This is a genomic window from Hylemonella sp. P2_B10 (genome assembly GCF_056404875.1).
In genome coordinates, this window is record NZ_JBFUDE010000003.1 from 55,713 (window position 1) to 279,141 (window position 223,429).

Consider the following 223,429-nt stretch of genomic DNA (forward strand, 5'->3'; position numbering starts at 1 on the left):
GACGCGCTGGTGCAGGCCTCCGGCGCCGGCGGCGACCAGGACATCCTGGTGGCCCAGGGCGTGCTGATGCAGTTTGGCGGCCTGAAGGCCCTGAACGACGTCAACCTCACCATCAAGCGCGGCAGCATCCACGGCCTGATCGGCCCCAACGGCTCTGGCAAGAGCACGATGATGAACGTGCTCACCGGCATCTACGTGCCCACGGCCGGCAGCCTGGCGTTTGGCGGCCGCTCGCTGGTGGGGCGCACCTCCAGCGATATCGCGCTGTCCGGCATCGCCCGCACCTTCCAGAACGTGCAGCTGTTTGGCGAGATGACGGCGCTGCAGAACATCCAGGTCGGCCTGCACCACACCTTTGCCAGCAACATCGCCGACGTGGCGCTGCACACGCCGCGCTTCAAGCGCGAAGAGACGGCCGGTGCCGAGCGCGCCATGGGCCTGTTGCGTTTCGTCGGCCTGGACGACCTGGCCTTCGAGGAGGCGCGCAACCTGCCCTATGGCAAACAGCGCCTGCTGGAGATCGCCCGCGCGCTGGCGCTGGACCCGCAGCTGCTGCTGCTGGACGAGCCGGCGGCCGGCCTGACGGCGCCGGACATCAAGGAGCTGGTGTCCATCATCCGCAAGATCCGCGACCACGGCATCACCGTGATCCTGATCGAGCACCACATGGACGTGGTGATGAGCATTTGCGACACCGTCTCGGTGCTGGACTTTGGCCAGAAGATCGCTGAAGGCAAGCCAGCGCAGGTGCAGGCTGACGAGAAGGTCATCGAAGCCTATCTGGGCGGCACGGCGGCGTAAGGAATACACACGATGTTGAGCATCAAGAATCTGGTGGCGGGCTACGGCAAGGTGCAGGTGTTGCACGGCATCTCCATCGACGTGCCCAAGGGCAAGGTGGTGACGCTGATCGGCTCCAACGGCGCCGGCAAGACCACCACCATGCGCGCGGTGTCGGGCATGATCAAGCCGGTGTCGGGCGAAATCTCGCTGCACGGCAAGCGAGTGGACGGGCTGGAGTCGTACACCATCGCCAAGCTGGGGCTGGCGCATTCACCGGAAGGCCGGCGCGTGTTCGCCACCATGAGCGTCACCGACAACCTGCTGCTGGGCGCCTTTCCGCGCCTGACCGGCAGCCGCCCCAAGGGCGATGTACCGGGCGACCTGGAGCGCGCGATGGAGTTGTTCCCGCGCCTGAAGGAGCGGCGCAACCAGCTGGCCGGCACGCTGTCGGGCGGCGAACAACAGATGCTGGCGATGGCCCGTGCGGTGATGCTAAACCCCGAGATCGTGTTGCTGGACGAACCCTCCATGGGGCTGGCGCCCATCCTGGTGGAGGAGGTGTTTCGCATCATCACCAACCTGAAGGCCCAGGGCGTGACCATGTTGCTGGTGGAGCAGTTCGCCGCCGCGGCGCTGAACGTGGCCGACTATGGCTACGTGTTGGAGAACGGCAAGATTTCAGTGCACGGCGAGGCCACCAAGCTGCGCGACGACCCTGCGGTGAAGGCCGCCTATCTGGGCGGCGGACATTGATCGGGTGGTGCGGCTGGCGGGGATCGAACCCACGACCCTTGGCTTCGGAGGCCAATACTCTATCCACTGAGCTACAGCCGCATTGCTGGAGACAGCGATTTTCGCACAGGTTGGGGCAGGCCCTGTGCGGGGCGCTCATTCCAGCCGGGGGGCCTTGAATTTCTCTTGCAGGAACTGTGAATGGTTCAGGAACGCCTGCGCGTCCTGGGCCGCCAGGTCGTCGGTCAGCTCGGCGACTTTCTGGCTCAGGTCGTCCAGCGTGGCCTGGAAGGTGTCCTGTGCAGTTTGGCCGTTGGACAAGCGCTTGGTGGTGGCATATTGCTGCGGGATGGACAGGTAGGTCTTCAGCGCATCGGGCAGGTAGGACAGCGCGATGTGGCGTGCATGGAAGCTCTCCTCCAGCGACAAATTTCCCTTGCTGCGCTCCCATTGGTCCAACAGCTCGTGGAGCTGCTTGACGAGGTCCAGCACCTGGGTCTGCAGGCTGGCTGGCAGGCGCCGGCTGGGGTTGTAGTCCACCAGCTGGCGCACCGCGTTCAGGGCGTTGACCATGCTGGTGCGGGCATCGCCGTCGTCGGCAAACACCAGATCGTCCCACGGGTCGCCCGTCAGTTTCGGAAAGCCCAGCCACAGGCCGCCGATGCCGAAGCCTGCACCATAGCCCAGCACGGCCAGGGCCGGCCCGCCCCATTCGGTCAGGCCCAGGCCATTGGCCAGCAGGGCCACGGTGGCCAACCCCAGGCCGCACCAGTTGGCGGGCGATTGCAGGAAGCGCAGCAGTTTGTTCATGCGGCCGCTACTGGTATGCCCGGATGTCCTTGAACACGCTGTACAGGGAAGCGCGGCGCGCGTCGAACACCCGCCCGCCGGTGGTCTTCACCAGGTCCTTCAGCGCAGCCTCGTTGGCCTCGCCAAACAGCACCATGAACACCGGTATGGCACGCACATCCTCCGGCAGCGCCGCATAGTCGGCCTTGAATTCCTTCAGCGTGCGGCCCTTGTTGCTTTCGCCATCGGTGAAGGCCACCACCGAATACTGGTAGCCGGGGTTCTTCTGGCGCTCGGTGTTCATCATCACAACGGCCTTCAGCACCGCGTCATACAGTGCGGTGCCGCCATTCATCTGCAGGCCTTCGGCGTAGTCGCGCACGTTGTCCAGCGTCTTTTGCTTGGCGGCGGAGTCGCCCTGCTGCAAGCCCTTGCGCGGGTTCTGGGCGTTGGTGCCGCGCGCGGCGGGCACTTCGAAATACACCGGGTTGTTGACCTTCTCCGAGAAAGTCAGCATCCACACTTTCTCGCGGCTGGTCAGGCGCGCGATGCGCCCGGTCAGCGAACTGTCGTCACCGGCAATGTACTGCAGGGCCTGCACCAGTTGCTGGCGCCGCCCGCCGGAGTTCATGCTGCCGCTGACGTCCAGCACGAACGTGGAGGCGATGGGCGTGCGGAATTCGTTCAGGTAGGCGTCAATCAGCCCGTCGGCCAGCGCCCGGTCGGTGGAAAACGGCAGTTCCACCAGCAGGCTGCCTTGCGGGAACAGCCCGGCCTGTGCCTTGGCCACCTCGCTGTTGACCGGGCGGCGCAGCGTGGTCTTGGCCAGCCAGGTCTGTGCCGCTTCGCCCTTCAGGTAGGCCACCACCTTCAGATACTGCTCGCGCTTGGCGTCATTGAGCAGCATCAGCGGGTAGTCGGCCGTGGCCACACCCTCGTGCGGGTAGACCAGTGTCAGCTTTTCGCGCAGCTTGCCCGACTGGTTCAGCGACAGCAGCCAGCTTTCGTAGTTGATGAAGGCATTGATGCGGCTGCCTTGCTGCTCGATGAACTTCTCGCTCAGGTAGCTGCTGTTGTCGCCCACCAGCTTGTAGCCCTTGACGAAGCCGGCAATCGCCTCGCGGTTGACGTCGGCCGCCGTCAGCGCTTCGGACTTTTGCGCTGCCGAGGCCACCACGCCCATCAGCGCCATGAAGCCCTGGTTGGAGGTGGCCGGGTTGGACAGTGCATAGCGCAGCTTGCCGTCCTTGGCAGCCTGGGCAATGTCGCTCCAGGTCACCTTGCTGCCGGCGCCCTGCGGCTGGTCCCAGCCCAGCGTCTTGGCCTGGCTTTCGCTGACGCCCACCACGATGGGCGACAGCATGATCTTTTCCTGCAGCTTGACGCGCGCCTGGCCCTGCGGGTCGGACAGCAAATACTTGGCGTTGGCGAACCAGGCGGCGTCGGCATTGGCCTTGCCGGTTTGCACCGCCTCGGTGCTTTCCATGGTGCCGCCGTAGTTGAACTTGAGCTTGACGCCGGTGGCCTTTTCAACCATCTCTTCCAGCGGCTGGGCGTCTTTCAAATCGGTGGTGGCCAACACGGTGAAGATCTGCGCCGCCGGCTGCTGGGGCTGGGCCGGGCCCGCGGTGTCTGTGTCGGGCTTGCCCTTGCACTGGGCGAGGACGATGGCCGCCAGCAGCAAACCGCCCAAGATCATTGTTTTCCCATTGGCCACGTGGTGCTCCCTGTTGGTTGAAAACGATGGCAGCCTGTGCAGCTGGCCGCCTACTGCGCCATCTCGCGGCTGATGACGTCGATCATCTCGCCCATGATCTCGAAGCTGGGCGGGTCGATCACCTGGGTGATGCGTTCTTCCACCGCCAGGCCGGCCGCCTTGGCGCTCTTGACGAAATACCCGCTGTCGGCGATGCGAAAACCGTATTCCACCGCCAGGCGCTGCAGGTCCGCATCGGCGGCCAGCAACTCGCCCAGCTTCTTGGCGCGCTCGCTGCTGGCCACGAACACCACCTTGTTGAACAACGTGGGCTGCGGGTACAGCAGCACCATGCCCGGCGCCAGGCCTTTCTTGGCCATGGCGTAGTTGACCAGCTGGTTTTCGTAGATGAAGGCCATCGGCGTCTTGCCGATGCCGATGGACACGTAGTCGTCAAAATTGCCGTTGACGTAGTTTTCCTGGTAGCCCTGGCGCTTGAACAGGCCCACCACCGCGCGCGCCATCTTCTGTGCGTTTTCGCGGTCGGTCACCAGTTCACCGCCGTTGGCGGCATAGCTGGTCAGCGCCAGGTACATGGCGGCCGAATTGCTTTTGCGCACGTCGGTGGTGGAGACCAGCACGCTTTTTCCCACGTCATAGGCCTGGGCGCCTTTCAGGTCCTTCCAGCGCTTTTTGTCCAGCATGGTCTGCGTCAGCTTGGCCAGGTCGACATTCCACACCCCGGGGCTGGCCTCGCGCGCCATGTCGTTGGCCGCCAGGATCTGCGCAATGGGTGTCCAGGAGGCGATCACCATCGGCGTGTAGATGGGCGAGTACGGCGTGGCGGCGAGGTTGGCCTTCTTCGCCGCGTCGGCGATCTGGTTGGCGGCCACCACGCCGGACGGGTAGAAGAAATCGGGCATCTGGCCCGACACCACGCGCGCCGCCATGTCGCGTGAGCCCACGCGGCTGACTTTCAGCCGGTAGCCGTGGGCGGCCAGGGCACGCTGCACCCGCTCGTCCTGGAAGTAGGGTTCCACGTCGACCGCGATCAGGCCACTGAGCTCCTGCACCGGCACGGCACCGGTCAGCTTGCCGGCCACGCCGCTCAAGGCCCCGCTGCCCTGCGGCTGCTGCCCGGTCTTGTACACCGACAGGTAGGCCGCGCCGCCGAAGGCGGCCAGCAACACGGCGGTGATGACGACCTTGCTTGCTTTGTTCATGGCTCCGCAGTATCGCGGAAAAAACGCAGGGGCAAAAGGCCAGTAACATGCGCGCATTGAGCTTGTGACGCATCTGAACGCTTAAAAAGGAGCATGTGATGTCCGACAGCACGCAGCAGACCAACACTGCCACGCCCGCCAGCTTCCAGTTGACGCCGCCCGAGGTGCTGACGCCGTTGGCCGCACCCGCCGCCAAAACGGCGGTGCCGCTGGCGCCTGCCACCAAAACGGCGGTGGAGGAACAGGTCGACCGCTTCATGCAGGGCCTGTTGACCGAGGACGTCCAGAGCGACGCCTTCCGCGCCAAGCTCGACAGCGCCTTCGCGCTGGGCAAGGAGGAGATATCCATCGCCTCCAGCATGATGCAGGGCCGCTTCATGCAGCGCAACTTCGTTGGCATCGAAGACAGTTCCGCCTTCAAGGCCATCCAGGACATGCGCGGGCACCTGGACGAGCTCAACCCCGGCAAGGACGGCGACCTGTTGCAGCCCAACAAGCTGTTCGGCCTGATCCCCTATGGCAACAAGCTGCAGGCGTATTTCCGCAAGTTCGAGAGCGCGGGCACGCAACTGCAAAAGAGCATGCAGCAGATCTACAGCGCGCGCGACGACATGCAGCGCGACGTGGTGGAGGTCGAGGCCACGCGCACCCGGCTGTGGGACGGCATGCAGAAGCTGGCCGCCGCCATTCATTTTGCCGAGACGCTGGACGGCCAGCTGGCGGCCAAGGTGGACAGCCTGCAGGCGACCGACCCGCAACGGGCCACCGCGCTGCAGCAGGAGGTGCTGTTCTACGCCCGCCAGAACCTGACCGACATGCTGACCCAGCAGGCGGTGTGCACCAACGGCTACCTGGCGCTGGACGTGCTGAAGAAGACCGGTCGCGAGATGATCAATGGCTGTACGCGTGTGGCCACCACGGGCATGAGCGCGCTGGCAGTGGCGCAGACCGTGGCGCGGGCCACCGGCAACCAGATCAAGGTGATGGAGATGCTGCAGGGCGTGAACGCCAGCATCGAAAACCTGATCGCCGAGACCGGGCGCCAGCTCAACGCGCACGTGGACAAGACCGCCCAGTTCGCGGCCAACCCCATGATAGGCATCGACAAGATCAAGGAAATGTTCGACCAGACCTTCAAGGCCATGGACGCGATGGACAGCTTCCGCGCCAAGGCCATCGACGTCATGGGCCAGAACAACAAGATCATGGGCGAGCAGTTGAAGCTGGCCGACCAGTATGTGGACCGGGTGCGCCAGCAAAGGGCGCGCGAGGCCACGCAGAAGTCTGCCGGTGGGCCGGTGTCACTGTAGACACCGGGCTGGACGATGCCGACGGCGGCTCAGTTTTCGGTTTTTTTCAAGGCCAGCGCGGCGTCATACAAGGCATTGCGCGACTGACCGGTGATGTCCGCCGCCAGCTTCACGGCGGTTTTCAGCGGCAACTCGGGCAGCAGCAGCTTCAGCACCTTCAGGTCATGGCCGGCATCGGCAGCGACCGGGGCCGGGTGCAACACCAGCGCGAACTCACCTTTGGTGCGCTGCGGCTGCTGCGCCAGCCAGCCCGTCAACGCCTGGGCCGGCATGGTGGCAATTTCCTCGAACTGCTTGGTCAGCTCCCGCCCCACGGTGATGCGGCGCTCGCCCAGTGCCTTCAGGCTGTCGGCCAGCGCCTCGATGCGGTGGGGTGCCTCCAGCAGCACCACGGCGCGGTGCTCGGTGGCCAGTTGCTCAACCGCTTGCGTGCGCTCACCCGCCTTGGCGGGCAGGAAGCCCTGGAAAATGAAGCCGTGCTGGTGCTCGCTGTCGCTGCCCACACCGGCCACGCTGAGCAGCGCCGTCACGCTGCTGGCGCCGGGCAACGGCACCACGGGCAATTGCAGCGCGGCCACGGCCGCCACCAGGCGCGCGCCGGGGTCGCTGATGCCGGGCGTGCCGGCGTCGCTGACGTAGGCCACCCGCTGGCCTTGTTGCAGGCGGGCAATCACCGTGTGGGCGGCTTCGGCCTCGTTGTGCTGGTGCACCGCCAGCAGCGCGTGCGCGGCGCGGTCCAGGCCGTAGGCGCGCAGCAGCGTCTGGGTGTGGCGGGTGTCCTCGCAGGCGACGCAGTCGGCCAGCGCCAGCACATGCAGTGCGCGCAGGCTGATGTCGGCCAGGTTGCCTATGGGCGTGGCCACCACGTACAGCGCGCCCTGCGGATAATGCTGGTTGCCGGCGGCCTCGCGGGCCGCGGCCAGCGCGCTTGCATAACTGGAAGCCAAAAGACGTGTCCCTTTTTTCCAAAGACCAGAAAGCACAGCCCGGCGCGGCGGCCACCCCCACCACCAAGGCGGTGGGCGACGCCGCCGAAGACCAGGCGCTGCGGCATTTGCAACAGGCCGGTCTGCGCCTGCTGCAACGCAATTATCGGACGCCTGGGCGTGGCGGCGGCGAAATCGACCTGGTGATGCGCGACGCCGACGGCACGCTGGTGTTCGTCGAGGTGCGCCGCCGGGCCAGCGCCAGCCACGGCGGTGCGGCCGCCAGCGTGGGCGGCGTCAAGCAGCGGCGCATCGTGCTGGCCGCCCGGCACTACCTGATGCGCCTGCCTGCGCCGCCGCCATGCCGCTTTGATGTGGTGGCGGTGGAGCCCGCGGGCATGACCTGGCTCAAGGCGGCATTTGACGCCGGCTGAGCCGGAACTTGTCACCGAATGTCACCGCTGTGGCGATGCGGTGAAAAGCCATGCCTCGCGGTTATCATCCGGGCCATGCTAGAGCAACGGATAGAACAGCACTTCATCGACAGCGCCGACCTGAAATACCAGTCGGCCCAGGTTCTGAGCAAGCCCATCGCGGCGGCGGTGCAGGCCATGCTGGCCTGCGTGACCAGTGGCGGCAAGGTGCTGGCCTGCGGCAACGGCGGCTCGGCGGCTGACGCCCAGCACTTTTCGGCCGAGTTCGTCGGCCGTTTTGAGCGCGAGCGGCCCGAGCTGGGCGCCATCGCGCTGACCACCGACAGTTCGATCCTGACCGCGATCGCCAACGACTACGACTTCGCCAGCATCTTCTCGCGCCAGGTGCGTGCCCTGGGCTCGCCCGGCGACGTGCTGCTGGCCATCTCCACCAGCGGCAACTCGGCCAATGTGCTGGCCGCCATCGATGCCGCGCACGAGCGCGAGATGGTGGTGGTGGGCCTGTCGGGGCGTGGCGGCGGCAAGATGGCGCACGCGCTGCGCGACACCGACGTGCACATCTGCGTGCCGCATGACCGCACCGCCCGCATCCAGGAGGTGCATATTCTGGCGCTGCACTGCATCTGCGATGCGGTGGACGCCCAGCTTTTAGGTGAACAGGAAAACCCACCATGACCATGACGACGAATCGGGGAAGATATTGGGCCACGGCCAAGACGGCGGTGGCCGCGCTGGTGCTGGGTGGCAGCCTGAGCGGCTGTTTTCCAATCCTCGTTGGCGGCGCTGCCGTCGGCGTGATGACCGCCATTGACCGCCGCACCTCGGGCGCCCAGCTGGAGGACGAGGGCATCGAGTTCCGCGGCGCCAGCCGGATCCGCGAGGCCCTGGGCGACAAGGCCCACGTCAACGTCACCAGCTACAACCGCCAGGTGCTGCTGACCGGCGAGGTGGCCAGCGAGCAGGACCGCCAGACCGCCGAGCAAGTGGCCGGCAAGGTGGAAAACGTGCGCACCGTGGTCAACGACACGGCGGTGCTGGGCATCTCCACGCTGTCGCAGCGCTCCACCGATTCGCTGGTGACCACGCGCGTGAAGGCCGCGATGGTGGACGAGAAGAACCTCTACGCCAACGCCTTCAAGGTGGTGACCGAGCGCGGCACCGTCTACCTGATGGGCCGCGTGACCCAGCGCGAGGCCGACCTGGCGACCGAAGTCACGCGCACCACCACCGGTGTGCAGAAGGTGGTGCGGGTGCTCGAGATCATCAGCGAGGATGAGCTCAAACGCCTGGTGCCGCCGCCTGCCGGGCCAGCGCCTGTGTCCGACGCGACGCCTAGGAAGCCTTAGCCTCTGGCTATGGCCTGCTCAGGGCGCTATTTCAAGCGCTTGATCAGGCTGGACGTATCCCAGCGCTGGCCGCCCATCTGCTGCACGTCGGCGTAGAACTGGTCCACCAGCGCGGTCACCGGCAACCGCGCGCCGTTGCGCTTGGCCTCGTCCAGCACCAGCCCCAGGTCCTTGCGCATCCAGTCGACGGCGAAGCCAAAGTCAAACTTGTCGGCCACCATGGTCTTGCCGCGGTTGTCCATCTGCCAGCTTTGCGCGGCACCCTTGCCGATCACGTCCAGCACCTGCGCCATGTCCAGGCCGGCGCGCTGACCGAAGGCGATGGCCTCAGACAGGCCCTGCACCAGGCCGGCGATGCAGATCTGGTTGACCATCTTGGCCAGTTGGCCGGCGCCGCTGTCGCCCAGCAGGGTGACGGCGCGCGAAAAGGCCATGGCCACCGGTTGGGCGCTGGCGAAGGCGGTGGCGTCGCCGCCGCACATCACCGTCAGCAAACCGTTTTGGGCGCCGGCCTGGCCGCCGGACACCGGGGCGTCGATGAAGGTGATGCCTTTGTCCTTGGCGGCTGCGGCCAGCTCGCGCGCCACGGCGGCCGAGGCGGTGGTGTGGTCCACGAACACGCTGCCCGGCTGCATGCCGGCCAGTGCGCCGTCGGCGCCCAGCACCACGCTGCGCAGGTCGTCATCGTTGCCGACGCAGCAGAACACGAACTCGGCGCCTTGCGCGGCCTCGCGCGGTGTGGCGCCGGAGCGTGGTGCCGCGCTGTCGGCGAATTCGGCGCACCAGGCGGCGGCCTTGGCGGCGCTGCGGTTGTACACCGTCACGGCGTGGCCGGCGCGGGCCAGGTGGCCGGCCATGGGGTAGCCCATCACGCCCAGGCCCAGGAAGGCGGTTTTGCGCGAAGGAGTGGTTTCGTAAGTTTTCGGATTGATGTTGGGCATGGCAAAAAGATGCGCCGGCGAATGCCGGCGCTCGTGAAGGTTGACGAAAAGTGGCTTAAACGATGGCGAAATTCTCGGTGCCGGCGCTCAGGTCCTGGCTGCGGCCGCGCTGGCTGTTGAGCTTGATCTGCAGGCGCAGGTCGTTCAGTGAGTCGGCGTTGCGCAGCGCGTCCTCGTAGGTGATCATGTTGTTCTCGTAGGCATCGAACAGCGCCTGGTCGAAGGTCTGCATGCCCAGGTTGCGGCTCTTCTTCATGATTTCCTTGATCTCGGACACCTCGCCCTTGAAGATCAGGTCGGAGATCAGCGGGGTGTTCAGCAGGATTTCGATCGCCGCCGTGCGGCCCTTGCCGTCCTGCTTGGGGATCAGCCGCTGCGACACCAGCGACTTCAGGTTCAGCGACAAGTCCATCAGCAACTGCGGGCGCCGCTCTTCGGGGAAGAAGTTGATGATGCGGTCCAGCGCCTGGTTGGCGCTGTTGGCGTGCAGCGTGGCCAGGCACAAGTGGCCGGTCTCGGCAAAGGCCACCGCGTGCTCCATGGTTTCGCGGTCGCGGATTTCGCCCATCAGGATCACGTCGGGCGCCTGGCGCAGCGTGTTCTTCAGCGCCGCCTCCCAGCTGTCGGTGTCCAGGCCCACCTCGCGCTGCGTCACCACGCAGTTCTTGTGCGGATGCACGAATTCCACCGGGTCCTCGATGGTGATGATGTGGCCGTAGGTGGTTTCGTTGCGCCAGTCCACCATGGCGGCCAATGTGGTCGACTTGCCCGAGCCGGTGGCACCCACCAGGATGACCAGGCCGCGCTTGCTGGTGGCCACCTCTTTCAGCACCTGCGGCACGCCAAGGCTGTCGATGGTGGGCAGCACCATGGGGATCACCCGCAGCACCATGCCCACCTTGCCCTGCTGGATGAAGGCGTTGACGCGGAAGCGCCCCACGCCCGGCGGCGAGATGGCGAAGTTGCACTCCTTGGTGCGTTCGAACTCCGCCACCTGCTTGTCGTTCATGATGGAGCGCGCCAGCGCCAGCGTGTGCGCGCCGGTCAGCGGCTGCGGCGACACCTTGGTCACCTTGCCGTCCACCTTGACGGCGGGCGGGAAGTCGCCGGTGATGAACAAGTCGCTGCCATTGCGGCTGACCATCAGCTTGAGCAAGTCATTGATGAATTTTGTGGCCTGATCGCGTTCCATGGCGGGTGTTACTCCCTAGGGTTCATTTCTGTTCACTGAGACGCGCGCTCACCACGCGCAGGCGCAATGACAGCTTGCGGGCTAGAAGGGCGATCAGGTTGGCGGCCAACGGCGGGTCGGCCAGCATCATGTCGTCCATGGCATCGGCGCTGAGCACGCCGATTTCGCACTCACCCACGGTGGTGCATGCGGAAAATCGCATGCCGCTGTCCAGCAGCGACATTTCACCCAGTATTTCACCCGGGCGGGTTTCGGCCAGCCGCAGCCGCTCGCCCCAGGGCTGCATGCGGTCCACCGCGATGGTGCCCGACAGCAGCACCACCATGAAGTTGCCGTATTCGTCCTGGCGGATGATGTCGCAGTCCGGCTTCACCTTGCAGAAGTCGAAGAACGGTTGCATGCGGCCCACGGCCTGCGGGCCCAACCGGCTCATGAACTTGTCCTTCTCCCACAGCGCCTGCATCAGCTGCGCGCCGCGCTCGGGGGCCAGGGGCTTGGTACCCAGCTCTGTGCTGCGGGCGCTCCACGGCGTCATCAGCGTGGCATCCAGCCCCAGGTCGGCAAACGCGGTGGTGAACAGCAGGTTGGACGCTGGCGCGCGGCCGGCGGCCGCGCCTTGCGGCTCACGCACAGCGCCTGGCGAATCGGTGACCGGGTGTTCCATGGCGCTGGGGGCTCTGTCTTTAGCCGGGGAAGTTTTCCGGGATCTTGGCCTTGCCGCGCGCCTCGGCCGGGGAGATCACATTGCGCCGCACCAGGTCGGTTAGGTTCTGGTCCAGCGTCTGCATGCCCACATTGTTGCCGGTCTGGATGGAGGAGTACATCTGCGCCACCTTGGCCTCGCGGATCAGGTTGCGGATGGCGGGCGTGCCCAGCATGATCTCGTGCGCCGCCACGCGGCCCTGGCCGTCCTTGGTCTTGCACAGTGTCTGCGAGATCACCGCCTGCAGCGACTCGGAGAGCATCGCGCGCACCATTTCCTTTTCATCGGCGGGGAAGACGTCGATGATGCGGTCAATCGTCTTGGCCGCGCTGGAGGTGTGCAGCGTGCCAAACACCAGGTGGCCGGTTTCGGCTGCCGTCATGGCCAGGCGAATGGTTTCCAGGTCGCGCATTTCGCCCACCAGGATGGCGTCCGGGTCTTCGCGCAGTGCGGACTTCAAGGCGGCGGCGAAGCTCAGCGTGTGCGGGCCGACTTCGCGCTGGTTGATCAGGCACTTCTTGGATTCGTGCACGAACTCGATCGGGTCTTCCACCGTCAGGATGTGGCCGAACTCGGTTTCGTTCAGGTAGTTGACCATGGCCGCCAGCGTGGTGGACTTGCCCGAGCCGGTGGGGCCGGTCACCAGCACCATGCCGCGCGGTTTCAAGGCCAGTTCGCCGAAGATCTTGGGCGCGTTCAACTGCTCAAGCGACAGGATTTTGCTGGGAATGGTTCGGAACACCGCGCCGGCGCCGCGCTGGTGGTTGAAGGCGTTGACGCGGAAGCGCGCCAGGCCGTCGATCTCGAACGAGAAGTCGATTTCCAGGAATTCCTCGTACACCTTGCGCTGGGTGTCGTTCATGATGTCGTACACCATGGCGTGCACCGCCTTGTGGTCCAGCGGCTCCACATTGATGCGCCGCACGTCGCCGTGCACGCGGATCATGGGCGGCAGTCCGGCCGACAAGTGCAGGTCGGACGCCTTGTTCTTCACGCTGAAGGCCAGCAGTTGGGTAATGTCCACGAATCCCCCGGAAGTTTTTTTGATACGCTCGCCGTCAATTATGACCATGATTGCGCAGAACCTCCAGCACGTTCGCCAGCGTTTGGCCCAGGCGTGTGCGGCGGCCGGCCGGCCGGCTGACCAGGTGGCCCTGCTGGCGGTCTCCAAGACCTGCGGCCCCGAGGCGCTGGCCCAGGCCTTCGCCGCCGGCCAGCGCGCCTTTGGCGAGAACTACGTGCAGGAGGCGCTGGACAAGATGGCGGCGCTGACGCACCTGGCCATCGAGTGGCACTGCATAGGCCCGCTGCAAAGCAACAAGACCCGCCCGGTGGCCGAGCAATTCCACTGGGTGCATTCGGTGGACCGGCTGAAGATCGCCCAACGGCTGAGCGAGCAGCGGCCGGCCACCCTGCCGCCGCTGAACGTGTGCCTGCAGGTGAATGTGGACGGCGGTGCCAACAAGTCGGGTGTGGCCATGGGGGAGGCGCTGGCACTGGCGCGCGCCACCGCGGTATTGCCGCGGCTGCAATTGCGCGGCCTCATGAGCATTCCTGAGCCTGCCAACGAGGCGGAGGCGCTGGCGGTGCACCAGCGCACCCGCGCGCTGTTTGACGAGCTGGGCGCCGCGTTGGGCGATCAGGCGCCGCGCTGGGACACGCTGTCCATGGGCATGAGCGCCGACCTGGAGGCGGCGGTGCGCGCCGGGAGCACGATGGTGCGCGTGGGCACGGCTATTTTCGGCGCCCGAAGTTAGCTAGCCCCCACGTCCGGCACTTCGTGTCCGTCCTGCCCCCCGAGGGGGCCGCGTTTTGCCTTGGGGCGGCCCTGCGGCAAAACCAGAGCCGCTGCCTTCCTTACTGCTTGGGCAGCGTGATCGGTTTGACACTGCCGCAGTCGGCCGACAGCCAGCGCCCTGTGGCTTGCATGCTCATCTGGTGTTCGGCGCCGCCGCGTGTCGCGCGGGTGGTCATCTGCATGGTGTAAGACTCGGCACCGTTGAAGGTGAACGTGCCTTCACCGCTGGAGGGCGGCTGCGTGCAGGTGAAGCTCATCTTCATGGTGTTGCCCACGCGTGGCGACAGGGTGTTGGTGCAGCCATGCTGGGCCGCCTGGCCGGTGGACATCTGGCCGCGCTTGACCATCTCCTCCGTCACGCACACCTTCATCGTCATGCCGCCGCCGGGGCCACCCGCGCCCATCTGCACGCCGTTCTTGGCCATCGCGCCTTCCACCATCTTGCGTTGCTCGGGCGACATGGCCGCCATCTGCGCCTGCATCTGGGCTTGCGCCTTGGCTATTTTTTCGCTGTCAGCGCCGCCGCCAGCCATTTTGCTGGTGATTTCCCACAGGCCGGGCTTCTGCTGTGCGTGGGCGCCCAGGCTGGCCAGGGCCAGCAGGCCTGCCATGACAAGGTGCTGTTTCTTCACTCCGGTCCCCTTCAAAAAGTGATGGACCATTGTGGCCAAAGTCCGCCGGCTTGGGAACCGTGTGCAACCGGGATTTACATTTGCCCAGCTTCTCCGTGGCGCGTGGCGCTGCGGCTGCCATGGCCTGATGCCGTCAGACCAGCTTGAGCAGCGTGGAGTTTTTCACTTCCTCCATCACCGCATAGGTGCGCGTCTCGCGCACGCCCGGCAGTTGCCACAGCACGGTGCCGGCGAACGCACGGTAGGCCGTCATGTCGGCCATGCGGGTCTTCAGCAGGTAGTCGAAACCGCCGGCCACCATGTGGCATTCCAGGATTTCGGCGTGCACCTGCACGGCGGCCTTGAAGGCATCGAACACATTGGGCGTGGTGCGGTCCAGCAGCACTTCCACGAACACCGTCATGCCCGCGCCCAGCTTGGCCGGGTCCAGCCGGGCCTGGTAGCCCAGGATGTAGCCGTCCTTGGTCAGCCGTTGCACCCGCGCCAGCACGGCGGTGGGGGACAGTGCCACGGTTTCGGCCAGCTTCAGGTTGGAGACCCGGCCGTCTTGCTGCAGCGCGTCCAGAATCTTCAGGTCGATGCGGTCCAGATCCGCCAGCTTGCCGTCCATGTTTGGTTAATTATTCAGAAGTCAGGCAATTAATAGGTGAAATATTCACCGCATTTGCGGTAATCATCGCACGATTCACCAAATTTTCCGCAGTTTCCGCATGTCCAGCTCTTCCCGTTTGCCTTTTCCCTACCGACCTGAATCCGACGTGGTGTCGCAGCGCCTGGCTGCGCTGGCCCATGCACTGGACTGGGCCACAGCCGCCAAGGTGGCTGTGCCTTGGGTGCAGGCGGTGCGCGAGAACCCGCCGCCTTTCTGGGCCATGGAAAGCCTGCTGAAGGAGTACCCCATCTCCAGCGCCGAGGGCCTGGCGTTGATGCGCCTGGCCGAGGCCTTGCTGCGCGTGCCCGATGCCGAGACCGCGATCGCACTGACGGCCGACCAGTTGGGCCGGGCCGATTTTGATGGTGCTGGCGACAAGGTGCTGGCGCGGCTGTCGTCGGCCGCCATCAGCATGTCCAAGGTGTTCCTGCCCGAGCCGGGCGCTGCCGGTGGGCCGGGCCTGTTGTCGCGCCTGGGCGCACGCACCGTGGTGTCTGCCACGTTGCGCGCGGTGCAGTTGCTGGGTCGCCAGTTCGTGCTGGGTCAGACCATTGACGACGCCATGGGCGAGGCGCGCGATGCGCGCGCGCGCCAGAAGCAGTTGCGCTTCAGCTACGACATGCTGGGCGAGGGCGCCCGCACCGCCGAGGACGCCCGGCGCTACCTGCACAGCTACCGCAACGCCATCCAGGCCATTGCCGCCGCCAAGCCGCCCGGCAGCACGCTGGAGGAGGGCGATGGCATCTCCATCAAGCTCAGCGCCCTGCACCCGCGCTATGAGGATGCGCAGCACGCGCGCGTGATGGCCGAGCTGGTGCCGCTGGTGTGGCAGCTGTGCGAGATGGCGGCTGCCGCCAACATCAACCTGACCATAGACGCCGAAGAGGTGGACCGGCTGGAGCTGTCGCTGGACGTGTTCGAGGCGCTGGTGGCCAAGGTCGGCGCCGAATGCCCCAAGTGGCGCGGCCTGGGGCTGGCCATGCAGGCCTACCAGACGCGCGCGCTGGAGTTGATAGAGCATGTGGCCGGCCTGGCCCGCAAGCACGGCGTGCGCCTGATGTGCCGTTTGGTCAAGGGCGCCTATTGGGACGCCGAGGTCAAGCGGGCACAGGAATTGGGCTTGCCCTGTTACCCGGTGTTCACCCACAAACACCACACCGACATCTCTTACCTGGCCTGCGCCCGCGCGCTGCTGGAGGCGCCCGACGCCATCTACCCGCAGTTCGCCACCCACAACGCCGCCACCATTGCCGCCATCCTGCAGATGGGTGCGCGCACCGGCGCGGCGTTCGAGCTGCAGCGCTTGCATGGCATGGGCGAGGGCGTGTACCGCGAGGTGCTGAAGAACCCGCTGATCGCCTGTCGCGTCTACGCCCCGGTGGGCGCGCACCGCGACCTGCTGGCCTACCTGGTGCGCCGGCTGCTGGAAAACGGCGCCAACTCGTCCTTCGTGCACCAGCTGGCCGACGAGTCCGTGGGCATGGACGAACTGCTGATCTCGCCGCTGCGTCTGGAGGCGAACAGCTCGCTGCCGCTGCCGGTGAACCTGTTTGGCTACAGCGCGGACGGCAACCCCAGCGGCGCACGCAAGAACAGCAGCGGCCTGGACCTGACCGTGCCCGCCATGCGCGAGCCGCTGTTGGCGGCGCTTCAGTCCTCCAGCGTGCCCCAGGTGCCCGAATTCGACCCGTCGCAGGCCGGCCAGGCCTGGCAGCGCGCGGACCACAGCTTTGCGCCATGGAATGGCACGCCGGTGGCCGAGCGTGCCGCCGTGCTGCGCCGCGCCGCTGACGCGCTGGAGCAGCAACTGCCGGCTTTTTGCGCCGTGCTGGTGCGCGAGGCCTTCAAGACCTGGGGCGACGCCGTGTCCGAGGTGCGCGAGGCGGTGGACTTCCTGCGCTACTACGCCGACCAGGCCGAAGTGCTGATGCGCCCGCTGGCCCTGCCAGCGCTGCCTGCCGCCTGGGCCGGCGGGGCCCACGGTGTCAGGCCGGCGCTGTTTGGCGTCACTGGCGAGAGCAATGAGCTGCGGCTCAGCGGACGCGGCGTCTGGGTCTGCATCAGCCCGTGGAATTTCCCGTTGGCCATCTTCATGGGCCAGGTGGCCGCCGCGCTGGCCACCGGCAACACCGTGCTGGCCAAGCCGGCCGAGCAGACCCCTGCCGTGGCGCTGGCGGCGGTGCGGCTGCTGCATGCGGCCGGTGTGCCGGCTGATGCGGTGCAACTGCTGCACGGTCCAGGCGAGACAGTGGGTGCGGCGCTGGTGGCGCTGTCGGAGATTGCCGGCGTGGTTTTCACCGGCTCCACCCAGGTGGCCAAGATCATCCAGCGCGCGCTGGCGGCCAAGGACGGCCCCATCATCCCGCTGATCGCCGAGACCGGCGGCATCAATGCCATGCTGGTGGATTCCACCGCGCTGCCCGAGCAGGTGGCCGATGCGGTGGTGCAGTCCGCCTTCCGCAGTGCCGGCCAGCGCTGCTCGGCGCTGCGCCTGCTGTGTGTGCACGAGGCCGTGGCCGACGGCGTCATCGCCATGATCCAGGGCGCTGCACAGGAACTGGTGGTGGGCGACCCCGCGCAGCTGAGCACCGATGTGGGGCCGGTGATCGATGCCGAGGCCTTCGACGGCATACAGCAGCACCTGCGCCGCTTGCAGGCTCAGGCCAAGCCCTTGCACGTACCCACGGCCATGGCCCAAGTTGGTGCGTCAGCTGGTGCGCCAAGCCATTTGATAGGGCCTCACATGTTCGAGGTCGCCTCCATCGCCGACGTGCGGCACGAGATCTTCGGGCCGGTATTGCAGGTGGTGCGCTGGGGCGGTGACCCACTGGCGGTGGTGGCGCAGATCAACGCGCTGGGCTACGGCTTGACCTTGGGTCTTCAGACCCGCATTGATTCGCGGGCCCAAGCACTAGCCGCGCAGGCCAGAATCGGCAATGTGTACGTGAACCGGAACATGATCGGCGCCGTAGTTGGCGTACAACCGTTCGGTGGCGAGGCCTTGAGCGGCACCGGCCCCAAGGCCGGTGGCCCTTACTACCTGCACCGCTTCTGCGCCGAGCAAACGGTCACCGTGAACACCACCGCCGCTGGTGGCAATGCGGCTTTGCTGAGTGGTGCCTGAAAATGGTGCATGGGGAAAACCCGCATACGCGATGCCGTAAGATAGTCGGCTTGGCGGCAATTCGCGTTGCGGGCCGTGTGCCCTTGGCACAAGGCTTGCAACGAGTAAAACTACATTTGCTGGAGAGCCGCCATGTAAAGAGTTGGAGAAGTAGCCCGTCAGCTTGGGGTCAGTTGAACTGGCACCGTGTTAGAATGGGCCCCCTTTTCGGCCGGGGTGCGGGCGCGTGCATGCGTGCTGGCGGGCTGACAAAACCTGGTGACGTAGAAAGCCTGTCCGGCTTGGCCCGGCTTTTGCGTTGTGTTCAATCACAAGTGCAAATCTTGTACGTAAAAGTGTGTGCGGTTGGGTAGAGAGTTCCTTTAGAGTTCACTACAATACCAGTTCAATACCGCTGCCTCTCAATCTCAAAAGGAAACCGTTGTGTCAATCAACACGAAATCTTTCATTCGCGCTTTGACCGGCGCAGCAGTTTTGGCTGCCTTCGCCTTCCTGGGCACGGCCGCACAAGCGCAAGCCCCCGCTGCACCCGCTGCTGCTGACGCAGCCTCGGCCACCGTGGCCCCGCCCGCTGCTGCTGCTGCCCCCGCGCCCGCCGCCGCAGGCGCCCCCGCTGCCGGTGCCCATGGCGAAAACCCCTATGGCCTGGAAGCGCTGTGGAAAGGTTCCGACTACATCACCAAGACCGTGCTGATCCTGTTGATCATCATGTCTGTGGGTTCCTGGTACATCATGTTCGTCAAGCTGCTGGAGCAGTCCAAGATTGGCCGCCAGTCCAAGGCCGCCGCTGCGGACTTCTGGACCGCCGGCACCGTGCAGCAAGGCGCTGCCGCTCTGGAAATGAGCAGCCCCTACCGCTTCATCGCCGAAGCCGGCCTGGAAGCCACCAAGAAGCACGAAGGCCTGATGGGTCACATCCCGCTGAGCGACTGGGTCACCATGGGCATCCAGCGCGCCATCGAGCGCGTCCAGCGCAGCACCCAGTCCGGCCTGTCCTTCCTGGCCACTGTGGGTTCCGTCTCCCCCTTCGTCGGCCTGTTCGGCACGGTGTGGGGCATCTTGAACGCCCTGACCAGCATCGGCGCCTCCGGCCAAGCCTCCATCGACAAGGTGGCCGGCCCCGTGGGTGAAGCCCTGATCATGACCGCCATCGGCCTGGCAGTTGCCGTGCCGGCCGTGCTGGCCTACAACTTCCTGGTCGGCCGCAACAAGGTCGTGATGGATGACGTGCGCGCCTTCGGTGGCGACCTGCACTCCGTGATTCTGGGTTCGTCCAAGAAGGTCTGACTGCCAACCGCTCGTTGAGCGAACATTAGGAATTCCCTATGTCAATGAACGTTGGCTCACCGGATGGCGACGATGACGCCGTCATGTCCGACATCAACACCACGCCGCTGGTGGACGTGATGCTGGTGCTGTTGATCATCTTTTTGATCACCATCCCTGTCGTCACCACCGCCATCAAGCTCGAGCTCCCCAAGGAGCGCGTGGAGTTGCGCGAAACCAAGCCGGAAAACATCGTCATCTCAGTTGATCCGCAAAGCAACATCTACTGGTTTGACGCCCGCATCAAGAGCGTCAACGACCTGGTGGACAAGCTGAAGACGGTGTCGCAGAAGAAGCCCCAGCCCGAAGTGCAGATCCGCGGCGACATGACCGCGAACTACGAAGGCGTGGGCAAGGTGTTGTATGCCTGCCAGCGTGCCGGTATCACCAAGGTGGCCTTCATCACCGAACCGCCCCCTCTGGGCGGTTGACGGGCTCGGACTCACTTTAAGGATTCTTCCCATGGGAATGAACGTAGGAAAGGGTGGCTCTGAAGAGCCCCAAGTGATGATGGACATCAACACCACGCCGTTGATCGACGTGATGCTGGTGTTGCTGGTGATGCTGATCATCACCATCCCCATCCAGTTGCATGCCGTCAACCTGGAGATGCCGGTGGGAGCGCCGCCCAGCAACAACAAGCCTGAGGTGGTGAAGATCGACATTGACGACCGCAGCACCGTCTACTGGCAAGGCGTGCCGGTGGCCAGCGGCGCCGAGCTGGAAAGCAAGATGTCGGCAGCCGCCGCGCAGGCGGTGCAGCCCGAGGTGCATCTGCGCCCCAACAAGGCCGCCAAGTACCAGGTGGTCGCCAATGTCTTGTCCACCACCAAGCGCTTGGGTCTGACCAAGCTGGCGGTGATCGGCAGCGAACAATTTGTCCAGTGACACGGCCATGATGATCAGCAGCAGCTATGAATACAGGCCGGTAGACCCAACCCGGCGCTACAAGGGCATTGCGATCGTTGTCGTTTTGCACATCGGCATCGTCTGGCTGTTCGCCAGCGGACTGGCCCGCAAGACGCTGGACATCGTCAAGAAGCCGCTGGAAGCAGCGGTGATTCAAGAGGTGATCATCCCGCCGCCGCCGCCGCCGCCGCCCAAAGAAATCAAGCCGCCCGAGCCGCAGGCACCCAAGGTGGAATCGCCGCCGCCGCCGTTCGTGCCGCCGCCGGACGTGCCGGTGCAGTCCACGGCGCCGGCCATCACCGCTGTGGCGGCGCCGCCGCCCACCCCGGCCGTGATTGCCCCGCCGCCGCCGCCGGCGCCGCCCGCACCGGTGCGCAACCGCTCCGACATCGGCGTGGCCTGCCCCACGCAGGTGAAGCCCGAAATGCCGCGCAAGGCGCAGCAAGAAGGCATCTCTGGCGTGGTGAAGGCCGAGGCCGTGATCTCCAACGGCGTGGTGAAGGAAGTGAACATCCTCTCCGGCCCGCGCATTTACCACCAGGCTGTTCGCTCGGCCATGATGGCCTACAAGTGCACGTCCGACGGTGAAGTTCGTGCCACGCAGGAGTTCAACTTCAAGCTCGACGACTAGTTCGCGGCTTCTCTGCGGCAGGCGGCGCAAGCTGCCTGTGCGGGGCTACACACAACAGGCTGTGGGGTTTACCCTACAGCCTGTTTCTTTTTCTGTTCGAAAAGCCCTAACAGTCGCCCTTGTCACGATTTTTTGCGGCGCAGCATTTGATAATTCTTGGTGGTTTCACCCCTCCTTCACAAATCTATAAAGAGAGAGAAATAAGCACCATGTCGACTCGCCCCCATCCCCAACCCCAAAAATCCTTCCGTCCCCTGCCCGTGATGCTGGGCATCGCCATGGCCTGGCCCATGGCACAAGCCGTGGCCCAGACCACTGCCACTGGCCAACTGCAGGCCGTGACCGTGACGGCCGAGCGCCGCGTTGAAAACATCAAGGACGTGCCCAATTCGGTGTTCACCCTGTCCGGCGAAAAGCTGGACGTGATCAACTCCAGCGGCGAAGACATCCGCATGCTGTCGGGCCGCGTGCCCAGCCTGAACATCGAATCGTCCTATGGCCGTTCCTTCCCGCGCTTCTACATCCGCGGCTACGGCAACACCGATTTCCGCTCCAACGCCTCGCAGCCCGTGTCGCTGATCTATGACGACATCGTGGCCGAGAACCCGGTGCTCAAGGGCTTCCCGCTGTTTGACGTCGGTCGTGTTGAAGTGCTGAACGGCCCGCAAGGCAGCTTGTTCGGTCGCAACACGCCGGCCGGCGTGGTCAAGATAGACTCGGTGCGCCCGTCCAACAAGGCGCTGGATGGCTATTTCAGCGCCTCCTACGGCACCTATGGCACCGCCAACCTGGAAACCGCCTTCAACCTGCCGCTGACTGGCGCCTGGAGCGCGCGCGTGTCGGCACAGGTGCAGCGCCGCGACGACTGGGTCACCAACGACAAGGGCCCGACCAAGAACCTGGAAGGCTATGACGACAAGGCCCTGCGCGTGCAGGTCGGCTACAACGACGGCGGCAGCTTCAGCGCCCTGCTGGGTGTGCATGGCCGCAACCTGGACGGCAGCGCCCGCCTGTTCCGCGCCAACATCATCAAGCTGGGCACCAACGACCTGGTGGACGGATTCGACCCGGCCAAGATCTTCACCGACGGCATCAACAGCCAGCACCTGCAGACTGGCGGCGCCAACCTGCACCTGAACTGGTCGCTGGCCGATGTCAACATCTACTCGATCACGGGCTACGAGACCGTTTCCGCCTACAGCCGCGGTGACATCGACGGCGGCTACGGCGCCGCCTTCCTGCCCACCGGCGGTGGCCCGGGCACCATCCCCTTCCCGTCGGAAACCGCCGGCTCCATCCGCGACCACAAGCAGGTCACGCAGGAGTTCCGTGTCGAATCCAAGGGCAATGCGCCGCTGTCGTGGCAGGCCGGGCTGTACTTCTTCAACGAGTCGTACGGCTTTGACAGCTACACCTACAACACGCTGGGCGGCAACGTGCAATCCGGCCAGCCGCTGCGCACCGACCAGACCAATGACGCCTGGGCCGTGTTCGGCTCTGTCAACTACGCCTTCAGCCCGCAGTTCAGCATGCGCGCCGGCCTGCGCTACACGCAGGACAAGAAGACGCTGCTGACCCAGCCGCTGCCCGCCGGCGACCCGAACCCCCCGGTCACCAGCAACGGCCTGGGCTCCAAGTCGGACGACTCCAAGGTCAGCGGCGACCTGAGCGCCACCTACAAGCTGGACAAGGACACCAACATCTACGCCCGCGTGGCCACGGGCTTCCGCGGCTCCTCCATCCAGCCGGCAGGCCCCTTCGGCCCGCTGAACCAGGCTGGCCCGGAAACCACCACGTCGTACGAAGCCGGTATCAAGAGCGACCTGTGGGACAAGCGTGGCCGCGCGGCGTTCACCGCGTACCACTACGAAGTGAAGGACCAGCAGCTGACGGCGGTGGGTGGCGGCAGCAATGCCGTGCGCCTGCTGAATGCGGCCAAGAGCGTGGGCCAGGGTATTGAAGCCAGCCTGGACGCCTACATCACGCCGAACTTCCTGGTCACCGGCAACGTCAGCTACAACCACACCGAAATCCAGGACCCGACGCTGGCCGTGGGTGTGTGCGCCAGCTGTACCGTGCTGAACCCGAAGAACGCTGCTGGCCAGGCCTTGATCAACGGCAACCCGTTGCCCAACGCGCCGGAGTGGATCTACAACGTCACCGCCCGCTATGGCATCCCCATGGCCAACGGCGGTGAGTTCTACATCTACACCGACTGGAGCTACCGCAGCGAAGTGAACTTCTTCCTGTACAAGTCCACCGAGTTCACCGGCCAGTCGCTGCTGATCGGCGGCCTGCGCGCCGGCTACACCTGGGACAACGGCAAGTACGAAGTGGCCGTGTTCGGCCGCAACATCACCAACCAGGTGAAGGTCACTGGCGCGATTGACTTCAACAACCGCACCGGCTTCATCAACGATCCGCGCACCTATGGTGTGCAGTTCAAGGCGCAGTTCTGAGCGGGTTGCGCATCGCCCTGTGATCGTTCGCTCAGGCAAGCGTCACTCTGAAGGCAGCGATCGCAAGGTCGCTGCCTTTTTGTTTGTTCGCTACCTCATGAAGGAAGCGCTGCGTGATGGGTACGCTGCCGACGCCGCTGGTGCGCGTGGCTACGCGGATGTCCCCCGGGCCTGCGGCCCTCCTCCTTGATTCCGCTTCGCCACGCGCCCCAGCGACATCGGGTTAATTGGCGCTCCCAGCGGAGACAGATCAAGAAAATTGTCGAGTTTGTGAGCGCCTTCGTTTCCAAACAGAAATCTGACTAATGAGCGATTGGGTAGGCAGTCATGAAGCTGCACGTTGGCTCTGGGCGCTTCTGGCAGATATGGTGCCCAACAATTGCCTCAATGTATGGGTGATGTGGTTGTTTTGATCGATGGAGACCCAGGTCTCAAGAGTGCCGTACTTTGGTCGACCAGCGGCGGCAGACATGATGTATTCACCACCCCAGGAGTCGGAGCCGCGGAAATCCTGTTGCCGAACCAGTGCTTTCGATAGTTCGTGGTGCTGAGCTGTGTCGTCTCGCCAAGATGCTCCTTTGACAATGATCCACTCCGTGTCGGTGGTGTATCGAATTTTTGCAGCTGGCTTGATTAACTTCGGATCAAAGTCGAAGTAGTCTGGATGAACTACGCCGTAGTCAGCGTAAGCTACGTCTTGATGGCGTTCCGAAAGCTGTTGCCATGTAAGGAAATCCGTCCGGCTTACGCGGTTGAGAGAGTTTCGTTTAAAGCTAGCCATGTCCGGAACAATGGCGGAACTCGCAAAAACAATTCGTGCGGGGGCAAGCCTGCGTATTTCAGATAGAGCTCTAATGAACTGAAGCTGAACAGCATCTGACGAGATGCCATGAATGGATCGAAAGTCCATAAATATGTGAAGCGGCAAACCACCGGCACCTATTTCGGAGACGAGGCTGCTTATCCGATTGACAAGCATGCTCGGTAGCTGAATGTCTTCAGCCTCAAGTCGAAAGGCGATAGCGTCGATACCGGTAATTACCACTTCGCGTATGGCAAGCTTATAGGCAATGTCACGCTCTAGCCCCACAACTGGAATTGCACGCACATACTCAGATGCGATCTTGTTGTGAAGGACGGTCGCCGGATGAACCCCATTTAAGCACCGGGCAGACGGAGTTACATCAAATAAATCTACATAGCAGAGTCCTCGGCTCTTCCAGCAGGAGGCGATATTGAGTGCCTGCTTGGTAATGTGTTCTTGCACATCGCTGCCATTCAATGCACCTTCACCTAACGCCAATACATCAAAAAACGGCTGAATACACTCTTTAGTGTGAGTGTTTAGATTGACCAATGCCTTAGCTTCGCCGCGTTTGGTCTTGAGTATTGGCGTGTAGACGTAACTTGTCATTCGTGGTCACCCGGTCCAACAACATGAAAAATAGCTTTTATGTCTTGAAGAGTAGCAAACTCTTTAAGAATGTGATATCTACCTGATTCCCTTTGAATCCGCCCAGCAACAATTGCAGGATGAATCATCAAAGCGTCGGCAAGCCTTACGACCGCCTCACTTCGCTTTGTCCGGTAAGCTTCGCTGCTCTTCCAAACTTGCCGTGGAATGAAAGCCTCAGCTGCAAGAATGTTCGCCTCTGCCTCTTGTTCATTTTCGTGACTCTGGTCATCCTCGTCTACAAACGCCGAATTAGTCCTTCCGAGATGGCGCTGAACATGAACAAGTTCGTGCATTAGCGTAAACCAAAAGTAGTCGATCCGGTTGTACCGCAGAGTTAAGCCAATGACCGGAGTGCCATCTTCGTCCAATATAGCTGCGCCATCCAGCTTGGTCTTTGGCAAATGAGGCTCAAGGACTAACACTATTCCCTTCATTGCCAGAAACTCTCTGGCCAATAGCGGTCCTTGGTCTGACCTACTGAGTTTTGCGAGTTGCCTCAAGAACTCATCAGTAATAGATCCATGTACATAGCGTGTGCCAGGTTTTTTTAGTTCGCGCGACCGAACCAAGACTCGCGCTATCCAAGCATAAATGGCATACAAGTTTTCTTCCTTTGTTATGCCACTTAGTGTTTTGCGCAGAAAGACAGGTGAACGATGAATTGATGTTCGAGCAAAGAACGAGCGAATAAGTGACTCGCCTGTTTTCCCTTCTCCCAACTCTTTGTCAAACCAACCGCGCTTCTGCATCTCTCTGACAGGAAATTTCTGCCAATCAAAGTCAATTGCATCTGGCTGCACTGGTCTAAGAGAGCCAATCAATATTCCAGCGGGAATATTCAGCCTCTCATGAATCGTTCGAATCATTTCGACTGTTAGGTCCCGCTTTCGATTCAGGACTTCAGATGCTCGGCTCTTGCTTCCGAGGATGTCCGCAAGGTCTTTTTGCTTCAGGCCTAGTTCGGCCAGCCGCACTACTATCGCCTCAACGGGATCGGGGAGGTCGAACTTAAATCGTTCTTCCTCGTACTTTTCAAGCAAGACCGCAATAACCGCCAGCTTCTCGCCCTCTTTGCTGCCCAGGGCAGGGTCAGACAGAGCCAGTTCTCTGGCCTGTTCAAGGAGCGCGGCGTATTGAAGATCGTCACGAATTACGCGCAGTTCCATATTCAAGAACCTTGAGTTTGTGAGGATTCAACTTCTGTTACGGCAAGCACAATTAGAGTTCCAGTGTTAAAGGCAATCTGCGCGGATACAACGCAACCTGCCGTCATTGAATAAAAATAAGCGATGTTCGGCGTCAAGAATTTGGTCGCCGGAAAGCTTGTCAGAACGTCATCCTGATTGCGCCAAGAGGCCTCCCGAGCTATCCCGAGCCACAAAACCAGCGTTGCCCCAGCCGCAGGGGACCGCTGGATATACAGGTCAATGTGCTTGCGCCCCATCAAAATCATGGCCGCAGTCTAACACGATGTTCCCAAAAATGGAACATATACAAAAGGTGGGAACTTGTGCTAATATTGCTTGGCACTCGCCCAATGGGAGTGCCAAGAAAAAAGCCACCCAAGGAGTTCCAGTCCAGCGGGTGGCTTGGCTGAGCTACCTTATCCGGTGAAGCCTAGCCGCCTACGACGAGCGTAGAGCGCAGAGTTTAACCTGTCTCTTCGGAAGAGGTTTTTAATGATCCGGGAAAAAGCTGCCCTTTTCAAGGAGGTTGAAATGGCAGGAACCAAAAAGCCCGGGCAAAGCACGGGCAACCAAGGCGGGATCTACCAAGAGGTAGGTCCTCGCGGCGGCAAACAGCCGAACTACTCGACTGTTCCGGACAATCGTCCGTTGCCGCCTACCACCCAGCCTGGTCATGGCTGGGTGCCGGTGAAAACCACGCCGAACAGCAAGCGCTGAACGGTGCTGGCATCGAAAGAGGCGGCTTCGGCCGCCTCTTTTTCATTTCGCTGTTCGTGTCGTACTGGACAGTTATCTCCCCGCCGCCTTGCGCATCAACGTGCTCTTGCCGAACAGCGACTCGATCAGGTCAACGGCCACCTCGGCGGTCCGGTTGCGCACGTCCAGCGCCGGGTTCAGCTCCATCACGTCCAGCGAGCCCAGGCGGCCGGTGTCGGCGATCATTTCCATGCACAGTTGGGCTTCGCGGTAGGTGGGGCCGCCGCGCACGGTGGTGCCCACGCCGGGGGCGACGTCGGGGTCGAGGAAGTCGACGTCGAAGCTGACGTGCAGGTGGGTGTTGGCATCCACCAAGGCCAGGGCCAACTCCATCGCATGGCGCATGCCCATCTCGTCGATGTAGCGCATGTCGAACACGTCCAACCCGGTCTCGTGCACCAGGCGCTTTTCGCCCTCGTCCACGCTGCGTATGCCGATCTGGCGCACCCACTTGGGGTTGATGGCCGGCACCTGGCCGCCGATCTCGGTCAATTCTTTGGGGCCGTTGCCGCACAGGCAGGCCACAGGCATGCCGTGGATGTTGCCGCTGGGGGTCAGCGTGTGGGTGTTGAAGTCGGCATGGGCGTCCAGCCACAGCACGCGCAGTTTCTTGCCGGCTTCGCGGCAGTGCCGCGCCACTGCGCTGATGGAGCCTATGCCCAGGCTGTGGTCGCCGCCCAGCAGGATGGGCAGGCGCCCGGCGGCCAGCTCGGCGTGCACTGCCTCGTGCACGGCGCGGTTCCATTGCACCACCTCGTCCAGGTGGCGGTAGCCATCCACCGGTGGCAGCCAGGGGTTGGTGGGGCCACTCAGGTTGCCGCGGTCGGCAACGTCCAGGCCGCGCGCCTGCAAGGCGGGCACCAGTTGCGCCACGCGCAGGGCTTCCGGCCCCATGCTGGCGCCACGGCTGCCGGCGCCCACGTCGGTGGGCGCCCCAATGATGCTGATGCTGCTTTGCTTCATGCGCGGATTGTCTCCGTTTTCGGCCCGCGCCGGCTGCCCGTCGGCCTACTGAAAGTCAGACATCTCGTAGAGCGGCCGGATTTCGATCTCGCTGGGGCCGGGCATGGGGTTGGGACAGCGCTTGACCCAGGCGACGGCCTCGTCAATGTCCTTGACTTCCCACTGCCAGAAACCCGCGACCAGTTCGCGGGTGGCGGCGAACGGTCCGTCGATCACCGAGCGCTTGTCGCCGTCGAAAGCGATGCGCTTGCCTTGCGATGACGGCTTCAGGCCGTCGCCGGCCTTCAGGATGCCGGCCTTGACCAGCTCGTCGTTGTACCTGCCCATGGCCTCCAGCAATTCCTGGGGGGGGAGGATGCCCTTTTCGCTCTCCTCGGTCGCTTTCACAAACACCATCACACGCATGGTCTTCTCCTGGTGATGTGGCCGGCCCCACTGGCCTGCCGCACGCGTGCATTGTGACTGCCTGGCCGCCTTTCTGTGCGCTCAGGTACGGTCGATCTTCCAGGCCAGCGCCACCGAGGTGGTGGTCTTGACCACCCCGTCCAGCTCACCCATCTCGTCCAGCAGCGCGTTCATGCGCACGGCGGATTCGGCGTGCAGCAGCGCCACGTAGTCGAACTCGCCGCTGACGGCGCACAGCTGCCGCACCTCGGGCATGCGGCTCAGCTGGCGCACCACGTCTCGCCCGGCCTTGGGCTGCACCGTCAGGCCGACGAAGGCCTGCAGGCCCTGGTTGACGATGTCCTGGCCCAGCTTCACCGTGTAGCCGGCGATCACGCCTTCGCGTTCCAGCCGGTTGATGCGCGCCAGCACGGTGGTGCGCGCCGTGCCCAGCTTGCGCGCCAGGTTGGCGGTGGATTCGCGCGCATTGGCTTGCAGCAGCGCGATCAGTTGGCGGTCCAGCGCGTCGCGGCGGCGCTCGCCGGCCTCGGCGGCGGGCGCTGTGTCGATGCCCGTGTTGCGGCGGCGGCTGGCGCCGCGTTTGGCGGGGGTGGAGGTGGCCATACGGCCATTATGGCAAATTTGAATGTCATATCGACCAAATATGCATCTGAATCGTCAAACTCACTATGGATTCTGACCAAACTCCGCCCTAGACTTTGCGCATCCGCTGTCACATCTCTTTTTGTTCTTTTTGTCTGGAGCTTTCACCATGATGCGCGTCGTTCTCCTGGGTGCCGGTCACATCGGCCATACCATCGCCAGCCTCTTGTCCAACACGGGCGACTACCAGGTCAAGGTGGTGGACCGCAGCGCTGAGGCGCTGAGCACGCTGAAGAGCCTGAAGGTGGAGACCTCGGTGGTCGACACCGCCGACGGCGCCGCGCTGCTGGCCGCGCTGAAGGGCTATGACGCCGTCATCAACGCGCTGCCCTACCACTTGGCCACCATGGCCGCCACGCAGGCGCTGGCCGCCGGCTGCCATTACTTCGACCTGACGGAAGACGTGGCTGCCACCCGCGCCATCATGGACCTGGCCAAGGGCGCCAAGACCGCCTTCATGCCCCAGTGCGGCCTGGCGCCGGGCTTCATCGGCATCGTCGCGCACCACCTGACGAAGAAGTTCGACAAGCTCAACGAGGTGAAGATGCGCGTGGGCGCGCTGCCGGCTTTCCCCACCAACACGCTGAAGTACAACCTGACCTGGAGCGTGGACGGCCTGATCAACGAATACTGCCACCCCTGCGAAGCCATCCACGACGGCGAGAAGATCGAACTGTTGCCGCTGGAAGGCCTGGAGCACTTTTCGCTGGACGGCACCGAGTACGAAGCCTTCAACACCTCGGGCGGCCTGGGCACGCTGTGCGAGACGCTGGCCGGCAAGGTGGATGTGCTGGACTACAAGACGGTGCGCTACCCCGGCCACTGCGCCATCATGAAGATGCTGCTGCAAGAGTTGCAGTTGAAGCACGACCAGGAGACGCTGAAAGACATCCTGCGCCGCTCCATCCCCATGACCATGCAGGACGTGGTGCTGGTGTTCGTCACCGTCAGCGGCGAGCGCGATGGCAAGCTGATGCAGGAGGTGTTCGCCCGCAAGATCTTCGCCGACCGCAGCGAGACCAATCCCATGAGCGCGATCCAGATCACCACCGCCGCGGGCATCTGCGCCGCGGTGGACCTGTTCCGCGAAGGCAAGCTGCCGCAAAGCGGCTTCATTGCGCAGGAGCAGGTGGAGCTGCCGGCTTTCCTGGCCAACCGCTTCGGCTCGGCCTACCAGCAGTCGCGCCAGGTGGAGTCCATTGGCTGATCAGTGCTTCTTCAAGCGCCGATAATCCCGCATCGTTTTTGGAACCGTGAGAGAAACCACCATGCAAGTTGAAGCCCTGCTGCAATCCCTGGGCGTGCCGGCCAGCGCCACCCAAGGCGGCGCCATCGCCACCCGTTCACCGGTGGACGGCGCCGTCATCGGCCAGGTGCACGCCACGCCAGTGGCCGATGTGGCCGCCACCGTGGCCCGGGCGCACACCGCCTATCTGGGTTGGCGCGCGGTGCCGGCACCGCAGCGCGGTGAACTGGTGCGCCTGCTGGGCGAGGAACTGCGCTCCAACAAGCAGGCGCTGGGCCAGCTGGTGTCGCTGGAAGTGGGCAAGGTCACCTCCGAGGGGCTGGGCGAGGTGCAGGAGATGATTGACATTTGCGACTTTGCCGTCGGCGTGTCGCGCCAGCTGTATGGTCTGACCATCGCCTCCGAGCGTCCTGGTCACCGCATGATGGAAACCTGGCACCCGCTGGGTGTGGTGGGTGTCATCACCGCCTTCAACTTCCCGGTCGCCGTGTGGGCCTGGAACGCTGCGCTGGCCTTGGTATGCGGCGACGCCGTGATCTGGAAGCCGTCTGAAAAGGCACCGCTGTGCGCGCTGGCCGTGCAGGCGCTGTTTGAGCGTGCTTGCGCGCGCTTTGGCAAACCGGAGCAGACCCAGGATCTGTCGCAGCTGGTGCTGGGCCTGGCCGACGTGGGCGAGGCGCTGGTGGACCACCCGCAGGTGGCGCTGGTGTCGGCCACCGGCAGCACCCGCATGGGCAAGGCCGTGGGCGCCCGCGTGGCGGCACGTTTTGGCCGCTCGCTGCTGGAGCTGGGCGGCAACAACGCCATCATCGTCGCGCCGTCGGCCAACCTGGACATGGCGGTGCGTGCTGTCGCCTTTGCCGCCGCCGGCACCGCCGGCCAGCGTTGCACCACCGCGCGTCGGCTGATCGTGCACGAGGCGGTGTATGACGACCTGGTGGGCCGCCTGAAGCGTGCCTATGCCAGCTTCAAGATCGGCCGCCCGCAAGATGAGGGCACGCTGCTGGGCCCGCTGATCGACAAGCAGGCATTTGACGGCATGCAAGCCGCGCTGGGCCAGGCCCGTGAACAGGGCGGCCAGGTGGTGGGCGGTGAGCGCGTGCTGGCCGAGCAATACCCCGACGCCTACTACGTCAAGGCCGCGCTGGTGGAAATGCCGGCGCAAAGCGCCGTGGTCTGCCACGAGACGTTTGCGCCCATCCTGTACGTGCTGAAGTACAGCCAGCTGGAAGAGGCCATCGCGCTGAACAACGCAGTGCCGCAGGGCCTGTCGTCCGCCGTCTTCACCAACGACATCCGCGAAGCCGAGCAGTTCGTGTCGGCCAATGGGTCAGACTGCGGCATTGCCAACGTCAACATCGGCACCTCCGGCGCCGAGATCGGTGGCGCCTTTGGTGGTGAGAAAGAAACCGGCGGCGGGCGTGAGTCGGGCTCGGACGCCTGGCGCAACTACATGCGCCGGGCGACCAATACCGTCAACTACTCGTCGGCGCTGCCGCTGGCGCAGGGTGTGAAGTTCGACATCTGATGCGCTCTGGCTGAGCCCGATCCCGTTCGGGCTGAGCTTGTCGAAGCCCTGATGAAAAAAGGCCCCTGACGGGGCCTTTTTTCATGGTGAGGGATGGTGTTTACTGCACCACCGAGATATTGCGCCCCGCCACATCCCGCTGCGCCGGGTTGCCGGCCACGGTGATGCTGCCGGCGCCGCTGGTGCGTGCCACCACCGACTGTGTGACATAGGCGTCGATGTCGGACGAGCCGGAGGTGCTCAGGCGCGCGGTCTGGCTCTTCAGCCCCTTCAGGTTGGCGCTGGCCGAACCGGTCAGGCTGACCTTCAACTGGCGCACCTCGCCACCGGCTTGCACAATGCCGGAACCGGAAATGTCCACGTTCAGCTCTTCACCGCGCAGGCGGCCCAACGTCACGCGGCTGGAGCCGCTGGCGTCCAGCTTGACGCTGTCGGTGTCCAGTGCCTGGGCGTTGATGCGGCTGGAGCCGCTCAGCAGCAGGTCCAGGCGGGCGACTGAGCCGGCCAGTTGCATGTTGCGCGAGCCGCTGCTGCGCAGGGTGAAATCACCGCCCTTCAGGCCGCTCACCACCACCTGGCCGGAGCCGGAGGCGTGAATGCTGCGCAGCGACGGCACCGTCAGCTTGGCGCGGATGTCGTGCTCGGTGCGGAAAGAGCCATTGACCCACAGCTTCAGCGTGCCGCCGTTCACTTCGGAGCGCAGCAGCGGCAGCAGGTTGCCGTCGGCCTGCACCTCCAGCGAGGCAACCGGGCCCACCTGCACGTCCAGCGCGATGGGGCCGCTGACCGCCAGTTCGGTGAAGGTGCCGTCCAGCGTGCGCCGCTCGGTGGTCAGCTGGCCATTGCCCACCACGCGATCGCCAGAAAACTGCCATTCGGAACGGCCGTCCTGCGGCGCGGCGACGACGATGGTGCAACCCGCCAGGATGGACAGGCCGCAGATGAGCAGGAAGGAACGCATGATTTTTCTCGCTTGGACAGTGGAGTGGTGTGTGGACAGCTTTGTTTCAGGACGCCACTGTAGGGGTGCCGCCTACCGCTTGCGAGTGGATTGCGATGAAATGGCGAAATCGGCGACGGTTTGCAAGCAGGCGGGATGAATTGCCAACTGTTACAGCCAAGCGCGGACCGCTGGGCTACAGTCGTGCGATGCAATGGCGTCCCTCCAGTTGGCGTACACGGTTGGCCATCGTGCTGGTGATGCTGGGCGCGGGCCTGGCGCATGCGCAACCTGGCTGCGATCGCAGCCCTGTAACCTGGGCCTGCTTCGGCGTCTTTGAGCTGCGCTTTACAACGCCCCAGGGCGGCAGCCTGGTGCGCTTGACCCATTTCTCCAATGGCGAAACCTTGGCTGAGATGGCCTCACCCGGCGGCAGCTCCAAACGCCTGCTGACGGTGCCGCCTGGCAACCTGTCGCTGGCGTTCGGACTGGCGCCTGACGAGTCTTTGCAAGCGGGCGCGCGCAACCCGTTCATGTTTATGGACATGGCGTTTGCCTACCCCGCCATGGCCTTGCAGGTGGCTTACCCAGCCGGTCCGGCGGCGGTGCCTGCCGCCGGGATGGATGTGCCGGTGACGATAGACGGAAAAACCCCGGTGGTGGTGCGCGTCGCGCGTCGCGCCGACGGGCAGGTGGCGTTCCATCTGAAGCTGGCCCACCAGGGCTCTACGCAGGAGATGGATGGGGTGTGGGTGGCGCGACTGGCCGAGCCGTGGCCGGATGACTTTCCCGTGGGGGATTGGCGATTCGGCGACGATGCAAGATTCAGTACCCTGGGCCAGGCGCGTGGGGTCGCACGGGCACGCCGCGTGCCGTGATGTCGCCCTGGAATCGGTGCCGAGCCGGCTTAGTGGGGTTGGCGTAGGCGCCAGGTCTGCCACACCAGACCGTAGGCCAGCAAGGCCAGCGTAAATGCGGGCAGAGTGGCAAACACCATGGCACTGGCCTTTGCAGCCCAACGGGGCTCGCTGACCATCGTCAAGCTGTTGGGCGTCAGATGAAGGCCAGTCCAGATGCCAATCAGCAAGGGAATGAGCAGCAATGCCGCAACCACGGCAAGTTTGGCCGGCGGGCTCAGTGTCACCGGCAAGCGGGCCAGTTGAACCGGTGCCTTGCGGTACCAGCGCAGGCTCCATGTCCCCAGCAGTGCCAGCCCCAGCACGGTGCTGCCATGCTGCGCCAGCGAGTACCCGTAGGTGGTCATGCCATGTACCGTGAACAAGGGCTGTTGCAGCACGGGAATCAGGCCGGTGCCCCAGCTTTTTTTGTGGGTGAATGCGTCCCAGATGTCATGGGTGATCGTGCCGCACAGCAGGGACACCAGCACGGCACCCCAGTGCACGGCGGGCAACGAGGTACACGTGGCCGCTTGTGTGGCCAGGCGGTTCAGCACGCTGTCGGGCAACAGGGCCAACAAGGGGCCTTTCAGCAGCTTGTGGAACAGCAGGTAGGCCGACAAACCGACGGGCAGGCAAAACCACAGCATGCCAGGCAGGCTATGGCTGTCCGTACGCGCGACCGGCAGCGCCAGGAAGTAGGGCATGTCGGGGGCACAACTGCCAAACACCAGCGCTGACAGCACACCCCAGCGACCCAGAGGCCGCAACAGGGGGATGGCCGCCGCGGCGTGCGCCAAGGTGAAGGGCATGCCGAACTGACAGGTGCGGTTTGCGGTGCCTGTTCAGGCGGCCGGCGCCAGCTTGAACACCGGCGCGCGCCGCCCCACCGGGTTGCCGCGCAGGTTCAACAGCGGCTCGGCGCGCCATTTGGCCAGTTGCTGGCGCTGGGTGTCATCCAGCCAACCCAGCTGGTCCAGCACCTCCACCGTGGCAGCGAACAGCGCTGGTTTGTTGGCGTCGCTGATCTTGATGGCAAAGCCCTCGCCGCGGCTCTTGCTGGCGAAGGCCTGCACGCCGTCGGCGCCTACCTTGGTCACCCAGTCGCCGCGGCCGGCTTGCATGAAGGCGAGGTCGCTGCGGGCGGTGCCGCTGACCATGTCCGGGTGCGCCGTCATGGCCGCACTGAGCTGCGCGAAGGCTGGGGCGAAGTCGCTGTCGTCCTGCGCGCCGCTGGCCAGGCGTGCATAGGCACGGGCCAGGTTGGACAGTGGCATCGCGTAGTTGGGGGCCGAGCAGCCGTCTATGCCCATGGCCAGGTCGCTTTCGTTCAGTCCGGCGGCGCGTGCGACGTCGCGGCGTATGGCCTGCTGCAGCGGGTGTTGCGGGGCTATGTAGTCAGCGGTGCTCAAGCCATGCTGCACGCAATAGGCCAGGAAGCCGCTGTGCTTGCCACTGCAGTTGTGGTTGCGCTCATCAAAGACATAGCCCGGCGGCGGGGCCTTTTCCAGCGCGGTGAACAGGTGCGGCACATGGCAGCCGCATTGCAGCGCCTTGTACGTCAGGCCGGCCTTGTCCAGCATGCCTTGCACCTGGGCCACATGGCTGTCTTCGCCGTTGTGGCTGGCGCACAGCAAGGCCACCTGTTGTTGGTTGAAGCCAAAGTGCTGCGGGCCGCCGGCCATCACGAAGGGCAGCGCTTGCAAGGCCTTCAGCGTGGAGCGGGTGTAGCTCAGCCAGTGTGGGTTGCCCACCTGGGCCAGCAGCTGGCCATGGCGGTTGACCACGGCGATGGCGCCGAAGTGCAGGCATTCGGGGGTGTCGGCGCGCGACAGTTCTATCAAAGGGGCGAAATCGGTCATGGCGTGATTGTCGGCCAAGCGCTGCCTGGTAGCTGGTTGTCGCCTGCTTGACCGGCCTGTCCCCAACGGCTGCCGCACAATCCCTGCATGATGCAAATCCGTTCCCCCTTGCAAGCGCAATTGGTGCAGTGGGCCGTGCAAACCGGCCAGGTGGTGGCCGCTGGCGACGTGCTGGTGATCCTGGAAGCGATGAAGATGGAGCACGAGCTGCGGACCGACAAGGCTGGCCGCGTGGCCGAGTTGTTTTTTGACGCTGGCGCGGTGGTGCAGGAGCACGACGTGCTGCTGAGCCTGCAGCCGGTGATCGCAGACGCAGTGGCTGCGGCGGTGGCATCGCCCATGGCTGCTGCGGCCGCCGCAGCGCCTGCCGTGCGCGCCGACCTGGAACGCGTGCTGGACCGCCACGCGCTGACGCAAGACGCAGCCCGCCCCGAGGCCATGGCGCGCCGCCACGCGCTGGGCCAGCGCAGCGCGCGCGAGAACATCGCCGACCTGTGTGATGACGGCAGTTTCATCGAATACGGCGCGTTGGCTGTGGCCGCCCAGCGCAGCCGCCGCAGCGCCGAGGACCTGATGGCCAACACGCCGGCCGACGGCATGGTCACCGGCGTTGGCAGTGTCAACGGCACGCTGTTTGACGAGCCGCAGGCCAGCCGCTGCGTGGTGATGAGCTATGACGCCACCGTGCTGGCCGGCACCCAGGGCATGCGCAACCACCAGAAGACCGACCGCCTGCTGGGTATTGCGCTGCAGCAAAAACTGCCAGTGGTGTTGTTCGCCGAAGGTGGTGGCGGCCGGCCGGGCGACACCGACATGCCCATCGTCGCCGGCCTGCACGTGGCCACCTTTGCCAGCTATGCGCGGTTGAACGGCCAGGTGCCGGTGGTGGGCATCGTCGCCGGCCGCTGCTTTGCCGGCAATGCAGCGCTGCTGGGCTGCAGCGACGTCATCATCGCCACCCGCAGCAGCAACATCGGCATGGGCGGGCCGGCCATGGTGGAAGGTGGCGGCCTGGGCCAGTTCAAGCCAGAGCAGATCGGCCCGGCCAGCGTGCAGCACGCCAATGGCGTCATTGACGTGCTGGTGGATGACGAGGCGGCGGCGGTGGCGGCGGCGCGCCATTACCTGTCGTTCTTCCAGGGCACGGTGAAAGCCTGGCAGGCGCCGGATGCGCAGGCGCTGCGCGACGTGGTGCCGGAAAACCGCTTGCGCGTGTACGACACCCGTGCCGCGTTGCGCGGCGTGGCCGATGCCGGCAGCCTGCTGGAGTTGCGCGCCGGCTTTGGCCTGGGGATACATACCGCGCTGGCGCGCATCGAAGGCCGGCCGGTGGGCCTGCTGGCCAACAACCCGCAGCACCTGGGCGGCGCCATCGATGCCGACGCGGCTGACAAGGCGGCCCGCTTCATGCAGCTGTGCAACGCGCACGGCCTGCCGCTGGTCAGCTTTGTCGACACGCCCGGCTTCATGGTCGGGCCGGAGATTGAGGCGCAGGCGCAGGTGCGCCACGTCAGTCGCATGTTCGTGGCGGCGGCGCACCTGCGCGTGCCCACCTTCAGCGTGGTGTTGCGCAAGGGCTACGGCCTGGGCGCCATGGCCATGACGGCCGGTGGTTTCCACGCCCCGCACTTCACCGTGGCCTGGCCCACCGGCGAGTTCGGCGCCATGGGATTGGAGGGCGCCGTCAAGCTGGGTTACCGCAAGGAGCTGGAGGCGCAACCTGAAGGCCCGCAACGCGAGGCGCTCTACCAACAACTGGTGGCCAGGCAGTACGACAACGGCAGCGCGCTGAACATGGCCGCCACGCTGGAGATCGACGCCGTCATCGACCCGGCGCAAACCCGGCATTGGCTGGTGCAGGGTTTGGCCTCCAGCCGGGTGGTGCCAGGCGCAGGCTTGCCGGTGGACACCTGGTAGCGTATGCTGGGCGCGCTTCGCCAGACTCGCATGAGGTCGCCATGATCCACAAGCATTTCACCGCCATTCTGTACGTCACCGGCTTCATCACCATGCTGCCGCTGTTCCAGTTCCTGTTTCCGGCCGATGTGCTGAAACTGGTGGCGCTGCAAGTCACCGAAGACGCCGGTTTGTTCCACGCGCAGCACTGGGGTTTGCTGGCGTTCTGCATTGGCGCCTTGCTGGTGTATGCGGCGCGCCACCCGCAGTTGCGCCGGCCCATCGTGATGGCTGCCGCGGTGGAGAAACTGGGCTTGTGCGCGCTGATCGCCGCCGGCTGGAACAACCCTTCACTGCACGGCACGCATGGGGCCTTGATCGTGGATGGTGTGTGTGTGGTGCTGTACGCCCTCTACCTGTTCACCGATCCGAAGCCGGTGGCTGAAATGGCGTCCACGGGGAGATGAGATGTACAGCCGGCGAACGCGGGTGCTTGCAATGCGGGCCCTGGCCTTGTGGTTGCTGCTTGCCGGGCCTGCGCAGGCCGACTGCCCGCGCCTGGTGTTGACGGCTGACCCCGGGTACCCGCCGCTGCACTGGTACGACGGCAAGACCCTGCGCGGCGCCAGCATCAGCATTGCCCAGCGCGTGCTCACCGACCTGGGCATTCCCCACGAGGTGCGCTACGTGGGCCCGCTCGCCCGCGTGATGGCCATGGCCGAGCGCGGTGACGTGGACATGGTGACCACGCTGAAGAAGACGCCAGAACGCGAGGGCTTCCTGCTCTACCCCAGCACGCCCGCTTTCGCCAATCCGGTGGCGGTGTTCGCGCGGCGCACCCACGAGTTCCAGTACCGGGAGTGGCGCGACCTGGTTGGCCTCAAGGGCGGTTTCACCCGCGGTAACCTGTTTGGCAACGGTTTTGACGAGTACCTGCGCGACAAGCTCAGCGCGGAAGAGGCGCCCAGCGCCGAAGCCAACTTCAAGAAGCTCAGTCTGGCGCGCATCGACTACTTTGTCACCGGCTACTACGCCGGCATGGCCTACCTGCTGCAGCGCGGCGACGAGGAGCGGTTTGTCGCGCTGACGCCCTTCGTCACTGACGCGCCCAATTTCATCACGCTGACCAGGAAGGGGCATTGCGCCGGCAAGCTGGCATTGATCGACGCGCAACTGGACAAGCTGCGCAAGAACGGCGTGGCCGACGAACTGGTGCGCGAGGCCTTCAAGGCCTGGAAGGCCAAGCCGGTGTTGCCGCCGCTGTAAGGCCGCGTTTCAGAAGCGGGGCAAGTCGGGATGCGCCAGTTGTCCGCCGCGCACCAGCATCTTGCCGTACTCGGCGCAGCGCTGCAGCGTGGGGATGACCTTGCCGGGGTTCAACAGGCCCTTGGGGTCAAACGCGCGTTTCACCGCAAACATCTGCTCGTTCTCGGCGGCGCTGAATTGCACGCACATGGAGTTCAGCTTTTCCACGCCCACGCCGTGTTCGCCCGTGACGGTGCCGCCCATGGCCACGCTGGTTTCCAGGATGTCGGCGCCGAACAGCTCAGCGCGGTGCAACTGGTCCGGGTCATTGGCATCGAACAGGATCAGCGGGTGCAGGTTGCCATCGCCGGCATGGAACACGTTGGCACAGCGCAGATGGTATTTCTGCTCCATCTGCTGGATCGCCAGCAGGATGTCGGCCAGCCGCTTGCGCGGGATGGTGGAGTCCATGCACATGTAGTCGGGGCTGATGCGCCCGCTGGCCGGGAAAGCGTTCTTGCGCCCGCTCCAGAAGCGCTGGCGTTCGGCCTCGCTGTTGCTGACCGCGATGGCCGTCGCGCCGGCTGCGCGCAGCACCTCGCTCATGCGGCCGATTTCCTCTTCCACCTCGTCGGGCGTGCCGTCGCTCTCGCACAGCAGGATGGCCTCGGCGTTCAGGTCGTAGCCAGCGTGCACGAAGTCTTCCACCGCGGCGGTCATGGGCTTGTCCATCATCTCCAGCCCGGCCGGGATGATGCCCTTGGCGATCACCGAGGCCACCGCGTCGCCGGCCTTGCGCACGTCGTCAAAGCTGGCCATGATGCAGCGCGCCAGCTGCGGCTTGGGCACCAGCTTCACCGTCACCTCGGTGGTGACGGCCAGCATGCCTTCGGAACCGATCACCACACTCAGCAGGTCCAGCCCCGGCACGTCGGGCGCGCAGCCGCCGAAGGTGACCGGTTCGCCCTCGATCGTGAAGCCTTTCACCTGCAACACGTTGTGCAGCGTCAGCCCGTACTTCAGGCAGTGCACGCCGCCGGAGTTTTCGGCCACGTTGCCGCCTATGGTGCAGGCGATCTGGCTGCTGGGGTCAGGCGCGTAGTACAGGCCCAGCGGCGCTGCGGCCTCCGAAATCGCCAGGTTGCGCACGCCGCACTGCACCACGGCGGTACGCGACACCGGGTCCAGCTGCAGGATGCGGTTGAACTTGGCCAGGCTCAGCGTCACGCCCCGGGTGTGCGGCATGGCGCCGCCGGACAGCCCGGTGCCGGCGCCACGCGCCACCACCGGCACCGACAGCGCATGGCAGGCGCGCAGCAGTGCCTGCACCTGCTCGGTGGTTTCGGGCAGCGCCACCACCAGCGGGCGGGCGCGGTAGGCCGTGAGGCCGTCGCATTCGTACGCGGTGGTGTCCTCGGATTGCCACAGCAGCGCGTGCGCCGGCAGCAGCGGCTGCAGGGCGGCCACCACCTTGGCCTGCAGGGCGGCGGCCTGCATGGCGTCGTTTTCGCGCACGGTCTGTGGGGCATTCATGCAGCCACTTTACGCCAAAACGGCGGACGCCAAAATGGGATAATTCGCCCCCTCTGCCTCGCTTGAACCTCCAGGAGCCCCCACAGTGTCCGACCGCCTTGCCGTGCTGCCGCAGTATGTGTTGCCCAAACGGGCGCTGACCGCCTACGCGGGCATGATGGCGGGTGCCCGGCTGGGGGCGCTGACCACCCGGACCATACGCAACTTCATCCGCCGCTATGGCGTCAACATGGACGAAGCGGCCAATCCGGACCCGGCCAGCTACAAGAGCTTCAACGAGTTCTTCACCCGCGCCCTGAAGCCCGGTGCGAGGCCCCTGGCGCCGGCTGAGTTCATCTGCCCGGTGGACGGCGCCATCAGCCAGTTTGGCGCCATCGAGCGGGACCAGATCTTCCAGGCCAAGGGGCACACCTATTCCACCACCGCCCTGGTGGGCGGCGACGCCACCTTGGCGGGGCGCTTTGACAACGGCAGCTTTGCGACCATCTACCTCAGCCCCAAGGATTACCACCGCATCCACATGCCCTGTGACGGCAAGCTGGTGCGCATGATTTACGTGCCTGGCGCGCTGTTTTCGGTCAACCCCACCACGGCGCGCGGCGTGCCGGGCTTGTTCGCCCGCAATGAGCGGGTGGTGTGCGTGTTCGAGACCATCAACGGCCCCTTCGTGCTGACACTGGTGGGCGCCACCATCGTCGGCAGCATGGCCACGGCCTGGCATGGTGTGGTCAACCCGCCGCGCGGTGGCCCCGTGCGCGAGTGGCAGTACGACGCCATGGGACTGGCGCTGAAGAAGGGCGATGAGATGGGCCGCTTCCTGCTGGGCTCTACCGTGGTGATGCTGTTCCCCGCCGACACCGTGAACTTCAACCCCGACTGGGCCCCGGCGCGGCCTGTGCGTCTGGGTGAGAAGATGGGTGACCTAGTGCGCTGAGCAAGCTGTCGCCGATGCTGCGCGGGTGGCCTGTCTATGGCTGCCGACGCCGCTGGTGCGCGTGGCTACGCGGATGTCCCCCGGGCCTGCGGCCCTCCTCCTTGATTCCGCTCCGCCACACGCCCCAGCGACATCGGGTCAATTGGCACGCGCAACGCTGAAACGCCGGAATCCGGAACGCAGGACGTCAGCACACCAACCACGTTCGCAGGATCAGGTCGTCATGGCACTCTGCGCAGCGGCATCAAGGAGGAGGGCCGCAGGCGCGGGGGACAGCCGCGGAGCGGAGTGCCGTGGCGGCCTGATCATCGCCAACCGGCTTGCCGCACTGCTGGACTCAATGCCCCGGCGCGCTCTTTTTCTGGCCGTACATGGCCATGTCGCTACGGTGGGTCAGTGAGTCCACGGTGTCGCCTGGCCCGGCCGCTGCCACGCCCACGCTGATGGTTACGGACAGCCCGGGGCGCACGGTGGACCATTCGAACTGCCGCACCGCCGCCTCGATGCGCGCGCAGGCCTGCTGCGCGATGGCGATGGGTGTGTGCTTGAACATGATGACGAACTCGTCACCGGCCAGGCGCGCCGGCAGGTCCTCGTCGCGCACATGCGAGCGCAAGATCTGCGCCACGTGCTTGAGCACGGCGTCGCCCACCTGGTGCGAGAAAGTGTCGTTGACGCTCTTGAACTTGTCGATGTCGATCAGCGCCACGCAATGCGGTTGGCCCCTGTCCGAGCCGTCGTTCAACAGTCTGGCGGCGAACTGCTCGAAGCGGCGCCGGTTGGCGATGCCGGTCAGCGAGTCCTCCATCGACAGCTTTTCCAGCGCGCGCGAGGTGACCTCCATGCGCGCCATGCTTTGTTTTTGCTCGCGCAGGTTGACTTGCCACTCCACCACCTCTTCGCGGCTTTCCAGCGAGTCGGCGCGTATCTGCTGCTCGCGCAGGCGCAGCTGGCGCAGCTCTTCCAGCGCCAGCGCGTGCTGGCCTTGCTCGGTGAACAGCTGCGAGCTCAGCAGGTAGCCCAGGCAGGCCAGTTGCTCGTGCTGCACGTCGGTGGCCATGGCCACCATTTTCTTGGCGTATTCGGTGGCGCTGGCCAGGTCTTTTTGCGCCCAGCAGATTTCGGCGCGTACCCAGCATTCCAGTGCGTTCAGCCAGGTGTGGGTGCCGTAGCGCTGGGCCCACATGCCGACCTTCTCCACGTCTTTTTGCGCATGCGCCAGGTTGCCCAGCCAGCAGTCGTTCAGCGCCGAGGAGAACAGCAGCACCGCCGAGGTGGTGACGTTGGTGCCGTGCAAAAAGCCGGTGGCCTCGCCTCGGTTGGCCAGCTCCAGGAAGGCCTGGCGCAGCATGTGCTGGCGCTGCGGCGAGGGCAGGGTGCCGGTGTAGTAGCGCTGGTAAAAATTGCGCACCACCTCGGCCCACCACTGGTTGACGCAGACCTGGAAGGTGCTCAAGGGCGGCCTGGCCGCGTTGGCGATCTGTATCGCCATGTCGAAGGCCTTCTCGGCCTTTTCCAGGCTGCGGCTCCACAGGTAGGCAATGCCCAGGTAGTTGTAGGCCAGCAGGCTGTGGTCGCCCGAGGGCAGCAGCTCGCTGAGGCGCACCGCCAGCAAGGCGGTTTCCACCGCCTCCTCGTTGCGGCCCAGGTTGATGGACACGAAGGCGTGCGTGGTCAGCGCCATCACCTCGCCCGAGGTGTCGCCCAGCAGGTGGAAGATGTTGGCCGCGCGCCGGCTGGCGCGGTGCGCGCGGCGGTAGCGCGACACCATGCGGTCGCAATGCGCCAGGCATAACAGGGCACGGGCCTCGAACACGCTGTCCTGCTGCTGTTCGGCGGCCTTCAGCAGCGCCAGCGCCTGTTCACGGCCTTGGCTGATCTGGCCGGCATCCAGCGCCGCATGAGCGCTTTGCAGCAATGCATCCAATTGGCCCTCCCTGGGCGGCGCGCGTAATGTGTTGTCCATACTGTGGTTCAGGCGTGCTGTCGCCTCTTGGGGGCGCTGGCACGGGGCAGGCAAGTCTTGCAATGGTAGCGAATGTGCGCTTGCATGGTGTGACCTGGCTCAATTCTTAGCCGCGGGCGCGGCGTCGTTCACGGGCGCAGGTGCGTCGGCGTTGTCGGGTGCAGGTGGCGAGTCGTCGGCAAGTGCCGGGCTTGGGTCGGCATTCACTTCGCCCCGGGGCGGGGCGCGCAGGTCTATCACCACGGTGTGGGCGATCTTGTCCTGGATGGCCTGCCGGTTCACGTCCCACAGCACTTGGGCAAAGCCCACCATGCCGGTGGCCATGCCGGCGGCGTAGCCACCGTAGCGGCTGAAGCAGCTCATCACGTTCAGCGGCTTGCCGGTTAGCTCCACCACGCGCAGGCGCATCAGCTTCTTGCCCAGCGTCTGCCCCTGCAGCCAGGCCGGCACCAGCGAAAAATACACGATGGCCCAGCCAAAGCCCACGCCCAGGCTGTCCAGCCAACGCTTGGCCTCCTGGCGCCATTGGAAGGTCTTGGGCTTGCGCGCTTCTTCCAGCTCGTCCTCCAGCTGGGCGATGCGCTCGGCATCGGTTTGTTGAGGTGGTGAGGCGGCGGGCGCAGGCGCGGAGGCGTTGGCGGACAGCACCGGGGCTGTTGGCGCCGAAGCGGCCGACAAGGCGTTGCTGACCACATTCGCAATCGCCTTGGCGCGGGCCGCGTCGCGCTCCTCCTTGCTGCGGCCGTCGCTGGCCTTGTCGGCGTCTTCCAGCTCTTGCCGCAAGGCCGTGGCCGCGGCCTCGGTGCGTTTGGCGGCATCGCGCTTGCGTTTGGCTTTGCTGCTGATCGCCGGGCGGTCTTCGTCCTGCTGGTCTTCCCAGAAGTCCTTGCCGTGCTGAACGCCCAGCCACAGGAAGCCCAGGCACAGCAGCCACAACAGCCATTTGCGCTGGCGCGAGGTGGTGGTGGCCGCCTGCCGCTTGCGCAACTGAAAGCCCAGCAACACCAGCCCCGCCACCAGCCACAGGTTGCTGGCGCCCGACAGCATGGCGATCAGCAGCAGGTCTATGCCGATGGCCACCAGACGCCGGCCGGGCTTGGCGAGTTGCAGGCCCAGCACCTCGGGTGACACGTTGAGCGCTTCGGGTGTCACCCAGGCCGGGCCCTTCAGCCGCGCCCGGGCCTGCTGGATGCGCTGCTTGCCCTGGGCGATCACTTGAAGATGACGGTCTTGTGGCCGTTGAGCAGCACGCGGTGCTCACCGTGCCATTTGACGGCGCGCGCCAGCACCTGGCTTTCGGTGTCGCGGCCCAGCGTGGCCAGGTCGTCCACCGTCCTGCTGTGGTCCACCCGGGCCACGTCCTGCTCGATGATGGGGCCTTCGTCCAGGTCGGCCGTCACGTAGTGGGCGGTGGCGCCTATCAGCTTCACGCCACGGTCATGCGCCTGCGCATAGGGCCGCGCGCCCTTGAAACTGGGCAGGAAGGAGTGGTGGATGTTGATGGCGCGGCCAGCGAGTTGCTGGCACAGGTTGTCGCTGAGGATCTGCATGTAGCGTGCCAGCACCACCAGCTCAGCCTCTTCGCCCTGGATGATCTCCAGCTGCTTGGCCTCCACCGCCGTCTTGGTGGCCGCAGTCACTGGCAGGTGGTGGAAAGGCACGTTGTAGCTGGCCGCCAGCTGGTAGAACTCGCGGTGGTTGGAGATGATGGCGCGTATGTCCAGCGGCAGCAGGCCGCTCTTCCAGCGGAACAGCAGGTCGTTCAGGCAATGCCCTTCCTTGCTGACCATGATGACGGTGCGCATGGGTTGGGCCGTGGCATGCAGGCTGAACGTCATTTGGTAGGGTTGGGCGAAGCTGGCCAATTGCGCGCGCAACTCGGCATGCGTCAGCTGTGCGCAGGCAAACTGCACGCGCATGAAGAACAGGCCGGTGTCGTGGTCGTTGTACTGCGCGGCTTCTTCGATGTTGCCGCCGCGCTCCAGCAGGAAGCCAGACACGGCATGCACCAGGCCCAGGCGGTCCGGGCAGGACAGGGTGAGGATGTAGGTGGGAGTCATCACCCGGGGATTGTCGCAGTTTGCTGCGCTGCCGCAGACTGGCCCCACCGCAGCGCCATGCGGGCCTTTGCAAACTCAGTAAACTGTGTCTTTTGGGCGCCACTGGCGCCAGGCGCAGGAGACCCCGCATGGCTTATACCGACTTCAACATGGACAACCAGTGGTTGCCCTTCACCCCCAACCGCAGCTTCAAGCTGGACCCGCGGGTGTTCGTCAAGGCCGATGGCATGTACTTCACCACGCACGACGGCAAGCAGGTGATCGACGGCATCTCCAGCCTGTGGTGCGTGGGGGCAGGCCACAACCGCAAGCCCATCAACGAGGCCATCAAGAAGCAGCTGGACACGCTGGACTATGCCACCGCCTTCCAGGCCAGCAACGACCGCGCCTTCCAGGCCGCGGAGATGATCGCCAACATGGCGCCTGGGGACCTGAACAAGGTGCTGTTCTGCAATTCCGGCTCGGAAGCGGCCGACACCTCGATGAAGGTGGCGCTGGCCTACCACCGCGCGCGTGGCGAAGGCCATCGCAATGTGTTCATCGGCCGCGAGCGCGGCTACCACGGCGTCGGCTTTGGCGGCATGAGCGTGGGCGGCATCCCGGCCAACCGCAAGGTGTACGGCACGGCGCTGTTGCCACGCGTGGACCACATGCGCTTCATCCACGACCCGGTCAACCACGCCTACATCCACGGCCAGGAACCGGAATGGCAGGAAGACATCCTGCTGGAACTGGAAAACCGCATCTTGCCGCTGCATGACCCCAGCAACATCGCCGCCATCATCGTCGAGCCGGTGGCGGGCAGCGCCGGTTGGTACCTGCCGCCCAAGGGCTACCTGAAGCGCCTGCGCGAGATCTGCGACAAGCATGGCATTTTGCTGATCTTTGACGAGGTCATCACCGGCTTCGGCCGCATGGGCACCAACTTCGGCGCCGACTACTACGGCGTGGTGCCCGACATGCTGAACTTCGCCAAGTGCGTGACCAATGGCGTCATCCCCATGGGCGGGGTGATCTGCCGCGACCATCTGTACAACACCATGATGGCCGCCAATGAGAAGGCACCGGCGCACGCCATCGAGTTCTTCCACGGTTACACCTATTCCGGCCACCCGGTGGCCTGTGCGGCGGCGGTGGCCACGTTGAACCTGTTCAAGGAAGAGAACCTGTTCGCCCGGGCTGGTGAAATGGGCAAGGTGCTGGGCGACAGCATGCACAGCGCGCTGAAGGGCCTGCCCAACGTCATCGGCATCCGCTCGCTGGGCCATGCGGCGGCGGTGGAGCTGTCCAGCATCGCCGGCCTGCCGGGCAAGCGCGCTTACGACATCTTCCTGGACTGCTACCACAAGGGGGCGCTGGTGCGTCCCGCCGGCGAGAACCTGGTGATCGCACCACCCTACATCGTGGAGCGCGGCCAGATCGAGCAACTGGTGGGCACGCTGGCTGACGCGATCAAGAAAAACGCCTGATTTGCGGCAGCGTTGGCGTAGCTGCGGGCCAGCTCATGCATATCGACAATCCGTTTTGGCCCCAGTTGGAGATCGACCTTGCCGATACGTCAGGGATCATTGTTCCGAAAGGCCGGGTAGAAGCGGAGTATTTTGAAGAACTTCGTGCGAGCGTTCGAAAGTACGCCGCTGCAGTGGAGTGGGTATCAGCCAAAGTTGAGGAGCCTGGCTTCTCAAATAAGGAGCTCGGTTCAACCGTAGCGGGTCACCTGCTGGCCACCACTCGTGGCTATTGGCTGATTTATGAGCCGAATGAGCGCACGTACTATTGCTTCTGGGGGACTGACCGTTCGCAATTGGGAGCGTACGGCGTATGCGGTAATCCGCTTTATTGCTGGTGGGACTGAATGCAGCGAATCATCGGCGGCCATGCTTACTAAGTCATCCGAGTTCGCAGCTCAGTGGATCACCACCGGGTTCTGCGCCAGGCCGGCATACTGGTCCAGCGTGTCTTCCACCTCTTGCTGGGTGGGGGTGTTTTGCTGCCAGGCCACGATCTGGCGCTGAAACAGCTCGGCCCAGGAACCGTCCAGGTAAACCTCCTTGCCGGAGCGTTTGTCGACGATCTCGAAGCCGTGGCGCGCCAGCATGGGCGGCGCCGTCCGGGGCTCCTCCTGCCGGCTGCTGGCGCCTTGCCGTGCGTCCTCACCCATGCCCGCATTGGCCAGCATGTGCAGCACCGAGAAGGACTCGGAGTCGTAAAGCATGTTCATGGTAGGGCAGTTGTCCTGTAAAGAAGCCGTGTTATTTCGCAGATAGCAGCTTTGATGCCAATTTCAAGGGCTGGTTCAGCAACTTCACACAGTCACGGGGGGCCGTCGCTGCGCCACTGCATGTCCACAAAGCCGCCATCGGCCTGGGTGATGCGAATGCGCACCGGCAGGTAGCCCCGGGATGGGGCGAACCACAGCTCCACCCGCTGGTCAAAGTCCAGCGCCGGGGCATGCACCAGTTTGAGGCCGGTGACGCGGCCGCCGGCCAGGTTCAGCGGCTCTTCGGCATCCACCGTGAAGTCCCAGTCTTCGGCGCTGCGCGGCCCCACGGTCTGCATGCTGATGTGTGTGCCAGGTGGGTATTTGGCCGGTTCGGCCGCCAGCATGCCGGCCAGTTGCATGAAGATGCTCAGGCGGTCTTGCGCCATGGGTTGCAAGGGCGCGTCTGGCGTGTTGGCGCTGAAGGTCACGCGGGCGGGGTCGTCGCGGAAATGTGCCGCCAGCTCGCTGCGCGACTTGTCGGAAAAGCGCGTCGGTGCCAGTGCATGCGCGGAGATGCGCCCGGCGCTGGTCTGCACCCGGGAGCCGAGCAGGAAGGCCTTGATCTCCATCCGCGCCGTGTAGCTTTGGCCGTCGTGCTGCCACAGCAATTCACCCTGGGCGCGCAATGGGATGCCCTTGGCCTCTGCCAGCACGTCATAGCCCATGCGCACCGGGGCCAGCGCCTGGTAGCGCGTGGCCAGCAGGCGGCGCTGCCCGGCGGATGGGGCACTGGCGGCCGGTGCGGCTGAGGAGGCGGTTGCTGGAGGGGCCGGTACTGCGGGCTGGGGGGCGGAGGCGGTAGCCTGCGATGCGGCGGCTTGGGTGTCAGCACTGGCGCCGGGCTTGGGGTCTGGGCGGGTCTCGTTGCCGTTGGCAGCGGGTTCGGCCAGTGCGGTGATGGTGGGTGCGGCGGCGGCTTCCATGTCCGGCGTGTCAGCCAGCGCTGGCGCTGCCGCTTTGGGGGCTGGTGGCGGCGGGGCCGCGCGCGGTCGGCGCCGCACGGTTGTCGTGGCTGGCGGTGGGGTCTCAGGCGCGGGCGGTGCGGCCACCGGTGCTGGTGCGGCCGTGATTACCCGGGTGGTCAAGGGGGCCACGGCACCGGCCGCCGGCTGCCGCGCCGCATGCGAGGCATACTGCAGCAGGCCCAGATGCGCCAGCAGCACGGCGGCTGTCAGCGCCAGCAAAACCCGGCGGGGCGCGATGTTCATGTGCTTTAGAATTTTCCGTCCTGCCCGGCTTGTCAGGCCATGGGCCAGTTTATAACCACGCGAAGAGACCCTCTTTACCCCCATGAAACTCGCCACTTACAAAGACGGCTCCCGCGACGGCCAACTGGTCGTGGTGTCGCGCGACCTGAGCAGCGCGCACTATGCCACCGGCATCGCCAACCGCATGCAGCAGGTGCTGGACGATTGGAACTTCATCTCGCCGCAGTTGCAGGACCTGTATGACCTGCTGAACAGCGGCAAGCTGCCCCACGCCTTCACCTTCGACCCCAAGCAGTGCATGGCGCCGCTGCCGCGCGCCTACCAGTGGGCCGACGGCTCGGCCTACATCAACCATGTGGAGCTGGTGCGCAAGGCGCGCAATGCCGAGGTGCCCGACAGTTTCTACACCGACCCACTGATGTACCAGGGCGGCAGCGACGATTTCATCGGCCCCTGCGACGACGTGATCTGCCCCAAGGAAGAATTCGGCATCGATTTCGAGGCCGAGGTGGCCGTCATCACCGCCGACGTGCCCATGGGCAGCAGCCCGGAGCGCGCGTTGGACGGCATACGCCTGGTGATGCTGGCCAACGATGTGAGCCTGCGCAACCTGATCCCCAACGAGCTGGCCAAGGGCTTCGGCTTTTTCCAGAGCAAGCCGGCCACGGCCTTCAGCCCGGTGGCCATCACGCTGGACGAGCTGGGCGAGGCCTGGGACAAGGGGCGCGTGAACCTGGTGGTGCAGTCGACCTGGAACGGCCGCAAGGTGGGCATGTGCGACGCCGGGCCGGAGATGACGTTCCATTTCGGCCAGCTGATCGCCCACATCTGCAAGACACGCAATGTGCGCGCCGGCTCCATCATCGGTTCGGGCACGGTCAGCAACAAGGGCGTCGAGTCCAACGGCCGCACCGACTGGCCCAAGGGTTACAGCTGCATCGCCGAGAAGCGCTGCATAGAGACCATCCAGGACGGCAAGCCCTCGACCGAGTTCATGAAGTTCGGCGACACCATCCGCATCGAGATGAAGGGCAAGGACGGCCAATCCATCTTCGGCGCGATTGACCAGACGATTGCCTCGGCCAAGTAGGACTGCCGCTCAGTCCACTGGCATTGGCGAGATCAGGCCGTCACGGCACTCAGCTCCGTGGCTGTCCCCCGGCCTTCGGCCTCCTCCTTGATGCCACTGCGCTGAATGCCATGACGACCTGATCCGGCGAATGTTGTTGGCGTGCGGTGTTCCCGCATTCAAGCGTTGCGCCAGTCAATTAACCCGATGTCGCTGGGGCGTGTGGCGGAGCGGAATCAAGGAGGAGGGCCGCAGGCCCGGGGGACATCCGCGTAGCCACGCGCACCAGCGGCGTCGGCAACCGCCAATAGCATCGCCCGGCGTTGGCTGTTACCAGAGTGCAGGCTCACCCGCCGTGCACAATCTGCTGCGCAAAGGTCTTGAAGCCGCGCAGCATCATCTCGATGGACAGCGCCACCAGCACCAGGCCCATCAGGCGTTCCAGCGCGATGACGAAACGGTCGCCGGCCAGGCGCTGAATGCGCTCGGCCAACACCAGGATCACGGTGCTGACCACCATGGTGGTGCACAGCGCGCCGATCCACTCCAGGCGGCGCTCCGGCGCCTGCGACACCAGCAGCAACACCGTGGCCAGGGCCGAAGGGCCGGCCACAGCGGGGATGGCCAGGGGAACGATCAACGGCTCGGCGGCCAGCTCGGCCTCGGCCGAGGGGGGTGGCGGAAAGATCATGCGCAGCGCGATCAGAAACATGATGACGCCGCCGCCTATCTGCAAGGACAACTCGCTCAGGCCCATCAGTTGCAGAAAGCGTTCGCCCAGGAACATGAAAGCCAGCAGCACCACAAAGGCGATCAGCACCTCGCGCACGATCACCCAGGGGCGGCGGCGCGGCGGGACGGGCTTCAACGCGTTGGCGAAGATGGGGATATTGCCAATGGGGTCGGCCACCAGGATCAGCAGGATGGTGGCGGAGGCGAAGCTGTAGTTCATGCGCGTCGGCCCATCGAGCCGGTCAGCTGTTGTACACCGAGGCCAGTGAGCGAAAGCCCTTGATTTCCATCGGGTTGCCGAAGGGGTCGCAGAAGAACATCGTCCACTGCTCGCCGGGCTGGCCGGCAAAGCGCTGCTGCGGTGGCAGCACAAAGGGCACTTGCGCCAGCTTCAGCCGGTCGGCCATGGCCTCCCACAGCGGGTATTCCAGGATCAGGCCGAAGTGCGGCATGGGCACCAGCACGTCGCCCACATGGCCGGTGGCGGCGGTCTTGAACGGCTCGCCCAGGTGCAAGGACAGCTGGTGGCCGTGGAAATCAAAGTCCACCCAGGTGTCGGTGCTGCGGCCTTCGGTGCAGCCCAGCACGCCGCCATAAAAGCGGCGCGCCTCCATCAGGTTGGTGACGTTGAAGGCCAGGTGGAACAGTGCAGTGGCGTTCGGCTCGCGCATGCATTCAGCATAGCAGGGAAGGGGCGGTGTCGCCATGTCGGCGCCGGTCGTCGGCGCGTGCGGGCACAATCGCCCGAGCAACATTTCGCCTACCGACGGAGACCCCTCATGACCAACCGCTACCAGCGCTACAGCACCCTGCACATCACCCGCCGCGGCGCCGATGGCGCCGTGCTGGACATCCAGATGCGCGCCACCAACGGCAAACTGCCCACCGCCGGGCACGACGGCCACCGCGAACTGGCCGAAATCTGGCGTGACGTGTCGGCCGACGACTCCGTGCGCTGCGCCGTGCTGCGCGGCGAGGGCATGGGTTTTTCCGGCGGTGGCGACCTGGCCCTGGTGCAGGACATGGCGGACGACTTCGCGGTGCGCACCCAGGTGTGGAAAGAGGCGCGCGACCTGGTCTACAACCTGATCAACTGCGACAAGCCCATCGTCAGCGCCATGCATGGCCCGGCGGTGGGCGCGGGCCTGGTGGCCGGGCTGCTGGCCGACATCTCGATTGCCGCCAAGGGTGCCAAGATCGTCGACGGCCACACCCGGCTGGGCGTGGCGGCCGGCGACCATGCGGCCGTCATCTGGCCGCTGCTGTGCGGCATGGCCAAGGCCAAGTACTACCTGCTGCTGTGCGAGCCCATCAGCGGCGAGGAGGCCGAGCGCATCGGCCTGGTGTCGCTGGCGGTGGACGAGGACCAGTTGCTGGCGCGTGCCTACGAGGTGGCCGACAAGCTGGCCGCCGGCAGCCAGAGCGCGCTGCGCTGGACCAAGTACGCGCTGAACAACTGGCTGCGCCAGGCCGGGCCCACCTTCGACACTTCGCTGGCGCTGGAATTCATGGGCTTTGCCGGGCCAGACGTGCGCGAAGGCGTGGCCAGCCTGCGTGAGCGGCGCGCACCGCGCTTCTGAATTCCTCCGCCGTTCGCGGCACCGTGGCCGTATGCCTGCGCCATCGTCCGCAGCTACACACGCGCTTCACGCAAATGCGGCAAAATGGTCAGGTGCTGATGCGCAAGCTGTCCCTCGCCCTGCTGCTGCCCCTGTTGATGCTGTTCGCGCAGCAGGGTGCGCTGTGGCATGAGATTGGCCACTTGAGCCGTGGCGGTGCGCCCCAGGGTGTGCCGACCGGTGTGTCGGCCGATGTGCCGGCCAGCGCATCGCAGCAGCAACAGCGTGAGCAGTTGAAGTCCCTGGACAAGCTGTGCGAGACCTGCCTGGCCTACGCGCAGCTGGCCTCGGTCGCCAAGACCGATGTGCTGCCGCTTGACCTGCTGAGTTTTGGCTTCGGCTTTGCCCGCATCGTCGCGGTGCTGGCCATCAGCGCCGATGCACCGGCGCTGCGGGCGCGCGGTCCGCCCCCTTTCCTGTAGTCGACTTTTCCCCGTTTCGCAGCGCGTGCCGTGAGCATTCACGGTGCGTGCCTGTGCGTTTTGTCTCGTCTACAGGAATTTCTTTTCATCATGTTCAACACCCGCAAACAGGGCGTGGCTTTGGCCATTGCGCTCGCATACCCCTTCTTCGCCACCACCACCGCCTTCGCCGCCGATGCGCCCGCGTCCACGGACACCGCAGCGGCAGACACGCCGTCCCCCACCGCCACCAAGCTGCCCAATGTGGAAGTGGCCGTCACACGCCAGCGGCTGGACGCCGCGCGCAACGGCCTGTCGCCCAGCACCGGCAGCACGCTGTTCCGCTTTGACCAGCAGGACATCCAGAACCTGCCGCTGGGCGATAACACGCCCTTGAACCAGCTGGTGCTGCAGACCCCCGGCGTGGTGCAGGACTCGTATGGCCAGCTGCACGTGCGCGGCGACCACGCCAATGTGCAGTACCGCATCAACGGCGTGCTGATCCCCGAGGCCATCAGCGGCTTTGGCCAGGCGCTGGAGGCCCGCTTTGCCGACCGCGTCAGCATCCTCACCGGTGCGCTGCCGGCGCAGTATGGTTACCGCACCGCCGGTGTGGTCGATATCCAGACCAAGGGCGCGGCCGACGAAAGCAGCAACAGCGGCAACCTGGGCCTGAGCTGGGGCAGCAACGGCCTACTGCAAACCTCGCTGGAGCTGGGCGGCAGCCGCGGCCCGTTCAGCTACTACCTCAGCGGCTCCTACCTGCGCAATGACCTGGGCATCGAGAACCCGACCTCGCTGCGCGACGCGCTGCACGACCAGACGCAGCAGAACAAGGGCCTGGCCTATTTGTCCTGGCTGGTGGGCGACGCCAGCCGCGTCAACCTGCTGATGGGCGCCAGCAACAACCGTTTTCAGATTCCCAACGTGCCGGGCCAGATGCCCGGCTTCACGCTGGACGGCATTGCCACGGTAGACTCCGCGCTGCTTGACGCGCGCCAGCAGGAGCGCAACCGCTTCACCGTGTTGGGGTTGGAAAGCGCGCTGGGCGCCGACGTGGACTACCAGTTGTCGGCCTTCAGCCGCACCACAGACGTGCGCTACCAGCCCGATGCGGCGGGTGACCTGGCGTTCAACGGCATTGCCGCCAACATCCTGCGCCGCAACGAGGCCTATGGGGTGCAGGCCGACCTGGCGTGGCGACTGAACCCCGCGCATACGCTGCGCGCCGGCCTGTTCGCGCAGCGCGAGCGTTTCGACACCTTCAACAATGCCCAGGTGTTCCCCGCCGATGACGATGGCAACCAAACCTCCGGCATACCGTTGACCATCGCCGACAACACCCGCATCGACGGCCACCAGTGGGGCGTGTACCTGCAGGACGAATGGCAGCCCTGGAAGGGCCTGACCGTCAATTACGGCCTGCGCTATGACCGCGTGAAAACCGTGGTGGACGAAAGCCAGCTCAGCCCGCGCTTAGGCGCGGTGTGGGACATCAGCCCACAGCTGCGCGTGCACGCCGGCTATGCGCGCTACTTCACGCCGCCGCCCACCGAGTCCATAGACACCACCACGGTGCAGAAATTCTTGGGCACCACCAACGCGCTGCCATCGGATGCCAACACCGCCGTGCGGTCTGAGCGTTCGGACTATTTCGACATCGGCCTGTCCTATGCACTGACGCCCAAACTCACGTTGGGCGCCGACGCCTACTACCGCAAGGTCGAGCACCTGCAGGACGAAGGGCAGTTTGGCAACGCGCTGATCTTCTCCGCCTTCAACTACGCGCGCGGCAAGATCTACGGCCTGGAGCTGTCGGCCAGCTACAAGGACAGCGCCTTCTCCGCCTATGCCAACCTGGCCTTCGCCCGCGCCTTTGGCGCGCAGGTGGAGACCGGTCAGTTCAACTTCGGCGAAGACGAGCTGGCCGCCATCGCCAGCCAGTGGGTGCACCTGGACCATGACCAGTCCATCACCGCCTCGGCCGGCTTCTCCTGGCGTATGGAGAACAAGCTCACCCTCAGCGGCGATGCGCTGTTCGGCAGCGGGCTGCGCAGCGGTTTCGTCAACAGCGAGCACCTGCCGGGCTACGCCACGGCCAACCTGGCGCTGGCGAAGGCGTTCGATGGCGGCCCGGGCGTGGGCAAATTCGACGCCCGGCTGACCGTGGTCAACCTGTTTGACCGGGTGTACGCGTTGCGCGACGGCTCCGGCATCGGTGTGGGCGCGCCACAGTTCGGCCAGCGCCGCAGCGTGGTGCTGAGCCTGAACAAGCCGTTCTGAGGCGGTGGGGGCCAGCTAATACGCCACCCAAGGACCGGTGCCCTTGGGTGTGGCTTGCGTCTCTATCGCCGTGACTACGCGGCGACCGAAGAAGAAGGGCAGGCCCCAGTCCATGGCCGTACTGTCGCCCATGGGGCCGGCCAGGGTGGGGAACACCGCGTATTGCGAATTGCGCACCAGTAAATCCGCGTTGCCCACCGTGAAGCTGACGCTGCTGCTGACGCCATTGAGGCCGATGTTGGTGGCCTGCAGTGTCAAGGGGCCAGTGGGGCAGTAGAAGCCCGGCGCCCGGCTGCTGCTGGAGCAGACGGCCGGGCCGCTGGGGTCGAAGAAGATGCCGTTGGAGCCCGAATCGATGAAGCTGTTGGGCATGCTCTTGCCGCCCAGCACCGTGGTGAAGTCGCCCGAGCTGTCCAGCGTCAGCACGGCTTCCGAACCCATCTGGTTGTTGCTCTGGGTGCCGATGCCAAACACCATGCTGCCGCTGACGGATATCGCCCCGTTCTGCGCCGGGCTGGGCAGGATGATGATGACGCCGTTGTTGTCCTGCGGGAACTGCGCCACCGGGTTTTTCAACTGCTGGGCCAGCGCGGCACGGGTGTTCACGCAGGTTGCGCCGCTGCAGGCGTAGTAGAAACCGTTGTTGGTGATGCTGACGCAACCCGGCCCGCAGTCTTCCTTGAACACGCTCAGGCCAATGATGCCGTTGGCGCCAAAGCTCTCGGGCGTGTTGGTGGCCGTGCTGCCGTTGGAACAGGCGCGCGGTGCACTGCCGAAGCGGCTGTCGCCCACCACCTGGATGGGCACGCTGCTGGCCTTTTCGCCGGCCATGGACACATCGGCCGTCACCACCGGGCCCCACAGGAAGCTGCCGTCCACGAACTGCGCGCAGTTCATCAGGGATTGCGTGCTGCTGGCGGCCGTCAGCGGCAGGCCATCGAGGGCGGGCGCCAGCACGCCGGCCAGCACGCGCAGGCCGGAGGAGCCGGTGTCGACGATGATGTGGTCAATCGTCTGGCACTGGGTGGTGCTGCCAGGCATGCAGATGGTGACGTCGGTGTACAGAATGTTGACGTCTGAGCCCGAGGGGCCGGCATCCACGGTCAGGGCCGCCACATTGTTGACGGCGCAGGTAGACGGATTGGCCGCGCAGCTGAAGCCCGACACCGTGCCCACATAGGCGAGTTGGTTGCCGGTGACCGGCCCCAGCACATACACCGCGTCACCCGCAACGGCCAGGAAGGTTTGCGTCTGCGGGTAGAAGCGGTAGATGAAGCCGTTGCCGGCCTGGTCGGCCGGGCTGCCGGGGAACAGCGTGGGAAAACTGCTTTGCGCCCAGTCCATCAGGGTGCTGGCGGTGAAGGGCACCGCGCTGGCCAGCTGCCGCACCTGGGCCAGCCGGGACGCGAGCAGGCTGCTGCTGCGCAGGCACTGGCCATTGACCAGTGTGTAGCCGGCCTCCAGGCTGCTGCACAAGGCGGCGTCCACCACCGCATCCTGCTGCCGAAGTTGTTGTGGCGTTACCGGGTTGGTGCCGCCGCCATCGCCGCCGCCGCAAGAGGCCAGCGTGCCGGCCAGGGTCGCCGCGGCGAACCGGCGCAGGCTGGTTTGCAGGCCCGTCGTCAAGCCCGTGTGCAGACGTTCAAGCCAGCGTTTCATGGCTGCAAGTCCGCAATCGCCACGCCGCTGGGCAGCAGTGCGGGGGCATAGGCCTGGCCGCTGAAGCGGCGCATGCGCCCGTTGGAGCGCAGCACCAGCGACGCGTGCTGTACCGCCACCGGCCCACGGCGCAGGCCCTGGGCCTTTTGCTGACGCAGTTGCTCTTGGTAGACCGGCAGGTAGGTGCCCAGCACGTCCTGCATGTCCGGCAGCACCGGGCCGCGCCAGGTCAGCGCGAACACCTGGCCGCTGCGGCTGGTGAATTCGCGCAGCACGGTGCCGTTTTCCAGCGTGGTCTCGTGCACGGTGTACAGCGCCGAGGCATTGGCGCTGCTGGCCTGGCGTTTGATGGCCGCCGACGTGGTCTGGCTGGACAGCGGCGCCGCGCCCAGCGTGGCGCCGGCCTGGCTGGTGGCGGTGGCCAGCAGCATGGCCCATGCAAGGTGAAACAGAGAGCGGGTACGGTTCATGCCCGGATGGGAGTGGAGGAGGGTGGGATTGCATCTTAACGGCGCGTGGCGGCGCCACGCGGATGTCCTTACAAACCGTTGCACTGGCGCAGGCCCCGGTTTACGCGGTCTGCCCAATGCATGCGCGATGGCGTGCACCGCAGCCTGGGGTTTTGCCAGCCCCAGGCCGCGCCGGGACACCGGGGCGGCGACAATGGCGGATGGCCGGATTGGCCGACTGATGCGGAGACTTTGATGATGTGGAAGAACCCGTTGTGCCTGCTGGGCCTGATGGCCATGGGGGTAGTGGGTGCGATGGGCGCCGGCCTGGCGCAGGCGCAAACCGCCACCCCCGCTTCTGCCCCTGCGGTGGAGGTGCGCGACGCCTGGGTGCGCACCACCGTGCCAGGCCAGAAGGCCACCGGCGCTTTCATGAAACTCACCGCCAAAAGCTCGCTGCGGCTGGTGGGTGCCAGCACGCCCGGTGCCGGCCTGGCCGAGGTGCATGAAATGAAGATGGACGGCGACGTGATGAAGATGCGCGCGCTGGACAGCGGCTTGGCCCTGCCGGCCGGCCAGACCGTGGAGCTCAAGCCCGGCGGCTACCACCTGATGCTGATGGACTTGAAGGCTGCATTGCCCAAGGACAGCAAGCTGCCGCTGACGCTGGTGTTCAAGGACGCCCGGGGCCAGGAGAGCCGGCTGGAGCTGCAGTTGCCGGTGGGCGTGGCGCCGCCGCCGTTGCAAAGCAGCAAACCCTGAGTGTTCTCAGGCCTGGCCCCATCGCCAGCCGCCCCGCATTGGGGTAAGCTGTCAGGGCAACGTGGCCCCGCGTTGTTGGAGCAACCATGACAGACACTTCCGGCGCTGGTTTCGGCAAATTCGTGCCAGGCTTTGACTTCCTGCAGAACCTGGCCAAGGGGGCGAGCAGCTCCATCCCGCAGATGCCCAACCTGGCCAACTGGGTGGCCCCGACACTGAACGTGGAGGAGCTGGAAAAGCGCATCAGCGAGCTGAAGAACGTGCACTTCTGGCTGGAGCAGAACTCCAAGGCGCTGGGCGCCACCATCCAGGCGCTGGAAGTGCAGAAGATGACGCTGGCCACGCTCAAGGGCATGAACTTCAACATTGGCGACATGGCCAATGCGCTGAAGCTCAAGGCTGCTGATTCGGTGGTCACCGGCGTGCAGCGCGTCAGCGAAAAAGCCGCCAGCACCGCCAAGACACTGTCAGACGCGGCCGGCGGCGTCACCGGCGCCAAGAAGGGCCGGGCCAAGGCAGCGCCTGGCGTGGCCGGCCTGGTGGACCCGCTGCAGCTGTGGGGCTCGCTGACGCAGCAGTTCCAGCAGATCGCCGCCAGCGCCTTGCGCGATGCCGCCAAGCAGACCTCGCTGGACGTCACCAAGAACATGGCCACCGGCCTGGCCAAGGAAGCCATCAAGTCGGCCGCTGGCGTGGCCAATGCCGCCACCAAGGCCGCCGGCAAACGGGTGGCTGGCGTGGCCAAGCGGCGCAGCAGCAGCGCGCGCAAGACGCCGCGCGGCGGCGGCTGAACCTGACGCTGGAGGGTCTGCCATGCGGTTGTTCCCCTATGGCCATGCCACGCATCCGCAGTGGCAGATGGCGGCCGGCCTGGTGCTGGCGCAGTTGCGTGCGCAGATGGCCTTGCCCGGCCACGCGCACCACCCCACGCTGGCGCTGCTGTACATCACCGACCACTATGCCGGCGCGGCCCAGGACATCCTGGAGCACCTGAGCGCCGAGTTGCCCGAGGTGACGGACTGGTCCGGCACCGTGGGCATAGGCATTGCCAGCAACAACGTGGAGTATTTCGATGAGCCCGGCCTGGCCGTGTTGCTGTGCGAGCTGCCACCCGACCAGTACCGGGTGTTCTCCGGCGTGGCGCCGCTGGGCCTGGGGTTTGAGGCGCACACGGCGCTGGTGCATGCCGACCCCAGCACCCCGGACCTGCAGGAGCTGATCCAGGAAATGGCGGCGCGCACCGCCTCGGGTTACCTGTTCGGCGGCCTGTCGGCAAGTCGCACGCACAGCGTGCAATTTGCCGTCGGCGGCAATGGCAACATCAGCGGCCATGGTGCGGCCAGCGGGGTGTTCAGCGGTGGCTTGAGCGGCGTGGCCTTTGGCGAGGGGGTGGCGCTGGTGTCGCGGGTCACGCAGGGCTGCCTGCCGGTGTCCAAGGTGCGCCGCGTGACGGCCTGGCAGAGCAATGTGGCGACCGAGCTGGACGGCGAGCCGGCGCTGGACGTGATGTTGGCCGACCTGCAGGTGTCGCTGGACGAGCCCAACGAGGCGCTGGCCGCCGTGCGCGCCACGCTGGTGGGCCTGAAGCGCGCTGGCGATGGCAGCGACCGCCCGCTGGTGGGCCGCACCGGCAATTTCGGCAGCGATGTGCTGGTGCGCCACATCATCGGGCTGGACCCGGCCCGCCATGGCGTCGCCGTGTCCGAGCACCTGGAAGATGGCATGGAGCTGGCCTTTTGCCGCCGCAACGCCCAGGCCGCGCGCGCCGACCTGACGCGCATCTGCGCCGAGATCCGCGAGGAGCTGGAGCCGCAGGAAATGACCATGGACACCGCCTACGCGCTGGCCGCCAGCGAGGCCGAGGCCGGCCCGCACCCGGCGCGCGGCATTGCCGGCGCGGTGTATGTCAGCTGCTCCGGCCGAGGTGGCCCGCACTTCGGTGGGCCCAGCGCGGAAATGCAGATCGTGCGCAAGGCGCTGGGCGACGTGCCGCTGGTGGGCTTCTTTGCCGGCGGTGAAATCGCCCGCCACCACCTGTATGGCTACACCGGCGTGCTGACTGTCTTCCCCGGAAACTAGGCCCCCACGGTCGCTCACTGCGTGTAGCTCCCTGCCCCCCGAGGGGGCCGCAAATCCCCTTGGGGCGGCCCGGCGGGGATTTAGCCCCCACGCGCCGCTTGCTCACGCGCCAGCAGTTGCAGCAGTTCAGCCATGGGCATGGGCTTGCCGAACAGCCAGCCCTGGGCCAGCTGCACGCCGCGCTCGCGCAGGAAGTCTGCCTGCGCCGGCGTCTCCACACCCTCGGCGATCATCGCCAGCTTCAGCGACTTGGCCATCTCGATGATGTGCAGCACCACATGGCTGGTGGCGGCATCGGTGCCTATGGTGTCGACGAAGGACTTGTCGATCTTCAGGTGGTCCAGCTCGAAGCTGCCCAAGTAGGACAGGCTGGAGTAACCGGTGCCGAAATCGTCCACCGCAACACTGATGCCCAAGGCCCGCACGTCGCGGATGATGCCGCGCGCCACCTCGGCATTGACCAGGCCGCGCTCGGTGGCCTCCACCATGATGGCGCGTGGGCTGGCGCCACTGTCGCGCAGCAGGTCCTTCAGCAACTGCACCGTGGTGGGCGATTGCAGGTCGGTGTGCGACAGGTTGATGCCCACATGGCAATCCGGGTGCGCCTGGAACAGCGCCGACGTGTCGCGCGCCGCCAGTTGCAGCACGCGGCGCGTCACCTGGGCGATCAGGCCCGACTCCTCGGTCACCGGGATGAACACATCCGGCCGCACCATGCTGCCGTCACGCCGGCGCCAGCGCAGCAGGGCTTCGGCGCCCACGCAACGGCCGCTTTGCAGGTCGATGACGGGCTGGTACAGCAGGAACAGTTCGTGTCGCCGCAACGCGGCCCTCAGCAGTGCCGGCATGGACAACTGCCGGCGCGTCAGCAGGTAGACCGCCGCAGCCAGCCCCAGGCCGGCCAGCACGCCAAACGGTACCGCCACGCGCGCAACGCTGAAGGCGCGCTGCTGCACGCTGGCCAGCGGCACCGCCGCCAGCGCCACCGTTCCGTATTCGGGCGAGCGCGCCACCACCACCAGGTGGCTGCCATCGCTGAAGCTGGCATGCCCGCCGGGTGGCGGCACGCGCAGCCATTCCGGCTTGATGTTGCCGCGCGTGGCGCGCGTGCGCAACGTCGTTGGCGAGTAGGTGGCCAGCACGGCGTCCGGCTCGGTGGTGCTGACGTCTATTGGCAGAGATTCATGGATCACCGCCGCGTAGCCGTTCTTTTCCACCACGATGAAGGTGATGCCTGGTGCGATGGCCAGGCGCACCCGCGTGCGCAAGATCAGGCCGCTTTGCGCGATAGGCAGGTCGTCGGTCTGCAAGGGCACGCCTTCGCCATGCCGGCCCAGCGACGAGCACATCAGCCGGCCGTTGGCCACGTAGCCGAGGGTTTGCAGGTAGCTGGAGGTCAGGTCCAGCTCGCCCATCAGCGCCATTTGCGCGTCCGAGCAGGGCTCCGCCGTGCCGGCCTGGTTCAGCCGCTCCAGTCCCATCCTCAACTGCTTGTTGGCTCGCTCCGAGCGGCGCAGGATGTCCTGCGCATAGCCGTCCACGCGCTCGGTCTCCGCCGCCATGCCCTGGCGCTGCGCCAGCTGCCAGGACAGCAGCACCGGCAGCACCAGCGCCAACATTCCCAGTGGAATGGCCACGGCAATGGCGGCGGTGCGGTTCATTTGCGCAAGGCGGTGAAGGCGCCGAATTCCCAGTCGCGCATGCCCAGCAGCAAGGTGTAGCCCTGGCGGTGCGCCTCGTCCAGCTTCTGGTCAGCCTGGTGCTGTTGGGCGAAATCCTGCGCCACCCGTTGCAGCCGCTCCAGGAAGGAAGGCGCCAGGCTGCGGCTGATGCTGCCGTGCACCAGCAACAGGCCCTCGGCGTGGCCGTCAAAGCCGCCGGAGAAATAATCCAGCGCCGCGTGGTCGCGGAAGTAGTTCATCACCGGCCCATGGGGGCGCCAGCGGAAGGCCTTGGAGAGCTTCAGCCGGTAACGGTTCAGCGGTTTGAGCTCGATGATGCCGACGTGGTCCAGCCGCACCAGGTACTTGACGCACTCGGCCTCGCTCAGCCGGTAGTAGTCCAGTATCTGCTCCAGCGTCCATTGGCTGAGCACGCAAATGGCCATCAGCAGCAGCTTCTTGTCGGCCACCACCGCGCGCTCCTGCTCCAGGCTGAGCTGGGCCAGCAGCGGCTGGGCGTCGGCCACGCGGCGTGCCAGCTCGCCGAAATCCAGCTTCAGCACGCGGCAGATCGCGTCGATGCGCGACAGCGGCATGTCACCCTTGGCCAGCATGCGCTTGACGCTGGACTCGGCCATGCCCAGCGCGTCCGCCAGGCTGGCATAGGTCATCTGGGCTGACTTCAGTTCCTTTTTCAAGGCCGTCACCAAGTCTGCGGTGGTGCTCATTGCCTACCTCCTCGTCGGTATAGTTTTTTGATACGCGCCGGCCGACTTTGGGCAACTGTATCGCTTTTTCGGCTCGGCCACGGCGCAAGTTTCCACACTGGGGGCTCTTTGACAAAGGAGTTCAGCCATGGAAGCCGATTTGAAGACCAGCCCATCAAGCCCATCGCGTTCGCTGGGCGCGGGTTTCCTGAAAAAGTTGTCTGTCCGGCTTTCGCGCCGCGAAGCGGCCCTGTTGCTGGCCGTTCTGGCCGGCGTGCTGCTGGCCTGCCTGGCGCCGGCCGTGGCCCAGTTTGACCACTACCATGCGTTTGCCGACCAGCGCACCTGGGGCCAGCTGCCCCATGCGCTGGACGTGTTGAGCAATCTGCCATTCGCGCTGCTGGGGCTGTGGGGCTTGCTGTTGTGCTGGCGCGGGCGTGCAAGCGCCATCCCGGCGGCGCAGTGGCGCATGGCGTTGCTGTTCTTCATCGGGCTGGTGGGCACCGCGGCGTGCTCCAGCTACTACCACTGGGCGCCGGATGACGCCCGGCTGCTCGTGGACCGGGGTGGCATGGTGCTGGCGTTTGCCGGCCTGCTGGGCCTGGCCGCCTGCCACCATGTCAGTGCGCGCGCCGGCCAAACATTGGCCGCAGCGGTGATGTTGCTGGGCTGGGCCAGCCTGGCGGCTTGGCAAGCCAGTGGCAATGTGCTGCCGTGGTGCGTGCTGCAGTTCGGCGGCATGGCACTGCTGCTGGGCATGGCGCGCTGGCCCGCCGCGCAAGCAGGCGGCCTGGCGATCCGGTGGGGCCTGCTGATCGCGCTGTACGCCGCGGCCAAGGCGCTGGAACTGCTGGACGCGCCGCTGTACCAATGGAGCCAGCATCTGGTGTCGGGCCACAGCCTGAAGCATGTGGTGGCGGCTTGTGCGGCCTTGCCGGTGATCGCTGCATGGCACCGCGTTGACACGGGCAAGCCCTAGAATGCCCCACACTGTCACCGCCCGCCCGTGCGTCACCCGGGCCCCGTTTTGCCATAGTCTGTTTGCCGCGTCACAAGCCAGCAGGAGGTTCCCTTGAACAGCGAGACCGTCAACCCCACCGGCGCCAGCAGCGCAGCGCCCGAGCCTGAGCATGCCAACCAGTTCGCCCTGTTGGGCCAGCGCCGCTTCGCGCCGTTCTTCTGGACGCAGTTTTGCGGCGCCGGCAATGACAACGTGTTCAAGTTCGCCTTCACGGTGATGGTGACCTACCAGCTCAGCGTCAGCTGGATGGCGCCGCAGATGGCCGGGTTGGTGATTGGCGCGCTGTTCATCCTGCCCTTCCTGCTGTTCTCGGCCACCAGCGGTCAGCTGACCGACAAGTACGACAAGACCCGGGTCATACGCTTCGTCAAGAACCTGGAGGTGGGCATCATGCTGCTGGCGGCGGTTGGTTTCATCACCGCCAATGTCGCCATCCTGCTGGCCTGCACCTTCCTGATGGGGCTGCACTCCACGCTGTTCGGGCCGGTCAAGTTCGCCTACATGCCCCAGGTGCTGGATGAGCATGAGCTGACCGGCGGCAACGGCATGGTGGAGATGGGCACCTTCGTGGCCATCCTGCTGGGCAACATCGCCGGCGGCCTGCTGGTGGCGATTCCCGACACCGGGCACCGCGACGTGGCGATCGCCTGCGTGGTGCTGGCGCTGATCGGCCGGGCCGTGGCCCAGTTCATCCCGTCGGTACCGGCCACCGACCCGGGCCTGAAGATCAACTGGAACCCCATCACCGAGACCTGGCGCAATCTGAAGCTGGCGCACGGCAACGTGGTGGTGTTCCGCTCGCTGCTGGGCATCAGCTGGATGTGGTTCTTCGGCGCCGTGTTCCTCAGCCAGTTCCCCAGCCTGGCCAAGGAGGTGCTGCATGGCAACGAGCAGGTGGCCTCGCTGCTGCTGGTGGTGTTCTCCATCGGCATAGGCACCGGCTCGCTGCTGTGCGAGGTGCTGAGCCGCCGCCATGTGGAAATCGGCCTGGTGCCGCTGGGCGCCATCGGCATGAGCGTGTTCGCAGTGGACCTGTACTTTGCGCTGCGCGGTCTGCCGCCCTCGGCAGAGATGGGCGTCAGCCAGTTCCTGGCGCAGCCGGCGCACTGGCGGGTGATGGCCGACCTGGCGTTGCTCAGCCTGTTTGCCGGCCTGTACAGCGTGCCCATGTACGCGCTGATACAGCTGCGCAGCCAGCCCACGCACCGGGCCCGCATCATCGCCGCCAACAACATCCTGAACGCGCTGTTCATGATCGCCAGCTCGGTGATCGCCGGCGCGCTGCTGGGGGCGCACTTCACCATACCGCAGATCTTCCTTTTCACCGGCCTGGCCAATGCGGTGGTGGGGCTGTACATCTTCCTGCTGGTGCCCGAATACCTGCTGCGTTTCATCGCCTGGGTCGTCACCCACTTCATCTACCGCTTCAAGGTGCAGGGTGAGCGCCATATTCCGGTGGAGGGCGCTGCCGTGCTGGTGTGCAACCACGTCAGCTTTGTCGACGCCATTTTGCTCATGGCGGCCAGCCCGCGGCCGATACGCTTCGTGATGGACCACCGCATCTTCCAGGTGCCGGTGCTGGGCTGGCTGTTCCGCCTGGGCAAGGCCATTCCGATTGCGTCGCAAAAGGAAGACCCCGCCACTTACGCGGCCGCCTTTGACGCCGCCGTCAAGGTGCTGGAAGAGGGTGACCTGTTGGCCATCTTCCCCGAGGGCGGCATCACCAAGGACGGCCAGTTGCAGGAATTCAAGGGCGGCATCATGAAGATCCTGGAGCGCCAACCTGTGCCCGTGATCCCGATGGCGCTGACCAACCTGTGGGGCTCGTACTTCAGCCGGGTGGAGCAGGGCGGCGCCATGGTGCGGCCGTTCCGCCGCGGGGCGTTCAGCCGCGTGGGGTTGAACGTGGGTGAAGCGCTGGCACCGGGCCATGTGACGCCCGAGGTGCTGCGCACGCGCGTGGCAGGGCTGCTGGCGCTGGGCTGACAAGCCGGCCGGAGAGCTTGTCCGGGAGCACGGCCCGGTATCTCCAGGCGATACCCGCAGTCCGAGCGGCAGCCACTTCGCCGCCATTGCTGGTCTTCGCGCGGGCAGCGGCCCACACTTCGAGCGTCATCCACTCGAAGCAAAGGTCTTCACATGCAAGCGCTGATACACCGTGACTCCAAAGCCTGGCAGCTGCAGGTCTGGGTGTCCTTCTTGGTTGCCGCGTTCCTGTGCGGCGTGGGCCTGGTCTGGCTGCCGGGCCGGGACCTGGACCGCGCCTTCATGGTGATGGGCTACCTGTTTTGCCTGTCGGCCGCCTTTGTGCTGGCCAAGCATGTGCGTGACAGCGAGAAGGCGCAGCGCGAGGGCCAGGCCAGCGACACGCCGCTGTTCCGCGTGGTGGTGTGGGGCGGCTTTGCGCTGGCCATGGCGCTGACCGGTTGGGGCCTGCTGCGCATGGAGATCAACGACACCTACAAGGCCTTTCTGGGCATAGGTTGGTTGTACCTGATCACCTGCACCTTCACGCTGGCCAAGATGCTGCGCGACCGCCACGAGGCCGATGTGCTGGACACACGCCTGGCGCCGCCGCCGCTGCGTGCGGTGGCCGACAGCGCCAAGGCCGGTTCACTGTGAATTTGTTGGTCATTTTCTATTCAGGAGTTCTGACATGAAGCAAGGTATTGCAGGGGTGTGCGCGGCCGTGGTGCTGGCGCTGGCGGGTGGCCTGGCTGCCCCGGGGGCGCAGGCCCAAAGCGAGCTGTCGGCGTTGAGCGCGGTGTCTGCGCTGCCGGTGGCCTCGGTGCTGACCGGCGCCAGCGTGGCGGCCGGCGCCGTGATGGTGTTTCCGCTGGCCCTGTCGGCCACCGGGGTGGTGCTGACGGTGAAGGTGGTGGAGGTCAGCGCGCGCGGCACGGTGCTGGTGCTGGAGCGCGCGTCCGACGGCGCCCGGGTCAGCGTGGAAGTCTCCGGCAAGGCGGCGGGCGAGTTGTCGCTGGGGGTGGGCACGGCGGTGACGGTCAGCGTGGTGGGTGCGGGGGTGATCCTGTCGGTGGCCGGCAATGCGGTGGCCTTCATCCCCAATGCGCTGGGCCGGGCTCTGCTGTACAACGAGCGGGTGACGCGGTGAGGGCGGCGCGTACCTGGGTCCCTGGGTGGGCCGCTGTGTGGCTGGCGCTGCTGCTGTGCTGGTGCGGCGCTGCGCAGGCCGGGCGCAGTTGCGAGGGGCCGCGCCAGCCCAGTGCGCAGACGGTGGCGCGCGGCCTGACGCTGGCGCAGCGCACGCATGACAGCCTGGAGGCCAGTGGCGCGCGCGTGGTGCTGCTGGCCCGGGCCGGGCAGGACCTGAGCCGCTACGGGCTGCGCTACTCGCACCTGGGGTTGGCCTATCAGCAGGACGATGGCCAGGGCGGCCACGTGTGGCGCGTGCTGCACAAGCTCAACGAATGCGGCAGCGCCCGCGCTGACATCTACCGCCAGGGCCTGGGTGAATTCTTCCTGGACGACCTGTGGCGCTATGAAGCCGCCTGGGTGGCACCCACGCCCGACATGCAGACACGGCTGCTGGCGCTGCTGCAGGACCCGCAGCGCGCGGTGGCGCTGCACCGGGCGCCCTACAGCCTGGTCAGCTACGTCTGGGGCATCAAGTACCAGCAGTCCAACCAGTGGGCCATCGAGACGCTGGCCAGTGCCATGGAAGACAGCATAGGCAGCCGCGAGCAAGCCCAGGCTTGGCTGCAGTTCAAGGACTACCGGCCCACCACGCTGCGCATCGGTGCCTTTACCCGGCTGGGCGCGCGCATGTCCAGCGCCAATGTGGCCTTCGACGACCATCCGGACGACAAGCGCTTTTCTGACCGCATAGAAACCGTCACCGTGGATTCCATCTTTGTCTGGCTGCAGCGCACCCGGCTTGGCGGGCCACCGGTCCGGGTCAGCGAGTGGCAGTAGGCTTGCGCAGCAGCATGGCCTGGCGGGTGATCATGTCGGCCAGTGTCTCGCCCACCGCCTGCTCGTCCAGGGTGGGGTCGTCGAACATCATTTCCAGCGCGGCATAGACCATTTCCACCGCCAGGCGTGTCAACACCGCCACGCGCGGCACGTCGGTCTGCGGGTGCACGCTCATGAAGGCCTGCTGAATCAGGCCGCTGACGTGCGCATGCGAGTCAATGCGCACCTGGGCCAGCGCCGGCACTGCGCGCAGCGCCCGCGTCACCCACAGGCCTTCGGGCATCTCGCGCGTGACCGCCAGCGTTTGCTGGTACAGCGCGAAGATGCTGGCCGCGAAGGCGGCCTGCGGCAGCTTCATGGTTGCAGGCGTGGCCCAGGCCTGCACCAGTGTGTTTTGCACCGTCATCAACCGCGTGCCGAGTTCACGCAGCAGCGCGTACTTGTTGGGGAAATAGCGGTAGAGTGCCGGCGGCGAGATGCCGGCGCGCTCGCACACCAGGTTGGTGGACAGGCGTTCTATGCCCACTTCCGCCAGCAGCAGCGCCGTCACGCCCAGGATGTGTTCGTACGTGGCCACGGCGCGCTTCTGGCGCGGCATGGCCTTGCCGGCCAATTCGGGCTGCAGGGCTTGCGCACGGGGGGGCGGGGTGGCGGGCATGTGATGGTGAAAGTTAGTAATAGCTATTCTATGAACAGGCAAGGCGCCTTGGCAAGATTGTGCAGGCAAAGCGCCGGGACATCGCGCGGCGCGGTGACTTCAACGTCCGCCGCCGGTTAACATCGCTGCCACTTCATCAACAACCCATCGTGGGGGAGCGTGGCAATGGCTTTCGCGGCACTTGCGTTATCGGCGGGCCGGGCATGGCAGCGCGCCCGGATGGGATGCGCCTGGGGCTTGGGCCTGCTGATGGTCTTGGCAGCGGGCCACGCCCACGCGGCGGAGGGGCCTGATTGCAGCCGGCCGCTGACACTGGCCTTGCACGAGCACGGGTTGTTGTATTCAGCCGCCACCGGCGCCGGCATTGACAAGGACATGGCCGACGAACTGGCCCGGCGCAGCGGTTGCAAACTCATCGTCACCGTGATGCCGCGCGCGCGCATCTGGCAGCTGATCGAGTCCGGCGCGCTGGATTTCAGCCTGTCGGGTATCACCAATGAGGCGCGCGACAGGTTCGCCGCCTTCGCCTGGTATTTTTCCAACAAATACTACGTGCTGGTGCGCAAGGACAGCAAGGCCCAAGGCCTGGCCGATTTCATCGCCAACCCGCAGCTGCAACTGGGCGTGATACGGGGCTTTCGCTACAGCAAGAACGCCAACCAGCTGGTGGACACACTGGCCGCGCAGCGCCGCGTGGTGTATTCCTCCGGCCTCGATCCGTTGTACGAGGTGCTGACCCAGGGCGGCATACACGGCATGATCATCGAACCGTTTGACTATTCGCAGGTCACCAGCGCGCAGATACGCGACATCACCAGCGTGCTGGACACGCAGGACCCGTCGGTTCCGCACGGGCTGATCATGTCGCGCAAGGCGCTGTCGCCGGCCGAGCAGGACAAGTGGCGCCAGCTGGTCAACGCCATGCGCGCGGACGGTACGGTGAGGCGGATTTTCGAGAAATACTTCAAACCCGACCTCGCGTTGGCGATGACCAATTTCTGATGGGCACCGTGTGACCTGGTTTCGTCATCAAGCGCTGGCGCTGTTCATCCTGTTGGTGTCGCTGGGCGTGACCGCCTGGATGTGGCAGCACGAGCGCGAAGAGATGCAGCACGCCATGCAGGCCAAGGCCGACTTCAACCTGCGCGAGCTGAGCAGCCGCATCGAGCAGCAGATGGCCGCCTACCAGCAGATGCTGCGCGGCGTGCAGGGCCTGTATGCCGCCAGTGAGCGGGTTGAGCGTGCCGAATTCCTGACCTATGTGGACGCCTTGCAGTTGGGCGCGGATTTTTCCGGCATAGACGGCGTGGGCCTGGTGCCGCTGCTGAACGGCGCGCAAAGAAGCGCGCACGTGGCGGCACAGCGCCAGCAGGGTTTGGCCGGCTACGACATCCGTCCCACCGGCGAGCGCGCCCAGTACGCGCCGCTGGTGCAGCTGGAGCCCGCCGGCACGCGCACCCAGCGCCTGCTGGGCCTGGATTTGCTGGCCGAGCCGCAGTACCGCGTGGTGCTGGACAAGGCACGCGATTCCGGCGCTCCCGCCATCACCGCCAAGCTGAAAATAGCCCCCGATGGCCCGGGTGATGGCCAATATGGTTTCTGGATGTTCCTGCCGCTGTACGGCAAGGGTCTGGCGCACGACAGCGTGGCACAGCGCCGCGCGGCGCTGGTGGGGTGGGTGGCGGCGCCGTTTCGTATCAGCGACCTGATGGCCAGCCTGTACGGCGAGCGCGCCATGCAGACCGGTTTTCGCATCCACGATGGCGTGCAGTCCAGCCCCGACGCGCTGATGTACGACGGCATGCGCCATGCCAGCGGCGGCGAAGTGTTCACCTCGGCCACCGAGTACATGCAGATCGGCGGGCGCACCTGGACCTTGCAGGTGCAGTTCGTGCCGGCGCTGGAGCAAGCTGGCAGCACCGACCGCCTGCAGTTCATTGCCGTGGCCGGCATCTCCCTGAGCCTGCTGTTGACGCTGCTGACCTGGAACCTGGCCACCAGCCGCATGCGTGCCCGCTCGCTGGCGGGTGAAATGACCAGTGAGCTGCGTGCCAGCGAGCACCGTTTCAAGCAACTGGCGCAGCACGATGTGCTGACTGGCCTGCCCAACCGCTCGCTGTTCTCGGACCGACTGAACCAGGCGCTGGCGCAGGCGCGGCGCGACCGCGCCAAACTGGCCATGATGTACCTCGATCTGGACAAGTTCAAACCGGTCAACGACACCTTGGGGCACGCCGTGGGCGACCTGCTGCTGAAAGAGGTGGCCAGGCGCATGCAGGCTTGCGTGCGCGAATCCGACACCGTGGGCCGCATAGGCGGTGATGAATTCGTGGTGCTGCTACCGCATGTGGACAACCAGGACGATGCCTTGCTGGTGGCCGAAAAGATTCGCCATGCGCTGAACCAGCCCTTCGAGCTCGAAGGCGGGCACGTGGCCAGTATCTCTTCCAGCAGCGGCGTGGCCGTCTACCCCGACCATGGCACGGACGACATCAGCCTGTCGGCCGCTTCCGACCAGGCCATGTACGTGGCCAAGGAATGCGGTCGCAACCAGGTGCGACTGGCCGCCGCACCGATGGTGGCCCACGCAGCGGCCGTCGCCACGGCGCGCTGACCCTCCAAAGCAGCGAAATCCGGCTTCGCCCACCCGCATTACGCGGGCTTGGGGCCGTCGCCGGGTGAAATAATGGCCTGTGTGCAAAATGCGCCTATTTTTGGCGGTAGGAGAGGCATGGCTTCGGTTGTCTGGCAATGGGTGCTGCGGGTGGGTGTCCTGGTGGGAATGGCCTGCGGTATGGCCGCCTGTGGCGGCGGTGGCGGGGGCGGCAGTTCCGGCCCCACCACGCCACCGCCCACGCCCACCACGCTGACGGCGCCGGTCAACCTGGCGCCGGGCACGCTCGTGGCGCCGTACCCCACATTGCTGGGTTGGTCGGGCCAGCTGAGCTGGAGCGCGGTCAGCGGCGCCACCTCGTACAAGGTGGCGGTGCGCGATCTGGCCAGCAACACGCTGGCGGTGGACAGCAGCAGCAGCACCAACGCGCTGGCCGTGAACCTGACCAATGCCGCGTCCAAGCAATACAGCTGGACTGTCTCGGCCTGCAATGCCGACGGCTGTTCCCCCGCTTCCAGCGCCGCATTCTTCAACACCCAAGCGGCCCCGGCGCTGCCTGGCGTGCCCACCAACCCGGTGCCGGGTGACCCCGGCACCTACCCGCTGCAGGCCACCTCCAGCATCAGCTTTGGCTGGGATGCCATGCCGGGTGCCGCTTCGTACACGGTGCTGGTGACCACCACGGCCACCGGCGCGGTCAACCGCCAGTCCGTCACCGCCAACAGCCTGACGCTGGACCTGACGCCCTCCACCCAGTACAGCTGGATGGTGCAGGCCTGCAACAGCAGTGGCTGTTCTGCCAACACCGCCGCGCTGACCTTCCTGACCAGCAGTGCGCCGCCGGTGCCGGCCACCACCATCACCGGTGTCGCCGGCGGCAGCAACACCTCGTTCGCGCTGCGCTCAGATGGCACGCTGTGGGCCTGGGGGGCGAACGCCAAGGGCCAGCTGGGCGACGGCTCGGTGTTGCCGCGCAATGCGCCGGTGCAGGTGGGTACGGACTACATCGCGGTGGCCTCCAGCGCCACCAACACGCTGGCAGTGCGCAGCGACAACACGCTGTGGAGCTGGGGCCTGGGTGGCGCACTGCTGGGCGACGCCACCGTGGCCGAGCGCCATGCGCCGGTGAAAGTGGGCACGGGTTTCAAGGTGGTGGCCATCGGTGCCAGCAGCGCCATGGCAGTGAAGACCGACAACAGCCTGTGGGCCTGGGGCAAGGGCTACCTGGGCGACGGCAAGAACGCCACCAGCCAGACCACGCCGCTGCAGGTGGGCAGCAATTTCGCCAACGTGTCCGTGGGCGCGGGCAATGCCGTGGGCGTGGACAGCAACGGTGGCCTGCTGGTGTGGGGCGGCTACACCACCGCCACCCAATCTTGCGACCCGCAGGCCGCCGCCGCGCCGCAGGCCGCGCCGCTGCTGATTGGCACGGCCTATGCCAGCACCGCATCCAGTGGCAACAACGGGTTTGCCGTCGCCGCCAATGGTGACCTCTATGGCTGTGGCGACAACAGCGCTGGCCAGCTGGGCCTGGGCCATACCGTGGCCATTTCCTATTGGATGAACCTGGGGCCGGGCTACAAGATGGTGGCCGCCGGTCTGCGTCACACGCTGGCACTGAAGGCCGACGGCAGCCTGTGGGCCTGGGGCGACAACAGCCTGGGCGCGGTCGGCGACGGCAGCGGCAGCAACCAGCTCAGCCCGGTGCTGTTGGGCACCGGTTTTGTCGCCATCGCCGCCGGTGACACCCATTCGCTGGCCATCAAGGCCGACGGCACGCTGTGGGCCTGGGGCTCCAACGGCGCTGGCGAGCTGGGCGATGGCACCACCGTCAACCGGCTGGTGCCGGTGCAGGTGCGCGGCTTGTAAGTTCAGATCAGCGGCGGCTGCCGCTCCTCGTCCAGCGTGCGTGACAAGTGGCCTGTTGACGGGCCGTGGTGCAGCAACCCGCCCGCGTGCACAGGCACTGCGCTAGCCGCGGGATCATGCGTCAGCAACGGGGCTGGCGGGCCGGCCAGCACATCAGCGCTGTTGGCGGGTAGCGCGTGGTCCCCGCCCTGCGCGGTAGCGCCAGTCGAGCTGGCGCTGGCATCTGGTGTGGCGCCGTCGGCGCCGCTGCCCGGCGTGTTGCCCTTGCCGAACCACACGTCAACCAGCTCATGCACCTTGCCATCCTGGGTGGTGTAGGAAGAGATCAGGCCCAGCAGATTGCCGTTTTCGACTTCGGTGCCCACCTGCGGGGCCAGGTTCAGCGCCACGATGCCCAGCTGGTCCATGCTGACCAGTTCACCGGCGTCAGATTGGCCGTTCTGGTTGCGGTCCGCCCAGACCTTCAGCTCGGTGAAATTGGCGTCGCGGTTGCTGATCTGGCCATCGTGGTTGCTGTCCAGCGCGGCCAGGGCATCGAAGCCATTGCGCGCCAGCTGGCCGCTGACCAGCGTGGCGGTGCCGAACAGCTCGCGCCCGTTGTTGATGAGGCCATCGTGGTTCAGGTCGCGCACCAGCAGTCCGTCGCCCGGCGCCACCCAGCCTGTGTGGCCGGCCGTGCCGGTGGCGTTGAGGTCGAAGTGGACGCCATTGCTGGCCGCCGCCGTGGTGTGCACGCCGTCGCCGTTCAGATCCAGCACCAGCGGGCTGTTGATGACGGCGTTGATCTGGGCGCTGTTCATCACATTGATCTGCGGGCTGGTGAAGGACGTCACATGGCTCATGTCCATGCTGGTCAACTGGCTGACGCTCAGCGCCACCACTTGGTCGGTGGTCAGTGCCGGTATCTGGGCGGTGTTCAGCGCGAACATCTGGGCGGTGGTGGTGGCCTGGATGTCGGCAATGCTGATGACCGAGATCTGTTCGGTGGTCAGCGCGCGGAAGTCAGTGGTGGTGATGGCCGCCCACTGCGCGGTGCTCAGCGCCATGATGGCTGCGGTGCTCAGGTCGTCAATCTGGTCGGTGCTGAGCGCGCGAATCTGTGCCGTGCTCATGGCGGCGACATGGGCCGTGTCCAGCGCGGCGATGTGGGCGGTGTCCAGGCTGGCGATCTGGGCCGTGGTGAGCGCGCGGAAGTCGGCCGTTTCCATGGCCGCCACCTGGTCGGTGCTGAGCGCCTTCAGGTCGGCGGTGGGCACGGCACTCCATTGCGCGGTGGTCAGTGCCACCAGCGCGTCGGTGCTCAGCGCCGCAAAGGCGTCGCTGGCAAGTGCCCTGATTTGTGCCGTGGTCAGCGCCGGCGCCTGCTGCGGCGTCAGCACGGCCAGGTTGTCGGTGGTCAGCGCAATGAACTGGGCGCTGGTCAGCGCGCGCAAGTCTGCGGTTTCCATCGTGGTGAACTGGCCCGCCGTCAACGCGCGGATGTCGCTGGTGGTCACCGCCACCCATTGCGCGGTGCTCATGGCCACCAGATCAGCGCTGTTCAACGTGGTGAACTGGCCGGTGGACAGGGCCTGGACCTGGGTGGTGGTCATCGCCGCCACATGGGCGGTGTCCAGCGCGGCGATCTGGTCGGTGCTCAGGCTGGCGATGGCTGCCGTGGTCAACGAGGCAAATACCGCCGTACTCAATGAGAGGATGGCGTCGCTGGCCAACGCCGAGAGCTGCGCGCCGGTGAGCGCGCGGAACTGCGCGCTGGTCAGGGCCTGCAACTGGCTGGCGGTGAGCGCGGCGATGTCGGCGGTGTTGATGACGGACACCTGCGCGGTGGTCAGCGCGCGCAGGTCGGCCGTCTCCATGCTGGTGAACTGGTCGGTGCTCAGCACCTGAATCGCCGCTGTCGACATTGCCGCCCACTGGCCGGTGGTCATGGCCACCACATCGTCGGTGCTGAGCGCGGCGAGCTGGCCCGGACCCAGTGTGCGCACTTGCGCGGTGCTCAGTGCCGCCGCCTGCGCTGGTGTCAACGCGGCGACATGGGTGGTGGACAGGCTGGCGATCTGGGCCGTGGTCAGCGCGCGCAGGTCGTTGGTGACGATGGCGGTGAATTGGTCGGTGGAGAGCGCGCGCAGGTCGGCGGTGGTTACCACGGCCCATTGGGCTGTGCTCAGGGCCACCAGGTCGTCGGTGTTCAGCGTTGAAAACTGGCTGCTGGTCAGCGCCGCCACCTGGGCCGTGGTCATGCCCGCCACATGGGCGGTGTCCAGCGCCGCGATCTGGGTCGTGCTCAGCCCGGCGATGGTGGTGGTACCCAGTGTGGCGAAGGTGGCCGTGCTCAGGGACAGCAGCGCGTCGGTGGCCAACGCCGCCAGCTCGGCGGTGGTGAAGGCGCGGAACTGCGCCGTGCTCAGCGCTTGCAGTTGGGCCGACGTCAGCGCCGCCACTTCGTCGGTGCTCAGGCCCGCGACCTGCGCGGTGGTCAGCGCGCGTATGTCGGTGGTCTCTATGGCGGTGAACTGGTCGGTGCTCAGCGCCTGCAGGTCGGCGGTGGTTACCGCCGCCCATTGGGTGGCGGTCATGGCCACCAGGTTGTCGGTGCCCAGCACGGAGAACTGGTCGGTGGTGAGCGCGCGTACCTGCGCGGTCGTCATGGCCGCCATGTGGGCGGTGTCCAGCGTGGCGATCTGCCCGGGGCTGAGCGAGGCGATGGTGCTGGTGCTCAGCAACGCAAAGGCCTGCGTGCTGAGCGCGGCGATGTTGTCGGTGCCCAGCGCCGCCAGTTGGGCCGAGCTCAGTGCCTTGAACTGCGCGGTGGTCAGCGCCTGCAGTTGTGCCACCGTGATGGCGGCGATGTCGTCGGTGGCCAGGCTGGCGATCTGGGCGGTGGTCAGCGCGCGCAGGTCGGCCGTCTCCACGCTGGTGAACTGGGCCGAGGTCAGCGCCTGCAGGTCGGTCGTGCTGACGGCAGCCCACTGGGCCGTGGTCATGGCCACCAGGTTGGCGCTGGGGATGACGGAGAACTGGTCACTGGTCAGCGCGCGCACCTGCGCCGTGGTCATGGCCGCCATGTGGGCGCTGTCCAGCGCGCTGATCTGCGCCGGGCTAAGCACGGCGATGGTGTCGGTGCTGAGCAGCGCGAAGGTGCCGGTGCTCAGGTTGGCGATCTCGGCCGGCGTCAGCGCCGCCAGCTGGGCCGCCGTCAGCGCTCTGAACTGCGCTGTGCTCAGCGCCTGCAGTTGCGCCGTGGTCATGTTGGCGATGTCGGCCGTGGTCAGGCCGGCGATCTGTGCCGTGGTCAGCGCGCGCAGGTCGGCGGTTTCGATGACGGTGAACTGGTCGGTGCTCAGCGCCTGCAGGTCGGCCACCGGCACGGCAGCCCACTGGGCAGTGGTCATGGCCACCAGGTTGGCGCTGGGGATGGCGGCAAACTGGTCGCTGGTCAACGCGCGTATCTGTGCCGTGGTCATGGCCGCCATGTGGGCGGTGTCCAGCGCGGCGATCTGGCCGGTGGCCAGGCCGGCGACGGTGGTGGTGCTCAGCAGCGCGAAGGTGTTGGTGGTCAGCGCCGCTATGTCGGCGGACGTCAGCGCCGCCAATTGGGCCGCTGTCAGCGTCCTGAACTGTGCGGTGCTCAGCGCCTGTATCTGGGCCGTGGTCAACGCGGCGATGTCGTCGGTGCCCAGGCTCACCACTTGCGCGGTGGTCAGCGCGCGGATGTCGCTGGTCTCGATGGCGCTGATCTGCGCGGTGCTCAGCGCCAGCAGGTCGCCGGTGGTGACAGCCGACCACTGGGTGGTGGTCATCGCCACCAGGTCGGCAGTGCTCAGCGAGGCGAACTGGTCGCTGCTCAGCGCGCGCACCTGCGCGGTGGTCATGGCCGCGATGTGGGCGGTGTCCAGCGCGGCCAGTTGCGCGGTGCTCAGGCCGGCAATGGTGGTGGTGCTGAGCTGGGCGAACGCGGTGGTGCTCAGCGTGGCGAAGTTGTCGGTGCCCAGTGCCGCCAGCTGGTCGCTGGTCAGCGCCTTGTATTGCGCGGTGGTCAGCGCCTGCAGCTGCAGGGTGGTCAGCGCCGCGATGTCGTCCGTGCTCAGGCTGGTGATCTGCGTGGTGGTGAGCGCGCGTATGTCGGCGGTCTCCAGGCTGGGGATCTTGTCTGACGTCAGCGCCGCGATGTCGGTGGTGCTCACCACCGCCCATTGGGCCGTGGTCATGGCCACCAGGTTGGCGGTGCTGAGCGCGACGAACTGATCGCTGCCCAGCACCTGGATCTGCCGCGTGGTCAGCGCCTGCACCTGGGTGGTGTTGAGCGCGGCGATGTCGCTGCTGCTCAGGCTGACGACCTGCGCGGTGGTGAGCGCGCGCAGGTCGGCGGTCTCCAGGCTGGGGATCTTGTCTGACGTCAGCGCTGCGATGTCGGCGGTGGTCACCGCGGCCCATTGGGCGGTGCTCATCGCCACCAGGGCGGCGGTGCTCAACGCAGAGAACTGGTCACTGCTGAGCACCTGGATCTGCCGGGTGGTCAACGCGGCCACGTGGGCGGTGTCCAGCGCGGCGATCTGCGTCGGGCTGAGCAGCGAGATGGTGCGGGTGTTCAGCGCCGCGAACACCGCCGTGCTCAGCGCGCCCACATTGTCGGTGCTGAGTGCGGCCAGCTGGTCGCTGTTGAGCACGGCAAACTGCGCGCTGGTCAGCGCCTGCACCTGCGGCAACGTCATCGCCGCCACTTCCATGGGCGTCAGGCTGGCAATCTGGCCAGTGGTCAGCGCCCGGATGTCGGCGGTTTCGATGACCGCGAACTGGTCGGGCGACAGGGCCTGGACGTCCGCCGTGGGCACCGCCCCCCACTGGCTGGTGCTCAGGGCCACCAGGTCGTCGGTGCTGAGTGCGGTGAATTGCGTCGGCGTCAGCCCCCTGATCTGCGCAGTGCTCAGGGCCGCCAACTGGTTGATCTGCAGGGCGGCGATCTGGTCGCCACTCAGGCTGCCAATCTGCGCCGACGACAGCGCGCGCACCTGGTCGGTGCTCCAGGTGCTGAAGGCTGTGGCGCTGACGGTGGGAATCTGCGTCGCCGTCAAGGCCGCGATCTGCGCGCTGCCAAAGGTGGCCCATTCGTCGACAGAGATGCTCTGCACCGCCGCCGTGGAAAGGCTGGCGATGCGCGCCGGGCTCAAAACGGAATAAATCAGACCCATGACAGGGCTGGCCGGACGGCTTGTGGGTCCGCCGGGCATGAAGGGAAAGAGGGTTGCTGCAGCATGGGTCGCAATGGCGTGGGTGCCATGTTTCAGTCTAATTCAAGCCCCCCGGCTTGAACATGACATTTGGCCGGGGTAGCAGGCCCTTTTTACCCCCTTTTCCCGCTTGCCTCACGCCCTTGTCCGCCGGGTTGCTGCGCCGCCGCTGGCGGTACGGCGTACGGTTAGACCCCGCGTGCGCGGTCGGCGTGGAACTGGCGCACGAATTCACCCAACTGCCCGGCGTCCAACGCAGCGCGGATCTCACGCATCAGGTTCAGGTAGTAGTGCAGGTTGTGGATGCTGGCCAGCATCGGGCCCAGCATCTCGCCGCAGCGGTCCAGGTGGTGCAGGTAGGCGCGGCTGAAACCGCCGGTGGCCTGGCCGTTCACCGTGCTGCCCTTGCAGGTGTAGCAGGTGCAGGTCTCGTCCAGCGGCCGCGGGTCGGCCTTGTGGCGGGCGTTGCGGATTTTCAGGTCGCCAAAGCGGGTGAACAGGTGGCCGTTGCGGGCGTTGCGGGTGGGCATCACGCAGTCGAACATGTCGATGCCGTTCTGCACGCCGGCCACCAGGTCTTCCGGCGTGCCCACGCCCATCAGGTAATGCGGCTTGTGGGCGGGCAGTTTGGGGCCGATGTGCTGCAGCACCCGCATCATGTCTTCCTTGGGCTCACCCACGCTCAGGCCGCCCACGGCGATGCCGGGCAGGTCCAGCGCATTGAGCCCGGCCAGCGAGGCGTCGCGCAGCGCTTCATGCATGCCACCCTGCACAATGCCAAACAGCGCATTCGGGTTCTGCAAACGCGCAAACTCGTCCTGGCAGCGCTTGGCCCAGCGCAGGCTCAGCTCCATCGACAGCTTGGCCTCGCGCTCGGTGGTGATCTGGCCCTTGGTCTTGGGCTCCACCGACACATAAGGCGTGCATTCGTCGAACTGCATCACGATGTCGGAATTCAGCGTGGTCTGGATCTGCATGGAGATCTCGGGCGTCAGGAACAGCTTGTCGCCGTTCACCGGCGAGGCAAAGCGCACGCCTTCCTCGGAAATCTTGCGCATCTCGCCCAGCGACCAGACCTGGAAGCCGCCGCTGTCGGTCAGGATGGGCTTGTCCCAGCACTCGAACTTGTGCAGGCCGCCGAACTGCTGCATCACGTCCAGCCCCGGTCGCATCCACAGGTGGAAGGTGTTGCCCAGGATGATCTGCGCGCCCATGTCGTGCAGCGAGGCCGGCATCACGCCCTTGACGGTGCCATAGGTCCCCACCGGCATGAACACCGGGGTTTCCACCACCCCGTGGTTCAGCGTCAGGCGGCCACGGCGCGCGTGGCTGGTGGGGTCGGTGGAGAGCAATTCAAAGTTCAGCATGATGGGGTCAATCCAAAGGGGTGCGGGGTGTGCGCTGGAGCAGCATGGCGTCGCCATAGCTGAAGAAGCGGTAGCGCTGCGCTATCGCGTGGCGGTACAACGCCATGATGTGGTCGTAGCCCGCAAAGGCGCTGACCAGCATCATCAGTGACGACTTGGGCAGGTGGAAATTGGTCAGCAGCAGGTCCACCACCTGGAATTGAAAGCCGGGGGTGATGAAGATGTTGGTGTCGCCCTGGGCCAGGCCGCTGCGCGCCCAGGATTCCAGCGTGCGCACGCTGGTGGTGCCCACCGCCACAACCCGGCCGTCACGCGCGCGCGTCTGGGCGATGGCATCCTGCGTGGCCTGGGGCACCTCATACCATTCGCTGTGCATGCGGTGTTCGGCGATGTTCTCGGTCTTCACCGGCTGGAAGGTGCCGGCACCCACATGCAGTGTCACGCTGGCGCGCTGCACGCCGTGCGCCTCCAGCGCGGCGAGTACGCCAGCGTCGAAATGCAGCGCGGCGGTAGGCGCCGCCACGGCGCCGGGCACGCGGGCGAACACCGTCTGGTAGCGCTGCGCATCCTCGGCCGAATCCGGGTGGTCTATGTAGTGCGGCAGCGGCACATGGCCGTGGCGCTCCATCAGCGTATAGGGGTTGTCGCCGGCGGGGTTGTGCAGCCGCAGGCGGAACAACGGCCCGTCCTCATCCGGCCAGCGGCCCATCAGTGTGGCGTCAAACCCACCCTGTGTGGCGCCCCCGGCCATGTGCAGCACACCACCCACCAGCGGCTTCTTGCTGACCCGCATGTGCGCCACCACGTCGTGCGCGCCGGCTTGGTCGACCGCCTCGTTCAGCACGCGCTCGATCAGCAGCTCCACCTTGCCGCCGCTGGACTTTTCACCATAGATGCGGGCCTTGACCACCTGCGTGTCGTTGAACACCAGCAAGTCGCCTGGGCTCAACAACCCTGGCAGCTCGCGGAAGATACGGTCCACGGGCGGCGCGGCGCGGCCATCCAGCAGGCGCGAGGCGCTGCGCTCGGCTGCGGGGTGCTGGGCAATCAGTTCGGGGGGGAGCGAAAAATCGAAGTCGCTCAGCGTGAAGGTGCGCATGCTGTTTCCTGAGGGCTGTACCGGCCCGTGCCATGAAATGAAGGGCGCTATTGTCGCATGGCGCCTGCATTGGTTGGCATGTCGGCTTTTCAGCGTTGCGCGTGTCAACGAGTCCGATGTCGCTGGGGCGCGTGGCGGAGCGGAATCAAGGAGGAGGGCCGCAGGCCCGGGGGACATCCGCGTAGCCACGCGCCCCAGTGGCGTCGGCAGCCAGAGACCGAGTCGCCCGAGCAGGGCTCAAGGAGGCCCGGCAATACCCGACCACAACTCGTTCAGGTCCGGGAAATTCCAATCCAGCGGGTCCTCGCGCTGCACGATCTTGTCTTGCGTGGCCGGCTTGGACAAATCGACCAGCTCCGGCATGGTGCGCATGTCGGACTTGACCGAAAAGAACACCTTGACGATGGGCGCCGTCAGCGAGCCGCTGGACTGCTCCGTCACCACACCCAGCCGGCCCGAAGCCAGACGCACCAGCGAGCCGGTGGGGTAGATGCCTATGCTTTTGACAAAAGCCTGGAAGATCTGGGGATCGAAGCGCCCCGGTGCCCATTCCGCCATGCGTTGCAGCGACACCGCCGGGTCCCAGCCCACCTTGTACGGCCGGTTGGAGGTGATGGCGTCGTAGACGTCGCACACCGAGGCCATCTTGGCAAACAGGTCGATCTGGCCTTCCGGCAGCGTCTGCGGGTAGCCGCTGCCATTGACTTTTTCGTGGTGCTGCAGGCACACGTTCAGCGCCGTCGGCTCGGTCACGCCGCTGTCCACCAGCATCTGCCAGCCGTCGCGCGGATGCCGCTTGACGATCTCGAACTCGGCCAGCGTCAGCGTGCCGGGCTTGTTCAGGATCTCCAGCGGCACCGCCGCCTTGCCGATGTCGTGCAGCAAGCCGCCCATGCCCGCCAGGCGCACTTGGGCGTCGTCCAGGTTCAATTGGCGGGCCAGCGCCACCATCAACGCGCACACGGTGACCGAATGCATATAGGTGTACTCGTCGGCCGACTTCAGGCGGGCCAGGCTGATCAGCGCGCCGGCATTGCGCGTGACCGAGTCCGAAATCTCCTGCACCAGCTGCTGCGCGCCCGACACGTCCACCGAGCGGCCCATGCGCGCCTCTTCGAAGATGGACTGCACCGCCGCCTTGGATTGCGCGCGTATCTTGTTGGCCCGAAACAGCTCTACCGAGGCTTCCACCCGGTCGAGGTCGCGCGCGGGGGTGTTGCTGGCCTGCACGTCGGCCGCCACCTCGGCGGCCGTGGCCAGCTGCGCCACCGGTGCATGGGCCGCCGGCACGTCCAGCCCCTTGGAGGTGTCTATCCAGACCTCCTTGATCTTGCTGGCGCGTATCTGCGCCAGATCACCGGGTTCGGTCAACAGGAAGCTGTTGCGCCAGAACGGGTGGTCCAGCCAGGAGCCGCAGAACTCCTTGATGTGCATCCCCAGCACCAGATCGCCAACGCCGATTCGCTTGAACATCGGGGTCAGGATACCCCCAAACCCCGCCAGGCCGCCTCGCAACAACCCGTGTTGGCGCCAATCTGGCGTATTGGTACAACAAGGCAAAATCGGCCCATGCCCGACAAAGCGCAGCCGCCCGCCAACACCCTGAGCCCGCCGCAAAAGGCGATGCTGAAGCTGGGCCTGCGGCGCGACATCGACCTGGCGCTGCACCTGCCGCTGCGCTACGAGGACGAAACCCGCATCACCCGGCTGCGCGATGCCCGGCCGGGTGACGAGGTGCAGATTGAGGGCGTGGTGACCACCAATGAGGTGGTCTACCGCCCGCGCCGCCAGTTGCTGGTCACGCTGGACGACGGCTCGGACACGTGTCAGTTGCGGTTTTTCAATTTCTACCCGTCGCAGCAAAAGGCTTGGGCGCTGGGGGTGCGCGTGCGCGCGCGCGGCGAGCTCAAGGGCGGCCTGCTGGGCTGGACCATGCTGCATCCGGCCTGCAAGGCCGCCGGCGGCGAGTTGCCGCAGGCACTGACGCCGGTCTACCCCACGGTGGCGGCGCTGCCCCAGGCTTACCTGCGCAAGGCAGTGCAAAGCGGCCTGGCGCGCGCCGAACTGTCCGACACCCTGCCGCCGGGCACTGCGCCGCCGCCGGGCCTGCCGCCGTGGTGGTCGTTGCAGCAGGCCCTGCAGTTTCTGCACCACCCGACGCCGGATGTGTCGCTGGATGCGCTGGCAGACCGCAGCCACCCGGCCTGGCTGCGGCTGAAGAGCGAAGAATTGCTGGCCCAGCAGCTGTCGCAATTGCAGGCCAAGCAGGCGCGCGACAAGCTGCGCTCGCCCCGGCTGACCACCCGCACGGGGGAAGGCTCACTGCACCACCGGTTGATGCAGGCGCTGCCCTTCCATTTGACCGGCGCGCAACAGCGCGTGGGGGACGAGATTGCCGCCGACATGGCGCGCCCGGTACCCATGCACCGCCTGTTGCAGGGCGACGTGGGCTCGGGCAAGACGGTGGTGGCCGCGCTGGCGGCAGCCCTGTGCATGGACGCCGGCCACCAGTGCGCGCTGATGGCACCGACCGAAATCCTGGCCGGCCAGCACTTCGTCAAGCTGGTGGGCTGGCTGGAGCCGCTGGGCGTGCGCGTGGCCTGGTTGACCGGCAGCCAGAAGAAGAAAGAGCGCGCCGCCATGCTGGCGCTGATCGCCTCTGGCGAGGCGGGGCTGGTGGTGGGCACCCATGCGGTGATCCAGCAGCAGGTTGTCTTCAAGAGCCTGGCGCTGGCGGTGATCGACGAGCAGCACCGTTTCGGCGTCGCCCAGCGCCTGGCGCTGCGCGACAAGATGGCCACTGGCGACCTGGAGCCGCACCTGCTGATGATGAGCGCCACCCCCATACCGCGCACCCTGGCCATGAGCTACTACGCCGACCTGGATGTCTCCACCCTGGACGAGCTGCCGCCCGGCCGCAGCCCGGTGGTGACCAAGCTGGTGGCGGATGAGCGGCGCGAGGAGGTGGTGCAGCGCATACGCGCCCAGTTGGCGCAGGGGCGCCAGGTGTACTGGGTGTGCCCGCTGATCGAGGAGAGCGAGGCGGTGGACCTGGTCAACGCCACGCAGACGCACGAGGCCCTGCAGGCCGCGCTGCCGGGCATCAGCGTGGGCCTGCTGCACTCGCGCATGCCGGTGGCTGACAAACGCGCGGTGATGGCCGAGTTCGTCGCCGGCCGCATGGGCGTGCTGGTCAGCACCACGGTGATCGAGGTCGGGGTGGACGTGCCCAACGCCTCGCTGATGGTGATCGAGCATGCCGAGCGCTTCGGCCTGAGCCAACTGCACCAGCTGCGTGGCCGGGTGGGGCGCGGCGCGGCGGCCTCGGCCTGCGTGCTGCTGTATGCGCGCGGCGAGGGTGCCCGGCTGGGCGAAACGGCGCGGGCGCGACTGAAGGCCATGGCGGAAACGCCCGACGGCTTCGAGATCGCCCGGCGCGATCTGGAGATCCGCGGCCCCGGCGAATTCCTGGGCGCGCGCCAGTCCGGCGACGCGCTGCTGCGTTTTGCCGACCTGGCCACCGATGTGCTGCTGCTGGAGTGGGCGCGCGCACTGGCGCCTGAGATGCTGGCGCGTCATGCCGGGCTGGCGCAGCGCCACGTGCAGCGCTGGCTGGGGGACCGGGCCGAGTACCTGAAGGCCTGATCGCCCACCATTGTGCGGGCGAACCGGCGCCGCGACAAGCCCACCGGGCGGCCTGAGTTGGTACACAATGGGGTCAACGGACAGGGGCACGCGCGGCTTCCCGTGACAACCCAAGACGGACGGTACGGATCTGATGGACGACGATTTTCTGCTCGAAGACGATGTGGCGCGCCCGGCGGATGCGCTGCCCGAGATGCGCCCGTGGCGGGTGCTGATCGTGGACGACGAGCCCGATGTGCACGCCGTCACCCGCTTCGCGCTGCGCAACGTCAGCTACAAGGGGCGCGCGCTGGAGCTGCTGTCGGCCCACAGTGGCGCCGAGGGCTACGCCCTGCTGGCGCGCGAGCCCGACATCGCGCTGGTGTTCCTGGATGTGGTGATGGAAACCGAGCAGGCCGGCTTGCAGCTGGCCCAGGACATACGCAACAAACTGGGCAACCACCTGGTGCGCATCGTGCTGCGCACCGGCCAGCCGGGCCAGGCGCCTGAAGAGAGCGTGATCGTCGACTACGACATCAACGACTACAAGGCCAAGTCCGAGCTGACGGCGCAGAAGATGTTCACCACCGTGATCGCCTCGCTGCGCGCCTACGACGGCCTGCTGGCCATAGAGCGCAACCGCCAGGGCTTGGCCAAGATCCTGGAGGGCTCGGCCAACCTGTACGAGATCCGCTCGCTGCGCGAATTCGCCTCCGGCGTGCTGAACCAGATCGGTGCCATCCTGGACGTGGGCGCCGACGGCGTGCTGTGCGTGCTCAGCGATGAGCGCCCCGGCGATGGCCCGCAGACCCGGGTGATCGCCGCCACCGGCAACTACGCCCCGCTGGGTGAGCAGGAGACCCTGCCCGACGACCACGAATGGTCCGGGCTGATCGCCAAGGCCTTCGCCGAGAAAGGCAGCCAGTACCACCCGGCGGTGGATGTGCTGTTCGTGCACACCAAGCAGGGCCACCAGTTTGCCGTGGTGGTGACGCCGCCCTGGCCGCTCAACGAGCTGCAGCGCAGCCTGCTGGCGGTGTTTTGCGACCGCATCTCGGCGGCCTTTGACAACCTGCACCTGTACGGCCAGCTCAAGCAGGCCCAGGAGGCCACCGTGGTGGCGCTGGCCGACCTGGCCGAGTCGCGCGACGCCGACACCGGCGGCCATGTGATGCGGGTGTGCCGGCTCACGCAAGCCATTGCCGAGGAATTGCGCGCGCGCGGCAAGTTCAGCGCGGAGCTGACGCCCGAATTCATGGCCATGGTGGGCATGGCCAGCATCCTGCACGACGTGGGCAAGGTGGCCACGCCCGACAACGTGCTGCTCAAGCCCGGCCTGCACGACAGCGACGAACGCAACATCATGCGCCACCACGCTGCTGTTGGTGAGCGGGTGCTGACGCGCGCGGCCAGCATGCTCGCCGGCATCAACTACCTGTCCTACGGCGCCCAGATTGCCGGCGGCCACCATGAGCATGTGGATGGCAATGGCTACCCGCGCGGCCTCAAGGGGGGCGACATCCCGCTGGCGGCGCGCATCGTGGCGGTGGTGGACGTGTTTGACGCCCTGCTGCACAAGCGCCCCTACAAGCAGCCCTGGCGCATGGACGAGGTGCGCGAGTACGTGCGCTCGCGCAGCGGCACCCAGTTCGACCCCGACGTGGTGGACGCGCTGTTTGGCTTCATCGACACCCACAAGCCCGACTGGCTGGTGGGCGATGGCGGACACTGACGCACGGACCGCCGCCACACCCTACCCTAGAGCCGTGCCATGACCCTCACGGAACTGAAATACATCGTCGCCGTCGCGCGCGAGAAGCATTTCGGCAAGGCCGCCGACGCCTGCTACGTGTCGCAGCCCACGCTGTCGGTGGCGGTGAAGAAGCTGGAAGAAGAGCTGGAAGTCAAGCTGTTCGAGCGCAGCGCCAACGAGGTCGCGGTGACGCCGCTGGGCGAGGAGATCGTGCGTCAGGCGCAGGCGGTGCTGGAGCAGGCCGCCGCCATCAAGGAGATCGCGCGGCGCGGCAAGGACCCGCTGGCCGGTTCGCTGAAGCTGGGCGTGATCTACACCATCGCCCCCTACCTGTTGCCCGACCTGGTGCGCCAGATCATCGCCAAGAGCCCGCAGATGCCGCTGGTGCTGCAGGAGAATTTCACCGTCAAGCTGCTGGAGATGCTGCGCACCGGCGAGCTGGATTGCGCCATCCTGGCCGAGCCCTTCCCCGACACCGGGCTGGCCACTGCGGCGCTGTACGACGAGCCCTTCTTCGCCGCCGTGCCCGCCAACCACCCGCTGGCGGCGCAGACCCACGTCAGCGCCGACGACCTGAAGAAGGAGACCATGCTGCTGCTGGGCAATGGCCACTGCTTCCGTGACCACGTGCTGGAGGTCTGCCCCGAGTTCGCGCGCTTTTCCAGCAGCGACACCGAGGGCATACGCCGCACCTTCGAAGGCTCGTCGCTGGAGACCATCAAGCACATGGTGGCCGCCGGCATGGGCGTCACGCTGGTGCCGCGCCTGTCCGTGCCGGCCGATGCGCTGGAGCCCAAGCCGCGCCGGCGCGCCAGCGAAGACGCCTACGTCAAATACCTGCCGTTCGACGGCGACCCGCCCAAGCGCCGCGTGGTGCTGGCCTGGCGCCGCAGTTTCACCCGCTACGAAGCCATCGCCGCGCTGCGCAACGCCATCTACGCCTGCAAGCTGCCCGGTGTGGTGCGCCTGTCCTGATGTCGTCCCTGAGTTCCCCCAGCCCGGTTGCGGGCCGCCTGGCCCTATACCTTGACCTGATCCGCTGGAACCGCCCCGCCGGCTGGCTGCTGCTGCTGTGGCCGTCCTTGAGCGCGCTGTGGATCGCCGCGCACGGCTTTCCCGGCTGGCACCTGCTGGCGGTGTTCACGCTGGGCACCATCCTGATGCGCAGTGCCGGCTGCTGCGTCAACGACGTCGCCGACCGCGATTTCGACCGCCACGTCAAGCGCACCGCCCAGCGGCCGGTCACCAGCGGCGCGCTCAGCGTCAAAGAGGCCCTGGCCGTGGGCGCGGTGCTGGCGCTGGCGGCCTTTGGCCTGGTGCTCACCACCAATGCCGCCACCATCGCCTGGTCGTTCGCGGCCTTGGCGGTCACGCTGGTCTACCCGTATGCCAAGCGCTTTGTGTCCATGCCGCAGGCCGTGCTGGGCGTGGCCTTCAGCTTCGGCATCCCCATGGCCTTTGCCGCCGTGCAGTCGCACGTGCCGCCGCTGGCCTGGGCGCTGCTGGTGGGCAACCTGTTCTGGGTGCTGGCCTATGACACCGAGTACGCCATGGTGGACCGCGACGACGATCTGCGCATCGGCATGAAGACCTCGGCCATCACGCTGGGCCGCTGGGATGTGCCGGCCATCCTGGTGTTCTACGCCGTGTACCTGGCGCTGTGGTGGGTTTGCCTGGCCGATGAACGCTTAAGCTGGCCCTTCCTCGCCGGGCTGGTGGCAGCGGCAGCACAGGCGGCTTGGCATGGCCGGCTGATCTGGAGCCGCAGCCGCGACGGCTGCTTTCGCGCCTTCCGGCTCAACCACTGGCTGGGATTTGCGGTGTTTGCCGGCATCGCGCTGGGCTACGCCCGGCCCTGACGGCGCACGCTGCCCTGCTGTTTGGGAGTCAACGCTTGTCCAAGCTGCCCCAGGTCAGGACATCGGCGCGCCTGAAGCCGCTGGGCGTGCGCCAGTTGGCGCCGGTGTTCAACCTGGTCCAGCTGGGCAGCCGTCAGGGGCACTTCACCGCGCTGTACCTGCAGCCGCAGTTCATGGCCGGTCTGGGCCTGCAGTTGTTCACGCTGTTGCTGGGCTGGCTGCGCCTGCCCGGCGGCGTCTGGCACCGGGCCCACGCCCGCGTGCTGGTGCTGCACGGCCAGTTTGCCGGTTTCGTCATCCTGCGCAAGGGCCCAAACGGGGCGTGTGAGATCTACATGTGTGCCCTGTTGCCCGCGCTGCGCGGCCAGGGCCTGGGGCGCCAGATGCTGCAACAGGCGCTGGCCGCCCATGCGCGGCCGGGGCAGCAGGTGGTGGCGGACTGCCTGCCCGCCTCCAAGGCCATGATGGCCCTGCTGAGCAGCCTGGGCTTTGGCGCGTCGGCCCCTAGGTCGCGCTTGCCCAGGCGCTACGAGACGGTGTGGCGGGCGGCCTGATCTGAAAGTCGGCTGGCGCGCGCAGTTTCAGCGGCGGGTGGCCTTTTTCTTCTTGGCCACTTTGGCCTTTTTCGCATGGTGCTTGGCGGCGTGGCGTTTCTTGGCCACGTGCTTCTTCGCCTTGACCTTCTTGACTTTGGCTTTGGCCTTGGCCGAGGTGGCATGGGGCTGTTGGCTGGACGGCTGCTTGGCCTGAGCTTCCACAGGCAGCGTGGACAGTGGCAAGGCCAGTACGGCGGCGCTGACGAGGCTGGCAATCAGTTTTTTCATCGGGTTTCCTGCTGTTTTTATGGGCATGTGGGGGCGCGTTGCGCCTGAAGGGCGATGGCCGCTACCGGCTTTCAACGCGTGGCTGGCGGCGGGCGTTGACGATGGACTGCGCTACTTGCTGCCGAACTCATCGCCCAGTTCCTTGGCGCGCTGGGCCGCCATGTGCAGGGCGCGCACGAACAAGGCCTTCACATTGCTGTCATCCATGGATTCTATGGCTGCCGCCGTGGTGCCGCCCTTGGAGGTGACGCGCTGGCGCAGGATCTCAGGCGGTTCCTTGGAGGCCTTGGCCAGCTCGCCGGCGCCTATGAAGGTGGCCACCGCCAGCCGGTAGGCCTGCTCGCGCGGCAGCCCCATGTCGGCACCGGCGGCCGTCATGGCCTCCATGAAGTAATACATGTAGGCCGGGCCAGAGCCCGACAGCGCCGTCACCGCGTCCAGCCTGTCCTCGGCGCCCAGCCACAGGAACTCGCCCACGTGGCCGACGATCTGCTCCACCTTGTACTGGTCGGCCGGTGTCACCGCCTCGCGTGCATACAGCGCGGTGATGCCCTTGCCGATCAGCGCCGGCGTGTTGGGCATGGCACGCACGATGCGTTGGGTGTTCAGCCAGTGGGCCATGCTGTCGCTGCGAATGCCGGCGGCCACACTCAGGTGCAGCGCGTCGCGGGTGTAGAACCGCACCTGCAGCGCCGCCTCCTTGAAGATCTGCGGCTTGATGGCCCACACCACCGTCTGCACGCCGTTCAGGTGCGGGCCGGGCGTCTCCTGGGCGTCCACGTTGTAGTGCTGCTTCAGCCGCTCGCGGGCCTCGGCAAAGGGCTCCACCACGTCAATCAGGTGGTTGGGCTGGCCGGCCTTGATCAGGCCAGCGATCAGTGCGCTGGCCATGTTGCCGCCACCTATGAAGGCGATGCGTGTGTCGGACATGGGCAGAGTGTAGACCCAACGCGCCCGCACCCGCGGCGCACTAGCCTGTACCGCCGGCATGCGCTAAGCTTGCCGGCAAAGCTATGCACTCCTACATACTCGCGCTGGATCAGGGCACCACCAGTTCACGGGCCATTGTGTTTGACCGCCAGGGCAAGGTGGTCAGCCTGGCGCAGCAGGAATTCACCCAGCACTTCCCTAAGCCCGGCTGGGTCGAGCACGACGCGCTGGACATCTGGCACTCTCAACTGGCCGTGGCGCGCCAGGCGCTGGCGCAGCAGGGGTTGGCGGCAGCCGACATCGCTGCCATAGGCATCACCAACCAGCGCGAGACCACGGTGCTGTGGGACCGCAAGACCGGCCAGCCGGTGGCACCCGCCATCGTCTGGCAAGACCGCCGCACCGCCGCGCAGTGCGACGCCTTGCGCAAGGCCGGCAAGGCCGCGCTGATCCAGAAAAAGACCGGCCTGGTGCTGGACGCCTACTTTTCCGCCACCAAGCTGGCCTGGCTGCTGGACCAGGTGCCCGGCGCCCGCGCCCGCGCCGAGCGCGGCGAACTGGCCTTTGGCACCGTGGACAGCTGGCTGCTGTGGAACCTGACCGGTGGGCGTGTGCACGCCACCGACGCCAGCAACGCCTCGCGCACGCTGCTGTTTGACATCCACCGACTGTGCTGGGACGACGCGCTGCTGGCGCTCTTCAACATCCCGCCAGCGGTGTTGCCGCGGGTGCTGCCCTCCAGCGCCCGGCTGGGCGAGACCATGGCCGACCTGCTGGGCGCGCCCATCGCCATCTGCGGCATGGCCGGCGACCAGCAGGCCGCCACCTTCGGCCAGGCCTGCTTCAGCCCCGGCATGGCCAAGAACACCTATGGCACCGGCTGCTTCATGCTGATGAACACGGCGGCACGGCCGGTGCGCAGCCGTCACCAGCTGCTCAGCACCGTCGCCTGGGCCGGCCCGCCCGCGCCGGCCGGCGCCGTGGGGCGCCCTGGCACCAGCGACAGGCTGGCCTTGCAGCCGCAGCAGGCCTGCTACGCGCTGGAAGGCTCGGTGTTCATGGGGGGCGCCACCATCCAGTGGCTGCGCGACGGGCTGCAGATGATCAAGAGCGCCGACGAGGTGGAGGCGCTGGCCGCCAGCGTGCCCGACACCGGCGACGTGTTCCTGGTGCCTGCCTTTGCCGGCCTGGGCGCGCCCTATTGGGACGGCCATGCCCGCGCTGCGCTGCTGGGCATGACGCGCGGCACCAGCCGCGCCCACATCGCCCGCGCCGCGCTGCAGGCCATTGCGCTGCAAAGCGCCGATGTGTTCGCTGCCATGGCCAGTGACGCCGGCCTGGCCCTGACCGAGCTGCGGGTGGACGGCGGCGCCAGCCGTAACAACCTGCTGATGCAGATGCAGGCCGACATCCTGGGTGTGCCGGTGGTGCGCCCCCAGGTCACCGAAACCACCGCGCTGGGCGCGGCCTACCTGGCCGGCTTGGCCTGCGGCTTCTGGTCCGGCGCCGACGAGGTGGCGGCTCAGTGGGCGGTAGATCGGCGTTTTGAGCCCGCCATGGCCAGTGCCGAGCGCGAACAGCGGCTGGTGCGCTGGCGCCAGGCGGTGGAACGCACCCGCCACTGGGCACAAGGCGCCCCAGCATGAGCCTGGACGGCGCCGGGCCCTTGCCCACTGACCGGGCCGAGTTGCTGGGCCGGCTGGCGCAGCAGCAGGCCTATGACGTGGCCATCGTCGGCGGCGGCGCCACCGGCCTGGGCATTGCGCTGGACGCCGTCACCCGTGGCCTGAGCGTGGTGCTGGTGGAATCGCACGATTTCGCCAAGGGCACCTCCTCGCGCGCCACCAAGCTGGTGCACGGCGGTGTGCGCTACCTGGCGCAGGGCAATGTGGCGCTGGTGCGCGAAGCCCTGCACGAGCGCACCACGCTGCTGCAAAACGCCCCGCACCTGGCGCAGCCGCTGGCCTTTGTGATGCCCTCTTATAAGTGGTGGGAGACGCCGTTCTACGGCGCCGGGCTCACACTCTATGACGCGCTGGCCGGCAAGGCTGGCCTGGGCAAGACCGAGCTGCTGAACCGCCAGCAGGTGCTGAGCCTGCTGCCCACCGCCCGCGACGCCGGCCTGCGCGGTGGTGTCAAGTACTGGGACGGCCAGTTCAACGACGCCCGCCTGGCCTTGACGCTGGCGCGCACCGCCGCCGCCCACGGCGCGCTGCTGGTCAACTACTGCTGCGCCCGCGACCTGTTGTTCGACGCCGGCAAGGTGGCCGGCCTGGTGGCCGAAGATGTGGAAACCGGCCAGCGCTTTCGTATCCAGTCCCGCTGCGTCATCAACGCCACCGGCGTCTGGGTTGACCAGCTACGCCAGGTGGATGGCGATGCCAACAAGGACGATGGCCGTCACCCCACCCGACCCATGGTGGCGCCCAGCCAGGGCGTGCACGTGGTGGTGGACCGCGAATTCCTGCCCGGCGACACCGCACTGATGGTACCCAAGACGGCCGACGGCCGGGTGCTGTTCGCCGTGCCCTGGCTGGGCAAGATCATCCTGGGCACCACCGACACGCCGCGGCATGACCTGTCGCGCGAGCCCCACGCCTTCAAGCAAGAGCTGGACTTCATCTTGCAGGAATCGGCCCGCTACCTGCGCCGCGCCCCGACCCGCGACGACATCAAAAGCATCTGGGTCGGCCTGCGCCCGTTGGTCAAGCCGCAGGACGACGACGGCGACAACACCAAGGGCCTGAGCCGCGAGCACACCGTGCTGGTCAGCCGCAGCAACCTGGTCACGGTGACCGGCGGCAAATGGACCACCTACCGCGCCATGGCCGAAGATGTGCTGACCAAGTGCATCAAAAAATCCCTGATCAAGGCGCCTGAAGAGGGAGTGACTGCTAACTTATCATTGCTCGGCGCGGGCGAGGAGGGCGTGGAACACCATTCTTTGAGTGAACCTGCCGGCCTGCATTCCTATGGGGTGGAGGCCGAGGCCGTGGAACAACTGCCCGGCGCGCGCCAGGACATCCTGCCCGGCCTGAGCGAGGCCATGGTGCGTTTTGCCGCCCGCCATGAGTACGCGCGCACCGTGGAAGACGTGCTGGCGCGGCGTTCGCGCTGGCTGTTCCTGGACGCCAGGGCCGCGGCCACGGCGACTGAGCGGGTCGGCGCCCTGCTTGCCCACGAGACCGGCAAAGACCCGGAAATCCGCGCTTTCGAAGCCCTGTGCCGGCTTTATTTGCGTTTACCCTAACCGGGGTTGTTGACGGCCCCGGATTTCTTTGGCACAATAGCAGGCTTCGCTTAATTTCAAGCGGATAAGCATTTCTGCCTAACGAAGGCTGTGCGAGTGGTTTGCACAGTTGCCGACAGGCCCAAGACTGACTTGGTTTTCTTCCTTGCCCTGTGGCAAGAGGTCTTCCAGGTGCAAGTTGGGAATATTTGACATGATCCAAACTGAATCTCGGTTAGAAGTCGCCGACAACACCGGCGCGAAGTCCGTCCTGTGCATCAAGGTGCTGGGTGGGTCCAAGCGCCGCTATGCCAGCGTGGGCGACATCATCAAGGTGAGCATCAAGGAAGCGGCTCCCCGTGGGCGCGTCAAAAAGGGCGAGGTCTACAGTGCCGTCGTCGTGCGCACCGCCAAGGGCATCCGTCGTGGTGACGGCTCGCTGGTCAAGTTCGACGGCAATGCCGCCGTGCTGCTCAACAACAAGCTCGAGCCCATCGGCACGCGCATCTTTGGACCGGTCACGCGCGAGCTGCGCACCGAAAAGTTCATGAAGATCGTGTCGCTGGCACCCGAAGTTCTTTAATCCAAGAGGCGCGTCATGAACAAGATTCGCAAAGGCGACGAGATCATCGTGATCACCGGTCGCGACAAGGGCAAGCGCGGCAAGATTGCGCTGCGCAAGGACGAGACCCATGTGGTCGTCGAGGGCATCAACCTGGTGAAGAAGCACACCAAGCCCAATCCCCTGAAGGGCACCACGGGCGGCATCGTTGAAAAGGCCATGCCGATTCACCAGTCCAACGTGGCAATTTTCAATGCTGCAACCGGCAAGGCTGACCGTGTTGGCATCAAGCTGCAGGCTGACGGCAAGCGCGTGCGCGTCTTCAAGTCCAGCGGCGAAGAAATCAAGGTGGCATAAATGGCGCGTCTGCAACAACACTATCGCGAAAAGGTCGCTCCCGAGCTGACCGCCAAGTTTGGTTACAAGTCGCCCATGCAAGTGCCGCGCCTGACCAAGATCACGCTGAACATGGGCGTCAGCGAAGCTGTCGCCGACAAGAAGGTCATGGAAAACGCCGTTGGCGACCTGACCAAGATCGCCGGCCAAAAGCCCGTGGTCACCAAGTCCAAGAAGGCCATCGCCGGTTTCAAGATCCGCGAAGGCCAGGCCATTGGCTGCATGGTGACGCTGCGCGGCGTGCAGATGTATGAGTTCCTGGACCGTTTCGTCACCGTGGCCCTGCCCCGCGTGCGCGACTTCCGCGGCATTTCCGGCCGCGCGTTCGACGGCCGTGGCAACTACAACATCGGCGTCAAAGAACAGATCATCTTCCCTGAGATCGAGTATGACAAGGTGGATGCCTTGCGCGGCCTCAATATCAGCATCACCACAACGGCCAAGACCGACGAAGAGTGCAAGGCACTGCTCGCGGGCTTCCGTTTCCCTTTCAAGAACTGAGGTGGCACGTGGCTAAAATGGCTTTGATCGAGCGCGAGCTCAAGCGTGACAAACTGGTTGCCAAGTACGCGAAGAAACACGCGGAATTTAAGGCAATCGCCAACGACGCAAAGCGCAGCGACGAAGAGCGCGCAGCCGCCCGCCTGGGCCTGCAAAAGCTGCCGCGCAACGCAAACCCGACGCGCCAGCGCAACCGCTGCGCCATCACCGGCCGTCCGCGCGGTACCTTCCGCCAGTTCGGCTTGGCACGCGCAAAAATTCGTGAATTGGCTTTTGCTGGCGACATCCCCGGTGTCACCAAGGCAAGCTGGTAAGCGGCAGGAGATTTAAACATGAGCATGAGTGATCCCATTGCCGACCTGTTGACGCGCATCCGCAACGCGCAGATGGTGGCCAAGACCACCGTCAGCGTGCCTTCTTCCAAAGTGAAGATCGCGATCGCCCAGGTGTTGAAAGACGAAGGCTACATTGACGGCTTCCAGGTCAAGACCGAAGCCGGCAAGTCCGAGTTGGAAATTGCCCTGAAGTACTACGCCGGTCGCCCCGTGATCGAGCGTATCGAGCGCGTCAGCCGTCCCGGCCTGCGCGTGTACAAAGGCCGCGACGCCATCCCCCAGGTCCAGAACGGTCTGGGCGTGGCCATCGTCACCACGCCCCAGGGCGTGATGACCGACCGCAAAGCGCGCGCCACCGGTGTCGGTGGTGAAGTGCTGTGCTACGTGGCCTGATGCGGCATTGAAGGAGTAACTGAAATGTCCCGTATCGGAAAAATGCCAATCGCCGTCCCCGCAGGTGTGGACGTGGCGATCAAGGAAGACCAGATCAGCGTCAAGGGCACCGGCGGCACGCTGCTGCAAGCCCAGTCCGCCCTGGTCAAGGTGAGCAGCGACGCCGGCAAGCTGAGCTTCGCGCCCGCCAACGACTCGCGCGAAGCCAATGCCATGAGCGGCACCATGCGTCAGCTGGTGAACAACATGGTGGTCGGCGTCAGCAAGGGCTTCGAAAAGAAGCTGTCGCTGGTCGGCGTGGGCTACAAGGCCGCCGCCCAAGGCGCCAAATTGAACCTGACGGTGGGCTATTCCCACCCGGTGAACATCGACATGCCTGCTGGCATCACCGTCGCCACCCCGACGCCCACGGAAATCGTGGTCAAGGGTGCCGACCGCCAGCGCGTCGGTCAGATCGCCGCTGAGATCCGTGCTGTTCGTCCCCCGGAGCCCTACAAGGGCAAGGGCATCCGTTATTCGGATGAGAAGATCACGATCAAAGAGACCAAGAAGAAGTAAGGAGCTGCATGATGTTGACCAAAAAAGAGCAGCGTTTGCGCCGTGCGCGCCAAACCCGCATCCGTATTGCGACGCAGGGTGTGGCCCGCCTGACGGTGAACCGTACCAACTTGCACATCTACGCTGCCGTCATCTCCGGCGACGGCGCCAAGGTGCTGGCCAGCGCGTCGACGGCGGAAGCCGAAGTGCGCAAGTCGCTGGGCGCCTCCGGCAAGGGTGGCAATGCCGCCGCCGCGCAGCTGATCGGCAAGCGCATCGCCGAGAAGGCCAAGGCCGCCGGTGTCGAAAAAGTGGCGTTTGACCGCGCAGGTTTTGCGTACCACGGCCGCGTCAAGGCGCTGGCTGATGCGGCCCGCGAAGCTGGCTTGCAGTTCTAAGCAGATCGGAAACTAAGATGGCTAAAGTTCAAGCAAAGATGCAGGGCAAAGGGGCCGAGGGTCCCGAGGACGGCCTGCGCGAGAAAATGATCGCGGTCAACCGCGTGACCAAGGTGGTCAAGGGTGGCCGTATCCTGGGTTTCGCAGCGCTGACCGTGGTCGGTGACGGCGACGGCCGCGTTGGCATGGGCAAGGGCAAATCCAAGGAAGTGCCGGCTGCCGTGCAGAAGGCCATGGAAGAAGCCCGCCGCAACATGACCAAGGTGTCGCTGAAGAATGGCTCCATCCACCACATGGTGAAGGGCCACCACGGCGCTGCCAACGTGATGATGGCACCGGCCCCCAAGGGTACCGGCATCATCGCCGGCGGCCCGATGCGCGCGGTGTTTGAAGTGATGGGCATCACGGACATCGTGGCCAAGAGCCACGGTTCCACCAACCCCTACAACATGGTTCGCGCCACGCTGGACGCACTCAACCACGCCACCACCCCCGGCGAAGTGGCTGCCAAGCGCGGCAAGTCTGTCGAAGACATCTTCGCCTGATCGGGAGTCTGAACATGACGACAACGCAACAACAAAAAATCACGGTGCAACTGGTTCGCAGCCCCATCGGCTGCAAGGAATCGCACCGCGCCACGGTTCGTGGCCTGGGCCTGCGCAAGCTGCGCAGCACCAGCGAGCTGGTCGACACCCCCGAGGTGCGCGGCATGATCAACACGATCAGTTACCTGGTCAAAGTGCTGTAAGAGGCTGACGATGCAACTCAACAACATCCAACACGCTGACGGTGCCAAGCACGCCAAGCGTCGCGTCGGTCGCGGTATCGGCTCCGGCCTGGGCAAGACTGCCGGCCGTGGCCACAAGGGTCAAAAGTCGCGCGCCGGTGGCTACCACAAGGTGGGCTTCGAAGGCGGTCAGATGCCCATGCAGCGTCGCTTGCCCAAGCGCGGCTTCAAGTCGCAATCGCTGAAGTACAACGCTGAAGTCACCCTGGCGGCCCTGGAAGCCCTGGGCGCTGCTGAGGTCGATCTGCTGTCCCTGAAGGCCGCTGGCCTGGTGGGTCAGATTGCCAAGGTCGTGAAGGTCGTCAAGACCGGCGCGCTGACCAAGGCCGTCAAGCTGACCGGCATCGGTGCAACGGCAGGTGCCAAGGCAGCCATCGAGGCAGCCGGCGGCTCCATCGCCTAAGCCAAAGCGAAGCTTGTTGAAAGAACACGCACGTGGCAACTAACGCGGCTCAAACTGCAAAGGCAGGCGGCAAGTTCGGCGATCTGAAGCGCCGGCTGGTCTTCCTGTTGCTGGCGTTGATCGTCTACCGCATTGGGGCGCATATCCCCGTGCCAGGCATCAACCCGGACCAGTTGCAGCAGTTCTTCAAGGGCCAGGAAGGCGGCTTCCTGGGCATGATGAACATGTTCTCGGGTGGCGCGCTGTCGCGTTTCACGATCTTCGCGCTGGGCATCACGCCGTACATTTCGGCGTCGATCATCATGCAGCTGCTGACCTATGTGCTGCCCACCTTCGAGCAATTGAAGAAGGAAGGCGAGGCCGGCCGGCGCAAGATCACCCAGTACACGCGCTACGGCACGCTGGGCCTGGCCCTGTTCCAATCCATGGGCATCGCCCTGGCGCTGGAAAGCTCGCCCGGCCTGGTCAATGTGCCTGGTTTTGGTTTCCGGCTGACGGCGGTGTGCACGCTGACCGCAGGCACCATGTTCCTGATGTGGCTGGGTGAGCAGATCACCGAGCGCGGTCTGGGCAACGGCATCTCCATCCTGATCTTCGGCGGCATCGCGGCCGGCCTGCCCAATGCGATTGGCAGCCTGCTGGAACTGGTGCGCACTGGTGGCATGTCCATCATCGTCGCGCTGGTCATTGTGACGCTGGTGGTGCTGGTGACCTTCGCCGTGGTGTTCGTGGAGCGCGGCCAACGCAAGATATTGGTGAACTATGCGCGCCGGCAGGTTGGCAACAAGGTCTATGGTGGCCAGTCGTCGCACCTGCCGCTGAAGCTGAACATGGCTGGTGTGATCCCTCCGATCTTCGCCTCGTCCATCATCCTGTTGCCCGCCACGGTGGCCAACTGGTTTGGCAGCCATGAGTCCATGCGCTGGCTGAAGGATATTTCCTCCAGCCTGGCGCCCGGCCAGCCCATCTACACGCTGCTGTATGCGTCGGCCATCGTGTTCTTCTGCTTCTTCTACACGGCGTTGGTGTTCAACAGCCGCGAGACCGCAGACAACCTGAAAAAGGGCGGTGCCTTTGTGCCTGGCATCCGTCCCGGTGACCAGACCGCCAAGTACATCGACAAGATCCTGCTGCGCCTGACGATGGCAGGTGCCGTCTACATCACGCTGGTGTGCCTGCTGCCGGAGCTCCTGATCCTGAAGTACAACGTGCCGTTCTACTTCGGCGGGACCTCGCTGCTGATCATTGTTGTGGTGACCATGGATTTCATGGCCCAGGTTCAGAATTACATGATGTCGCAGCAATACGAGTCGCTGCTTAAGAAAGCTAATTTCAAGTCATCTTAGGTAGCTGAGGGAGCATGTCCAAGGACGATGTCATTCAGATGCAGGGCGAGGTGGTTGAAAACCTTCCCAACGCAACGTTCCGGGTGAAACTGGAGAATGGCCACGTAGTACTGGGACACATATCGGGCAAGATGCGCATGCATTACATACGCATCCTGCCAGGTGACAAGGTCACCGTGGAATTGACGCCGTACGACCTGAGTCGTGCACGCATCGTGTTCCGGGCCAAGTAGGGCCGGGGACAGCAGGGTTGAAAAGTTTAGGTTAGGAGAACGAAATGAGAGTTTCCGCTTCGGTGAAGAAGATTTGCCGTAACTGCAAGATTATCCGCCGCAAGGGCATTGTTCGCGTGATCTGTTCCGACGCGCGTCACAAGCAGCGCCAAGGCTGATTGCTAGAGTATTTAGAGGACCAACATGGCACGTATCGCTGGCATCAACATTCCGCCGCATCAGCACGCTGAAATCGGCTTGACCGCTATTTTTGGCATTGGCCGCACCCGCGCCCGCAAGATTTGCGAAGCGACTGGTATCGCCTATTCCAAAAAGGTCAAAGACCTGACGGATAGCGACCTGGAAAAAATCCGCGACCAGATCGCTCAATTCACCATTGAAGGTGACCTGCGCCGCGAAACCACGATGAACATCAAGCGTTTGATGGACATCGGCTGCTACCGGGGCTTCCGCCACCGCCGTGGCCTGCCCATGCGTGGCCAGCGCACGCGCACCAATGCGCGCACGCGCAAGGGTCCGCGCAAGGCTGCCCAGTCTCTGAAGAAATAACAGGCATTGAAAGAACACTATGGCAAAAGCTCCCGCCAATAATGCCGCGCAGCGTGTGCGCAAGAAGGTCCGCAAGAACGTTGCTGACGGCGTCGCCCACGTGCACGCGTCGTTCAACAACACCATCATCACGATCACCGATCGCCAGGGCAACGCCCTGTCGTGGGCATCGTCTGGTGGCCAAGGTTTCAAGGGCTCGCGCAAGTCCACCCCGTTCGCCGCCCAGGTGGCGTCCGAAGTGGCTGGCCGCGCTGCCATCGAACAGGGCATCAAGAACCTGGACGTCGAGATCAAGGGCCCCGGCCCCGGTCGCGAGTCTTCGGTGCGCGCCCTGGCCGCACTGGGCATCCGCATCAACCTGATCGCTGATGTGACGCCCGTGCCCCACAACGGCTGCCGCCCGCAAAAGCGCCGTCGTATCTAAGTTTTTCTCAACCAAGCCCACCGCCGTTGACCCCAGGTTGACGGCTCCCGCGGCAAGTCCCGCGGCAGATGTTTAAAGGAAGTTCAAGTGGCACGTTACCTCGGCCCCAAGGCCAAACTCTCACGCCGTGAAGGCACCGACCTGTTCCTGAAGAGCGCACGCCGCTCCATCAGCGACAAGGCCAAGTTCGACTCCAAGCCCGGCCAGCACGGCCGCACTTCGGGCGCCCGCACCTCCGACTTCGGTCTGCAGCTGCGCGAAAAGCAGAAGGTCAAGCGCATGTACGGCGTGCTGGAAAAGCAATTCCGCCGTTACTTCGAAGAAGCCGACCGCCGCAAGGGCAACACCGGCGCCAACCTGCTGTTCCTGCTGGAATCGCGCCTGGACAACGTCGTCTACCGCATGGGCTTTGGCTCCACCCGCGCTGAAGCGCGCCAAATGGTGTCGCACAAGGCCATCCTGGTGAACGGCAAGTCCGTCAACATCCCGTCGTACATGGTCAAGACCGGCGACGTGGTGGCCGTGCGCGACAAGTCCAAGAAGCAGAACCGTGTGGTCGAAGCCCTGCAACTGGCCCAACAAGTCGGCATCCCGGCCTGGGTCGAAGTGAGCCTGGACAAGGCCGAAGGCACCTTCAAGAAGGTGCCCGATCGCGACGAATTCGGCGCTGACATCAACGAATCGTTGATCGTCGAGTTGTACTCGCGCTAAGAAGAGTTGAATCCGTTCCTGTACCGCGGGGCACCGCGCTACAGGTGCTTCACCAGCCTTACCGGTGTAACGAGCCGGGGGTATTGACAGGAAGTCTTGATGCAAACCAGTCTGCTAAAACCCAAAGCAATCAACGTCGAGCAACTCGCCCCGAATCGCGCCAAAGTGGCGCTGGAGCCGTTTGAACGCGGCTACGGCCACACGTTGGGCAACGCGCTGCGTCGGGTGTTGCTGTCGTCCATGCCGGGTTATGCTGCCACCGAAGTGACCATTGCCGGCGTGCTGCACGAGTATTCGTCGATTGACGGCGTGCAAGAAGACGTCGTCAACATCCTGCTGAATCTGAAGGGTGTGGTCTTCAAGCTGCACAATCGTGACGAAGTCACGCTGAGCCTGCGCAAGGACGGCGAAGGCCTCATCACCGCCGCCGACATCCAGACCCCGCACGACGTCGAGATCATCAACCCTGATCACGTCATCGCCACCTTGTCGCACGGCGGCAAGCTGGACATGCAGATCAAGGTCGAAAAGGGCCGCGGCTATGTGCCCGGCACCATGCGCCGCCACGGCGACGAGCCGAGCAAGTCGATCGGCCGCATCGTGCTGGACGCATCGTTCTCTCCGGTCAAGCGCGTCAGCTACACCGTCGAGAGCGCCCGCGTTGAGCAGCGCACCGACCTGGACAAGCTGGTGGTCGAGATCGAAACCAACGGCGCCATCAGCGCGGAAGACGCAGTGCGCTCCTCGGCCAAGATCCTGGTCGAGCAGCTGGCTGTGTTTGCCCAGCTGGAAGGCAGCGAGCTGGCCGCATTTGACGCCCCGGCACCGCGCGGCAACACGCAGTTTGACCCCATCCTGCTGCGCCCCGTGGACGAGCTGGAGCTGACGGTGCGTTCCGCCAACTGCCTGAAGGCCGAAAACATCTATTACATCGGTGACCTGATCCAGCGCACCGAAAACGAGCTGCTGAAGACCCCCAACCTGGGTCGCAAGTCGCTCAACGAAATCAAGGAAGTGCTGGCCTCCCGTGGCCTGACGCTGGGCATGAAGCTGGAAAGCTGGCCGCCCGCAGCGCTGGAAAAGCGCTGATCTGCGATCACATTGAGAATTGAATAACAACAGGGGCGGCCGCAAGGACCGACCCCGTGCCCGGGCAGTACCTGATTACGGCTGCCCGTTTTATAAACTGAACTGAAAAGAAAGCACCATTACCATGCGCCACGGTCACGGCCTCCGCAAACTCAACCGCACCAGCGAGCACCGCCTCGCCATGCTGCGCAACATGATGAATTCGCTGATCGAACACGAAGTCATCAAGACCACCGTCCCCAAGGCCAAGGAATTGCGCCGCGTGGTCGAACCCATGATCACCCTGGCCAAGGAACCCACGCTGGCCAACCGCCGCCTGGCTTTTGACCGCCTGCGCAGCCGCGACAGCGTCACCAAGCTGTTCAACGACCTGGGCCCCCGCTTCAAGGCGCGCCCGGGCGGCTACACCCGCATTCTGAAGATGGGTTTCCGTGTTGGCGACAATGCCCCCATGGCCCTGGTCGAGCTGGTGGACCGCCCCGCAGTTGAAGAAACATCTGCCGACGCAGCAGCCAAAGCTGAATAAGTAGAGTAGAATACTAGATTACCGCGCGATGGAGCAGCCTGGTAGCTCGTTGGGCTCATAACCCAAAGGTCGCAAGTTCAAATCTTGCTCGCGCAACCAAATCCCTGAGTGGTTTGCACTCAACGAAACGCCCACTTTTTAGTGGGCGTTTTTGTTTTGTGCGAAGGCTGCCTTGCCGCCAATATCTGCTTACGTCGCGCTCAAAGCGGCAGTACTATTGACTCCTTGGTCGTGGATATTGGACTCTCACCGCGTCCAATCAGATAAAAAAGGGGGTGCACTTGAAGCTGCAAACTGTCCGTTTGTCGAATTTCCAGTGCTTTGGGCCTGCACCCACAGAGGTTGCGTTGGACAGCGTGACCTACCTCATCGGTCCCAACGCCTCAGGCAAGACCGCGCTGCTCCAGGCGTTGTGCCGGATGTTTGCCTTCGACCCGAGTCAGCGGCGGGTCCAGAAATCCGATTTCCACATCCCACACGACGAGGACGAGGCGCCCGCAGAACGAGAGCTTTGGATCGAGGCTGACTTCCTATTTCCTGAATTGAACGACGACGAAGAGGGGAGCACGGTGGCCCCGTTCTTCGGTCACATGCGGCTTGATGATATTGATGGGACTCCACGAGTTCGGTTTCGCCTAGCCGCCAAGCTCGATGCGGACGGTGCGATCGACGAAACGTTCGTGTACATCCTGGACCTCAATGATGACGGCACGCCGTTGAGCACCGCCACAGTCGCCCGGTCCGAGCGCAACCAGATCCAGTTGCACTACCTACCCGCGAGGCGAGACCCCTCTGACCACATCGCCTACGGCTCCAACGCGCTGCTAGGCCGCCTGCTTCGCGCGATTAACTGGGAGGCAGAACGGGCCAAGGTCAAGGAGCTGACTGGTCAGATCAGCGACAGCCTGGCGGAAAACGCCTCCGTGGCAGCCTTCAGCGGAACTCTCAAAACGACATGGACGGCCCTTCACAGGGGGAAGTATTTCGCGGACCCTTCGGTGACCTTCGTCGCCTCAGAAGTCGAGTCGCTGCTGCGGCACCTGTCGGTTTCCTTTGCGCCGGGCCACGATCAGAATCTGGTGGACTTTTCTCGGTTGAGCGATGGGCAAAAGTCTATGCTGTACTTGTCCCTGGTCCTGTCAAGCCAGTCTATAGGCAGGGCAGTGCTGTCGGGCGACGACAGCTTTGACGTCGATAAGCTCAAGCCTCCCGTCTTCACTATCGTGGCGGCAGAAGAACCGGAGAATAGCCTGTCGCCGCACTTTCTGGGCCGCATCGTGAAGGCGCTTGCAAAGATGGCAGAAGGTGATGATGCCCAAGCCCTGATCGCGACCCATTCGCCGTCCATGCTGCGCCGCGCGGACCCGGAGCATCTGCGGTATATGCGCCTGACTGAAGAACGCATCACACGCGTCACTTGCATCGTGCTGCCCGCAGAGGACGATGGAGCGCACAAATATGTGCGCGAGGCGGTGCAGGCGTTTCCCGAACTCTACTTTGCGCGGCTGGTTGTCCTGGGCGAGGGCGACAGCGAAGAGATCGTGTTGCCCCGGGTGCTGCAGGCCAAGGGTGCCGCGGTGGATGACTTCGCCATAGCCATCGTCCCCCTGGGCGGGCGGCACGTGAACCATTTTTGGCGGTTGCTGGAAAGCCTGCAGATTCCCTACTTCACGCTGCTGGACTTGGATACTGGCAGATACCAGGGTGGCTGGGGGCGATACAAATACGCAAATGACCAGTTAGCCCTACACGCGCCCGACAAGGTGCTGCCGGCCGACCAGCCGATACCAAAATGGAACTCCACCAAATACAAGGTTCTGGACCCTGATTACGGTGAATATCTCGATACCTTCGCATCACGCGGGGTGTTTTTTTCGCTCCCCCTGGACCTGGACTTTGCCATGATGCAAGCATTCCCGGACGCATTTGGCGCGACGCCCGAGCCGCCGGACGATGCGGCGATCCAGGCGGTACTGGGAAAGAGTTTCTACGACGCAACTCAGTACAGCGATGACGATCAGGCGCTGTTCTGCAGCTACCACGGGCGCTTTAAGCTCGGTAGCAAGCCAGCTGCCCACATTGAAGCTTTAACGGGGATCAGCGACGAAGACCTGCTGGAGAATTTGCCTGAATACCTAGACAATCTTGCGGATGCCATTCTTGCGCGCTTGGCGGAGTTGCCCGAGTGATTCCGGCCAGCACTTGGACACCGGCCGGTAGCCTGACCCTGGAGCCCAACGCTCTACTGGCGGCGAAGGAGCCGCAGCGCTGCCTGGCGATGACCGCCGGTCCGGGCGCTGGCAAATCAGAAATGCTGGCCCAACGCGCCGACTTTCTTCTGCGAACCGGCCTCTGCCGGTACCCAAGGCGCATCCTGGCCATTTCGTTCAAGGTCGACGCCGCGAAGAACTTGAAGGACCGCGTCCGCCGGCGCTGCGGGATGGAACTGGCGTCCAGATTCGACAGCTTCACCTTCCACGCCTTTGCCAAGCGCATCGTTGACCGGTTTCGGCCGCTACTGACGGGAAAGGATGCGCTTGTCGCAGGGTACAAGATCGGCACGCAGCGGCTAACCAGCGAGCAAATCGAATTCAAAGACCTCGTGCCTCTTGCTCTACAGATCTTGAACAGTTCGGATCAGGCCAAGCACGCAATTCGACAGACCTATACCGATGTCTTTTTGGATGAGTTCCAAGACTGCACGGATGCGCAGTACGAGCTGGTAAAGGCAGCGTTCCTTGGCACGGGCATTCGCCTGACTGCGGTGGGTGACACCAAACAGCGCATCATGGGGTGGGCCGGGGCGATGGATGGCATTTTTCCGAGGTTTGCACATGACTTCGACGCTATCCCGCTGAACCTCTATCGCAACTTCCGGTCACAACCAGTCTTGCTTCGCATGCAAAACGAGGTGATCGGCGACCTCGATGCTGCATCCGCCATGGCGGATGACCAGATCAAGGGGGAAGGCGGAGAAGTGTTTGCCTTGGAGTACGAGACCGCACAAGAGGAAGGCGAGGGTATGGTCGGCCAAATCGCCAAGTGGCACGGCCAGGGCATCCCCTACTCCGAAATCGCAGTCCTGTTGCCCCGCCAAGTCGAACTATACGGGGCCCAGCTGATAGCAGCATTAACAGCCGCAGGCATCCCATTCCGCAACGAACAGCAGCTTCAAGATGCCTCTGCTGAGCCGGCGGCCAGGTTGATTGTGGACTTCCTTGCGAGCCTCTACGGGGAACGGGAACCTAAGGCCTGGGTGCGCATGATGGAACAGTTGGCTCCGTTTGAAGAGGGCGACGAGGGACAGACCGTTCGCCAAGAGTTGCAGAGGTTTGTCAAAAAGCAGCGCAAGGACCTGATGATGGAGGAGCTGATCGACGGCCAGTACTCCAGCTGGAAAAAAGCGGTAGTGGCTTTTCTAAAATTCGTTGGCGGCGAGACCCTGATGGCCCTCTCCCCCGACTACGAGGCCAGCGCACGCTTGAACGAGGTGATAAAAGACACCGGCAAGCACATTTCCCGCATGCTCAAGGAAGAGCCTGATTTGCTCAAGGCGCTGCGGCTGTTCTCCGATGACCAGTCAGTCCGGATACTGACCGTGCACAAGAGCAAGGGCCTTGAGTTTGACACGGTGATCCTGCCCGCGCTTGAGACCGACACCTGGTGGACCAGAGAGCCCAAGGAACAGCTATGCGTGTACTTTGTGGGGATTTCGCGCGCAAAGAGTCGCTTGGTGCTGAGTTGCGCAAAGCAGCGCGACCGGCCGGAAGGCCATACAGGGCGTTGGCTCGTTGACCGCACTCCACAGGAGGACTATTTTCGCTACGCGTATCCATTTGTCTCGGGAAACTGACCGCTCAGCGCATTGGCGTGGCCGGAAAGTCCGGATGCGTCACTGCGTATATGGAATTCGGAACTTATCGCAAGCGGCCGGCGCTGGGCAATACGGGCAATGTTGTGGGCCGGACTATAGCGGTTTTATCAGGCTATTTGAATAGCCCTTCGCGAATGCGCCACACGCTGTTTGGGCAGCGTTAATCATTGATGCCGGAGCTAGTTCCCGAATCAGTATCATCAAGCTTTCACAAGGAGACAAGATGAAACCCAGCTTCTGGTTGGCGCTCGCCGCGGGCGCATTCCTCTCCCTTTCGGCAGCGGCCCAGGAGGTCACGCTGACCCGGCTCGATTGCGGCAGCGGGACCAACGACCCCAGGCGCTTCAGTGACACCTTCGCCTATACCGAGACTACGAAACCCTTCACCTTCAGCTGTTATGTCATCCGACACCCTGCCGGCATCATGGTCTGGGACACCGGCTACCTGCCGGGCTCCAATGCCAGCGCGACCAATGCGCCGCTGGCTGATCTGCTCAAGCAGATCAACGTCAATGCCGACGATGTGAAGTTTGTCGGGGTCAGCCACTTTCATGCCGACCACACCGGCCAGCTGGCCGTGCTCAAGAACGCAACGCTGCTCATCGGTAAAGGCGATTGGGACGGCGTCACCGCCAACCCACCCATGGGCGGCGCGAATGCGAAGGGCTTCGCCGAATGGATCGCCGAGAAGCGAAAGGTCGAGGCGCTGACCGCAGACAAGGACGTCTTCGGAGACGGCACCGTCACGGTTCTACGCGCGCCTGGGCACACACCTGGGCACAGCATGCTGCTCGTCCGCCTGAAAGAGAAGGGAGCAGTGATCTTGAGCGGCGACGCCGTGCACTTTCATGAGAACTACGTGAACGAAGGCGTGCCGACCTTTAACTACGATCGTGCCCAGACACTCGCGACGATCCAGCGCATCAAGCAGATCGAGAAGAACCTGAAGGCGACAGTCATCATTCAGCACGACCCGCGAGACATTGGCAAACTGCCGGCTTTCCCAGCTGCGGCTAAGTAAGCAGGCTTAGGGCGCTGTGCCCCGGTGGCGCGACGACATCCACGCCAGCCCGCAAGCCACCGGATGCAAGCACCCCATCAGCACAAACACCATCGCATAAGAGTTGCCGCCCACCAGCTGCCCCACTACCTGCGTGGACAGCGCGCCCCCAATGCCGCTGCCGGTGCCCATGATGCCGAACACGGTGGCAATGGAGCCCTGGGGATACTTGTCCACCAGCAGCGCGCCGTGGTTGATCTGGAACATCAGGTGCGAAAACGTCACCAGGGCCGCCAGCGCAAGCATCACCGTGTCGCCAACGCCCAAGGCGATCAACATGCCGGCGGGGGCCATCATGGCTGCCAGTGTCATCACCATCAGGCGGCTCTTTTGCGGTGCTGCGCCCCGCTTGATGAGCCAGCCCGAGGCCAGCCCGCCGGCGATGCTGCCAATGTCGGCCGCCAGGTACACGATCCAAGCCAGCTGGGCCACTTCCAGCAGCGTCATGCCGCGGCCTTCGCCCATGTATTTCGGAAACCAGAACAAATAGAAATACCAGACCGGGTCGGCCACCAGGCGGGCCATCATCAGGTACCAGATGGACTTGTCCTTCAGGATGGCCATCAGCGGCAGCTTGTTGTTGGGCGCTGATGCGGTGGTCTCAACGGGCTGGGCCGGTGTCTTGTAGATGGCCAGCCAGGCCACCAGCCACACCAGCCCGGCCGCGCCTGTCACCACAAAGGCCGCGCGCCAGCCGTGCGACAGCGCCAGCCAGGCGATCAGCGGCGGCGCGATGGTGGCGCCAATCATGGCCCCTGCGGTGTAGATGCCCACCGCCAGGCCACGCTCGTGCGCAGGAAAGTTTTCGCTGACAGCCTTGGGCGCTGCCGTGTAGTTGCCGGCCTCGCCCAGGCCAAGGGCCGCGCGGGCCGCGCTGAGCTGGCCAAAATTCTGCACCAGCCCGGTCAGCATGTTGGCCACGGACCACCAGCACACAAACAGCGCCAGGCTCAGCTTGGTGCCGAGCTTGTCGGTCAGCCAGCCAGAGATCAAATACGCACAGGTGTAGGCGATCAAGAAGAACTGCACCACCCGGGCGTAGTCCAGCGCCGTCATGCCCAGCTCTTGCTGCACCTGGGTGGACAGGATGGACAGCGTCTGCCGGTCGACGTAGTTCAGCACCGTCGAGAAGAACAGCAGCGCCAGGATGACCCAACGCCGCCGGTTCGGCAACAGCGCGTTCACTCGCGTTACCCGACGTCTTTGGCAGCCAGGCGCAAGGCGTCCACCAGCTGTTCGGTGGATGCCTCGGGGATCCAGCCCGAAAGCGCCATGCCGGCGTGGGCCGGGTCCCCGGTGGACACGGCCACGACGTGGAAGGCGCGGTCATCCGCCACGTGGATGCGCGCATAGCCCAGGGTGCGCACCTCGTTCAGCTTGGCCAGCAGTTGTTCAATGCCGTCCGGGTATTGGGGGATGTCCTTGTCCTTGTAGATGCCGCGCACCACGTCGTCCGCCAGCTCCGACAGCAGCACGATGCCAATGCCGCTGGTGGTTGCCGGCAGCAAGCCGATGCGGCCCAGCGCGCGTGACGCGTCCACACCCGGTGGCGCGTGGAACAGGTAGCTGACGTTGTCCTTCCACAGCACGCCTAAAGCGACGGTCAGGCCAAATTTGCGCAGGCCTTCCAGCACCGGCAGCGCACGCCGTATCAGGCCCGAGGCAAACAAGCTCTGCGCGGCCAGCACGTGCATGCCGGCACCGGCGGTGTATTTGCGGTTGGCCGTCTGCCTGGCAATGCCCAGGTAGGTCAGGGTCTTCAGCAGCCGGTTGACCTTGGTCGGGTCGATGCCGATGCGTCTGGCGATTTCGCGGCAGCCAATAGGCTCTGACGACGTTGCCAGCGCCTGCAGCGTGGCAATGCCGTCTATCAAGCCCTGGTTGGGCTGTGCACCCAGCAATGACTCCATGCTTCTTACTTCCTGTTCCGGGCTACCGGGTTCATTATTGGACAAGTTCCGCGTGCTGCCAGAAGCGTGCGTTGGGCTCCACCCCCAGGCCGATGCCGGTGGGCACCCTGTACTGGTCGCCCTGAAACGCCATGTCGGTGTCCAGCAGCTGCAGGTTGCGCTCAAAAACCGAATGCTGCCATTCGTGTTTCCACAGGTTCGGCAGCGTGGCGCTGGCATGCAGGCTGGCCGCCAGGAAGATGCCGGTGCCAATGGTGGCATGGGGTGCGATGGCCACGCCGGCTTGGTGTGCCAAGCGGGCAATGCGCAAAAACTGGGTGATGCCGGTGTGCGCCATCTCGGGCTGTATCAGCGCCAGCTTGCAGCTTTGCAGCCGGTTGCGCACTTCATGTTCGGTGTACCACTCCTCACCGGCGGCGATAGGGCACTGCGCCGCCTGGCACACCGCTGCCAGGCCGGGGGTGTCTTCCGAGGCCACCGGCGCTTCGAGAAAGCGCGGTTGAAACGGCTGCAGCTGCTGCGCCAGCGCGATGGCCCCGGCGGCGTCAAACTTCCAATGCAGGTCGGCCATGATGTCCGCAGCAGGCCCCAGCGCTGCCCGCAAGGCGGCAAACTCGGCCTGGATGCCCTCGTGGCTGACCACCGCGGCAAACTTGAAAGCCGAGATGCCTTTGCTTTGCCACTCGGCCGCCATGGCCACCCGCTGCGCCAGCGTGGCCGCCGGCAGGCCCGACAGGTAGCCCGGCACCGTGCGCTGCTGTTGCGTGCCCAGCAAGGCGGACAACGGCTTGGCACTGGCCTTGCCGCGCAAGTCCCACAGCGCGATGTCCAGCGCTGCGATGGCGTCCACGTGGAAGCCGCTGGTGCAGCCGCGCACCCGCATCAGGCCATACAGCAGCTCCCACAGGGCTTCGACATCTTGCGCGCCGCGCCCGAGCAGCACCGGTGCCAGCAGGTCGTTGATGATCTCGCAGGTGGCTTTGGGGGCGCAGATGCCGTAGGTTTCGCCCCAGCCCACCAGGCCGTCTGCGGTGGTGATGCGCACCACCACCGAGCGGTCGACCGTGGGGTAGATGGTGCCGTTGCCCGTGCGCACGATGTAGCCGCGGCTGTTGACGGACTCGCCCGGCCCCAACGGGCCGAGGTAGGGCACGTCGCGTGGCAGGGTCACCACGAAGGTCTCGATGCGGGCAATGCTTGCGGTGGCCATAGGCTGGTTTGCCATTGTGGTGCAGATCAGGGCAGCGGCAGGATGTCCCGCAGGCGGTGCAGCAGCGCGTCCAGCTCCAGGCGGTCGAAGGGGTCGAGTTCTGGCCCTGGCGCGCGGGTGTGGTCGTGCTCGATCAGGCCCCGGCGCTTGAGCACCGCCTTGGTCAGCCGCCAGCGGAAGTTGGCCTGCATGCTGAGCAGGGGCAGCGTGCGTTCGAACAGGTCACGTGCGCCTTCCGTGTCGCCCTCGGTGTATTTCTTGTACATCGCCACATGCAGCTCGGTGATCTCGCTGGCGGGCATGGTGCCCTTGGCGCCGCGGGCCAGCTCGTCGATCAGGTAGCGTGCGCCGGCACCGCCAAACACCGCCGTCAGCTGGTCACCGGCCAGGTGGGTCAACTGGGTGATGCGCTGGCCTGAAGGGGGCGCCTCTTCCTTGACGAACTGGATGCCGGCCACTTTGCGGGACAGGTTGGCCACCCGGTCCAGCGCCATGCCTATGCCCATGGGCGCCGGTGCGTTCTGCAGCATGATGGGCAGCCCGGATGTGGCGTGGATGTGCTGGAAGTAGCCGGCCATGGCGTCCAGGTCATTGGCATGCTCCCGGGGGGTCAGGATCATGGCCGATTTGGCGCCTGCCTGCGCACCGGCAACGGCGTAGGCCGTGGCGTCATCCACGTTGGCCGCGCTGGCGCCGACCACAAAGGCTATGCGCTGACGGTTCCACTGCCCAACCTCTTGGGTCAGGTCCAGGCGCTCGTCCTTGGTGAGCATCTCGTACTCGCTGGCAATGCCGGGGAAAACCACCCCGCTGGCGCCGGACGCGATGACGTACTCCAGCACACGCCGGGTGCCTGGTTTGTCGACAGCACCGCTGGCCGTGAAGATGGTGGGAAGGATTGGCAAAACGCCGCCCAAGTTGGACATAGAGGGTCTCCGCAGGTCGGTTGCTGAAATTTGGTTTGCGTAACAATGTTGCTATATAAGCATAACATGCATGTTGCTATCTATGGAACATGGGAGAAACCCCGCGTCAAACCCTTTGAAGTGGCCAATTAGCAAGGGTAAACACCAACGTCGGCGTGGTAAATCCTGATTGATCACCATTTTTTGTTGCTTTAATATATACATTAATCGTGCAGATAAAGTACACCCGAAGGACTCGGGCGACTTGCTCCTCAGCTGCATGGTTCGAATAATTAAAGGAGACAACTGTGAAAAAACGCTTCGTCCGGGGTTTGGTGATGACTTCCGCCCTCGCTTCGCCGGTGGCCATTCCGCTGGTCGCCGTCGCGCAGACCACCCCTGCCAGCCCGTCAGCGGCCACGCCCGCAGACGCAGCCAAGAGCCAGGATGGCGCCCAGCTGAACACGGTGACAGTTACCGGCATCCGGGGCAGCCTGGAGTCGGCACGCAACTTCAAGCGCGACGCCACCCAGTTTGTCGACGCCATCGTGGCCGACGACATCGGCAAGCTGCCCGACACCAACGTGGCTGAATCCCTGGCGCGGGTGTCCGGCGTGCAGGTTGACCGCGGCATCGGCGAGGGCACCAGCGTGTCCGTGCGCGGCCTGCGCCAGAACGTCTTCCTGCTCAACGGCCGCGAGATTGTGGATTCCACCGGCCGTGGCGGCACCGGGCTGGACCAATTGCTGACCTCCACCTATGGCTTGCTGGCCATGGTGCCGTCCGAACTGATCTCGCGCCTGGAGGTGACCAAGCTGGCGGGCGCCAACGAGATTGCCGGCGGCCTGGGCGGCATCGTCGACATCCGCACCCGCATGCCGCTGGACGGCCCGGCGTCGCAAGTGGCGCTGAAGGTGAGCGAAAACTATGAGCAGCTGCCGAGCAAGACTGGCAATGAGTTCTTTGGCCTGTACTCGCAGAAGTTTGCCAACAACACGGTGGGCTTTCTGGCCTCGATTTCCACCGGCACGCGCAACCTGGAGCAGCAGGGCCTGGACACCTTCTCTGGCTACCGGACCTACGTCGACGCCGGTGTGACCCGCTTTGGCAACCAGGACGTGCGCGCCACGGACATCCAGGAAAAGCGCAAGAAGGTCGGCTTTGACGCGGTGCTGCAGTGGAAGCCCAGCGCGGGCCTGGAGCTGACGGCGGACACCTTCTATTCGAAGCTGGATTCCAACCGCGACCGCTACTGGCTGTCGTTCACGCCGACCTCGGGCCTGACCAATGCGACCTACTCCGCCAACAACATCCTGCTGAAGGGCAATGCCGCAGGCCCGGTGCTGACCAACACCGAGTTTGCCGACGTAGCGTCGGACATGAGTTCGTCCGCGCTGAGAGCCAAGTTCACCATTTCAGACAGCTTCCGCGGCTCGGCGGAAGCCTCTTACGGGCGGGCCAGCCAAAGCTACCACCAGCTGTACCTGCGGCTGCAACCGCTGGCGTCGATCACGCCCAATGTGGACTTTGACCTGACCAATGGCGACTTCGGCTCCTTCAAGATCAACGGGCTGAACGTGGCGGATGCGTCGCAACTGCGGCAGACCATCCTGTTCGACAACCTGTACCGTGCCAGCAGCACGACCAAGGCCGTGCGGGCCGACTTCAAGTGGGCGTTGGACTCGTCGCTGGTCGACTCCTTTGAGTTCGGCGCGCGCTACAACACGCTGGACGCCAAGCAGAACCCGTTGCGGGCCGACATCCGGCCTGCCGGTGGCATTCCGGCCACGCAACTCTCGGCTTTCCTGCAGACCTACAGCAACAACGACTTCATGTCCGGCAACTTCGTCGGCCTGCCCAGGAGCTACATCACGGCGTCGCGCAGCGCATTCACGGGCTGCAGCGCCTTCACGGCCTTCCCGGTGATCACGCAGGATCCGCAGTGCCTGAACGGCGCCACGGTGGCAGCGGCAGTGGCCTCGACATTCCAGGTGAATGAGGCTTTCACCGAGGCTTATGCCAAGCTGAACTTCGACACCACCATTGCCCAGAAGAACCTCTCGGGCAATGTCGGCGTGCGGGTGGTGCGGCGGCAGATGGACTCGATCGGCAACCTGATCGGCGCCACCGGCGCGACCACGCCCACCACCTTCACCCGCGATGACCAGGAAGTGCTGCCCTCGGCCACCTTCCGCTGGGCACTGGACCCGAGCACCCTGGTGCGCTTTGGCGCGGCGAAAGTGGTGGCCTTCCCGAACACGGCCGATCTGAACAACGGCGTGACGCTGAACAACAACGCGATCTTTTCCAATGGCGTGCAGATCCAGACCGGCAGCGGCACCGGCGGCGCGCCCGGGCTGCAGCCGTTCAAGGCCAACCAGCTGGACGTGTCGGTCGAAACCTATTTCGGCAAGCAGGCCATGGCCTCGCTGGGTGTGTTCAACAAGGACGTGTCGAGCTTCATCATCCAGCAGCAAAGTGCCGAGAGCTACGGCGGCGTCAACTACCTGATCAACCGCAAGGTCAACGGCCAGGGCGCCACGGTGCGGGGTGTGGAGGCGCTGGTGCAGATGCCGTTCTACTTCCTGCCGCAGCCCTTCAACGCCTTTGGCGTGATGGCCACCTATTCGTACATCGACTCGCGCACGCCCATCGTGGACGCTGCCGGCCGCACGCTGCCGTTCCCCGGGCTGTCCAAGAACAACATGAACCTGGTAGGCTATTACGAGGACGGTGCGGTCAGCGTCCGCCTGGCCTACAACTGGCGCAACCCCTTCCTGCTGAGCTTGTCTTCGGCCAACACGGGTATCTACAACGACGAATACAAGGACTTGTCGGCCACCCTGCGTTACGACTACAGCAAGACGCTGTCGTTCGGCTTTGAGGCCAACAACCTGCTCAACAGCATGCAACGCACGTACGATGGGTCCACCGAGGGCCTGCGGACCAATGTGGTCTTCGGGCGCATCTACAAGGCCAACCTGAACCTCAAGTTCTGAGGGGAGTGTGAGAATCAGGTGAGCACGAAGGAAAGCGGGCATGTCTTCATCTGAACTCAGCGACAGGCGGATCCTGGTCACCGGCGCGGCGAGCGGCATCGGTGCTGCCATCTGCAAGTTGTTCATCGAGCAGGGGGCCCTGGTCGCCGGGCTGGACATCAACCCGGTGACGGGGACGGATTGCAACTGTCCGGTGGACCTGGCCAACGAGGGCCAGCTCGCCGCCACCCTGGCGCGTGTGGAGGCGGAGTTCGGCATGCCGGACGTGGTGGTGCACGCGGCCGCCATGCCCGGCAAGGGCAGCTGCCTGGACACCCCGCCCAGCGCCTTTGCCGCGGTTTACAACGTCAACGTCATCAGCGCCGTGCAGCTGATCCAGTGGTGCGTGCCGGCCATGCGGAGCAGGAAGAAGGGTTCCATCATTTTGCTGTCATCGATCAATGCCGACTTTGCAACGCCCACGCTGGCGGCTTACGCCGCCTCGAAGGCGGCCCTCAACAACCTGACGAAAACGGCCGCCCTGGAGCTGGCCGGGGAGGGCATACGCGTCAACGCGATCGCCCCCGCGTCCATCGACACGCCGATGCTGCGGGCTTCGTATGGCACCACGCCCGAGGGCCTGGCCGCGCTGGCGCAAAACGTCCACCGCCATCCGCTGGCGCGCTTTGGCCAGCCGGAGGAGGTGGCGCAGCTTGCGTTGTTTTTGGCCTCCGATCGCTCGGCCTGGATCACCGGCGCCATCATGCCCATCGACGGAGGCGCCAGTGTCACACGCAGGTGAAGGGATGGCCAACGAGTTTGTTGGGGTGAATTGGGGCAGCTCCAATTTCCGCGCTTACCGCATCGCCGCCGACGGCGCCTTGTTGGACGAATGGTCGAAGCCGGCTGGCGTCAGCGGGCTGGACAAGGCCGGTATGGCGAGCCTGATTGAGGAGCTGCATGCGCGCTGGCCTGGCCACGGGCAGGTGTATGCCAGCGGCATGATCGGCTCGAACATCGGCTGGCAGGAAGTGCCTTATGCCATGGCGCCAGCCGGCCTGGCAGAGATTGCCGGGGCCACGGTGGCGGCGCAGATCGGCCAGGTGCCGGTGCGCATCGTCCCCGGCGTCACCTGCAAGCGCGCGCATGACGGCGGGCCGGACATTCTGCGCGGCGAGGAGATTGAACTGTTTGGCTTCTCGGCGCTGCAGTCGGGTTTCGACGGCATGGTGGCCCTGCCGGGCACGCACACCAAGTGGGCCATGTTCAGCGCTGGCCGGATTCTCGACTTCTTCACCAGCATGTCCGGGGAGATGTTTGACCGCTTGACGGCGGCCGGTCTGCTGGCCTCCATCGTCGAGGGCGAGGCGGGGCTGAACGATGCCTTCCAGGACGGTGTGCGCCTGGGGCGCGAGCGTCAACTGGGGCTTGGCACCTTGTTGTTTGGTGCGCGCGCCAAAGTCATACGCGGCGAGCTGCTGCGGCGGGATGCCGCGTCCTACATCCGCGGCCTGCTGATAGGCTCGGAAATTGCGGATGCGCTGGCGATGTACCCGCACCTGCAGGGCGCCACCATCCCGTTGATCGGCAACGGGCCTTTGTGCGCCTTGTACGCCGGTGCGCTCGAAGCCATGGGCATCCAAAGCCACTTCGTGGTCTCGAAAGATGCCTGCCTTGCAGGCTTTCGAGCGCTGCATGGTGCCTGCGCATGAGCAGCAGCGCCCCATCGCATCTGGAGCGCCTGGAAGCGGCGCTGCAAGCGGCGCCGCTGGTGGCCATCCTGCGGGGGATCACGCTGGATGAAGCTGAAGGTGTGGTGACGGCACTCTATGACGCGGGCATCCGCATCGCCGAGGTGCCGCTGAATTCGCCCAAGCCCTTCGAGACCATCGCGATGCTGGTGGCGCGGTTCGGCGACCGGATGGTGATTGGTGGCGGCACCGTGACAACCCCGGCCCAGGTGGCGCAACTGGCCCAGTGCGGGGCGGCCTTGTGCGTGTCGCCCAACACGAACCCAGAGGTGATCCGGGGCGCCGTGGCCGCCGGCATGGTGGCCATGCCGGGGTTTCAGACGGCGTCCGAAGCCTTCGTGGCCATTGAGCATGGCGCGCGCTATGTGAAGTTCTTTCCCGCAGGGGGCAATGCCTCGGCGCTGTCTGCCATGCGCGCCGTGCTGCCCAAGGATGTGCGGGTTGTCGCCGTGGGGGGGGTGGGTGTCCACAACCAGGAAGAGCTGCTGGCGGCTGGCGCCACCGTGTTCGGCATCGGCTCGGAAATCTACCGGCCTGGCAACACGGCTGCCCAGGTTGGGGCGTCGGCCAAGGCGCTGCTGGCCGCCATGGGGCATGGCGGGCCTGTGAAGCGCGTGAGCCTGGTCTGCAACCCTGAGGCGCTGATTGGCGAGGCACCTTGTGTGGTGAACAACGGCGGGGCGATCCGTTGGGTCGACCCGTTGCAGAAGCGATTGATGACGGCCAGCCTGCCGAGTGGTGTGGTGACGCGTACCGGGTTGCCTTTTGCTGTTTGGTCCATCGCCGCGTTGCCTGCGGGCCATTTGGCCGGTACGGTGGACGAGGGCTTTTGCACTGTTGATTCGAACACGGGCGTGGTCGCCAAAGGGCCTGCCGCCGCGCAGGCACCGGGCTGCCGCTTCAATGACATGGCGGTGGACCCTTTGGGCGGCTTGTGGGCCGGCTCCATGCACAAGGGTTTGCTGGCCACGACGGGGGCGTTGTTCTACGCGCCCACCGCTGCCGCAGCTTGCCGCCAGGTGGCGCAGGGCCTGGGCGCGCCCAACGGCATGAAGTTCAGCCCGGATGGCAAGACGCTGTTCGTGCTGGACACCCAGGCGCGCACACTGCTGGCCTTTCCTGCGGACATCGAACGCGGGACATTGGGCGAACCGCACGTGCTGACCGACTTCATGGGCATCCCCGGCAAGCCCGATGGCATGGCCTTGGGCGACGGCGGCACGTTCTGGGTGGCCATGTGGGGCGGCAGCTGCGTGGTGCAGATCGCGGCCAATGGTGGGCTGCTGCGCACAGTGGCCCTGCCGGCGCCGCACGTCAGCAGCGTGTGCCTGGATGCCCAGGGCACGCTGTATGCGTCCACGTCCCGCATGCGGCTCAGCCTTGACCAGATTGCCCAGGCGCCTGGTTCGGGCGGGCTGTTTGCGATCAAGCTGAATACCTAGGCCCCAGATGGGCCGCCTTGTTGATGCCAAGCGCCATGCGACACAACGATCTGGACCTGCTTCGAAAAGTCGCCAACACGACCATGACCTGGAACTACCGCGTCTGGGGTTTTGGCGAGGCCATCAGCCTCAGGGGCCTGTTGCGCGCGGGGGATGTGTTGGGCGACGAGGCGCCGTTCGGGTTTGTGCACGGCATCCTGCGCAGCTGGTTGGGGCGTGGCGTGGCCAGGAGCCCGGAGGACCATGTGGGCGCCGGCCGCGAACTGATGGACATGCACCAGCGCACCGGCGACCCGGCCTTCCTGGAGGCCGCACGCAAGATGGCGCATTTGCACGCCCACTTCGCGCCCGGACCCCATGGCGCACGCTGCCACCGGCCCGACACGCAGGGCTGGCGTCACCAGATCTGGGTCGACTGCATGGACGTGGACGGGCCTTTCCTGGCGGCGCTGGGCCGGCACACCGGCGAGGCGGCATTCACCGACCAGGGCGTGCAGGAACTGTTGGGCTATGCGCGCACGCTGCAGCATGACGATGGCTTGCTGTCACATGGCTTCGAGAAGGACAGCGGCCGCAACGGGGAACTCTGGGCCCGTGGCAACGGCTGGGCGCTGATGGGGCTGGTGGACACGCTGGCGATCCTGCCGCGCAACCACCCTGGCTTTGCAGAACTGCGCGACCGCACCGCGCTGCTGGCCGCAGCGCTGAAGCGGCATCAGCACCCGCAGGGGCTGTGGCACACCGTGGTCGACCGGCCGGAGACCTATCTGGAGTCCACGCTCGCGGCCATGGCCGCGTATGCCTTGCAAGAGGCGTTTGAACACGGCTTGCTGGACCGGCAGGAATACGGCGACATGGCACGGCGTGCCCGCGCGGCCATGCTGGACCAGGTTGATGCCAACGGCGCACTGCAACTGGTCAGCGAAGCCACCCCGGTGGGCGCACTGGCCATCTATGCCACGCGGCCGTTTGGCGTTTTTCCATGGGGGCAAGGCCCGTTGCTGCTCGCACTCACTCAGGACACAGCATGAAGATCGTCAAGGTGGATGCCTTTGCCATCCAGGCCAAGCAAACGGATGACCGTGCCTATTGGGGCAGCCGCGCCTGGGGGGCAGAGCAGTCCGCAGGCCAGGTGGAGTTGTCCACCCAATACCCCGTGCCGCTGCGGCGCAAGTTTCTCTACTCCAAGAGCATTGACTGCGTCATCGTCCGGATCGAGGCCGACAACGGCATGGTGGGCTGGGGCGAGTGCAAGGCACCCGTGGCACCGCAAGCCACCGCGAGGATTGTGGAGCTGCTGCTGCGCGATGTCGTGCTGGGCGCGGACCCGAGGGAGACCACGGTGCTGTGGGAAAAGATGTACGCCGGCATGCGGGTGCGTGGACACCGTGCCGGTTTTTACCTGGAGGCCATCGCTGGCGTGGACATCGCGCTGTGGGACCTGGCCGCGCAAGCCGCCAACGCACCCATCTCCACATTGCTGGGCGGCAGGTTTCGCGAGTCCATCCGCGTGTATGCCTCTGGCATCCCCTCACTGCCCCTGGATGCGCCTGAGGAAGCGATCGCCGCGCTTGCCGATGAAGCCGCTGCGCTGCAGGCCGCCGGCTACACGGGCGTCAAGATGGCCATCGGCAGAGGGGTCAAAGGCGATTTGCGCTGCGTGCGCGCCATTCGTGACCGCATGGGAGACAACTTTGCCATCTATGCGGACGCCGCAGGGGTGTATTCCCGCGCGGACGCGCTGCGTCTGGGTTTTGAGTTGCAGGATCTGGGGGTCGGTTTTTTTGAGATGCCGATACCGCCTGAAGATGTCGAGGGTTACGCCGAGCTGGCCAAGGCGCTGGCCATGCCCATCGCCTTGGACTCGATCATGAGCCGCCATGAGACCGTGGAGCTGATCCGCAACCAGGCCATTGACCTGGTGCAGCCCGACGTGTGCCGAGCCGGCGGCATCACCGAGTGCCGGCGCATCGCCGAGCTGGCGGACTGCTTCGGCATCGCCTTCCAACCGCACGTGAGCATTGGCTCTGCGATCCACATCGCGGCCAGCGCGCACCTTGCCGTTGCCATGCCCAACGCCATGGTGTGCGAATACTGGATTGGCCGCAACCCGATCGGCAATGCCATTCTGGAGCAGCCCATTGAGGTCAAGAACGGCCACCTGTTTGCACCCACTGCGCCGGGCCTGGGCATTGCCATGAAGACCGACCAGTTGCTGGCGCATGCCGTCCCACTGTAGAGGCGCCCCGCCACATGCGCGACTTGTATCTGCTCGTTGGGCAGTCCAACATGGCGGGAAGAGGGGCGGTCGAAGCCATGGACAAGCTGGCGCATGGGCGTGTCGAGTTCCTTGACCGTTGGGCGGCGTGGAAGCCCGCGGTCGACCCCCTGCACGATGACAAGCCGGACCTGGTGGGTGTCGGGCCGGGAAAGACGTTTGGTGCGGCTATGGCACAGGCATCACCCGGCGCGCACATTGGCCTGGTGCCTTGCGCAGTGGGGGGCTCTTCCATTGCATGCTGGGAACCGGGCGCCGCGCACCCGGAAACTGGCACCCACCCTTTCGACGACATGCTCAGCAGGGTGCAAGCCGCTTCGCCGGCAGGCACCTGGCGGGGCGTGCTCTGGCACCAGGGGGAGGCCGATGCGAATCCGCAGGACGCACCGGCGTATGAGCCGCGTCTGCGCTCGCTGATTCAACGCATTCGCGCCGTGCTGAACAGCGCGGACTTGCCATTTGCCATCGGGCAGCTTGGCCAATGGCCTGACGCGGCGCCGAACCTGTGGTGGAAGCACATTGATGACGTTCACCGTGCAGTCGCCGCCAGCACGCCGTCGGTGGTCTTTGTGGGGGCTGATGGCTTGGCGCACAAGGGGGACAGGCTGCACTTCGACGCCAGTTCCGCCCGCGAATTGGGCCGGCGCTATGCGCGCGCGATGCTCCACCTGCAGGCTTTGACGGCCTGAGGGCTGTCGGCTAGCCCACCTGGCGCTGATGCGCGTAGCACCATTGCCAGCTCTCTCCGGGCTCAATAGAGCGTATGACAGGGTGGCCGCTTGTGGCGTAGTGCTTGGACGCATGTTGGTTCGGCGAATCGTCGCAGCACCCCACATGCCCGCAGTGCAGGCACATGCGCAGGTGGAGCCAGCGTCCGCCCATGCGCACGCAGTCTTCGCACACGCGCTCTTGCGGCAATGGTGGCACTGTGGCGGGAACATGTTCGCAGGGCTTGATGCTCATGGCGCGGCTCTCTTCTTATGCTGTGGCGCCGGACTGGGTCCGCTCCAGGTATTGATGAATTTGCGCCACCACGTTGGCACCTTCGCCAATGGCCGCGCCCACGCGCTTGGTGGATGTGGACCGTACATCCCCAATGGCGAAGACGCCGGGGATGCTGGACTCCAGCGCGGCCCGGCCCTCGCCGGCAGTGACCACAAACCCGCTGCGGTCCATGTCCACCGGGCACCCGCTCAGGCACTCGGTTTCGGGCGTGGCGCCGATGAACAGGAAGAGGTTGCGGGTGGCCACTTCGGTCCGCGCACCGGTGTTGAGGCAGACCAGCGTCAAGCCCTGCAGGCCGGCCGCGATATCGCCGTGAAGCTCGGCGATCTCCCGGCGCACCAACAGCTCTATGGTGGGCGTGGCGGCGATGCGGTCGATCAGGTAGCGTGACATGGTGGCTGACAGGCCGGCGCCCCGCACCAGCATGGTCACCTTCGCAGCATGCGCGCTCAGGTACACGGCGGCCTGGCCGGCCGAGTTGCCACCACCGACCAGCACCACATGCTCGTTTTGGCACAGCTTGGCTTCAATCGGCGACGCCCAATACCAGATGCCGCGCCCTTCCAGGGTGGCCACATTCACGGCCTCCGGGCGGCGGTAGCGCGCGCCAGTGGCGATGACCACCGTCTTGGCCTTGATGACGCGCCCGTCACTCAGGCGCAGCCGCTTTCTCGCGCCGGCGGCAGGGGGGCAGTCCAGCGCGGTGACTTTGGCCGGTATGAAGATGTCGGCGCCAAATTTTTGCGCCTGCACGTAGGCGCGGCCGGCCAGCGCCTGGCCCGAGATGCCGGTGGGGAAGCCCAGGTAGTTCTCAATCCGAGCGCTGGCACCGGCCTGGCCGCCGAAGTAGCGGCAGTCCAGCACCACCACTGCCAGGCCCTCGCTGGCGGCGTAGACGGCGGTGGCCAGACCGGCGGGGCCGGCGCCGATCACCGCCACGTCGTACTCCTTGTCCACCGGGCCGGACGGCACCAGCCCCATGCAGGCAGCCAACTGGGCTTCCTCCGGGTCGACCAACACGGAGCCGCTGGGGCAGATCGCCAGCAGGCTGGGGTGCCGGCCCTCGTATTGCCGCCAGATGTCGCGCACCTCCGCATGGTCTGGCGTGAAGACCTGATGCGGTTGCCCGTTGCGGCGCAAGAAGGTTTGCATGCGCACCACGGCCGCGTCATGCGCGTGGCCCACCAGAATCGCGCCGCTGGCCGAGCTTTCGATCAGCGCCACACGCCGCAGGATGAGTGCGCGGGTGATGCGCTCGCCCAGCTCCGCCTCCGCCACCAGCACCTGCCGCAGCTTGTCGGGGGTGATGAGCAGGGCTTCGATGTCTTCGTCGGCATGCGCATCCACCAGCGCGGGCGCGCCTGAGAGTTGACCCACTTCGGCCAGGAACTCCCCTGGACCGTGACGCCCGATGGACGTCACGTGGCCGAGGCCATCGCGCAGCGTGATGGTCACCGAGCCCGACAGCAGCAGGATCATCCCCGGGCTGGGCTCACCCGCCTGGACCAGGCGGGCGCCCTTGGCAAAGTGCACCGGCACGCCGAAGCGCGCCATGCGGGCGAGCTCCGCATCAGCCAGGATGGGGAACATCTGGTCGGCCCGCGCGGCCATCGTGGGCGACGCGGGGGATTCACCGGGTTGGCCGAGGTTGTGCTCGGTGGGCGTTGGGCCCTGTTGCATGACGCCTCCCTGGCTAAGCCGTTACCGGCTGTTCAGCCCATTGCTCCATCACCTTCAATACCTCCGGCAGTTGCGCGATGAACAGGTCCACCAGGGCCGGATCAAAGTGCTTGCCGCGCTGCCCGCGCAGGTAATCGACCGCGCTCTCGACGGCCCAGGCCTGTTTGTAGGGCCGCACCGTTGTCAGCGCGTCAAACACGTCGGCAATCGCCACAATGCGCCCCATCAGCGGAATGGCCTCGCCCGCCAGCCCATTGGGATAGCCGCTGCCGTCCCATTTTTCGTGGTGGGTGGCCGCAATGTCACGCGCCATGGCCAGCATGCCGTGGTCATGCTGGCCAATGATGTGGGCGCCGATGGCGGCGTGCGTCTGCATCACCGCCCATTCCTGCGCATCCAGCGGCCCGGCCTTTTGCAGGATGCGGTCGGGGATGCCGATCTTGCCGACATCGTGCATGGGCGCGGCGATCAGCAAATCATCAGCCTGTGCCGCGCTCAAGCCGGCTGCCAGGCCCAGGATGCGCGCATAGTGGCTCATGCGGATCACGTGCAGGCCGGTTTCGTTGTCCTTGTACTCGGCCGCCAGACCCAGCCGCTGCACGATCTGCAGCCGGGTTTCGCGCAGCTCGTCCAGGTGCACCAGTGACAGGTGGGTGCGCACCCGCGCCTTGACGACGGGCGGGCTGACCGGCTTGGTCAGAAAGTCCACCGCACCGACCTCGAAACCAGCGAGCTCGTCGGCCGTGTCCATCAGCGCGGTGACAAAGATCACCGGTATGGTGGCCGTCAGCGGATCGGCCTTCAGCCGCCGGCACACCTCGTAGCCGGTCATGCCGGGCATCATCACGTCCAGCAGCACCAGGTCCGGGCGTTCGCTGCCCACCAGCTCCAGCGCGCGCGCGCCGTCCTTGGCGAACGACAGCCGGTACTGGTCTTGCAGGATCTGGCGCAGCAGTTGCAGGTTGGTCGATTCGTCGTCAACCACCAGGATGCGCGGCGCGAGGGCGGTGGGAAGCGTCATGGTCACTTGGCGGAGGAAGGCTGCGGGCAGTCCGCCAACAGGCCGGCCAGCAGGGTTTGCGCGTGCGCGAAGTCAAAGTCGTCCAGGGCCTTTTGCAGCGAGCCCAGCCGCGTTGCCGCCACATGGCCGGTCAGCGCCGCCGTCAGGCGCGCAAAGACCGCGTCGTCCAGCGCGCCGCGCGCGAAAGCCTGCTTCAGCGTGGCGCCCAGCGCCTGCACCTCGGCGGCGTCCAGCGGGCGCGGCAGCGCGGCGCCACTCGCCACCGGCATCGGGTCGGCCGCCAGCGCGGTGGTGATGGCCGCCTGCGCCGTGGCCCAGGCGCCCGCCAGCTCGTCGGTCAACGCCGTGGGCAGCGCATGGCCGTCGGTTGCGGCCTGCTCCAGTTGCGCCAGCGTGTGCGCCAACTGGTCCAGCCCCAGGTTGGCCGCCGTACCGCGCAAGCGGTGCGCGCGCTGTCGCACCACCGCGCGGCTGTTGGCGGCAATCATGCCGGCCAGCGCGCGCTCGGCATTGCTCAGCTCGGCGCTGAAGGCACGCAGTGCGCGCAGGTAGGGCGCGCGCTCGCCACCCCAGCGCTGCAGCGCCGTTGCGAAAGCCAGCACCTGCGGCGCACCGGCCACGCCGTCCTCGTGCGGCGACGGCGCCGCCAGGCCCAGCACGTAGGCGATCTCGCTGGTCAGTGCCGGCAGGTCTATGGGTTTGGTGGCAAAGCCGTCCATGCCGGCATCGCTGGCGGCGTGGCGGTCGGCGTCGAGCACGCTGGCGGTCATGGCAATCACCGGCACGCGCGGCGTGCCCGCAGCGGCCTCGTTGGCGCGGATCTGCCGCGTGGCGTCCAGGCCGTTCAGGTTGGGCATTTGCACATCCATCAGGACCAGATCAATCTTGCCGCTGCGCGCCACGTCCACCGCCACCGAGCCGTCGCCGGCGGACAGCACCGTGTGCCCTTGTTTGCCCAGCAGCAGCGCCAGCAGCTCCAGGTTTTGCGGCACGTCGTCAACGATCAGGATGCGCAGCGGCGGCAGCGTCACCGCCAGCCGTGGCTCGGACGGCGTGCCCGCCGTGTTGCGGGCCGCCGCCAGTGGCAGTTGCACGTGAAAGCGGCTGCCCTCGCCGATCACGCTTTCGGCCCAGATACGCCCGCCCATCAGCTCCACCAGTTGCTTGCTGATGGTGGTGCCCAGGCCGGTGCCGCCGAAGCGCCGGCTCATGGAGGCGTCGGCCTGCGTGAACGGGTCGAAGATGGCGTGCAGGCGTTCCGCGGCAATGCCTATGCCGGTGTCGGTGATGGTGATGTGCAACTGCTCCTGCATGGGCGTCACGCTCAGTGTGACGCTGCCGTGCTCGGTGAATTTGACGGCGTTGCCCAGCAGGTTGGTCAGCACCTGGCGCACCCGCAATTCGTCGCCGTGGAAGCTGATGGGCAGCCGGCTGTCGTAGTCGATGTGCAGGCTCAAGCCCTTGCTGCGGGCGGTGGCACCCAGCGTGGACGACAACTCGTCGATCAAGGCCAGCATGTTGAAGTCGGCCAGCTCCAGCTCCACCGCGCCCTTGTCCAGCTTGGCGGTGTCCAGTACTTCGTTGAGCAGGCGCAACAGCGAGCCGGCGGCGCGGCGCACCGTTTCCAGGTGGCGGCGCTGCACCGGGGCCAGCTCCTCCAGCAGCATGACGTCGGTGAAGCCGAGTATGGAGTTCATCGGCGTGCGGATCTCGTGGCTCATGTTGGCCAGGAAGGCCGCGCGGGCAACCGCCGCCTGCTCGGCCCGGTCCTTGGCATCGCGCAGGTCTTCTTCCATCTGCCGGCGTTCGCTGATGTCGAGCACCACACCGTCGAACCATTTGATCTGCCCCTGGTCGTCACGCACCACGCTGCCGATTTCCCACTGCCAGCAGATGCTGCCGTCGCGGTGCTGCAGGCGGTATTCGACCTGGAAGGACTGGCCGCCTTCCACCGCCTTGGTGATGGCCTCGCTGACGCGCGCGCGGTCGTCGGCGTGGATCAGTTGCCGGTAGCAGCGAGGGGGCGCATAGCCAACGAAATCGTCTGCCGGATAGCCGGTGATGCGCTCCACCGCGTCGCTGATGAAAATCAGCGGCCAGTCCTGCGCGATCATGCTGCGATAGCAGATGCCGGGGATGTTGGCGATCAGCGAGCGCAGCTGCTGTTCGCTGTCGCGCAAGGCCTGCTCTATCGCCTTGCGCTCGCTCAGGTCGGTGATGAAGCAGACGAACAGCTTGCGATCGCCCAGGTTGGCGTGGCCGTAGGCGTTGCGTATGGCCACGATGCTGCCGTCCTTGCGCCGCCCCAGTACTTCCCGACTCTGGCCGGACACCTGGCCGCTGTCGGCGCGCAGGTAGTTGAGGATGCCGTCGTGCTCCGACTGCTCCGCGTTCACGATCAGCTGTCGGACGTTGCGCCCCACCATCTCCTGCTGCGACCAGCCGAAAATCCGTTCCGCCGCCGCGTTGAAGGTCTGAACCACGCCGTCGGCATCGATGGTGATGACGCCGTCCACGGCGGTGGCCAGCAGCGCGCGCATCCAGGATTCGCTCTGGCTGAGCTGGTGGTACAGCTCGCGGTAGCGCAGCAGGCCGTTGGCCGCCATCACGAACACCGAGAAGGCCACCGTGATCAGTGCCACCGCCAGCGCGATGAAGGTGGCGTTCTCAATGCCACCCGTCAAGCTGGGCGGCGCAGCGCGGCCGACGAAGCGGGCCGCCGCCATGCCGGTGTAGTGCATGCCGGCAATGGCGCAACCCATGACGATGGCGCTGAACAACAGCAGCCAGTTTTCGCTGAAGCGCTTGCCCAGGTTCTTGCGCAGCCCAAAGCGCACCCACAAGGCCAGCGTGGCCAGCACCACCGCCACGATGATGGACAGGCCAAACATCCACGGGTCATAGCGCTGTGCCAGCGGCAGGCGCATGGCCGCCATGCCGGCATAGTGCATGGCGCCAATGCCGGCACCCACCAGCACGCCGCCCACCAACAGCGCGCGCGGGTCCATGCGCTGGCGCCCGATCAGCGACAGCGCGACGAATGAGGCCGCAACGCTCGGCAACATGGACAGCAGGGTCAGCGTGGGCTCAAAGCTGACGCCGTCGCACAGGTTGAAGGCCAGCATGCCGACGAAGTGCATGGCCCACACGCCGCTGCCCAGGGCCAGGCTGCCGGTCAGCAGGGCCAACACGCGCAGCCCGCGGCTGCCTGTGGCGGCTGCCTGGCCGGTCATCAACAAGCCCATCCAGGACGTGAGGATGGCGATCAGCACGGAAAGGCCGACCAGCCGCCAGTCGTAGAAGCCGTAGGTCAGCAGCGACGGGTCTTGGGGCGGAGAAAAGAGTTGCAACAACAGCGTGGTATTCATGGATGCACCTGTGTGTGTTGGGCTCTCCTGGCGCGGCTGCCGCGATCAGCGAAGCTACACCGCCTGCGTGAGGCGTTCGCCAAAGTTTAAAGCATTTGGCGTTTTGCCTGTGGCCGCGAATGGGCTAGTATGCCGCCATGACCACTGGAGCCCTGCGCGACGCCACAGACCACAAGCTGGTCACGCTGTTGCAGCAGGATGCCCGCGCCAGTCTGACCACGCTGGCCAAGGCGGTGTGCCTGTCACGCACGGCGGTGCAGGCGCGCATCACCCGGCTGGAGCGCGAGGGGGTCATCATTGGCTACCGTGCGGTGCTGGGCAAGGTGCCGGTCGACCAGGGCGTGAGTGCTCTGCTGGCCATCACCTTCAGCCAACGGCCCTGCAAACCGGTGGTGGCGCAGTTTCGCCCTTGGCGCGAAATCGTCAGCTATTACTCGGTCACCGGGCCTATCGATGCCTATGTGCTGGTCAGCGTGAAAGACGTGCCGGAGCTGGGCCAGCTGGTGAATCGCTTTTCCGCCATCCCCGGCATCGCCTCGGTGTCGTCGTCACTGGTGCTGGAGTCAAGTTAGATAGCCCCCACGGTCGCTCACTTCGTCTAGCTCCCTGCCCCCCGAGGGGGCCGCAAATCCCCTTGGGGCGGCCCGGCGGGGATTTCGCATCACCAGATGCGGGCACGCTTCTCCGGCGGCAGGTACAGCTTGTCGCCGGGCTGGATGTTGAACGCCTGGTACCAGGCGTCGACATGGCGCACGGCATTGGCGCGGCTCTCGGGGGGCAGGTGGGTGTCGGTGGCGAGGTACTTCTTCAGCGCATCGTCGGTCAGCGTCTTGTGCCAGCGCCGGGCAAAGGCGATGAAGAAGCGCTGTTCGCCGCTCAGCCCATTGATCACCACGTCCGGCTTGCCGCCCAGCGCGGCCAGGTAGGCGTCGTGCGCGGCATGCAGGCCGGCCAGGTCGGCGCTGCTCTCGCCCAGCGTGCGCGGGCTGTTCACGCACACGCCCGGCAGCGGGCACTCGGTGGCGATCTGCTCGGCCAGCAGCGTGCCGGCAGCCTTGTAGTTGGCGCTGTCCGCCGCGCTCCACCACTGCAGCAGGTTGCCACGGTCGTCGTAGTCGCGGCCCAGTTCGTCAAACGTGTGGCTGACCTCGTGCGCCAGGCCGGCACCGGCCGAGCCGTAGTTGGACGCGATGTCCCCCTGCGGGTCGAAGTAGGGCGGCTGGAACAGGCCGCTGGCGAACTGGATGCTGTTGGGGCTGAAGTTCAGAATGGCGCCGGTGGTTTGCGGCAGCAGCGCCCACTCGGCCGGGTCCACGGGGCGCTTCAGCTTGGCCAGGCTTTGCGCCCAGGCAAAGGCTTCGGCGCGGCGCAGGTTGCCGTGGGCGTCGCCGCGCACCACCCGCAGGCTGGTGTAGTCCGTCCACGTCTTGGGGTAGCCCAGGCCCAGCGCCAGCGTCCTCAACTTGCGCTGCGCCATGGCCTTGCCGCTGTCGGACAGCCAGGTCAGCGCCGCGATGCGCGGGCCAAAGGCGGTGCGTAGGCGCTCCACCATCGTGTGCACGGCCTGCTGTGACTGTGGCGGGAAGTGGCGCGCGGCGTAGGCCTTGCCGATGGCGTTGCCCAGGGCTTGCGTGGTCATTGCCGTGGCCAGCGCATCGCGCTCGCTGGCTGCGCCATCGCGGTAGGCCTGCGGCAGCACCGGCGCGTAGTGCGTCAGCAGGTGGAAGGTGGCATAGGCCTTCCAGGCCTCCAGCGGCTGCTGGGCGACCAGGGCTGACACGTCTTTGACGGCGCCGGGTTGCCAGACGGTGAAGTGCGCGGCTTTGCCCAGCCCGGCCGCGCTGAAGAAGGCAGGCCAGGGGATGCCGGGTGCCAGCCGCTCGAAGTCTGCGCGGCGCCAGCTGTTGTCGGTCTTGGGCACGTCGTCGGTGTCGGCGCGCGTGGCGTGGGCGTGGGCGATGGCGGTCTCCAGCGCCAGCACGGCGTCGGCGCCGCGCTGCGGGTCGGGCAGGCCGGCCAGCGCCAGCAGGCGCGCCGCGCGTGTGCGGTACGCCTCGCGGGCCTGGGCCTGCGCCGGGTTGCTGCCGAGGTAGACCTCGCGGTCCCACAGGCCCAGGCCGCCTTGCGTGACGTGCACGCTGTGGTGGTCCGGGTCATGGAAGCCTTGGTGCACCCAGATGCCGAACAGGCCCGCCACCCGCGTGTTGCTGCCGTCGTCCAGGCTCAGGTGCCGCGCCAACCACAGGGACAGCGCCCGCCGGTCCTTCCACGCGGCGATGGCTTTCAGTTCCGTTTGCACGGCGGCCAGTGCCTTGGTTGCTTTCACGGGGTCGTCGGTGGCCAGGCTGGCGTGGTAGTCGCCGATTTTTTGCTCGTCTGCCGTCTTGGGTGCGGTCACCACCTCGGTCAACAATTTCTGCACGCGTTCACGGTTGCGCGCGGCCAGCATGGGGGAGATGCCGTCGCGTGCCGGGTCACCCGCTGTCTGCGGCGCGGAGGGCCAACCGTCATTGGCATAGCGGTAAAAATTGTCGCCCGGCCTGGCGGCGGTGGGCGGTTCTTGCTGGCCGGCCAGGGCGATCACGGGTGCCCAGGCCAACAGCAGGGCGGCAATGCGGGTGTGGTGGGTGCGCATGGTGGGCGTGCCTTCAGGCAAGGTGGAGCAGGGCTTCGGTGGTGGTGACGCGGGCAAACTCGCCCGCCAGGCTGGTGATGTGGGCCAGATGCAGCGTCTGGGCATCCACGGCCTGGCCCTGCGGCCCGCGTTTGCCGAAGCAAGCGCAGGCGTCTTCCACCAGCGTCACGCCGAAGCCCAGATTGCCGCCCATGCGCACCGTGGTGGACACGCAATGGTCCGTGGTCAGCCCCAGCACGGTGATGCGGCCGATGCCACGCTCGCGCAAGTGCGCTTCCAGCCCGGTGCCGATGAAGGCGCTGTTGACCTGCTTGGACACCAGCAGCTCGCCGGCCACTGGCTCGAACCCCGGCTTGAAGCGGTGGCCTCCTGTGCCGGGCTGCAGGGGGGAGCCGGGTTCGGTGGAGTCATGCCGCACCCAGACCACCGGGCGGCCTTGCCGCCGCCAGTGCGCCAGCAGGCGCAGGCCCTTGTCTTCCGCGGCCGGGTTGTTGCGCTGACCCCAGCGGGCGTTGTCAAAACCCTGCTGCATGTCGATCACGACCAGCGCGTCATCACTCAAATCGCCCACGGCATTTCCTTTCTGGCGCACAGCATGTGCTGCGCCAGACTTTAGGGCGCGGGCCGTTCAGCGGGCAACACGCAAACGGGCGTTTTCGTGTGCGAAACGTTCGTCTTGAGGGCGGCGTCTAGGCAAAAGGAAAGCCGGCCCATCGGCCAGTGAACTGCTAGCCGGTGAACTGCGTCACGAAGCGCTCGCTGTGCTGCCACAGCGAGCGGGCCAGCTCAACATCCTGCGCCAGCGCGCTGGGCGTCTTGGGTTGGCAGCGGTCGTAATACAGGCCGGTCTGGCTGGCCAACTCCGGCGCGCTGGCGCAGTGCAGCGTGGTCAGCGCGCCTTCTTCCGGCGTGATCATGCCGCGCAGCTTGATCAGCGGGCGCAGCGGCCAGGGCACGTGGCGCCAGACGTCGGTGGCCACCACGCCAGGGTGCAGCGAATAGGTGGTGATGCCGCTGTTGCCACCCAGCCGGCGTGCCAGCTCGGCGCTGAACAGCACGTTGGCCAGTTTCGAGTCCGAATACTCGGCAATGCCGGTGCGGGAACGCTTGCTCTGGCGCAGCGCAGCAAAGTCCAGCCCCTTGGAGCGGTAGTGTGCGCGGCTGGCCACGGTGACCACCCGCGCCGGTCCGCTGGCACGCAGCGTGTCCAGCAGCAGCTGCGTCAGCAGGAAGTGGCCCAGGTGGTTGACGCCAAAGGCCAGTTCGAAGCCGTCTCGGGTCACGCCCTTTTGCCCGGCCAGGCCGGCGTTGTTGATCAGCACATGCAGCGGCAGGCCGCGCGCCACAAAGGCCTGCGCACAGGCGCGTACCGAGGCCAGGTCGGCCAGGTCCAGCGGCAACCATTCGATGGGCGTGGCACCGGCAATGCCTGCCACCTCGTTCATCAGTGGCTGCGTGCGCTCGCGCGACAGGCCGGCTGCAAACACCCTGGCGCCACGGCGCGCCAGCTCGCGCGCGGTGATGCGGCCTATGCCGGTGTTGGCGCCGGTGATCAGCACCACGCGGCCTTGCATCGCGGTGTCGGGGGAGGTGGAGGTGTTCGTGCTCATGGTGCCGCAGTGTCGCAGCAATGGATGACAGGTGGCAACGCGGTGGGTGCCCAAAGCCTTGCTGCACGGGGATGCGAAACCGTTTCCATATCCACCAACCAAGCGCCGTGAGCAAGCTGCTGGAAGCGAGAACGCTTCATCTGACACGCTGGCGACAAACCTAGGGTTACCACTATAAAAACGTTTCCGCAAACATCGCAAACTGGCTGCATGACCACGTCGCCCGCGCCAAAGCTTGCCGTTTCCCGCCGCCTGCCGCTGCGGCCGCCCCCGTACGAGCCGGAGGTGCAGGCCGCCGTGGACAGCACCGCCTTCAAGGGCCTGTCGCCGTTGAACCTGCGCCTCGCGCTGGCCAACCACGCCAAGCTGGGCCCGGCCTTTCAGGCCTTGGCGCATGTGGTGCTGTTCAAATGCGCGCTGCCCGAGCGCGAGCGCGAAATCGCCATCATCCGCACCGGTGCGCTGACGCGTTCCGAGTACGAGTGGGGCATGCACGTCAGCATTTATGCCGAGCGTTGCGGCCTGTTGAAGGCACAGGTCAGCGAATTGACTTGCGCCAAGAGCTGGCGTGACCTGAGCGCCAGCCTGTGGACCGACAAGGAGCGCCTGATCGCACGCATGGTGGACGAAATCCACCAGCATTCCACCGTGTCGGACGACACCTGGGCTGCGCTCAGTGCCGGTTGGCCGCAGGAGCAGGTGATGGAGTTGATCTTCTCGTCGGCCTTCTACCACATGGCGGCGTTTTTCCTCAACACCGCTGCCGTGCCGCTGGAGGATGGTTCCGAGCGTTTCCCGGCTGGCCTGCGCCAGGCTGCGGTACCGGCATGAAGCACAACGGTACCAAGGCCAAGGTCACCATACGCGAGGTGGCCGCGGCCGCCGGCGTGGCGGTGGGGACCGCTTCGCGGGCGCTGAACCGCGTGGGCCGCGTCAGCGAAGACACGGTGGCGCGTGTGACCCGCGCCGCGCGCGAGCTGGGCTACCAGCCCGACGCGGTGGCGCAGAGCATGCGCACCCGTTCCACCGGTGTGGTGGGGCTGCTGGTGTCCGACATTGCCAACCCGCTGTACGCGCGCATCTTCAGCGCCATCGAGGCGCGGCTGCTGGCAGCCGGCTATGTGCTGTTGTTGGCCAACACGCACAATGACGGCCGGCGCGAAAAGACGCTGGTTGATCTGTTCCGCCGTCGCCGGGTCGATGGCCTGATCCTCGGCCCCTGCGAAACCGAGACGCCTGACTACCTGGCCCAGTTGGCGCAAGACACCCCGGTGGTGGCGCTGGACCGCGACTTCACCGGGCCCAACGCCGGTGTGCACGTGGACCACTACACCGGCGCCTTGCAGGCCACACGTTACCTGCTGAACCTGGGCCACCGCCGCATCGCGCTGCTGACACCCGGCAGCGTGCTGCGCCCGGGCCGCGAGCGCATTGCCGGTTTCAAGGACGCCTATGCCGAGCGCGGCCTGCAACCCGAGCCGCAACTGATACGCGCCGAGCGCTCGGCGATGGACTTTGCCTTCAGCGAAGCGCTGGCGCTGCTCGGGGCGCCGCAGCCGCCCACCGCGTTTCTGGGCCTGGGCACGCGCATCTTGTCGGGCGTGCTGCAGGCGCTGCGCCATGCCGGCCGCACGGTGCCGGAGGACGTCAGCGTCATCAGCATTGGCGACACCGATCTGGCGACGCTGTTCAGCCCCACCATCACGTCGCTGAACTGGGACCTGGCGGCCGTGGGCACGGCAGCAGCCGAGCTGCTGCTGCGCCGCCTGGGCAGTGCGCAGGCCACGCAAGAGCCCGAGCGCATCCTGATGACCACGCAGCTGGTGCTGCGCGAGTCCTGCGGGCCGGTGGCGGGGTTGCCGGTCCCAACGTCTGCCAACAAACCAAGCGGCCGTCAGGCCAAGGCGGTGCCATGAGCGACAACCGCGACAACCGTCCATTGGGCAGCGGACGCCTGGCCGGCAAGGTGGCCATCGTGGTCGGTGCCGGCTCCATAGGCGCGGACATCAGCAACGGCGCCGCCTGTGCGGTGACCTTCGCGCGCGAGGGCGCGCAGGTGCTGTGCGCCGACCGCAACCTGGAAGCGGCGCAGGACACGGTGCGGCGCATCAAGGCCATGGTGGGTGATGGTGATGGTGGCGCTGGTGGCGGCAGTGGCGAGGCCTTTTTGGCTGACGTGCGCAGCGCCGCGCAGATCAAGGCCATGGTGGACCACTGCCTGGCGCGCTTCGGCCGTGTGGACATCCTGCACCACAACGTGGGCGTGGAAGAATTCGGCGAGCTGATCGAGGTCACCGAAGAGTCCTGGGACCGCGTGCACGCCATCAACCTGAAGGGCGCCATGCTGAGCAACCGCGAGGTGGTGCCGCACATGATGCGCCAGGGCTTTGGTTCCATCATCAACATCTCGTCCATTGCCAGCCGCAAGTGGAGCCCCATGCAGTTCCTGTCATACAGCACCTCCAAGGCGGCGCTGAACCACATGACGCGCGTGGTGGCACGCCAGTATGCGGCGCACCAGGTGCGCTGCAACGTCATCGTGCCGGGGTTGATCGACACGCCGCACGCCGCTGCACTGTTTGCCAACGAAGAAGAGCTGCGCAAGGGCCGCGAAATGCGCAATGCCCGCTGCCCCATGGGCCGCCAAGGCACCGCCTGGGACGTGGCCAACGCCGCGCTGTTCCTGGCGTCTGACGAGAGCCGCTACGTCACCGGCCTGGAGCTGGTGGTGGATGGTGGCCTGTCGCTGTGAACCGATACCCACCAACACCTACGAGGAGAACCACCATGCGCCCCCTGTTGATGATCGCTACCCTGCTGGGCGCTTTCAGCGCCGCCGCCGCCCATGCCGAGGGCGTGGCGGACTTTCCGTCCAAGCCGATACGCTTCGTCTCCATCTCCGCGCCGGGCAGCGGTGGCGACACGCTGACGCGCATCCTGGCCGAGAAGATGGGCACCTTGCTCAAGGGCAGCATGCTGGTGGACAACCGGCCCGGCGCCGGCGGCGCCATCGCCACCGAGTTGGTGGCCAAGGCCCCCGCCGACGGCTACACCATCGGCATTGGCGGCGCCACCACCCATGTGCTGTTGCCGGCCATCAACCCCAAGCTGCCCTACAACTCGGTGAAGGACTTCGCCGCGCTGGGTCAGGTGGGCACCGCCTCCATCCTGCTGGTGGCCACCAATGACTTCCCGGCCAACAATATCAAGGAGCTGGTGGCGCTGGCCAAGAAGTCGCCCGGCGCTGTGCAATATGCCACCTGGGGCAATGGCTCGACCGGGCATTTCTGTGCCGGGCTGCTGAGCCTGCGCACGCAGATCGAGATGAGCCACATCCCCTACAAGTCGGTGGCGCAGATACAGACCGACATGCTGGGCGGCCATGTGAAGCTGGCCTTTGTGGACATGGCCTCGGGCTCGCCGATGGTGAAGTCCGGCAAGCTCAAGGCCTTGTCGGCCTGCACCTCGCGTTCGCCCAGCCTGCCCAATGTGGCCAGCTACGACGACGAAGGCATTGATTTCGCCGGCAAGCGCATGGGCGCGCTGCGCTGGGCCGTGTATGCCCCGGCTGGCACACCCAAGCCCATCGTGGATAAGCTGTCGGCTGCGCTGAAGCAGGTGGTGGAGATGCCCGATGTGAAGACCCGCCTGCTGGACCTGGGCATCACCGCCGCCTATGTGGGGGGCGATGAGCTGCGCGACATGACCACCGCCGACATCGCAGCCTGGAAGCAGATCGCCACCGCGGCCAACATCACCATGGACTGAAGTCCACATGGCAACAGAAGCTACCCCGCCACGCCAGACCACAGGCCCGCTGCTGCATGGCCGCACGGTGTTGATTTCCGGCGCCGGCCGCGCGCGCGGCATAGGCAAGGCCACCGCGAAGCTGATGCTGGCCCATGGCGCGGCGGTGGTGCTGCTGGATTTGGATGAAACCGATGCGCGCCAGGCGGCCGCCGATGTGGATGAAGGGCAGGGCAGGGCCCTGGGGCTGCGCTGCGACGTGACGGACGCTGCCTCCTGCCAACAAGCGGTGGCGCAGGCGTTGGCCTGGTCGGCGGCACGGGGCCGCATCGACGTGCTGGTCAACAACGCCGGCATCACGCAAAAGCGCGCCATCGCCGACATCACCCCTGAAGACTACGCGCTGATCACCGACGTGGTGCTGCGCGGCACGCTGCAGTTGACGCAGGCCGTGCTGCCCCCCATGCAGGCGCAAGGGCAGGGCAGCATCGTCATGGTGTCGTCCATGTCGGCGCAGCAGGGTGGTGGCGTGTTTGGCGGTGCGCACTACTGCGCCGCCAAGGCCGGTGTGCTGGGTTTCACCCGTGCACTGGCGCGCGAGTACGGGCCGCAGGGCATACGCGCCAACGCCGTCACACCGGGGCTGGTCATCACCGACTTTTCGCGCAGTGGCCGCACCGACGAGGAAAAGCACGCGCTGGGCCAGTCCTGGCCGTTGCCGCGTGCCGGCAGTGCGGACGAGGTGGCGGGCGCCTGCCTGTTCCTGGCCAGCGACCTGTCCAGCTACGTCACCGGCGCCACGCTGGATGTGAATGGCGGCGCCTACATGCGCTGAGCCCGCGTTTGTTTTGAAGGAGTTCCAATGAGTCACTTGTTCGGGCCAGTGCGCCAGGTCGGCTATGTGGTGCGCGACATCGAGAAAGCCATGCGCCATTGGGCCGAACTGGGCGTCGGGCCCTGGTTCTACAAGGAGAACGTGGTCTCCACCGAATACACCTACTACGGCAAGCCCTCTGCGCTGCCCAAGCTGTCCATCGCGCTGGCCAATTCGGGCGACATGCAGTTCGAGCTGATACAGCAGCGCGACGACGCGCCCACGCTGTACCTGGACACGCTGCAGCGCAATGGCGAGGTGGCCCAGCACGTGGCCTACTGGACGCTGGAGCGGTTTGATGAATTCTGCGCCGCCATGCGGGCACGCGGCTATGTGGAGGGCCACAGCGGGCGCATGGGCGCCAACCGCGGCCGCTATGCCTACTTCCTGCGGCCGGACCACCCCAGCGCGATGGTGGAAATCTCGGAGCTCAGCGGCGGCAAGGGCGAATACTTTCAGCAGATACGCCAGGCCTCTGTGGGCTGGGACGGCAGCGAGCCCATACGCCGCATGGGCTGAGCCATCAGGCTTCGGCCGGCACCACCACCTCGTCCGCTTTGCCCTGGCGCGACTTGCGCACAAACGACACGAACTGCCAGGTCATGAACACCGCGATCAGCGCCAGCAGCGTGCCGCTGATGGGCCGGCTGACAAAGGTGGCAAAGCTGCCGCGCCCCAGCAGCAGCGCGCGGCGAAAGTTCTCCTCCAGCATCGGCCCCAGGATGAAACCCAGCATCAGCGGCGCCGCCTCCAGCCCCAGGCGCATGAACATGTAGCCCACCGCACCGAAGATGGCGGTGGTGTAGATGTCGTTCAGGTTGTTGTTGATGCTGTAGGTGCCAATGCAGCAGAAGAACAGGATGGCCGGGAACAGCACCGCGAACGGGATCTTGAACACGGTGAGCCAGTAGCGCACCAGCGGCACGTTCAAAATCACCAGGAACACATTGCCTATCCACATGCTGGCCACCAGGCCCCAGAACAGGTCGGGGTGGGTGGCGATCATGTTCGGCCCCGGCTGTATGCCTTTGACGATGAAGGCCGCCATCATCAGCGCCATCACCGCGTTTTCCGGGATGCCGATGCTCATCAGCGGGATGAAGCTGGTGCGCGCGGCCGCCTCGTCAGCCGCCGCCTGGCCAGCCACGCCCTCGATGGAGCCGTGGCCGATTTCGTCCTTGTATTTGCTGAATTTCTTGTCGATGGCGTAGGCCGCAAACTGGGCGATCACCGGGCCGCCGCCGGGCAGGATGCCCAGCACCGAGCCCACCACGCTGCCGCGCAGCGCGCTGGGGATGATGCGCTTGAACTCCGCCCAGGTGGGGATCAGCTTGATGGTGCCGTTGAAGGGCGTGCGCTCTTCCTTGTTGTCCAGGTTCTTCACCACTTCGGCGATGCCAAAGCAACCCAGGGCGACGCTGACCAGGCTGACGCCGTCCGCCAGGTTGGGCAGGCTCATGGTGAAGCGCTCGGCGCCGCTGTTCACGTCCGTGCCTATCAGGCCCACCAACACGCCCACCAGTGCCATGGCCAGGCCATTGAGCAGGCTGCCGGTGGTGACGAAGCTGACGCACACGAAACCCACCAGCATCAGCGCGCAGTAGTCGGCCGGGCCGAACAGGAAGGCCACTTCACCCAGCATGGGCGCCAGCGTGGCCAGCACCATGATGGCCACGGTGCCGCCGATGAAGCTGGAGATGCCGGCGGTGAACAGCGCCAACCCGGTCTTGCCTTTCAGCGTCATCTGGTAGCCGTCTATGCAGGCCACGATGCTGCTGGCGTGCGGAATCTTCATGGTGATGGCGCTGACCGAGTCGCCATACTGGGCGCCATAGTAGATGCCGGCCAGCATGATGAGGGAACCATCGGTGGGGATGGAATAGGTCAGCGGCAGCAACAGGCTGATGGTGGACAGCGGCCCCAGGCCGGGCAGCAAGCCGATCAGCGTGCCCACCGAGCAGCCTATGGCGCAGTACAGCAGGTTATGCCAGGTCAGGGCGTGGCCAAAGCCGAAGGCGAGGTTGTGGATGATGTCCATGGGGTATGACTCAGTACAGCGGCAGGTTCAGGCCCAGCAGCTTGTGGAACATCAGCGCGACGATGACCAGGCCGACGGTGATCTTCACGCTGCGCTTCCAGGTGTGCGAGGTGCCGGCATAGGCCGAGCAGAACACCAGGAAGGCGATGCCCACGATCATGTTGATGAGCTGGGACAGCACGACAAAACCCACCAGGCTGCCCAGCACCAGGGCGACGTTCTTGAACTGGTAGTCGATCGGCACGGCTTTGACGAAGCGCGAGCGCACCACGGTGGCGATGCCGATGAGCAGCAGCATGCCGCTGACCACCAGCGGAAACAGGCCAGGGCCGGCGCGGCTGAATTCACCGATGTTGTAGCTCAGCGAGACGCCACCAAACAGCAGCGCAATGGCCATCAGGAACAGGCCGCGGACGAGGTTGAGGTCATTCATGCGCCGAGTTTGGCGCGGGTTTGTAAAGGCCGTGTTAACACGGCTGAACGTGCGAGACAGTGCTCGCGTGCTGTGACCGGTGGTGTCAGCGCGGCGCGGCCATGCCCAGGCGCAGTTTCAGTGCTGCGTTGTCATCCGCGCAGAAGAAGCGCAGCAATGCGCGCGCTTCGCCCGCCTGGGTCGACGTGCCGGCCACCGCGCCGACGAAGGTGGTGACGATCTCCAACCCGGCCGGCATGCCGCCCAGCAGCGTGATGCCGTGCACACCCATCAGCTCGCTGAGCTGCTGCAAGCCCAGGTCCACCTCGCCGCTGGCCACCAGTTGGCCCACCGGCACGCCCGGCGTGGCCTGCACCAGGCGGCCCTTCAGCGTGTCCGTCAAGCCCCAGCGTTCCACCAGTTTCAGCAGGGCGTTGCCGCTGGGGCCGCTGGAGTAGCCCACGGCGCGGGCGGCGAGCAGGGCCGCGCGCAGCGCGGCCTCGCTGCTGATGTCGGGCTTGGGCGCGCCAGCGCGCACCGCCAGCGCCACCGCCGAGTCGACGATGGCACAGCGTCTGCCCGCATCCAGATGGCCGCCCTCGGCCAACTTGTCCATGGCGTCGCGCGCCAGCACCACGATGTCGAAGGCTTCACCGGCCTGCACGCGCTTGGCCGCGTCCACGCCCCCCACAGACTCAAGCTTCACCTGCACGCCTGTGCGTTGCTCGTAGGCAGCAGCCATTTCGGCCAGCACCTGGCGGGTGGCCATGGACGAAATGCCGGTCAGGGTGGTCATGCAACAAGGCCTTGTCTAGGGAGTTGGCGTGATTCTGGACGCGACCGCCCTGACACACCAGCGGTGACGTCGGCTAACTGCTATGCCTTTGCGGCATGACCACGCGTCACCGGTCTGGCAGCAGTTTTTGGATGCGCTTGGATTCGGCGCGGAATTCCGGCGTCAGCCAGGTTTCGTAATGACCGGCGATGGCTGCGCGCGTGCTGGCCTGGTCCAGCCGGGCATTGAGCTGGGCGATCACCGCCTTGCCCAGTTCGCTGTTGGAGCACGCCACGTAGCTGGTGTTGAAGCGCGGCTGCTCCGTCAGCTCGTAAAAATGCAGTTTGTTGGGGCCGTTCCAGCTGCGGTCGTTCAGGTGCCAGGTGGCCTCGTAGGGGTAGCCCAGCACGCCGTCCACCCGCTCCACCGCGGCCATGCGCATCAGGCTGCGCGCGGCGGCCTGGAAATTGACCTGGTACACCGCTTTGCTGCCGGTGCGCGCTTCCACCAGCTTGTCCACGCCGGCGCCGTAGCGGCGCTGGCCCTCCACGCCGAGCACGAAGTCACCACGCGCCAGCAGCGCTTCCAGCGAGATGCGGCCGCTGGCGTCCACCAGCGGTGTGAACTTGTGCGCGTCACCGGCGCGCACGAACAGCCCGGGCGGGATCATGGCCAGGCTGGGGCGCGAGAACACCATGAACTGCTCGCGTTCGGGTGTCTTCACGGCGCTGGGGATGCAGGCATTGGGGTCGGACTTCAGCATCGCCAGCACGCGCCCCACCGAGGCCACCTTGGTGCTGTGCTTGTAATCGCCCAGTGCCGGCATGAACTGCTTCTGCAGCGCCTGCTGGTGAAAGCCCACTTCCTTGCGGCCGGCCTCCACCACGTAGTGCGGCGGCAGGTCGGGGATGTACCAGGTGATTTCCGGCGGTGCCGCATGGCTGGCGCTGGCACACGTCGCCAGCAAGGCCGCGCAGTGCCGCCGCCAGTCCCGCCAATGCACCAAGTTCGCCAGTTTCTGCCTCCTGCGTGACAGTGTACATGTACGTTGTGGCGGTTTTTCAATGCGGATCGTGGATACTGTAGGCTGCGATGCCCGCCCGGTTGGCTTGTTCGCATTGCCGGCGCCCGCATCACCCATCCTGACCATGTCCAAACACCGTTTGTTGTTGCCAAGCCGCGCTTTTGCGCTGGTGTGTGTCGCCTTGCTGGGGCTGTTGAGCAGCCTGCCCAGCCATGCCGCGCCGCCCACGCGCATTCGCCACAATTTCACCGGCCAGCAAAATGCCGGTGAGCTGGGCTGGGAGGCGATGGTGCTCAACCTGGTGCTGGAAAAATCCCGGGCCAAGTATGGCGACTACGCGCTGGACAAGGTCGAGGGCATCAGCCAGAACCGCGCCTTCAGCGAGCTGTCCACCGGCCACCTGGACGTGGTCAGCAGCATGACCGACCTGAACCGCGAAGCCCAGGCCACGCCCATACGCTATTGCCTGTACAAGGGGCTGCTGGGCATCCGGGTGGGCATGGGTTTGCCCGAACAGGTGGCACGCCATGAGCCCACCGACAGCCTGGAAGCGCTGCGCAAGATAGAGCTGGGTCTGGTGTTCGACTGGCCCGATTTCAGCATCCAGACTGATGCCGGCCTGAAGGTGGTGCGCCTGCCCAATTTTGCCGCTGGCCTGGCGGCCCTGCGCGCCAATGGCCCCAAGCTGCTGCCCATGGGCATCGTGGAAGCGCAGCCCATTGCTCAGGCCAAGGGCCTGGACGTGGTGAAGAGCTGGGCCATTGCCTACCCCACGGCGTACTACTTCTTCGTCAGCCACAAGAATGCGGCGCTCGCCGAACGGCTGAACTACGGCTTTGAGCAGGCCGTCAAGGACAAGAGCTTTGACGCGCTGTTCAACAAGACACTGGGGCCGCTGATCGCCGCTGCGGGCCTGGAGCAGCGCCGCTTGTTCGTCATTCCCAACCCCTACCTGTCCAAGGCCACGCCCTTTGCGCGCAAGGAGCTGTGGCACCCGGTGGTGCTGGAGAAAATCCTGCACTGACGCGTGACTGCGTCACTGTTGCCAGTGAGGACTTTCGCCGCTGCACCCCTAGCGTTATTACCGGTGCGCCGCCTGGCGTTTCGTGCAACACTGCCAGCCGGCATGGAACCCATGAAGGTTGGCATGCCCTCACTTTCGAAGGACATTTGTTCATGAAACGTCGTCAACTTCTCCAGGCCGTGGGTGGTCTGTCCGTTGCCATGCAGCCCTTGCTGCCCGCATTTGCCCAAGGCACCACGCTGAAGATTTCGCACCAGTTCCCCGGTGGCAGCATCAAGGAGGGCGACTTCCGCGACCGCCTGGTGCGCACCTTTGCGCAAGAAGTCGAAAAGCGCACCAAGGGCGCGCTGAAGTTCGAGATCTACCCGAACTCTTCGCTGATGAAGACCAACGCGCAGTTTTCCGCCATGCGCAAGGGCGCGCTGGACATGTCGCTGTTCCCGGTGTCCTACGCCGGTGGCGAGGTGCCCGAGACCAACATCGGCCTGATGCCCGGCCTGGTGGTGTCCTACGAGCAGGCCTACACCTGGAAGAACAAGCCGGTGGGCGCGGAGTTCACGCGCATGCTGGCCGAGAAAGGCATTGTCATCGTCAGCTGGATCTGGCAGGCCGGCGGCGTGGCCTCGCGCGGCAAGCCCATCATCGACCCGGAGGACGCCAAGGGCATGAAGGTGCGCGGCGGCTCGCGCGAGGTGGACATGATCCTGAAGGAAGCTGGCGCCTCGGTCATCAGCCTGCCGTCCAATGAAATCTACGCCGCCATGCAGACCGGCGCCATGGACGCGGCCATGACGTCCTCCACGTCATTCATCTCGTTCAAGCTGGAAGAAGTGGCCAAGTCGCTGACCACCGGTCGTGCCGGCGCCTACTGGTTCATGCTGGAGCCGTTGCTGATGTCCAAGAGCATCTTCGACGCCCTGCCCAAGGACCAGCGCGACGCCATCCTGGCCGTGGGCGCCGACATGGAAAAATTTGCGCTGGAAAACGCCAAGCGTGACGACATCGAGGTGGCCAATGTCTACCAGAAGGCCGGCGCCAAGGTGGTCGACCTGAACGCCGCCGCCATCAAGAAATGGCAGGACCTGGCCCGCCGCACCGCCTGGAAAGACTACGCCGCCAAGAACGAGGGCAGCGCCAAGTTGCTGGCGCTGGCTGAGCAGACGCTGTAATGGGGGTCGCTCCACCGGCGGCGCATGCGCCTGGCCCCAAGCGCCGACCGCGCCTGGCGGCGTTGGCCGCCGCGGACGCGGTGCTGCAATGGGTCAACCTGCAGGTGCTGCGGGTGTCCATGGTGGTGCTGGTTGGCGCGTCCTGCGTGCTGACCTATTCGGTGCTGACACGCTATTTCCTGAAGTCCGCCACTGACTGGCAGGACGAGGTGTCGGTGTTCCTGCTGGTGGGCGCCACCTTCATGTGCACCGGCTACGTGCAATCGCAGCGCGGCCATGTGGGCATTGAGGCACTGGCCTCGGTGTTGCCGGCAGCCGTCAACCGCGTGCGCCTGCTGGTGGTGGATGCGGTGTCCACGCTGTTTTGCGCCTTCTTCAGCTGGAAGTCATGGACGCTGCTGCACGAGGCCGTGAAGGACGGGCAAACCACTTCCAGCGCGCTGGCGCCGCCGCTGTGGATTCCGTATGGGCTGATGATGGTGGGCATGGGGCTGCTGACGCTGCAACTGCTGCTGCAGACGCTGGTGCGGGTGACCGGTGAGGTGGAGGTTGAAGCACCGAATGACGCAGCGCGCAGCGCAGGGGTCTCACCATGAGCCCACTGGCGATAGGCATTGCATATGGTGTTGCCACGTTGCTGGTGATGTTCTCCGGCATGCCCATCGCCTTTGCGTTGGGCACGGTGGCGGTGGGCTTCATGTATTTCTTCATGCCGGCCTCTTCGCTGGACACGGTGACGCAGAACGTCTACGAAGAGATGGCCAGCATCACGCTGCTGTCCATCCCGCTGTTCATCATGAAGGGTGCGGCCATCGGCAAGTCGCGCGCCGGGCAGGACCTGTATGGCGCCATCCACGTCTGGCTGCACAAGGTGCCGGGCGGCCTGGGCATCGCCAACGTGTTCGCCTGCGCATTGTTCGCGGCCATGGCGGGCTCGTCGCCCGCCACCTGTTCAGCCATCGGCTCGGCCGGCATCCCGGAGATGCGCAAGCGCGGTTACTCGCCGGGCTTTGCGGCCGGCATCATTGCCGCCGGCGGCACGCTGGGCATCCTGCTGCCACCGTCCATCACCATGATTTTGTACGCGGTGGCGGCCGAGCAATCGCTGGGCCGGCTGTTTCTGGCCGGCATAGGCCCGGGGCTGATGCTGGTGGTGCTGTTCGCCGGCTACGCGGTGGTGCGCGCGCGCAAGGAATACAAACTGGCCCTCGCCGTGTACGAGCAAGGCGGCGTCAAGTCCGCCTACCTGGACGACGAACACTTCACGCTGCAGCAGAAGGTGGAAATGCTGCCGCGCGTGCTGCCCTTCGTCACGCTGCTGCTGGGCGTGATGGTGGCGCTGTACGGCGGTTACGCCACGCCGTCGGAAACCGCCGGCCTGGGCGGCCTGCTGGCGCTGGGACTGATCGCCGTGGTCTATGGTCTGTGGCGCCCGCGCGATGTGGCGCCCATGCTGGCCTCCACGCTGCGCGAATCCACCATGCTGATGCTGATCATCGGCATGTCGCTGCTGTACAGCTATGTGATGAGCCACCTGCACATCAGCCAGGGCGCGGCGCAATGGATCGTTGGCCTGCAACTGTCACGCTGGGTGCTGCTGGCGGTGTTGCTGGGGCTGGTTATCGTGCTGGGCTTCTTCCTGCCGCCGGTGTCCATCATCCTGATGACCGCGCCCATCATCCTGCCGCCGCTGAAGGCCGCCGGGTTTGATTTGATCTGGTTCGGTGTGGTGATGACCATCGTGATGGAGATGGGGCTGATCCACCCGCCAGTGGGGCTGAACATCTTCGTCATCAAGAACGTCGCGCCGGACATCCCGCTGAAGGACGTGGTCTGGGGCGTGATGCCCTTCGTCGGGCTGATGTTCGTGGCTGTGTTCCTGCTGTGCTTTTTCCCGGGCATCGCCACCGGGCTGCCCAACCTGATCATGGGCACCAAGTAGCCTGAGCGCGCTGTGCGTTGGCGGTTTGCCGACGCCGCCGGTGCGCGTGGCTCCGCGGCTGTCCCCCGGGCCTGCGGCCCTCCTCCTTGATGCCGCTGCGCTACGCGCCCCAGCGACATCGGGGCCGTTGGCGGACCTGACGCTCAAATGCCGAATGCCGTGGCGGCCCGATCCTCACCAATGCCAGTGGTGTTCACATGCGCGCGGCACAATAGGCCCGTGTTGCATATCGCGGGGATTGTGGAGTCATGAAATTGCTTTTGCGCCAGATCGTCACGTTGACCGGTTGCGCCGTGCTGGCCGGCATCGCGCAGGCTGCCGAGGTCAAGCTGCGGCTGCTGGAGACCACCGATGTGCACATGCACCTGCTCAATTACGACTACTACCAGGACAAACCGAGCGAGCAATTTGGCCTGGCCAAGACGGCCACGCTGATCGCCGCGGCCCGGGCCGAGAACCCCAACAGCCTGCTGTTCGACAACGGCGACCTGCTGCAGGGCAGCCCGTTGGGGGATGTGGTGGCCAAGATCAAGCCCTTGGCTGCCGGTCAGGTCCACCCCGCCTACCGGGCGATGAACCAGCTGAAATACGACGCCGCCAACCTGGGCAACCACGACTTCAACTTCGGCCTGGACTTCCTGCGCCAAGCCATGCGCGGCGCGCAGTTTCCCATCGTCAGCGGCAATGTGTACGAGGACGATGGCAGCGGCAAGCCGGGCCGCCATGCCTTCACGCCGTATGTGATCCTGCAGCGCAGCGTGGTGGACACCACCGGCAAGGCGCACACGCTGAAGGTGGGCGTGCTGGGCCTGGTGCCGCCGCAGATCATGCAGTGGGACAAGGCCAACCTGCAGGGCAAGGTGGTGCCCCGGGACATGGTGGCGGTGGCGCGCGAGCTGGTACCGCAGATGCGTGTCCAGGGCGCGCAATTGGTCGTCGTGCTGCCGCACACCGGCCTGGACAAGGTGGACGCCGGCCCCGGTGCCGAGAACGCGGTGGCTGCGCTGGCCCAGGTGCCGGGGGTGGACGCTATTCTGTTCGGCCATGCGCATGCCGAGTTTCCCGGCACCACGTTCGCAAGCTACCCCGGCGTGGATCTGGCGCGCGGCCGCATCCATGGTGTGCCGGCGGTGATGCCCGGCAAGTGGGGCGATCACCTGGGCGTGGTGGACCTGCAATTGCAGGTGGATGCGCAAGGCCAGTGGTGCGTGCTGGACAGCCAGGCCAGCCTGCGCAGCGTCAACCCACGTGGCGGTCCGGTGGTGGCGGCCGATCCGGCTTTGGCGCAAGCCTTTGCGGTTGAGCATGCGGACACGCTGGCCTATGTGCGCCAGCGTATTGCCGACAGTGCCGTGCCGCTGAACAGCTACTTCTCGCAGGTGGCGGACGACGCGTCGATCCAGGTGGTGGCCGATGCGCAGCGCGACTACCTGCGCCGCCAGCTGCGCGGCACACCCTACCAGGACTTGCCGGTGCTGTCGGCCACGGCACCGTTCAAGTCCGGCGGCAGCCAGGGCTGGACGTATTACACCGACATGCCCGCCGGCCCGCTGGCAATCAAGAACGCAGCCGACCTGTACCTGTACCCGAACACGCTCAAAGGCCTGCTGATCACCGGCGCACAACTGCGCGAGTGGTTGGAGATGTCGGCCGGGCGCTTTCGCCGCATCTCCCCACAAGCTCCAGCGGTGCAGGAGTTGCTGGAGCCTGGGTACTTTTCCTTCAATTTCGACATCATTGACGGCGTCAGCTATGCGCTGGACATCACGCAGCCGCCGCGCTACGACGCCAAGGGCACCCTGATGGACACTAAGGCCAGCCGTGTGCGCGAATTGCAGTGGCAAGGCCAGCCGGTGGCGGACAGCCAGCGCTTCGTCATCGCCACCAACAACTACCGTGCCGGTGGCGGCGGCAATTTCCCCGGCGTGGCGCAACTGCCGGTGGTGCTGGACGCCGCCATCGAAAACCGCGAAGTGCTGATGGACTATCTGAAAGCCAGCCAGCCGCTGCGCCTGGTGGCCGATGGCAACTGGCGCGTGCTGCCCGTGCCGGGCGTCAGCCTGCGCTTCCTGTCCGGCAGCGCTGGAGCGCGTCATACCAGCGCGCAGGGGCCGGTGCGCTGGTTGAAAGACAACGGCGACGGCTCGGCCTGGTACGAGCTGGCGCCGTGAATTGACCCTACTGCGGGACGGGAGGGGCTCCCGGCCGTCACACACACGTCCTAAGATGGGCCATCCCCCAGGTCCCACCATGTTTCGCAGTGACAGCCCCAGCCAGACCGCCATGCAGGTGGCGCTGAGCCGTGCCGCCCACCAATTGTTCGACCGGCCCCGGTTGATGGACGATGCGGTGGCCTTGCCGCTGCTGGGGCCGGCCGGTGCGCTGGCGCTGTTGGCAGGTGGCCTGCTGCACAGCACACCGCTGGCGCGCCAGTGGCGTGCCTACCTGGTGGCGCGCAGCCGCATCGCCGAAGACGAGTTGGCGCTGGCGGTGCGGCGCGGTGTGCGCCAGTATGTGGTGCTGGGCGCCGGACTGGACACCTTTGCCTATCGCAACCCGCACCCGGCCGAGCGCCTGCGCGTGTACGAGGTCGATTGGCCCGCCACCCAGCAGCGCAAGCGCCGGCTGCTGGCCGACGCCCGCATAGCGCTGCCAGCGGCATTGCGCTTCGTGCCGGTGGATTTCGAGGCGCTGGGCCTGGCGCAGCAGCTGGTGCGCGCCGGCCTGAAGGCGCATGAGCCGACTTTTTTCTCCTGGTTGGGGGTCAGCATGTACCTGAGCGAGGCGGCGGTGCGGCAGATGCTGGGCTTTGTGGCTGGCATGCCGGCGGGCAGCGCGCTGGTGTTCGACTACCTGGTGCCGCCCAACAGCCTGCCGGTGGCGCAGCGCCTGTCGGCGCAGGCGGTGGGGGCCATGGTGGCGCTGGCCGGTGAGCCGTGGCGCAGCCACTTTGAGCCGGCTGCCATGGCGCACGAACTGCGGGTGTTGGGCTGCCAGACGGTGTTCGACATGGGCTTTGAGGCCATCAACCAGCGCTTCTTTGACGGCCGGCGGGATGGCTTGCAGGTGGGGCCACTCGTGCGGGTGGTTCATCTGCGGGTGTGAACCCCGCCGCGCCTCACATGTTGCGGAACAGCCCCATGAAGGGTTGGCTGACGCTCAGCGTCTCGGGTCGGTTTTTCAGCTTGACGATGCCCTTGCCGGTGTCGTCGCGCGTGATGGAGGCAATGGCCTTCAGATTGACGATGGTGGCGCGGTGGATCTGTTTGAACTGGTTCGGGTCCAGCACATCCAGCAGTTCGCGCAGCGGCTTGCGCAGCAAGGCCTCGCCCTCGGCCGTCATCACCACGGTGTACTTGTTGTCCGACTGGAAGTAGGCGATGTCCTCCACCATGATGAGCCGGGTTTCCCGGCCGGCGCTGGCGGTGATCCAGGCCAGCGGCGCCTGACCCGCGCCGCCTACCGTGGCCGGCAGCGCGGCGCGCAGTTGCGCCACCAGCGCCGCCAATGCGCCGGCGTCCTGCGGCTGGCCGCTGTCGGCACGCACCCTCAGCCGTTGCACGGTGGCCTCCAGCCGCTCGCGCGCCACCGGCTTCAGCAGGTAGTCCACCGCCCCTTTGTCGAAAGCGTCTATCGCGTACTGGTTGAAGGCGGTGACAAACACAATCTGCGTGCGCGGGCTGGCATGCGCCATCGCGTGCGCCACTTCCAGCCCGGTCAGCCCGGGCATGCGTATGTCCAGAAAGGCGACGTCGGGCTGATGCTGGCCCATGGCCTCTAGCGCGCTGCCACCGTCTTCGCACTCGGCGAGGATGGTGAGTTCGGGCCAGACCTCACCCAGCAAGTCCACCAATGATTGGCGCAGCAGTTCTTCGTCTTCGGCGATCACACAACTGGGCATGGTGGGCTCCTCAGGCCGCGTGCACCGGCTGCGCCGGCACGGTGATGGTGGCGGCCACGCCGGCCGGGAAGTTTGCGCCAATGGCAAAGCTGGCGGCGTCGCCATAGGCCAGGCGCAGCCGCTCGCGCACATTGCGCAGGCCTATGCCGGTGCCGGCGCTCTCGGCCGAGAAGCCGCGGCCGTCGTCGGCCACCGTCACCGCCAGGCCTTGTTCGGTGGCGCGCGCCAACACCCAGATGGTGCCGCCGCCCGGTTTGGGCTCCAGCCCGTGCTTGATGGCGTTTTCCACCAGCGTCTGCAACATCATGGCGGGGAAGGCCATGGCCTGCAGCGACGGTGCTATTTCCACCTGGGTGTTCAGGCGTGAGCCCATGCGGATCTTCAAAATGTCCAGGTAGGCCAGCGTGCGCTTGAGCTCATCGCCCAGCGTGGAGGGGGCGTCGCCGGTGCGTGGCAGCGAGTGGCGCAGGTAGGTGATCAGGTTGCCCAGCATCTGGTCGGCGCGCACCGGGTCGTTGCGCGTCAGCACCTGGGCACTGGCCAGCGTGTTGTACAGGAAGTGCGGCTCCACCTGTGCATGCAGCAGGCTCAGCTTGGCCACCGCCAGCTCCTTCTCGGTGCTGGTCTGCACAGCGGCGCTTTGCTCGCTGCGCCGGCGCTCGGCAATGCGGCGGATGATGGCGCGCGTCAGCGCCTCGGCGTTTTCCAGGTTGGTGCCGTCGTCCACCTTGAACCAGTCGCGCCAGGCGCTGCCCTCGGGCTCGCAGATCAGCGTCACGCTGCCGGTGCCGTCGTGCGGCGTCACCGTGGCCAGGATCTGGTTGCGCCAGGCACCCAGCCACGGCGAAGCCGGCTTGGCGCCCGCCTTGGTGCGGTAGGGGTCGAAATGCTTCACCTTGGCGCGTATCTGCAGGCTGTCGCGGGCACTTTCTATCTCTTCGGAGCGCGGCAGCTCGCGCACCGCCGCGTCGACGATGTCGAAGGCCTCGCCGGCCTCGAACGGGATCTCGATCTGGCGGCGCTGGCGGCTGCTCAGCAGGCTGGCGTCCACCCGGCCGGCGATCAGCCGCACCCGGTGCACGTGCGAGATGGCGGTGGTCATCTTCCAGCCAATGACCAACAGGGCGGCGAACACGAAGGGCGCGGTGGGACCGCTGCGGCCACTGTTGGCGGTCAGCCAGATCAGCAGGGACAGGACAAAGGCGCCGGCCCAGGCCAGGCCGATGCGGAAAACGAAGAAACTGCTGGAAATCATGGTGCTGGACCCCATTGTCGTGAAACTGGGGCCAAGGTTAGCAAGCGGGCGCAGGCGCAGCCAGTGACCTGCGACAAAGCCGGCCCGGCGGCGACGGACCCGGCCCTGGGCGGCGTCAACCCCGGCATGATGGTACCGGCCAGGCGTGCCACCGGTCGCCGCAGGCAATAATGGCGATTTTGCAGCCCCCGGTCTGCACATTCAGGAGAGTCTTGCCATGCTGAAAATCCTAGGTCTGGTGGTGGCCGTGGCGCTGGTTGCGGTGCTGGTGCTGGCGACCCGCAAGCCCGACAGCTTTCGCGTGCAGCGCGCCATCACCATCCAGGCGCCGCCGGAGAAGATTTTTGCGCTGATCAACGACTTCCACGCCTGGGCGGCCTGGTCGCCGTGGGAAAAGCTGGACCCGGACATGAAGCGCACCTTCACCGGGGCGGCCAGCGGCCCGGGCAGTGCCTATGCCTGGGAGGGCAATTCCAAGGTCGGCCAGGGCCGCATGGAAATCCGTGAGATGCAGGCGCCGGCGAATATCCGCATCCAGCTGGACTTTCTCAAGCCCTTCGAGGCGCACAACACTGCGGTGTTCACGCTGCAGCCCATGGCCGACGGCACCCATGTCAGCTGGGTGATGGAGGGCCCGGCGCCCTTCATTTCCAAGCTGATGCAGGTGTTCATCAGCATGGACGCGATGGTCGGCAAGGACTTCGAGGCCGGCCTGGCCAACATGAAGGCCGCGGCGGAGAAAAAATAACGCGTGAATTCACGCGGCGCGTGTCGATCACGCGCCGCGCCGGACGGCTCAGCGCGGGAAGGTCACGCCCGGCAGCACGCGCGCGGCCAGTTTGGAGTTGGTCTTCAGCAGCGCGGTCTCGTCGCACATCACCTGGCCGGTCTCGGCCAGCAGCACATCCTTGGCGTCCTTGCGCGCCTTCTCGGCGGCCAGTTCATCGGCCAGGCTGCGCTCGTTGAACTGCAGGCCGTCATCCTGTTGTTGCCGTTTGATGCCGGCGCTGGCAGCCAGTTGCGCCGCCGAAGCGTTGCCAGTGCGCTCTTCGCGCGCCTTGGCGCGGGCTTCCAGGCGGTCGCGTTCCTTGCGGCGCTCGGCCTCGTTGAGCGAGATGACGTTCTTCTTGCGCTGGGTGTGGACTTCGGCAATGTCCTCCAGCAGCAGCTTGTACTCCTTGTCCTGGGCCACGCGCGAGTCGTGACGCGCCTGCAGCATGGGCAACAGGTCGGTCAGGTCGCCAATGGGGCTGTAGTCGGCCGCCTTGACCTGCGTCCAGGGCAGGGCGTTGTCGTAGCTGGATTCGCCGAAGCGCTCGGCATCCAGCGCGCTGGGCAGCGCGATGTCGGGCGTGACGCCGCGCAATTGCGTGGCGCCGCCATTGATGCGGAAGAACTGTGCAATGGTCATCTTCAGCTCGCCCAGCTTGGGCTTGTTGGGCGCCGGCAGGTTGGCCGCGTCGGCCAGGTCCACAATGGTCTGCACCGTGCCTTTGCCGAAGCTGGGTTCACCGATCACCAGGCCGCGGCCGTAGTCCTGGATCGCGGCGGCGAAGATCTCGGAAGCCGAGGCCGAGGCGCGGTTGATCAGCACGCTCATCGGGCCGTTCCAGGCGGCCGGATTTCCGGTGCCGGAGATGCCCTGCACGCTGATCTGGCCGCGCGAATTGCGCTGCTGCACCACCGGGCCCTTGTCCACGAACAGGCCGGTCAGGTTGACGGCTTCGTTCAGCGAGCCGCCGCCGTTGTTGCGCAGGTCCAGCACCACCGCATCCACCTTGTCGGTGGTGCGCAGCTCGGTCAGCAGGCGCGAAACGTCGCGCGAGGCGCTCTTGTAGTCGCGCTCGCCGTTGCGCCGGCCATTGAAGTCTTCGTAGAACGAGGGCAGCGTGACCACGCCGATGCGGCACATGGCGTTGGGGTTGCCGGCGCTGGCCTGCTTGACCTCCAGCACCGTCTTCTTGGCCGCCTGGGTGTCCAGGCTGATCTTCTGGCGTGTCAGCACCACCAGCTTGTGTTTGCCGTCGGGGCTGGCATCGGCCGGCAGGATGTCCAGCGTCACCTTGGAGCCCTTGGCGCCGCGTATCAGGTTGACGGCGTCGTCAATGCGCCAGCCCACCACGTCGGTCATGACGCCCTTGTCGCCCTGGCTCACACCCAGGATGCGGTCGCCCACCTTCAACTGCTCGGACAGCATCGCCGGGCCGCCGGCCATCAGTTCGCGGATGGTGATGTACTCGTCGCGCTCCTGCAGCACCGCGCCTATGCCTTCCAGCGACAGCCGCATGTTGATGTCGAAGTTTTCCGAAGCGCGCGGGCCCAGGTAATTGGTGTGCGGCTCCACCGCCGAGGCGTAGGCGTCCAGGAAGGTCTGGAAGGCGTCCTCGCTCTTGAGCTTTTGCAGGCCCGTCAGGTAATTGGCATAGCGCTTGTCCAGCGTGGTGCGTATGGACTTGGCGTCCTGCCCGGCCAGCTTCAGCCGCAGCCAGTCGTTCTTCACGCGGCGGCGCCACTGGTCCTGCAGTTCCTGGTCAGAGGGGGCCCAACTGGCCTTCTCGCGGTTGAAGGCATAGCTTTCGTTCAGCGTGAAGTCGGGCTCGGTCTTCAGCAACTCGCGCGCGTAGCCCAGGCGCTGCGCCACGCGCTGCTGGTACAGGTTGAAGAGGGCAAACGGCTGGCTCAGGTCACCACCCAGGATGGCGTCGTCCAGCTTGGTGCGCAGGCCGGCATACCGGTCCAGATCGAGCTGGGTGAAGAACAGCTTTTCGCCGTCCAGCGCCTTCAGGTAGGCGTTGAAGATTTTTTCCGACATGGCGTCGTCCAGCGGTACGCCCTTGTAGTGGTAGCGCGTCAGGAAGTACGCCGACATGCTGGCGGCCGTGGCCTGCTGCGGCAGGGGGCTCAGTGCGGTGCTTTTGGCCGTGCTGGCCACAGTGTCGGCCGCCAGCGCGTAGCCGGCCGCAGCCATGGCAACGACAGACCAGGCCAGTTGATGCTTCAGTTTCAAGGCAGGTTTCTCGCTCACAGTCATGGGCGGCCGGGATGGCCGCGCCCAGTCGGGTCCGTGGCGGCCCGGCAAGGGGATTCGATGGCAATTTAGCCGCCGGGTTCCCCAAAAACAGGCCGCGTTGAACCATTATCCGGGTAAATGCCGGGTGAAGTTGGCGGGATTGTGACGGTGCGCAGGCCGCCGCATGGAGGGCGGCGCGTTACGGCAACGCGGAATCCGGTGGCCGCGAGTCCATGGGCAGGGAGTCGGAAAACTGAAAATTGTTGCGCCCCGCCTCTTTGGCGCGGTACATGGCGTCATCGGCATTGCGCAGCAGATCGGTCAGCTCTTCACCGTCTTGCGGGTAGCTGCTGATGCCCATGCTGGCGGTCATCAGCAACTGGTGGCCACCCAGCTGGTGCATAGGCTGCAGGGTTTTCTGCAGCTTTTGCGCGATGTGGGTGACCTCATGGTGGGTGTCGCCGTCCTCCACCAGGATGACGAATTCGTCGCCGCCCAGCCGCGCCACCAGATCACCTTCGCGCACGCACACGCGTATGCGCATGGCCACCGCTTGCAGCAGCAGGTCGCCGACGGTGTGGCCGTGGCGGTCGTTGACCTCCTTGAAATGGTCCAGGTCAATGAACAGCAGCGACAGCCGGCCGCTGCGGCGCTCGACGCGGCTGAGCGAGCGGCTCAAGGCGTCCATGAACATGGCCCGGTTGGGCAGGCCGGTCAGTTCGTCGTGGAAGGCGCGGTGGTGCAGCGCCTCCTGCGCCAGTTTGCGCTCGTGGATGTTGTTGATGGCGGTCACCAGGCAGGGCTGGCCGGCGTACAGCGTGCGCTGGGAGGAGATCAGCACCCAGAAGACCGTGCCCTGGGTGTCGCGCAGGCGCACTTCCCAGTCGCGCACGCTGCCGTGTTCCCGCAGCGCCTGCATCACCTGTTCCCGGTCCTGCTCGCGCTCATAGAAGGCATGGGGTTTTAGGCCGGCCCAGCCGTCCTCGGGCACCTTGAACTGCTGGCAGGCGCGCTGGTTGGCATAGACCACCGATTCGTCGGTCAGGCGCACGATGATGATGGGCAGCGGCGCGAACTGCAAAAGCTTGCGCAATTGGTCGCGGCTGTCCACCAGCGCAGCCTGGAAATTTTCGTTCTGGCGCACCAGCCGGCGCGACAGCAGGTAGGCCACGGCCAGCAGCACCATGCCCACCACCAGCAGGGCGAGCTGCAAGGCCTGCGCGGTCTTGCGCGAGATATCGCCCAGCGTGAAGGAGAAGGCGTCCTCCAACGGCGTCAACTGCTGGTTGATGCCTTGCAACTGCAGCAGGTAGGCGCGGGTGGCGGCAGGGTCCATGCTGCCGCTGCGCACGGCGGTGTGGATTTGTTCGCCCAGCGCCATCAGCCGCTCCATGTGGCCGTCGGCCTCGCGCCAGATGGCCAGTGCCTTGTCGATTTCTGCCAGGCCGCGGAAGTTGTGGAACAGGCTGATCATGCCGGCCACGTCGTCCGGGTGGTTGCGCCCGCGCAGGAAGCCGCTGCCGGCCTGACCGGCGTCGGATTGCGGCTTTTCCATCTCCAGCCGGGCCTGTCGGTCGCCCAGGGACACCGCCAGCGCCGCCTGGTAGGCCTGGTAGTCGCGTGGGTCACGGTCCGTCGCGTAGCGCGACAGCGCCAGCACCGCTTCCTTTTGCGCCTTCGACCACAGGCCCTCGCCGCCCACGTAGGCCCGCGTGGCCGACATCAGGCCAATGCTGTAGTAGGTCAGCGCCAGCATGCACACCACCACGGCCATGAAGATCCAGACGATGGCGATCAGCCGGCGGCTGAAGCCACCCTGGACAAGGCGCTGGGGAAGGGGCTCGGCGGGAGGGTCTGAATTCATCGCTTGCGCGCCAGTGTTAGTCCGTCGCCCAACGGCAGCAGGCTGATGTCCACGCGTGGGTCGTGGTGCAGCTTGCGGTTCAAGGCCTGCAGGGCCAGCGTGTCGGGGTCGCTGGCGGGGCGCGCCACGTTGCCGCCCCACAGCACGTTGTCGATGGCCATCAGCCCGCCGGGGCGCAGCAGACTCAGGCAGCGTTCGAAATAGTCGTCATAGCCGGTCTTGTCGGCGTCGATGAAGGCGAAGTCATACTGGCCGGCCTCGCCGGCAGCCAGCTTGGCGTCCAGTGTGTCGGCCGCCTGGGCGATGTGCAGGTCGATTTTGTGCGCCACGCCGGCCGCCTCCCAATAGGGCTGACCAATGCTGGGGTAGTCGTCATTGATGTCGCAGGCCAGGATGCGGCCGTCCGGCGGCAGGGCCAGCGCCACCGACAGCGCGCTGTAGCCGGTGAACACGCCCACTTCGATGGTCTGGCGCGCGCCCATCAGCTGTACCAGCAGCGCCATGAACTGGCCTTGCTCGGGCCCGATCTGCATGCCGGCGCGTGGGTGGTTGCGCGTGGCGGCACGCAGGCCGGCCTGGGCCGGGTGCTCGCGCAGCGAATGGTCGAGCAGGTACTGGTACAGGCCATCGTCCAGGTTGAGGCTGCGGTTCGTCATCGGGGTCTCCTGGTCATGCGCCCGGCGCGGTGCGCCGGCCTATTCCTGGTTGCCTTTGGGATAGTAGCTGTTGTACTTGGCCACGGCGGCATCGTGGACGGCCTTGTCGCCGCTTTTTTGCGTGCAGCTGACCCGCAGACGCAACTGGTATTCAGCCGGCACCTTGCTGGCGCCCTCATCGGCCTGGATGTCGCGGGCGGTCTCCTGCATCACGCGCGGGCAGTCGTCGCTCATGTAATAGGAAAACAGCAGCGAGCGGCGGATGTCGAATTCGGTGCCGCCGTTCCTGAAATAGCGGTTGGCCCAGGTGATGGTCTGCGCATATTCCTTGCGGGCGAAGTGGCTGCGCGCCAGGAAGTCGCTGAATTTCAGTTCCTCGTCGGGCGGGGCGCGGCCGGTTTCCAGCACCGCGGCCATGCTCTGCAGGATCTGCGCCATGTCGTCATTGACCTGCGACAGGATGCCCAGGCGGGTGCGTTCCACGATGTAGGCCTGGTAGGGCGTCTTGCCGGACAATGGGTCCGTGTCACGCAGCCGGGCCAGCGCTTCCGGGTACTTCTTGGCCTTCAGCAAGTCCTGCGCGGCCAGCACGGCCTGCCTCACGCGCTCGGCGGTGTCGGCGTTGGGGGCCGGCTGGCTCCAGGCGGGCAGGCAGCAAGCCAGGGTGAGCAGGGCCGTCAGCAGGGCTGGGCGGACGCGTTCAGGAAGGGTCATGGCAGTCAGTGGGTCGGGCGAGAAGGCGACGCCGCGATGGCGCGTGCGTCTGCAATGCATGCTAGCAGGCTTGTGCAAACAGCAGGTAAGCGGCTGCAGCCGCATCTGGGAGGAAGCCTGCTCGCGACCCCCGGTCCCAAGGTCGGCAAGTTCTTGGCAACCCCGTTGCCGCACTGCCTGCTACTTCACTTCCTGGGATAGTAGCTGGTGTGCTTTGCAACGGCCATGTTGTAGGTGGCCTGGTCGTTGAGCTTTTGGGCGCTGCTGGCCAGCAGTTTCAGCTGGTACTCTGCCGGCGTGCGGTTGGCTTTCTCGTCGGCCTGGATGTCGCCATTGACCTCCTGCACCACGCGGGCGTAGTCATTGCTCAGGTAGTGCGCGTACAACAGCGAGCGGCGCATGTCGGCGTCGTTGCCGCCGGCCCTGAAGTAACGCGTGATCCAGGTGATGGCCTTGGCATAGTCCTTCTGGTTGAAATAGTGGCGCGAGAGCAGGTCCGCGAATTTCAATTCGTCGTCGGGCGGAGTCTGGCCGGTGGCCAGCACGGCCTCCAGCGATTGGATGAGCAGCGCGTTGTCGCTGGTTTGTGAGGCGGCGGCCACCCGGGTACGCTCCAGCAGGTAGGTGTCACTGGCGGTCTTGCCAGGCAGTGCATCCACCTCCCGCAGCTTGGCCAGCGCCTGCGGGTATTTTTGCGCCTTCAGCAACTCCTGCGCGGCCTGTACACCCAGTTTCACACGGTCGCTGTTGCTGAGTGCTGGCGCGGCTGTGGCGGGCTTGCCATCGCGCGCCTTCTGATCGCGTACCAACTCGTCGGCATTCTTGGGGCCAAGAGGCTGGTCGGTGGTGTAGTTGGCGCCGTTCAAGGTGCCAGCGCCCTGGAATTGGCACCAGGCTGTGGCGGGCAGACCCAGGGTCAGGACTGCCGCCAGCATGGACGGCCAGAGAACGGGTGAACGCACGGTCATTGTCGATCTCCTGCGGGTTACCAACTGTTGCGCAATTCGCGCAGCCGGGTGAACACCGCCTGCCCATCAGGCTGTGCCGGCAGATCGGGGAAGCTTTCGCGCAGCCGGTTGATCAGGCTCGCGCTGTCGAGGCGGAAAAAGCTGTTGTGCCGCTTTTCATCCGCCAGCGTGGTCACCACCGCCTGGGCCGGGTCCTGGCCCTCGGCCTGCGCCAGCAGATCCCGGGCAGCCTGGTTGTCGGGCTCGCGCGACAGCGTGAACTTCAGGTTGTTCTCCAGGTACTCATGGCCCGGAAACACGCGCGTGTTGCCGGGCAGCCCGGCCAGCAGCCGGGTGAAGGTGTCATACAGCTTGTGCACGTCGCCGCCGTTGTGCACATTGCCGGCACCGGCGTTGAACAAGGTGTCGCCGGAGAACAGCGCCGGCTGCTCGGTGTGCGCCATCAGGCAGATGTGGCACAGCGTGTGGCCGGGCGTGTCCAGACACTCCAGCTCCACCGTCTTGCCGACCTTGATGACGTCGCCCGCGCCCACGCCCCGGTCCACGTTGGCGATGCGAGCGCCAGCATTGTGGTGGGCGATCAGCTTGGCGCCGGTGGCGGCCACCACGGCTTCGTTGCCGCCGGTGTGGTCGTGGTGCTCGTGGGTGTTCAGGATCTGCGTGATCTGCCAGCCCCGGGCCTTGGCCGTGGCCAGGCATTTCTGGTGGTCCAGCGGGTCGATGGCCAGCGCCTCGCCGGTTTCGGGGCAGGCCACCAGGTAGTTGAAGTTGCGGTAGGCGTTGGCGGTCCAGATGCGTTCGACGAGCATGGCGGTGTTGCTTCCTTGGAGGTGGCGTTTCATTGTAGGAAGAATGCGGGTATGCTGCCTGCCGTGTCCACTTCCGGCCCTGCGCCCGCTCCTGCTTCCGTGCCCGCTGCTGCCAGGACGCTGCTCATCGTCTACCACACGCAGACTGGCGGCAGCGCGCAAATGGCGCGGGCCGCCGCCAGGGGCGCAGCGGATGTGCCGGGCTTGCGGGTGCGCCTGCTGCCCGCGCACGAAGCCGGGCCTGAAGACGTGCTGGCCGCGCAGGGCTACCTGTTCGTCACGCCGGAAAACCTGGCGTCCATGGCCGGGGTGATGAAGGACTTCTTCGACCGCAGCTACTACCCGGTGCTGGAGCGCGTCAACGGCCGGCCCTACGCGCTGATGGTGTGCGCCGGCAGCGACGGCAGCAACGCCGCGCGCCAGCTGGAGCGCATCGCCACCGGCTGGCGGCTGAATCAGGTGGCGCCGGCACTGATCGTCTGCACCCATGCGCAGACGCCCGAGGCCATCCTGGCGCCCAAGACGATTTCGGCGGATCGGTTGCAAGCCTGCGAAGAACTGGGGCAGGCATTGGCCCACGGCCTGGCTATGGGGATTTTTTGAGCAGCGCGAGTTTGTCCTGCTGCATGCTGTTGTAGAGGTTCACTGCTTTCAGCGCCAACTGGCTGCGCAGTTTTTCCTGGCTCAGCTGTGACGCCGTCGCCGCGTAGTCAGTATCGCCCAGCCGCCCGGCGCTGGCGGCGGTCTGGAAGGCGCTGTCCTGGGCCACGTCGGCAGCGGCCTGAAAACCGCCCTCGATGCCGCCCAGCCTGGCCTGGGCCGTGCCAATCTGGGCCAGCGCGGCGTCAATGGCGCTGATGGCCTGGCTGGCATTGCCGCTGTTGCCGACATCCAGGCCGCCCAGGCCCAAGCCTGTGCTGCTGGCATCCGGCAAGTTCAGCGATTGCGTCTGACCGGCATTGGCGCCGGTCTGGGCGGTGGCTGGCAAGCGGCCGTCCAGCAGCGGTTGGCCGTTGAACAGGCTGGCGGTCACCGTCTGGTCGATGCCACCGCTGAGCTGGGCGATCTGGGTCTGCAGGTCTTTCAGGTCGCTGGAGCCGTAAACGCCGCCGTTGGCCGCCTGCACCGCCAGCGCGCGCATGCGCTGCAGCGAGTCGGTGATCTGGTCCAAGGCGCCGCCGGCCGTGTCGGCCAGCGCCAGCACGTCCATGGCATTGCGGCTGGCCTGCTGCTGGCCTTGCGCCTGGCTGTTCAGCGCTGTCAGGATGGCCTGGCCGGCGGCATCGTCGGCGGCGGAGGTGATGCGCCGCCCCGAGCCCAGGCGTTGCAGCGCCGTTTGCAGGCCACCGCTGTTGGCGGCGCTGTTGACCAGGGTGGAGCTCAGGGGGCTGATCACGGTGCGAGGCTGTTGCGCAAGTGTTTCTGCGTTGGTGAAATGCTAAGCTGAAAAGGCATTTTTTTCAAATCCAGCCACGTTGGCTTGACCCGACCCGGCTGCGCGCCCATACTGCGCCAGCGGTTCCTGCCGCAGGAGGTAAAGCCATGAAACCCATGCACGCACTGTGGTGCGTCACCGGCCTGTTGGCCGGTTGCGCCGCCAACCCACCGGCCGCGCCGACGGCGGTGGCGCAATTGACGCCCACCAAAGGCAACACGGCCCAGGGCACGGTGCGCTTCGTGCGCAGCGGTGACCTAGTGCGGGTCAGCGGTGAGATCAAGGGCCTGAAGCCCGATGCCGAACACGGTTTTCACATCCACGAGAAGGGCGACTGCTCCAGCGGCGACGGCATGAGCGCGGGCGGCCACTTCAACCCCGGCGCCAAGGCCCACGGCGCGCACGATGCCGCCGAGCACCATGCAGGCGACCTGCCCAGCCTGAAGGCCGATGCCACGGGCAGCATCAAGCTGGATTTCACATCCCGCACGCTGGGGGTGGGCAGTGGCGACAGCGACGTGGTGGGCCGGGGCCTGATCGTGCACCGCGATGCGGATGACTTCAAGACCCAACCCACCGGCAACGCCGGGCCGCGCATCGCCTGCGCGGTGATTGTGCGCACGGGTTGACACGGGTTGCGCTGGGCCGGGAGGCGCCAGGCGCGCTGGCCCGTGCGCCTGTGCTGATGCGGGGATGCCGGGCTGGGCCGCTTGCTGGCACACTACGCATACAGCAACGCCTACCGCACCGCGCCCTCCTGCCGCCATGACCGACACCGACGACAGCCACCCTTCCGCCCAGAGCAATCCCGAACCCGTACAGCAGTTGCCGTTGAAAGCCATGCGCCTGCGCGCCGGGATGGCCTTGCAGACCAAGCGGCTGGTGGCCGGGTCGACCAAACGCGAAGGGCTGTTCCTGGCGGCGATGGAGGGCAAGGGCGTGATGGTCGGCCCGCAGGGGCCGGACGGTGAGCAGACCGGACTGGTGGAGGGCGAAATCTGCGTCGTGCGCGGCTTCACCGGGCAATACGAGTTTTCCTTTCTCAGCAAGGTGTTGCAGACCTTCGAGAAGCCGTTTCCCTACGCGCTGCTGGCCTACCCCAGGCATGTGGATGCGCGGCTGGTGCGCCGCTCCATGCGCACCAAGGCGTCCTGGCCCATGCAGGTGTGGCGGCCCGAGGCGCCGCAGCAGCGCCATGAGGCCCGGCTGCTGGACATCAGCGCCACCGGCGCCATGATGCAGTTGCCGGTGAGCCTGGCCATCGTCGGCCAGACGGTGCAGCTGGCCCTGTCAGCCGAACTGGAGGGCGACACCCAGCAACTGCAGGTGAATGCCGTGGTGTGCCACGCCAGCACGGCCCCCGACGGCGGCTACCACTTCGGCGTCGCTTTCACCGAGTTGACCGCCCAGGACAAGTTGGTGCTGCATGTGATGACGCAGCAGCCGGCCGCCAAGCCCGAGTGACAGTGCGCAAGGGTTCGCTCAGCGTTTTTCGCGCCGTTCCTGCACGCGCTGCGCCATTTCCGGCGACAGCGCTGCCAACGCGCCATTGAATTCGGTGCACACGCCATTGCGGGTGCTGCCTTCGCGGTCCTGGTAGGACACGGAGGTGCCGGCAGCCTTCCCGTTGCAGGCGGCGCTGGCTTCGGGCGAGATCAGGCGGTTGCGCAGGCCACGGTCAGGCATGGCGGCCAGCGTGCCATTGAAACTGCGGCAGTGGCCCTCCACGGCATTGCCCTGGCGACCGGTGAAGGACACCGCATCGCCTTCGGCCTTGCCCGTGCAGGCGTCTACCGCCGCCTGCGGCATGGGGCGGGCGCCGGCGGGCGCACTAGCGGGGGCGGCGGATTGAGCCTGGGCTGCCTGCGCGGCGACCACGGCCAGCAGCGCGGCCAATGCCAGGCGGGGAAGGAGGGTGATGGGGTTCATGGCGGTGGTCCTGGTCAAATCAGGGCCGGCGTGCGCGAACAAGGCGCCACAATTTTTCGCCGGCTTGGCGCCAAATTTATGCGGACAATGTATCTGGAATGTGTGTCCCGCGCTAAAACCCGACCATGATTGAAACACCTCCCGCATTGCAAACCCTGTCCACCGACCCGTTGGGCCACGCGTTGCGCCCCCATTGGGCCTTGCAGGACGGCATGCACTTTCTCAACCACGGCTCCTATGGCGCCACGCCGCGCCACGTGCTGGCGGCACAGGACGCCTGGCGTGCGCAGCTGGAGGCCCAGCCGGTGCACTTCATGGGTGCGGTGTTGCCCGAGGCCTTGCGCCACACGGCCAGCCGTCTGGCTGATTTCCTGGGTTGCGCGCCGCAACGCCTGGCCCTGGTGGAAAACGCCACCGATGGCGCCAACGCCGTGCTGCGCTCCTTCCCTTGGCAGCCTGGTGACGAGGTGGTGGTGGCCAACCATGCCTATCCGGCGGTGCGCCACACGCTGCAGTTCGTCGCCCAGCGCCATGGCCTGGTGGTGAAGTTCGCCAATGTGCCGTTTCCGCTGCCGTCCGCGATGGCGATCGCCGACGCCTACTGCCAGGCCATCACCGCGCGCACCCGGCTGGCCATCGTGGACCATGTGTTCTCGCCCCTGGCCGTGGTCACCCCGCTGGAGCCCGTGCTGGCGCACTGCGCCCGCCTGGGGGTGCCGGTGCTGGTGGATGGCGCCCATGCGCCGGGCATGCTGCCGCTGGGGCTGGATGCCTTGCAGCCGCACTGGTACACCGGCAACTGCCACAAATGGTTGTTCGCGCCCAAGGGCTGTGCCTTTCTGTACGCGTCCGAGGCCGGCGCGGCCAGCCTGCACCCCAGCGTGATCTCCAACTTCCATGGCCAGGGCTTTCCGGCCGAGTTCGAGTGGCAGGGCACGCGCGACTACAGCGGCTGGCTGGCCATCCCCGCCGCGCTGGATTTCCTGCAGGCCTTCGGCGTGGCGCGCTACCAGCAGGCCTTGCGGGCGCTGGCGGCCCAGGCGGCCGGCGACCTGGCTGCCGCATGGGGCGTCGCACCGCCCGCGCCGCAGGACGCCTTTGCCGCCATGGTCACGCTGCCCTTGCCGTCAGGTGCTTGCGGCAACTCTGAAGCCAGTGACGCCGACGCCCGCCGCTGGCACGATGTGCTGTGGCAGCGTTACCGCATCGAGGTGCCGGTGATGGTGTTCAACCAGCGAATGTGGCTGCGCATCTCGGCTCAGGTGTACAACCAGGCGGCCGACTATCAGGCTTTGGCAGAGGCGGTGCTGGCCGAGTTGGCGGACACTTCAGCGGGGGCTGTGGCGGCGTCGCCGTAGAAGCGCCAGCCGGCGCCGCCAGCCGCCTTGGCCTGGTACATGGCGGTGTCGGCGCGCTTGAGCAGTTCTTCGGCGCTTTCGGACTGGCCCAGGAACAGGGTGGCGCCCATGCTGGGGGTGCAGCGGTGTGTGTGGCTGCCCAGCGGGTAGGGTTCGCTCAAGGTGGCCAGCAGCTTGGCGCCCCGGCGCTCTACCTGCTCGCGCGCTTCTTCAGGCGTGCTGCCCAGCGCCTGCAGCATCACCACGAATTCGTCGCCACCCAGGCGCGCCACGGTGTCCATCTCGCGCACGCTCTGGCGCAGGCGCTGGGCGACCTGCTGCAGCAACAGGTCGCCGGCGTCGTGGCCGTGGGTGTCGTTGAGCAGCTTGAACTTGTCCAGGTCGATGAACAGCAGCGCACCATGCTGGCCGCTGCGCGCGCTGGCGGCGGCGCCGGTTTGTAGGCGGTTGGTCAGCATGCGCCGGTTGGGCAGCCCGGTCAGCGCGTCGAAATAGGCCATGCGCGCAATCTCCTGCTCGGCCAGCTTGCGCGCCGTGATGTCCCGGCCGACGCCGCGGTAACCCAGCATTTGCCCCTGCTCATCCAGAATGGGCTGGCCGCTCAAGGCCATCCAGCTGGGCTGGCCCGCCGCGTCCTGGGCCAGCAGCTCCAGGTCGTGGAAGGTGCGGCGTGCCTGCAGGTCGGCCTGGTGGCTCTCCCAGTCCTCGGCGCTCATGTTCAGCGCGCCGGTTTCCCAAAAACGCTGGCCGATGCGGGCCACACCGGCGCAACTGTCGCCCGACACCAGCGCGCCTTCCAGCCGGACGACGCGAAACTGGCTGTCCTGCTCCCAATACCAGTCGGAGGACAGCTCGGTCAGGCTGCGAAAGCGCGCTTCGCTGTCCCGCAGTTCAGCGGCGGCGGCCTTTTGCTGCGTGATGTCGGTGGCTGCGCCGTACCAGGTGGTGCTGCCGCTGGCTTCGCGCTCAGGCATGGCGCTGACCAGCAGCCAGTCCAGGCCGCCTGCGGGGTGCGTGACCTGGATCTCCATCTGCACCGGTGTCAGCGCTTCGGCCGACTGCGCAATGGCCTGCAGCAGCAACTCGCGGTGCTGGACGCTCACCGCCTCCAGCAACGCGCGCCCGTCGCCGCAGGCTTGCTCGGGCGTCAGGCCGAACAACTGCTGCACCGCGTCGCTGACGAAGGTGAAGTTCAAGGCGCCATTGCCCTGGCGCTTGAGCTGGAACACCATGCCCGGCACCCGGCTGGTGATCTTCTGCATGAACTGCAACTGGTCGCGTACCGCGTCCAGCGCATTGCGCTCCACCGTGATGTCCTGCAACACGCCGACCCGGCTGCGCAGCTCGCCTTGGTCGAAATTGCCTTTCACGCGGGTGCGGAACCAGCCGATCTCGCCCAGGTTGCTGACCGCCCGGTATTCGATGACCGCGCCATCCATGGCCTGCATGGCGGCGACGAACAGCTGGCGGTCATCGGGGTGGATGTGGTCCAGCGTCATGCTGGCCTTTTCCAGTTGCCGCGAGCCGAAGCCGACGATGGCGTGTATGCCCTTGGACCAGCGCGGTGCCGGCTCGCCCGGAATGGTCACCCAGTGGCCCACCAGCGCCATGCTCTCGGTCAGCTCGTACAGCTGCACCTGCTGGTTCAGGCGTTCATTGGCCTCTTGCAGCGCACGCTCCACCGCCCGGATGCGGCGCGTGCGCAGTTTGCCGGCCTGCTGCAGCAGGCCGCGTTTTTTGGCTTTTTTACGTGATGCCATGCGGCGTCAGTTGGAGTGTGTGGGGTAGGGAGCCGGGGTGGCCGGTTCCCGACGCGGGTACGATGGCCCCTATTGTCGCGCAGTGCGCAACCGCCGCCCCGGCTGGGGCCTGGCTGGCGGGATTGTTGGGGGCACCGTATGGGAACAGCGAAAAAGAAAGTTGCAATTCTGGGCGGTGGCGTGGGCGCCATGACGGCCGCCTGGCGCATCACCAGCGAGCCCGGTTGGCAGGACAAGTACGAGATCACCGTCTACCAGATGGGTTGGCGCCTGGGCGGCAAAGGCGCCAGCGGCCGGCGCCCGCCGCATTGGCGCATCGAGGAACACGGCCTGCACATCTGGCTGGGCTTCTACCACAATGCCTTTCGCATGCTGCAGGCGGCGTTCGCCGAGATCAATCCTGTGGCCGCACCGGCGCCGGTGGGCAATACGCCGCCGCGCATGGCCAACGGCGTCTTTTTGCGCTGCGAAGACGCCTTTTTGCCGCACAGCTATGTGGGCGCCTACCAACTGTTCGAAGGCCGCGCCACGCCCTGGATGGTGCACATGCCCACCAACGCCCAGGTGCCATGGACCGGCCAGGCCTTGCCGTCTCTGTGGTCCTACCTGTTGGCGTTGGTGCAGTTGCTGCTGAAGCAGGCGGGTGACGATTGCCATGCCCATGTCTATGTCGGCGAAGACCCGGGCCGGCACCGCGATGTGGTGGGTTGGCTGCGCGAGCAGGTGGGCGCACTGGCACTGGCGGCGGTGGAGTTGGGCGAGTGTGCCGGCCTGGCGCTGCTGACGACGCTGGCCCATGCCATGGCCCAATTGCCAGGGGACGCTGCCTCGCAAACGCGGCGCCAGCACGAGCTGCTGGCGGCCGTGCTGGCGCGCTTGCAAGCCTGGGTGGCGCACGAGTTCGAACGCGCCACAGCGCATGACCTGGATGGCCGCCGCCACCTGCTGATGATCGACTTCATCGCCACCTCGGTGCGCGGCCTGTTGCAAGACCGGGTGCTGGAGGGCCGTCCCCTGGGCGCGCTGGATGAGGAAGTCCGCACCTGGCTGAAGCGCCACGGCGCCATGCCGGTGACGGTGGATTTCGACGCCAACCCGCTGCTGCGGGTGTTCTATGACTTCGTGTTTGCTTTCCGTGACGGTGACTCCAGCGACCCCGAACGCAGCGCCGATTTCGCCACCGCGCCCACGCTGCGCACGCTGCTGCGCATGTGTTGCACCTACAACGGCGCCATCTTCTGGATGATGCGCGCCGGCATGGGCGACACCATCTTCACGCCGTTGTACAAGGCGCTGGCCCAGCGCGGCGTGCGCTTCAAGTTTTTCCACAAGGTGCAAAAACTGGCGCTGTCGGACGATGGCCGCTCGGTGCAACGCATCCACATGGCGCGCCAGGTGGACACCTTGCAGCCCTACCAGCCGCTGATCAACGTCAAGGGGCTGGATTGTTGGCCGTCGTTGGCGCAGTACGACCAGATTGTGGGCGGCGGCGCCTTGCGCGCCGAGGTCGAGCGCCAGGGGCTGGATCTGGAGTCGCTGTGGTTCGACTGGAAGAACGCTGAGGAATTCAGCCTGGAAAAAGGCCGCGACTTCGACACCGTGGTGTTTGGCATCTCGCTGGGCAGCGTGCCTTTGCTGTGCGAGGAGTTGTGCCGCGCCAACCCGGCCTGGCAACGCATGGTCGATCAGGTGAAGACGGTGTGCACCACCGGCGTGCAGTTCTGGCTGCGCCCGGCGCTGGCCGAACTGGGCTGGCAAGCACCGCCACCGATCCTGGATGGCTTTCACGAGCCGCTGGACACCTGGGCCGACATGAGCCACCTGCTGCCCATGGAAGACTGGGGCACCCAGAGCCCGCCGCGCAACATCGCCTACTTCTGCGGCGCCTTGCAGGCCGGCCCGTTGGAGCCGCAGGACGCCGCCACGCCGCGGCGCGCTGTCGAGCGTGTGGCACAGGCCACGCAAGACCTGCTGGACGGCCAATTGGGCGGGTTGTGGCCGCAGGCGGTGAATGCCGCCGGGGCGTTGAAAGATGGCTGGCTGCTGGACCGCTACCAGCGTGCCAATGTCGACCCCAGCGAGCGCTACGTGCTGTCGGTGGCCGGCAGCGAGGCGGCGCGCCTCAAGGCCAACGCCAGCGGCTTTGACAACCTGATCCTTACCGGCGACTGGATAGACAACGGCTTCAATGCCGGCTGCGTCGAGGCCTCGGCCATGGCCGGACTGCAGGCCGGCAACACGGTGCTGGGCAAGGACTTGTACGACGGCGTGATCGGCCAGGAACTGAACTGAGCCGCCGCGTCTGCGGGTTGATGTTCAGCCGGCGCGGCCGGTCCAGCGGCGCTCCAGCGCGTTCAGCCATGTCGGTGCCTGCGGGTCGCTGTCCCACTCGGCCAGCATGGTGTTGATCTGCTGCTGCGACTCTTGCGGCAGGGCCAGCGGCCGGGTCTGGCTCATCAGGTAGCGCGCCATCAGCGGGTAGCCCACCAGCCGGGTCAGGAAGCGGATGATGGAAAAGCGCGGCACGAACAGCCGCACCAGCGCATCCACTGCCCGCGCCAGGCCCAGCATCACGGCAAAGGCCAGCCGGGCCGCCAGCGGTTGGGCGCCGGCAATGCCGATGTCGTGCGCGGTCTGGGCGCCGCACAGGTGGCGCGCCATCAGCGTGCCAAACGGCTTGAGCAGCCGCACTGGCGTGTTGGCGGCGATGTCGGCCATCAGCGCCTGGCCCAGCGCCGGGCGGGGGTCGGGGTCGTGCGGGCGCGCGCGGGCGCGCTGTTGCAGCAGTGCGAACAAGGCCTGGGCATCCACCATGGTCCAGGCCATCAGCCGCTCGTCCACCCCCAGCAGGCTGCCGGCCACGTTCCAGCAGTGCAGGTAGGCGCGCTCGTCATCGGCCGTCAGTGCCAGGCCCAGGCGGCGCAGGCTGCGCAGGTACACGTAGCCAAAAGTGAGCAGGATGTAGGCCAGTTCCTCCTGGTTGCAGGGTAGGCCTTCTGCGCTCAAGTTCCAGCCGTGGTTGTACAGGGCCTCGAACATGCCGGCATCCGGGTCTTCGGCGCGCAGCCTGACCAGCAGCGGCCGGGCCTGGCTGGGGTGGCCATGCAGGATCAGGTTGCGCACCACCGCATGGATCAGCCGCACCTTCAGCATCTGGCGCACACCCAGGCCGCGGCCTTCGGCCAGCCCGCCCTTCATCATCACCGGGAACAGCATGGCGGCGGTGGCGCGCACCCGGTGGTCGGTGTGCTGCACCAGCTGGCCGGTGATGCGCAGCACGGTGGACAAATCCGGTGCCACATAGCACTCCGGCAATGCGGCGCAGAACTGCACGGTGCATGACAGCAGGCCGTAGCTGAAAAAGCTCTGCTCGGCGCGCATGATGCTGGCTGCATCGTGCCAGGCCGGCAGCCGGTGGGCAGCGGCCACGTAGTTGGCCAACAGCGGGCCCAAGTCCGGGAACTGCGGGTCCGGCGCGGGTGTCCAGCCCGCCAGGGCGCCATTGGCCGGAAGGCCGTTCAGCAGCCGCGTGGCGGACGCCAGCCGTGCAAAGCGCTGGGCCACGGCGGGATGGTCGGCGTCCAGCGGCGCGTCCTCCCAGGTGCCGGCAATGCGCTGTGCCGCGTCATCGGCCAGCGGGTCAGCGGCCAGGCGCAGGCGGTCCAGCTCAGCCGCAGTGGGCAGCGCGAAAGCAGGGTGGGTGTCACTCATGTCGGACGGGCTTTCAACAGATGGCGCAGCAACTTGCGCAGCTTGGCTGGCGGCACCGGTTTGTACAGCAAGCTCAGGCCGGCGGCGCTGGCACGGTAGGTCAGCTCCTCGTCGGTGTCGCCGCTGATCAGGCAGGCCGCAAGCGCGGCGCCGGCTTGCTGGCGCAAGACCTGGATGGCGTCAATGCCGGTCTCCGAGTCGCGCAGCCGGTAGTCGCTGACGATCACATCCGGCCGGCCTCGCTGTTGAACCAACCGGCTGGCCTGGGCCAGGCTGTCGGCCAGGTCCACCTCGAAGCCCCAGGATTGCAGCAGGCTGACCAGCGCCGTGCTGCCCAGCGCGTCGTCCTCCACCACCAGCAAGCGCCGGCCGGCGAACTCGTTGGCGGCCGGCATCTCTAGCGCCAGCTCGCGGTCGGCTTGTGCTTGCGGCCGCGCCTCGGGCGCCCGCAACGTGAAGCACGAACCCCGGCCCAATTCCGAGCGCAATGACAGTGGGTGACCCAACAGGCGGCAACTGCGGTCCACAATGGCCAGGCCCAGCCCCAGGCCCTTGGCGCGGTCGCGCTCCAGGTTGCCAACCTGGAAAAACTCGCTGAAGATCTCGCGGTGGTGGCGTTGCGCGATGCCCACGCCGCTGTCGCGAACCTCGATGCGCAACTGGCCGGGCTGCGCCGCCGGGCGCACCGCCACCAGCACCGTGCCTTCGCGGGTATAGCGCAGCGCGTTGTCCACCAGGTTTTGCAGCACGCGCTGCAACAGCACCGCGTCCGTCAGCACCCAGGCGTGCGACGGCCGGATGCGCAGGCGCAGCCCCTTGGCGGCGGCCACGCCGCTGAAGCTCTTGCGCAGCTGCTCCAGCATGGGCGCCAGCGGCACGGCGGCCAGCTGCACCTGCACCGCATCGGCCTCCAGCTTGGACATGTCGAACAGCGTGGTCAGCATGTCCTGCATGGCCACCACCGAAGCGTCCAGGCCGGTCACCATCTGGCGCGTGGCGTCGTCTAGCGGTCGCTGGCTCAAGGCCGCCACAAACAGGCCCATGGCATGGGCGGGCTGGCGCAGGTCATGGCTGGCGGCGGCCAGGAAGCGCTGTTTCTCCAGGTTGGCGGCCTCGGCCGCGTCTTTCTTCTCGCGCAGCAATTCGGTCAGCGCGCGCAGCCGCACCTCGCTTTCCTGCAACTGGGCGGCGGCGGCTTTCTGGGCCGTGATGTCGGTCACGGCGCCGAACCACACCACACTGCCGGTGGCCTCGCGCTGCGGCACCGCATCGGCCAGCAGCCAGCGCAGGTTGTCGCTATCGAGGGCGACACGGAACTCGCAGTTCCAGCGCGCCAGCGTGTCGGCCGAGGTGCGCAGGCTGGCGCGCACCGCCGGCATGTCGTCGGCATGGATGGCCGACAGCATGGGCTGCGCGTCCTCGCGCAGCCGCTGCGCTGGCACCCCGAACATCTGTTCCACCGAATCGCTGGCGAACGGGAAGAACAGGCTGCCGTCAGGCCGCAGTTCCAGCTGGCACACCATGCTGGGCACGTTGCGGGTGATCTGCTGGATGAAGCCCAACTGCTGTTGCAAGGCGTCCAGTGCGGCGCGCTCGGGGGTGATGTTCTGGATCACGCCTATGCGCGATTTCAACTGGCCGGCATCGTAGTTGCCTTTGACGCGGGTACGGAACCAGCCGTAGACGCCCAAGGCATTGCGTGCCCGGTACTCGAACTCATGGCCATCCATGGCCAGCATGGCGTGCTGGAACTTCGCCCGGTCCTCGGGGTGCAGGTGGTCCAGCGACATGCTGGCACCCTCCATCTTGCGCGAACCCATGCCCACCATCTGGTGCAGCCCGCGTGACCAACGCGGCTTCGGGTCGCCCGGGTAGTACACCCAGTGGCCGACCCGCGCCATGGCCTCCGTCAGCTCATACAACTGGAGTTGTTCGCTCAGACGCTCGTTGGCCTTTTGCAGGGACAGCTCCATGGCCAGGATGCGCCGTGCCCGGTAGCCGGCTGCCTGCAACTGCGATGCCTGGCGCTTGGCTCTCCTCCTCGTCCCCATGCTGTCCCTTTCGTTGGCGCGCCGGTGATCGCGCCGCAAAATACCTGGCCTTGTCGTTTTGCCGCAGTATATTGGCGCCTACCCCGGCAGCAAAGCCGCAATGAAGGAATGATCATGAAGACACGAGCCGCCGTGGCCTGGAAGGCCGGCGCCCCCCTGAGCGTAGAAACCGTGGATCTGGAGGGCCCGCGTGCCGGCGAGGTGCTGGTGGAGATCAAGGCCACCGGCATCTGCCACACCGACCAGTTCACGCTGTCCGGCGCCGATCCGGAAGGCCTGTTCCCCGCCATCCTGGGCCACGAAGGCGCCGGCATCGTGCGCGAGGTGGGTGCCGGTGTCACCGGCCTGAAAGCCGGCGACCATGTGATCCCGCTGTACACGCCGGAATGCCGCCAATGCAAGTTCTGCCTGTCGCGCAAGACCAACCTGTGCCAGCTGATACGCGGCACCCAGGGCAAGGGCCTGATGCCCGACGCCAGCAGCCGCTTCTCGCTGGATGGCCAGCCCATCCTGCACTACATGGGCACCTCGACCTTCAGCAACTTCACCGTGGTGCCGGAAATCGCACTGGCCAAGATCCGCTCGGACGCGCCGTTCGACAAGGTCTGCTACATCGGCTGCGGCGTCACCACCGGCATCGGTGCGGTGCTGTTCACCGCCAAGGTGGAGGCCGGCGCCAACGTGGTGGTGTTCGGCCTGGGCGGCATTGGCCTGAACGTGATCCAGGGCGCGAAGATGGTGGGCGCAGGCAAGATCATTGGCGTCGACATCAACCCGGCGCGCGAGGCCATCGCGCGCCAGTTCGGCATGACCGATTTCGTCAACCCCAAGGACGTGGGCAACGTGGTCGACGCCATCGTGCAGCTGACCGATGGCGGCGCCGACTACAGCTTCGAATGCATTGGCAACACGCAGGTGATGCGCCAGGCGCTGGAATGCACGCACAAGGGCTGGGGCCGCAGCATCATCATCGGCGTGGCGCCGGCCGGCGCCGAGATCAGCACGCGGCCGTTCCAGCTGGTGACGGGACGCAAGTGGGAAGGCAGCGCCTTTGGCGGCGCGCGTGGCCGCACCGACGTGCCTAAGATCGTGGATTGGTACATGGAAGGCAAGATCAACATCGACAGCCTGATCACCCATACGCTGCCGCTGGAGCGCATCAACGAGGGCTTTGAGCTGATGGAGCGCGGCGAGTCGATACGCGCAGTGGTCGTGTACTGACAGGCGCCGGCGGCAAGCCGAAGCGGCTAGCTACAAGTTGGCGACGATGCCCTGGTTGAGCAGGTAGGTCGTGGCCGTGAACGCCATGCTGGGCCTGGCCTGCAGCAGTTTGACCCAGTTGCCGGCAACGTCGGCACCGCTGTGGGTCGGGTTGGCGGGCGTGGCGGGTGCGGGCACGCTGGCCGTGGGCGCAGCCACGGGCTTGTAGCGCCCGGGGGCTGGCGGCAGCATGCTCAGCATGCCGTTGGCGTTGTAGGTCTGCAGCTGGGTGCCATTGGCACGCAGGCCGGCGATGAGGCTGGCGTTCGACGCCCACCGTGCCGCCAACTGTGTCTGTCTGCCAGCGGCACTGGCAGACAGCGTCTGGTAGACGCTGGCCCGGGTGGCGGTGCCTGGGCTGGTGCCGGAAACAATGGTCATGGCGGTAGCCTCCTGCGTAGCAAGACCCATCATGAACCGGATTGCCGGTTTTGTACCGCCAGCCGGGTTTTCTTTTGTAACAGGGCGCGCGGGTGCTCAGGCCGGCCCGGTCATCAGCGTCTTCAGCCGGTCGTGGCCGGCCCGGCTGATGGGGATTTGCGTGCCGTCATGCAGCACCGCCAGCTGGCTGTCCTTGCTGGGCCGCTCTATGCTCTTCAGCCGTGCGATGTTGATCAGGTAGGAGCGGTGCACGCGCACAAACTGGCGTGCGTCCAGCTGCGCCTCCAGGTCGGTCAGGCGCTGCGTCTTCAGCAGTTCGCGGCCGCTGAAGTGGATGGCGATGTAGTCGTCCTGCGCCTCCACGTAGTCCACGCTGTCCACCGGCACGATGTGCACCTGGCCGCGGTCGCGCACCAGGATGCGCTCCAGCTTCTCGCCGGTGCCGGCCGCCACCAGCTGTGGCAGCTGCGGCTGCGGCTGGCGCAGTGTCTTGCGCGCCTGCGCCAGCGCCTCGTCGAAGCGCACTTGCGAAAAGGGTTTCAGCAGGTAGTCCACCGCGTGGTGGTCGAAGGCCTTCAGCGCGTACTGGTCGTAGGCGGTGGTGAAGATCACGCCGTGGTCGCGGCCGGTCGCCTCCAGCACCTCGAGGCCCGACAGCTTGGGCATCTGGATGTCCAGCAACACCAGCTGCGGCTGCTGCGCCTGTATCACCTCGACCGCCTGCTGGCCGTTCTCGCATTCGCCGATGATCTGCATGTCGGCATGGGTCTTCAGGAATTCGCGCACCAGGCGGCGCGCCAGCATCTCGTCATCGACGATCAGCACGGTGACGGGGGCGAGGGGGTTAGCGCTCATGGTGGGTATTGTCCAATTCCAGCGGCAGGGCGACGTGCACTTCAAAGCGCTCCGGGCTGGTGGCCTTCCAGTCCACCCGGGCCTGGCCGGCATACAGGCTGTCGAGTCGGGCGCGCAGGTTCTTCAGGCCGGTACCGGTGCCGCCCGTGGCGGGCGGTGCGTCGGCATCCATGGGGTTGACCACGTCCAGGTACAGCCAGGCGTCCCGAGCTGCCACCTGCACGGTGATGCAGCCGCCGTCCACCCGGCTGCGTATGCCGTGCTTGATGGCGTTTTCCAACAGCGGCTGCAACAGCATGGGCGGCAGCAGCGCGTGCAGGGTGTCCGCGGCGATCTGCCAGCTGGCCTCCAGCTTGTCACCGAAGCGCACCTTTTCGATCGCCAGGAAGTTCTGGCACAGCGCCAGCTCGTCGGGCAGCGTGATCTTTTTCTTTTCCGACAGCGCCAGCGTCTGGCGGAAGAACTGCGCCAGCTCGATGGTCATCTGGCGTGCGCCGGCCGGGTCCATGCTGGTCAGCGCGCTGATGGAGTTCAGGCTGTTGAACAGGAAGTGCGGGTTGATCTGGGTGCGCAGCATCTGCAGCTCGGCCTCGCGCGCCAGCACATGCGATTGGGCCTCGCGCTGCTGCGACTCGCGCAGCGTCTCAAACGCCACCAGCACGTCATGTGCCAGCAGCGACATCAGGTACAGGCCGCAGCCGGCGGCAAACAGCAGCAGGTTCAGGCTGGGCGTCAGGCGCAGGGCCACGTCCTGCGGCAGCACGGTTTGCGCCAGCAGCGCCCACAGCTGGCAGATCGCCAGCCAGGCCAGGCTGGACGCTGCCGCCGCCGTGGCGAAGGCCGCCAGGCCGAGGAAGAAATGCCGCCGCGCAAACGGCAGCGAGCGGCAGACGAAGTAGGCCGACGCGGCCACAAAGCCCAGCACCAGTGCCATGGGCACGGCAAACAGCAGGCTGCCGACCCAGCCGGCCTGGTCCCAGCGCACCAGCAACCAGGCCCACAGCAGGCCCATGGCCAGGCACAGGCCGGCATAGCCCAGCAGACGGCGCGTGTCGGACAACAGCGGGTGCATGCGTGGGGGCTTAGTACACGACAGTGACGATCGTGGGGGCCATATCCTTAGTTGAGGATTTCCACGCCACCCATCAGCACGTAGCCGTCAATGACCAGGCGTTTGGCCGGCACCGCCGGCGGCACCGTCTTGTCGTCGATGCCGCCCATGATGGGCATGCCCTGCACCACCACCGCCCAGTCATTGGGCACCTTGATGGTGATGCCGCCCCAGAAGGCGAACACGTGGATGGCCGCCTGGTCCGCGCTCATGGTGGCACGGCGCAGGTCGAGGTCGGCGCCGCCCATCACCGCGGTCATTTCGGCGCCGGCGAAGTCCTGGCCGTCCATTTTGGTGATATTGCCGCTCATCAGCGCCATCACATCCAGCGCGCGGCCGTCCAGCGTCGGCATATCAGGCGTCGGGCCGCCCAGCGGCCGTTGCAGCCGGTCCTTGAAGATCACCAGCAGGCCGGCGAAGATCAGGATCGCGGGCCACAGGTTGCGCCACTCCAGGTGCAGCAGGCCAAACCCCTGCAGCGTCAGCAGCACGCCGGCCAGCAGCATGGCGCCGCCCACCAGGTAGCCGGAGGCAGTGCGGGTCTGGTAGATTTTCAGGGCGCCGAAGGCCACGAACACGGTGGGCCAGAAGTGCACGGCCAGGCGGACATCGAACAGCTGCAGGTTGTCCAGCAGCGCCAGCACGCCGACGATCAGGAAGATGCTGCCCAGCAGCACCCGGCGTTGTATGCGTTCGCGGCTCATGACGGGGTCCTTTCGCTGCCCTGGGCGGACGTGTTGGTGGCGGCGGTGTTGTCGATGGCGGCGCGCCGGCCGGACCAGGCCAGGCCTTCCAGGATGCGCGTCAGGCCGAAGCCTATCAGCACCAGCGGCCAGGTGGTGCGGAACGACCAACCCCACAGGTGCTCCAGGCAGGCGTAGACCCAGAAGGCGACCAACACAGTCATCAGGCCGCGCACCAGGTCGTCGGGCCGGGTGGCGCCGACCATGCGGCTCAGGCCGGCAATGGCGATCAGCGCCGGCCAAAAGTGCCACAGCAGCTGGTTGTCCATGATGTTCATGCGGTCCATCAGCAACAGGCTGCCCAGCGCGATCAGCACCAGGCCGCCGAACCAGCGCCTGCGCTGGTGGGCTGCGTCGCGGGCCTTGTCAGTGTCAGTCCACATGGAGGGGGTCCTTTCCATCGTGACGGGGGCGATTGAGTTCATGGGCTGGACGATACGCAAGGCCGGCCGGCCTGTCGCGCGTTTTTCGGCGAATGGCGGCGGTGCCTCGGTGGCTGACGCGGCGGTATGCCGATGGTTTGTACGCTTATGGCCGCCCCGGGGCTTGGGTTATAAATCCAACAGACAGCACACAACAGCTACCGGAGCCCCGCCATGAACCTGATGAACCTTTCCGTCGCCAAGAAGCTGTGGGGCGCCATTCTGCTGCTGCTGCTGGCCATGCTGGTGGTGTCCGGCCTGGCGTTGCAACGGGCGCTGAGCGTGGAGCGCCAGGCCATGGCCGAGGTGGTCCAGGCGCACGAACTGGTCGAAAAATCCATCCAGTGGCGCGGCATGACGGAGGCCACCATTGCGCGCAGCATCGCCTCGTCGCTGAGCACCGACCCGGGGGTGGAGGCGTTCTTCAAGGACAACCTGGCCAACGACACACCCAAGATCCAGGCGCTGCGCGCCCAGATCGAGAAGGATTCGCCGGCGCAGGAAGACAAGGATCGCCTCAAGGCCCTGGTGGTCAAGTTTGGCGGGCCGCTGCTGGCGGTGAGCGCCAACATCAAGAAGATTGCCGAAGCCGACAAGGCTGCGGTGCCGGCCGAGGTGCGCAAGAGCTACGTGCCGGCCGCCAATGCCTACATTGGCGCCATCAGCGAGTTCGTGCAGGTGCAGCTGGACAAGGCCGAAGCCGCGCGCAAGGCGGCCGACGCAGCCACCAGCAGCGTGGTGACGTACGCCGCGGTGGGCGCCATCGTCATCATTGTGCTGGGCATGGTGGTGGCCATGTTCCTGGTGCGCTCAATACGCGAGCCGCTGCAGGAGTCCATTGGGGTGGCCAAGGCGATCAGCAACGGGGACCTGACGCGTCGCGTCAAAGCCGGTCGCCGTGACGAATTCGGTGACCTGATGAGCGCTTTGAGCCAGATGACCGACTCCTTGGGCACGGTGGTCTCCAAAGTGCGCACCGGCTCCGAATCCGTGGCCACCGCCAGTGCCGAAATCGCCCAAGGCAACCACGACCTGAGCGCCCGCACCGAAAGCCAGGCCAGCGCGCTGGAGCAAACCGCCGCGTCCATGGAGGAATTGAGTTCCACCGTCAAACAGAATGCCGATTCCGCCCGCCAGGCCAACCAGCTGGCCATGAGCGCCTCCAGCGTCGCCGTGCAAGGCGGCGAGGTGGTGGGCCAGGTGGTGGAGACCATGAAGGGCATCAACGAGGCCAGCCGCAAGATCTCCGACATCATCAGCGTCATCGACGGCATCGCCTTCCAGACCAACATTCTGGCGCTGAACGCGGCCGTGGAAGCTGCCCGGGCCGGTGAACAGGGCCGGGGTTTTGCCGTGGTGGCCAGCGAGGTGCGCAGCCTGGCCGGCAGGAGCGCCGAGGCTGCCAAGGAAATCAAGAGCCTGATCAGCACCAGCGTGCAGCGGGTCGAGCAAGGCAGCAGCCTGGTGGATCAGGCCGGCACCACCATGGGCGAGGTGGTGGCCTCCATCCGGCGGGTGACCGACATCATGGGCGAGATCAGTGCGGCCAGCAGCGAGCAGTCACAGGGCGTGGCGCAGGTCGGCGAAGCGGTGCAGCAGATGGACCAGGCCACGCAGCAGAACGCTGCGCTGGTGGAGGAAATGGCGGCTGCGGCCAGCAGCCTGAAGGGGCAGGCGCAGGAGCTGGTGCAGGTGGTCTCGGTGTTCCGCCTCAGCGGCGATGGCTTCACCCATACCGTGTCAGCGCCCGCGCCGGTGCGCTCGACGCAGCCCAAGGCCGTTCCCTTTGCGGGTGTCGACCGCCGCAATGTCGGCGTGGCCAAGGGCGCGGCTGCCCGGGGCAAGTCGCCGGTGGCGTCACCCAGGCCAGCGCCCAGCGCTGCCGCACCGGCTCAGGCCAGCGCGCCAGTCGCCGCCCCAGCCGCGGCAGGGGGCGACGGCGACTGGACGACGTTTTAGGGGCATAGCCCCCACGCTCGTCACTTTGTGTACTCGCTGGACAGGCCGATGGCCAGAGGCCATGGCTCTTCAGCGCGTCCAAACCCGCACTGGCGGGTTTGGAGCCGCGGGCTTCAGCCCCAAGGGGGCAGCAAATTCCCTTGGGGCGGCCCGGCGGGAATTTACTGGCAAGCAGCCAGGCTCAGCCAACTGGCCTGGGCGCCCAGGTCCAACAGGCCCTGGGCGTTGAGCCAGTACAGGTGGTTGTTGCTGCTGGAAAAGCCCAGGTAGCTGTTGCTGGCGGCGTAGTAGCGGAAGTAATACGGCGCCACGCTCAATGAACTGCTGGCCGGCGAGAACAGCGTGGGGTAGGTCTTTTCGGCCCAGTTGAACAGGCAGTCCTGCGGGCTCACCACCGGGCCGGTGGCCACCGCCACGCGCTTGGCCGTGCTCCAGTCGGCATAGAAGCCGTACATGCCGGCACGCACCTGCAACAGCACGGAGCCTGCCTGCGTGGGCGTGAAGCTGAAAGCCGTGCCATTGGTGCTGGCGGGGGTGCCGGCGGTACCGACCGTCTCCACCCCGGCCACATGGACGTTGTCGATGTACCAGCCTATGCCGTTGCTGGCCTGCGGATAGAACGAGCCGTTGCCGATCTGGTAGCGAAAGCGCAGCAAAAAGGTCTTGTCGGCATATGCCGCCAGCGACACCTGTTTGGTGGAAAAGCTGGACTCGCCAAAGCTGCTGGTGCTGCCGCTCTGCTGGCCGGCCTGGGAGAACAGCGCGGTCCACGAGGCGCCCTCGTCCAGCGAAATCTCCACCTTGGCCACCTGCGCCGGAGACGACAGGCCCAGCCGGCTGCTGAAGCTCAGCACGGCGCTGGGGGTGCCCACCAACGGCATCTTCAGCTGCAGCACCTGGTCGGCAAACTGGGTGTGGGCCAGGTGGAAGCTGTTGGCGCCGCTGGCCGCCGCGTCGCTGGTGATCACCGCGTAGCCGGCGCTGGTACTGGTTGTGAAATTGCTGCCGCCGCTCTCCGCCCCATCGTCCAGTGCATAGGCGCTGGTGCTCAGCGCGCGCCATTGGTAACCGGTGGCACCACCCTGGGCGTTGAAGCTGTAGGCACTGGCCTGGCCGGTGCTGGCGCTGGCCGGGCCGCTGACGGCAAGCGCCGGGCTGCTGCCGGCCTGGTCGGGGTCGAACACGGTGACGCTGTAGCTGAAGCTGCGGCTCTGGCCATTGACCACCACATTGCCCACCGTCACCTGGTACGCCGTATCGGCTGCCGGCTTGGCCCAGCTCATGCCGTCGGTGTAGCTGCCGGGCAGCCAGACCAGCGTGTTCTCGCCATAGCCATTGGTCACCGGCTCCAGCCGGGTGGCGATGGCTGCGCCGTTTTCCGTCATGCTGACGGTGGCCTTGGAAAAGTCTGCGCCCGGGTACGACAGCGACCAGCGCGGGTACACCACCGTGTAAGGTGCATAGCCCTTGGCCGGCCAGGCCACGAAGTCGTCGCGTACCGCAGGGCGGGCGTTGAAGTAATTGCTGTCCTGCACCCACAGCGCGTTGGCATTGTTGAAGCTGCCGGCGTCGGCCACATCGCCGGTGCCCATCAGCTTGGTCTGTGGGTACAGCACCCAGCGGCGGTGGCCCACCACGTTGTTGCTGGCACCAGGGTCTTGCATGTAGCCGCTCGTCACCGCATCCGAACCGGCGTTGCCCAGTGCGATGTTGGATTTGCCGGCGGCCTCGGCCCCGTTGGCGTTGTAGCAGGCCCAGGTGTTGGGCGGGAAGTGGTTGAGCTGGTTGTTGGCGCTCATCAGCAGGGCGGCTTGCTGCGCCTTGGCGCTGAAGCTGGCATCGAACTGCACGGCCGCCGGCACCCCCGCCATGGCGCGAAACCAGTTGATGCGGCGCAGCGTGGCGGCCTTGTAATCGGCCGAGGTGTCACCGGCGTTGCAATTGGCGATGCTGCCGCTCCAGCCGCTGGCGATGCCGTTGGAGGAGGCGAACACCGTGCGGTAGAACAGCCTGGCCGTGTCGCGGTCCTGCGGCGTGACGCTGTAGCCGCCGTCCACCGTCTGTGCCAGGCGGCGCGCCAACAAGGGACCGCCGGGCTCCAGGCCGGCCAGTGTTTGCGGCGCGCGCGGGCCAGGGGCGTTGAAGGCGCCCGGCTGCGGCGCATTGGCCATCGGTACCGGGCTGGAGCCGCCACAACCGGCCAGCACCAGCATGGCCAGAGGCCAGGCCAGAAGGGAGCGACGCGTGGCCGGGAACTGTGGCAGAGGCATCGGCTCAGTATAGGGACCCCGGTTGCCGCTGCAAAGCCCTGATGGCCGCGGCCGGGCACAATGTGTTTCAGAGTGTTTGTCATGCGGCGGATTGGCCGCTGGAGTTCCAATGCGCTTTGCCGTGAAGTTTTTGTGGCGTGGTTTATGGTGTGTGGTGTTGGCCGCGGGGCTGATGGCCTGTTCCGGATTGTCCGGTGGCCCCGGCGGGCCGCGTACGCTGGTGGTGCCGGTGGAGCGCTTGCAGCGCGCCGTGGGCGAGCATTTTCCCTACAAGCAAGGCATCACCGGCTGGCTGGACCTGAAGGTGGAGGCGCCGCGCCTGACGCTGCTGCCGGAACGCAACCGCATCAGCGCCGATATTGACGCCAACCTGTCGGGCCGCTGGGTAGACCGCAGCTACCACGCCAGCCTGGGGCTGGAGTTTGGCCTGCGCTTCGAGCCCAGCGACAACAGCATCCGCATCACCCAGCTGCAGCTGACGCAGGTGCAACTGGCCGATGTGCCCGAGCATTTCAGGGCCGCCGTGCGCCAGCAGGCACCGCAAGCCGCCCAAGGCGCGCTGACCACCGACATGAAGTTGTACCAGTTCAGCGACGAGGACATCCGCAAGGCGCGCGAGGCCGGTTACCGGCCGGCCGAGGTGCGCGTCACGTCGGGCGGCATCAGCATCACGCTGGTACCGATATGACCCCCACGGTCGCTCACTGCGTGTAGCTCCCTGGACAGGCCGATGGCCAGAGGCCATGGCTCTTCAGCCCGTCCAAGCCTGCGCAGGCAGGCTCGTAGCCGCGGGCTTCAGCCCCGAGGGGGTCGCAAGTCCCCTTGGGGCGGCCCGGCGGGGACTTCAGCCGCGCGCGAGGCTGACGCCGCCATCAACGACCAGCGTGGCGCCCACCACATAGTCCCCAGCGCGCGAAGCCAGGTATATCGCCGCTGCTGCCATGTCCTCGTCGGTGCCAATGCGCCCTGACGGGATGCGTGCCGACACTTCCTCGGCATGGTCGCGGGCGTCCTTGTTCATGCTGGAGGCGAAGGCACCGGGCGCAATGGCGCTGACAACGATGTTGTCCTGGATCAGCCGCAGCGACATGCGCTTGGTCAGGTGGATCAGGCCGGCCTTGCTGGCGGCGTACGAATAGGTCTCTTGCGGGTTCACCGAGATGCCGTCGATGGAGGCGATGTTGATCACCTTGGCGCAGCGTGTCTTGGCGGCGCGGCGCATCGGCTCACTCAATTCCTTGGTGAGGAAGAACGGCGCCTTCAGGTTCAGGTCCACCACCTTGTCCCAGCCGCTTTCAGGAAACTCTTCGTACGGCGCGCCCCACGCGGCACCGGCGTTGTTGACCAGGATGTCCAGCTGGTTTTCGTGCTTGCCATAGGCATTGGCAAGCGCCTTGGCGCCCTCCAGCGTGGACACGTCGGCGGGCAAGGACACGCAGTGGCCCAGTGCCGACAGCTCCTTGGCGGTCTGGTCGCAAGCGTCGGCCTTGCGTGCCGAGATGTAGACGCGCGCGCCTTGGGCCAGGAAGCCCTGGGCGATCATGCGGCCTATGCCGCGCGAGCCGCCGGTGATCAGCGCGGTGCGGCCCTTCAGTGAAAACAGTTCGGTGGTGTCCATGGGGTTGGCTCCTTCAATCATGGCCGGGTTGCAAAGTCGGCCGCCAGTTTGCCCTGGCGCGCGCCGATTCTGCGTCTCCTGTGAGACTGGCGCATGCTTGACGGGCTTGCACGCTGCTTGGTTCGATGGCTGCCGACGCCGCAGGTGCGCGTGGCTACGCGGATGTCCCCCGGCCCTTCGGGCCTCCTCCTTGATTGCGCTCCGCCACGCGCCCCAGCGACATCGGGGCCGTTGGCGGGCGGGGCGCTGGCATGCCTGACACTGGAACGCCTGCCACGCTCGCAGGATCAGGTCGTCATGGCACTCTGCGCAGCGGCATCAAGGAGGAGGCCCGCAGGGCCGGGGGACAGCCGCGGAGCGGAGTGCCGTGGCGGCCTGATCACGCAAACCAACGTTGCGTTTTCGGCCGCATGCACCTCACTGCGGCTTGGAAGCCGGCGGCGTGACCCGCATCACCCGCAGGTTGGCTTCCTGCACCTTGTAGTCCGCCGGCACCTTGAACAGGGCGGCGTCGGGCTCACCGCGTTTCAGGTTGGCCAGGCGGTAGACCACCTCGCCGCTGCGCGGGTCGGCGTCGCGGGTGGACAGCGTCAGCATCAGGTCCGGCGAGGTCCATTTTTCACGCGTGATGACGATGGGCTTCTCGTTGCCCACCTTGCCGGCTTCAATGGTCCAGGTGGTGCGTTCGCCGCTGGCCTTCACGCCATCGATGTCGCGCTGCCCCAGCGGCGTGGTTGCGCCCGGGCCGCGTGGCGTCATGAAATTCCAGTTGCCGGTGCTGATGTGGATGTTGGCCGGCAGTGCCGGCATCGGCGGCATGTTGGCCGGCAGCGGCATGCTGGCGTCGTTAGGCAGGCGCAAGCGCGTGACCAGTTCGCGCGTTCTTGCGCCTGAAGCCGGTGTGGAGGCGGCGCCCTCGGGCGTGGGCGCCATGCGGTAAATCCGCACCTCGCGCTGCGTGCGGCCGTTGGCCCCGCGCGACTCGGTCTGCGTCTCGGTGATCACCACCGGCTCGGGCGGCGCTGCCGGTGCGGCTGGGGCCGCTGGCGCGGCCGGCACCGGGGGAACAGGGGGCACCGCCGGCACGGCGGCCACGGGAGGCAGCGGCGGCAGGGTGCCCTTGTCGCCGAATTGTGAGCGCATGCGTTCGCTGAACTGCCGTCCCCAGTCGCGCATCTGCTGCGCGTAGTCGCGCCACTCCTTGCTGTCGGTGGCGTCGTGCGTGAAGCTGGCGATGTCGAACACGCGGCGCGGCGTGGCGGTTTTCTCCTGCGGGTCCAGTGTCCACTGGCGCTTGGCCACCGGGTCGTTGATGTAGATGCGCTTTTTGCCGTTGACCTCGGTTTCCTGCCGGGTGCGGCCCTCGCTGTCGCGGCACAGGCGGGTGGTGGTTTTGTGCACGATGCGGTTGCCGTCGGCCAGCGTCTGGATGCTTTCGTTGATGGCATCGGCGCAGTAGGGCGCGCCGTTGACGCGGCGCTCCTGCATCAGCTCGGTGGCCGCCATGGGCAGCGTATCGCTGGCGAAGTCAACGTTGAAGTTGGCGGACGGCGCCAGGGCGATCAGCTCACTGCGTGCGGCCGGTGCGGACGCGCGCTCGGGGGCATCGTCCAGCGAGACCAGTGCCCAGCCGGGCGCGCAGGCCAACGCGGCCGCCAGGGCCAGGCTGTTCAAGAGGGGGTGGCGCATGATGAAACTCCAGTGCAAAGATGAAGGTGTGTGACAGGGTTGGGAAGCGTGGATTCAGGGCAGGCGCACCGCCAGCACGTCGCCGCGGGCGTTGACCAGCAATTCGGCCTGCACCGTGTCGCTGGCGCGCGAAGGATCGAAGGGCGCGCCCAGCGAGGCCAGGTTGGCGTGCGACAACTCGGTGTGCACCAGCCAGGCGGCGCCGGTGCGCGCCATGCTGCTGGTGGGCACCAGTGGCACGAAGCCGGGGCCGGCCCAGGCGTCGTCCTGGCTGGGTGCGCCGGGCATGCCGGGCTGCATCAGCACGATCAGGCCCACCGTCATGGCCAGCAGGCAGGCGGTGGCCCAGCGTGGGCCGTCGCCGCCGGCATCAGGCCCGCCCACGCCCAGTGGTGACAGCCGGGCCAGCCACAGCCAGCCGCGCTGGCGCAGCGAGGGCTTGGCGCTGGCGGCAGGTGCCTGCAGCACCTGCGTATGGCGCAATTGCTCGAAAGCGTCCAGCAACTGGGGCAGCACATGCGGTGGCGGCACCAGCCGGCGCAGGCCGTCACGCGCTTCGCGCAGTTGCTGCGCCAGCGGGATGGCTGGCTCGCTGCGGCCGGCGTCGTCGCTGCTGAAGGGGAAAAGCTCATGCCTGAACATGGTCGCTCCTTTGGTCGGAAGGGGTGGGGCAGCCAGGCCCCGGGGTGCCGGCGGGCTGCGCCAGCAGTTGCGCCAATTGCTTGCGGGCGCGAAACAGGCGGGTGCGCAGCGTGTTCAATGGCGCGCCGCTGATCTGAGCCGCCTGCGCGTAGTCGTACTCCTGCAGGTCCACCAGGATCAAGGCTTCGCGAAACGGCAGCGGCAGCTGGCGCACCGCCGCCAGCAGCGCCTCGGTGTTTTGCCGCGCCACCAGCAGCTCCAGCGGCCCGTCGGCCGGATCGGCGATGCCCGGCGGCAGCGCGTCGGCGGCATTGTCCAGCGGCTCGGGCACCTTGGGCTCGCGCAACTGCGCCAGCAGCAGGTGGCGGGCAATGCCGCACAGGTAGCCACCCAGCGAGCCGCGTTCGCCGGCGTAGCCCTTGGACTGCTGAATGAACTGCATGAAAGCCTCCTGCATGGCGTCGGCCGCCCACGCCGGGTTGCCGCACAGGGCCAGGCCGTAGCGGTACACGGCCGCACTGTCGCGCGCATACAGCCGCGCCAGCGCCTGGCGGTCGCCCTTGGCAATGCGCTGGGCCAGCTGGGCATCGGTCTCGGCGACGGGTTCGGCGGTGACGGTCTCGGGTGCGGTCATCGGTGGGGCGGGTACTGTCTCTATTGGGCCATGGGTGGCAAAAAGTTCCCACCGTGTTGCCGCCAGGGGCTCTGGCGCCCCTGGCGGGCTTGTTCCTACAATCGGCGGGCACCTCCGTTTCCCCTCCTGAGCCCCACGATGAACGCTGTCACCCCCGACAAACTGACCAACCCCTTGTTGCAGGACTGGGATACCCCCTATGGTCTGCCGCCCTTCGACCGCGTGCAGCCCGCGCATTTCGTGCCGGCTTTTGACGTCGCGTTGCCGGCGCACCTGGCCGAGATCGACGCCATCGCCGATAACCCGCAGCCGCCCAGCTTTGACAACACGCTGGCGGCGCTGGATGCCAGCGGCCGCCTCTACAACCGGGTGGCATTGCTGTTCCACAACCTGACGGCCAGCGAAACCTCGCCCGCCTTGCAGGCGGTGCAGCGTGAGATGGCGCCGCGCATTGCCGAGCACGACAGCCGCATCTACATGCACGCCGGCCTGTTCGCGCGGGTGGATGCGCTGTACCAGCGGCGCGAGGCCTTGGGGCTGGACAGCCAGCAGTTGCGCCTGCTGGAGCGCGTGCACCTGGATTTCGTGCGTGCAGGTGCCAAGCTGGCGCCCGCCGAGCGTGCGCGCTTTGTCCAGTTGGCGACCGATCTGGCCGGCTTGCACACGCAGTTTTCGCAGAATGTGCTGGCGGTGGAATCCAGTTACCTGTTGGCGCTGAAAGGCGAGGCCGACCTGGCCGGCCTGCCTGAATCCGCTCGCGCCGCCGCCCGCACCGCGGCGCAGCAGCGCGGCCTGCCCGAGGGCAGCCATGCGGTGACGCTGTCGCTGTCCTCGTTCGAGACCTTCATGAGCTTTTCCAGCCGGCGCGACCTGCGCGAGACGCTGTGGCAGGCCCGCTGCGGCCGTTGCGCCCAGGGCGGCGAGCATGACAACCGCGCGCTGGTGGCGCAGATTGTGGCGCTGCGCCAGCAGCAGGCCGCGCTGCTGGGCTACGCCAGCTATGCCGACTATGCGCTGGTGGACCGCATGGCCGGCCATACCGCTGCCGTGATGGAATTGCTGCAGCAAGCCTGGGAGCCCGCGAAGGCCAAGGCCACCGAGGATCGGCAATTGCTGGTGGCCATGGCGCGCCAGCTGGGCGAGCCCGAGGCCATAGCCGCCTGGGACTGGCGCTACCTGGCCGAGAAAGTGCGCCAGCAGCGCTATGCGCTGGACGACGCCGAGGTCAAACCCTATTTCACGCTGGACAACATGATTGGCGCCATGTTTGACTGCGCGCAGCGCCTGTTCGGTGTCTCGTTCATCGAGCAAAAGGGCATTCCCCTGCACCACGCCGACGCGCGCCTGTGGGAGGTGCGCGGGCCGGACCAGCAACTGCTGGGCCTGTTCATCGGCGACAACTTTGCCCGCCCGACCAAGCGCGGCGGCGCCTGGATGAGCGTGTTCCGCAGCCAGTCCGGCCACGACGGCGGCACGCTGCCCATCGTCATCAACAACAACAACTTCGCCAAGGCCGACACCACGCTGCTCAGCGCCGACGACGTGCGCACGCTGTTCCATGAATTCGGCCACGGCCTGCATGGCCTGCTGTCGCAGGTGCACTATGAGCGCCTGGCCGGCACCCAGGTGCTGCGGGATTTCGTCGAACTGCCTTCGCAACTGTTCGAGAACTGGGCGGTGGAGCCGCAGGTGCTCAAGCGCCATGCGCGCCACTACCAGAGCGGTGCGCCCATTTCCGATGCGTTGCTGGACAAGCTGAAGGCGGCGCGCGAGTTCAACCAGGCCTGGGCCACGGTGATGTATACCGGCCCGGCCTTAATGGACATGGCCTTGCATGCGCTGCCCAACGGCACGCCGGTGGACATGGCCGCCTTTGAGGCCCGGCAGTGCGAGCTGCTGGGTGTGCCGCACGACATCGGCCAGCGCCACCACCTGGCGCATTTCCAGCACCTGTTTGCCAGTGCCGGCTATGCGGCTGGCTACTATGTGTACATGTGGGCCGAGGTGCTGGAGGCCGACGGCTATGACGCCTTCATCGAGGCTGGCGACCCCTTCGATGCTGCCACCGCGCAGCGCTTGCTGGCGAACATCTACAGCGCCGGCAACCGCGAGGACCCGGCGGCCGCTTTCCGCGCCTTCCGCGGTCGCGATCCGCAGGTGCGGCCTATGCTGGCCAAGCGTGGTTTACTGGTCTGAAACGCTGGTTGAAATCCGCCGTTGCGCACCCGTTCTGGTTGCTGCGTCGCAGCACTGCCTGACTTGTTGCGCAGCAGCATTACAACTGCTTACAGTTCTAACGGTTCAGTTGCGTATCCTGTCATCAAGCCATGCAGGCGGCGGCCTACCATGGTCTTGAAATGTGTGAAAGCGAAGCCGGCTTTGTCGGCACGCGTTCAAGGAGGATCATCGTGGCTTCCACCGGGTATCGCATCGAAAGCAACAACACCATGACCAGTCGCCTGTTGCCCGATTCGGGTTTTCAGGATCTGTACCAAGACATGTCGCTGGCCGTTGCACTGGCGGCCAAGAGCGTGTCACCGTATGGCCAGGAGGTGCGGGTCATCCATGTGCCCAGCGGCGAGGTGGTGTTTCGCGCTGGTTCCGGGGACACCCAGCCTGCGGATCTGGACGACCTGTAGTCCGGCGGCACCCTCTTTTGTTCTTTCTTCTCAACTGAAGATATCGAACAAGCCCGCTGCCACCTCGGCGGCGGCAACCGCCACGGCTGCTGTGCCGACCGCGCCCGCAGCCGTTGCGGCCGTGCTGCCGGTTGCGGCGCCTTCCTTGGTTTGATCTGAGCTTTGTTGGGAGGCGCCGGCAACCATCATCTGGTTCAACTCACCGCCGTCAAACCAGACGCCGTGACAGGCGGTGCACACGTCCAGCGTGACGCCGCGTTGGGTGATGTAGCGCATGGCGGCACCGTCCACGGCGCAACGCGCGCTGGAGGTCTGGCCTTGCTGGTCCAGCAATTGCCGAAAGTCGCGCGCTGCCTGCGCCGGGTCTGACAGGTGTTTGAAGAAGCCGGGCAGTTGCGCACCGGGCAGCCAGCGGCCATCGCATTCGGCGCAGTGATACATGCGGACGTCGAACACATCCTGCCGCGCCAGTGCGCCATGCTGGCGCGGGCAGCTGAGCGCCGAGTCCTGGCTGGCAGATTTGAAGAAACTGAACAGGCCCATGCGCGTCCTCCGGCAAGCACGCCATCGCCCGGGGCAGGGCGATGCCGGTTGCGGCAGCAGTATGGCGGCCTGTCAGACCGGGGTCAAGGCGGGCCTGTCAGTCGCGGCGCTGGCCGTCGCGACGGTGGTCGTCACGGTCATGGCCGCGGCCGTTACCGTGACCACGATCGTCCTTGTCCCAGCCGCGGTGGCGGCCGCGGTCATGCGCGCGCTCACGCTGCCACTGCTCGCGCACCCAGCGGTCATGCACAAAATACACCGGCTGGCCGCAGGCTGAATAGCGGCCGCAGTACCGGGCCCAGTGCAGGCGGTGCGTTTCGGGCACGTACAGGTAAATGGGCTGGCGCACCACCGCCATCGGTTGCTGGGTGATGATGACCGGCTGCGGTGCCATCAGCAGGGGCTGCGGGTAGTTGCCGATGTTGATGCGGCCGTACACGCCGGGCTGGTTGATGCCAATGGAAACGCCGACGTTGGTCTGCGCGGACGCCGTGCCCAGCGCGCAGGCGGCCAGGGCGAGCAGTGTGAGAAGTTTTTTCATGGTCAACGCCTTCTTGCTTGGAGTGTGGGTGTTCCTGTAACGCCTTGCGCCGGGCTGGTGCCGACGCCGGATACCTTGTGTTGCAAATCAGCGCGGCGCGCCGAACACCTGCACCCAGTAAATGCCCTGGTCACCCTCGCGCGCCAGCGCATAGGCCAGGCCCATGTCGGTGTAGACCGGGTCCATGAGGTTGTCGCAATGGCGCGGGCTTTGCAACCAGCCGGCCACCACTTCCTGCGCGCTGCCCTGGCCGGCGGCAATGTTTTCCCCCACTTTGCGCCAGGCATAGCCGGCCCGGGTGGCGCGCTGGCTGACCTGGCTGCCGTCGGGCGCTTCATGGGCGAAGTAGTTGTTGCGCGCCATGTCGCGTGCGTGCTGCTGCGCGGCCACGGTCAGCAGCGCTTGCGCCTTCACCGGCGGCGCGGGCCGCCACAGCCGGTTGCCGCAGCGGCGGCTGGCAGCGCGGGCCTGGTTCACCAGTGCCAGCACCTGCTGGGCCACCTGGGCGGCATCCTCAACCGCCGGTGCGGTGAAAGGCAGCGCCACCACCAGCCACAGGTCGCGCCCGCTCTGGTGCAGGCCGACTTCCTTGAACCCCGGCTTCAACAATTCGGCACAGGCACCAGCGGGAAACTGGGCTTGCAGCGGCTGGGCCAGATCCATACCCCGCACATGCAGAGTCAGCGCCTGCCGGGCGCGGTAGCCCGCCTGCCGCAGGGCTTCTGGCAGAGGGTTGCCGTCTGCCAGTTGCCTGGCGGCACGGGACGCGCGTGGGCTTTCTTCCAGCTCCGGGCTCGCGCCCGGCAGGCCGTCGCAGCCTTGGGAGCGCAATTTGTTCAGCGCTGCGATGATTTTGCTGCGCTGCGACATCTCTTGCGGCTGGGCCTGGGCTTGCACGGCCTGCACAAGCAGTGCGCCAGCCAAAGCCAGCGCCAGAACAAAGACCGCAGAGCGCTTGATGGGCTGCATGGGCCGGATTGTGGCCGGGAATTCCCCTGGTCTGAATATTGCCATGTAAAAAGCAGCCTTGACATTAATTGTCTAGGCAATTAATATCACGGCATGAATACAAACCCACCCCCTTCCAGCGAAGACGACGAGGCTTCGGAGCCGTGCCGGATGCTGCGGGCACTGGACTTCTACGATCCCCAAAACCTGCTGTCTGGCGAAAGCGTGGGCTACATGATGCGCCGCAGCGTCACTCTGGTGGGCCAGGCGGTGGCGCGCGAGTTGGAACCCAAGGGCCTGACCAATGCCCAGTGGATGCCGTTGCTGAAGCTGTTCAAGACCGGCGGCATGCCGGTGGCTGAACTGGCCCGTGAATGCGACCTGGACGCCGGCGCCATGACCCGCCTGCTGGACCGCATGGAGGCCAAGGACTTGTGCCGCCGCGTGCGCTCGGTGGACGACCGCCGCGTGGTCAACCTGGAGCTGACCCCGCATGGCCGTGACATGGCCGCCGAGATCCCGGTGGTGCTGTCGCGCGTGCAAAACGAGATGCTGGCCGGCTTTTCGATGGAAGAGTGGGAACAGTTGAAAGATTTTTTGCGCCGCATTCTGGTCAATGCCAAGACCCTGCAGGCCCAAGGAGAAAACCATGAGCAATGACAACAACAACACCGGCGCGGGCCTGCGCCTGACAGCCCTGCTGGCCGCACTGGCCCTGGCGGGCTGCGCGGCCATGACCGACGTCAAGCAGCAGTCGCACCTGCGCGATGTACCCGCTGTCGGCCAAGTGCCAGCGGGCGCTGCCCAGGCCCCGGTGGCGGCACAGTGGTGGCGCGAGTTTGGCGATGAGCAACTGAGCCAGCTGATCGCCCGCGCCACCGCCAACAACCCCAGCCTGCAATTGGTGCAGGCGCGCCTGCGCCGCGCGCAGGCCGGTGCCGATTCTGCGGACGCCGAGGGCAAGCCGCAACTGGGCGCCTCGCTGGACCTGACGAAGCAGCAGTTCAACAGCAATGGCATCTACCCGCCGCCGCTGGCCGGCACCACGCGCGAGCTCGGCACGCTGCAGTTGAACGGCAGCTGGGAGCTGGACTTCTTCGGCAGGCACAGCTCGGCGCTGAAGGCGGCGTTGGGCACTGCGCAGGCGGTGCAGGCCGATGCGCAGGCGGCGCAACTGCTGCTGTCGGCCAACGTGGCGCGCAGCTATTTCCAACTGCTGCGCTACAACGAGCAACTGAAGATCGCGCGCCGCGTGCTGGCCCAGCGCGAGGACCTGCTGAAGCTGGTGCAGCAACGCAAGAATGCCGGCCTGGACACGCAGCTGGAACTGCGCCAAAGCGAATCCGGCCTGCCGGACGCCAAGCTGCAGATCGAAACCCTGAATGAGCAATTGGCACTGACGCGCAATGCGCTGGCCGCCCTGGTGGCGGACAAGGCCGTGGTGGACGCGTTGGTGCTGCCGGCGCTGGACGGCATCAAGGTCTCTGCCAACCCGGCCTACGTGGCCGCCGATACGCTGGGCCAGCGCCCCGATGTGTGGGCCGCACGCAAGCGGGTGGAAGCCGCCACGAGTGACGTGGACGTGGCCAAGACGCAGTTCTACCCCAACGTCAACCTGGTGGCCTTTGCCGGCCTCAACGCCATCGGCCTGAGCCGCCTGTTCGAGTCTGGCAGCCAGCAGTGGGGTGTGGGGCCGGCGGTGCGCCTGCCCATCTTCGAGGGTGGCCGCCTGCGCGCCAACCTGCGCGGCAAGGCGGCTGACCTGGACGCCGCCATCGAAAGCTACAACGTCGCCGTGGTGGAAGCCGTGCACGAGGCTGCCGACCAGCTCAGCTCCGGCCAGGCCATCGCCGCCCAGCAGACGCAAGCGCGCCAGGCGCAGACGCTGGCCGAAGGCAGCTACGACATCGCCGCCCAGCGCTTCCACGCCGGCCTGAGCACCGCCATCAGCGTGCTGAATGCGGAGACCGCCGTGCTGGCCCAGCGCCGCGTGGGCGTGGACCTGACGGCGCGCGCGCTGGACAACCGCGTGGCGCTGATACGCGCCATGGGCGGCGGCTACGCGCCGGCCAGCCATGCCGTGGCCCAGGCCAAGCCGGCCTCCTGAACATCTCGACAACTCGCAACAGATTCCAAGACACAAGGCACACACCATGAGCACCAACAACAACGCCGCTCCCACCGCGCCGGCTGGCAATGGCAAACGCAAACAAATCCTGACCCTGCTGGGCGTGGTGGTGGCGATCGCCGCCGCCGGCTGGGGCGCCTACGAATGGCTGGTGGCCAGCCACTATGAATCCACCGACAACGCCTATGTGGCGGGCAACGTGATCCAGATCACGCCGCAAATCGGTGGCACGGTGATGGCCATCATGGCCGACGACACCGATTTCGTGAAGGCTGGCCAGCCGCTGGTCAAGCTCGATCCGGCCGACGCCAAGGTGGCGCTGGACCAGGCCGAAGCCAACCTGGGCCAGGTGGTGCGCCAGGTGCGCACGCTGTATGCCAACAACGGCAGCTTCGCCGCCCAGGTTGCCGTGCGCGAGACCGACGTGGTCAAGGCGCAAACCGACGTGGCCCGCGCCACCGACGACCTGAACCGCCGCCAGTCCTTGACCGGCAACGGCGCCGTTTCCACCGAAGAACTGCAGCACGCGCAAAGCGCGCTGACCGCCGCCAAGAGCCAGCTTTCCGCAGCCCAGGCCGGCGTGGTGGCCGCACGCGAGCAACTGGCCAGCAACCAGACGCTGACAGAAGGCACCAGCGTGGAGCAGCACCCCAATGTGCAGGCCGCCGCCGCCAAGGTGCGTGAAGCCTACCTGGCCTACAGCCGCGCGGCGCTGCTGGCGCCGGTGGACGGTTACGTGGCCAAGCGCACCGTGCAACTGGGCCAGCGCGTGGCTGCCGGCACGCCGATGATGGCCATCATCCCGCTGAACCAGCTGTGGGTGGACGCCAACTTCAAGGAAGTGCAGTTGCGCAACATCCGCATCGGCCAGCCGGCCAAGCTGACCGCTGACGTGTATGGCAAGAAGGTGGAGTACAAGGGCACGATTGCCGGCCTGGGCGCGGGCACCGGTGCGGCGTTTGCGCTGCTGCCGGCGCAAAATGCCACCGGCAATTGGATCAAGGTGGTGCAGCGCGTGCCGGTGCGCGTGCTGCTGGACGCCCAGCAACTGGTGCAAAGCCCGTTGCGCGTGGGCCTGTCCATGGATGTGGAAGTGGACACCAGCAAGCGCGACGGCCTGTCGCTGGCCAGCGTACCCAGCAAGGCGCCGGCGCAGCAAACTACCACACTGGCCTCCAGCGACGACGCTGCCAACGCCGAGGTGCGCAAGGTGATTGCCGCCAACGAAGGCCGCGCACCCAAGGCTGCGCACTGAGCCTGCTGCCAGAACCGCACGCACACCACACCGCACAGGCTTCTCCCATGTCAACTTCCAATCCACCTGGTGTGTATGAGCCGCTGAGCGGTTCGGCGCGCATGTGGGGCACCATTGCCCTGTCGGCCGCCACCTTCATGAACGTGCTGGACTCGTCCATCGCCAACGTGTCGCTGCCGGTGATCGCCGGCGACCTCGGCGTCAGCCCCAACCAGGGCACCTGGGTCATCACCAGCTTTGGCGTTGCCAACGCCATTTCGCTGCCGCTGACAGGCTGGCTGTCGCAACGCTTCGGCCAGGTGCGCCTGTTCATGCTCAGCATCATGTTGTTTGTGTTGTCGTCCTTGCTGTGCGGCCTGGCCCCCAACATGACCACGCTGATCGTGTTCCGCGCCGTGCAGGGCTTTGTGGCCGGCCCCATGATCCCGCTGTCGCAGACGCTGCTGCTGTCCAGCTACCCGAAAGCGCTGGCCGGCCTGGCCATGGCGCTGTGGGCCATGACCACGCTGGTGGCGCCGGTGATGGGACCGTTGCTGGGCGGCTGGATCACCGACAACATCTCCTGGTCGTGGATCTTCTACATCAACATCCCGGTCGGCATGCTGGCGGCTTTCATCACCTGGGGCATCTACCGCCACCGCGAGAGCGTCACACGCCAACTGCCGATAGATGGCGTCGGCCTGGGCCTGCTGGTGCTGTGGGTGGGGGCGCTGCAGATCATGCTGGACAAGGGCAAGGAGCTGGACTGGTTCCACTCCGCCGAAGTCACGGCGTTGGGCGTGGTGGCGTTGTTGGGCTTTGTGTTCTTCCTCGCCTGGGAGCTGACCGAGGAGCACCCGATCGTCGACCTGACGCTGTTCAAGCGGCGCAACTTCTGGGCTGGCGCGCTGGCCCTGGCGGTGGGCTACGGCCTGTTCTTCGGCAACCTGGTGCTGCTGCCGCTGTGGCTGCAGCAGTTCATGGGCTACACCGCCATCGATGCCGGCATGCTGCTGGCGCCGGTGGGCTTGTTCGCCATCCTGCTGTCGCCGGTGGTGGGCAAGAACATCACCAAGGTGGACCCGCGCTGGCTGGCCAGCCTGTCCTTCCTGGTCTTTGCGCTGGTCTTGTGGATGCGCTCCAACTTCAACACCCAGGCCGATTTCGGCACGCTGATGCTGCCCACCATCGTGCAGGGCGTGTCGATGGCCTTCTTCTTCATCCCGCTGGTGACCATCACCTTGTCGGGCTTGACGCCAGACCGCTTGCCTGCCGCGTCCGGCTTGTCCAACTTCGCCCGCATCACCGCCGGTTCGTTCGGCACCTCGATCGCCACCACCATCTGGCAGGACCGCGCGGCCATGCACCATGCGCAACTGTCAGAGCTGGTCAACCAAGGCAGCACGGCCACGAACAGCGCGCTGACCGGCCTGGGTGCCGCAGGCATGAGCCCGGAGCAGGCGCTGGGCACCATCAACCGGCTGGTGGACCAGCAGGCCTTCATGCTGGCGGCCAATGACGTGTTTTACGTGTCCGCGGTGTTGTTCGTGCTGCTGATCCCCTTCGTATGGATCACACGGCCGCAGCGGGCCGGTGCCGGCAGTGCGGACGCGGCGGCGGGCGCGCATTGACGGCGCACCGCTTCGCAGTGGTCTGTCCCGCAAGGAACAGCCAACATCCGACAAAGTGTTAAGGACAGAGCACCGCTTTGCAGTGGTCTGTCCCGCAAGGTCTCAGTAAGACAACTGGAACCGCTGCCCCTTGTAGCGCAGCACGGCGGCGCGAGGCTGTATCTGCTCCAGCACCACGCCAGCAGCAACCTCATCCTTTTCATGCAGCACCTGGCCGTTGATGATCAGCAGCCGGTGCGCCGCGTTGTCGGAATACGCCGAGCCAGTGATGGCCAGCTTGGGCAACTCGGCGCGCAGGGTGGCTGGCAACTCATCCAGTGTCACTGCCCGGGTATCTGCGCGCGGCGGGGCTGCTGCTTCCACGCGCGCGGGTGCTGAGGCGGAAGCCGCCGCCGGCGAGGGGGCCGGCGCAGCGGCTGCCACCGGCGCTGTTGCTGCCTGCTGGGCGATGGCCGGTGTGGCGGGCTGCTGCATCACCACCGGCGTGGCGGCGGCCGGCGCCGCAGGCTGAAGGGCGGGGCTTGGGCTTGCTGGCGTGGCCGCAGGCCAGAAGTGCCAGGCCACGAAGCCTGCCAGCAGCAGTGCGCACGCGATGGCGATGGCCGGCCACGGCAGGCCCCGGCGGTAGGGCTGTGTGTCGGCAAACACCACCCGCGTGGTGCTGGCGGCGGCGCCGGGCAGCAGGTCACGGGTGCGCTGCGCATCGGCGCGGCGCAGCGCGTCAAGGATGTACGACATGGTCGGTGTTCTCCGTGCGCAGCAGGCGTGGTTCGGCCACACCGGCCGTGCGGTTCAGCTGCATCAGTGTCATGGGGCCAGGGCGGCCGTCGGGTTGCAGGCCCTGCGCCAGCTGGAAGGCCTGGATACGGCCGCGCAATGTGGCGTCCAGCGTCTGCGCCCCGGTGGGCGGGGGTTGGGCGTTGAAGCGCGCCAGTTGCTGGGCCAGCCAGTCCACCGCCGGGCCGGCCTCGCCCAAGCCTTTGCCGCCAAAACCCGGCGGCGCGCGCCAGAAGGTGGCGAATTCGCCACGCCACAAATTGGCCAACGTGGCCAGCGGCAGGCTATAGGGTTTGCCGTCCACCTGCAGCCGGGCGCTGTGGTCACCCAGGCCGGTCAGCAGTGCGTAAAACGGTTGCTTCTTGTCGTCGTACAAGGTCACGATGCCGGGCCGGGCCAGCTGGCGTATCAGCGCCAGGCTGGTGTTGCCCTTGAAGCAGGGCGTCTGCGCCCGTGCGGCGGCCTGGCAGGGCGGCTCAGCGCTGGGTGGCAGGCCCCACAGCGGCGCCAGTTCGCGCCAGGCCTGGTCTTCATCACGCAGAAGGGTCAGCGCCGCCAGGTTGCTGGCCGCGACGGGGGCTGGGCCTGGGCTTGCTGACGTTGCAGGCGCGCTTGCACCTGAATGGGTGGAAATTGCCGCCAATTGCTCGGATTTATCGTTTTTTGCGCTTCGTTGCTTCGAATTGTCGATGCCGCTCTGGGTTGCAGCGTTGCTCGCGGCCTCGGTCCGGGCAGGTTGCTGCCGCGTGCCCAGCCAGACCGCCGTCAGCACACCGACGAGCAGGGTGACACCCAGCCCCACCCAGGCCAGCGTGGCGATGGGTGACAGCCGCCGCCAACCGCTGCCGCCGGTCGCGGCGCGCGGCAGAAAAACCTCTTGCGCCGCCGCGTCCACCAATTTGCGGTCCACCACGCTCTGGCCCTGGGCATAGGCGCCCAGCAGCGCACGGTCGCACAGCAGGTTGATGCGCCGGGGCACGCCCCGGGTCAACTGGTGGATGCGCCGCGTGGCCGCGCGGCCAAACGGCAGCGGCCCGGTCATGCCGGCCACGGCCAACCGGTGCGCCATATAGTGCACGCTTTCAACCTCGGTCAGCGGCCCCAGGTGGAAGCGTGCCACGATGCGCTGCGCCAGTTGCTCCATCTCGGGCCGGGCCAGCAGCTCACGCAGTTCCGGCTGGCCGATCAGCACGATCTGCAGCAGTTTGCGCTGGCTGGTTTCCAGGTTGGTCAGCAGGCGCAGTTGCTCCAGCACGTCGACGGCCAGGTTTTGCGCCTCGTCGATCACCAGCAGGCTGTTGCGTCCCTGGGCATGCGAGGCCAGCAGGAATTCGTTCAGCGGGTCGATGTAGTCCTTCACCGTCGCCGGCCCTGACCCTTGCGGGGCCACCTTCAACCCAAACTCGTCGCAAATGGTTTGCAGCAGTTCCAGCACCGTCAGCTTGGGGTTGAAGATGTAGGCCACCTGGCAGTTCGCCGGCACCTGCTCCAGGAAATGCCGGCACACCGTGGTCTTGCCGGTGCCGATTTCGCCGCTGAGCAGCACAAAGCCGCCACCCGCCTCCAGCCCATACAGCAGGTGCGCCAGCGCCTCGCGGTGGCGCTCGCTGAGGAACAGGTAGCGCGGATCGGGGGCGATCGCGAACGGGTCCTGCTGCAGACCGAAGAATTGGGCGTACATGCCTAAAGGATACCTGGGTGGCGGCCGGCGCCAGCTTCACAGAGCGTGTAGACTCCTGTTTGAGAAAGTGAGTCGGCGCTTGCATTTGAATCGCCAGCCCCAAAATAGACTCCATGAACGCCACCCAAACCCCCATTGTCCGTATCGATACGACTGTGCTGCGCGTGTTGGCGGCCCTGTTGCAGCGGCTGGACGACAGCCGCGTGGATGTGGACGCCGCGCAATACGCCTCGGTGGTGGCGCGTCTGGTGAACGAAATGCAGGCCCTGGCCTCCAACAGCGAGTTGGCTGATATACTGGACGCCTATCCAGCCGCCGCTGAGCTGTACGAGAACATCAATTACCAGTATGCAGGCCTGTGCCGCTCTGTGTTGGACACCGCGCTGACTGCCGAAGGGCAGGCCAAGGCGGCGATCGCGCAGGCCATGGGCAAACCAGTGAAGGGATCCCTCGATGGCAAGATCTGAAGCAAAAACAGCGGTCCTGGCCGACGGGCTGCGCTACAAGTCCAAAGTGTCAGGCTCTCCCTTCCAGGCCGCGGCATCTTTTGGCGCGGCCACCATGTCGTGCTTCTTGTGCGGCAAACACCGCGCGCGCTCGCTGATGGGCACGCGCAAGGTGCTGGGCAAGTCCCAGGCGGTGTGCTCGCCCTCCTGCAAGGCGCTGGACGAGGCCGCCGCTGTCAAAAAATAAGCGGCTGCCAGCCTTCGTTACGCAAGCCGGAACACGCTGACCGAGCCCACCAGCTCCTGCGCCTGCCCCTTCAGGCTGCTGGCCGCAGCCGCCATCTCCTCCACCAGCGCAGCGTTCTGCTGCGTGGCCTGGTCCATCTGCTGCACCGCCTCGCCCACCTGCGCCACGCCCTGTGACTGCTCTGTGCTGGCCGCGCTGATCTCGCCCATGATGTCGGTCACCCGACGTATGCTGGCCACCACCTCGCTCATGGTGCTGCCGGCCTGATCCACCAGGCTGCTGCCTTGCTCGACCCGCTGCACGCTGGTGCTGATCAGGCTCTTGATTTCCTTGGCGGCTTCAGCGCTGCGCCCGGCCAGGGAGCGCACCTCGCTGGCCACCACGGCAAAACCCCGGCCCTGTTCACCGGCCCGGGCGGCTTCCACGGCCGCGTTCAGCGCCAGGATGTTGGTCTGGAAGGCGATGCCGTCGATGACGCTGATGATGTCGGAGATCTTGCGGCTGGCCTCGTTGATGCCCTTCATGGTTTCCACCACCTGGCCCACCACCTCGCCACCCTGCACCGCCACGCTGGAGGCGCTCATGGCCAGCTGGTTGGCCTGGCGGGCGGAGTCGGCGTTTTGCTTCACGGTGGAACTCAACTCTTCCATGGAGGCGGCGGTTTCTTCGAGTGCACTGGCCTGGCTTTCGGTGCGGGCGCTCAGGTCGTGGTTGCCCTGGGCGATTTCGGCGCTTGCGGTGGCCACGGATTCGGAGCCGGTGCGCACTTTGGAGACCACCTGTGACAAGCTGCCCTGCATCTCGCTGAGCGCACGCAGCAGTTCGGCGGTTTCGTCACTGCCTTCCACCCGCAAGGGGTGGCTCAGGTCGCCTTGCGCGATGCGCCTGGCGCTCTGGCTGGCCTGCTGCAGCGGCGTGGTGATGGAAGCTGACAGCGCAAAGGCCAGGTAGCTGCTGAGCAGCACGGCGGCAATGCCGCCGCCAATCAAGATCATCTGCCCGTCAGCCGAGTTCTTCTCGGCGGCGGCCAGCGCCGCGTCCATGGCGGCCTGCTGCTTTTGCTCCAGCTTCAGGATGGAATCGCTGTAGGCCTGGGCCAGCGGCTTGAGCTGTTTTTCCATCACCTCGGTCACGTCCTCGCCGGCCATCTTGTCCTTCAGCACCTTGGCGCGCGGCGTGCGGTAAGCCTCGCGCGCCTTGTCTATCTCGGCCACCATTGCCTTGTCCTCGTCCGTCTGCAGCAGTTCCAGCAGGCGCTTGCGCGAGGCGGTGGTGGTTTCCGAGGTCTTGTCCATGTCGGCCTGCCAGGCCGCCATGCGCGAAGTCATGGGGTCCAGGATGGCGGCGCGCGTGCGCACCCAGTTCAGGTCGATGGTCTGGCGCCATACCGACGCCAGCCGCAGCTTCTCGGCGTCCACCGTGCCCAACGCATGGGCGGTGCTGGAGAGCTGCTTGAGCCGCCATACCCCGACGGCGGCGCTGGTGGCCAGTATCAGCAGGACGATGCCAAAGGCCAGGGCCAGGCGTTTGCCTATGCGCAGATTGCGAATACCGGATGTCATCTGTGGGGCCCTCTTGCTGACGCTTCGTGGTCGTGATCGTGAACTGCCATGATAGACGCGCCGGTCGAGGCGCCGCCCCGGTGCCGGCAGGCGGTTGGGCGAGGGCTTTGCGGATCGGGTCTAATAGAGGGTTTTCCAACCATCTATCCGGAGCCCTTCATGGCCAAAGAACCCAGAACCGAAGCCGAACGCAAAGCCACCCCCCGCCCCACCCCCCTGCCAGGCCAGACGGTGCGCACCGTGCGCGGCCAAAAGCGCAGCCTGGAGCGCGGTGTTGCCACGCGCAGCAAGAAGAACCCCGGCAAGCGTCCCAGCAAGGGCGGTTGATCGCCCTTTCGGGCTTGGCCCGAATTCCAGTGGCCGGCCGTTGAATGCGGCTGGCTGCTGATGCCTTCAGCGCGCGGCAGCTTCATCGCCGCAAACCCCTCGCATCTGGCCCCGCCTTTCGGGCTTGCTGTGTGCGCAGGGCTACAGACTCCCCCAGCGAAGCGCTCACAGAATGGGCTTCCAGGCCGTCCGGTCGTGGGTGTTGCTTTTTCCGGAGTTGTTCATGAGCCAATACAAGATCGCCGTGGTGGTGGGCAGTCTGCGCAAGGATTCGCACAACCTGAAGCTGGCCTTGGCGCTGGCCAAGTTGGCGAGCGCCGACTTTTCGTTTGAGCACGTCACCATTGGCGACTTGCCACCGTACAACCAGGACGACGATGGCCACCAGGCCGAGCCGGTGCTGCGCCTGAAGGCCGCCGTGCAGGCCGCGCAGGGCGTGCTGTTCGTCACGCCCGAATACAACCGCTCCATCCCCGGGGTGTTGAAAAACGCGCTCGACAATGGCTCGCGTCCCTATGGCAAAAGCTGCTGGGCTGGCAAGCCGGCCGGTGTCATAGGCGCTTCGATCGGCGCCATCGGCACAGCGCTGGCGCAGCAGCATCTGCGCAATGTGCTGGCCTACCTGGACATGCCCACCCTGGGTCAGCCCGAGGCCTTCATCCAGGTCAAGGAAGGTTTTTTTGACGCCGATGGCGGGGTGAGCGAAGGCAGCCGCAAGTTCGTGCAAAGCTGGGTGGATGCCTACATGGCCTTCATCAAAAAGCACAGCGGCGGCTGAGGCTGCCCACCGCCCCAAAGCAAAAAGCCCGCATCTGCGGGCTTTTTGGTGATTGGCGCCAGCTGGGCTGGCGCCGGGTGAGCAAGCCCCTCAGGCCGCCACGGCCTTGGCGCTGTCGTTGGCAGCCACGGTGCCGGCGACGATGCGGGTATCCGCCGCCGCCTTGTTCAGCGCCTCGGCCTTTGCCGTGTCGCCCATCGCCACGCCCTCGGCGCGCACAAACTGCACGTCGGTGATGCCCAGGAAACCAAATACGGTCTGCAGGTAGCTCTCCTGGTGTTCCATGCTGCGGCCACCTTCGCTGGTGGAATACACGCCACCGCGGGTGGAGGCGACGATCACCTTCTTGCCGCCGGCCAGACCCTTGGGGCCCTTGTCGGTGTAGGTGAAGGTGCGGCCCGGCTGGGCGATGCGGTCCACCCAGGCCTTCAGCTGGCTGGGGATGGAAAAGTTGTACAGCGGTGCACCTACCACGACCACGTCGGCGGCCAGGAACTGGCTGACCAGCGCTTCAGAGACAGCGTTTTCATGCTTTTGCACGTCGGTGAAGTTCGCGCCTGCGGCGGCGCGGAAGCCCAGCGAGTCGGCCGACAGGTGGTTGGGGGCGTCCTGGGCCAGGTCCAGGTAGTCCACCTCGGTGCCGGGGTGGTTGACGCGCCATTCGGCGACGATGTTTTGGGTCAGTTGGCGGGAAACGGAGTTGCCACCCATGACGCTGGAATCGATGTGCAAGAGTTTCATGATGTTTCCTTGAAAGAAGTTGATGAGCCGATGGGGATAATTGTGCGGACGAAGCTAATCATTGATAAGCTGGCAAAAATGCAATAGATTGTTCTACTGGCGGGACAATGGAGGCGCCCATGCAGGATTTAAACGACATGCTGTACTTTGCCGAGGTGGTGGATCGGGGCGGTTTTGCCGCCGCCGGGCGGCACCTGGAGGTGCCCAAATCCAAGCTGTCGCGCCGCGTGGCGGAGCTCGAAGCGCGGCTGGGCGTACGCCTGTTGCAGCGCACCACGCGCAAGTTGTCGCTGACCGAGGTGGGCGAGGTCTACCACCGCCACTGCGTGGCCATGCGCGACGCCGCGGAGGCCGCCAGCGAGTCGGTGGAGCAGGCCCAGACCGAGCCGCGCGGCACCATCCGCGTGGCCTGCCCGGTCACGCTGGCCCATTCCACGCTGGGGCCCATCATGTCGGTGTTCCTGGCCCGTTACCCGCAGGTGAAGGTGGACATGCGCGTCAGCAACCGCGTGGTGGACCTGGTGGAAGAGGGCGTGGACGTGGCGCTGCGCGTGCGCCCCACGCTGGAGGCCAGCGGCAGCCTGGTGGTGAAAAACCTGGGCCTGACCCACACGCTGCTGGTGGCCAGCCCGGCACAGCTGCAGCGCCAGGGCCGGCCCACCGGCGTGGACGACCTGACCCGCCTGGACATCCTGAGCATGTCGGCGCAGGACGGCAAGGCCACCTGGCACCTGGTGGGGCCGGGGGGGGCACAGTATGCGTTCGTGCACCAGCCGCGTTATGTGGCCGACGACATGCTGACGCTGAAGTTCGCTGCGCTGTGCGGCAGCGGCATGTGCGTGTTGCCGGACTACATGTGCCGCGATGAGCTGAAAGACGGGCGGTTGGAGCTGGTGCTGCCGGGGTGGGAGCCCCGCCCTGGCATCTTCCACGCCGTGTTTCCGTCGCGCCGCGGCATGGTGCCGGCGGTGCGCCGTTTCCTGGACTTCCTGGCCGAATACACCGACGGCGAGGGCGCGCCGCGCGCGCACCTGCACCAACAGACACGGATCGGCCAGTGAAAGGGCGGTGAACCGCATGCCAATGCCCGGACAGCCCTGGAATAACCCCGAAAGCGTGTGCGCGCCGTACAAGCCGGTGTGAGAATCCGCCCATGCCCGACAAAGACACCCGTTCGGATGAGCAGCTGATGCTGGCCTACGCGGCTGGCGACATCGCTGCCTTCGAGACCCTGTATGCCCGCCACGAGGTCGGGCTCTTGCGCTTTGTGCGGCGCCTTTTGGGCAGCGAACTGGCCGACCGCCACGGCGATGAGGTGTTTCAGGACACCTGGCTGCGCGTGGTCAATGCACGCGCCAGCTTCCAGCCGCAGGGCGCTTCTTTCAAGACCTGGGCCTACACCATTGCCCACAACGCCGCCATGGACCGGCTGCGCGTCAAGGGGCGCGACGTCAGCCTGGACGCGCTGGCCACCTCGGCAGACGGCGGCGAGGACAGCGGCGACCCGCTGGATTGGCTGTGCCCGGCGGTGGACATGGCCCATCCCTCCAGCGAAGACCTGGCTTTCTGGCGTGCCGCCGGCCAGCAGTTGCTGCGCTGCCTGGACCAGTTGCCGGACGCGCAACGCGCCGCCTTCCTGCTGCACCATGAAGACGGCGCCAGCGTGGAAGAGCTGGCCCAACGGCTGAACCTGGGCTTCGAGACCGTGAAAAGCCGCCTGCGCTATGGCCTGGCCAAGCTGCGCGGCTGCATGGGACACTACCTCAGCGTGCTCGAAGGCGGGGCCGCCACATGACTGAACTGCGCGACGCCCGCTTGAAAAAGGCGCTGGAGCACGCGCCGGACGAGGCTGGCGCGCCGCCGCATGCGGTGCGCGCGGCCATTCACGCGCACGCCGCTTCACAGTTGCGGCCGGCGTTGAAGGCGGAGTTGCCAGAACCCCGCCCCGCTCCAGCCCGGCCGTCCTTCTGGCGCTGGTTGCTGGGCGGCGGTGGTACGCCCGCAACGGCCCGGCCCTGGAATGCGGCATTGGCCACCGTGTTGCTGGCCGGCTTCGTCACGCTGGTGCTGCGCTACGAGCAGACCGAGGCGCCGCAGGAGGTGAGTTCCAGCCTGCCGGCACCCAAACAAGTGACCCCTGCTGCGCCAAAGACCTCACCGCTGGTCGACCGGGTGCTGCCTGAGGAAACTGCCAAGAGCCAGGTCCCGATGGCAGCAGCGGAACAAGCTGGGAAGGACATGCCGGCCAAGGCGGCCGATTCAGCCGTTGCAGTGCCGGCGCGCAAAGCCGTTGCCTTGGCGGACAAGAAGTCCGACGCGCTGGCCACAACGGCGCCTGCTTCGCCACCGCCGCAGCAACCCTCAGGTGTTGTGCAAGCCACGCGCGTGCCGCCGCCTGCGCTGCCACCGCCACCCAGCGCGCGCGCGGATGAGGCGCGCGTCATGCAAGAAGTCACTCCGGCACCGAAAGCCGCCGCCGAGCGCGCGCCCGAGCCCTTTGCCGCGCCACCGCTGCCAGCGCCTGCACCTGCACCTGCACCTGCACCTGCACCTGCCTCGGTGATGCGGCCCGCGCCGGCTGCGCCGGCCATGGCGGCGCCCAGGCCCGAAGGGGTGACAGGCGGCCTTGCCGAGCCCGCAGCGCTGCCGCCGCTGGAAGCCAGGCGCGAGTCCGCCACGAGGAACAGCATGGCCAAGGCGCGTGCGCCGGCCGCGGAGGCCGTTGGCGACAGCAGCGTGGCATCGGGTGGCGCTGCGCCGGGGCGGGCACTTGGCAGCCTGGCTGCGGCGAAAGTGCAGGGGGCGCCGCTGCTGCTGCCGGCAGATTGGCAGACGCTGCGCGTGCGGCACGGCGACCAGTGGCGCAGCTTCACGCGCAGTCAGGCCGCTGCCGTGGCCGATGTGCTGGCGCGTCTGCCCCTGCGCCGCCAGGGCCAGGCCGCGCCGCTGGCAATGGCGGGTGGGCCGGACTACCTGTTGGTGCTGCAACGCGACGGCCAGACGCTGGCCACGCTGACGCTGGCCGGCACGGTGTTGCAGGGCAGCCTGGTGATCGAGGGCGAAGAGGCGGCCGGCCCGCAGGCCGTGCAGGTGGTCCAGCCACCGGATGGCACCCAGCTGGCGCGCCTGCGCACACTGCTGGACAGCCTGATGCCGCCTACAGCGCGCTGACCTGCACCGCGCAGTCGTAAAACGTGGGCGCGTTGCCCATGTCGGTCAGGCGCTGGCTGGTCAGCTCGTTGACGTTTTTGCCATCGTGGCCCAGCTTGCGCCACCAGACGCCCAGGCCGTTGACCACGCCGGGCCGCGCGCGCGCCGACACCTCCACGCGGCAACGGTATTCGCCCCGCTGGTTGAACACCTTCACCATGCCACCCGACTGGATGCCGCGTGCCTGGGCGTCATTGGCGTGCATTTCCAGCAGCGGCTCGCCTTCGATGTCGCGCAGGCTTTGCACGTTGACGAAGGTGGAGTTCAGGAAGTTGCGCGCTGGCGGTGAGATCATCGCCAGCGGGTAGTCGGCGTCGCTGCCAGCTTGCTCGTAGTTGGGCAGGTAATCGGGCAGGCCGTCCTGGCCCGTGGCGGCCAGCTGTGCGCTGAAGAACTCACACTTGCCCGAGGGCGTGGGAAATCCGCCATCGGCAAACGGAGCCTCGGGCGTGGGCAGGGTGGCGAAGCCCTGGGCCAGCAGGGTGTCGAAGGGCACCAGCTTGCCAAAGGCGCGCCGGCACAGTGACTCATCATCTTCCTCGAACGCCGCACCGGTGTAGCCCATGTGGCGCGCCAGCTCGCGAAAGATCTGCGTGTTGGGCTTGGCTTCGCCCAGCGGGGCGATGGCCGGGCGGTTCAGCACCACGTCGGTGTGGCCGTAGCTCAGGTGCACGTCCCAGTGTTCCAGCTGGGTGGTGGCGGGCAGCAGGTAGTCGGCGTAATCGGCGGTGTCGGTCTGGAAATGCTCCAGCACCACCGTGAACAAGTCCTCGCGTGCGAAGCCAGCCACCACCTTGCCCGATTCGGGCGCCACCGCCACCGGGTTGCTGTTGTAGACGATCAGCGCTTCCACCTGAGGGCCAAACTCGGGCGACGCTGGGCGCAACAAGTCGTCGCCAATGGTGCTCATGTTGATGGTGCGCGGCGTGCGCCCGGCCAGCAGCTGGGGCATGTGCAGCGCTTCCTTGTCTACCGGGAAGGTGCCCGAGCTGGACAGCAGCACGCCGCCGCCCCGATGCCGCCAGGCGCCTGTCAATGCCGGTAGTGAGGCAATGGCACGCGCCGCGTTGCCGCCGCCGCGCGTGCGCTGCATGCCGTAGTTCATGCGTATGGCGGCCGGTTCGCCGCGCTGCGCACATTCGCCGTAGTCGCGCGCCAGAGAACGCACCTGCTCGGCGGGTACGCCGCACACTTCGGCCACACGCTCGGGCGGCCATTGCAGAGCGCGCTCGCGCAAGGCCTCCCAGCCCAGCGTGTGTTGGGCGATGTAGTCGTGGTCCAGCCAATCGTGGCGAATCAGCTCGTGCATCAGCCCCAGCGCCAGCGCGGCGTCGGTGCCGGGCTTCAGCGCGATGTGTTCCTGGCATTTGTCGGCCGTTTCGGTCTTGCGCGGGTCTATGCACACCAGCTTGGCGCCGTTGCGTTTGGCCTCTTGCGCCAGGCGCCAGAAGTGCAGGTTGCTGGCAATCGAATTGCTGCCCCAGATGATGATCAGCCTGGCCTCGGCAAAGAACTCCACCCGCATGCCCACTTTGGCGCCCAGTGTGTAGGTCATGGCGGTGCCGCCAGCGGAAGAGCAGATGGTGCGCTCCAACAGCGAGGCGCCCATTTGGTTGAAAAAGCGCGCCGCCATGCCCTCGCCCTGCACCAACCCCATGGTGCCGGCGTAGCTGTACGGCAAAACAGCCTGCGGGTCGCGGCTGGCTATGGCGCCCAGACGATGCGCTATGTCCGCCAGCGCGTCCTCCCAACTGACGCGCTCGAACTGGCCCGAGCCCTTGGGCCCGCTGCGCTTCATCGGGTGCAGCAAGCGGTCTGGGCTGTAGGTGCGCTGGGTGTAGCGCGACACCTTGGTGCACAGCGCGCCGTCGGTGTGCGGGTGGGCCGGGTTGCCCTGCACCTTGGTGGCCACGCCATCCACCACGGTGGTGACCAGGGAACAGGTGTCGGGGCAATCGTGCGGGCAGGCGCCCAGGATGGTGGTGGTGAAGGGCAGGCTGTCCATGAAGCAAAAATGACAGGAGCGGGGTGGATCGGGGGTAGTGGCAAAGGCCAGGCGGTTGGGCGCATGCGACAAGCATCACGGGAACCGGGAGGTTACCGTTGCCTGTCCGCCATAAATAGCAATAATGCCATGATGATCACCAGACGGCAATTTTCCCTTACCGCCGGCGCCGCCTTGGTCGCCCCTGTCAATCTGGCGCGCGCCCAGGGCAGCGGTGCCATTGTGCTGGGCCAATCAGCGGCCTTCACCGGCCCATCGGCCCAGCTGGGCATCCAGTTTCATTCTGGCGCCAAGGTCTGGTTCGACCAGATCAATGCGCAGGGCGGTGTCAATGGCCGGTTGATCGAGATCAACAAGCTCGACGACGGCTACGAGCCCGACCGCTGCGCCGCCAACACCACCAAGCTGATCGACGACAACGTGTTCGCGCTGTTTGGCTACATCGGCACGCCCACCAGTCTGGCCGCGCTGCCGCTGGTGAACAAGGCGGCAATTCCGTTCCTGTTCCCCTTCACCGGCGCCATGGGGCTGCGCAATCCGTTCAGCAAGCCCGTGTTCCACCTGCGCGGCTCGTACAACGATGAGACCGAGTTGATCGTCAAGCAGCTTACCGAGTTGAGCCTGAAGAAGGTGGGCGTGTTCTACCAGAACGACGCCTATGGCAAGGCCGGCCTGGATGGCGTCACGCTGGCGCTGCAGTCGCGCAACCTGAAGCCCGTGGCCACTGCCACGGTGGAGCGCAACACGGTGGCGGTGGATGCCGCCGTCAAGACGCTGGCCGCCGCCATGCCCGACGCCATCGTGCAGATCGGCGCCTACAAGGCCTGCGCCGCCTTCATACGCGCGGCGCGCAAGGCCGGCTACGGCGGCACCTTCTTCAACGTGTCCTTCGTCGGCACGCAGGCGCTGGCCGACGAACTGGGCAAGGACGCCACCGGCGTCGTGGTGTCGCAGGTGATGCCCTCGCCCTACAACCGCGCCAGGCCCATCGCCCGCGAGTTCATCGACAGCGTGAAGAAGGCCGGCGGCGGCGCGCACGCCAATTTCTCCAGCATGGAAGGCTACCTCGCCGCCAAGGTGTTCACCGAGGGCCTGCGCCGCGCCGGCGGCAAGGTGACGCGTGACGGCCTGGTGACGGGGCTGGAGTCCATGAGCGATGTGTCCTTTGGCGGCTTCACCGTCAAGTTTTCGCCCACCAACCACGTGGCTTCGCACTTTGTCGAGCTGTCCATGCTGACGGGCGACGGCAAGGTGAGGACATAGCCCCCACGGTCGCTCACTGCGTGTGCTCCCTGCCCCCGAGGGGGCCGCAAATCCCCCTGGGGCGGCCCGGCGGGGATTTCATCGCCATCATGGGTTTCCCGATAACGCGCTAGACTGGCCGCTTCCCCAAAGCCAGCTCATGGAGACTTCATGAAGGTCATCGACAGCATCGTCACGCAGGCGGCCGGCATTGCCGCTGTGCGCCGCGACATCCACGCCCACCCGGAATTGTGCTTCCAGGAAGTGCGCACCGCCGACCTGGTGGCCGCCAAGCTGACCGAGTGGGGCATCCCCATCCACCGGGGCATGGGCAAGACCGGCGTGGTGGGCATCATCAAGAACGGCAGCTCCCCCCGCGCAATCGGCCTGCGCGCCGACATGGACGCGCTGCCCATGCAGGAGTTCAACACCTTTGCCCACGCCAGCACCCACGCCGGCAAGATGCACGCCTGCGGCCATGACGGCCACACCGCCATGCTGCTGGCCGCGGCCCAGCACTTCGCCAAGAACCGCAATTTCGACGGCACGGTGTACGTGATCTTTCAGCCGGCCGAAGAGGGCGGCGGCGGCGCGCGCGAGATGATGAACGACGGCCTGTTCGACAAATTCCCGGTCGAGGCCGTGTTCGGCATGCACAACTGGCCGGGCTCCGAGGTGGGCAAGTTCGCCGTCAGCGCCGGGCCGGTGATGGCCTCCAGCAACGAATTCAAGGTGACGATTCGCGGCAAGGGCGGCCATGCCGCCATGCCGCACAACGGCGTCGACCCGGTCACGGTGGCGGCACAGATGGTGCAGGCCTTCCAGACCATCATCAGCCGCAACAAGAAGCCGGTGGACGCGGGCGTGATCTCGGTCACCATGATCCATGCTGGCGAGGCCACCAACGTCATCCCCGACAGCTGCCAGCTGCAGGGCACCGTGCGCACCTTCACCATCGAAGTGCTGGACCTGATCGAGCGGCGCATGCAGCAGATGGCCGAGCACATCTGCGCCGCCAACGAAGCCACGTGCGAGTTCAGCTTCCACCGCAACTACCCGCCCACCATCAACTCGCCGAAAGAGGCCGAGTTTGCCCGCCGGGTGATGATGGACATCGTGGGCGAAGCCAATGTGCTGCCACAGGAGCCCACCATGGGCGCGGAAGACTTCGCCTACATGCTGCAGGCCAAGCCCGGTGCCTACTGCTTCATCGCCAACGGCGACGGCGCCCACCGCGAGATGGGCCACGGCGGTGGCCCCTGCATGCTGCACAACCCCAGCTATGACTTCAATGACGACTTGATCCCGCTGGGCGCCACCTACTGGGTGCGGCTGGCCGAGACCTGGCTGGCGCCAGGCAAGACGGCGGCCTGAGCCACCCCCAGGCCGCATGCTTGCAATACCTGAGGCCTTCTCTGCCCACTACGCGCAGGCGCGCGTCAAATTTCTTGAAGCAGCGGCCACGGCAGGCCTGGCGCTGGAATCCATGCCCCATCCGTTGCCCGGCGCGCAAGGCGAGGTGCTGGCCATGGACGTGGCGCGCGATGGCGCCGCGGATGCGCAGCGCCTGCTGATCGTCAGTAGCGCCTGCCACGGCGTCGAAGGCTTTTGCGGCAGCGGCGTGCAGGTGTTCGCGCTGCACGACGCCGAGTGGCTGGCGCATGCGCGCGCCAACGGCGTGGCGGTGCTGTACATCCACGCGCTGAACCCGCATGGCTTTTCGCACCTGCGCCGCGTCACGCACGAGAACGTGGACCTGAACCGCAATTTCCAGGATTTTTCAAAACCGCTGCCCGTCAACGCCGCCTACCGCGACGTGCACCCGCTGCTGCTGCCCGCGCACTGGCCGCCCGATGCCGCCAATCAGGCCGCCACCGCCGCCTACGCCGCCCAGCATGGCATGCCGGCCTTGCAAGCCGCCACCACGCAGGGCCAGCACGAGTTTGCCGATGGCCTGTTCTACGGCGGCACGGCGCTGACCTGGAGCAACACCACGCTGCGCGAGGTGCTGCGCCGGCATGGTCGCCAGGCCAGACACATTGCCTGGATAGACCTGCACACCGGCCTGGGGCCCAGCGGCGTGGGCGAGCGCATCTACGCCGGCCGCGATGACGCCGCCGCCGTGCAGCGCGCGCGCCAATGGTGGGGCGGCCCGGACGGCAAGGCCATCACCTCCATCTACGACGGCTCATCCAGCTCAGCCTTTTTGACCGGCCTGATGTGGGGCTCCATCTATGACGAATGCCCGCAGGCACAGCACACCGGCATTGCGCTGGAATACGGCACGCTGCCGCTGATGGACATGATCACCGCGCTGCGCGCCGACCACTGGCTGCACATGCATCCTGAAGCACCCGCCGACCTGGCCGCCAGCATCCACCAGCAGATGCGCGACGCCTTCTACACCGACACCGATGCCTGGCGCGGGCAGATCATCAGCCAGGCCAGGCAGGCGTTGTTCCAAGCCGCTGACGGGCTGGCGGCTTGATAGGACGGCTGCGCAGTGCAGCAGCGGATGCTTGGTTTGGGGATCACGCCGACACGGCTGGTGTGCAGGCATTCAAGCGTCGCGCGTGCCAATTGACCCGATGTCGCTGGGGCGTGTGGCGGAGCGGAATCAAGGAGGAGGGCCGAAGGCCCGGGGGACATCCGCGTAGCCACGCGCCCCAGTGACGTCGGCAGCCATCAGTCCAGTGGCGTTGACCTGGCCACGCCTACCAGTGGCGTTGGCTACCAGCAATTCCCACGCCGCGCCGCCAGTGCTTCAGCCAAATCGGCTTTTCCCAATCTGCAACAGCCCGTCAAAGATCAGGCTGTCCACCAGCTCAAACGGCACCGACATGCTGGGTGCCATCTTCCAGCCCGCGCCGCCAGTCATCAGGCAGGCCGGCTCGGCGCCGCAGCGGCGGCGCACGTGCTGGATCATGCGCTCCACCGCGCCGGCAATGGCATAGGTGCCGCCGCTGGTCAGCGCGTCGCTGGTGTTGGTGGGGAATTCGCGCACCTCGCCGGTGGGCACGTGCAGGCCAGCGGTGCCGGACTCCAGCGCGCGCAGCATGATGCCGTGGCCGGGCAGGATCAGCCCGCCGAGGAACTTGCCGCTGGCGTCCACCGCCTCCACCGTCACTGCGGTGCCCACCATCACCACCACCATGGGCCGCGCCGGGCCTTGCGCCAGCATGTGGTGGTAGGCGCCAATCATCGCCACCCAGCGGTCGGCGCCCAGGCGCGTGGGGTGGTCGTAGCCGTTGGTCAGGCCGGCTTCGGCCTCGCTGGCCACCACCCATTGGGCCGGCACGTCCCACAGCTCCATCTGCTCCTGCACGCGGCGTTTCACCGCATCGCCGGCCACCACGCAGCCCAGCATCTTCTGGGGGGCAGCCAGCCGGGCCCAGGCACCCTCGGCCAGCTTGTCGATGTTTTCCAGGAACTCCGCGCCCTGGGCCAACAGCTTGGCGCCCGGCCGGGCAGCCTCGTACTGTGCCCATTTGAGCCGGGTGTTGCCAATGTCCAGGGCCAGGAAGGTCATGAGGTGTGTGTTGTTAGCGTCGGCCGGGGGGCCAAGGGCATTATGCTGAATTCCCTCAGCCGAGTCGGGGTCGGGGAATCGGCCGGACGCCCTCATAGGCGCGCGCGGCGCGCAACACCAACGCGTCGCCGAACATGGGGCCGACGAACTGCAGGCCGATCGGCAGGCCGTCTCGCGTCAGGCCGCAGGGGATGGTGCAGGCCGGCTGCTGCGTCAGGTTGAACGGGTAGCTGAACGGCGTCCAGCCCAGCATGGCGGCCGGGTCCATGGGCACCTGGCCGGCCGGCCGGGCGTCGAAGGCTGGCACCGCCACGGCAGGCGTCACCAGCAGGTCCCACTGCTGCATGAACTGGCGCATGTGCGAGCCCAGGGCGCCGCGCCGCACGGCCAGGCGTTGCAGTTCCAGCGCGGTGATCTTTTCGCCCAACTGGGCCTGGGCCGCAAAGTCGGGGTCGGGCTGCGCGCGCTGCTCTGGGGTCAGCCCGTTCCACAGCATCCACATGCCGGAGAACCACAGGCCAGTGGTGATGTCCAGCGGGTCGTCAAAGCCCGGGTCCACCAATTCCACATGGGCGCCCAGCGCCTGCAGTTGTTGCACAGCGGTCTCCACGGCCGCCGCCACCTCGGGGTGCACCTGGGCATAGCCCAGCGTGGGGGAATACGCGATCTTCAGGCCGGCGATGCCGTCGTTCAGGCCGGCGGTGTAGTCGCTGTCGTCATAGGGCAGCGACGTCCAGTCGCGCGCGTCGGGTTGCTTCAACACGTTCATCATCAGCGCCGCGTCTTGCACGCTCATCGTGTGCGGCCCCAGATGGGCCACCGTGCCCATGGGCGACAGCGGGTAGGCCGGCACGCGGCCAAAGCTGGGCTTCAGGCCGAAGTTGCCGCAAAACGCCGCCGGGATGCGCACCGAGCCGGCGCCATCCGTGCCCACCGAGAGCGGCCCCATGCCGGCGGCCACCGCCGCAGCTGTGCCGCCTGACGACCCACCGGAGGTCTTGGCTGGGTTCCAGGGGTTGCGGGTGATGCCGGTGCGGGGCGAGTTGGTCTCGCCCTTGCAGCCGAATTCGGGCGTGCAGGTCTTGCCGAAGATGACGGCGCCGGCCTCGCGCAGCCGTGCCGTGGCCGGTGCATCCACCTCCCAGGGCTGGTTGGCGTCCACGCTGTGGCTGCCGCGCAGCGTGGGCATGTCCTTGGTCAGGATCAGGTCCTTGATGGACACCGGCACGCCGTCCAGCGGCCCGCAGGGCGCACCCCGCTGCCAGCGAGCCCGGCTGGCCGCGGCAGCTTGGGCGGCCTGCTCCGGCGCGGTGAAGCAAAAGGCATTCAGCACGTCGTTGTACTTGTCCAGGCGCGCGAACACCGCGCTGGCCGCCTCCACCGGCGAGGCCTGGCGGCTGCGGTAGAGCTGCAGCAATTGGGTGGCGGTGCAATCGGCAAGGTCAGTGGGCAAGGCGGTCATGGTGGGCAATGGCCTGATGTTGGGATGGAGGGGGCTGCCCGGCACGGTAGCAGAGACCGCCAGGTTTGGCGAGGGACGGCCCAAATGCGTCATTGAGTGGTGGCTGCGCCGCGCTGCCCATGGCGTCGTCCATACCCGTAAATGCGCGTTTCATCACATGCGGATTGCGGCCACCACAGTGGCTTTTTAAGCTGGCGGTCCTATGCAAGCTTTGCTGACAAGCCCAATGGCCACCGCGCGCTGGTCTGCTGCCCGGCCGCGCAGGAGCGCGCCGTGTTGAGAGCGCTGAATCCTGAAGTGAGTGGAAGCTTCTTTTCCGAAGGTGACAACTTACCACCCGAGCTGGTGTTCACCCAACTGGCAGGCGGCGTAGCCCACGTGGTGCTGCAGCGCTTTGCAGCGCCGGGCTTTGCCATGCTGTTGCGCGACGAACTGCACCGCGCCAGCGCGCTGGTGCTGGACCTGCGCCGCAACCGCTGCGGGCCCGAGCGCAGCAGCCAGGCCTGGTGCGTGCTGGCCTACCTGATGGACCAGCCCTTTGCCACCTTGCGCTGGCTGCGGCTAGGCGGCCAGGGCCAGGCCCAGCCGGCGGCAGCCGGCACCTGGAGCAGCACCACCGCCCGGCCATTTGCCGGCCCCGTGGTGCTGTTGCTGGGGCGCCAGACCGGGGCGGCCGGCGAAGACTTCGCCGCCAGTTTCGATGCCGCCCACCGGGGCCTGCTGATGGGCGAGCCCACCGGCGCCGATGGCCTGGGCGTGCCGCCGCACCAGCGTGTGCAGGCATCAAGCGGTGACCTGCAGGCCGGGCGCGACCCGCTGCTGCTGGCTGCCTGGCAGGCCCTGCAGCCGGCGTTGGCTGCTCGGGTTATGGGTGGTTAACAAATCGGCCATTGAGCTGAGGCGGGCCGCTTCATAAAATTGCCGTTTTCCTTTGGCGAAGGCCGGTGTTGATTCGCGCCCGCTGCACTGCATTTCGTCGCACCGCGCTGGCGGCCCTGCGGCGCTGTTGCGTAAGCTGTGGGGCAATGCATCAAGGTCATACGCTGTCACACACTTTATGAACGCCCGTCAACTGCCACCGAAGTCCGCCAGCGCTTTTGCGCCAGGCGTGGCCGTGCGCGCCGACATGGCGTTCGAGCTGCTGCCGGGCAACATCGGCCACCTGGTGCTGCGCAGTTTTGAAGACCCGGGGCTGCCGCAGCGCTTTGCCGCCGCGTTTGAGCGCATCAGCGCCACCGCCGCGCTGGTGGTGGACCTGCGCCAGGCCAGCGGTGCTGGCAGTGCCCAGGCCTGGCAGATCCTGGCCTGGCTGATGAACAAACCCTTCAGCACCGTGCGCTGGATGGGCCCGGCCAGCGTGTTGGTGCGCCGCCGCACGCCGTTTGCCGCCGCCGGGCTACCGGCCGCAGCCGGTCAGCCCTGGAAGGTGACGCCGGCCTACCCGCGTCCGCTGGCGGTGCTGCTGGGCGCCGCCACCGAAGGCGCGGCCGAAGATTTTGCCGTCACCGTGACCGCCGCCCACCGTGGCCTGCTGTGGGGCGAGCCCACCGGCGGCATCAGCGGCGCCAAGGGCCGGCCCGGCGTGCAGCCGCATCACCTGCTGCGCGCCAGCGCTGAGGAGGCGCGCGCCGGCCGCGACAGCGTGCTGCTGGCGGCCTGCCAGGCCTTGCAAGCACAGCTGGCCGCGCCAGCCAAGCCGGTTGTGAGGCCGTTACAGGAACATGCCGCCCGAGGCTTCGATGCGCTGGGCGTTGATCCAGCCGGTGTCGGGCGACAGCAGCGCGGCCATCACGCCGCCGATGTCGTCGGGGAGCCCCACCCGGCCTAGCGCGGTCTGGCTGGCGACGAACTGGTTCAGCTCGGGGTTGTCGCGCACGCGGCCACCGCCGAAGTCGGTCTCGATGGCGCCCGGCGCCACCACGTTGACGGAGATGCCACGCGCGCCCAGTTCCTTGGCCATGTAGCGGCTCAGCACCTCGATGCCGCCCTTCATGGCGGCATAGGCGGCGTAGCCCGGCAGCGCGAAACGCGCCAGCCCGGAAGACACATTCAGGATGCGCCCGCCATCGGCCATCAGCGGCAGCAGCTTTTGCGTCAGGAAGAACACACCCTTCAGGTGGATGTTCACCATGTCGTCGAACTGCGCTTCGGTGGTCTCCATCAGTGAGGCGTGCATGCCGGTGCCGGCGTTGTTGATCAGGAAGTTGAAGCGCTCACGCTGCCAGCTGCCTTGCAGGGCCTGCTTCACCTGGGCGGCGAAGTCGGCAAAGCCGCGGCTGTCGGCCACGTTCAGCTGCAGGGCGACGGCGCGCTGGCCCAGCTGTTCAATCTCGGCGACGACGGCGTCGGCCTCGGCCTGCTGGCTGCGGTAGGTCAGGATGACATCCATGCCGCGGCGGGCGCTGTGCAGGGCGGCGCTGCGCCCCAGGCCGCGGCTGCCGCCGGTGATCAGGACGATGGGGCTGGTGGTGGTGTTCGTGCTCATGGTGGCTTCCTTCAGGGTTGGTTGTGCGATGGAAGGAAGTCTATTGATGGCCTTGAAATAGATAAATATGTAGAATTTGATTTAATTATTATTAAAAATAAGAACAATGAACCCACTGGACCGCATGCAGGTGTTCACCCGGGTGCTGGAGCTGGCCAGCTTCACGCAGGCGGCCGATGCGCTGAATCTGCCCAAGGCCACGGTGTCCAACGCGGTCCAACAGCTGGAGACGCAGCTGGGCACGCGCCTCTTGCACCGCACCACCCGCAAGGTGCAGCCCACGCAGGACGGCCAGGTGTTCTACGAGCGCTGCAAGGACATGCTGGCCGACATGGAAGAGCTGCAAGGCATGTTCCAGCAAGGCCCCCAGGCACTGCGCGGCCGGGTGCGGCTGGACATGTCCACCGGCCTGGCGCGCCATGTGGTGGTGCCGCACCTGCCCGCGTTGCTGCAGGCGCACCCGCTGTTGGAAGTGGAGCTGAGCAGCACCGAGCGCCGGGTGGACCTGGTGCGCGAAGGCTTTGACTGCGTGCTGCGCACCGGCAGCGTGCAAGACGCCAGCCTGGTGGCGCGCCCGCTGGGGCAGTTGCGCATGCTCAACTGCGCCAGCCCGGCCTACCTGGCAGAGCACGGCACGCCGCACACGCTGGACGACCTGGCCACGCACCGGCTGGTGCATTTCGCTGGTGTGCTGGGCGCCAAGCCGCTGGGCTTTGAGTACATGGACGGCGCGCAAGACCGCTTCCTGCCCATGGCCGGCGCGGTGACGGTGAACAATGCCGAGGCCTACCACGCCGCCTGCCTGGCAGGGCTGGGCATCATCCAGGTGCCGGTGCTGGGCGTGGTGGAGTCGCTGGCCGTGGGCCGTGTGGTGCCGGTGCTGCCCCAGCATGTGGCCCGCGCCATGCCGTTGACGCTGCTCTACGCCAACCGGCGCAACCTGTCCAAGCGCGTGCGTTTTGTGATGGACTGGCTGGCCGGCATCGTCGGCGATTACCTGCAGGGGCAGGACGCGCCGGCTGCCAGCGGCCCTTAGGCTTTCAGCGCAGCTTGCCTACCACCGACAGGATGGGTTGCAGCACGCTGGCGCCCAGCTTTCTGGAGCGTTCGCCGTTCCAGCCCACCACAGCGTCGGGCAGGTCGGCGTTGTCCTTGAACGGCATCTCTATCGTGTTGGCCAGGCAGTCGAACTGCTGGCTGACCCAGTTGGTGGCCAGCGTGGGGTTGGCGCTGTTGGGCGCCGCGCGGCCATAGCCGTGCCGGGCTTGAAAGTCCGGGCAGGTGGACAGCCAGGCGGCCTTGAAGGCGTTTTGCAAACCGTCCAGCCGTTCGTTGAAGCCCACATTGCCTTCGGCACCGGCGACGAAGTTGTAGGGCAGGGCCTCGTCGCCGTGCACGTCCAGCATCATGTCCACGCCGGTGGCCTGCATGGCTTGCCGCACCAGGAACACCTCGGGCGAGCGCTCCATGGTCGGGCTCTGCCACTCGCGGTTCAGGTTGGCGCCGGCGGCATTGGTGCGCAGGTTGCCGCGCACCGCGCCGTCGGGGTTCATGTGCGGCACAACGAAAAATTCGCACTGGCGCAGCAACACCTTGGCCACCGGGTCGTCTTCGTCCAGCAGGCGCTCCAGGAAGCCTTCGATGAACCATTCGGCCATGCTCTCGCCGGGGTGCTGGCGGGCGATCAGCCAGACCGTGCGCTTGGGCGTGTCCGCCGCTGCGCCTTCACGGTCGGTGATGTGCAGCAGCGTCATGTCGCGGCCGTCCAGCGTCAGGCCCAGGTGCCGCACGCCGGTGTGGGGCGAAGCGGCAGCCGAGCCTATCAAGTCGAGGTGGCGCTCATACGAGTAGGGCTCGAAATAGGCGAAGTAGATGCTGTGCGTGTCCGGCGTCACCTGCGCCGTCAACACCTGGCCGTCGTAGCTGCTGGGGATGCGAAACCAGTGTTGCCGATCATGGCTGGCCATCACGTGGTAGTCCTTCCAGCCGTCGGGGTAGGCGGTCTGGCCGGCGTTCATGAAGCGCAGCGTGACTGGCACGCCGGCCGCGCCCTGCAGGCGGAAGTGGAACCACTGGGCGAATTCGCTGGCGTTGTCGCGGCGGATGTTCAGGCGGATGTCGGCGGGGTCAGCCAGGCTCAGCACCTCGATGGCGCCGGCGTCGAAACTGGTGGAGATGTGCAGTGGGGGTTGTGTCATGTCGTTCAATGGATTGCGTCACTTCGCAAAGGCCTTGCGCGAGCCGTCCTCGAACACCGCGTCATCGCGCAGCAACTGGCCGGTGGCGTCCCAGGCGCGCTCGCGCTGGATGTTGCCTTTGTCGTTGTAGGTATTTTCCGCCACCAGCCGGCCTTGCTCAGAAAACTGCTGGTGTACCCCTACTGCGCGCTCGCGGTAGCGGGCTTCCACCACGTAGCGGCCTTGGGCGGCCAGCTGGCCGTTGTCGTGGAAGCGCTTGGCGTCGTGCACGTCCGTGCGGCTTTCCAGCTGATAGCCGTCTTCGCTTTTCTTCTGGCCATTGAGGTAGAAGCGGGTGTCTTTCGCCAGGCGGTTTTGCTGCTGGTTGTTGACGTCGACCAGCGCGAACACCTGCTCGCGCACCAGCGTGCCACTGCCGTCGGCGAAATCGCGTTCGCGCAACTTGATGGACGGCTGCGCCTCAGTTTTCAGCCGCCACAGCACCTCTTTCAGCTTCACGCCGTCAGCGCTGAATTGCTGCTGCAGCCGCTGTTCGCCCTGCACCTCGTCCACCGAGGCCGGCTTGCCGTTGTTGTGGAAGCTGACAGACTTGGTGGCGGCGCCGTTCAACCAGGTGTTGGCGGCGCGCAGCGTGCCGTTTTCGGCGAACGTTTCCACCGTCGAGGCCTTGCCATTGAAGCCGCACAGCGTGGTGTCGTCCACCCAGGGTGCCAGCAGCGGGCGCGGGCCGCAGGCCAGCTCGCTGATCTGGCCTTTGCGTGTGTACTGCACCGAGGCGCGTTCGCGTGGCTGCTGCTCCTCTCCGACCCAGGCCACCCGGCGCGGCGAGCCGTCCGGGTACCAGGCGCGCACCAGGCCCACGGTGCTGCCGTTGCGCGCGGTCTCGTCCAGCACCACGGTTGTGCCGTCGGGCGCAAACTCACGCGCGCGGCCGTCGCGGTTGCCTTTTTCGTTGACGCTGAACTCGCGGTTGAGCTTGCCGTCCTTGAAATAGCGCACCAGGCCTTCGAACTTGCCGGCGCGCAGCTCCTGCTCGCGCACCAGCACGCCGCTGTCGCGGTCCTTGCAGCGCATGATGCCGGTCTTGTCGCGCGTGGTGGACCCATTGGCCGGGTTGACCGATTCGCCGTTGACCGTGCAGTCCTCCACCGCCCATGCCGCGCTGCCGCCCAGCGCCAGCAGCGTGGCGCCCAGCGCCAGGCGGGCGATCATGAGTGCGCCGTGGTGCATGCCCGTGCTCACTGGGCCTTGTTGGCGAACCACTCCGGCGCCAGCTCCTTCAGCTTGGCAAACATCTGCTCATGCAGCTTGTTCACCGCCTTCAGCGGCCGCACCATCACCTTGAACTGATTGATCTTGCCCTCGGCATTCCATTCGATCATGTCGACGCCGTTGATCAGCACGCCGTCCACCGTGCTTTGGAACTCCAGCACCGCCGAGTGGTCGTTGTACCACTCGCGCGGGTAGGTGAAGCTGTCGTTGTTCAGCACCTGCAGTGCTGCCCGCAGGTAGACCAGCGTCACTGCCTTGCCGCGCTGCGGCGTGTGCACCACGGGGGATTCGAACACCACGTCATCGGCCAGCAATTCGGCCAGGGCTTGCTCGTCCTTGGATTGCACGATGTGGTGCCAGTGCGTGATGGGGGTGGGCATGGCGGGGCTGGTCATGGAGGCTCCTTGTTATTGGGGTGGTGTTTTGCCAAGTGTAGGTTCAGAATGCGGCATCCCTGCGCACGGCAGTCCCATGAAGCAACCCCGCCAAAGCCGCCTTTCCCTATTGGAGCGCCGCCGCCTCAAGCGCGGCGCGAAAGAGGCCGAACTGACCCAGCAGCGCGAGAAGGACAAGGCGCGCGCGCAACGCGAGTTGGCCAAGCGGCATGTGCTGGTCAACCCCGCCAACTTGCGGCCCACGGGCAGCTACGGCGCGCCAGAGTTTATCCAGCGCGGCTACTACGTGGACATGCCGTTCAATTGCAAGTGCTGCGGCGTGGCCCAGGTATGGACCGAAACGCAGCAAAAATGGTGGTACGAGAGCGCGAAGGGCGATGTGTGGACCATTGCCGTGCTGTGCCGCCCGTGCCGCAGGCGTGAGCAGGCAAGGCGGGCGGCGGCGCGGGAGGTGCACCTGTCCGGCTTGGCGGCCAAGGGCAAGCGGCCGGCTTAGCGCCGGCGAGTGGCCTCACACCTGCGCAGGCGCCACCGTCACCGCATCCCGCATGGTCACAAACTCTTCCGCCGCTGTCGGGTGGATGCCGATCGTGCTGTCGAATATCGCCTTGGTTGCCCCCGCCTTCATGGCCACGGCAAAGCCCTGCACGATTTCGCCGGCGTCGGCGCCCACCATGTGCAGGCCCACCACGCGGTCGGTGGCGTCGTCCACCACCAGCTTCATCAGCGTGCGCTCGATGCTGCCGCTCAAGGTGTGTTTCAGCGCCTTGAATTCGCTGCGGTAGACGCGGATGGCGCCCAGCTCGCGCCGCGCGTCGTGTTCGGTCAGCCCCACGGTGCCCACGTTGGGGTGGGTGAAGACGGCGGTGGGGATGTACTGGTAGCTCATTTGCCGCGCCGCCTTGCCCGTGGGCGGGCCGAACAGGTGGTCCACCAGCGCCATTCCTTCGCCCAGTGCCACCGGCGTCAGTTGCACGCGGGCGGTGACATCGCCCAGCGCGTGGATGCCGGGCACCGATGTCTGGTAATGCGCGTCGACCTGCACCGCGCCGTTGTCGCCCGTGGCCACGCCAGCGGCGTCCAGGCCCAGACCGCTGACGTTGGGGGCGCGGCCGGTGGCGTACAGCACGGTGTCGGCTTCCAGCGTGCTGCCGTCTTCCAGCGTGGCTTCTATGCCGCCAGGCACGGCGCGCAGCGCCTTCACATCGGCATTCAGCCGCAGGCGCACACCGGCCTTGCCCATCTCGGCGGCCAGGAAGCCGCGCACGTCGTCGTCAAAGCCGCGCAGGATCTGCTTGCCGCGGTACAGCTGCGTCACCTGCGCGCCCAGGCCGTTGAAGATGGAGGCAAATTCGCTGGCAATGTAGCCGCCGCCCACCACCAGCAGGCGTTGGGGGAACTGGGGCAGGTCGAACATGTCGTCCGAGATGGCTGCCAGCTCATGGCCAGGAATGTGGGGCACCATGGCGTGGCCGCCGGTGGCCAGCAGGATGTGGCGGGCGCTGAGGGTTTGTTGTGCGGCGCCATCTGGCGGCTGCAAGCTGACGGTTTGGGCGCCGGCCTGTTCGCCCGCCAGCCGGCCCCAGCCGCGCAGCACGGTGACGCCGGCGCCTAGCAGCAGCTGCAGGTAGATGGCGTTCAGGCGGTCGATTTCCTGCTTGCGGTTGGCCTTCAGCACCGCCCAGTCAAAGCGCGGTGCTTCGGGCAGCATCCAGCCGAAGCCGGGCGCCTCGTGGAAGGCCTCGGCATAGTGGGCGGCAAAGCTGTACAGCTTTTTCGGGATGCAGCCCACGTTGACGCAGGTGCCGCCCAGGGCGCCGGCCTCGATCAGGCCCACGCGCGCGCCGCGCTGCGCCGCCATGCGGGCGGCGCGCACGCCGCCGCTGCCGCCGCCGACGACCAGCAGGTCAAAGTCCAATTCGGGCATGGTTGCCGTCCTTCAGTTCGCAAAGGGGCTCAGCATGCCCGTTACGGCGCGGGGCTGCAAGGCGGCAACGGGTATTACGCCGCGACCAAGGGGAAAGGCGCTGGGGAAGCCACTTGCAGCAGAAAACCGGGCAGGCAAAACAAAAGGGCGGATGATTGCTCATCCGCCCTTGTGGGGCGCCCGCCGATGTTGCGACGGGCAGGCTTTGAAGAAGCGGTTGCTTACTTCTTGGTGGCGCCAGCTTCGCCAGCGACGGCGGGGGTCTTGGCGGCAGAAGAACCTTCAGCCTTGCGGGTGGCCTTGCCGTCTGCCTTTTCGGTGGCGGTGGCGGTGGCCTTGGGGGCTTGCTTGGCACCGGCGGCGTCGCCTTCAGCCGTGGGGGCCTTGGCGGCAGCAGCGCCTTCAGCCTTGCGCTTGGCCTTGCCGTCAGCCTTTTCGGCGGCGGTGGCGGTGGCCTTGGGGGCTTGCTTGGCGCCGGCGGCTTCGCCTTCAGCAACCGGAGCCTTGGCGGCGGCAGTGCCTTCAGCCTTGCGCACGGCCTTGGCATCGGAAGCAGCGGGGGCGGCGGCTTGGGCGTAGGCGCTGACGGCCAGCAGTTGAGCCAGGGCGACGCTGATAGCGAGGGTTACTTTTTTCATGTCGAGAGGTCCTTAATGATTGAGAATGCGTAACAAAGAGTACCGGCAGCCACCAATGCGCCATCCCGGGCTTGGAAACTGACAGGTATTCTAGGTCAGTAACGGCGCAGCCCACCATTCTGTTGACGCGCGCCGCCCGGCCTGCACAGGATTTGCATCTTGCGCGCAACACCGCATGGCCGCTCATTTGCTGCGCCGCAGCATGACTCATCGCGTACCGCAGCCGAAACCGGGGGTTTGGTGTCCGGCGGGGCTGTGCTGATAATGCCTTGCATGCCAGCCCCTATCGCCCTTGTCTTGCGCACCGGCTTCATGTGCATCACGCTGGTCGGCCTGACGGCCTGCCAGCAGCAGGCGCGCGACAGCTTTCCCGGTTATGCCGAGGCCGACTACGTGCGCCTGGCCGCGCCGCTGGGCGGCACGCTGGCCAAGCTGTACCTGAAGCGGGGCGACGCCGCCGCCGCCGACGCGCCGGCCTTTGTGCTGGAGCAGCAGAGCGAGGCCGCAGCGCGGCAAGAGGCCGAAGCCCGCCAGCAGCGCGCGCAAGAGCTGTTGACCAACCTGCAGCGCGGCAAAAGGCCGGACGAGATTGCCGCGCTGGAGGCGCAGCGTGCGCAGGCGCAGGCGGCCCTGGATTTGTCCAACGCCGAATACAAGCGCGTGGCCGACCTGGTGGCCAAGCGTTTCAACTCACCCGCCAGCATGGACCAGGCGCGCACCGCGTTGGCCAGCGACCAGGCCAAGGTGCGCGACGTCGACGCCCAGCTGCGCCTGGCGCGCCAGGGCGCGCGCGACAACGAGGTCAAGGCCGCCGAGCAGGACCTGAAGGCCGCGCAGGCGCAGGTGGAGCAGGCCCAGTGGCGAGTGGGGCAAAAGACGCAGAAAGTGCCGCAGGCCGGCGACGTGGTGGATGTGCTGTACCAGCCCGGCGAGTACGTGCCGGCCGGCGCCCCGGTGTTGACGCTGCTGCCACCAGAAAACGTCAAGGCGCGCTTCTTCCTGCCGCAGCCGCTGCTGGGCAGCGTGGTGCTGGGGCAAGAGGTGCAACTGAGCTGCGATGGCTGCGGCGCGCCCATCGCGGCCAAGCTCAGCTTCATCGCCCGCGAGGCCGAGTTCACCGCGCCGCTGATCTACAGCCAGGAGAACCGCGCCACGCTGGTGTTCATGGTGGAGGCCCGGCCCGCACCGGCCGACGCGCGCCGCTTGCACCCCGGCCAGCCGTTGGAGGTGCGCCTGGCGGCGCGCGGCAAACAGGCGGGCCAGTGAACAGCGCGGCCACCGGCGCGCCCGCAACGCCAGCGCCGCCGCCGGCTGGCGAGCCACCGGTGATTGACGTGCGCGGCCTGACCAAGCGTTATGGCGACCGCACCGTGGTGGACCACTTTGACATGCAGGTGCCCAAGGGCCGCATCTACGGCTTCCTCGGGCCCAATGGCAGCGGCAAGACCACCACCATCCGCATGCTGTGCGGCCTGCTGACGCCCGACGAAGGCGAGGGCACCTGCCTGGGCTACGACATTCGCACACAAGCCATCCAGATCAAGCGCGAGCTGGGCTACATGACGCAGCGCTTTGGCCTTTATGAAGACCTGAGCCTGGAAGAAAACCTGGACTTCATCGCCCGCGTGTACGACGTCCGGGACCGCCCGCAGAAGGTCACCGCCACGCTGGAGCGCCTGGGCCTGGACAGCCGGCGCAAGCAGTTGGCCGGCACGCTGTCGGGCGGCTGGAAGCAGCGCCTGGCGCTGGCCGCCTGCCTGATCCACGACCCCAAGCTGCTGCTGCTGGACGAGCCTACCGCCGGCGTGGACCCGGCCGCGCGGCGTGACTTCTGGGACCAGATCCACGACTTGGCGGCGCAGGGGTTGACGGTGCTGGTCTCCACCCACTACATGGACGAGGCCGAGCGCTGCCATGCGCTGACCTACATCGCCTATGGCAAGCTGCTGGCCCAGGGCACGGTGGCCGAGGTGATTGCTGGTGCCGGCCTGGTCACCGTGTCTATCGCCGGCGAGCAACTGATGGAGGTGGCGCACGAGCTGCGCGCCAAGCCGCAGATACGCACCGTGGCGCCGTTCGGCAACGCGCTGCACGCCAGTGCCGGCAATGATGCTGACATGCAGGCCGCGCTGGACACGCTCACGCGCAAGGACCTGCAGGTGACGCGCATAGAGCCCAGCCTGGAGGACGTGTTCATCGCGCTGATGCAGGCGTCGCAGGACAACTTCACGCCGCAGCAAAAAGCCGAAGCGAAGGCGACGTCATGAGTTGGGCCAGAGTCCTCGCCGTATTGATCAAGGAATTCCGCCAGGTGCGGCGCGACAAGCTGACCTTCGGCATGATGGTGGGCGTGCCCATCATCCAGCTGCTGCTGTTTGGCTACGCCATCAACAGCAACCCCAAGCACCTGCCCACGGCGGTGCTGGTGCAGGACCACAGCGAGTTCTCGCGCAGCTTCGTCGCCGGGCTGGAGAACTCGCAATACTTCCAGATCACCAAGCGTTTGCAAAGCCAGGCCGAGGGCGACGCGTTGCTGGCCAATGGCGAGGTGCAGTTCATGCTGGTGGTGCCGGCGGATTTTTCGCGCAAGCTGCTGCGCGGCGAGCACCCTGCGGTGCTGTTGGCCGGCGACGCCACCGACCCCTCGGCCACCGGCAACGCGCTGGCCACGCTGTCAGGTATCGCGCAGACCAGCGTGTTGCGCGAATTGCGCGGCGCCAGCGCCGCCTTGCGCCCGGCCGAGATGCCGTTCGAGGTGCGGGTGCAGCGCCGCTACAACCCCGAGGGCAACACCAGCTACAACGTGGTGCCGGGGCTGATCGGCGTGATCCTGACCATGACCATGGTGATGATGACGGCGCTGGCCATGACGCGCGAGGCCGAGCGCGGCACGATGGAAAACCTGCTGGCCACGCCGGTGCGGCCGTTCGAGGTGATGCTGGGCAAGATCGCGCCCTACATCGTCATCGGTTATGTGCAGGTCAGCGTGATCCTGATCGCCTCGCGCCTGCTGTTCGACGTGCCCATGGTGGGCAGCATCGCGCTGCTGTCCGGGGTGATGGTGCTGTTCATCGCCGCGCAGCTGGCAGTGGGATTCACCTTTTCGACCATCGCGCGCAGCCAGCTGCAGGCCATGCAGTTGACGTTTTTCTACTTCCTGCCGTCCATGCTGCTGTCGGGCTTTATGTTCCCGTTCCGTGGCATGCCGGGCTGGGCGCAGGCGATCGGCGAGGTCATGCCGCTGACGCATTTTTTGCGCGTGGTGCGCGGCATCATGCTGAAGGGCAATACCTGGGCGGACGTCACCACCCACCTGTGGCCCATCGCGCTGTTCATGCTGATCACCGGCCTAGTAGCCTTGTGGCGTTATCGCGAGACCGTGGATTGACGCGCTTACGACGCTGATCACTGCAGACACTGCGGTGGCAAGTTGGTGATTGCCGACGCCGCTGGTGCGCGTGACTCCGCGGATGTCCCCCGGGCCTGCGGCCCTCCTCCTTGATTTCGCTACGTCACGCGCCCCAGCGACATCGGACACGTTGGCGCTCGTGGCAATGGCAGGCCTAAGGCGTTGGCAAGATCAGGTCGTGGTGGCGTTCAGCGCAGCGGCATCAAGGAGGAGGGCCGAAGGCCCGGGGGACAGCCGCGGAGCTGAGCGCCGCCGCGGCCTGATCCCCAAACCACAGTGGCTGGGAGTGCTCGGAAAGCCGGCAGCTCAAGCAGCAGCGCGCCGCGTCCGTCGCGCAGGCGCCGGCTTGCTGGCCACCAGCTTCAGCGGCGCCACCTTCTTCTTGGTGGCGGGTTTGCGGGCGCGCTTTGCGGGCGGCGCGGCAACGGCGGCCTCGGCAACCGTCGGTTTGGCGGTGGCGGTAGCCTTGTGCAGCGCCTTTTGCTCGGCCTTCTCCGCCGCCTTCTCGGCTTCCAGCACCGGCGTCAGCCGCAGCAACTCAGCGTGCGCGGCCTGCATCAGCCGGGCCAACTCGGGCAGGTCGGGCAGGGCCTTGCGGCAGGCGGTCAGGCCGAAGTCCAGCGAGCCGTTGTAGCTCTGCACGGTGACGTTCAGCGCCATGCTGTGCACGGCGATGGACACCGGGTAGTAGGTGATCATCTTGGCGCCGGCCATGTACAGTGCAAACTTGGGACCGGGCACGTTGGAGATGGCAACATTGGCCAGCGGGGGCATGCGGTTGGCCAGCTTGGAGCGGCCGAACAGCGACGCCATGCCGCTGAGCAGCCAGGGTGCGCCTAGTGACGGGAAGTCAGTGGGCGTGACGGACTTGACGCTCGCCGACGTCGCCTTGGCCGCCGAGCTGGAGCGCTTGATGGCCTGCAGCCGTTCCAGCGGGTCGGCGATGTGGCTGGCCATGCTGACGCGCATCATGGACACCTGGTTGTTCATGTCGGTGTTGCCGGCCTCGCGCAGGCTCACCGGCACCGCCGCCAGCATCGGTTCGGTCGGCGCGCAGCCCAGGTCGCCCAGGTAGTTGCGCAGGGCGCCGGAGCAGATGGCCAGCACCACATCGTTCAGCGACGCGTCGTTGGCCTTGCCGATGTGCTTGATCTCCGCCAGCGGCAGCGAGAAGCTGGCGAACAGCCGCTGGTTGGTGATGCTGACGTTCAGCGGCGTCTTCGGTGCAAACCAGTTGGTCTTTTCGGCGCCTTGCACCGCCGGGTTGGGCCGCAGCAATTGGCGCGCGGTGCCTATCATGGCTGGCAGCGTCTTGGCCAGCTTGATGGTCTGCAGCGCGGTGTTCTTCAGCCCGGCGGCGGTCAGCTCGGCAATGCCGAAGTTGTCGGTCGCCATGGCGCGGCGGGGCGGCGCCTTCTTCACCTCGCGCGGCACCGGCCCCAGGTCCATGATGGCATTGGCCAGCACGGCGCCACCGGCACCG

At 66.2% G+C, this 223,429-nt stretch carries 208 protein-coding genes, 2 tRNA genes and 2 pseudogenes (2 of these 212 only partly in view); 119 read left to right on the forward strand and 93 right to left on the reverse strand.

The features are described 5' to 3' along the window. Both AC1DX2_RS12740 and AC1DX2_RS12745 read left to right on the forward strand, forming a co-directional pair. Positions 1-801: the 3' portion of a branched-chain amino acid ABC transporter ATP-binding protein/permease gene (locus tag AC1DX2_RS12740; RefSeq protein ID WP_477196735.1), read on the forward strand. It extends 1,140 nt beyond the left edge of the window; 801 of the gene's 1,941 nt are visible here — the last part of the coding sequence; its start codon lies beyond the left edge, outside the window; its stop codon occupies positions 799-801. Positions 802-813: 12 nt separating this feature from the next. Continuing rightward, on the forward strand, positions 814-1,536 hold the full coding sequence (locus AC1DX2_RS12745; RefSeq protein WP_477196736.1) for an ABC transporter ATP-binding protein: 723 nt from the start codon (positions 814-816) through the stop codon (positions 1,534-1,536). A gap of 5 nt (positions 1,537-1,541) precedes the next feature. On the opposite strand, the gene AC1DX2_RS12750 is transcribed toward AC1DX2_RS12745, so the two are convergent. The 4 genes from AC1DX2_RS12750 to AC1DX2_RS12765 all read right to left on the reverse strand — a co-directional run bounded on the left by AC1DX2_RS12750 (position 1,542) and on the right by AC1DX2_RS12765 (position 5,223). Further along, positions 1,542-1,617 (reverse strand) — tRNA-Arg (locus AC1DX2_RS12750). A gap of 54 nt (positions 1,618-1,671) precedes the next feature. Next, entirely contained in the window at positions 1,672-2,325 is a 654-nt protein-coding gene (locus AC1DX2_RS12755; RefSeq protein WP_477196737.1) for a hypothetical protein, read from the reverse strand. Between the two features lie 7 nt (positions 2,326-2,332). Then, the gene (locus AC1DX2_RS12760) at positions 2,333-4,003 is read right to left on the reverse strand and encodes a VWA domain-containing protein (RefSeq protein ID WP_477196738.1); all 1,671 of its coding nucleotides are present in this window, start codon (positions 4,001-4,003) and stop codon (positions 2,333-2,335) included. Between the two features lie 68 nt (positions 4,004-4,071). Next, a complete protein-coding gene (locus tag AC1DX2_RS12765) occupies positions 4,072-5,223 on the reverse strand; it encodes a hypothetical protein (protein WP_477196739.1) in 1,152 nt (383 codons plus the stop codon). A gap of 98 nt (positions 5,224-5,321) precedes the next feature. Between AC1DX2_RS12765 and AC1DX2_RS12770 the strand changes: the two genes are divergently transcribed. Continuing rightward, the gene (locus tag AC1DX2_RS12770; protein WP_477196740.1) at positions 5,322-6,533 is read left to right on the forward strand and encodes a toxic anion resistance protein; all 1,212 of its coding nucleotides are present in this window, start codon (positions 5,322-5,324) and stop codon (positions 6,531-6,533) included. 29 nt (positions 6,534-6,562) lie between these two features. Here the strand turns inward: AC1DX2_RS12770 and rsmI are convergent, their stop codons facing one another. Then, entirely contained in the window at positions 6,563-7,480 is a 918-nt protein-coding gene (gene rsmI, locus AC1DX2_RS12775; RefSeq protein WP_477196741.1) for a 16S rRNA (cytidine(1402)-2'-O)-methyltransferase, read from the reverse strand. A 5-nt stretch (positions 7,481-7,485) separates the two neighbouring features. Between rsmI and AC1DX2_RS12780 the strand changes: the two genes are divergently transcribed. The 3 genes from AC1DX2_RS12780 (at position 7,486) to AC1DX2_RS12790 (ending at position 9,239) form a co-directional block, all read left to right on the forward strand. Beyond that, entirely contained in the window at positions 7,486-7,893 is a 408-nt protein-coding gene (locus tag AC1DX2_RS12780; protein ID WP_477196742.1) for a YraN family protein, read from the forward strand. A gap of 75 nt (positions 7,894-7,968) precedes the next feature. Then, the gene (locus AC1DX2_RS12785; RefSeq protein WP_477196743.1) at positions 7,969-8,568 is read left to right on the forward strand and encodes a phosphoheptose isomerase; all 600 of its coding nucleotides are present in this window, start codon (positions 7,969-7,971) and stop codon (positions 8,566-8,568) included. Beyond that, positions 8,565-9,239: a BON domain-containing protein gene (locus AC1DX2_RS12790; RefSeq protein ID WP_477196744.1), complete on the forward strand. Its 675-nt coding sequence runs from the start codon at positions 8,565-8,567 to the stop codon at positions 9,237-9,239. The genes AC1DX2_RS12785 and AC1DX2_RS12790 overlap by 4 nt, the downstream gene beginning before the upstream one ends. 26 nt (positions 9,240-9,265) lie before the next feature. On the opposite strand, the gene AC1DX2_RS12795 is transcribed toward AC1DX2_RS12790, so the two are convergent. From AC1DX2_RS12795 to AC1DX2_RS12810, 4 genes are read right to left on the reverse strand one after another with little or no spacing between them, the layout of a single operon-like run. Further along, positions 9,266-10,180 carry an NAD(P)-dependent oxidoreductase gene (locus AC1DX2_RS12795; RefSeq protein ID WP_477196745.1) on the reverse strand — a complete coding sequence of 305 codons (915 nt, stop codon included), beginning with the start codon at positions 10,178-10,180 and terminating at the stop codon, positions 9,266-9,268. A gap of 55 nt (positions 10,181-10,235) precedes the next feature. After that, positions 10,236-11,372, reverse strand: coding sequence for a PilT/PilU family type 4a pilus ATPase (locus AC1DX2_RS12800; protein WP_477196746.1), 1,137 nt, complete (start codon positions 11,370-11,372; stop codon positions 10,236-10,238). Between the two features lie 22 nt (positions 11,373-11,394). Next, positions 11,395-12,036, reverse strand: coding sequence for a cyclic nucleotide-binding domain-containing protein (locus AC1DX2_RS12805; protein WP_477196747.1), 642 nt, complete (start codon positions 12,034-12,036; stop codon positions 11,395-11,397). 19 nt (positions 12,037-12,055) lie between these two features. Continuing rightward, positions 12,056-13,099 (reverse strand): type IV pilus twitching motility protein PilT, encoded by a 1,044-nt coding sequence (locus AC1DX2_RS12810; protein WP_477196748.1) that lies wholly within the window; start codon positions 13,097-13,099, stop codon positions 12,056-12,058. Between the two features lie 40 nt (positions 13,100-13,139). Here AC1DX2_RS12810 and AC1DX2_RS12815 point away from each other — a divergent pair, with 40 nt between their 5' ends. Continuing rightward, entirely contained in the window at positions 13,140-13,832 is a 693-nt protein-coding gene (locus AC1DX2_RS12815) for a YggS family pyridoxal phosphate-dependent enzyme (protein ID WP_477196749.1), read from the forward strand. Positions 13,833-13,932: 100 nt separating this feature from the next. On the opposite strand, the gene AC1DX2_RS12820 is transcribed toward AC1DX2_RS12815, so the two are convergent. Continuing rightward, positions 13,933-14,484 (reverse strand): DUF3617 domain-containing protein, encoded by a 552-nt coding sequence (locus AC1DX2_RS12820; protein WP_477196750.1) that lies wholly within the window; start codon positions 14,482-14,484, stop codon positions 13,933-13,935. Between the two features lie 154 nt (positions 14,485-14,638). Further along, positions 14,639-15,115 (reverse strand): Lrp/AsnC ligand binding domain-containing protein, encoded by a 477-nt coding sequence (locus tag AC1DX2_RS12825; RefSeq protein WP_477196751.1) that lies wholly within the window; start codon positions 15,113-15,115, stop codon positions 14,639-14,641. 100 nt (positions 15,116-15,215) lie between these two features. On the opposite strand from AC1DX2_RS12825, the gene AC1DX2_RS12830 reads away from it, so the two are divergent. The 6 genes from AC1DX2_RS12830 (at position 15,216) to AC1DX2_RS12855 (ending at position 23,606) form a co-directional block, all read left to right on the forward strand. Further along, positions 15,216-18,281: an L-glutamate gamma-semialdehyde dehydrogenase gene (locus AC1DX2_RS12830; protein ID WP_477196752.1), complete on the forward strand. Its 3,066-nt coding sequence runs from the start codon at positions 15,216-15,218 to the stop codon at positions 18,279-18,281. Positions 18,282-18,755: 474 nt separating this feature from the next. After that, positions 18,756-19,568, forward strand: a complete 813-nt coding sequence (locus AC1DX2_RS12835) for a MotA/TolQ/ExbB proton channel family protein (protein ID WP_477196753.1) — start codon at positions 18,756-18,758, stop codon at positions 19,566-19,568. Between the two features lie 38 nt (positions 19,569-19,606). After that, positions 19,607-20,038, forward strand: a complete 432-nt coding sequence (locus tag AC1DX2_RS12840; protein ID WP_477196754.1) for an ExbD/TolR family protein — start codon at positions 19,607-19,609, stop codon at positions 20,036-20,038. Positions 20,039-20,069: 31 nt separating this feature from the next. Next, positions 20,070-20,495 (forward strand): ExbD/TolR family protein, encoded by a 426-nt coding sequence (locus AC1DX2_RS12845; RefSeq protein WP_477196755.1) that lies wholly within the window; start codon positions 20,070-20,072, stop codon positions 20,493-20,495. A gap of 7 nt (positions 20,496-20,502) precedes the next feature. Beyond that, positions 20,503-21,147 (forward strand): energy transducer TonB, encoded by a 645-nt coding sequence (locus AC1DX2_RS12850; protein ID WP_477196756.1) that lies wholly within the window; start codon positions 20,503-20,505, stop codon positions 21,145-21,147. A gap of 209 nt (positions 21,148-21,356) precedes the next feature. Beyond that, a complete protein-coding gene (locus AC1DX2_RS12855) occupies positions 21,357-23,606 on the forward strand; it encodes a TonB-dependent receptor (protein ID WP_477196757.1) in 2,250 nt (749 codons plus the stop codon). 325 nt (positions 23,607-23,931) lie between these two features. On the opposite strand, the gene AC1DX2_RS12860 is transcribed toward AC1DX2_RS12855, so the two are convergent. Further along, entirely contained in the window at positions 23,932-25,020 is a 1,089-nt protein-coding gene (locus AC1DX2_RS12860) for a beta family protein (RefSeq protein ID WP_477196758.1), read from the reverse strand. Then, on the reverse strand, positions 25,017-26,228 hold the full coding sequence (locus AC1DX2_RS12865; RefSeq protein ID WP_477196759.1) for an ImmA/IrrE family metallo-endopeptidase: 1,212 nt from the start codon (positions 26,226-26,228) through the stop codon (positions 25,017-25,019). Before AC1DX2_RS12865 ends, AC1DX2_RS12860 begins: the two co-directional genes overlap by 4 nt. Before the next feature lie 513 nt (positions 26,229-26,741). On the opposite strand from AC1DX2_RS12865, the gene AC1DX2_RS12870 reads away from it, so the two are divergent. Then, positions 26,742-26,966, forward strand: a complete 225-nt coding sequence (locus AC1DX2_RS12870) for a hypothetical protein (protein WP_477196760.1) — start codon at positions 26,742-26,744, stop codon at positions 26,964-26,966. A gap of 72 nt (positions 26,967-27,038) precedes the next feature. Here AC1DX2_RS12870 and rocF read toward each other — a convergent pair whose 3' ends face one another. From rocF to AC1DX2_RS12885, 3 genes and pseudogenes are all read right to left on the reverse strand, one after another. Continuing rightward, positions 27,039-27,968: an arginase gene (gene rocF, locus AC1DX2_RS12875; protein WP_477196761.1), complete on the reverse strand. Its 930-nt coding sequence runs from the start codon at positions 27,966-27,968 to the stop codon at positions 27,039-27,041. Between the two features lie 51 nt (positions 27,969-28,019). Beyond that, positions 28,020-28,373, reverse strand: a pseudogene (locus AC1DX2_RS12880) (YciI family protein); the annotation flags it as partial. Between the two features lie 81 nt (positions 28,374-28,454). Continuing rightward, positions 28,455-28,976: an Lrp/AsnC family transcriptional regulator gene (locus AC1DX2_RS12885; RefSeq protein WP_477196762.1), complete on the reverse strand. Its 522-nt coding sequence runs from the start codon at positions 28,974-28,976 to the stop codon at positions 28,455-28,457. 151 nt (positions 28,977-29,127) lie between these two features. Here AC1DX2_RS12885 and AC1DX2_RS12890 point away from each other — a divergent pair, with 151 nt between their 5' ends. Together AC1DX2_RS12890 and amaB are read left to right on the forward strand one after the other, a co-directional pair. After that, positions 29,128-30,222, forward strand: a complete 1,095-nt coding sequence (locus AC1DX2_RS12890; RefSeq protein ID WP_477197677.1) for a saccharopine dehydrogenase family protein — start codon at positions 29,128-29,130, stop codon at positions 30,220-30,222. A 61-nt stretch (positions 30,223-30,283) separates the two neighbouring features. Further along, positions 30,284-31,789 (forward strand): L-piperidine-6-carboxylate dehydrogenase, encoded by a 1,506-nt coding sequence (gene amaB / locus AC1DX2_RS12895; protein WP_477196763.1) that lies wholly within the window; start codon positions 30,284-30,286, stop codon positions 31,787-31,789. A 100-nt stretch (positions 31,790-31,889) separates the two neighbouring features. Here amaB and AC1DX2_RS12900 read toward each other — a convergent pair whose 3' ends face one another. Continuing rightward, positions 31,890-32,750 carry a head GIN domain-containing protein gene (locus AC1DX2_RS12900; RefSeq protein WP_477196764.1) on the reverse strand — a complete coding sequence of 287 codons (861 nt, stop codon included), beginning with the start codon at positions 32,748-32,750 and terminating at the stop codon, positions 31,890-31,892. A 230-nt stretch (positions 32,751-32,980) separates the two neighbouring features. On the opposite strand from AC1DX2_RS12900, the gene AC1DX2_RS12905 reads away from it, so the two are divergent. Then, on the forward strand, positions 32,981-33,607 hold the full coding sequence (locus AC1DX2_RS12905; protein ID WP_477196765.1) for a hypothetical protein: 627 nt from the start codon (positions 32,981-32,983) through the stop codon (positions 33,605-33,607). A gap of 29 nt (positions 33,608-33,636) precedes the next feature. On the opposite strand, the gene AC1DX2_RS12910 is transcribed toward AC1DX2_RS12905, so the two are convergent. Next, a complete protein-coding gene (locus AC1DX2_RS12910; RefSeq protein WP_477196766.1) occupies positions 33,637-34,437 on the reverse strand; it encodes a DUF4184 family protein in 801 nt (266 codons plus the stop codon). Between the two features lie 33 nt (positions 34,438-34,470). Then, a complete protein-coding gene (locus tag AC1DX2_RS12915) occupies positions 34,471-35,487 on the reverse strand; it encodes an asparaginase (RefSeq protein ID WP_477196767.1) in 1,017 nt (338 codons plus the stop codon). A 90-nt stretch (positions 35,488-35,577) separates the two neighbouring features. On the opposite strand from AC1DX2_RS12915, the pseudogene AC1DX2_RS12920 reads away from it, so the two are divergent. The 3 genes and pseudogenes from AC1DX2_RS12920 to AC1DX2_RS12930 all read left to right on the forward strand — a co-directional run. Further along, positions 35,578-37,404: pseudogene (locus tag AC1DX2_RS12920) on the forward strand (carboxyl transferase domain-containing protein); the annotation flags it as partial. A 41-nt stretch (positions 37,405-37,445) separates the two neighbouring features. Further along, complete coding sequence (locus tag AC1DX2_RS12925; RefSeq protein ID WP_477196768.1) at positions 37,446-37,850, forward strand: hypothetical protein; 405 nt, start codon at positions 37,446-37,448, stop codon at positions 37,848-37,850. 31 nt (positions 37,851-37,881) lie between these two features. After that, the gene (locus AC1DX2_RS12930; RefSeq protein ID WP_477196769.1) at positions 37,882-38,649 is read left to right on the forward strand and encodes a substrate-binding periplasmic protein; all 768 of its coding nucleotides are present in this window, start codon (positions 37,882-37,884) and stop codon (positions 38,647-38,649) included. Between the two features lie 9 nt (positions 38,650-38,658). Here AC1DX2_RS12930 and AC1DX2_RS12935 read toward each other — a convergent pair whose 3' ends face one another. After that, entirely contained in the window at positions 38,659-40,161 is a 1,503-nt protein-coding gene (locus AC1DX2_RS12935; RefSeq protein WP_477196770.1) for an FAD-linked oxidase C-terminal domain-containing protein, read from the reverse strand. Positions 40,162-40,246: 85 nt separating this feature from the next. Between AC1DX2_RS12935 and asd the strand changes: the two genes are divergently transcribed. Further along, on the forward strand, positions 40,247-41,095 hold the full coding sequence (gene asd, locus AC1DX2_RS12940) for an archaetidylserine decarboxylase (protein WP_477196771.1): 849 nt from the start codon (positions 40,247-40,249) through the stop codon (positions 41,093-41,095). A gap of 337 nt (positions 41,096-41,432) precedes the next feature. Here asd and AC1DX2_RS12945 read toward each other — a convergent pair whose 3' ends face one another. The 3 genes from AC1DX2_RS12945 to purU form a co-directional block, all read right to left on the reverse strand. After that, complete coding sequence (locus tag AC1DX2_RS12945; RefSeq protein ID WP_477196772.1) at positions 41,433-43,061, reverse strand: diguanylate cyclase; 1,629 nt, start codon at positions 43,059-43,061, stop codon at positions 41,433-41,435. A 99-nt stretch (positions 43,062-43,160) separates the two neighbouring features. Beyond that, positions 43,161-44,276 carry an RDD family protein gene (locus AC1DX2_RS12950; RefSeq protein ID WP_477196773.1) on the reverse strand — a complete coding sequence of 372 codons (1,116 nt, stop codon included), beginning with the start codon at positions 44,274-44,276 and terminating at the stop codon, positions 43,161-43,163. Continuing rightward, positions 44,273-45,121 (reverse strand): formyltetrahydrofolate deformylase, encoded by an 849-nt coding sequence (gene purU / locus AC1DX2_RS12955; protein ID WP_477196774.1) that lies wholly within the window; start codon positions 45,119-45,121, stop codon positions 44,273-44,275. The genes AC1DX2_RS12950 and purU overlap by 4 nt, the downstream gene beginning before the upstream one ends. Positions 45,122-45,249: 128 nt before the next feature. Between purU and aptA the strand changes: the two genes are divergently transcribed. Both aptA and AC1DX2_RS12965 read left to right on the forward strand, forming a co-directional pair. Further along, positions 45,250-46,590, forward strand: a complete 1,341-nt coding sequence (gene aptA, locus AC1DX2_RS12960; RefSeq protein WP_477196775.1) for an omega-aminotransferase AptA — start codon at positions 45,250-45,252, stop codon at positions 46,588-46,590. 35 nt (positions 46,591-46,625) lie between these two features. Then, positions 46,626-46,976 (forward strand): hypothetical protein, encoded by a 351-nt coding sequence (locus tag AC1DX2_RS12965; RefSeq protein WP_477196776.1) that lies wholly within the window; start codon positions 46,626-46,628, stop codon positions 46,974-46,976. A 51-nt stretch (positions 46,977-47,027) separates the two neighbouring features. Here the strand turns inward: AC1DX2_RS12965 and AC1DX2_RS12970 are convergent, their stop codons facing one another. Both AC1DX2_RS12970 and AC1DX2_RS12975 read right to left on the reverse strand, forming a co-directional pair. Further along, positions 47,028-47,342 carry a BTH_I0359 family protein gene (locus AC1DX2_RS12970; RefSeq protein WP_477196777.1) on the reverse strand — a complete coding sequence of 105 codons (315 nt, stop codon included), beginning with the start codon at positions 47,340-47,342 and terminating at the stop codon, positions 47,028-47,030. A 92-nt stretch (positions 47,343-47,434) separates the two neighbouring features. Then, on the reverse strand, positions 47,435-48,592 hold the full coding sequence (locus AC1DX2_RS12975) for a DUF3108 domain-containing protein (protein ID WP_477196778.1): 1,158 nt from the start codon (positions 48,590-48,592) through the stop codon (positions 47,435-47,437). Positions 48,593-48,674: 82 nt separating this feature from the next. Between AC1DX2_RS12975 and AC1DX2_RS12980 the strand changes: the two genes are divergently transcribed. Continuing rightward, entirely contained in the window at positions 48,675-49,682 is a 1,008-nt protein-coding gene (locus AC1DX2_RS12980; RefSeq protein ID WP_477196779.1) for a fumarylacetoacetate hydrolase family protein, read from the forward strand. A gap of 325 nt (positions 49,683-50,007) precedes the next feature. Here the strand turns inward: AC1DX2_RS12980 and AC1DX2_RS12985 are convergent, their stop codons facing one another. Both AC1DX2_RS12985 and AC1DX2_RS12990 read right to left on the reverse strand, forming a co-directional pair. Next, positions 50,008-50,613, reverse strand: coding sequence for a MarC family protein (locus tag AC1DX2_RS12985; protein ID WP_477196780.1), 606 nt, complete (start codon positions 50,611-50,613; stop codon positions 50,008-50,010). Between the two features lie 22 nt (positions 50,614-50,635). Next, a complete protein-coding gene (locus AC1DX2_RS12990) occupies positions 50,636-51,064 on the reverse strand; it encodes a VOC family protein (RefSeq protein WP_477196781.1) in 429 nt (142 codons plus the stop codon). Positions 51,065-51,172: 108 nt separating this feature from the next. Between AC1DX2_RS12990 and AC1DX2_RS12995 the strand changes: the two genes are divergently transcribed. From AC1DX2_RS12995 to AC1DX2_RS13005, 3 genes are all read left to right on the forward strand, one after another. Next, positions 51,173-51,973: an enoyl-CoA hydratase/isomerase family protein gene (locus AC1DX2_RS12995; protein WP_477196782.1), complete on the forward strand. Its 801-nt coding sequence runs from the start codon at positions 51,173-51,175 to the stop codon at positions 51,971-51,973. Positions 51,974-52,071: 98 nt separating this feature from the next. Beyond that, on the forward strand, positions 52,072-52,434 hold the full coding sequence (locus tag AC1DX2_RS13000; RefSeq protein WP_477196783.1) for a hypothetical protein: 363 nt from the start codon (positions 52,072-52,074) through the stop codon (positions 52,432-52,434). Between the two features lie 90 nt (positions 52,435-52,524). Next, positions 52,525-54,696, forward strand: a complete 2,172-nt coding sequence (locus tag AC1DX2_RS13005; RefSeq protein ID WP_477196784.1) for a TonB-dependent receptor — start codon at positions 52,525-52,527, stop codon at positions 54,694-54,696. Between the two features lie 15 nt (positions 54,697-54,711). Here the strand turns inward: AC1DX2_RS13005 and AC1DX2_RS13010 are convergent, their stop codons facing one another. Beyond that, entirely contained in the window at positions 54,712-56,355 is a 1,644-nt protein-coding gene (locus AC1DX2_RS13010) for a DUF3443 domain-containing protein (RefSeq protein WP_477196785.1), read from the reverse strand. Beyond that, positions 56,352-56,786 carry a DUF2844 domain-containing protein gene (locus AC1DX2_RS13015; protein WP_477196786.1) on the reverse strand — a complete coding sequence of 145 codons (435 nt, stop codon included), beginning with the start codon at positions 56,784-56,786 and terminating at the stop codon, positions 56,352-56,354. Before AC1DX2_RS13015 ends, AC1DX2_RS13010 begins: the two co-directional genes overlap by 4 nt. Positions 56,787-57,101: 315 nt before the next feature. Between AC1DX2_RS13015 and AC1DX2_RS13020 the strand changes: the two genes are divergently transcribed. The 3 genes from AC1DX2_RS13020 (at position 57,102) to AC1DX2_RS13030 (ending at position 59,645) form a co-directional block, all read left to right on the forward strand. Then, positions 57,102-57,566, forward strand: a complete 465-nt coding sequence (locus AC1DX2_RS13020; RefSeq protein ID WP_477197678.1) for a copper chaperone PCu(A)C — start codon at positions 57,102-57,104, stop codon at positions 57,564-57,566. Positions 57,567-57,652: 86 nt separating this feature from the next. Further along, on the forward strand, positions 57,653-58,357 hold the full coding sequence (locus AC1DX2_RS13025) for a PhaM family polyhydroxyalkanoate granule multifunctional regulatory protein (protein ID WP_477196787.1): 705 nt from the start codon (positions 57,653-57,655) through the stop codon (positions 58,355-58,357). 22 nt (positions 58,358-58,379) lie between these two features. Beyond that, positions 58,380-59,645, forward strand: coding sequence for an FIST signal transduction protein (locus tag AC1DX2_RS13030; RefSeq protein WP_477196788.1), 1,266 nt, complete (start codon positions 58,380-58,382; stop codon positions 59,643-59,645). 80 nt (positions 59,646-59,725) lie between these two features. Here the strand turns inward: AC1DX2_RS13030 and AC1DX2_RS13035 are convergent, their stop codons facing one another. Both AC1DX2_RS13035 and AC1DX2_RS13040 read right to left on the reverse strand, forming a co-directional pair. Beyond that, positions 59,726-61,306: an EAL domain-containing protein gene (locus tag AC1DX2_RS13035; protein WP_477196789.1), complete on the reverse strand. Its 1,581-nt coding sequence runs from the start codon at positions 61,304-61,306 to the stop codon at positions 59,726-59,728. Then, positions 61,303-62,034 (reverse strand): helix-turn-helix domain-containing protein, encoded by a 732-nt coding sequence (locus AC1DX2_RS13040; protein WP_477196790.1) that lies wholly within the window; start codon positions 62,032-62,034, stop codon positions 61,303-61,305. The genes AC1DX2_RS13035 and AC1DX2_RS13040 overlap by 4 nt, the downstream gene beginning before the upstream one ends. Before the next feature lie 127 nt (positions 62,035-62,161). Between AC1DX2_RS13040 and AC1DX2_RS13045 the strand changes: the two genes are divergently transcribed. From AC1DX2_RS13045 to AC1DX2_RS13065, 5 genes are all read left to right on the forward strand, one after another. Continuing rightward, the gene (locus AC1DX2_RS13045) at positions 62,162-62,992 is read left to right on the forward strand and encodes a hypothetical protein (RefSeq protein WP_477196791.1); all 831 of its coding nucleotides are present in this window, start codon (positions 62,162-62,164) and stop codon (positions 62,990-62,992) included. Positions 62,993-63,085: 93 nt separating this feature from the next. Further along, positions 63,086-65,020, forward strand: a complete 1,935-nt coding sequence (locus AC1DX2_RS13050; RefSeq protein ID WP_477196792.1) for an MFS transporter — start codon at positions 63,086-63,088, stop codon at positions 65,018-65,020. 153 nt (positions 65,021-65,173) lie between these two features. Beyond that, positions 65,174-65,656: a YiaA/YiaB family inner membrane protein gene (locus AC1DX2_RS13055; protein WP_477196793.1), complete on the forward strand. Its 483-nt coding sequence runs from the start codon at positions 65,174-65,176 to the stop codon at positions 65,654-65,656. Positions 65,657-65,690: 34 nt separating this feature from the next. Beyond that, positions 65,691-66,149 carry a hypothetical protein gene (locus AC1DX2_RS13060; protein ID WP_477196794.1) on the forward strand — a complete coding sequence of 153 codons (459 nt, stop codon included), beginning with the start codon at positions 65,691-65,693 and terminating at the stop codon, positions 66,147-66,149. A 35-nt stretch (positions 66,150-66,184) separates the two neighbouring features. After that, positions 66,185-66,970 (forward strand): DUF2145 domain-containing protein, encoded by a 786-nt coding sequence (locus AC1DX2_RS13065; protein ID WP_477197679.1) that lies wholly within the window; start codon positions 66,185-66,187, stop codon positions 66,968-66,970. On the opposite strand, the gene AC1DX2_RS13070 is transcribed toward AC1DX2_RS13065, so the two are convergent. Beyond that, entirely contained in the window at positions 66,954-67,628 is a 675-nt protein-coding gene (locus AC1DX2_RS13070; protein WP_477196795.1) for a TetR/AcrR family transcriptional regulator, read from the reverse strand. The two genes, AC1DX2_RS13065 and AC1DX2_RS13070, sit on opposite strands and share 17 nt — an antisense overlap. Before the next feature lie 249 nt (positions 67,629-67,877). Here AC1DX2_RS13070 and AC1DX2_RS13075 point away from each other — a divergent pair, with 249 nt between their 5' ends. The 3 genes from AC1DX2_RS13075 to AC1DX2_RS13085 all read left to right on the forward strand — a co-directional run bounded on the left by AC1DX2_RS13075 (position 67,878) and on the right by AC1DX2_RS13085 (position 72,111). Continuing rightward, complete coding sequence (locus AC1DX2_RS13075; RefSeq protein WP_477196796.1) at positions 67,878-68,630, forward strand: substrate-binding periplasmic protein; 753 nt, start codon at positions 67,878-67,880, stop codon at positions 68,628-68,630. Positions 68,631-68,640: 10 nt separating this feature from the next. Next, the gene (locus tag AC1DX2_RS13080; protein WP_477196797.1) at positions 68,641-70,242 is read left to right on the forward strand and encodes a CHASE domain-containing protein; all 1,602 of its coding nucleotides are present in this window, start codon (positions 68,641-68,643) and stop codon (positions 70,240-70,242) included. 117 nt (positions 70,243-70,359) lie between these two features. Next, positions 70,360-72,111, forward strand: coding sequence for a hypothetical protein (locus AC1DX2_RS13085; RefSeq protein WP_477196798.1), 1,752 nt, complete (start codon positions 70,360-70,362; stop codon positions 72,109-72,111). Between the two features lie 2 nt (positions 72,112-72,113). On the opposite strand, the gene AC1DX2_RS13090 is transcribed toward AC1DX2_RS13085, so the two are convergent. The 4 genes from AC1DX2_RS13090 to AC1DX2_RS13105 all read right to left on the reverse strand — a co-directional run bounded on the left by AC1DX2_RS13090 (position 72,114) and on the right by AC1DX2_RS13105 (position 81,278). Beyond that, a complete protein-coding gene (locus AC1DX2_RS13090) occupies positions 72,114-77,300 on the reverse strand; it encodes a heme utilization protein (RefSeq protein WP_477196799.1) in 5,187 nt (1,728 codons plus the stop codon). Positions 77,301-77,527: 227 nt separating this feature from the next. After that, on the reverse strand, positions 77,528-78,706 hold the full coding sequence (gene tgt, locus AC1DX2_RS13095; RefSeq protein WP_477196800.1) for a tRNA guanosine(34) transglycosylase Tgt: 1,179 nt from the start codon (positions 78,704-78,706) through the stop codon (positions 77,528-77,530). 7 nt (positions 78,707-78,713) lie between these two features. Next, the gene (gene queA / locus AC1DX2_RS13100) at positions 78,714-79,805 is read right to left on the reverse strand and encodes a tRNA preQ1(34) S-adenosylmethionine ribosyltransferase-isomerase QueA (protein ID WP_477196801.1); all 1,092 of its coding nucleotides are present in this window, start codon (positions 79,803-79,805) and stop codon (positions 78,714-78,716) included. A gap of 237 nt (positions 79,806-80,042) precedes the next feature. Continuing rightward, a complete protein-coding gene (locus tag AC1DX2_RS13105; RefSeq protein WP_477196802.1) occupies positions 80,043-81,278 on the reverse strand; it encodes an HD-GYP domain-containing protein in 1,236 nt (411 codons plus the stop codon). A 96-nt stretch (positions 81,279-81,374) separates the two neighbouring features. Between AC1DX2_RS13105 and recG the strand changes: the two genes are divergently transcribed. The 5 genes from recG (at position 81,375) to AC1DX2_RS13130 (ending at position 87,595) form a co-directional block, all read left to right on the forward strand. Beyond that, positions 81,375-83,450 (forward strand): ATP-dependent DNA helicase RecG, encoded by a 2,076-nt coding sequence (gene recG, locus AC1DX2_RS13110; RefSeq protein WP_477196803.1) that lies wholly within the window; start codon positions 81,375-81,377, stop codon positions 83,448-83,450. Between the two features lie 133 nt (positions 83,451-83,583). Continuing rightward, positions 83,584-85,161: a DUF3369 domain-containing protein gene (locus AC1DX2_RS13115; RefSeq protein WP_477196804.1), complete on the forward strand. Its 1,578-nt coding sequence runs from the start codon at positions 83,584-83,586 to the stop codon at positions 85,159-85,161. A 39-nt stretch (positions 85,162-85,200) separates the two neighbouring features. Continuing rightward, positions 85,201-86,157 carry a LysR substrate-binding domain-containing protein gene (locus AC1DX2_RS13120; protein ID WP_477196805.1) on the forward strand — a complete coding sequence of 319 codons (957 nt, stop codon included), beginning with the start codon at positions 85,201-85,203 and terminating at the stop codon, positions 86,155-86,157. After that, the gene (ubiA, locus tag AC1DX2_RS13125; RefSeq protein ID WP_477196806.1) at positions 86,157-87,041 is read left to right on the forward strand and encodes a 4-hydroxybenzoate octaprenyltransferase; all 885 of its coding nucleotides are present in this window, start codon (positions 86,157-86,159) and stop codon (positions 87,039-87,041) included. The genes AC1DX2_RS13120 and ubiA overlap by 1 nt, the downstream gene beginning before the upstream one ends. A 35-nt stretch (positions 87,042-87,076) precedes the next feature. Then, positions 87,077-87,595: an N-acetyltransferase family protein gene (locus tag AC1DX2_RS13130; RefSeq protein ID WP_477196807.1), complete on the forward strand. Its 519-nt coding sequence runs from the start codon at positions 87,077-87,079 to the stop codon at positions 87,593-87,595. 27 nt (positions 87,596-87,622) lie between these two features. Here AC1DX2_RS13130 and AC1DX2_RS13135 read toward each other — a convergent pair whose 3' ends face one another. Beyond that, positions 87,623-87,865 carry a hypothetical protein gene (locus tag AC1DX2_RS13135; protein WP_477196808.1) on the reverse strand — a complete coding sequence of 81 codons (243 nt, stop codon included), beginning with the start codon at positions 87,863-87,865 and terminating at the stop codon, positions 87,623-87,625. 111 nt (positions 87,866-87,976) lie between these two features. Beyond that, a complete protein-coding gene (gene proC, locus AC1DX2_RS13140) occupies positions 87,977-88,795 on the reverse strand; it encodes a pyrroline-5-carboxylate reductase (protein WP_477196809.1) in 819 nt (272 codons plus the stop codon). Positions 88,796-88,878: 83 nt separating this feature from the next. Here proC and glpK point away from each other — a divergent pair, with 83 nt between their 5' ends. The 24 genes from glpK to AC1DX2_RS13260 all read left to right on the forward strand — a co-directional run bounded on the left by glpK (position 88,879) and on the right by AC1DX2_RS13260 (position 106,109). Further along, complete coding sequence (glpK, locus tag AC1DX2_RS13145; protein ID WP_477196810.1) at positions 88,879-90,441, forward strand: glycerol kinase GlpK; 1,563 nt, start codon at positions 88,879-88,881, stop codon at positions 90,439-90,441. Beyond that, positions 90,438-92,045, forward strand: a complete 1,608-nt coding sequence (locus AC1DX2_RS13150) for a glycerol-3-phosphate dehydrogenase/oxidase (RefSeq protein WP_477196811.1) — start codon at positions 90,438-90,440, stop codon at positions 92,043-92,045. The genes glpK and AC1DX2_RS13150 overlap by 4 nt, the downstream gene beginning before the upstream one ends. Positions 92,046-92,238: 193 nt before the next feature. Further along, positions 92,239-92,607 carry a 50S ribosomal protein L14 gene (gene rplN / locus AC1DX2_RS13155; RefSeq protein ID WP_013902964.1) on the forward strand — a complete coding sequence of 123 codons (369 nt, stop codon included), beginning with the start codon at positions 92,239-92,241 and terminating at the stop codon, positions 92,605-92,607. A 15-nt stretch (positions 92,608-92,622) separates the two neighbouring features. Beyond that, positions 92,623-92,943 carry a 50S ribosomal protein L24 gene (gene rplX, locus AC1DX2_RS13160; RefSeq protein ID WP_477196812.1) on the forward strand — a complete coding sequence of 107 codons (321 nt, stop codon included), beginning with the start codon at positions 92,623-92,625 and terminating at the stop codon, positions 92,941-92,943. Beyond that, the gene (gene rplE, locus AC1DX2_RS13165) at positions 92,944-93,483 is read left to right on the forward strand and encodes a 50S ribosomal protein L5 (protein WP_477196813.1); all 540 of its coding nucleotides are present in this window, start codon (positions 92,944-92,946) and stop codon (positions 93,481-93,483) included. Positions 93,484-93,491: 8 nt separating this feature from the next. After that, positions 93,492-93,797 carry a 30S ribosomal protein S14 gene (gene rpsN / locus AC1DX2_RS13170; RefSeq protein WP_477196814.1) on the forward strand — a complete coding sequence of 102 codons (306 nt, stop codon included), beginning with the start codon at positions 93,492-93,494 and terminating at the stop codon, positions 93,795-93,797. A gap of 18 nt (positions 93,798-93,815) precedes the next feature. After that, the gene (gene rpsH, locus AC1DX2_RS13175) at positions 93,816-94,211 is read left to right on the forward strand and encodes a 30S ribosomal protein S8 (RefSeq protein ID WP_477196815.1); all 396 of its coding nucleotides are present in this window, start codon (positions 93,816-93,818) and stop codon (positions 94,209-94,211) included. 24 nt (positions 94,212-94,235) lie between these two features. Beyond that, positions 94,236-94,769, forward strand: coding sequence for a 50S ribosomal protein L6 (rplF, locus tag AC1DX2_RS13180; RefSeq protein WP_477196816.1), 534 nt, complete (start codon positions 94,236-94,238; stop codon positions 94,767-94,769). A gap of 11 nt (positions 94,770-94,780) precedes the next feature. Next, positions 94,781-95,146 (forward strand): 50S ribosomal protein L18, encoded by a 366-nt coding sequence (rplR, locus tag AC1DX2_RS13185; RefSeq protein ID WP_477197680.1) that lies wholly within the window; start codon positions 94,781-94,783, stop codon positions 95,144-95,146. A 17-nt stretch (positions 95,147-95,163) separates the two neighbouring features. Beyond that, on the forward strand, positions 95,164-95,691 hold the full coding sequence (gene rpsE, locus AC1DX2_RS13190; protein ID WP_477196817.1) for a 30S ribosomal protein S5: 528 nt from the start codon (positions 95,164-95,166) through the stop codon (positions 95,689-95,691). 14 nt (positions 95,692-95,705) lie between these two features. Further along, entirely contained in the window at positions 95,706-95,894 is a 189-nt protein-coding gene (gene rpmD / locus AC1DX2_RS13195) for a 50S ribosomal protein L30 (protein ID WP_477196818.1), read from the forward strand. A 10-nt stretch (positions 95,895-95,904) separates the two neighbouring features. Beyond that, complete coding sequence (gene rplO, locus AC1DX2_RS13200; RefSeq protein WP_477196819.1) at positions 95,905-96,336, forward strand: 50S ribosomal protein L15; 432 nt, start codon at positions 95,905-95,907, stop codon at positions 96,334-96,336. 32 nt (positions 96,337-96,368) lie between these two features. Further along, positions 96,369-97,682 carry a preprotein translocase subunit SecY gene (secY, locus tag AC1DX2_RS13205; protein WP_477196820.1) on the forward strand — a complete coding sequence of 438 codons (1,314 nt, stop codon included), beginning with the start codon at positions 96,369-96,371 and terminating at the stop codon, positions 97,680-97,682. Between the two features lie 14 nt (positions 97,683-97,696). Next, positions 97,697-97,915 carry a translation initiation factor IF-1 gene (gene infA, locus AC1DX2_RS13210; RefSeq protein ID WP_007869286.1) on the forward strand — a complete coding sequence of 73 codons (219 nt, stop codon included), beginning with the start codon at positions 97,697-97,699 and terminating at the stop codon, positions 97,913-97,915. 44 nt (positions 97,916-97,959) lie between these two features. Beyond that, on the forward strand, positions 97,960-98,073 hold the full coding sequence (gene rpmJ, locus AC1DX2_RS13215) for a 50S ribosomal protein L36 (RefSeq protein WP_477196821.1): 114 nt from the start codon (positions 97,960-97,962) through the stop codon (positions 98,071-98,073). A 25-nt stretch (positions 98,074-98,098) separates the two neighbouring features. Then, positions 98,099-98,464 (forward strand): 30S ribosomal protein S13, encoded by a 366-nt coding sequence (rpsM, locus tag AC1DX2_RS13220; protein WP_477196822.1) that lies wholly within the window; start codon positions 98,099-98,101, stop codon positions 98,462-98,464. A 19-nt stretch (positions 98,465-98,483) separates the two neighbouring features. Beyond that, positions 98,484-98,888: a 30S ribosomal protein S11 gene (gene rpsK / locus AC1DX2_RS13225; protein WP_477196823.1), complete on the forward strand. Its 405-nt coding sequence runs from the start codon at positions 98,484-98,486 to the stop codon at positions 98,886-98,888. Positions 98,889-98,975: 87 nt separating this feature from the next. Beyond that, positions 98,976-99,599, forward strand: coding sequence for a 30S ribosomal protein S4 (rpsD, locus tag AC1DX2_RS13230; protein ID WP_477196824.1), 624 nt, complete (start codon positions 98,976-98,978; stop codon positions 99,597-99,599). 99 nt (positions 99,600-99,698) lie between these two features. After that, positions 99,699-100,688 (forward strand): DNA-directed RNA polymerase subunit alpha, encoded by a 990-nt coding sequence (locus AC1DX2_RS13235; RefSeq protein WP_477196825.1) that lies wholly within the window; start codon positions 99,699-99,701, stop codon positions 100,686-100,688. A 124-nt stretch (positions 100,689-100,812) separates the two neighbouring features. Continuing rightward, complete coding sequence (gene rplQ / locus AC1DX2_RS13240) at positions 100,813-101,214, forward strand: 50S ribosomal protein L17 (protein WP_477196826.1); 402 nt, start codon at positions 100,813-100,815, stop codon at positions 101,212-101,214. A 22-nt stretch (positions 101,215-101,236) separates the two neighbouring features. Further along, a tRNA-Met gene (locus AC1DX2_RS13245) sits at positions 101,237-101,313 on the forward strand. 176 nt (positions 101,314-101,489) lie between these two features. Further along, positions 101,490-103,403 carry an ATP-dependent nuclease gene (locus tag AC1DX2_RS13250; RefSeq protein ID WP_477196827.1) on the forward strand — a complete coding sequence of 638 codons (1,914 nt, stop codon included), beginning with the start codon at positions 101,490-101,492 and terminating at the stop codon, positions 103,401-103,403. Next, positions 103,400-105,067 carry a UvrD-helicase domain-containing protein gene (locus AC1DX2_RS13255; RefSeq protein ID WP_477196828.1) on the forward strand — a complete coding sequence of 556 codons (1,668 nt, stop codon included), beginning with the start codon at positions 103,400-103,402 and terminating at the stop codon, positions 105,065-105,067. Before AC1DX2_RS13250 ends, AC1DX2_RS13255 begins: the two co-directional genes overlap by 4 nt. Positions 105,068-105,311: 244 nt before the next feature. Then, the gene (locus tag AC1DX2_RS13260; protein WP_477196829.1) at positions 105,312-106,109 is read left to right on the forward strand and encodes an N-acyl homoserine lactonase family protein; all 798 of its coding nucleotides are present in this window, start codon (positions 105,312-105,314) and stop codon (positions 106,107-106,109) included. Between the two features lie 6 nt (positions 106,110-106,115). Here AC1DX2_RS13260 and AC1DX2_RS13265 read toward each other — a convergent pair whose 3' ends face one another. The 4 genes from AC1DX2_RS13265 to AC1DX2_RS13280 are packed head-to-tail and all read right to left on the reverse strand — an operon-like array spanning position 106,116 to position 110,194. Beyond that, the gene (locus AC1DX2_RS13265) at positions 106,116-107,333 is read right to left on the reverse strand and encodes an MFS transporter (protein WP_477196830.1); all 1,218 of its coding nucleotides are present in this window, start codon (positions 107,331-107,333) and stop codon (positions 106,116-106,118) included. A 5-nt stretch (positions 107,334-107,338) separates the two neighbouring features. Beyond that, on the reverse strand, positions 107,339-108,058 hold the full coding sequence (locus AC1DX2_RS13270) for an IclR family transcriptional regulator (protein ID WP_477196831.1): 720 nt from the start codon (positions 108,056-108,058) through the stop codon (positions 107,339-107,341). A gap of 34 nt (positions 108,059-108,092) precedes the next feature. After that, positions 108,093-109,283, reverse strand: a complete 1,191-nt coding sequence (locus AC1DX2_RS13275; RefSeq protein ID WP_477196832.1) for a mandelate racemase/muconate lactonizing enzyme family protein — start codon at positions 109,281-109,283, stop codon at positions 108,093-108,095. Between the two features lie 11 nt (positions 109,284-109,294). Beyond that, positions 109,295-110,194 (reverse strand): dihydrodipicolinate synthase family protein, encoded by a 900-nt coding sequence (locus AC1DX2_RS13280; protein ID WP_477196833.1) that lies wholly within the window; start codon positions 110,192-110,194, stop codon positions 109,295-109,297. Between the two features lie 317 nt (positions 110,195-110,511). Here AC1DX2_RS13280 and AC1DX2_RS13285 point away from each other — a divergent pair, with 317 nt between their 5' ends. Genes AC1DX2_RS13285 through AC1DX2_RS13315 form a run of 7 tightly spaced genes read left to right on the forward strand, consistent with a single transcriptional unit; the run spans position 110,512 to position 119,311 of the window. Further along, positions 110,512-113,172, forward strand: a complete 2,661-nt coding sequence (locus tag AC1DX2_RS13285; RefSeq protein WP_477196834.1) for a TonB-dependent receptor — start codon at positions 110,512-110,514, stop codon at positions 113,170-113,172. Positions 113,173-113,212: 40 nt separating this feature from the next. Next, complete coding sequence (locus tag AC1DX2_RS13290) at positions 113,213-113,953, forward strand: SDR family NAD(P)-dependent oxidoreductase (protein WP_477196835.1); 741 nt, start codon at positions 113,213-113,215, stop codon at positions 113,951-113,953. A gap of 4 nt (positions 113,954-113,957) precedes the next feature. Next, complete coding sequence (locus AC1DX2_RS13295) at positions 113,958-114,863, forward strand: 2-dehydro-3-deoxygalactonokinase (RefSeq protein WP_477196836.1); 906 nt, start codon at positions 113,958-113,960, stop codon at positions 114,861-114,863. Then, the gene (locus AC1DX2_RS13300) at positions 114,860-116,344 is read left to right on the forward strand and encodes a 2-dehydro-3-deoxy-6-phosphogalactonate aldolase (RefSeq protein WP_477196837.1); all 1,485 of its coding nucleotides are present in this window, start codon (positions 114,860-114,862) and stop codon (positions 116,342-116,344) included. Before AC1DX2_RS13295 ends, AC1DX2_RS13300 begins: the two co-directional genes overlap by 4 nt. 35 nt (positions 116,345-116,379) lie before the next feature. Continuing rightward, positions 116,380-117,375 (forward strand): glycoside hydrolase family 88 protein, encoded by a 996-nt coding sequence (locus AC1DX2_RS13305; RefSeq protein WP_477196838.1) that lies wholly within the window; start codon positions 116,380-116,382, stop codon positions 117,373-117,375. Continuing rightward, entirely contained in the window at positions 117,372-118,583 is a 1,212-nt protein-coding gene (locus AC1DX2_RS13310; protein ID WP_477196839.1) for a mandelate racemase/muconate lactonizing enzyme family protein, read from the forward strand. Before AC1DX2_RS13305 ends, AC1DX2_RS13310 begins: the two co-directional genes overlap by 4 nt. A 14-nt stretch (positions 118,584-118,597) precedes the next feature. After that, positions 118,598-119,311, forward strand: a complete 714-nt coding sequence (locus AC1DX2_RS13315; RefSeq protein WP_477196840.1) for a sialate O-acetylesterase — start codon at positions 118,598-118,600, stop codon at positions 119,309-119,311. 10 nt (positions 119,312-119,321) lie between these two features. Here AC1DX2_RS13315 and AC1DX2_RS13320 read toward each other — a convergent pair whose 3' ends face one another. From AC1DX2_RS13320 to AC1DX2_RS13335, 4 genes are read right to left on the reverse strand one after another with little or no spacing between them, the layout of a single operon-like run. Then, on the reverse strand, positions 119,322-119,585 hold the full coding sequence (locus tag AC1DX2_RS13320) for a UBP-type zinc finger domain-containing protein (RefSeq protein WP_477196841.1): 264 nt from the start codon (positions 119,583-119,585) through the stop codon (positions 119,322-119,324). Positions 119,586-119,600: 15 nt separating this feature from the next. Continuing rightward, a complete protein-coding gene (locus AC1DX2_RS13325) occupies positions 119,601-121,307 on the reverse strand; it encodes an FAD-dependent oxidoreductase (RefSeq protein WP_477196842.1) in 1,707 nt (568 codons plus the stop codon). A 13-nt stretch (positions 121,308-121,320) separates the two neighbouring features. Then, a complete protein-coding gene (locus AC1DX2_RS13330; RefSeq protein ID WP_477196843.1) occupies positions 121,321-122,328 on the reverse strand; it encodes a response regulator in 1,008 nt (335 codons plus the stop codon). Between the two features lie 2 nt (positions 122,329-122,330). After that, complete coding sequence (locus AC1DX2_RS13335; protein WP_477196844.1) at positions 122,331-125,696, reverse strand: MHYT domain-containing protein; 3,366 nt, start codon at positions 125,694-125,696, stop codon at positions 122,331-122,333. 137 nt (positions 125,697-125,833) lie between these two features. On the opposite strand from AC1DX2_RS13335, the gene AC1DX2_RS13340 reads away from it, so the two are divergent. Further along, on the forward strand, positions 125,834-126,268 hold the full coding sequence (locus AC1DX2_RS13340; protein WP_477196845.1) for an Lrp/AsnC family transcriptional regulator: 435 nt from the start codon (positions 125,834-125,836) through the stop codon (positions 126,266-126,268). 89 nt (positions 126,269-126,357) lie between these two features. Here AC1DX2_RS13340 and AC1DX2_RS13345 read toward each other — a convergent pair whose 3' ends face one another. The 3 genes from AC1DX2_RS13345 to AC1DX2_RS13355 form a co-directional block, all read right to left on the reverse strand. Beyond that, positions 126,358-128,331, reverse strand: coding sequence for a M13 family metallopeptidase (locus AC1DX2_RS13345; RefSeq protein WP_477196846.1), 1,974 nt, complete (start codon positions 128,329-128,331; stop codon positions 126,358-126,360). 13 nt (positions 128,332-128,344) lie between these two features. Next, complete coding sequence (locus tag AC1DX2_RS13350; protein WP_477196847.1) at positions 128,345-128,902, reverse strand: cysteine hydrolase family protein; 558 nt, start codon at positions 128,900-128,902, stop codon at positions 128,345-128,347. Positions 128,903-129,059: 157 nt separating this feature from the next. Next, complete coding sequence (locus AC1DX2_RS13355; protein ID WP_477196848.1) at positions 129,060-129,941, reverse strand: SDR family oxidoreductase; 882 nt, start codon at positions 129,939-129,941, stop codon at positions 129,060-129,062. Between the two features lie 210 nt (positions 129,942-130,151). Here AC1DX2_RS13355 and AC1DX2_RS13360 point away from each other — a divergent pair, with 210 nt between their 5' ends. The 6 genes from AC1DX2_RS13360 to AC1DX2_RS13385 are packed head-to-tail and all read left to right on the forward strand — an operon-like array spanning position 130,152 to position 135,081. Continuing rightward, positions 130,152-130,772, forward strand: coding sequence for a carboxymuconolactone decarboxylase family protein (locus AC1DX2_RS13360; protein ID WP_477196849.1), 621 nt, complete (start codon positions 130,152-130,154; stop codon positions 130,770-130,772). Continuing rightward, a complete protein-coding gene (locus AC1DX2_RS13365; RefSeq protein WP_477196850.1) occupies positions 130,769-131,857 on the forward strand; it encodes a LacI family DNA-binding transcriptional regulator in 1,089 nt (362 codons plus the stop codon). The genes AC1DX2_RS13360 and AC1DX2_RS13365 overlap by 4 nt, the downstream gene beginning before the upstream one ends. Beyond that, positions 131,854-132,693 (forward strand): SDR family NAD(P)-dependent oxidoreductase, encoded by an 840-nt coding sequence (locus AC1DX2_RS13370; protein WP_477196851.1) that lies wholly within the window; start codon positions 131,854-131,856, stop codon positions 132,691-132,693. Before AC1DX2_RS13365 ends, AC1DX2_RS13370 begins: the two co-directional genes overlap by 4 nt. Positions 132,694-132,728: 35 nt before the next feature. Beyond that, on the forward strand, positions 132,729-133,709 hold the full coding sequence (locus AC1DX2_RS13375) for a Bug family tripartite tricarboxylate transporter substrate binding protein (protein ID WP_477196852.1): 981 nt from the start codon (positions 132,729-132,731) through the stop codon (positions 133,707-133,709). Positions 133,710-133,716: 7 nt separating this feature from the next. After that, the gene (locus AC1DX2_RS13380; protein ID WP_477196853.1) at positions 133,717-134,523 is read left to right on the forward strand and encodes an SDR family NAD(P)-dependent oxidoreductase; all 807 of its coding nucleotides are present in this window, start codon (positions 133,717-133,719) and stop codon (positions 134,521-134,523) included. A 27-nt stretch (positions 134,524-134,550) separates the two neighbouring features. Further along, on the forward strand, positions 134,551-135,081 hold the full coding sequence (locus AC1DX2_RS13385; protein WP_477196854.1) for a VOC family protein: 531 nt from the start codon (positions 134,551-134,553) through the stop codon (positions 135,079-135,081). A 4-nt stretch (positions 135,082-135,085) separates the two neighbouring features. On the opposite strand, the gene AC1DX2_RS13390 is transcribed toward AC1DX2_RS13385, so the two are convergent. The 4 genes from AC1DX2_RS13390 to AC1DX2_RS13405 form a co-directional block, all read right to left on the reverse strand. Beyond that, positions 135,086-136,600, reverse strand: coding sequence for a tripartite tricarboxylate transporter permease (locus AC1DX2_RS13390; RefSeq protein WP_477196855.1), 1,515 nt, complete (start codon positions 136,598-136,600; stop codon positions 135,086-135,088). Positions 136,601-136,610: 10 nt separating this feature from the next. After that, entirely contained in the window at positions 136,611-137,033 is a 423-nt protein-coding gene (locus tag AC1DX2_RS13395; RefSeq protein ID WP_477196856.1) for a tripartite tricarboxylate transporter TctB family protein, read from the reverse strand. A gap of 85 nt (positions 137,034-137,118) precedes the next feature. Beyond that, positions 137,119-137,808: a substrate-binding domain-containing protein gene (locus AC1DX2_RS13400; protein ID WP_477196857.1), complete on the reverse strand. Its 690-nt coding sequence runs from the start codon at positions 137,806-137,808 to the stop codon at positions 137,119-137,121. Positions 137,809-137,914: 106 nt separating this feature from the next. After that, positions 137,915-138,754: a TIGR02285 family protein gene (locus AC1DX2_RS13405; RefSeq protein ID WP_477196858.1), complete on the reverse strand. Its 840-nt coding sequence runs from the start codon at positions 138,752-138,754 to the stop codon at positions 137,915-137,917. A 181-nt stretch (positions 138,755-138,935) separates the two neighbouring features. On the opposite strand from AC1DX2_RS13405, the gene AC1DX2_RS13410 reads away from it, so the two are divergent. From AC1DX2_RS13410 to AC1DX2_RS13435, 6 genes are all read left to right on the forward strand, one after another. Further along, the gene (locus AC1DX2_RS13410; RefSeq protein WP_477196859.1) at positions 138,936-139,835 is read left to right on the forward strand and encodes a hypothetical protein; all 900 of its coding nucleotides are present in this window, start codon (positions 138,936-138,938) and stop codon (positions 139,833-139,835) included. 152 nt (positions 139,836-139,987) lie between these two features. Further along, positions 139,988-141,004, forward strand: coding sequence for a TRAP transporter substrate-binding protein (locus AC1DX2_RS13415; protein WP_477196860.1), 1,017 nt, complete (start codon positions 139,988-139,990; stop codon positions 141,002-141,004). Further along, the gene (locus AC1DX2_RS13420; RefSeq protein WP_477196861.1) at positions 141,004-141,600 is read left to right on the forward strand and encodes a TRAP transporter small permease; all 597 of its coding nucleotides are present in this window, start codon (positions 141,004-141,006) and stop codon (positions 141,598-141,600) included. The genes AC1DX2_RS13415 and AC1DX2_RS13420 overlap by 1 nt, the downstream gene beginning before the upstream one ends. Next, positions 141,597-142,946, forward strand: coding sequence for a TRAP transporter large permease (locus AC1DX2_RS13425; protein WP_477196862.1), 1,350 nt, complete (start codon positions 141,597-141,599; stop codon positions 142,944-142,946). The genes AC1DX2_RS13420 and AC1DX2_RS13425 overlap by 4 nt, the downstream gene beginning before the upstream one ends. Before the next feature lie 248 nt (positions 142,947-143,194). Next, positions 143,195-145,117 (forward strand): bifunctional 2',3'-cyclic-nucleotide 2'-phosphodiesterase/3'-nucleotidase, encoded by a 1,923-nt coding sequence (locus AC1DX2_RS13430; RefSeq protein WP_477196863.1) that lies wholly within the window; start codon positions 143,195-143,197, stop codon positions 145,115-145,117. A 79-nt stretch (positions 145,118-145,196) separates the two neighbouring features. After that, on the forward strand, positions 145,197-146,051 hold the full coding sequence (locus AC1DX2_RS13435) for a class I SAM-dependent methyltransferase (protein ID WP_477196864.1): 855 nt from the start codon (positions 145,197-145,199) through the stop codon (positions 146,049-146,051). A gap of 13 nt (positions 146,052-146,064) precedes the next feature. Here AC1DX2_RS13435 and AC1DX2_RS13440 read toward each other — a convergent pair whose 3' ends face one another. Then, positions 146,065-146,847 carry a LytR/AlgR family response regulator transcription factor gene (locus AC1DX2_RS13440; RefSeq protein WP_477196865.1) on the reverse strand — a complete coding sequence of 261 codons (783 nt, stop codon included), beginning with the start codon at positions 146,845-146,847 and terminating at the stop codon, positions 146,065-146,067. Positions 146,848-146,857: 10 nt separating this feature from the next. Then, positions 146,858-148,102, reverse strand: a complete 1,245-nt coding sequence (locus AC1DX2_RS13445; protein WP_477196866.1) for a sensor histidine kinase — start codon at positions 148,100-148,102, stop codon at positions 146,858-146,860. A 217-nt stretch (positions 148,103-148,319) separates the two neighbouring features. On the opposite strand from AC1DX2_RS13445, the gene AC1DX2_RS13450 reads away from it, so the two are divergent. Beyond that, positions 148,320-148,850: an SRPBCC family protein gene (locus tag AC1DX2_RS13450; RefSeq protein ID WP_477196867.1), complete on the forward strand. Its 531-nt coding sequence runs from the start codon at positions 148,320-148,322 to the stop codon at positions 148,848-148,850. 48 nt (positions 148,851-148,898) lie between these two features. Here AC1DX2_RS13450 and AC1DX2_RS13455 read toward each other — a convergent pair whose 3' ends face one another. The 6 genes from AC1DX2_RS13455 to AC1DX2_RS13480 form a co-directional block, all read right to left on the reverse strand. Continuing rightward, positions 148,899-151,109 carry a carboxy terminal-processing peptidase gene (locus tag AC1DX2_RS13455; protein WP_477196868.1) on the reverse strand — a complete coding sequence of 737 codons (2,211 nt, stop codon included), beginning with the start codon at positions 151,107-151,109 and terminating at the stop codon, positions 148,899-148,901. A 202-nt stretch (positions 151,110-151,311) separates the two neighbouring features. Continuing rightward, positions 151,312-152,976: a diguanylate cyclase domain-containing protein gene (locus tag AC1DX2_RS13460; RefSeq protein ID WP_477196869.1), complete on the reverse strand. Its 1,665-nt coding sequence runs from the start codon at positions 152,974-152,976 to the stop codon at positions 151,312-151,314. Next, positions 152,973-153,632 (reverse strand): class I SAM-dependent methyltransferase, encoded by a 660-nt coding sequence (locus AC1DX2_RS13465; RefSeq protein ID WP_477196870.1) that lies wholly within the window; start codon positions 153,630-153,632, stop codon positions 152,973-152,975. The genes AC1DX2_RS13460 and AC1DX2_RS13465 overlap by 4 nt, the downstream gene beginning before the upstream one ends. Before the next feature lie 39 nt (positions 153,633-153,671). Further along, a complete protein-coding gene (locus AC1DX2_RS13470; RefSeq protein WP_477196871.1) occupies positions 153,672-154,346 on the reverse strand; it encodes a hypothetical protein in 675 nt (224 codons plus the stop codon). 185 nt (positions 154,347-154,531) lie between these two features. Further along, positions 154,532-155,314: a hypothetical protein gene (locus tag AC1DX2_RS13475; protein ID WP_477196872.1), complete on the reverse strand. Its 783-nt coding sequence runs from the start codon at positions 155,312-155,314 to the stop codon at positions 154,532-154,534. A 17-nt stretch (positions 155,315-155,331) separates the two neighbouring features. Further along, positions 155,332-156,123: a hydroxyacylglutathione hydrolase gene (locus AC1DX2_RS13480; RefSeq protein ID WP_477196873.1), complete on the reverse strand. Its 792-nt coding sequence runs from the start codon at positions 156,121-156,123 to the stop codon at positions 155,332-155,334. Between the two features lie 162 nt (positions 156,124-156,285). On the opposite strand from AC1DX2_RS13480, the gene AC1DX2_RS13485 reads away from it, so the two are divergent. Further along, the gene (locus AC1DX2_RS13485; RefSeq protein ID WP_477197681.1) at positions 156,286-156,726 is read left to right on the forward strand and encodes a flavodoxin family protein; all 441 of its coding nucleotides are present in this window, start codon (positions 156,286-156,288) and stop codon (positions 156,724-156,726) included. On the opposite strand, the gene AC1DX2_RS13490 is transcribed toward AC1DX2_RS13485, so the two are convergent. Beyond that, on the reverse strand, positions 156,710-157,519 hold the full coding sequence (locus tag AC1DX2_RS13490; protein WP_477196874.1) for a flagellin N-terminal helical domain-containing protein: 810 nt from the start codon (positions 157,517-157,519) through the stop codon (positions 156,710-156,712). The genes AC1DX2_RS13485 and AC1DX2_RS13490 overlap by 17 nt on opposite strands. Before the next feature lie 146 nt (positions 157,520-157,665). Between AC1DX2_RS13490 and AC1DX2_RS13495 the strand changes: the two genes are divergently transcribed. Both AC1DX2_RS13495 and AC1DX2_RS13500 read left to right on the forward strand, forming a co-directional pair. After that, complete coding sequence (locus tag AC1DX2_RS13495) at positions 157,666-158,187, forward strand: superoxide dismutase family protein (protein ID WP_477196875.1); 522 nt, start codon at positions 157,666-157,668, stop codon at positions 158,185-158,187. Between the two features lie 136 nt (positions 158,188-158,323). Then, positions 158,324-159,022 (forward strand): flagellar brake protein, encoded by a 699-nt coding sequence (locus AC1DX2_RS13500; protein WP_477196876.1) that lies wholly within the window; start codon positions 158,324-158,326, stop codon positions 159,020-159,022. A gap of 18 nt (positions 159,023-159,040) precedes the next feature. Here AC1DX2_RS13500 and AC1DX2_RS13505 read toward each other — a convergent pair whose 3' ends face one another. Next, on the reverse strand, positions 159,041-159,487 hold the full coding sequence (locus tag AC1DX2_RS13505; protein ID WP_477196877.1) for a hypothetical protein: 447 nt from the start codon (positions 159,485-159,487) through the stop codon (positions 159,041-159,043). A 125-nt stretch (positions 159,488-159,612) separates the two neighbouring features. Between AC1DX2_RS13505 and AC1DX2_RS13510 the strand changes: the two genes are divergently transcribed. Further along, the gene (locus tag AC1DX2_RS13510) at positions 159,613-160,845 is read left to right on the forward strand and encodes an aminotransferase class V-fold PLP-dependent enzyme (RefSeq protein ID WP_477196878.1); all 1,233 of its coding nucleotides are present in this window, start codon (positions 159,613-159,615) and stop codon (positions 160,843-160,845) included. Here AC1DX2_RS13510 and AC1DX2_RS13515 read toward each other — a convergent pair. Continuing rightward, positions 160,773-162,605, reverse strand: coding sequence for a sensor domain-containing protein (locus AC1DX2_RS13515; protein ID WP_477196879.1), 1,833 nt, complete (start codon positions 162,603-162,605; stop codon positions 160,773-160,775). The genes AC1DX2_RS13510 and AC1DX2_RS13515 overlap by 73 nt on opposite strands. A gap of 138 nt (positions 162,606-162,743) precedes the next feature. Here AC1DX2_RS13515 and AC1DX2_RS13520 point away from each other — a divergent pair, with 138 nt between their 5' ends. Then, positions 162,744-164,897, forward strand: coding sequence for an NAD(P)-binding protein (locus AC1DX2_RS13520; protein WP_477196880.1), 2,154 nt, complete (start codon positions 162,744-162,746; stop codon positions 164,895-164,897). Positions 164,898-164,921: 24 nt separating this feature from the next. Here AC1DX2_RS13520 and AC1DX2_RS13525 read toward each other — a convergent pair whose 3' ends face one another. Together AC1DX2_RS13525 and AC1DX2_RS13530 are read right to left on the reverse strand one after the other, a co-directional pair. Beyond that, positions 164,922-166,316, reverse strand: coding sequence for an oxygenase MpaB family protein (locus tag AC1DX2_RS13525; protein WP_477196881.1), 1,395 nt, complete (start codon positions 166,314-166,316; stop codon positions 164,922-164,924). Beyond that, positions 166,313-168,367 carry a hybrid sensor histidine kinase/response regulator gene (locus AC1DX2_RS13530; protein WP_477196882.1) on the reverse strand — a complete coding sequence of 685 codons (2,055 nt, stop codon included), beginning with the start codon at positions 168,365-168,367 and terminating at the stop codon, positions 166,313-166,315. The genes AC1DX2_RS13525 and AC1DX2_RS13530 overlap by 4 nt, the downstream gene beginning before the upstream one ends. A 114-nt stretch (positions 168,368-168,481) precedes the next feature. Between AC1DX2_RS13530 and AC1DX2_RS13535 the strand changes: the two genes are divergently transcribed. Further along, positions 168,482-169,588 carry an S-(hydroxymethyl)glutathione dehydrogenase/class III alcohol dehydrogenase gene (locus tag AC1DX2_RS13535; protein WP_477196883.1) on the forward strand — a complete coding sequence of 369 codons (1,107 nt, stop codon included), beginning with the start codon at positions 168,482-168,484 and terminating at the stop codon, positions 169,586-169,588. A 30-nt stretch (positions 169,589-169,618) separates the two neighbouring features. On the opposite strand, the gene AC1DX2_RS13540 is transcribed toward AC1DX2_RS13535, so the two are convergent. From AC1DX2_RS13540 to AC1DX2_RS13560, 5 genes are all read right to left on the reverse strand, one after another. Continuing rightward, entirely contained in the window at positions 169,619-170,008 is a 390-nt protein-coding gene (locus AC1DX2_RS13540; RefSeq protein ID WP_477196884.1) for a hypothetical protein, read from the reverse strand. A gap of 96 nt (positions 170,009-170,104) precedes the next feature. Beyond that, a complete protein-coding gene (locus AC1DX2_RS13545; protein ID WP_477196885.1) occupies positions 170,105-170,863 on the reverse strand; it encodes a LytR/AlgR family response regulator transcription factor in 759 nt (252 codons plus the stop codon). Next, positions 170,853-171,935, reverse strand: a complete 1,083-nt coding sequence (locus AC1DX2_RS13550; protein ID WP_477196886.1) for a sensor histidine kinase — start codon at positions 171,933-171,935, stop codon at positions 170,853-170,855. Before AC1DX2_RS13550 ends, AC1DX2_RS13545 begins: the two co-directional genes overlap by 11 nt. A 47-nt stretch (positions 171,936-171,982) precedes the next feature. Continuing rightward, complete coding sequence (locus AC1DX2_RS13555) at positions 171,983-172,678, reverse strand: LiaF transmembrane domain-containing protein (protein ID WP_477196887.1); 696 nt, start codon at positions 172,676-172,678, stop codon at positions 171,983-171,985. Continuing rightward, positions 172,675-173,100 (reverse strand): LiaI-LiaF-like domain-containing protein, encoded by a 426-nt coding sequence (locus AC1DX2_RS13560; protein ID WP_477196888.1) that lies wholly within the window; start codon positions 173,098-173,100, stop codon positions 172,675-172,677. The genes AC1DX2_RS13555 and AC1DX2_RS13560 overlap by 4 nt, the downstream gene beginning before the upstream one ends. A gap of 213 nt (positions 173,101-173,313) precedes the next feature. On the opposite strand from AC1DX2_RS13560, the gene AC1DX2_RS13565 reads away from it, so the two are divergent. Beyond that, a complete protein-coding gene (locus AC1DX2_RS13565; protein WP_477196889.1) occupies positions 173,314-175,098 on the forward strand; it encodes a methyl-accepting chemotaxis protein in 1,785 nt (594 codons plus the stop codon). A gap of 161 nt (positions 175,099-175,259) precedes the next feature. Here AC1DX2_RS13565 and AC1DX2_RS13570 read toward each other — a convergent pair whose 3' ends face one another. Continuing rightward, complete coding sequence (locus tag AC1DX2_RS13570) at positions 175,260-177,368, reverse strand: CAP domain-containing protein (RefSeq protein ID WP_477196890.1); 2,109 nt, start codon at positions 177,366-177,368, stop codon at positions 175,260-175,262. Positions 177,369-177,540: 172 nt separating this feature from the next. On the opposite strand from AC1DX2_RS13570, the gene AC1DX2_RS13575 reads away from it, so the two are divergent. Continuing rightward, positions 177,541-178,056: a hypothetical protein gene (locus AC1DX2_RS13575; RefSeq protein ID WP_477196891.1), complete on the forward strand. Its 516-nt coding sequence runs from the start codon at positions 177,541-177,543 to the stop codon at positions 178,054-178,056. Between the two features lie 156 nt (positions 178,057-178,212). Here AC1DX2_RS13575 and AC1DX2_RS13580 read toward each other — a convergent pair whose 3' ends face one another. The 4 genes from AC1DX2_RS13580 to AC1DX2_RS13595 all read right to left on the reverse strand — a co-directional run bounded on the left by AC1DX2_RS13580 (position 178,213) and on the right by AC1DX2_RS13595 (position 181,951). Then, complete coding sequence (locus tag AC1DX2_RS13580; RefSeq protein WP_477196892.1) at positions 178,213-178,986, reverse strand: SDR family oxidoreductase; 774 nt, start codon at positions 178,984-178,986, stop codon at positions 178,213-178,215. A 417-nt stretch (positions 178,987-179,403) separates the two neighbouring features. Next, a complete protein-coding gene (locus AC1DX2_RS13585; protein WP_477196893.1) occupies positions 179,404-180,675 on the reverse strand; it encodes a hypothetical protein in 1,272 nt (423 codons plus the stop codon). A gap of 54 nt (positions 180,676-180,729) precedes the next feature. Continuing rightward, positions 180,730-181,317 carry a hypothetical protein gene (locus AC1DX2_RS13590; RefSeq protein WP_477196894.1) on the reverse strand — a complete coding sequence of 196 codons (588 nt, stop codon included), beginning with the start codon at positions 181,315-181,317 and terminating at the stop codon, positions 180,730-180,732. Continuing rightward, complete coding sequence (locus AC1DX2_RS13595; protein ID WP_477196895.1) at positions 181,304-181,951, reverse strand: RNA polymerase sigma factor; 648 nt, start codon at positions 181,949-181,951, stop codon at positions 181,304-181,306. The genes AC1DX2_RS13590 and AC1DX2_RS13595 overlap by 14 nt, the downstream gene beginning before the upstream one ends. Positions 181,952-182,089: 138 nt before the next feature. On the opposite strand from AC1DX2_RS13595, the gene AC1DX2_RS13600 reads away from it, so the two are divergent. Beyond that, positions 182,090-184,147: a M3 family metallopeptidase gene (locus tag AC1DX2_RS13600; RefSeq protein WP_477196896.1), complete on the forward strand. Its 2,058-nt coding sequence runs from the start codon at positions 182,090-182,092 to the stop codon at positions 184,145-184,147. Between the two features lie 212 nt (positions 184,148-184,359). Further along, on the forward strand, positions 184,360-184,590 hold the full coding sequence (locus AC1DX2_RS13605; RefSeq protein ID WP_477196897.1) for a hypothetical protein: 231 nt from the start codon (positions 184,360-184,362) through the stop codon (positions 184,588-184,590). A 30-nt stretch (positions 184,591-184,620) separates the two neighbouring features. Here the strand turns inward: AC1DX2_RS13605 and AC1DX2_RS13610 are convergent, their stop codons facing one another. The 3 genes from AC1DX2_RS13610 to AC1DX2_RS13620 form a co-directional block, all read right to left on the reverse strand. Continuing rightward, positions 184,621-185,133 carry a TFIIB-type zinc ribbon-containing protein gene (locus AC1DX2_RS13610; RefSeq protein ID WP_477196898.1) on the reverse strand — a complete coding sequence of 171 codons (513 nt, stop codon included), beginning with the start codon at positions 185,131-185,133 and terminating at the stop codon, positions 184,621-184,623. A 97-nt stretch (positions 185,134-185,230) separates the two neighbouring features. Beyond that, a complete protein-coding gene (locus AC1DX2_RS13615) occupies positions 185,231-185,674 on the reverse strand; it encodes a hypothetical protein (protein ID WP_477196899.1) in 444 nt (147 codons plus the stop codon). An 87-nt stretch (positions 185,675-185,761) separates the two neighbouring features. Next, the gene (locus tag AC1DX2_RS13620; protein ID WP_477196900.1) at positions 185,762-186,643 is read right to left on the reverse strand and encodes a CAP domain-containing protein; all 882 of its coding nucleotides are present in this window, start codon (positions 186,641-186,643) and stop codon (positions 185,762-185,764) included. Between the two features lie 93 nt (positions 186,644-186,736). On the opposite strand from AC1DX2_RS13620, the gene AC1DX2_RS13625 reads away from it, so the two are divergent. From AC1DX2_RS13625 to AC1DX2_RS13640, 4 genes are read left to right on the forward strand one after another with little or no spacing between them, the layout of a single operon-like run. Then, a complete protein-coding gene (locus tag AC1DX2_RS13625) occupies positions 186,737-187,282 on the forward strand; it encodes a MarR family winged helix-turn-helix transcriptional regulator (protein ID WP_477196901.1) in 546 nt (181 codons plus the stop codon). Then, positions 187,272-188,729 (forward strand): efflux transporter outer membrane subunit, encoded by a 1,458-nt coding sequence (locus tag AC1DX2_RS13630; protein WP_477196902.1) that lies wholly within the window; start codon positions 187,272-187,274, stop codon positions 188,727-188,729. The genes AC1DX2_RS13625 and AC1DX2_RS13630 overlap by 11 nt, the downstream gene beginning before the upstream one ends. A 46-nt stretch (positions 188,730-188,775) precedes the next feature. Continuing rightward, a complete protein-coding gene (locus tag AC1DX2_RS13635) occupies positions 188,776-190,005 on the forward strand; it encodes an EmrA/EmrK family multidrug efflux transporter periplasmic adaptor subunit (protein ID WP_477196903.1) in 1,230 nt (409 codons plus the stop codon). 47 nt (positions 190,006-190,052) lie between these two features. Beyond that, positions 190,053-191,615: a DHA2 family efflux MFS transporter permease subunit gene (locus AC1DX2_RS13640; RefSeq protein ID WP_477196904.1), complete on the forward strand. Its 1,563-nt coding sequence runs from the start codon at positions 190,053-190,055 to the stop codon at positions 191,613-191,615. Between the two features lie 102 nt (positions 191,616-191,717). Here the strand turns inward: AC1DX2_RS13640 and AC1DX2_RS13645 are convergent, their stop codons facing one another. Both AC1DX2_RS13645 and AC1DX2_RS13650 read right to left on the reverse strand, forming a co-directional pair. Continuing rightward, positions 191,718-192,353 carry a general secretion pathway protein GspB gene (locus tag AC1DX2_RS13645; protein ID WP_477196905.1) on the reverse strand — a complete coding sequence of 212 codons (636 nt, stop codon included), beginning with the start codon at positions 192,351-192,353 and terminating at the stop codon, positions 191,718-191,720. After that, on the reverse strand, positions 192,337-194,073 hold the full coding sequence (locus tag AC1DX2_RS13650) for an ExeA family protein (RefSeq protein ID WP_477196906.1): 1,737 nt from the start codon (positions 194,071-194,073) through the stop codon (positions 192,337-192,339). Before AC1DX2_RS13650 ends, AC1DX2_RS13645 begins: the two co-directional genes overlap by 17 nt. A 113-nt stretch (positions 194,074-194,186) precedes the next feature. Between AC1DX2_RS13650 and AC1DX2_RS13655 the strand changes: the two genes are divergently transcribed. Beyond that, on the forward strand, positions 194,187-194,540 hold the full coding sequence (locus AC1DX2_RS13655) for a hypothetical protein (RefSeq protein ID WP_477196907.1): 354 nt from the start codon (positions 194,187-194,189) through the stop codon (positions 194,538-194,540). Further along, positions 194,527-194,766, forward strand: coding sequence for a hypothetical protein (locus AC1DX2_RS13660; protein WP_477196908.1), 240 nt, complete (start codon positions 194,527-194,529; stop codon positions 194,764-194,766). Before AC1DX2_RS13655 ends, AC1DX2_RS13660 begins: the two co-directional genes overlap by 14 nt. Positions 194,767-194,783: 17 nt before the next feature. On the opposite strand, the gene AC1DX2_RS13665 is transcribed toward AC1DX2_RS13660, so the two are convergent. Further along, positions 194,784-196,328 (reverse strand): methyl-accepting chemotaxis protein, encoded by a 1,545-nt coding sequence (locus tag AC1DX2_RS13665; protein ID WP_477196909.1) that lies wholly within the window; start codon positions 196,326-196,328, stop codon positions 194,784-194,786. Between the two features lie 159 nt (positions 196,329-196,487). Here AC1DX2_RS13665 and AC1DX2_RS13670 point away from each other — a divergent pair, with 159 nt between their 5' ends. Both AC1DX2_RS13670 and AC1DX2_RS13675 read left to right on the forward strand, forming a co-directional pair. Then, positions 196,488-196,655 (forward strand): hypothetical protein, encoded by a 168-nt coding sequence (locus AC1DX2_RS13670; protein WP_477196910.1) that lies wholly within the window; start codon positions 196,488-196,490, stop codon positions 196,653-196,655. 223 nt (positions 196,656-196,878) lie between these two features. Beyond that, positions 196,879-197,433, forward strand: a complete 555-nt coding sequence (locus AC1DX2_RS13675; RefSeq protein ID WP_477196911.1) for an NADPH-dependent FMN reductase — start codon at positions 196,879-196,881, stop codon at positions 197,431-197,433. A 90-nt stretch (positions 197,434-197,523) separates the two neighbouring features. Here AC1DX2_RS13675 and AC1DX2_RS13680 read toward each other — a convergent pair whose 3' ends face one another. Beyond that, a complete protein-coding gene (locus AC1DX2_RS13680; protein ID WP_477196912.1) occupies positions 197,524-198,174 on the reverse strand; it encodes an FMN-dependent NADH-azoreductase in 651 nt (216 codons plus the stop codon). Between the two features lie 119 nt (positions 198,175-198,293). Here AC1DX2_RS13680 and AC1DX2_RS13685 point away from each other — a divergent pair, with 119 nt between their 5' ends. The 3 genes from AC1DX2_RS13685 to AC1DX2_RS13695 all read left to right on the forward strand — a co-directional run bounded on the left by AC1DX2_RS13685 (position 198,294) and on the right by AC1DX2_RS13695 (position 201,345). Continuing rightward, a complete protein-coding gene (locus AC1DX2_RS13685) occupies positions 198,294-199,235 on the forward strand; it encodes a LysR substrate-binding domain-containing protein (RefSeq protein ID WP_477196913.1) in 942 nt (313 codons plus the stop codon). Between the two features lie 92 nt (positions 199,236-199,327). Then, the gene (locus tag AC1DX2_RS13690; RefSeq protein WP_477196914.1) at positions 199,328-199,969 is read left to right on the forward strand and encodes a sigma-70 family RNA polymerase sigma factor; all 642 of its coding nucleotides are present in this window, start codon (positions 199,328-199,330) and stop codon (positions 199,967-199,969) included. After that, positions 199,966-201,345, forward strand: a complete 1,380-nt coding sequence (locus AC1DX2_RS13695; RefSeq protein ID WP_477196915.1) for a hypothetical protein — start codon at positions 199,966-199,968, stop codon at positions 201,343-201,345. Before AC1DX2_RS13690 ends, AC1DX2_RS13695 begins: the two co-directional genes overlap by 4 nt. On the opposite strand, the gene AC1DX2_RS13700 is transcribed toward AC1DX2_RS13695, so the two are convergent. Beyond that, positions 201,332-203,389: a molybdopterin-containing oxidoreductase family protein gene (locus AC1DX2_RS13700; RefSeq protein WP_477196916.1), complete on the reverse strand. Its 2,058-nt coding sequence runs from the start codon at positions 203,387-203,389 to the stop codon at positions 201,332-201,334. The genes AC1DX2_RS13695 and AC1DX2_RS13700 overlap by 14 nt on opposite strands. Before the next feature lie 132 nt (positions 203,390-203,521). On the opposite strand from AC1DX2_RS13700, the gene AC1DX2_RS13705 reads away from it, so the two are divergent. The 3 genes from AC1DX2_RS13705 to AC1DX2_RS13715 all read left to right on the forward strand — a co-directional run bounded on the left by AC1DX2_RS13705 (position 203,522) and on the right by AC1DX2_RS13715 (position 207,119). After that, positions 203,522-204,652: an ABC transporter substrate-binding protein gene (locus tag AC1DX2_RS13705; protein WP_477197682.1), complete on the forward strand. Its 1,131-nt coding sequence runs from the start codon at positions 203,522-203,524 to the stop codon at positions 204,650-204,652. A gap of 150 nt (positions 204,653-204,802) precedes the next feature. Continuing rightward, positions 204,803-206,005, forward strand: a complete 1,203-nt coding sequence (locus tag AC1DX2_RS13710) for a M20 aminoacylase family protein (protein WP_477196917.1) — start codon at positions 204,803-204,805, stop codon at positions 206,003-206,005. Positions 206,006-206,021: 16 nt separating this feature from the next. Continuing rightward, on the forward strand, positions 206,022-207,119 hold the full coding sequence (locus AC1DX2_RS13715) for a M14 family metallopeptidase (protein ID WP_477196918.1): 1,098 nt from the start codon (positions 206,022-206,024) through the stop codon (positions 207,117-207,119). 276 nt (positions 207,120-207,395) lie between these two features. Here AC1DX2_RS13715 and AC1DX2_RS13720 read toward each other — a convergent pair whose 3' ends face one another. Together AC1DX2_RS13720 and AC1DX2_RS13725 are read right to left on the reverse strand one after the other, a co-directional pair. Further along, positions 207,396-208,160, reverse strand: coding sequence for a type III pantothenate kinase (locus AC1DX2_RS13720; protein WP_477196919.1), 765 nt, complete (start codon positions 208,158-208,160; stop codon positions 207,396-207,398). A gap of 55 nt (positions 208,161-208,215) precedes the next feature. After that, the gene (locus tag AC1DX2_RS13725) at positions 208,216-209,622 is read right to left on the reverse strand and encodes an amidase (RefSeq protein ID WP_477196920.1); all 1,407 of its coding nucleotides are present in this window, start codon (positions 209,620-209,622) and stop codon (positions 208,216-208,218) included. A gap of 297 nt (positions 209,623-209,919) precedes the next feature. On the opposite strand from AC1DX2_RS13725, the gene AC1DX2_RS13730 reads away from it, so the two are divergent. Both AC1DX2_RS13730 and AC1DX2_RS13735 read left to right on the forward strand, forming a co-directional pair. Next, positions 209,920-210,501 (forward strand): S41 family peptidase, encoded by a 582-nt coding sequence (locus tag AC1DX2_RS13730; RefSeq protein WP_477196921.1) that lies wholly within the window; start codon positions 209,920-209,922, stop codon positions 210,499-210,501. A gap of 178 nt (positions 210,502-210,679) precedes the next feature. Continuing rightward, entirely contained in the window at positions 210,680-211,450 is a 771-nt protein-coding gene (locus tag AC1DX2_RS13735; protein WP_477196922.1) for a S41 family peptidase, read from the forward strand. Here the strand turns inward: AC1DX2_RS13735 and AC1DX2_RS13740 are convergent. After that, positions 211,334-212,107 (reverse strand): SDR family NAD(P)-dependent oxidoreductase, encoded by a 774-nt coding sequence (locus AC1DX2_RS13740; protein WP_477196923.1) that lies wholly within the window; start codon positions 212,105-212,107, stop codon positions 211,334-211,336. The genes AC1DX2_RS13735 and AC1DX2_RS13740 overlap by 117 nt on opposite strands. 106 nt (positions 212,108-212,213) lie before the next feature. Here AC1DX2_RS13740 and AC1DX2_RS13745 point away from each other — a divergent pair, with 106 nt between their 5' ends. After that, complete coding sequence (locus AC1DX2_RS13745) at positions 212,214-213,143, forward strand: LysR family transcriptional regulator (protein ID WP_477196924.1); 930 nt, start codon at positions 212,214-212,216, stop codon at positions 213,141-213,143. A gap of 4 nt (positions 213,144-213,147) precedes the next feature. Here AC1DX2_RS13745 and AC1DX2_RS13750 read toward each other — a convergent pair whose 3' ends face one another. Genes AC1DX2_RS13750 through AC1DX2_RS13760 form a run of 3 tightly spaced genes read right to left on the reverse strand, consistent with a single transcriptional unit; the run spans position 213,148 to position 215,972 of the window. After that, positions 213,148-214,305, reverse strand: a complete 1,158-nt coding sequence (locus AC1DX2_RS13750) for a M14 family metallopeptidase (RefSeq protein ID WP_477196925.1) — start codon at positions 214,303-214,305, stop codon at positions 213,148-213,150. 18 nt (positions 214,306-214,323) lie between these two features. Continuing rightward, positions 214,324-215,517: a toxin-antitoxin system YwqK family antitoxin gene (locus AC1DX2_RS13755; protein WP_477196926.1), complete on the reverse strand. Its 1,194-nt coding sequence runs from the start codon at positions 215,515-215,517 to the stop codon at positions 214,324-214,326. A 26-nt stretch (positions 215,518-215,543) separates the two neighbouring features. Continuing rightward, positions 215,544-215,972 (reverse strand): nuclear transport factor 2 family protein, encoded by a 429-nt coding sequence (locus AC1DX2_RS13760; RefSeq protein WP_477196927.1) that lies wholly within the window; start codon positions 215,970-215,972, stop codon positions 215,544-215,546. Positions 215,973-216,048: 76 nt separating this feature from the next. On the opposite strand from AC1DX2_RS13760, the gene AC1DX2_RS13765 reads away from it, so the two are divergent. Next, complete coding sequence (locus AC1DX2_RS13765) at positions 216,049-216,468, forward strand: zinc-ribbon domain containing protein (protein WP_477196928.1); 420 nt, start codon at positions 216,049-216,051, stop codon at positions 216,466-216,468. Between the two features lie 15 nt (positions 216,469-216,483). Here the strand turns inward: AC1DX2_RS13765 and gorA are convergent, their stop codons facing one another. Next, positions 216,484-217,899: a glutathione-disulfide reductase gene (gene gorA / locus AC1DX2_RS13770; RefSeq protein WP_477196929.1), complete on the reverse strand. Its 1,416-nt coding sequence runs from the start codon at positions 217,897-217,899 to the stop codon at positions 216,484-216,486. Between the two features lie 221 nt (positions 217,900-218,120). Further along, on the reverse strand, positions 218,121-218,537 hold the full coding sequence (locus AC1DX2_RS13775; protein ID WP_477196930.1) for a hypothetical protein: 417 nt from the start codon (positions 218,535-218,537) through the stop codon (positions 218,121-218,123). A 273-nt stretch (positions 218,538-218,810) separates the two neighbouring features. Between AC1DX2_RS13775 and AC1DX2_RS13780 the strand changes: the two genes are divergently transcribed. From AC1DX2_RS13780 to AC1DX2_RS13790, 3 genes are read left to right on the forward strand one after another with little or no spacing between them, the layout of a single operon-like run. Beyond that, positions 218,811-219,803 carry an HlyD family secretion protein gene (locus AC1DX2_RS13780; protein WP_477196931.1) on the forward strand — a complete coding sequence of 331 codons (993 nt, stop codon included), beginning with the start codon at positions 218,811-218,813 and terminating at the stop codon, positions 219,801-219,803. Beyond that, positions 219,800-220,804 carry an ABC transporter ATP-binding protein gene (locus AC1DX2_RS13785; protein ID WP_477196932.1) on the forward strand — a complete coding sequence of 335 codons (1,005 nt, stop codon included), beginning with the start codon at positions 219,800-219,802 and terminating at the stop codon, positions 220,802-220,804. Before AC1DX2_RS13780 ends, AC1DX2_RS13785 begins: the two co-directional genes overlap by 4 nt. After that, positions 220,801-221,925, forward strand: coding sequence for an ABC transporter permease (locus AC1DX2_RS13790; protein ID WP_477196933.1), 1,125 nt, complete (start codon positions 220,801-220,803; stop codon positions 221,923-221,925). The genes AC1DX2_RS13785 and AC1DX2_RS13790 overlap by 4 nt, the downstream gene beginning before the upstream one ends. 327 nt (positions 221,926-222,252) lie before the next feature. Here AC1DX2_RS13790 and AC1DX2_RS13795 read toward each other — a convergent pair whose 3' ends face one another. After that, positions 222,253-223,429: the 3' portion of a WS/DGAT/MGAT family O-acyltransferase gene (locus AC1DX2_RS13795; protein ID WP_477196934.1), read on the reverse strand. Its footprint extends 452 nt past the window's final position; only the last 1,177 of its 1,629 coding nucleotides appear in the window; its start codon lies off the right edge, out of view; its stop codon occupies positions 222,253-222,255.

Coding starts and splice junctions, on each gene's coding strand:
- AC1DX2_RS12745 (WP_477196736.1), top strand. CDS start 814: ATGTTGAGCATCAAGAATCTGGTGGCGGGCTACGGCAAGGTGCAGGTG.
- AC1DX2_RS12755 (WP_477196737.1), bottom strand. CDS start 2,325: ATGAACAAACTGCTGCGCTTCCTGCAATCGCCCGCCAACTGGTGCGGC.
- AC1DX2_RS12760 (WP_477196738.1), bottom strand. CDS start 4,003: ATGATCTTGGGCGGTTTGCTGCTGGCGGCCATCGTCCTCGCCCAGTGC.
- AC1DX2_RS12765 (WP_477196739.1), bottom strand. CDS start 5,223: ATGAACAAAGCAAGCAAGGTCGTCATCACCGCCGTGTTGCTGGCCGCC.
- AC1DX2_RS12770 (WP_477196740.1), top strand. CDS start 5,322: ATGTCCGACAGCACGCAGCAGACCAACACTGCCACGCCCGCCAGCTTC.
- AC1DX2_RS12785 (WP_477196743.1), top strand. CDS start 7,969: ATGCTAGAGCAACGGATAGAACAGCACTTCATCGACAGCGCCGACCTG.
- AC1DX2_RS12790 (WP_477196744.1), top strand. CDS start 8,565: ATGACCATGACGACGAATCGGGGAAGATATTGGGCCACGGCCAAGACG.
- AC1DX2_RS12795 (WP_477196745.1), bottom strand. CDS start 10,180: ATGCCCAACATCAATCCGAAAACTTACGAAACCACTCCTTCGCGCAAA.
- AC1DX2_RS12800 (WP_477196746.1), bottom strand. CDS start 11,372: ATGGAACGCGATCAGGCCACAAAATTCATCAATGACTTGCTCAAGCTG.
- AC1DX2_RS12805 (WP_477196747.1), bottom strand. CDS start 12,036: ATGGAACACCCGGTCACCGATTCGCCAGGCGCTGTGCGTGAGCCGCAA.
- AC1DX2_RS12815 (WP_477196749.1), top strand. CDS start 13,140: ATGACCATGATTGCGCAGAACCTCCAGCACGTTCGCCAGCGTTTGGCC.
- AC1DX2_RS12820 (WP_477196750.1), bottom strand. CDS start 14,484: ATGGCAGGCCTGCTGGCCCTGGCCAGCCTGGGCGCCCACGCACAGCAG.
- AC1DX2_RS12825 (WP_477196751.1), bottom strand. CDS start 15,115: ATGGACGGCAAGCTGGCGGATCTGGACCGCATCGACCTGAAGATTCTG.
- AC1DX2_RS12830 (WP_477196752.1), top strand. CDS start 15,216: ATGTCCAGCTCTTCCCGTTTGCCTTTTCCCTACCGACCTGAATCCGAC.
- AC1DX2_RS12840 (WP_477196754.1), top strand. CDS start 19,607: ATGTCAATGAACGTTGGCTCACCGGATGGCGACGATGACGCCGTCATG.
- AC1DX2_RS12845 (WP_477196755.1), top strand. CDS start 20,070: ATGGGAATGAACGTAGGAAAGGGTGGCTCTGAAGAGCCCCAAGTGATG.
- AC1DX2_RS12850 (WP_477196756.1), top strand. CDS start 20,503: ATGATGATCAGCAGCAGCTATGAATACAGGCCGGTAGACCCAACCCGG.
- AC1DX2_RS12855 (WP_477196757.1), top strand. CDS start 21,357: ATGTCGACTCGCCCCCATCCCCAACCCCAAAAATCCTTCCGTCCCCTG.
- AC1DX2_RS12860 (WP_477196758.1), bottom strand. CDS start 25,020: ATGACAAGTTACGTCTACACGCCAATACTCAAGACCAAACGCGGCGAA.
- AC1DX2_RS12865 (WP_477196759.1), bottom strand. CDS start 26,228: ATGGAACTGCGCGTAATTCGTGACGATCTTCAATACGCCGCGCTCCTT.
- AC1DX2_RS12870 (WP_477196760.1), top strand. CDS start 26,742: ATGATCCGGGAAAAAGCTGCCCTTTTCAAGGAGGTTGAAATGGCAGGA.
- rocF (WP_477196761.1), bottom strand. CDS start 27,968: ATGAAGCAAAGCAGCATCAGCATCATTGGGGCGCCCACCGACGTGGGC.
- AC1DX2_RS12885 (WP_477196762.1), bottom strand. CDS start 28,976: ATGGCCACCTCCACCCCCGCCAAACGCGGCGCCAGCCGCCGCCGCAAC.
- AC1DX2_RS12890 (WP_477197677.1), top strand. CDS start 29,128: ATGCGCGTCGTTCTCCTGGGTGCCGGTCACATCGGCCATACCATCGCC.
- amaB (WP_477196763.1), top strand. CDS start 30,284: ATGCAAGTTGAAGCCCTGCTGCAATCCCTGGGCGTGCCGGCCAGCGCC.
- AC1DX2_RS12900 (WP_477196764.1), bottom strand. CDS start 32,750: ATGCGTTCCTTCCTGCTCATCTGCGGCCTGTCCATCCTGGCGGGTTGC.
- AC1DX2_RS12910 (WP_477196766.1), bottom strand. CDS start 34,437: ATGCCCTTCACCTTGGCGCACGCCGCGGCGGCCATCCCCCTGTTGCGG.
- AC1DX2_RS12915 (WP_477196767.1), bottom strand. CDS start 35,487: ATGACCGATTTCGCCCCTTTGATAGAACTGTCGCGCGCCGACACCCCC.
- AC1DX2_RS12925 (WP_477196768.1), top strand. CDS start 37,446: ATGATCCACAAGCATTTCACCGCCATTCTGTACGTCACCGGCTTCATC.
- AC1DX2_RS12930 (WP_477196769.1), top strand. CDS start 37,882: ATGCGGGCCCTGGCCTTGTGGTTGCTGCTTGCCGGGCCTGCGCAGGCC.
- AC1DX2_RS12935 (WP_477196770.1), bottom strand. CDS start 40,161: ATGAATGCCCCACAGACCGTGCGCGAAAACGACGCCATGCAGGCCGCC.
- AC1DX2_RS12945 (WP_477196772.1), bottom strand. CDS start 43,061: ATGGACAACACATTACGCGCGCCGCCCAGGGAGGGCCAATTGGATGCA.
- purU (WP_477196774.1), bottom strand. CDS start 45,121: ATGACTCCCACCTACATCCTCACCCTGTCCTGCCCGGACCGCCTGGGC.
- aptA (WP_477196775.1), top strand. CDS start 45,250: ATGGCTTATACCGACTTCAACATGGACAACCAGTGGTTGCCCTTCACC.
- AC1DX2_RS12965 (WP_477196776.1), top strand. CDS start 46,626: ATGCATATCGACAATCCGTTTTGGCCCCAGTTGGAGATCGACCTTGCC.
- AC1DX2_RS12970 (WP_477196777.1), bottom strand. CDS start 47,342: ATGAACATGCTTTACGACTCCGAGTCCTTCTCGGTGCTGCACATGCTG.
- AC1DX2_RS12975 (WP_477196778.1), bottom strand. CDS start 48,592: ATGAACATCGCGCCCCGCCGGGTTTTGCTGGCGCTGACAGCCGCCGTG.
- AC1DX2_RS12980 (WP_477196779.1), top strand. CDS start 48,675: ATGAAACTCGCCACTTACAAAGACGGCTCCCGCGACGGCCAACTGGTC.
- AC1DX2_RS12985 (WP_477196780.1), bottom strand. CDS start 50,613: ATGAACTACAGCTTCGCCTCCGCCACCATCCTGCTGATCCTGGTGGCC.
- AC1DX2_RS12990 (WP_477196781.1), bottom strand. CDS start 51,064: ATGCGCGAGCCGAACGCCACTGCACTGTTCCACCTGGCCTTCAACGTC.
- AC1DX2_RS12995 (WP_477196782.1), top strand. CDS start 51,173: ATGACCAACCGCTACCAGCGCTACAGCACCCTGCACATCACCCGCCGC.
- AC1DX2_RS13000 (WP_477196783.1), top strand. CDS start 52,072: ATGCGCAAGCTGTCCCTCGCCCTGCTGCTGCCCCTGTTGATGCTGTTC.
- AC1DX2_RS13005 (WP_477196784.1), top strand. CDS start 52,525: ATGTTCAACACCCGCAAACAGGGCGTGGCTTTGGCCATTGCGCTCGCA.
- AC1DX2_RS13010 (WP_477196785.1), bottom strand. CDS start 56,355: ATGAAACGCTGGCTTGAACGTCTGCACACGGGCTTGACGACGGGCCTG.
- AC1DX2_RS13015 (WP_477196786.1), bottom strand. CDS start 56,786: ATGCTGCTGGCCACCGCCACCAGCCAGGCCGGCGCCACGCTGGGCGCG.
- AC1DX2_RS13020 (WP_477197678.1), top strand. CDS start 57,102: ATGGGGGTAGTGGGTGCGATGGGCGCCGGCCTGGCGCAGGCGCAAACC.
- AC1DX2_RS13025 (WP_477196787.1), top strand. CDS start 57,653: ATGACAGACACTTCCGGCGCTGGTTTCGGCAAATTCGTGCCAGGCTTT.
- AC1DX2_RS13030 (WP_477196788.1), top strand. CDS start 58,380: ATGCGGTTGTTCCCCTATGGCCATGCCACGCATCCGCAGTGGCAGATG.
- AC1DX2_RS13035 (WP_477196789.1), bottom strand. CDS start 61,306: ATGAACCGCACCGCCGCCATTGCCGTGGCCATTCCACTGGGAATGTTG.
- AC1DX2_RS13040 (WP_477196790.1), bottom strand. CDS start 62,034: ATGAGCACCACCGCAGACTTGGTGACGGCCTTGAAAAAGGAACTGAAG.
- AC1DX2_RS13045 (WP_477196791.1), top strand. CDS start 62,162: ATGGAAGCCGATTTGAAGACCAGCCCATCAAGCCCATCGCGTTCGCTG.
- AC1DX2_RS13055 (WP_477196793.1), top strand. CDS start 65,174: ATGCAAGCGCTGATACACCGTGACTCCAAAGCCTGGCAGCTGCAGGTC.
- AC1DX2_RS13060 (WP_477196794.1), top strand. CDS start 65,691: ATGAAGCAAGGTATTGCAGGGGTGTGCGCGGCCGTGGTGCTGGCGCTG.
- AC1DX2_RS13070 (WP_477196795.1), bottom strand. CDS start 67,628: ATGCCCGCCACCCCGCCCCCCCGTGCGCAAGCCCTGCAGCCCGAATTG.
- AC1DX2_RS13075 (WP_477196796.1), top strand. CDS start 67,878: ATGGTCTTGGCAGCGGGCCACGCCCACGCGGCGGAGGGGCCTGATTGC.
- AC1DX2_RS13085 (WP_477196798.1), top strand. CDS start 70,360: ATGGCTTCGGTTGTCTGGCAATGGGTGCTGCGGGTGGGTGTCCTGGTG.
- AC1DX2_RS13090 (WP_477196799.1), bottom strand. CDS start 77,300: ATGGGTCTGATTTATTCCGTTTTGAGCCCGGCGCGCATCGCCAGCCTT.
- tgt (WP_477196800.1), bottom strand. CDS start 78,706: ATGCTGAACTTTGAATTGCTCTCCACCGACCCCACCAGCCACGCGCGC.
- queA (WP_477196801.1), bottom strand. CDS start 79,805: ATGCGCACCTTCACGCTGAGCGACTTCGATTTTTCGCTCCCCCCCGAA.
- AC1DX2_RS13105 (WP_477196802.1), bottom strand. CDS start 81,278: ATGTTCAAGCGAATCGGCGTTGGCGATCTGGTGCTGGGGATGCACATC.
- recG (WP_477196803.1), top strand. CDS start 81,375: ATGCCCGACAAAGCGCAGCCGCCCGCCAACACCCTGAGCCCGCCGCAA.
- AC1DX2_RS13115 (WP_477196804.1), top strand. CDS start 83,584: ATGGACGACGATTTTCTGCTCGAAGACGATGTGGCGCGCCCGGCGGAT.
- AC1DX2_RS13120 (WP_477196805.1), top strand. CDS start 85,201: ATGACCCTCACGGAACTGAAATACATCGTCGCCGTCGCGCGCGAGAAG.
- ubiA (WP_477196806.1), top strand. CDS start 86,157: ATGTCGTCCCTGAGTTCCCCCAGCCCGGTTGCGGGCCGCCTGGCCCTA.
- AC1DX2_RS13135 (WP_477196808.1), bottom strand. CDS start 87,865: ATGAAAAAACTGATTGCCAGCCTCGTCAGCGCCGCCGTACTGGCCTTG.
- proC (WP_477196809.1), bottom strand. CDS start 88,795: ATGTCCGACACACGCATCGCCTTCATAGGTGGCGGCAACATGGCCAGC.
- glpK (WP_477196810.1), top strand. CDS start 88,879: ATGCACTCCTACATACTCGCGCTGGATCAGGGCACCACCAGTTCACGG.
- AC1DX2_RS13150 (WP_477196811.1), top strand. CDS start 90,438: ATGAGCCTGGACGGCGCCGGGCCCTTGCCCACTGACCGGGCCGAGTTG.
- rplN (WP_013902964.1), top strand. CDS start 92,239: ATGATCCAAACTGAATCTCGGTTAGAAGTCGCCGACAACACCGGCGCG.
- rplX (WP_477196812.1), top strand. CDS start 92,623: ATGAACAAGATTCGCAAAGGCGACGAGATCATCGTGATCACCGGTCGC.
- rplE (WP_477196813.1), top strand. CDS start 92,944: ATGGCGCGTCTGCAACAACACTATCGCGAAAAGGTCGCTCCCGAGCTG.
- rpsH (WP_477196815.1), top strand. CDS start 93,816: ATGAGCATGAGTGATCCCATTGCCGACCTGTTGACGCGCATCCGCAAC.
- rplF (WP_477196816.1), top strand. CDS start 94,236: ATGTCCCGTATCGGAAAAATGCCAATCGCCGTCCCCGCAGGTGTGGAC.
- rplR (WP_477197680.1), top strand. CDS start 94,781: ATGTTGACCAAAAAAGAGCAGCGTTTGCGCCGTGCGCGCCAAACCCGC.
- rpsE (WP_477196817.1), top strand. CDS start 95,164: ATGGCTAAAGTTCAAGCAAAGATGCAGGGCAAAGGGGCCGAGGGTCCC.
- rpmD (WP_477196818.1), top strand. CDS start 95,706: ATGACGACAACGCAACAACAAAAAATCACGGTGCAACTGGTTCGCAGC.
- rplO (WP_477196819.1), top strand. CDS start 95,905: ATGCAACTCAACAACATCCAACACGCTGACGGTGCCAAGCACGCCAAG.
- infA (WP_007869286.1), top strand. CDS start 97,697: ATGTCCAAGGACGATGTCATTCAGATGCAGGGCGAGGTGGTTGAAAAC.
- rpmJ (WP_477196821.1), top strand. CDS start 97,960: ATGAGAGTTTCCGCTTCGGTGAAGAAGATTTGCCGTAACTGCAAGATT.
- rpsM (WP_477196822.1), top strand. CDS start 98,099: ATGGCACGTATCGCTGGCATCAACATTCCGCCGCATCAGCACGCTGAA.
- rpsK (WP_477196823.1), top strand. CDS start 98,484: ATGGCAAAAGCTCCCGCCAATAATGCCGCGCAGCGTGTGCGCAAGAAG.
- AC1DX2_RS13235 (WP_477196825.1), top strand. CDS start 99,699: ATGCAAACCAGTCTGCTAAAACCCAAAGCAATCAACGTCGAGCAACTC.
- rplQ (WP_477196826.1), top strand. CDS start 100,813: ATGCGCCACGGTCACGGCCTCCGCAAACTCAACCGCACCAGCGAGCAC.
- AC1DX2_RS13260 (WP_477196829.1), top strand. CDS start 105,312: ATGAAACCCAGCTTCTGGTTGGCGCTCGCCGCGGGCGCATTCCTCTCC.
- AC1DX2_RS13270 (WP_477196831.1), bottom strand. CDS start 108,058: ATGGAGTCATTGCTGGGTGCACAGCCCAACCAGGGCTTGATAGACGGC.
- AC1DX2_RS13275 (WP_477196832.1), bottom strand. CDS start 109,283: ATGGCAAACCAGCCTATGGCCACCGCAAGCATTGCCCGCATCGAGACC.
- AC1DX2_RS13280 (WP_477196833.1), bottom strand. CDS start 110,194: ATGTCCAACTTGGGCGGCGTTTTGCCAATCCTTCCCACCATCTTCACG.
- AC1DX2_RS13285 (WP_477196834.1), top strand. CDS start 110,512: ATGACTTCCGCCCTCGCTTCGCCGGTGGCCATTCCGCTGGTCGCCGTC.
- AC1DX2_RS13290 (WP_477196835.1), top strand. CDS start 113,213: ATGTCTTCATCTGAACTCAGCGACAGGCGGATCCTGGTCACCGGCGCG.
- AC1DX2_RS13295 (WP_477196836.1), top strand. CDS start 113,958: ATGGCCAACGAGTTTGTTGGGGTGAATTGGGGCAGCTCCAATTTCCGC.
- AC1DX2_RS13300 (WP_477196837.1), top strand. CDS start 114,860: ATGAGCAGCAGCGCCCCATCGCATCTGGAGCGCCTGGAAGCGGCGCTG.
- AC1DX2_RS13305 (WP_477196838.1), top strand. CDS start 116,380: ATGCGACACAACGATCTGGACCTGCTTCGAAAAGTCGCCAACACGACC.
- AC1DX2_RS13310 (WP_477196839.1), top strand. CDS start 117,372: ATGAAGATCGTCAAGGTGGATGCCTTTGCCATCCAGGCCAAGCAAACG.
- AC1DX2_RS13315 (WP_477196840.1), top strand. CDS start 118,598: ATGCGCGACTTGTATCTGCTCGTTGGGCAGTCCAACATGGCGGGAAGA.
- AC1DX2_RS13320 (WP_477196841.1), bottom strand. CDS start 119,585: ATGAGCATCAAGCCCTGCGAACATGTTCCCGCCACAGTGCCACCATTG.
- AC1DX2_RS13325 (WP_477196842.1), bottom strand. CDS start 121,307: ATGCAACAGGGCCCAACGCCCACCGAGCACAACCTCGGCCAACCCGGT.
- AC1DX2_RS13330 (WP_477196843.1), bottom strand. CDS start 122,328: ATGACGCTTCCCACCGCCCTCGCGCCGCGCATCCTGGTGGTTGACGAC.
- AC1DX2_RS13335 (WP_477196844.1), bottom strand. CDS start 125,696: ATGAATACCACGCTGTTGTTGCAACTCTTTTCTCCGCCCCAAGACCCG.
- AC1DX2_RS13340 (WP_477196845.1), top strand. CDS start 125,834: ATGACCACTGGAGCCCTGCGCGACGCCACAGACCACAAGCTGGTCACG.
- AC1DX2_RS13345 (WP_477196846.1), bottom strand. CDS start 128,331: ATGCGCACCCACCACACCCGCATTGCCGCCCTGCTGTTGGCCTGGGCA.
- AC1DX2_RS13355 (WP_477196848.1), bottom strand. CDS start 129,941: ATGAGCACGAACACCTCCACCTCCCCCGACACCGCGATGCAAGGCCGC.
- AC1DX2_RS13360 (WP_477196849.1), top strand. CDS start 130,152: ATGACCACGTCGCCCGCGCCAAAGCTTGCCGTTTCCCGCCGCCTGCCG.
- AC1DX2_RS13365 (WP_477196850.1), top strand. CDS start 130,769: ATGAAGCACAACGGTACCAAGGCCAAGGTCACCATACGCGAGGTGGCC.
- AC1DX2_RS13370 (WP_477196851.1), top strand. CDS start 131,854: ATGAGCGACAACCGCGACAACCGTCCATTGGGCAGCGGACGCCTGGCC.
- AC1DX2_RS13375 (WP_477196852.1), top strand. CDS start 132,729: ATGCGCCCCCTGTTGATGATCGCTACCCTGCTGGGCGCTTTCAGCGCC.
- AC1DX2_RS13380 (WP_477196853.1), top strand. CDS start 133,717: ATGGCAACAGAAGCTACCCCGCCACGCCAGACCACAGGCCCGCTGCTG.
- AC1DX2_RS13385 (WP_477196854.1), top strand. CDS start 134,551: ATGAGTCACTTGTTCGGGCCAGTGCGCCAGGTCGGCTATGTGGTGCGC.
- AC1DX2_RS13390 (WP_477196855.1), bottom strand. CDS start 136,600: ATGGACATCATCCACAACCTCGCCTTCGGCTTTGGCCACGCCCTGACC.
- AC1DX2_RS13395 (WP_477196856.1), bottom strand. CDS start 137,033: ATGAATGACCTCAACCTCGTCCGCGGCCTGTTCCTGATGGCCATTGCG.
- AC1DX2_RS13400 (WP_477196857.1), bottom strand. CDS start 137,808: ATGACCACCCTGACCGGCATTTCGTCCATGGCCACCCGCCAGGTGCTG.
- AC1DX2_RS13410 (WP_477196859.1), top strand. CDS start 138,936: ATGTCCAAACACCGTTTGTTGTTGCCAAGCCGCGCTTTTGCGCTGGTG.
- AC1DX2_RS13415 (WP_477196860.1), top strand. CDS start 139,988: ATGAAACGTCGTCAACTTCTCCAGGCCGTGGGTGGTCTGTCCGTTGCC.
- AC1DX2_RS13420 (WP_477196861.1), top strand. CDS start 141,004: ATGGGGGTCGCTCCACCGGCGGCGCATGCGCCTGGCCCCAAGCGCCGA.
- AC1DX2_RS13425 (WP_477196862.1), top strand. CDS start 141,597: ATGAGCCCACTGGCGATAGGCATTGCATATGGTGTTGCCACGTTGCTG.
- AC1DX2_RS13430 (WP_477196863.1), top strand. CDS start 143,195: ATGAAATTGCTTTTGCGCCAGATCGTCACGTTGACCGGTTGCGCCGTG.
- AC1DX2_RS13435 (WP_477196864.1), top strand. CDS start 145,197: ATGTTTCGCAGTGACAGCCCCAGCCAGACCGCCATGCAGGTGGCGCTG.
- AC1DX2_RS13440 (WP_477196865.1), bottom strand. CDS start 146,847: ATGCCCAGTTGTGTGATCGCCGAAGACGAAGAACTGCTGCGCCAATCA.
- AC1DX2_RS13445 (WP_477196866.1), bottom strand. CDS start 148,102: ATGATTTCCAGCAGTTTCTTCGTTTTCCGCATCGGCCTGGCCTGGGCC.
- AC1DX2_RS13450 (WP_477196867.1), top strand. CDS start 148,320: ATGCTGAAAATCCTAGGTCTGGTGGTGGCCGTGGCGCTGGTTGCGGTG.
- AC1DX2_RS13460 (WP_477196869.1), bottom strand. CDS start 152,976: ATGAATTCAGACCCTCCCGCCGAGCCCCTTCCCCAGCGCCTTGTCCAG.
- AC1DX2_RS13465 (WP_477196870.1), bottom strand. CDS start 153,632: ATGACGAACCGCAGCCTCAACCTGGACGATGGCCTGTACCAGTACCTG.
- AC1DX2_RS13470 (WP_477196871.1), bottom strand. CDS start 154,346: ATGACCCTTCCTGAACGCGTCCGCCCAGCCCTGCTGACGGCCCTGCTC.
- AC1DX2_RS13475 (WP_477196872.1), bottom strand. CDS start 155,314: ATGACCGTGCGTTCACCCGTTCTCTGGCCGTCCATGCTGGCGGCAGTC.
- AC1DX2_RS13480 (WP_477196873.1), bottom strand. CDS start 156,123: ATGCTCGTCGAACGCATCTGGACCGCCAACGCCTACCGCAACTTCAAC.
- AC1DX2_RS13485 (WP_477197681.1), top strand. CDS start 156,286: ATGGCGCGGGCCGCCGCCAGGGGCGCAGCGGATGTGCCGGGCTTGCGG.
- AC1DX2_RS13495 (WP_477196875.1), top strand. CDS start 157,666: ATGAAACCCATGCACGCACTGTGGTGCGTCACCGGCCTGTTGGCCGGT.
- AC1DX2_RS13500 (WP_477196876.1), top strand. CDS start 158,324: ATGACCGACACCGACGACAGCCACCCTTCCGCCCAGAGCAATCCCGAA.
- AC1DX2_RS13505 (WP_477196877.1), bottom strand. CDS start 159,487: ATGAACCCCATCACCCTCCTTCCCCGCCTGGCATTGGCCGCGCTGCTG.
- AC1DX2_RS13510 (WP_477196878.1), top strand. CDS start 159,613: ATGATTGAAACACCTCCCGCATTGCAAACCCTGTCCACCGACCCGTTG.
- AC1DX2_RS13515 (WP_477196879.1), bottom strand. CDS start 162,605: ATGGCATCACGTAAAAAAGCCAAAAAACGCGGCCTGCTGCAGCAGGCC.
- AC1DX2_RS13520 (WP_477196880.1), top strand. CDS start 162,744: ATGGGAACAGCGAAAAAGAAAGTTGCAATTCTGGGCGGTGGCGTGGGC.
- AC1DX2_RS13525 (WP_477196881.1), bottom strand. CDS start 166,316: ATGAGTGACACCCACCCTGCTTTCGCGCTGCCCACTGCGGCTGAGCTG.
- AC1DX2_RS13530 (WP_477196882.1), bottom strand. CDS start 168,367: ATGGGGACGAGGAGGAGAGCCAAGCGCCAGGCATCGCAGTTGCAGGCA.
- AC1DX2_RS13535 (WP_477196883.1), top strand. CDS start 168,482: ATGAAGACACGAGCCGCCGTGGCCTGGAAGGCCGGCGCCCCCCTGAGC.
- AC1DX2_RS13540 (WP_477196884.1), bottom strand. CDS start 170,008: ATGACCATTGTTTCCGGCACCAGCCCAGGCACCGCCACCCGGGCCAGC.
- AC1DX2_RS13545 (WP_477196885.1), bottom strand. CDS start 170,863: ATGAGCGCTAACCCCCTCGCCCCCGTCACCGTGCTGATCGTCGATGAC.
- AC1DX2_RS13550 (WP_477196886.1), bottom strand. CDS start 171,935: ATGCACCCGCTGTTGTCCGACACGCGCCGTCTGCTGGGCTATGCCGGC.
- AC1DX2_RS13555 (WP_477196887.1), bottom strand. CDS start 172,678: ATGAGCCGCGAACGCATACAACGCCGGGTGCTGCTGGGCAGCATCTTC.
- AC1DX2_RS13560 (WP_477196888.1), bottom strand. CDS start 173,100: ATGTGGACTGACACTGACAAGGCCCGCGACGCAGCCCACCAGCGCAGG.
- AC1DX2_RS13565 (WP_477196889.1), top strand. CDS start 173,314: ATGAACCTGATGAACCTTTCCGTCGCCAAGAAGCTGTGGGGCGCCATT.
- AC1DX2_RS13570 (WP_477196890.1), bottom strand. CDS start 177,368: ATGCCTCTGCCACAGTTCCCGGCCACGCGTCGCTCCCTTCTGGCCTGG.
- AC1DX2_RS13575 (WP_477196891.1), top strand. CDS start 177,541: ATGGCCTGTTCCGGATTGTCCGGTGGCCCCGGCGGGCCGCGTACGCTG.
- AC1DX2_RS13580 (WP_477196892.1), bottom strand. CDS start 178,986: ATGGACACCACCGAACTGTTTTCACTGAAGGGCCGCACCGCGCTGATC.
- AC1DX2_RS13585 (WP_477196893.1), bottom strand. CDS start 180,675: ATGCGCCACCCCCTCTTGAACAGCCTGGCCCTGGCGGCCGCGTTGGCC.
- AC1DX2_RS13590 (WP_477196894.1), bottom strand. CDS start 181,317: ATGTTCAGGCATGAGCTTTTCCCCTTCAGCAGCGACGACGCCGGCCGC.
- AC1DX2_RS13595 (WP_477196895.1), bottom strand. CDS start 181,951: ATGACCGCACCCGAGACCGTCACCGCCGAACCCGTCGCCGAGACCGAT.
- AC1DX2_RS13600 (WP_477196896.1), top strand. CDS start 182,090: ATGAACGCTGTCACCCCCGACAAACTGACCAACCCCTTGTTGCAGGAC.
- AC1DX2_RS13610 (WP_477196898.1), bottom strand. CDS start 185,133: ATGGGCCTGTTCAGTTTCTTCAAATCTGCCAGCCAGGACTCGGCGCTC.
- AC1DX2_RS13615 (WP_477196899.1), bottom strand. CDS start 185,674: ATGAAAAAACTTCTCACACTGCTCGCCCTGGCCGCCTGCGCGCTGGGC.
- AC1DX2_RS13620 (WP_477196900.1), bottom strand. CDS start 186,643: ATGCAGCCCATCAAGCGCTCTGCGGTCTTTGTTCTGGCGCTGGCTTTG.
- AC1DX2_RS13625 (WP_477196901.1), top strand. CDS start 186,737: ATGAATACAAACCCACCCCCTTCCAGCGAAGACGACGAGGCTTCGGAG.
- AC1DX2_RS13630 (WP_477196902.1), top strand. CDS start 187,272: ATGAGCAATGACAACAACAACACCGGCGCGGGCCTGCGCCTGACAGCC.
- AC1DX2_RS13635 (WP_477196903.1), top strand. CDS start 188,776: ATGAGCACCAACAACAACGCCGCTCCCACCGCGCCGGCTGGCAATGGC.
- AC1DX2_RS13640 (WP_477196904.1), top strand. CDS start 190,053: ATGTCAACTTCCAATCCACCTGGTGTGTATGAGCCGCTGAGCGGTTCG.
- AC1DX2_RS13645 (WP_477196905.1), bottom strand. CDS start 192,353: ATGTCGTACATCCTTGACGCGCTGCGCCGCGCCGATGCGCAGCGCACC.
- AC1DX2_RS13650 (WP_477196906.1), bottom strand. CDS start 194,073: ATGTACGCCCAATTCTTCGGTCTGCAGCAGGACCCGTTCGCGATCGCC.
- AC1DX2_RS13655 (WP_477196907.1), top strand. CDS start 194,187: ATGAACGCCACCCAAACCCCCATTGTCCGTATCGATACGACTGTGCTG.
- AC1DX2_RS13660 (WP_477196908.1), top strand. CDS start 194,527: ATGGCAAGATCTGAAGCAAAAACAGCGGTCCTGGCCGACGGGCTGCGC.
- AC1DX2_RS13665 (WP_477196909.1), bottom strand. CDS start 196,328: ATGACATCCGGTATTCGCAATCTGCGCATAGGCAAACGCCTGGCCCTG.
- AC1DX2_RS13670 (WP_477196910.1), top strand. CDS start 196,488: ATGGCCAAAGAACCCAGAACCGAAGCCGAACGCAAAGCCACCCCCCGC.
- AC1DX2_RS13675 (WP_477196911.1), top strand. CDS start 196,879: ATGAGCCAATACAAGATCGCCGTGGTGGTGGGCAGTCTGCGCAAGGAT.
- AC1DX2_RS13680 (WP_477196912.1), bottom strand. CDS start 198,174: ATGAAACTCTTGCACATCGATTCCAGCGTCATGGGTGGCAACTCCGTT.
- AC1DX2_RS13685 (WP_477196913.1), top strand. CDS start 198,294: ATGCAGGATTTAAACGACATGCTGTACTTTGCCGAGGTGGTGGATCGG.
- AC1DX2_RS13690 (WP_477196914.1), top strand. CDS start 199,328: ATGCCCGACAAAGACACCCGTTCGGATGAGCAGCTGATGCTGGCCTAC.
- AC1DX2_RS13695 (WP_477196915.1), top strand. CDS start 199,966: ATGACTGAACTGCGCGACGCCCGCTTGAAAAAGGCGCTGGAGCACGCG.
- AC1DX2_RS13700 (WP_477196916.1), bottom strand. CDS start 203,389: ATGGACAGCCTGCCCTTCACCACCACCATCCTGGGCGCCTGCCCGCAC.
- AC1DX2_RS13705 (WP_477197682.1), top strand. CDS start 203,522: ATGATCACCAGACGGCAATTTTCCCTTACCGCCGGCGCCGCCTTGGTC.
- AC1DX2_RS13710 (WP_477196917.1), top strand. CDS start 204,803: ATGAAGGTCATCGACAGCATCGTCACGCAGGCGGCCGGCATTGCCGCT.
- AC1DX2_RS13715 (WP_477196918.1), top strand. CDS start 206,022: ATGCTTGCAATACCTGAGGCCTTCTCTGCCCACTACGCGCAGGCGCGC.
- AC1DX2_RS13720 (WP_477196919.1), bottom strand. CDS start 208,160: ATGACCTTCCTGGCCCTGGACATTGGCAACACCCGGCTCAAATGGGCA.
- AC1DX2_RS13725 (WP_477196920.1), bottom strand. CDS start 209,622: ATGACCGCCTTGCCCACTGACCTTGCCGATTGCACCGCCACCCAATTG.
- AC1DX2_RS13735 (WP_477196922.1), top strand. CDS start 210,680: ATGAACGCCCGTCAACTGCCACCGAAGTCCGCCAGCGCTTTTGCGCCA.
- AC1DX2_RS13740 (WP_477196923.1), bottom strand. CDS start 212,107: ATGAGCACGAACACCACCACCAGCCCCATCGTCCTGATCACCGGCGGC.
- AC1DX2_RS13745 (WP_477196924.1), top strand. CDS start 212,214: ATGAACCCACTGGACCGCATGCAGGTGTTCACCCGGGTGCTGGAGCTG.
- AC1DX2_RS13750 (WP_477196925.1), bottom strand. CDS start 214,305: ATGACACAACCCCCACTGCACATCTCCACCAGTTTCGACGCCGGCGCC.
- AC1DX2_RS13755 (WP_477196926.1), bottom strand. CDS start 215,517: ATGATCGCCCGCCTGGCGCTGGGCGCCACGCTGCTGGCGCTGGGCGGC.
- AC1DX2_RS13760 (WP_477196927.1), bottom strand. CDS start 215,972: ATGACCAGCCCCGCCATGCCCACCCCCATCACGCACTGGCACCACATC.
- AC1DX2_RS13765 (WP_477196928.1), top strand. CDS start 216,049: ATGAAGCAACCCCGCCAAAGCCGCCTTTCCCTATTGGAGCGCCGCCGC.
- gorA (WP_477196929.1), bottom strand. CDS start 217,899: ATGCCCGAATTGGACTTTGACCTGCTGGTCGTCGGCGGCGGCAGCGGC.
- AC1DX2_RS13775 (WP_477196930.1), bottom strand. CDS start 218,537: ATGAAAAAAGTAACCCTCGCTATCAGCGTCGCCCTGGCTCAACTGCTG.
- AC1DX2_RS13780 (WP_477196931.1), top strand. CDS start 218,811: ATGCCAGCCCCTATCGCCCTTGTCTTGCGCACCGGCTTCATGTGCATC.
- AC1DX2_RS13790 (WP_477196933.1), top strand. CDS start 220,801: ATGAGTTGGGCCAGAGTCCTCGCCGTATTGATCAAGGAATTCCGCCAG.